This window comes from Mesosutterella faecium, assembly GCF_022809315.2.
In the GTDB taxonomy this organism is placed as follows: domain Bacteria; phylum Pseudomonadota; class Gammaproteobacteria; order Burkholderiales; family Burkholderiaceae_F; genus Mesosutterella; species Mesosutterella faecium.
Map to the genome: position 1 here is coordinate 1020122 of NZ_JAKZJU020000001.1, position 224619 is coordinate 1244740.

The 224619-nt window shown below is 64.5% G+C and carries 203 protein-coding genes, 5 tRNA genes, 1 other RNA gene and 1 pseudogene (1 of these 210 running past the window's edge); 138 read left to right on the forward strand and 72 right to left on the reverse strand.

The genetic code is table 11. From position 1 onward, the window contains the following. The 4 genes from MUN46_RS04765 to MUN46_RS04780 all read left to right on the forward strand — a co-directional run. A protein-coding gene (locus MUN46_RS04765; RefSeq protein ID WP_243376154.1) for an adenylosuccinate synthase crosses the window boundary here: on the forward strand, nt 1-372 show its end. It extends 924 nt beyond the left edge of the window; only the last 372 of its 1296 coding nucleotides appear in the window; its start codon lies beyond the left edge, outside the window; it ends in the stop codon at nt 370-372. Between the two features lie 144 nt (nt 373-516). Further along, complete coding sequence (locus MUN46_RS04770; RefSeq protein WP_237980417.1) at nt 517-1032, forward strand: phosphoribosyltransferase; 516 nt, start codon at nt 517-519, stop codon at nt 1030-1032. Between the two features lie 28 nt (nt 1033-1060). Continuing rightward, nucleotides 1061-1501 (forward strand): type II toxin-antitoxin system HicB family antitoxin, encoded by a 441-nt coding sequence (locus MUN46_RS04775; RefSeq protein ID WP_243376155.1) that lies wholly within the window; start codon nt 1061-1063, stop codon nt 1499-1501. 354 nt (nt 1502-1855) lie between these two features. After that, complete coding sequence (locus tag MUN46_RS04780; RefSeq protein ID WP_243376156.1) at nt 1856-3169, forward strand: tyrosine-type recombinase/integrase; 1314 nt, start codon at nt 1856-1858, stop codon at nt 3167-3169. Between the two features lie 483 nt (nt 3170-3652). On the opposite strand, the gene MUN46_RS04785 is transcribed toward MUN46_RS04780, so the two are convergent. Together MUN46_RS04785 and MUN46_RS04790 are read right to left on the reverse strand one after the other, a co-directional pair. Beyond that, nucleotides 3653-3883: a hypothetical protein gene (locus MUN46_RS04785; protein ID WP_243376157.1), complete on the reverse strand. Its 231-nt coding sequence runs from the start codon at nt 3881-3883 to the stop codon at nt 3653-3655. Between the two features lie 200 nt (nt 3884-4083). Then, nucleotides 4084-4620: a terminase small subunit-like protein gene (locus MUN46_RS04790; RefSeq protein ID WP_243376158.1), complete on the reverse strand. Its 537-nt coding sequence runs from the start codon at nt 4618-4620 to the stop codon at nt 4084-4086. 772 nt (nt 4621-5392) lie between these two features. On the opposite strand from MUN46_RS04790, the gene MUN46_RS04795 reads away from it, so the two are divergent. From MUN46_RS04795 to MUN46_RS04820, 6 genes are all read left to right on the forward strand, one after another. Next, entirely contained in the window at nt 5393-6439 is a 1047-nt protein-coding gene (locus tag MUN46_RS04795; RefSeq protein ID WP_243376159.1) for a hypothetical protein, read from the forward strand. Between the two features lie 236 nt (nt 6440-6675). Continuing rightward, nucleotides 6676-6906: a helix-turn-helix transcriptional regulator gene (locus tag MUN46_RS04800; protein ID WP_243376160.1), complete on the forward strand. Its 231-nt coding sequence runs from the start codon at nt 6676-6678 to the stop codon at nt 6904-6906. Between the two features lie 471 nt (nt 6907-7377). Continuing rightward, complete coding sequence (locus MUN46_RS04805) at nt 7378-7539, forward strand: hypothetical protein (RefSeq protein WP_243376161.1); 162 nt, start codon at nt 7378-7380, stop codon at nt 7537-7539. A 2-nt stretch (nt 7540-7541) separates the two neighbouring features. Beyond that, a complete protein-coding gene (locus tag MUN46_RS04810; protein ID WP_243376162.1) occupies nt 7542-7997 on the forward strand; it encodes a hypothetical protein in 456 nt (151 codons plus the stop codon). After that, on the forward strand, nt 7994-9016 hold the full coding sequence (locus MUN46_RS04815; protein ID WP_243376163.1) for a primase/helicase family protein: 1023 nt from the start codon (nt 7994-7996) through the stop codon (nt 9014-9016). Before MUN46_RS04810 ends, MUN46_RS04815 begins: the two co-directional genes overlap by 4 nt. Next, nucleotides 8997-10958 (forward strand): DUF927 domain-containing protein, encoded by a 1962-nt coding sequence (locus tag MUN46_RS04820; RefSeq protein ID WP_243376164.1) that lies wholly within the window; start codon nt 8997-8999, stop codon nt 10956-10958. Before MUN46_RS04815 ends, MUN46_RS04820 begins: the two co-directional genes overlap by 20 nt. Nucleotides 10959-11421: 463 nt before the next feature. On the opposite strand, the gene MUN46_RS04825 is transcribed toward MUN46_RS04820, so the two are convergent. Next, nucleotides 11422-11508 (reverse strand) — tRNA-Leu (locus tag MUN46_RS04825). Nucleotides 11509-11574: 66 nt separating this feature from the next. Between MUN46_RS04825 and MUN46_RS04830 the strand changes: the two genes are divergently transcribed. The 8 genes from MUN46_RS04830 (at nt 11575) to MUN46_RS04865 (ending at nt 18851) form a co-directional block, all read left to right on the forward strand. Continuing rightward, nucleotides 11575-13914 (forward strand): ribonuclease R family protein, encoded by a 2340-nt coding sequence (locus MUN46_RS04830; RefSeq protein WP_243376165.1) that lies wholly within the window; start codon nt 11575-11577, stop codon nt 13912-13914. 48 nt (nt 13915-13962) lie between these two features. Next, the gene (gene rlmB, locus MUN46_RS04835; RefSeq protein ID WP_243376166.1) at nt 13963-14742 is read left to right on the forward strand and encodes a 23S rRNA (guanosine(2251)-2'-O)-methyltransferase RlmB; all 780 of its coding nucleotides are present in this window, start codon (nt 13963-13965) and stop codon (nt 14740-14742) included. 87 nt (nt 14743-14829) lie between these two features. Then, nucleotides 14830-15258, forward strand: coding sequence for a 30S ribosomal protein S6 (rpsF, locus tag MUN46_RS04840; protein ID WP_243376167.1), 429 nt, complete (start codon nt 14830-14832; stop codon nt 15256-15258). A gap of 28 nt (nt 15259-15286) precedes the next feature. Further along, nucleotides 15287-15571, forward strand: coding sequence for a primosomal replication protein N (gene priB / locus MUN46_RS04845; protein WP_243376168.1), 285 nt, complete (start codon nt 15287-15289; stop codon nt 15569-15571). Between the two features lie 10 nt (nt 15572-15581). Then, nucleotides 15582-15854, forward strand: coding sequence for a 30S ribosomal protein S18 (gene rpsR / locus MUN46_RS04850; RefSeq protein ID WP_243376169.1), 273 nt, complete (start codon nt 15582-15584; stop codon nt 15852-15854). An 18-nt stretch (nt 15855-15872) separates the two neighbouring features. After that, nucleotides 15873-16325 carry a 50S ribosomal protein L9 gene (gene rplI, locus MUN46_RS04855; RefSeq protein ID WP_237980451.1) on the forward strand — a complete coding sequence of 151 codons (453 nt, stop codon included), beginning with the start codon at nt 15873-15875 and terminating at the stop codon, nt 16323-16325. Between the two features lie 238 nt (nt 16326-16563). Continuing rightward, nucleotides 16564-17988, forward strand: a complete 1425-nt coding sequence (dnaB, locus tag MUN46_RS04860) for a replicative DNA helicase (protein WP_243376170.1) — start codon at nt 16564-16566, stop codon at nt 17986-17988. 38 nt (nt 17989-18026) lie between these two features. Next, nucleotides 18027-18851: a DUF456 domain-containing protein gene (locus tag MUN46_RS04865; RefSeq protein ID WP_243376171.1), complete on the forward strand. Its 825-nt coding sequence runs from the start codon at nt 18027-18029 to the stop codon at nt 18849-18851. A gap of 155 nt (nt 18852-19006) precedes the next feature. Here MUN46_RS04865 and MUN46_RS04870 read toward each other — a convergent pair whose 3' ends face one another. After that, nucleotides 19007-20776: a PhoH family protein gene (locus MUN46_RS04870; protein ID WP_243376172.1), complete on the reverse strand. Its 1770-nt coding sequence runs from the start codon at nt 20774-20776 to the stop codon at nt 19007-19009. Nucleotides 20777-21025: 249 nt separating this feature from the next. Between MUN46_RS04870 and MUN46_RS04875 the strand changes: the two genes are divergently transcribed. The 7 genes from MUN46_RS04875 to clpB all read left to right on the forward strand — a co-directional run bounded on the left by MUN46_RS04875 (nt 21026) and on the right by clpB (nt 29111). After that, the gene (locus MUN46_RS04875; protein WP_243376173.1) at nt 21026-22336 is read left to right on the forward strand and encodes a homoserine dehydrogenase; all 1311 of its coding nucleotides are present in this window, start codon (nt 21026-21028) and stop codon (nt 22334-22336) included. 52 nt (nt 22337-22388) lie between these two features. Further along, nucleotides 22389-23822, forward strand: coding sequence for a threonine synthase (gene thrC / locus MUN46_RS04880; RefSeq protein ID WP_243376202.1), 1434 nt, complete (start codon nt 22389-22391; stop codon nt 23820-23822). An 8-nt stretch (nt 23823-23830) separates the two neighbouring features. Beyond that, a complete protein-coding gene (mobB, locus tag MUN46_RS04885) occupies nt 23831-24364 on the forward strand; it encodes a molybdopterin-guanine dinucleotide biosynthesis protein B (RefSeq protein ID WP_243376174.1) in 534 nt (177 codons plus the stop codon). Beyond that, nucleotides 24361-25563, forward strand: a complete 1203-nt coding sequence (locus MUN46_RS04890) for a molybdopterin molybdotransferase MoeA (RefSeq protein WP_243376175.1) — start codon at nt 24361-24363, stop codon at nt 25561-25563. Before mobB ends, MUN46_RS04890 begins: the two co-directional genes overlap by 4 nt. Before the next feature lie 40 nt (nt 25564-25603). Further along, nucleotides 25604-25861, forward strand: a complete 258-nt coding sequence (moaD, locus tag MUN46_RS04895; protein WP_243376176.1) for a molybdopterin converting factor subunit 1 — start codon at nt 25604-25606, stop codon at nt 25859-25861. A 6-nt stretch (nt 25862-25867) separates the two neighbouring features. After that, nucleotides 25868-26344, forward strand: a complete 477-nt coding sequence (gene moaE, locus MUN46_RS04900; RefSeq protein WP_243376177.1) for a molybdopterin synthase catalytic subunit MoaE — start codon at nt 25868-25870, stop codon at nt 26342-26344. 148 nt (nt 26345-26492) lie between these two features. Then, the gene (gene clpB, locus MUN46_RS04905) at nt 26493-29111 is read left to right on the forward strand and encodes an ATP-dependent chaperone ClpB (protein WP_243376178.1); all 2619 of its coding nucleotides are present in this window, start codon (nt 26493-26495) and stop codon (nt 29109-29111) included. Nucleotides 29112-29294: 183 nt separating this feature from the next. Here clpB and putP read toward each other — a convergent pair whose 3' ends face one another. From putP to MUN46_RS04920, 3 genes are all read right to left on the reverse strand, one after another. Further along, nucleotides 29295-30779: a sodium/proline symporter PutP gene (gene putP / locus MUN46_RS04910; protein WP_243376179.1), complete on the reverse strand. Its 1485-nt coding sequence runs from the start codon at nt 30777-30779 to the stop codon at nt 29295-29297. Nucleotides 30780-30889: 110 nt separating this feature from the next. Then, on the reverse strand, nt 30890-32011 hold the full coding sequence (moaA, locus tag MUN46_RS04915; protein WP_243376180.1) for a GTP 3',8-cyclase MoaA: 1122 nt from the start codon (nt 32009-32011) through the stop codon (nt 30890-30892). A 90-nt stretch (nt 32012-32101) separates the two neighbouring features. Further along, nucleotides 32102-35188 (reverse strand): ribonuclease E/G, encoded by a 3087-nt coding sequence (locus tag MUN46_RS04920; RefSeq protein ID WP_243376181.1) that lies wholly within the window; start codon nt 35186-35188, stop codon nt 32102-32104. Between the two features lie 761 nt (nt 35189-35949). Here MUN46_RS04920 and MUN46_RS04925 point away from each other — a divergent pair. Both MUN46_RS04925 and MUN46_RS04930 read left to right on the forward strand, forming a co-directional pair. Further along, entirely contained in the window at nt 35950-36975 is a 1026-nt protein-coding gene (locus tag MUN46_RS04925) for an RluA family pseudouridine synthase (protein WP_243376182.1), read from the forward strand. Then, nucleotides 36950-37633, forward strand: coding sequence for an HAD family hydrolase (locus MUN46_RS04930; protein ID WP_243376183.1), 684 nt, complete (start codon nt 36950-36952; stop codon nt 37631-37633). Before MUN46_RS04925 ends, MUN46_RS04930 begins: the two co-directional genes overlap by 26 nt. A gap of 28 nt (nt 37634-37661) precedes the next feature. On the opposite strand, the gene MUN46_RS04935 is transcribed toward MUN46_RS04930, so the two are convergent. Then, on the reverse strand, nt 37662-38258 hold the full coding sequence (locus MUN46_RS04935) for a Maf family protein (RefSeq protein ID WP_243376184.1): 597 nt from the start codon (nt 38256-38258) through the stop codon (nt 37662-37664). Nucleotide 38259: 1 nt separating this feature from the next. Here MUN46_RS04935 and MUN46_RS04940 point away from each other — a divergent pair, with 1 nt between their 5' ends. The 16 genes from MUN46_RS04940 (at nt 38260) to MUN46_RS05015 (ending at nt 54264) form a co-directional block, all read left to right on the forward strand. After that, nucleotides 38260-38808 carry a YceD family protein gene (locus tag MUN46_RS04940; RefSeq protein ID WP_285230562.1) on the forward strand — a complete coding sequence of 183 codons (549 nt, stop codon included), beginning with the start codon at nt 38260-38262 and terminating at the stop codon, nt 38806-38808. A gap of 74 nt (nt 38809-38882) precedes the next feature. Further along, the gene (rpmF, locus tag MUN46_RS04945; RefSeq protein ID WP_237978218.1) at nt 38883-39068 is read left to right on the forward strand and encodes a 50S ribosomal protein L32; all 186 of its coding nucleotides are present in this window, start codon (nt 38883-38885) and stop codon (nt 39066-39068) included. Nucleotides 39069-39339: 271 nt separating this feature from the next. Beyond that, a complete protein-coding gene (locus tag MUN46_RS04950; RefSeq protein ID WP_243376186.1) occupies nt 39340-40326 on the forward strand; it encodes a beta-ketoacyl-ACP synthase III in 987 nt (328 codons plus the stop codon). A 120-nt stretch (nt 40327-40446) separates the two neighbouring features. Further along, a complete protein-coding gene (gene fabD / locus MUN46_RS04955) occupies nt 40447-41376 on the forward strand; it encodes an ACP S-malonyltransferase (protein WP_243376187.1) in 930 nt (309 codons plus the stop codon). A gap of 32 nt (nt 41377-41408) precedes the next feature. After that, the gene (gene fabG, locus MUN46_RS04960) at nt 41409-42179 is read left to right on the forward strand and encodes a 3-oxoacyl-ACP reductase FabG (protein WP_243376188.1); all 771 of its coding nucleotides are present in this window, start codon (nt 41409-41411) and stop codon (nt 42177-42179) included. Nucleotides 42180-42314: 135 nt separating this feature from the next. Beyond that, entirely contained in the window at nt 42315-42557 is a 243-nt protein-coding gene (gene acpP, locus MUN46_RS04965) for an acyl carrier protein (protein ID WP_237978214.1), read from the forward strand. 122 nt (nt 42558-42679) lie between these two features. After that, nucleotides 42680-43909, forward strand: a complete 1230-nt coding sequence (fabF, locus tag MUN46_RS04970) for a beta-ketoacyl-ACP synthase II (RefSeq protein WP_243376189.1) — start codon at nt 42680-42682, stop codon at nt 43907-43909. A gap of 176 nt (nt 43910-44085) precedes the next feature. Continuing rightward, nucleotides 44086-45888, forward strand: a complete 1803-nt coding sequence (gene lepA, locus MUN46_RS04975) for a translation elongation factor 4 (protein ID WP_243376190.1) — start codon at nt 44086-44088, stop codon at nt 45886-45888. A gap of 41 nt (nt 45889-45929) precedes the next feature. Then, complete coding sequence (gene lepB / locus MUN46_RS04980; protein ID WP_243376191.1) at nt 45930-46736, forward strand: signal peptidase I; 807 nt, start codon at nt 45930-45932, stop codon at nt 46734-46736. 43 nt (nt 46737-46779) lie between these two features. Next, nucleotides 46780-47664, forward strand: a complete 885-nt coding sequence (lepB, locus tag MUN46_RS04985; protein ID WP_243376192.1) for a signal peptidase I — start codon at nt 46780-46782, stop codon at nt 47662-47664. A gap of 23 nt (nt 47665-47687) precedes the next feature. Further along, nucleotides 47688-48392: a ribonuclease III gene (gene rnc, locus MUN46_RS04990; protein ID WP_243376193.1), complete on the forward strand. Its 705-nt coding sequence runs from the start codon at nt 47688-47690 to the stop codon at nt 48390-48392. Nucleotides 48393-48452: 60 nt separating this feature from the next. Next, a complete protein-coding gene (gene era / locus MUN46_RS04995) occupies nt 48453-49406 on the forward strand; it encodes a GTPase Era (RefSeq protein WP_243376194.1) in 954 nt (317 codons plus the stop codon). A gap of 35 nt (nt 49407-49441) precedes the next feature. Beyond that, nucleotides 49442-50182 carry a DNA repair protein RecO gene (gene recO, locus MUN46_RS05000; protein WP_243376195.1) on the forward strand — a complete coding sequence of 247 codons (741 nt, stop codon included), beginning with the start codon at nt 49442-49444 and terminating at the stop codon, nt 50180-50182. Between the two features lie 125 nt (nt 50183-50307). Next, the gene (gene nagZ, locus MUN46_RS05005) at nt 50308-51354 is read left to right on the forward strand and encodes a beta-N-acetylhexosaminidase (RefSeq protein WP_243376196.1); all 1047 of its coding nucleotides are present in this window, start codon (nt 50308-50310) and stop codon (nt 51352-51354) included. Nucleotides 51355-51441: 87 nt separating this feature from the next. After that, nucleotides 51442-52647 carry a nicotinate phosphoribosyltransferase gene (pncB, locus tag MUN46_RS05010; protein WP_243376197.1) on the forward strand — a complete coding sequence of 402 codons (1206 nt, stop codon included), beginning with the start codon at nt 51442-51444 and terminating at the stop codon, nt 52645-52647. A 189-nt stretch (nt 52648-52836) separates the two neighbouring features. Beyond that, nucleotides 52837-54264 carry a sodium:proton antiporter gene (locus MUN46_RS05015; protein WP_243376198.1) on the forward strand — a complete coding sequence of 476 codons (1428 nt, stop codon included), beginning with the start codon at nt 52837-52839 and terminating at the stop codon, nt 54262-54264. Between the two features lie 337 nt (nt 54265-54601). On the opposite strand, the gene MUN46_RS05020 is transcribed toward MUN46_RS05015, so the two are convergent. Continuing rightward, nucleotides 54602-56002: an ISNCY family transposase gene (locus MUN46_RS05020; protein ID WP_285230533.1), complete on the reverse strand. Its 1401-nt coding sequence runs from the start codon at nt 56000-56002 to the stop codon at nt 54602-54604. Nucleotides 56003-56292: 290 nt separating this feature from the next. Here MUN46_RS05020 and MUN46_RS05025 point away from each other — a divergent pair, with 290 nt between their 5' ends. From MUN46_RS05025 to MUN46_RS05050, 6 genes are all read left to right on the forward strand, one after another. Beyond that, entirely contained in the window at nt 56293-57843 is a 1551-nt protein-coding gene (locus MUN46_RS05025; protein ID WP_243377483.1) for a 2-isopropylmalate synthase, read from the forward strand. 120 nt (nt 57844-57963) lie between these two features. Beyond that, entirely contained in the window at nt 57964-58227 is a 264-nt protein-coding gene (rpsO, locus tag MUN46_RS05030; RefSeq protein ID WP_237978203.1) for a 30S ribosomal protein S15, read from the forward strand. A gap of 227 nt (nt 58228-58454) precedes the next feature. After that, nucleotides 58455-60611 (forward strand): polyribonucleotide nucleotidyltransferase, encoded by a 2157-nt coding sequence (gene pnp / locus MUN46_RS05035; protein ID WP_243377482.1) that lies wholly within the window; start codon nt 58455-58457, stop codon nt 60609-60611. Between the two features lie 99 nt (nt 60612-60710). Then, entirely contained in the window at nt 60711-61490 is a 780-nt protein-coding gene (tpiA, locus tag MUN46_RS05040) for a triose-phosphate isomerase (RefSeq protein WP_285230563.1), read from the forward strand. Nucleotides 61491-61516: 26 nt separating this feature from the next. Then, on the forward strand, nt 61517-61900 hold the full coding sequence (secG, locus tag MUN46_RS05045) for a preprotein translocase subunit SecG (RefSeq protein ID WP_243377480.1): 384 nt from the start codon (nt 61517-61519) through the stop codon (nt 61898-61900). A 55-nt stretch (nt 61901-61955) separates the two neighbouring features. Continuing rightward, a tRNA-Leu gene (locus MUN46_RS05050) sits at nt 61956-62040 on the forward strand. 282 nt (nt 62041-62322) lie between these two features. Here the strand turns inward: MUN46_RS05050 and MUN46_RS05055 are convergent. After that, nucleotides 62323-63279, reverse strand: a complete 957-nt coding sequence (locus MUN46_RS05055; protein ID WP_243377479.1) for a hypothetical protein — start codon at nt 63277-63279, stop codon at nt 62323-62325. Between the two features lie 384 nt (nt 63280-63663). Here MUN46_RS05055 and MUN46_RS05060 point away from each other — a divergent pair, with 384 nt between their 5' ends. Further along, a complete protein-coding gene (locus MUN46_RS05060) occupies nt 63664-63810 on the forward strand; it encodes a hypothetical protein (protein WP_243377478.1) in 147 nt (48 codons plus the stop codon). A 235-nt stretch (nt 63811-64045) separates the two neighbouring features. On the opposite strand, the gene MUN46_RS05065 is transcribed toward MUN46_RS05060, so the two are convergent. The 4 genes from MUN46_RS05065 to MUN46_RS05080 form a co-directional block, all read right to left on the reverse strand. Continuing rightward, nucleotides 64046-64687 carry a response regulator transcription factor gene (locus MUN46_RS05065; RefSeq protein WP_243377477.1) on the reverse strand — a complete coding sequence of 214 codons (642 nt, stop codon included), beginning with the start codon at nt 64685-64687 and terminating at the stop codon, nt 64046-64048. Then, nucleotides 64684-66510 (reverse strand): sensor histidine kinase, encoded by a 1827-nt coding sequence (locus tag MUN46_RS05070; protein ID WP_243377476.1) that lies wholly within the window; start codon nt 66508-66510, stop codon nt 64684-64686. The genes MUN46_RS05065 and MUN46_RS05070 overlap by 4 nt, the downstream gene beginning before the upstream one ends. Then, entirely contained in the window at nt 66507-66863 is a 357-nt protein-coding gene (locus MUN46_RS05075; protein WP_243377475.1) for a cytochrome c3 family protein, read from the reverse strand. The genes MUN46_RS05070 and MUN46_RS05075 overlap by 4 nt, the downstream gene beginning before the upstream one ends. Nucleotides 66864-66952: 89 nt before the next feature. Continuing rightward, a complete protein-coding gene (locus MUN46_RS05080) occupies nt 66953-67789 on the reverse strand; it encodes an FAD-binding protein (RefSeq protein WP_285230564.1) in 837 nt (278 codons plus the stop codon). Between the two features lie 94 nt (nt 67790-67883). On the opposite strand from MUN46_RS05080, the gene istA reads away from it, so the two are divergent. Beyond that, the gene (gene istA, locus MUN46_RS05085) at nt 67884-69461 is read left to right on the forward strand and encodes an IS21 family transposase (protein ID WP_243377473.1); all 1578 of its coding nucleotides are present in this window, start codon (nt 67884-67886) and stop codon (nt 69459-69461) included. Next, nucleotides 69454-70194 (forward strand): IS21-like element helper ATPase IstB, encoded by a 741-nt coding sequence (istB, locus tag MUN46_RS05090; protein ID WP_243377472.1) that lies wholly within the window; start codon nt 69454-69456, stop codon nt 70192-70194. The genes istA and istB overlap by 8 nt, the downstream gene beginning before the upstream one ends. Here the strand turns inward: istB and MUN46_RS05095 are convergent. From MUN46_RS05095 to earP, 5 genes are all read right to left on the reverse strand, one after another. Further along, nucleotides 70171-71019, reverse strand: coding sequence for an FAD-dependent oxidoreductase (locus MUN46_RS05095; RefSeq protein WP_243377471.1), 849 nt, complete (start codon nt 71017-71019; stop codon nt 70171-70173). The genes istB and MUN46_RS05095 overlap by 24 nt on opposite strands. A 188-nt stretch (nt 71020-71207) precedes the next feature. Continuing rightward, nucleotides 71208-71549, reverse strand: coding sequence for a type II toxin-antitoxin system HicB family antitoxin (locus MUN46_RS05100; protein WP_243377470.1), 342 nt, complete (start codon nt 71547-71549; stop codon nt 71208-71210). A 132-nt stretch (nt 71550-71681) separates the two neighbouring features. After that, on the reverse strand, nt 71682-73346 hold the full coding sequence (locus tag MUN46_RS05105; protein WP_243377469.1) for a phosphoethanolamine transferase: 1665 nt from the start codon (nt 73344-73346) through the stop codon (nt 71682-71684). 105 nt (nt 73347-73451) lie between these two features. Then, a complete protein-coding gene (efp, locus tag MUN46_RS05110; RefSeq protein ID WP_237978192.1) occupies nt 73452-74012 on the reverse strand; it encodes an elongation factor P in 561 nt (186 codons plus the stop codon). Between the two features lie 82 nt (nt 74013-74094). Further along, nucleotides 74095-75231: an elongation factor P maturation arginine rhamnosyltransferase EarP gene (earP, locus tag MUN46_RS05115; RefSeq protein WP_243377468.1), complete on the reverse strand. Its 1137-nt coding sequence runs from the start codon at nt 75229-75231 to the stop codon at nt 74095-74097. Between the two features lie 116 nt (nt 75232-75347). On the opposite strand from earP, the gene uvrC reads away from it, so the two are divergent. Next, complete coding sequence (gene uvrC / locus MUN46_RS05120) at nt 75348-77219, forward strand: excinuclease ABC subunit UvrC (RefSeq protein WP_243377467.1); 1872 nt, start codon at nt 75348-75350, stop codon at nt 77217-77219. A gap of 110 nt (nt 77220-77329) precedes the next feature. Continuing rightward, nucleotides 77330-77953 carry a CDP-diacylglycerol--glycerol-3-phosphate 3-phosphatidyltransferase gene (gene pgsA / locus MUN46_RS05125; RefSeq protein ID WP_243377466.1) on the forward strand — a complete coding sequence of 208 codons (624 nt, stop codon included), beginning with the start codon at nt 77330-77332 and terminating at the stop codon, nt 77951-77953. A gap of 71 nt (nt 77954-78024) precedes the next feature. On the opposite strand, the gene MUN46_RS05130 is transcribed toward pgsA, so the two are convergent. After that, entirely contained in the window at nt 78025-79671 is a 1647-nt protein-coding gene (locus MUN46_RS05130) for a formate--tetrahydrofolate ligase (RefSeq protein WP_243377465.1), read from the reverse strand. Nucleotides 79672-79694: 23 nt separating this feature from the next. On the opposite strand from MUN46_RS05130, the gene MUN46_RS05135 reads away from it, so the two are divergent. The 18 genes from MUN46_RS05135 to tnpA all read left to right on the forward strand — a co-directional run bounded on the left by MUN46_RS05135 (nt 79695) and on the right by tnpA (nt 95071). After that, on the forward strand, nt 79695-79859 hold the full coding sequence (locus tag MUN46_RS05135) for a hypothetical protein (RefSeq protein WP_285230565.1): 165 nt from the start codon (nt 79695-79697) through the stop codon (nt 79857-79859). Between the two features lie 215 nt (nt 79860-80074). After that, the gene (locus MUN46_RS05140; protein ID WP_243377464.1) at nt 80075-80833 is read left to right on the forward strand and encodes an electron transfer flavoprotein subunit beta/FixA family protein; all 759 of its coding nucleotides are present in this window, start codon (nt 80075-80077) and stop codon (nt 80831-80833) included. 24 nt (nt 80834-80857) lie between these two features. Beyond that, nucleotides 80858-81781: an electron transfer flavoprotein subunit alpha/FixB family protein gene (locus MUN46_RS05145; RefSeq protein ID WP_243377463.1), complete on the forward strand. Its 924-nt coding sequence runs from the start codon at nt 80858-80860 to the stop codon at nt 81779-81781. A gap of 12 nt (nt 81782-81793) precedes the next feature. Next, nucleotides 81794-82204 (forward strand): PaaI family thioesterase, encoded by a 411-nt coding sequence (locus tag MUN46_RS05150; protein ID WP_243377462.1) that lies wholly within the window; start codon nt 81794-81796, stop codon nt 82202-82204. Continuing rightward, nucleotides 82197-83018, forward strand: coding sequence for a 1,4-dihydroxy-2-naphthoyl-CoA synthase (gene menB / locus MUN46_RS05155; protein WP_243377461.1), 822 nt, complete (start codon nt 82197-82199; stop codon nt 83016-83018). The genes MUN46_RS05150 and menB overlap by 8 nt, the downstream gene beginning before the upstream one ends. Next, complete coding sequence (locus tag MUN46_RS05160) at nt 83015-84142, forward strand: AMP-binding protein (RefSeq protein ID WP_243377460.1); 1128 nt, start codon at nt 83015-83017, stop codon at nt 84140-84142. Before menB ends, MUN46_RS05160 begins: the two co-directional genes overlap by 4 nt. A 164-nt stretch (nt 84143-84306) precedes the next feature. Next, entirely contained in the window at nt 84307-84669 is a 363-nt protein-coding gene (rpsP, locus tag MUN46_RS05165; protein WP_281069896.1) for a 30S ribosomal protein S16, read from the forward strand. Between the two features lie 195 nt (nt 84670-84864). Next, nucleotides 84865-85380 (forward strand): ribosome maturation factor RimM, encoded by a 516-nt coding sequence (rimM, locus tag MUN46_RS05170; protein WP_285230566.1) that lies wholly within the window; start codon nt 84865-84867, stop codon nt 85378-85380. 26 nt (nt 85381-85406) lie between these two features. Further along, nucleotides 85407-86180, forward strand: coding sequence for a tRNA (guanosine(37)-N1)-methyltransferase TrmD (trmD, locus tag MUN46_RS05175; protein WP_243377458.1), 774 nt, complete (start codon nt 85407-85409; stop codon nt 86178-86180). An 83-nt stretch (nt 86181-86263) separates the two neighbouring features. Further along, nucleotides 86264-86647 carry a 50S ribosomal protein L19 gene (gene rplS / locus MUN46_RS05180; RefSeq protein WP_243377457.1) on the forward strand — a complete coding sequence of 128 codons (384 nt, stop codon included), beginning with the start codon at nt 86264-86266 and terminating at the stop codon, nt 86645-86647. 145 nt (nt 86648-86792) lie between these two features. After that, complete coding sequence (locus tag MUN46_RS05185; RefSeq protein WP_243377456.1) at nt 86793-87359, forward strand: NUDIX domain-containing protein; 567 nt, start codon at nt 86793-86795, stop codon at nt 87357-87359. Between the two features lie 137 nt (nt 87360-87496). After that, nucleotides 87497-88846: an argininosuccinate synthase gene (gene argG, locus MUN46_RS05190; protein WP_243377455.1), complete on the forward strand. Its 1350-nt coding sequence runs from the start codon at nt 87497-87499 to the stop codon at nt 88844-88846. A 101-nt stretch (nt 88847-88947) separates the two neighbouring features. Continuing rightward, on the forward strand, nt 88948-89889 hold the full coding sequence (locus MUN46_RS05195; RefSeq protein ID WP_243377454.1) for a cation diffusion facilitator family transporter: 942 nt from the start codon (nt 88948-88950) through the stop codon (nt 89887-89889). A gap of 77 nt (nt 89890-89966) precedes the next feature. Further along, nucleotides 89967-91634: a CTP synthase gene (locus MUN46_RS05200; protein WP_243377453.1), complete on the forward strand. Its 1668-nt coding sequence runs from the start codon at nt 89967-89969 to the stop codon at nt 91632-91634. Then, nucleotides 91631-92485 (forward strand): 3-deoxy-8-phosphooctulonate synthase, encoded by an 855-nt coding sequence (kdsA, locus tag MUN46_RS05205; protein ID WP_243377452.1) that lies wholly within the window; start codon nt 91631-91633, stop codon nt 92483-92485. Before MUN46_RS05200 ends, kdsA begins: the two co-directional genes overlap by 4 nt. Nucleotides 92486-92547: 62 nt before the next feature. Beyond that, nucleotides 92548-93837: a phosphopyruvate hydratase gene (gene eno / locus MUN46_RS05210; RefSeq protein WP_243377451.1), complete on the forward strand. Its 1290-nt coding sequence runs from the start codon at nt 92548-92550 to the stop codon at nt 93835-93837. 52 nt (nt 93838-93889) lie between these two features. Next, nucleotides 93890-94396, forward strand: a complete 507-nt coding sequence (locus tag MUN46_RS05215) for a septum formation initiator family protein (RefSeq protein WP_243377450.1) — start codon at nt 93890-93892, stop codon at nt 94394-94396. A gap of 219 nt (nt 94397-94615) precedes the next feature. Next, the gene (tnpA, locus tag MUN46_RS05220) at nt 94616-95071 is read left to right on the forward strand and encodes an IS200/IS605 family transposase (RefSeq protein ID WP_285230567.1); all 456 of its coding nucleotides are present in this window, start codon (nt 94616-94618) and stop codon (nt 95069-95071) included. A gap of 148 nt (nt 95072-95219) precedes the next feature. Here the strand turns inward: tnpA and hslO are convergent, their stop codons facing one another. After that, a complete protein-coding gene (hslO, locus tag MUN46_RS05225; RefSeq protein ID WP_243377267.1) occupies nt 95220-96134 on the reverse strand; it encodes an Hsp33 family molecular chaperone HslO in 915 nt (304 codons plus the stop codon). A gap of 264 nt (nt 96135-96398) precedes the next feature. On the opposite strand from hslO, the gene MUN46_RS05230 reads away from it, so the two are divergent. From MUN46_RS05230 to MUN46_RS05270, 9 genes are all read left to right on the forward strand, one after another. After that, nucleotides 96399-97262, forward strand: a complete 864-nt coding sequence (locus tag MUN46_RS05230; protein ID WP_243377269.1) for a PHP domain-containing protein — start codon at nt 96399-96401, stop codon at nt 97260-97262. A gap of 52 nt (nt 97263-97314) precedes the next feature. After that, nucleotides 97315-97974, forward strand: coding sequence for a site-2 protease family protein (locus tag MUN46_RS05235; protein WP_243377266.1), 660 nt, complete (start codon nt 97315-97317; stop codon nt 97972-97974). Nucleotides 97975-97977: 3 nt separating this feature from the next. After that, nucleotides 97978-98547: a class I SAM-dependent methyltransferase gene (locus MUN46_RS05240; protein WP_243377265.1), complete on the forward strand. Its 570-nt coding sequence runs from the start codon at nt 97978-97980 to the stop codon at nt 98545-98547. Between the two features lie 104 nt (nt 98548-98651). After that, nucleotides 98652-99533, forward strand: a complete 882-nt coding sequence (dapA, locus tag MUN46_RS05245) for a 4-hydroxy-tetrahydrodipicolinate synthase (protein ID WP_243377264.1) — start codon at nt 98652-98654, stop codon at nt 99531-99533. A 64-nt stretch (nt 99534-99597) separates the two neighbouring features. After that, nucleotides 99598-100779, forward strand: coding sequence for an outer membrane protein assembly factor BamC (gene bamC / locus MUN46_RS05250; RefSeq protein WP_243377263.1), 1182 nt, complete (start codon nt 99598-99600; stop codon nt 100777-100779). 113 nt (nt 100780-100892) lie between these two features. Then, nucleotides 100893-101408 (forward strand): DUF805 domain-containing protein, encoded by a 516-nt coding sequence (locus MUN46_RS05255; RefSeq protein WP_243377262.1) that lies wholly within the window; start codon nt 100893-100895, stop codon nt 101406-101408. Further along, the gene (locus tag MUN46_RS05260; protein WP_243377261.1) at nt 101392-102039 is read left to right on the forward strand and encodes an FKBP-type peptidyl-prolyl cis-trans isomerase; all 648 of its coding nucleotides are present in this window, start codon (nt 101392-101394) and stop codon (nt 102037-102039) included. Before MUN46_RS05255 ends, MUN46_RS05260 begins: the two co-directional genes overlap by 17 nt. Before the next feature lie 6 nt (nt 102040-102045). After that, on the forward strand, nt 102046-102870 hold the full coding sequence (gene mutM / locus MUN46_RS05265) for a bifunctional DNA-formamidopyrimidine glycosylase/DNA-(apurinic or apyrimidinic site) lyase (protein ID WP_243377260.1): 825 nt from the start codon (nt 102046-102048) through the stop codon (nt 102868-102870). A 30-nt stretch (nt 102871-102900) separates the two neighbouring features. Continuing rightward, the gene (locus tag MUN46_RS05270) at nt 102901-103875 is read left to right on the forward strand and encodes a LysR family transcriptional regulator (protein WP_243377259.1); all 975 of its coding nucleotides are present in this window, start codon (nt 102901-102903) and stop codon (nt 103873-103875) included. Between the two features lie 199 nt (nt 103876-104074). Here the strand turns inward: MUN46_RS05270 and rsgA are convergent, their stop codons facing one another. Beyond that, on the reverse strand, nt 104075-105013 hold the full coding sequence (gene rsgA, locus MUN46_RS05275; protein WP_243377258.1) for a ribosome small subunit-dependent GTPase A: 939 nt from the start codon (nt 105011-105013) through the stop codon (nt 104075-104077). 197 nt (nt 105014-105210) lie between these two features. On the opposite strand from rsgA, the gene orn reads away from it, so the two are divergent. Further along, nucleotides 105211-105774: an oligoribonuclease gene (gene orn / locus MUN46_RS05280; RefSeq protein WP_243377257.1), complete on the forward strand. Its 564-nt coding sequence runs from the start codon at nt 105211-105213 to the stop codon at nt 105772-105774. A 114-nt stretch (nt 105775-105888) separates the two neighbouring features. Here orn and MUN46_RS05285 read toward each other — a convergent pair whose 3' ends face one another. Beyond that, nucleotides 105889-106527 carry a nitroreductase family protein gene (locus tag MUN46_RS05285; protein WP_243377256.1) on the reverse strand — a complete coding sequence of 213 codons (639 nt, stop codon included), beginning with the start codon at nt 106525-106527 and terminating at the stop codon, nt 105889-105891. 121 nt (nt 106528-106648) lie between these two features. Then, a complete protein-coding gene (locus MUN46_RS05290; RefSeq protein ID WP_243377255.1) occupies nt 106649-107788 on the reverse strand; it encodes an AI-2E family transporter in 1140 nt (379 codons plus the stop codon). Nucleotides 107789-107928: 140 nt separating this feature from the next. Between MUN46_RS05290 and MUN46_RS05295 the strand changes: the two genes are divergently transcribed. Further along, nucleotides 107929-108004: transfer RNA gene (locus MUN46_RS05295), tRNA-Arg, on the forward strand. Nucleotides 108005-108184: 180 nt separating this feature from the next. Here the strand turns inward: MUN46_RS05295 and MUN46_RS05300 are convergent. Then, nucleotides 108185-109339: an MFS transporter gene (locus tag MUN46_RS05300; protein ID WP_243377254.1), complete on the reverse strand. Its 1155-nt coding sequence runs from the start codon at nt 109337-109339 to the stop codon at nt 108185-108187. A gap of 17 nt (nt 109340-109356) precedes the next feature. After that, nucleotides 109357-110229 carry a carcinine hydrolase/isopenicillin-N N-acyltransferase family protein gene (locus MUN46_RS05305; RefSeq protein ID WP_243377253.1) on the reverse strand — a complete coding sequence of 291 codons (873 nt, stop codon included), beginning with the start codon at nt 110227-110229 and terminating at the stop codon, nt 109357-109359. 168 nt (nt 110230-110397) lie between these two features. Here MUN46_RS05305 and folE point away from each other — a divergent pair, with 168 nt between their 5' ends. From folE to MUN46_RS05325, 4 genes are all read left to right on the forward strand, one after another. Continuing rightward, the gene (folE, locus tag MUN46_RS05310) at nt 110398-111087 is read left to right on the forward strand and encodes a GTP cyclohydrolase I (protein ID WP_237978156.1); all 690 of its coding nucleotides are present in this window, start codon (nt 110398-110400) and stop codon (nt 111085-111087) included. A gap of 127 nt (nt 111088-111214) precedes the next feature. Then, nucleotides 111215-113188, forward strand: coding sequence for a DNA topoisomerase IV subunit B (locus tag MUN46_RS05315; protein WP_243377252.1), 1974 nt, complete (start codon nt 111215-111217; stop codon nt 113186-113188). A gap of 160 nt (nt 113189-113348) precedes the next feature. Further along, entirely contained in the window at nt 113349-115721 is a 2373-nt protein-coding gene (gene parC, locus MUN46_RS05320; RefSeq protein ID WP_243377268.1) for a DNA topoisomerase IV subunit A, read from the forward strand. Nucleotides 115722-115778: 57 nt separating this feature from the next. Continuing rightward, a complete protein-coding gene (locus tag MUN46_RS05325) occupies nt 115779-117677 on the forward strand; it encodes an ATP-binding protein (protein ID WP_243377251.1) in 1899 nt (632 codons plus the stop codon). A gap of 35 nt (nt 117678-117712) precedes the next feature. On the opposite strand, the gene gluQRS is transcribed toward MUN46_RS05325, so the two are convergent. Genes gluQRS through fdxA form a run of 7 tightly spaced genes read right to left on the reverse strand, consistent with a single transcriptional unit; the run spans nt 117713 to nt 122952 of the window. Beyond that, complete coding sequence (gene gluQRS, locus MUN46_RS05330; protein WP_243377250.1) at nt 117713-118579, reverse strand: tRNA glutamyl-Q(34) synthetase GluQRS; 867 nt, start codon at nt 118577-118579, stop codon at nt 117713-117715. Beyond that, complete coding sequence (locus MUN46_RS05335; RefSeq protein ID WP_243377249.1) at nt 118579-118989, reverse strand: hypothetical protein; 411 nt, start codon at nt 118987-118989, stop codon at nt 118579-118581. Before MUN46_RS05335 ends, gluQRS begins: the two co-directional genes overlap by 1 nt. A gap of 41 nt (nt 118990-119030) precedes the next feature. Continuing rightward, nucleotides 119031-120029 (reverse strand): asparaginase, encoded by a 999-nt coding sequence (locus MUN46_RS05340; RefSeq protein ID WP_243377248.1) that lies wholly within the window; start codon nt 120027-120029, stop codon nt 119031-119033. A gap of 26 nt (nt 120030-120055) precedes the next feature. Further along, entirely contained in the window at nt 120056-121258 is a 1203-nt protein-coding gene (locus tag MUN46_RS05345) for an aminotransferase-like domain-containing protein (protein ID WP_243377247.1), read from the reverse strand. Beyond that, complete coding sequence (gene nth / locus MUN46_RS05350) at nt 121255-121995, reverse strand: endonuclease III (RefSeq protein WP_243377246.1); 741 nt, start codon at nt 121993-121995, stop codon at nt 121255-121257. Before nth ends, MUN46_RS05345 begins: the two co-directional genes overlap by 4 nt. Before the next feature lie 28 nt (nt 121996-122023). Then, nucleotides 122024-122614 (reverse strand): RnfABCDGE type electron transport complex subunit B, encoded by a 591-nt coding sequence (locus MUN46_RS05355; protein ID WP_243377245.1) that lies wholly within the window; start codon nt 122612-122614, stop codon nt 122024-122026. 14 nt (nt 122615-122628) lie between these two features. Then, nucleotides 122629-122952, reverse strand: a complete 324-nt coding sequence (fdxA, locus tag MUN46_RS05360; protein ID WP_243377244.1) for a ferredoxin FdxA — start codon at nt 122950-122952, stop codon at nt 122629-122631. A gap of 207 nt (nt 122953-123159) precedes the next feature. Here fdxA and MUN46_RS05365 point away from each other — a divergent pair. After that, a tRNA-Ser gene (locus MUN46_RS05365) sits at nt 123160-123250 on the forward strand. A 118-nt stretch (nt 123251-123368) separates the two neighbouring features. Here MUN46_RS05365 and MUN46_RS05370 read toward each other — a convergent pair. Next, the gene (locus MUN46_RS05370) at nt 123369-124331 is read right to left on the reverse strand and encodes an AEC family transporter (RefSeq protein WP_243377243.1); all 963 of its coding nucleotides are present in this window, start codon (nt 124329-124331) and stop codon (nt 123369-123371) included. Nucleotides 124332-124676: 345 nt separating this feature from the next. Here MUN46_RS05370 and dcuC point away from each other — a divergent pair, with 345 nt between their 5' ends. Continuing rightward, on the forward strand, nt 124677-125969 hold the full coding sequence (gene dcuC, locus MUN46_RS05375) for a C4-dicarboxylate transporter DcuC (RefSeq protein ID WP_243377242.1): 1293 nt from the start codon (nt 124677-124679) through the stop codon (nt 125967-125969). 182 nt (nt 125970-126151) lie between these two features. Then, nucleotides 126152-126742 carry a LysR substrate-binding domain-containing protein gene (locus MUN46_RS05380; RefSeq protein WP_243377241.1) on the forward strand — a complete coding sequence of 197 codons (591 nt, stop codon included), beginning with the start codon at nt 126152-126154 and terminating at the stop codon, nt 126740-126742. 266 nt (nt 126743-127008) lie between these two features. Here MUN46_RS05380 and MUN46_RS05385 read toward each other — a convergent pair whose 3' ends face one another. After that, on the reverse strand, nt 127009-128409 hold the full coding sequence (locus tag MUN46_RS05385) for an ISNCY family transposase (RefSeq protein ID WP_285230533.1): 1401 nt from the start codon (nt 128407-128409) through the stop codon (nt 127009-127011). A 211-nt stretch (nt 128410-128620) separates the two neighbouring features. Between MUN46_RS05385 and ssrA the strand changes: the two genes are divergently transcribed. Continuing rightward, nucleotides 128621-128984: a transfer-messenger RNA gene (ssrA, locus tag MUN46_RS05390) on the forward strand. A gap of 161 nt (nt 128985-129145) precedes the next feature. Here the strand turns inward: ssrA and MUN46_RS05395 are convergent. The 3 genes from MUN46_RS05395 to MUN46_RS05405 form a co-directional block, all read right to left on the reverse strand. Then, nucleotides 129146-129283 (reverse strand): hypothetical protein, encoded by a 138-nt coding sequence (locus tag MUN46_RS05395; RefSeq protein WP_243377653.1) that lies wholly within the window; start codon nt 129281-129283, stop codon nt 129146-129148. Next, nucleotides 129264-129533, reverse strand: a complete 270-nt coding sequence (locus MUN46_RS05400) for a hypothetical protein (RefSeq protein WP_243377652.1) — start codon at nt 129531-129533, stop codon at nt 129264-129266. The genes MUN46_RS05395 and MUN46_RS05400 overlap by 20 nt, the downstream gene beginning before the upstream one ends. A 143-nt stretch (nt 129534-129676) precedes the next feature. Next, nucleotides 129677-130330: a cupin domain-containing protein gene (locus tag MUN46_RS05405; RefSeq protein ID WP_243377651.1), complete on the reverse strand. Its 654-nt coding sequence runs from the start codon at nt 130328-130330 to the stop codon at nt 129677-129679. Between the two features lie 108 nt (nt 130331-130438). Here MUN46_RS05405 and MUN46_RS05410 point away from each other — a divergent pair, with 108 nt between their 5' ends. Continuing rightward, nucleotides 130439-131794 carry a DUF438 domain-containing protein gene (locus MUN46_RS05410; protein ID WP_243377650.1) on the forward strand — a complete coding sequence of 452 codons (1356 nt, stop codon included), beginning with the start codon at nt 130439-130441 and terminating at the stop codon, nt 131792-131794. A gap of 257 nt (nt 131795-132051) precedes the next feature. Here MUN46_RS05410 and MUN46_RS05415 read toward each other — a convergent pair whose 3' ends face one another. After that, nucleotides 132052-134184 carry a hypothetical protein gene (locus tag MUN46_RS05415; protein WP_243377649.1) on the reverse strand — a complete coding sequence of 711 codons (2133 nt, stop codon included), beginning with the start codon at nt 134182-134184 and terminating at the stop codon, nt 132052-132054. A gap of 407 nt (nt 134185-134591) precedes the next feature. On the opposite strand from MUN46_RS05415, the gene MUN46_RS05420 reads away from it, so the two are divergent. Both MUN46_RS05420 and MUN46_RS05425 read left to right on the forward strand, forming a co-directional pair. Beyond that, nucleotides 134592-134735, forward strand: coding sequence for a hypothetical protein (locus MUN46_RS05420; protein ID WP_243377647.1), 144 nt, complete (start codon nt 134592-134594; stop codon nt 134733-134735). Then, nucleotides 134726-135124: a GNAT family N-acetyltransferase gene (locus MUN46_RS05425; RefSeq protein ID WP_243377646.1), complete on the forward strand. Its 399-nt coding sequence runs from the start codon at nt 134726-134728 to the stop codon at nt 135122-135124. The genes MUN46_RS05420 and MUN46_RS05425 overlap by 10 nt, the downstream gene beginning before the upstream one ends. A 43-nt stretch (nt 135125-135167) precedes the next feature. On the opposite strand, the gene MUN46_RS05430 is transcribed toward MUN46_RS05425, so the two are convergent. Then, nucleotides 135168-135992, reverse strand: a complete 825-nt coding sequence (locus MUN46_RS05430; protein WP_243377644.1) for a MetQ/NlpA family ABC transporter substrate-binding protein — start codon at nt 135990-135992, stop codon at nt 135168-135170. A gap of 228 nt (nt 135993-136220) precedes the next feature. Between MUN46_RS05430 and MUN46_RS05435 the strand changes: the two genes are divergently transcribed. Then, a complete protein-coding gene (locus MUN46_RS05435; RefSeq protein ID WP_243377643.1) occupies nt 136221-137117 on the forward strand; it encodes an isocitrate lyase/PEP mutase family protein in 897 nt (298 codons plus the stop codon). A gap of 47 nt (nt 137118-137164) precedes the next feature. Next, the gene (locus MUN46_RS05440) at nt 137165-137503 is read left to right on the forward strand and encodes a 7(1) septoil knot domain-containing protein (protein ID WP_243377642.1); all 339 of its coding nucleotides are present in this window, start codon (nt 137165-137167) and stop codon (nt 137501-137503) included. Between the two features lie 14 nt (nt 137504-137517). On the opposite strand, the gene MUN46_RS05445 is transcribed toward MUN46_RS05440, so the two are convergent. Further along, the gene (locus tag MUN46_RS05445; RefSeq protein WP_243377641.1) at nt 137518-138288 is read right to left on the reverse strand and encodes a GntR family transcriptional regulator; all 771 of its coding nucleotides are present in this window, start codon (nt 138286-138288) and stop codon (nt 137518-137520) included. A 142-nt stretch (nt 138289-138430) separates the two neighbouring features. Between MUN46_RS05445 and MUN46_RS05450 the strand changes: the two genes are divergently transcribed. Beyond that, nucleotides 138431-139723, forward strand: coding sequence for an amidohydrolase (locus MUN46_RS05450; protein ID WP_243377639.1), 1293 nt, complete (start codon nt 138431-138433; stop codon nt 139721-139723). A gap of 168 nt (nt 139724-139891) precedes the next feature. On the opposite strand, the gene MUN46_RS05455 is transcribed toward MUN46_RS05450, so the two are convergent. Beyond that, nucleotides 139892-141448 (reverse strand): sigma-54 interaction domain-containing protein, encoded by a 1557-nt coding sequence (locus MUN46_RS05455; protein WP_243377637.1) that lies wholly within the window; start codon nt 141446-141448, stop codon nt 139892-139894. A gap of 231 nt (nt 141449-141679) precedes the next feature. Here MUN46_RS05455 and MUN46_RS05460 point away from each other — a divergent pair, with 231 nt between their 5' ends. The 4 genes from MUN46_RS05460 to MUN46_RS05475 all read left to right on the forward strand — a co-directional run bounded on the left by MUN46_RS05460 (nt 141680) and on the right by MUN46_RS05475 (nt 146552). After that, on the forward strand, nt 141680-143209 hold the full coding sequence (locus MUN46_RS05460; protein ID WP_237978135.1) for a flavocytochrome c: 1530 nt from the start codon (nt 141680-141682) through the stop codon (nt 143207-143209). A gap of 29 nt (nt 143210-143238) precedes the next feature. Next, nucleotides 143239-143604, forward strand: coding sequence for a cytochrome c3 family protein (locus MUN46_RS05465; RefSeq protein ID WP_237978134.1), 366 nt, complete (start codon nt 143239-143241; stop codon nt 143602-143604). Nucleotides 143605-143687: 83 nt separating this feature from the next. Continuing rightward, entirely contained in the window at nt 143688-145340 is a 1653-nt protein-coding gene (locus tag MUN46_RS05470; RefSeq protein WP_237978133.1) for an HAL/PAL/TAL family ammonia-lyase, read from the forward strand. Between the two features lie 90 nt (nt 145341-145430). Further along, a complete protein-coding gene (locus MUN46_RS05475; RefSeq protein WP_285230568.1) occupies nt 145431-146552 on the forward strand; it encodes a porin in 1122 nt (373 codons plus the stop codon). Nucleotides 146553-146674: 122 nt separating this feature from the next. Here MUN46_RS05475 and MUN46_RS05480 read toward each other — a convergent pair whose 3' ends face one another. Then, nucleotides 146675-148036 carry a tetratricopeptide repeat protein gene (locus MUN46_RS05480; protein WP_237978131.1) on the reverse strand — a complete coding sequence of 454 codons (1362 nt, stop codon included), beginning with the start codon at nt 148034-148036 and terminating at the stop codon, nt 146675-146677. Between the two features lie 75 nt (nt 148037-148111). Continuing rightward, the gene (locus tag MUN46_RS05485; protein ID WP_285230569.1) at nt 148112-149032 is read right to left on the reverse strand and encodes a LysR family transcriptional regulator; all 921 of its coding nucleotides are present in this window, start codon (nt 149030-149032) and stop codon (nt 148112-148114) included. 158 nt (nt 149033-149190) lie between these two features. Between MUN46_RS05485 and MUN46_RS05490 the strand changes: the two genes are divergently transcribed. Next, the gene (locus tag MUN46_RS05490; protein WP_243376641.1) at nt 149191-150108 is read left to right on the forward strand and encodes an AEC family transporter; all 918 of its coding nucleotides are present in this window, start codon (nt 149191-149193) and stop codon (nt 150106-150108) included. Nucleotides 150109-150272: 164 nt separating this feature from the next. Next, a complete protein-coding gene (locus tag MUN46_RS05495) occupies nt 150273-151307 on the forward strand; it encodes a threonine aldolase family protein (protein WP_243376642.1) in 1035 nt (344 codons plus the stop codon). 31 nt (nt 151308-151338) lie between these two features. Here the strand turns inward: MUN46_RS05495 and MUN46_RS05500 are convergent, their stop codons facing one another. From MUN46_RS05500 to MUN46_RS05510, 3 genes are all read right to left on the reverse strand, one after another. Then, nucleotides 151339-152850, reverse strand: a complete 1512-nt coding sequence (locus MUN46_RS05500) for a tripartite tricarboxylate transporter permease (protein ID WP_243376643.1) — start codon at nt 152848-152850, stop codon at nt 151339-151341. Between the two features lie 10 nt (nt 152851-152860). Further along, the gene (locus tag MUN46_RS05505) at nt 152861-153331 is read right to left on the reverse strand and encodes a tripartite tricarboxylate transporter TctB family protein (protein WP_243376644.1); all 471 of its coding nucleotides are present in this window, start codon (nt 153329-153331) and stop codon (nt 152861-152863) included. Between the two features lie 142 nt (nt 153332-153473). Next, on the reverse strand, nt 153474-154454 hold the full coding sequence (locus MUN46_RS05510) for a Bug family tripartite tricarboxylate transporter substrate binding protein (protein ID WP_243376645.1): 981 nt from the start codon (nt 154452-154454) through the stop codon (nt 153474-153476). A gap of 238 nt (nt 154455-154692) precedes the next feature. Here MUN46_RS05510 and MUN46_RS05515 point away from each other — a divergent pair, with 238 nt between their 5' ends. The 6 genes from MUN46_RS05515 (at nt 154693) to MUN46_RS05540 (ending at nt 162872) form a co-directional block, all read left to right on the forward strand. Beyond that, entirely contained in the window at nt 154693-156117 is a 1425-nt protein-coding gene (locus MUN46_RS05515; protein WP_243376646.1) for an aldehyde dehydrogenase family protein, read from the forward strand. A gap of 222 nt (nt 156118-156339) precedes the next feature. Then, nucleotides 156340-157119, forward strand: coding sequence for a basic amino acid ABC transporter substrate-binding protein (locus MUN46_RS05520; protein ID WP_237978123.1), 780 nt, complete (start codon nt 156340-156342; stop codon nt 157117-157119). Between the two features lie 171 nt (nt 157120-157290). After that, complete coding sequence (locus MUN46_RS05525; RefSeq protein WP_243376647.1) at nt 157291-158040, forward strand: amino acid ABC transporter permease; 750 nt, start codon at nt 157291-157293, stop codon at nt 158038-158040. Between the two features lie 8 nt (nt 158041-158048). Then, nucleotides 158049-158771, forward strand: coding sequence for an amino acid ABC transporter ATP-binding protein (locus MUN46_RS05530; protein ID WP_237978228.1), 723 nt, complete (start codon nt 158049-158051; stop codon nt 158769-158771). A 286-nt stretch (nt 158772-159057) separates the two neighbouring features. Continuing rightward, a complete protein-coding gene (locus MUN46_RS05535) occupies nt 159058-161073 on the forward strand; it encodes an FAD-dependent oxidoreductase (protein WP_243376648.1) in 2016 nt (671 codons plus the stop codon). After that, a complete protein-coding gene (locus MUN46_RS05540; protein ID WP_243376649.1) occupies nt 161070-162872 on the forward strand; it encodes a 2Fe-2S iron-sulfur cluster binding domain-containing protein in 1803 nt (600 codons plus the stop codon). Before MUN46_RS05535 ends, MUN46_RS05540 begins: the two co-directional genes overlap by 4 nt. 64 nt (nt 162873-162936) lie before the next feature. Here the strand turns inward: MUN46_RS05540 and arsB are convergent, their stop codons facing one another. The 4 genes from arsB to MUN46_RS05560 all read right to left on the reverse strand — a co-directional run bounded on the left by arsB (nt 162937) and on the right by MUN46_RS05560 (nt 167570). After that, nucleotides 162937-164211: an arsenical efflux pump membrane protein ArsB gene (arsB, locus tag MUN46_RS05545; protein WP_281069865.1), complete on the reverse strand. Its 1275-nt coding sequence runs from the start codon at nt 164209-164211 to the stop codon at nt 162937-162939. A gap of 292 nt (nt 164212-164503) precedes the next feature. Further along, nucleotides 164504-165622 carry a lipid II:glycine glycyltransferase FemX gene (locus MUN46_RS05550; RefSeq protein WP_243376650.1) on the reverse strand — a complete coding sequence of 373 codons (1119 nt, stop codon included), beginning with the start codon at nt 165620-165622 and terminating at the stop codon, nt 164504-164506. Between the two features lie 185 nt (nt 165623-165807). Continuing rightward, nucleotides 165808-167091, reverse strand: a complete 1284-nt coding sequence (locus MUN46_RS05555; RefSeq protein WP_243376651.1) for an amidohydrolase — start codon at nt 167089-167091, stop codon at nt 165808-165810. Between the two features lie 86 nt (nt 167092-167177). Next, the gene (locus MUN46_RS05560) at nt 167178-167570 is read right to left on the reverse strand and encodes a hypothetical protein (RefSeq protein ID WP_243376652.1); all 393 of its coding nucleotides are present in this window, start codon (nt 167568-167570) and stop codon (nt 167178-167180) included. A gap of 142 nt (nt 167571-167712) precedes the next feature. On the opposite strand from MUN46_RS05560, the gene MUN46_RS05565 reads away from it, so the two are divergent. Beyond that, nucleotides 167713-168426 carry an SIMPL domain-containing protein gene (locus MUN46_RS05565; RefSeq protein WP_243376653.1) on the forward strand — a complete coding sequence of 238 codons (714 nt, stop codon included), beginning with the start codon at nt 167713-167715 and terminating at the stop codon, nt 168424-168426. A gap of 36 nt (nt 168427-168462) precedes the next feature. Here the strand turns inward: MUN46_RS05565 and mutS are convergent, their stop codons facing one another. Next, the gene (mutS, locus tag MUN46_RS05570) at nt 168463-171126 is read right to left on the reverse strand and encodes a DNA mismatch repair protein MutS (RefSeq protein WP_340309675.1); all 2664 of its coding nucleotides are present in this window, start codon (nt 171124-171126) and stop codon (nt 168463-168465) included. Nucleotides 171127-171218: 92 nt separating this feature from the next. Then, nucleotides 171219-172013 (reverse strand): inositol monophosphatase family protein, encoded by a 795-nt coding sequence (locus MUN46_RS05575; protein ID WP_243376654.1) that lies wholly within the window; start codon nt 172011-172013, stop codon nt 171219-171221. A 197-nt stretch (nt 172014-172210) separates the two neighbouring features. Here MUN46_RS05575 and MUN46_RS05580 point away from each other — a divergent pair, with 197 nt between their 5' ends. Continuing rightward, nucleotides 172211-173014 (forward strand): RNA methyltransferase, encoded by an 804-nt coding sequence (locus MUN46_RS05580; protein ID WP_243376655.1) that lies wholly within the window; start codon nt 172211-172213, stop codon nt 173012-173014. Nucleotides 173015-173086: 72 nt separating this feature from the next. Then, nucleotides 173087-173833, forward strand: a complete 747-nt coding sequence (gene cysE / locus MUN46_RS05585) for a serine O-acetyltransferase (RefSeq protein ID WP_243376656.1) — start codon at nt 173087-173089, stop codon at nt 173831-173833. Between the two features lie 42 nt (nt 173834-173875). Here the strand turns inward: cysE and nfsA are convergent, their stop codons facing one another. The 4 genes from nfsA to MUN46_RS05605 form a co-directional block, all read right to left on the reverse strand. Next, on the reverse strand, nt 173876-174616 hold the full coding sequence (gene nfsA, locus MUN46_RS05590) for an oxygen-insensitive NADPH nitroreductase (RefSeq protein ID WP_285230570.1): 741 nt from the start codon (nt 174614-174616) through the stop codon (nt 173876-173878). A gap of 151 nt (nt 174617-174767) precedes the next feature. Then, the gene (locus tag MUN46_RS05595; RefSeq protein ID WP_243376658.1) at nt 174768-175544 is read right to left on the reverse strand and encodes a UDP-2,3-diacylglucosamine diphosphatase; all 777 of its coding nucleotides are present in this window, start codon (nt 175542-175544) and stop codon (nt 174768-174770) included. A gap of 57 nt (nt 175545-175601) precedes the next feature. Continuing rightward, nucleotides 175602-176084 carry a peptidylprolyl isomerase gene (locus MUN46_RS05600; RefSeq protein ID WP_243376659.1) on the reverse strand — a complete coding sequence of 161 codons (483 nt, stop codon included), beginning with the start codon at nt 176082-176084 and terminating at the stop codon, nt 175602-175604. A 109-nt stretch (nt 176085-176193) separates the two neighbouring features. Then, the gene (locus MUN46_RS05605) at nt 176194-176964 is read right to left on the reverse strand and encodes a tetratricopeptide repeat protein (RefSeq protein WP_243376660.1); all 771 of its coding nucleotides are present in this window, start codon (nt 176962-176964) and stop codon (nt 176194-176196) included. 219 nt (nt 176965-177183) lie between these two features. Between MUN46_RS05605 and cysS the strand changes: the two genes are divergently transcribed. The 5 genes and pseudogenes from cysS to MUN46_RS05630 all read left to right on the forward strand — a co-directional run bounded on the left by cysS (nt 177184) and on the right by MUN46_RS05630 (nt 183042). Continuing rightward, complete coding sequence (cysS, locus tag MUN46_RS05610; protein WP_243376661.1) at nt 177184-178602, forward strand: cysteine--tRNA ligase; 1419 nt, start codon at nt 177184-177186, stop codon at nt 178600-178602. A gap of 172 nt (nt 178603-178774) precedes the next feature. Beyond that, nucleotides 178775-179737: pseudogene (locus MUN46_RS05615) on the forward strand (acetyl-CoA carboxylase carboxyltransferase subunit alpha); the annotation flags it as partial. A 199-nt stretch (nt 179738-179936) separates the two neighbouring features. Further along, a complete protein-coding gene (tilS, locus tag MUN46_RS05620; RefSeq protein WP_243376662.1) occupies nt 179937-181424 on the forward strand; it encodes a tRNA lysidine(34) synthetase TilS in 1488 nt (495 codons plus the stop codon). Between the two features lie 187 nt (nt 181425-181611). Then, nucleotides 181612-182877: an aspartate kinase gene (locus MUN46_RS05625; protein ID WP_243376663.1), complete on the forward strand. Its 1266-nt coding sequence runs from the start codon at nt 181612-181614 to the stop codon at nt 182875-182877. Nucleotides 182878-182952: 75 nt separating this feature from the next. After that, nucleotides 182953-183042, forward strand: a tRNA-Ser gene (locus tag MUN46_RS05630). A 117-nt stretch (nt 183043-183159) separates the two neighbouring features. Here the strand turns inward: MUN46_RS05630 and MUN46_RS05635 are convergent. From MUN46_RS05635 to argH, 3 genes are all read right to left on the reverse strand, one after another. Then, nucleotides 183160-184191 (reverse strand): LysR family transcriptional regulator, encoded by a 1032-nt coding sequence (locus tag MUN46_RS05635; protein WP_243376664.1) that lies wholly within the window; start codon nt 184189-184191, stop codon nt 183160-183162. A 283-nt stretch (nt 184192-184474) separates the two neighbouring features. Further along, nucleotides 184475-185803 carry an anaerobic C4-dicarboxylate transporter family protein gene (locus MUN46_RS05640; protein ID WP_243376665.1) on the reverse strand — a complete coding sequence of 443 codons (1329 nt, stop codon included), beginning with the start codon at nt 185801-185803 and terminating at the stop codon, nt 184475-184477. A gap of 66 nt (nt 185804-185869) precedes the next feature. Further along, nucleotides 185870-187375: an argininosuccinate lyase gene (gene argH / locus MUN46_RS05645; protein WP_243376666.1), complete on the reverse strand. Its 1506-nt coding sequence runs from the start codon at nt 187373-187375 to the stop codon at nt 185870-185872. Between the two features lie 328 nt (nt 187376-187703). On the opposite strand from argH, the gene MUN46_RS05650 reads away from it, so the two are divergent. Beyond that, nucleotides 187704-188288 (forward strand): phosphoribosyltransferase family protein, encoded by a 585-nt coding sequence (locus MUN46_RS05650; RefSeq protein ID WP_243376667.1) that lies wholly within the window; start codon nt 187704-187706, stop codon nt 188286-188288. Between the two features lie 260 nt (nt 188289-188548). Here MUN46_RS05650 and MUN46_RS05655 read toward each other — a convergent pair whose 3' ends face one another. Further along, nucleotides 188549-188824: an RnfH family protein gene (locus tag MUN46_RS05655; protein WP_285230571.1), complete on the reverse strand. Its 276-nt coding sequence runs from the start codon at nt 188822-188824 to the stop codon at nt 188549-188551. 233 nt (nt 188825-189057) lie between these two features. Here MUN46_RS05655 and smpB point away from each other — a divergent pair, with 233 nt between their 5' ends. Beyond that, a complete protein-coding gene (gene smpB, locus MUN46_RS05660; RefSeq protein WP_243376669.1) occupies nt 189058-189525 on the forward strand; it encodes an SsrA-binding protein SmpB in 468 nt (155 codons plus the stop codon). Nucleotides 189526-189580: 55 nt separating this feature from the next. On the opposite strand, the gene MUN46_RS05665 is transcribed toward smpB, so the two are convergent. Beyond that, nucleotides 189581-190846 carry a hypothetical protein gene (locus MUN46_RS05665; protein ID WP_243376670.1) on the reverse strand — a complete coding sequence of 422 codons (1266 nt, stop codon included), beginning with the start codon at nt 190844-190846 and terminating at the stop codon, nt 189581-189583. A 122-nt stretch (nt 190847-190968) separates the two neighbouring features. Between MUN46_RS05665 and dinB the strand changes: the two genes are divergently transcribed. Next, the gene (gene dinB / locus MUN46_RS05670) at nt 190969-192069 is read left to right on the forward strand and encodes a DNA polymerase IV (protein WP_243376671.1); all 1101 of its coding nucleotides are present in this window, start codon (nt 190969-190971) and stop codon (nt 192067-192069) included. Here the strand turns inward: dinB and MUN46_RS05675 are convergent. The 3 genes from MUN46_RS05675 to MUN46_RS05685 are packed head-to-tail and all read right to left on the reverse strand — an operon-like array spanning nt 192066 to nt 194258. Then, complete coding sequence (locus MUN46_RS05675; RefSeq protein ID WP_243376672.1) at nt 192066-192866, reverse strand: BPSS1780 family membrane protein; 801 nt, start codon at nt 192864-192866, stop codon at nt 192066-192068. The genes dinB and MUN46_RS05675 overlap by 4 nt on opposite strands. Beyond that, nucleotides 192866-193849, reverse strand: a complete 984-nt coding sequence (locus MUN46_RS05680; protein ID WP_243376673.1) for a homoserine kinase — start codon at nt 193847-193849, stop codon at nt 192866-192868. The genes MUN46_RS05675 and MUN46_RS05680 overlap by 1 nt, the downstream gene beginning before the upstream one ends. A 46-nt stretch (nt 193850-193895) precedes the next feature. Next, a complete protein-coding gene (locus tag MUN46_RS05685; RefSeq protein WP_237978081.1) occupies nt 193896-194258 on the reverse strand; it encodes a hypothetical protein in 363 nt (120 codons plus the stop codon). A gap of 196 nt (nt 194259-194454) precedes the next feature. Here MUN46_RS05685 and polA point away from each other — a divergent pair, with 196 nt between their 5' ends. The 6 genes from polA to MUN46_RS05715 all read left to right on the forward strand — a co-directional run bounded on the left by polA (nt 194455) and on the right by MUN46_RS05715 (nt 203841). After that, nucleotides 194455-197262 carry a DNA polymerase I gene (gene polA, locus MUN46_RS05690; RefSeq protein WP_243376674.1) on the forward strand — a complete coding sequence of 936 codons (2808 nt, stop codon included), beginning with the start codon at nt 194455-194457 and terminating at the stop codon, nt 197260-197262. Between the two features lie 287 nt (nt 197263-197549). Further along, on the forward strand, nt 197550-199172 hold the full coding sequence (locus MUN46_RS05695; RefSeq protein WP_243376675.1) for an ammonia-forming cytochrome c nitrite reductase subunit c552: 1623 nt from the start codon (nt 197550-197552) through the stop codon (nt 199170-199172). Nucleotides 199173-199286: 114 nt separating this feature from the next. Then, nucleotides 199287-200264: a c-type cytochrome biogenesis protein CcmI gene (gene ccmI, locus MUN46_RS05700; protein ID WP_243376676.1), complete on the forward strand. Its 978-nt coding sequence runs from the start codon at nt 199287-199289 to the stop codon at nt 200262-200264. Between the two features lie 16 nt (nt 200265-200280). Next, the gene (locus tag MUN46_RS05705; RefSeq protein ID WP_237978077.1) at nt 200281-200529 is read left to right on the forward strand and encodes a chaperone NapD; all 249 of its coding nucleotides are present in this window, start codon (nt 200281-200283) and stop codon (nt 200527-200529) included. A gap of 177 nt (nt 200530-200706) precedes the next feature. Then, complete coding sequence (gene napA / locus MUN46_RS05710; RefSeq protein WP_243376677.1) at nt 200707-203448, forward strand: nitrate reductase catalytic subunit NapA; 2742 nt, start codon at nt 200707-200709, stop codon at nt 203446-203448. Between the two features lie 90 nt (nt 203449-203538). Continuing rightward, the gene (locus MUN46_RS05715; RefSeq protein ID WP_243376678.1) at nt 203539-203841 is read left to right on the forward strand and encodes a nitrate reductase cytochrome c-type subunit; all 303 of its coding nucleotides are present in this window, start codon (nt 203539-203541) and stop codon (nt 203839-203841) included. A 199-nt stretch (nt 203842-204040) separates the two neighbouring features. Here the strand turns inward: MUN46_RS05715 and MUN46_RS05720 are convergent, their stop codons facing one another. The 3 genes from MUN46_RS05720 to MUN46_RS05730 all read right to left on the reverse strand — a co-directional run bounded on the left by MUN46_RS05720 (nt 204041) and on the right by MUN46_RS05730 (nt 206414). Further along, the gene (locus MUN46_RS05720; protein WP_243376679.1) at nt 204041-204472 is read right to left on the reverse strand and encodes an META domain-containing protein; all 432 of its coding nucleotides are present in this window, start codon (nt 204470-204472) and stop codon (nt 204041-204043) included. A 107-nt stretch (nt 204473-204579) separates the two neighbouring features. Next, nucleotides 204580-205446, reverse strand: coding sequence for a DMT family transporter (locus MUN46_RS05725; protein ID WP_237978073.1), 867 nt, complete (start codon nt 205444-205446; stop codon nt 204580-204582). 71 nt (nt 205447-205517) lie between these two features. Further along, nucleotides 205518-206414, reverse strand: coding sequence for a DMT family transporter (locus tag MUN46_RS05730; RefSeq protein WP_243376680.1), 897 nt, complete (start codon nt 206412-206414; stop codon nt 205518-205520). Nucleotides 206415-206555: 141 nt separating this feature from the next. Between MUN46_RS05730 and xseB the strand changes: the two genes are divergently transcribed. From xseB to trhA, 5 genes are all read left to right on the forward strand, one after another. Next, a complete protein-coding gene (gene xseB, locus MUN46_RS05735; protein ID WP_243376681.1) occupies nt 206556-206885 on the forward strand; it encodes an exodeoxyribonuclease VII small subunit in 330 nt (109 codons plus the stop codon). A 21-nt stretch (nt 206886-206906) separates the two neighbouring features. Further along, the gene (locus tag MUN46_RS05740; protein WP_243376682.1) at nt 206907-207821 is read left to right on the forward strand and encodes a polyprenyl synthetase family protein; all 915 of its coding nucleotides are present in this window, start codon (nt 206907-206909) and stop codon (nt 207819-207821) included. Between the two features lie 56 nt (nt 207822-207877). Beyond that, entirely contained in the window at nt 207878-209758 is a 1881-nt protein-coding gene (gene dxs, locus MUN46_RS05745) for a 1-deoxy-D-xylulose-5-phosphate synthase (RefSeq protein ID WP_243376683.1), read from the forward strand. Between the two features lie 102 nt (nt 209759-209860). Continuing rightward, nucleotides 209861-210886 (forward strand): UDP-N-acetylmuramate dehydrogenase, encoded by a 1026-nt coding sequence (murB, locus tag MUN46_RS05750; RefSeq protein WP_243376684.1) that lies wholly within the window; start codon nt 209861-209863, stop codon nt 210884-210886. Between the two features lie 237 nt (nt 210887-211123). Then, nucleotides 211124-211795: a PAQR family membrane homeostasis protein TrhA gene (gene trhA / locus MUN46_RS05755; protein ID WP_243376685.1), complete on the forward strand. Its 672-nt coding sequence runs from the start codon at nt 211124-211126 to the stop codon at nt 211793-211795. 147 nt (nt 211796-211942) lie between these two features. Here trhA and MUN46_RS05760 read toward each other — a convergent pair whose 3' ends face one another. Together MUN46_RS05760 and rpsT are read right to left on the reverse strand one after the other, a co-directional pair. Next, nucleotides 211943-213130, reverse strand: coding sequence for a metallophosphoesterase (locus MUN46_RS05760; RefSeq protein ID WP_243376686.1), 1188 nt, complete (start codon nt 213128-213130; stop codon nt 211943-211945). Nucleotides 213131-213435: 305 nt separating this feature from the next. Beyond that, nucleotides 213436-213705, reverse strand: a complete 270-nt coding sequence (gene rpsT / locus MUN46_RS05765) for a 30S ribosomal protein S20 (protein WP_243376687.1) — start codon at nt 213703-213705, stop codon at nt 213436-213438. Nucleotides 213706-213953: 248 nt separating this feature from the next. Here rpsT and murJ point away from each other — a divergent pair, with 248 nt between their 5' ends. Then, nucleotides 213954-215504 carry a murein biosynthesis integral membrane protein MurJ gene (gene murJ / locus MUN46_RS05770; RefSeq protein WP_243376688.1) on the forward strand — a complete coding sequence of 517 codons (1551 nt, stop codon included), beginning with the start codon at nt 213954-213956 and terminating at the stop codon, nt 215502-215504. A gap of 5 nt (nt 215505-215509) precedes the next feature. Here the strand turns inward: murJ and MUN46_RS05775 are convergent, their stop codons facing one another. Continuing rightward, the gene (locus MUN46_RS05775) at nt 215510-215779 is read right to left on the reverse strand and encodes a hypothetical protein (protein ID WP_237978063.1); all 270 of its coding nucleotides are present in this window, start codon (nt 215777-215779) and stop codon (nt 215510-215512) included. 179 nt (nt 215780-215958) lie between these two features. Between MUN46_RS05775 and aroC the strand changes: the two genes are divergently transcribed. The 5 genes from aroC (at nt 215959) to asd (ending at nt 221800) form a co-directional block, all read left to right on the forward strand. Further along, nucleotides 215959-217020 (forward strand): chorismate synthase, encoded by a 1062-nt coding sequence (gene aroC / locus MUN46_RS05780; protein WP_243376689.1) that lies wholly within the window; start codon nt 215959-215961, stop codon nt 217018-217020. A gap of 124 nt (nt 217021-217144) precedes the next feature. Beyond that, on the forward strand, nt 217145-218572 hold the full coding sequence (gene leuC, locus MUN46_RS05785; RefSeq protein ID WP_243376690.1) for a 3-isopropylmalate dehydratase large subunit: 1428 nt from the start codon (nt 217145-217147) through the stop codon (nt 218570-218572). A 25-nt stretch (nt 218573-218597) separates the two neighbouring features. Further along, nucleotides 218598-219260 carry a 3-isopropylmalate dehydratase small subunit gene (gene leuD, locus MUN46_RS05790; RefSeq protein ID WP_243376691.1) on the forward strand — a complete coding sequence of 221 codons (663 nt, stop codon included), beginning with the start codon at nt 218598-218600 and terminating at the stop codon, nt 219258-219260. Between the two features lie 115 nt (nt 219261-219375). Further along, entirely contained in the window at nt 219376-220452 is a 1077-nt protein-coding gene (leuB, locus tag MUN46_RS05795) for a 3-isopropylmalate dehydrogenase (RefSeq protein ID WP_243376692.1), read from the forward strand. 214 nt (nt 220453-220666) lie between these two features. Continuing rightward, a complete protein-coding gene (gene asd, locus MUN46_RS05800; RefSeq protein ID WP_243376693.1) occupies nt 220667-221800 on the forward strand; it encodes an aspartate-semialdehyde dehydrogenase in 1134 nt (377 codons plus the stop codon). Nucleotides 221801-222172: 372 nt separating this feature from the next. On the opposite strand, the gene MUN46_RS05805 is transcribed toward asd, so the two are convergent. Further along, the gene (locus tag MUN46_RS05805) at nt 222173-223573 is read right to left on the reverse strand and encodes an ISNCY family transposase (RefSeq protein WP_285230533.1); all 1401 of its coding nucleotides are present in this window, start codon (nt 223571-223573) and stop codon (nt 222173-222175) included. Nucleotides 223574-223814: 241 nt separating this feature from the next. Between MUN46_RS05805 and MUN46_RS05810 the strand changes: the two genes are divergently transcribed. Then, complete coding sequence (locus MUN46_RS05810; protein ID WP_243377523.1) at nt 223815-224618, forward strand: hypothetical protein; 804 nt, start codon at nt 223815-223817, stop codon at nt 224616-224618. Nucleotide 224619 lies beyond the last annotated feature (1 nt).

A 224619-nucleotide genomic window follows, 5' to 3' on the forward strand; every position in this document is an offset into this window, starting at 1 on the left:
GGCTGGTTCGACGGGGCGGCGCTGCGCCGCGCCGTGGAGATCAACGGCCTCACGGGGCTTGCGGTGATGAAGCTCGACGTGCTGGACGAGTGCGACACCGTGCGCCTGGGCGTGGGCTACAAAAAGGACGGCCAGGCCCTGGACGTGATGCCTTACGGCGCCGAGGAGGTTGCCAGCTGCGAGGTGGTCTACGAGGACTTCCCCGGCTGGAAGCAGAGCACGTACGGCATCACCCGCTGGGACGACCTGCCGCAGGCGGCCCGCCGCTATCTCGAGCGGCTCTCGGAGGTCGCCGGCTGCCCGATCGCCGCCGTCTCGACCGGCCCGGACCGCGCGCAGACGATTCTGCTGCACGACCCCTTCGAGGCCTGAAGGCCGTTCGCCGGGGCGGGCCGTGCGCGGGGAGGGCAGTTTCCTCCGCGCCGGCCGCCCGCTATCATTGAGGGCCTGGCGGCTCCGAGGTAAGGGAGGCCGCCGGGTCTTTTCTTTCATCCGATTGCTGGCAATTTTTTTCCTATGGCCGATTTATTCGTTTCCTGGCAGGACTACATTGATCTGAACGAGCAGCTGGTGCTCAAGGTGGCAGACAGCGGCTGGGAGTTCGACTCCCTGCTCTGCCTTGCCCGCGGCGGCATGCGCCCCGGGGATATTTTCTCGCGGGTGATGTCGCGCCCCCTCAACGTCCTCTCGACGAGTTCCTACCGGGCCGACGCCGGCCGCACGCAGGGAGAGCTCAGCATCAGCTCGCGCATCACCGGCACCGGCGAGATCAGGGGCAGGCTCCTGCTGGTCGACGACATGGTGGACTCGGGCCTGACGATCCGCCGCGTCGTGGAGAGCCTGAAGAAGAACTTCCCCGCCGTGACCGAGGTGCGCGTGGCCGTGCTCTGGTGGAAGGAGCGCAGCGCCTTCAGGCCCGACTACTACGTCTCCTACCTGAAGGGCGACCCCTGGATTCACCAGCCTTTCGAGATGTACGACGACCTCGGCGTGGAAAAGCTGCGCGAGAAGCGGCTCGGAGAGGCGTCCTGAAAGGCGGCGGAGGGTCAGAGGAGACGCGATGAAGGCCTTCAGCGCTTATCCGGCGTTCTTCCAGCTCAGCCGGGACGGCGTCTACAGCGTGCGCTTCAGGGACTTTGAGAACGCGGGTTCCGAAGGCCGCAGCCTCGAGGAGGCGCTGCACGGCGTGCACGCCGCGCTCATCGGGGCGATGAAGGCCTGCGTGGCCAGAGGCGAACTCATTCCGGAGCCCTCGGCCCCCCAGCCGGGCGAAGAGCTCGTGCGGCTGGCCCCGTCGCTCGGGGTGAAGATCCTGCTCGTGAACGACATGATCAGGACGGGGACCCGCCCCTCGGAGCTCGCGCGGCGCATGGGCATTCTCCCGCAGGAGGCCTCGCGGCTTCTCAATCTCGGGCACGCCTCGAAAATCGACACTCTGGCCCGGGCCCTTGAGGCGCTCGACCTGCAGCTCGTCTGCAGCGTGCAGCTGCGGGAGGGCTGAGGATTCGGGGCCGGGGGCGTTTTTCCCTGCCCCGCAGTCCCGGCCGCGGCCTTTGTGCGACAATAGCGGAACCTCAGGCAACAAAAAAGGATCTAGGGCCGATGCCGTAGATCCTTGATCGCGCGGTTCATCTGGAACCGCCGGACTGGAAGTCCGCTTAACGCTGGAGCAGTGGTGCCCGGGACTAGCGCCAAACACGTTGCTGTGGAATTCCACAGCGTGCTGTGAAGATAAATAAAAACATCAGGTTAAAAGAATTCTGAATTTTTCAGTTGCCGTTGCGTGCTGTGGATAACTGCCTACAGCTATCATGTCTAAGTAGTCCCCTAAGTAGTCCCGGAGAAACGCTGCGACATGAGAAAAGCAAAAGACCTGACGGTAATAGCCATTGAGTTCTTCATTAAAGAGACAAAGACAAAGGGGCGTGAAAGCCACATATCGGACGGAAAAGTACCGGGGCTTTCTCTCTGGGCGCGCTGCGTGCCGAAAGTGACGGCGCGGTGGAAATACACCTACAGGCGCTCCGGTGAAAACAAAACCTTCGGACTAGGGCTCTATCCGGAGGTGACGCTGAAGGCCGCGAGGGAACAGGCGGCGCGGCTCAGGGCGCAGCTTCTAAACGGAATAGATCCCCGGGAAGAGGAACGAAAGAAGAAGGCTGCGGACAAACAGGCCCGGCTTGCGGCCGCACATGATGCGATAACTGTAGGCGAACTGTTTGAACAATTTATAGAGGCCCAGAGGGACAACTGGAGCCGGGAAAAGTATCGGCTTACCGAACCCAACAGGGTACGGCGCCACATCATGCCCCTACTGGGTTCGATTTCGGTTGAGGAAGCGACAGTTTCGGATGTAGCCCGGGCGGCGAAGGCTGCGTGGTTGGAGCGCCCGGAGACGGCCAGAAAGGCTTTAGCGCTGTTGGGAAAGTTTTTCGACTGGGCCACAGTAGCGGGCTTCCGCAGAAACAAATCAAACCCGGTGAACTTGAAGCAAATAACGCTGATTAACGGGAAGGTGCGGCAGCAGGGAGGGCACCGCGGGGCGGTGGATTGGCGGCAGATTCCTGATTTATTCGCAGAGCTTCACCAGAGGAAGGGAACGGCGGCGCGGGCGCTCATGTACGCAATTCTGGCCAATGTCCGAATAGAAAACGCGATAGGGCTGAGGTGGGGCGCAGTGGATTTGGAAAAGGGCGTAGTGCGCTATCTGGCGTCCGAAATGAAGGTAAAGGGCAACGGAGACTTTACGGCTTGTCTTGCCACTCAAACCGTGCAGCTGCTGAAAGCCCAGGCTGAAGAAAATGAGACTATGGGCCTGAATGGGGGCGGCTATGTCTTTCCATCCGGGGCGAAGAAGGGCGCCCACATTACGAACGCGATCCTTGAGCAGACCATGAAGCGCATATGCATTGAGCGGGGGCTTGTAGACCGTCAGGAAACCGAACGAGCCGGAGCGCCGGTCTATCCAACCCCGCACGGGACGGCCCGCGCTTCCTTTCTTACATGGGTGGTGGACAACAAGAAAGACCGAGCGGCCGCGGAGGCAAACCTTCACCACAAGATAGAAACGAAGATAGGCGCTGCCTACAACAGGGCCGACTACATGGAAGAGCGCAGGAGGCTGACGCAGGAATGGGCCGACCTTTGCTTCTCAAAGATTCCGCACTGAAGGCAGGGGGGAATAGGGGGAAAAAGGGGGAACGCAGTATTGACGGGGCTTAGAGCTGAACAAGCAAGGGGGAATTAAGGGGGAATATAGGGGGAATAGAAGGGAAAAATTTATTTATTTTTTTATCTATCTATCTATCTATCTTTCCATTCCTTCCTATTACATCCCGGCGCTTGTTTTTGTCAGGCGCTGCTGCTCCGGCAGCTGCGATTCATCCCCATCTGGAGCGGTGAAAATGCAACTAGTAAAGCACAGCGCCGGACGGACGGGGAGAGCAAAGGACGGCGAGCAGGAAAACCTAACAAAAGCTAACCTGCTTCATGCGCGCGAAAAGTTAAAGAAATTCGGGCAGTGCTTTTCCGGTGTTGGGGGCGCCGGCGGGCAAAGAAGGCCGCAGCCTCCGCGGCCGGGACTGGAGGGAGGCGCCGGGGTGAATAGGTTTTCCGGACGGTTCGCGCGGAGGCGCGCGGAGAGTTAAGGAAATCAATCCTGCTTTGCCGGTCTTTCCGGGGCCGTGGAGGCGTCCGGCAGCGGCGCCGCATCAATTGCCCCATTCAGCCAGTCGCGGCCGCCCAGTGCCTTTAATTTCTCAATGCGGGACGGCGCAAGGAACAGGACAATGCGCTGCACCCCCTCGCCTATCTTTTTCCGTCCGGCGCCCTTTCTGGCTCCGCCCCAGTTTGGATTTTTTGGTTTGGCCGGTTTACGCGGCATGGCTGCACCTCTCAGAAAAGAATTCAGTGCATTGATTATATTGCATTTAATCGTGATGAATCAATGGCATGATTTCTTCTTGATTAAGTGTACATAAGTCATCTTATGTTGACTAAAAATAGTGAAGATGCCTTATTTTGTTGGATCTTTACATTTCTTACCGCTCTTATTGAGGCGCCTTTCCGGCGGTGAATTTAAACTTATCGCCACCTCCAACTGTTCATCCTCTTCCATTTGGCGGCTTTTAAAAACGTTTCAGCTTCCTCCATCCTTTCTACTTCCTTTCGTGCAGCCTTCCGCGCTGCGGCTTTCTCTTCCTCCAATTGGCCGGCGCAACCTTCGATCCTCTTCCTCTGGCTGAAGCGGCGATCATCCCTCAGGCCGGCTTCCCTCGCCAACCGCTGAATGTCTTCCTTGTAGGTTTTCGTGAGTTCGTCCGGGATGGCCCGGCCGGAGGCATAGATATCTTTAGAAACGGCCATGAATCGATCAAGCAGCGCAGCCCGGCGCTTGTCGTACTGCATAGAGGCCTTCTTTCTGGCTTTAATCGTATCGGCCAAAAAATCCTCGTGCTTGTTCTTCCATGCGTTCAGGGTTTGAACCGAAGGCATTCCCTCGCTGCTGCATATCTGTCTTTCCGATTCCCCGGCGCTGATGCGGGCAACAATGACGGCGGCCAGAACAGGCGAGTACATGGACGGCCGGCCCCGCTTCCTGTGCTGTGTTTCGGTGTTCATTTTCCCCTCCGCTGAAGGCTTGATTGTGATGCACCTATTTTTTCACACTAAGCCCGCGGCCACAGCCAGAGGGTACCGGCGCAGCTCCATCCCGGGGACGAGCAGCGAGGCAAGCACCCCCGGGGAGGATTGAAAACCAACTCAAACCTTCCGCGACCTTCCTGCTCAAGTTTTTGCGCGCGTACGACTTTCAGTAAAAAACGAAGGCGAAAATGAGGGCCTGGGCTTTTGCGTGACGCGCGAGGGCGCCCTGATTCCCTGCTGCGGATGGTCTGGCCCGTATATGCAGCAATTCTTCGCACGGAAGCAGACAAAAGGGGTGGAGGGTCTTTTCCGTGAAGGAAACAAAACCTGCCTAGACCGCGCCCTAAGCCAAATTTTTGCGCACGAACATCAATTTTTTGAAAAACCGGCAGCCCGGCGGCCATTGCACCCCACCCCCGGGGTCTAAAAGTAGCGGGCGAAGGCCTCTAGACCGCGACCTTAGCTGATTTTTTACGCGTGCAATTGGGATTTAAAAACCTGAGAAAACCTGAGGAAGCCGAGAAAAAGCCCGAGAAAGCCGGTTAAAACCTGAGGAAACCCGGGGAGGACGCGCGCCTGTGTGCCCGCGCGGACAGTTAAACAATAAAATCCTACTAGGTGCGCTCCCGGCGCCGGACTGATCCCCGGCGCTTTTCCTGCGGTGCTGCGAAACCCCTTTATAAGCGGCCGCAGGACGGGGAGCGGCCCATCTGTTTGATCGAGGGCGTGAAAGGGGTAGGGGGCTTGAATGAATCTTGAACAGCACAGGAAGTGGCTTTCCAAAAAGGGATGGACGGCGATAGAGGGCGCCCTGCTGCTTGCAGACATAGACCCGGACGCGGAAACTCGGGTTCCCCCAACATGGGGGCCGGCGTTCAATAAAGACATAAAGGGCTTTTTCCGTGAATTAATCATGTATTCGGGCAGCAATAGTTCCCCGGGCCGGGAGCTTCGCCGTGAGTTTTTAACGCGTGAGGTTGGTTATTGGAAATGTGCTTTTAGCGGGGTGGCTTTCCTACAACTACTAAATTTCGTAAAAATATTTGCCGCGTTCTGGGGTGCTATCGAAAAGCAAAATAATGCTCCATGGAGTGAAGAATTACGAACTTTCGATATCATTAGCGCTTTCCACTTTTACGATTTCTCTGACCTTTCAAACGAAGAGGGCAGGAGGCTTATAGATATCGAGTTCCCGATTCCATGGTTCTATGAATTTGCTAAAAATTTCGTAAGCACTGCTTCGCCCAACAATAAATGCCCCCAACCTCTGGCGCTAAATGCCCCTATTTTTGGGTTGGTTGTCGAAGGCTCTAATGATTCTGGCACCGCCGGAAAGCGATCCCTTGAAGAAATATCGCAACTGCAAGCCAATATCAAAAAAATGGAGGCCCAGATAGACCAACTAAAGGCGCAGCTCGCAGCTGTGGCCGCGGAGCGGGACGAACTAAGGAAGCAGCAAGCAGCAGCGCCTTCCGGGGGCGGCGCCGGCGAGGATGATGATCTGGGGCGGGGCGTAACGGTGCAGGATGTCCGCGAGCTTTTGAAAACCACAAAGGAACAGGCGGGCGCAGCTGCTACTCTCCCACTGGCTGCAATGATTGAAGCGTTTGTTCATGTCCGGCGGTATGGATCGAACAGGAACGGAACAAACGCGGCCATCCGGGATTATTTGAAGAAGAATTTTGTGGGTGAGGATGGAAAATGCATTTTTTCCCAGAATGTTCAGGAAGCTATGGGAAAGGTGAGCAACTGGCGGGTAAAACCGGGGCGGCCGCAGAAGAAAACTGAAGACTGAAAAACTTTTATGGGTGTCGGAAATTATGGGCACCCATAATTAAAGCTATGGGTACCCACATTTAAAGCTATGGGTACCCATATTTTTTTATTGAATTCCTCCACATACCCTTCATATTGCCGGGGGCGCCCATGCGTTGCTGTACGGCTTGCGCGTGTGGGGATCCCTCCGGCTGAAGATTCAAGCGGCGGCGATAAGGACGGCCGCCTGATGAACAGAATGGAGGAATCATCAATATGGAAACAATCACAATCGAGCCAGAGGCGAAGGAACAGGTTCGGCTTGCAGCAAGGCTTAAAGATGTGGCCGCGGCGGTTGGTCTGGGGCGCTCCACCATCCGGCAGTATGTCAGCGAGGGAACCTTTCCGAAACCCTTCAAGGTGGGGACGGCCACCCTCTGGTACTGGGATGATGTCCGGAAATGGCTGAATGAACAGGCCGAGAAATCCAGAAATACGGAGGCCTGAATATGCAGCGCATCCGCAGGAAATCAATTTCAATCCTCGACATCTTCCGGACTGAACCCGAACGCCCTCCAGTTGCCCCCAGAAAGCCCTGTAAGCCTTCCGGCGGGGATAAACAGCCGGGAACCTCAGGCAGTCCACAGAAGGGCGAGAAGGGCCGCAGAACGAAACGCGCGGCCGATATTTGCCACGGGGCGCCGCGCGGTGATAAAGTTTCCGCATCCGTATTAACAAGCGGATACGGCTTTAGCAGGCCGCAAAGCTATAGGCGAGCAATCGCCGCACTTCTTCAAGCGCGGTTTTTTGTTGCTCAATCTCATGGCGTTAGTGCGCCCGCGGTTTCTATGGGCGCGCCGTGGGGGACGCCTTCGGGCGTGCCGGTTCCTATAGCCCGGTCTGCTAACCCCCACGGTGCCGCCCGCCCTTTAGCAGGGGCGCGCGGTTCCATTCCTTACTTAGCTATAGGAGCAAGCCATGAGTAACGCTCGCAATGGCGGCCGCAGCATATCCGGCCGCAGCCTGTTTTCACCTTCTTCCCTCTCATCCATCCGGCGCCTTATTGGCGCAGCAGTGAATGTTGCTGCTTTCCTGATGGCCATTGTCTTCGTTGTTCTTTTCTTCATGGAGAGGGCTTAACCATGGCTGAGAACAAATACCCGGAAACCCTTGAAGGATTTAAGGCGGCCTACAGGTTCATGCTTCCCCCGGAGCAGCAGAAAATCGACCCACTGGAGCGGACCTTCAATCTGTATCTGGCTTACTCGTGGGCGCTCTGTTGGGATACTCCCGAAGGGAGAAACCTTTTTACAGGCGGGGCGAACGCCGCTCTGGGGCTTGAAACCCCTGAGGCCCTTGATCGGTTATCCGGAAACATAGGCGCGGTCAATGCGTTTTCGTCTGATCTGCTCAAAGCCGTTCGAATCATTGGAACGCTTGAGAAAACCGCCCCGGGCGCAATACCGGAAACAATCCCGAAAGAACTCTGCTACAGACTGCTTGTTTTGGCCCAGAACCTCGTGGATTACGGGAGGATGCTCACAACGCTGTTGGATGCGATTAGAAGCCCCTCGGACTGGAGGTGTAAAGCATCATGAGCAGATATCCGACTTTCCCTACCCGGTTCGAACTGTTCGCTGCAATGGGCATTGAAGACCGGGGCGACATCAAGACCGGCGGCCAGATCATCCGCACCAATCGGATTGATCGCGGGCGCCGGGACGATTCCGGCTACTACATGGTTTTCCCAACGGGCTGCATTCTGGCCGGCTGTTGGAGTACGGGGCTGTCCGGTCTGTACCTTCCCAAGGGCGGGCGCCGTTTAAGTAAAGAAGATATTCGCCATATGAAGGCGAAGATTGAGGCTGAGCGCGAGGCGGCCAGAATCAAACAGGAAAAGGAACATGAAGCCGCGGCCGGTCTGGCTAAGGCGGTCTGGAGCTTTTCCCTGCCGGTCAATCCCTCTTTCTGCTGCTTCGCCTATTTCCAGAAAAAGGGACTTTCCCCGGTGAGGGAATGCCGCACATTGGGCTGCATCAAAATCAAGAAACTAGCCCAACTTATCGGCTACTGGCCCCGGGGCAAGGGCGCCCGGCTGTTAGCCGGAGAGTGGTGCCTAGTCGTTCCAATCATCAAGCAGGGACGGATTCGCAGCCTTGAAATGATTGACGGAGACGGCGGCAAGTCCTTCCTCCGGGGCGGCGATCTGCGCGGCGGCTCGTGGTGTACCCAAGGAGGTTTTGAGGCGGCGCCGGTGATCGGAATATGCGAGGGAGTAGCCACTGCGCTCAGCATTGCCAGATTGAAAAAGTACGCAGGTATTCCGGTGTTCGCTGCCATGTCCTGCGGGAATCTGGAGCGAGCGGCCGAAATCATTCAAGCCGACTATCCAAACTCGGAAATCATTGTGTTCGGGGATGTGGGCAACGGTTCAGGCTGCGCGGTTTCCGCAGCGCAGCGCACCTATTCGGGGCGGTACTGCTTCCCTTCGTTTTCAGACATAGACCGGGCGGTGTTTTCGGAAACGATTGGGGGCGAGCCTACGGATTTCAACGACTACTACCAGATAAAAAAAATAGAGGGAGCGATAAAGCATCATGCTGAGCGAGAAAACTAAAAAGAAACTTTTAAGCGAGGGGCAGGACGAGACGGCGCCCGCAGTGCAGGAGGGCCGGGCCTTCCCAAAAATCGCGATAAACGGGCATGAATTTGTTCCGAAGGATGGCGCCTACTGGCTGCACCAGTCGAAGGATGCGGAGGAGGACAAGGACATAAAACTATGTTCCCTGATCCGCGTTACTGCCAAATACTCGAGCAGGGACGGGCTTACTCGCGGCCTGATTATCGAGGTGATTGATGAAGATGAAAATGCGGTGCAGCTTGTTCTGGGCATGGATGTAGTGAACGATTTAAGCGCCCTGATCAAGCGCCTTTCGAACGCGGGGCTGCGGATTTTTGCCGGATCGAGGCAGAATGGCCGCGGCCTGATCTCTGAACTTATATCCAACTTTCCCACGGCCAATATCGAGCGGCTGCGCGGCGTATCGGTGAACGGATGGATAAAGCCGGGCTACTGCTATGTACGGCCGGGCGGCGAGGTGATCGGGAAGCTTTCGACCGGCCAGAATGTCATCAGCCTGGGCCATGATTACCCGGATGAATCGAAAGGAACGCTTGAGGGATGGAAGGCGAACGTAGCGCTTCCCGGGCTTAAATCCTCGCGCATCATGACGGCGCTAGGCGTGAGCTTCGCCGGAGCGCTGCTAGCCCTGATAAACAAGAGTTCCCGGGGGATTCATTTCTATGGAACCTCCACCACAGGCAAGTCCGTTACGGCCACTGTGGGCTGTTCGGTCTGGGGGACATCCAAAAACGCTGCTGAACCCGGTTCAGGGCATTTTGGCTCATGGAACACTTCGAGCGCAGGCGTAGAGGCTCATTTCAGAAGGAATAGCTCCAGTGTCTCAGCACTGGACGAGCTGCACCTAGCGGGGCGCCTGATCCGCGACTTGAAGGATGTTTCCTTGTTTTTCGGGAACGAGCAGCCGAGGGGGCGCGGAACCCCGGACGCTACGCTGCGGAAGCAATCAGGATGGCGTGAAACGCTGATCAGCACAGGTGAAAAGCCTGTGTATGAAATCCTGATGGAAAACGGCTGCAATGACCAGTCGGCAGGAGCCGAAAGAAGGCTTACGGGGGTGAATGCCATAGTGCCCGGAAGCCGGGATATTTTCGAGCCGGGCTATTTCCCGTCCTTTGCTGATTCTTTTAAATTCGTCAATCGACTGGCTGAGATAACCGAAAACGAGCAATACGGAACCGCAGGGCCGGCTTTCGTCCGGAAGATTATCGAGCTTTACCAGAAGGAAGGGCCGGCGGCGCTGCCTGAAAAGGTGAAGGCCTTCAGGGATGAGGCCAGAAGCCGCTTCATCCCCCGGATTGATCCTTCCATGGTCGCGGGGCAGCAGCTGAATGAAGTTTTCGTAGGCTTTGAGGTTTACTATGCGGCGCTGAAACTGGCCCGGGAGTTTGAAGTGCTTCCCCCAGAGTACACAGATGAGGCCATAGGGGCTGCTATCCATTCATGCGCTGAAAGCGCTGCGGAGAGCTTCCGGGGCAGCGATTGGCAGATGAGAAACTACGCGCAGCAGATTCTGGACGCACTGGTACAGAAGGGCGGCCATTTCATCCAACGGTACGAGACGGGAACAAAGGATGATATTACGGGGGAGGTCATGGAGAACTTCACGCCGGACGAAAAAACGGAAGTGTTCGGCTGCATCCGCGGGCTTCATAAGGGAAGCGAAGACGAAACGGCTTACTTCATAAAGTCTGCCTTTTCGAAATACGTTGTTCCGGGGCGTATGGTCGATTCAGTGGCCCGGATGCTTCCCCGTTCCTGCTATGCGGGCAATATGGCGCCTTCGAGCATCAAAAACAAGGAAGAGAGGATGCGCAAGAAGTGGCTTTATAAAAGCCCAAAGCCGCTTGATGGGCTTGAGGCCGGGGTGCGCTATCTGGCGCTTAATGTCTCAGAGCTTAAGAAAATCGCAGGGTAGTAGCATGAAGCTGCGGGGGCATTCTGGCGGGGTCATCCCCGCCTTTTTATTACTCCGAAGAGGTAGAGGGAAATCACCTAGAAATGGGCCATTTTCCTTCGAAGGCGAGGAAAAAGGGGGAATTCCCCCTACGTTCCCTCCACTAAAAACAGAGATGACGACAGCAAGGGGGAAGACAACATTTAATGAAATCAATATGTTACCATATTGAGCGGATTTGTTCCCCCTTTTCCCCCTATTTTTTGAAGGGTAGAGGAAGTTTTGTAAGAGGACGGGCAAAAAAAATACCCATCCGGGCGGGGGATGGGTTCAGATCAGATTGAGCGAGAAAGCCAATCTGCTTTATATTCTAGGTCGAGCTTTCACTGCGTCAATGATCGTTTACAGCGAAGGGTTCTAAGTAGTCCCCTAAGTAGTCCCAGAATTGGGAATGCCCTTGAAAGGCCTGATACGATTGAAGCAGTGGTGCCCGGGACTGGACTCGAACCAGCACGCCGGTGAAGGCGCTAGCACCTGAAGCTAGTGCGTCTACCAATTTCGCCACCCGGGCACTGCTCAAACGAGGTTAGAATTATTATCTTCAAAACTAATTTTGTCAATATTCAACTCAAGCAAAATGCGTCGATCTAGGGTAAACGCTAGTAAAAAAGAAAAAAGAAACGCCGGGCGGCGCCGCGACGCGGAGCCGATGAGCGCCTCGCAGCTCTCGCAGACGGCCTATGAAATCGAGACCGTTCTCGGCCGGGCCGGGACTCCGCTTGCCCTCGATGAGATCCTGTCGCTTGTGCGCGACCAGTTCCAGTCGCGCAGCCGCGAGGAGGTCTCCGCAGGCCTGTCGCGGCTACTCGAGGACGGCGTGGCCGCCGAAGCCGACGGAGGCGCCTACCGGCTCTCGGCCTCGGCCGAGTGGATGGCGGGCACGGTGGCCGGCACCCGTTCGGGCCGCGTGTTCTTCGACCCCGACGGGGCCGAGGGGCGCGAGCCTTCGTACGTGTTCCCCCAGGAGCAGGCCGAAAGCGTCTTCCCGGGAGACCGCGTCCGCGTGGTGAAGCTCGGTCCGGACGGCCGCAGCCGCGTGCTCGTGTCGCTGCGCGAAGTGCTTGAGCACAATACGCGCGAGATCGTCGGCACCGTCGAGCAGCGCGGCAAGGACTACTGGCTCAGGCCCGCCGACTGCCGGATCCACGTGCCCGTGCGGCTCAGCGGAGCACCGGCGGTGCCCGGCCAGGCGGTGGTCGCCGCCGTGATCGCGCAGCCTTCGATCGGCGCGCCCGCCCGGGCCCAGGTGAAGGAGATCCTCGGGTCCGCCGACGACTCTTCGGTCGAGATCGAGATGGCCGTGCGCCGCTTCGGGCTGCCCGCGCAGTTCTCCGCCGAGGCGCTCGAGCAGGCGAGGGCGCTGCCCGACCACGTGCTGCGGCGCGACTGCGCCCGGCGGGTGGACCTGCGCGACATCGCCTTCGTCACGATCGACGGCGAGGACGCGAGGGACTTCGACGACGCGGTCTGGTGCGCTCCCCTCAAGGCGGGCGGCTGGAGGCTGCTCGTGGCGATTGCCGACGTCTCCTGGTACGTCCGGCCCGGCAGCGCCATCGACCGGGCGGCGCAGGAGCGGCTCACCTCGGTTTATTTCCCGCGGCGGGTGATTCCGATGCTGCCCGTCGAGCTCTCCAACGGGCTGTGCTCGCTCAACCCCGACGTCGACCGCTGCACGCTGGTCTGCGACGCGGTGATCACGCCCGAAGGCCGGGTGAAGGCCTACCAGTTCTACCACGGCCTCATCCATTCGCACGCGAGGCTCACCTACACCCAGGTCTGGTCGGCCCTGAAGGGCGAGAAGGAGGGGCGCGACGCGCTGGGCGCGGTGCTGCCCGACGTGCAGAACCTTTATGCGCTCTACAAGGCGCTGGCCGCCGAACGGGCCCGCCGCGGGGCGATCAGCTTCGAGAGCCGCGAGACTTTCGTGCAGACCGACGACCAGGGCCGCATCACGGCGATCCTGCCGCGCGAGCACAACGACGCCCACCGGCTCATCGAGGAGGCGATGCTTGTGGCCAATACCTGCGCGGCGGACTTCCTCGTGCGGCGCCGCGCCGAGGGGCTCTTCCGCGTCCACGAGGGGCCGACCCCCGAGAAGCTCGAGCAGCTGCGGGCGCTCCTTTCGGGCTTCGGGCTGTCGCTGGGGAGCGGCGACAAGCCTACGCCCGCCGACTACGAGGCGGTCATGCGGCAGGTCCGCGGCACGCCCGACGAGGCGGCGGTGCAGACCGCGCTGCTGCGCAGCATGCAGCGGGCCGTCTACTCGCCCGACGAGCTCGGGCACTTCGGGCTCGCCTACGAGTACTATACGCATTTCACCTCGCCGATCCGCCGCTACCCGGATCTGCTTGTGCACCGCGCGATTCACGGCATCCTCACCCGCCGCCGCTACAGGCCCGAGGTGCTCGTGGGCTGGCCTGAGGCGGCCGAGCAGGGTTTTTCCGCCCGCCCGGGCAGCCACGGCGTGGGGCAGTCCGCGGCGCAGGCCGCGGCGAAGAAGGGGCCGATGTACAAGACCTGGGCGAGGCTCGGGCGCATGTGCTCGGCCGCGGAGAGGCGCGCCGACGAGGCGAGCCTCGACGTCACGGCCTGGCTCAAGTGCCGCTACATGGAGGACTACCGCGGCGAGACCTTCGAGGGAACGGTGAGCGCGGTGACGCCCTCGGGCGTCTACGTGACGCTCAACGACCTCTTTGTCGAGGGCTACGTCCATGTCTCGAACCTCGGCTGGGACTACTACGTGTTCGACGAGTCGAAGTCGACCTTCGAGGGCAGCGCCTCGGGCGAAGTGATCCGCTGCGGGACGCCGCTTTCGGTGATCGTGAGCGGGGTGGACCTCGACTCGAGGAGCATCGAGTTCATGCGGCGCGACCCGGGCCGCAAAAAGGGCGCGAGGCGCCTGAGAAACGGCTCGTGAGCCCGGGGCACGGCACAACGACAGGCAAAGGGATAAGGAACAGACGACATGGCAGACAAGGTGATTCTCGCAGGCTTTCACGCCGTCCTCGCCCGGCTTCGGCTCAACCCGAAGACGCTGCGCGAGGTCTACATCGACCGCAGCCGGCACGACCGGCGCATGCACGAGCTGTGCGTGCAGCTGCGCGAGGCGGGGCTGCGCCCGATCGAGTCCGACGCGCAGCGGCTGCGGGGGCTTGCGGGCGACGTCCCGCACCAGGGCGTCGCGGCCGTGGCCGACCGGCTCGAGCGCACGATGAGCTTTGACGAGCTGCTCGATTCCATCAGCGACGAGACGCTGCTGCTCGTGCTCGACGGCGTCACCGACCCGCGCAACTTCGGCGCGTGCCTGCGCGTGGCCGACGCGGCCGGAGCGCAGGCGGTGATCGCGCCGCTCAACCGCTCCTCGCACGTGACGCCCGCGGCCGCGAAGGCGGCCGCCGGCGCCGAGGAGTCGGTGCCCGTGATTTATGTGGTGAACCTCGCCTCGGCGATCGCAGAGCTGCGCGAGGCCGGCGTCACGGTCGTGGGGACGGCGGGCGAGACCGAGCGCTCGATCTACGACTTCGACCAGAAGAAGGCCTTCGCCTGGGTGCTCGGGTCGGAGGGCGAGGGGCTGCGGCAGCTCACGCGCCGCCGCTGCGACGCGCTCGCCGCGATCCCGATGAAGGGCTCGGTCGAGTCCCTCAATGTGTCGGTCGCGGCCGGGGTCTGCCTCTTTGAGACGCTGCGGCAGCGCCTGGGCGGCGCCCCGGGGAAGGTGGACAACGCTTCCCGTGCAAAATTTTGAAATTTAGAGTAAAATAACTATCTTTCGTTTGTTAGTCCTTGCCGCACCGGGAGACGCCCTGGGCGGTTTTTTCCGCAAGGAGGATCAATGCGTCACTACGAAATCTGCATCATCGTGCACCCGGATCAGTCCGAGCAGGTTCCCGCGATGATCGAACGCTACAAGAACCTGGTTGTTGAACAGGGTGGAAAAATCGAACGCATCGAGGACTGGGGCCGCCGCCAGCTCGCCTACCCCATCCAGAAGCTCGTGAAGGCTCACTATGTTCTGATGAACATCGAGTGCTCCGATGCGACGCTTGCCGACATTGAAAACAACTTCCGTTTCAACGACGCGATCCTTCGCCACCTCGTGGTGAAGACCAAGCACGCCGAGACCGCCCCCTCCCCGATGATGAAGCTCGTCGAGAAGGAAGAGGCGAAGAAGGCCGCCGTCGCCGCCCGCGCCGTGAAGGCCGCCCACAAGACCGAAGAGGCTGCGTCCGAGGCGAAGCCCGCCGAGGCCGCCGCCGAGTAACCGGTCGCAGGGCAGCGCTGGTCCAGCGGTGAACACGCTCGTCCTTGACGGCACCATCGTAAAGCGCGAAGAAGCGCGCTACACGCCGTCGGGTCTGCAGGTGTTCGAGGGAGTGCTCCGCCATGAGGGAGAAGTCCGGGAAGCCGGAGGGATCCGAAAGCTCGAGTTCGAGTGCATGGTGGTGGCGTTCGGCGAAACGGCCGCGAGGCTCCAGAGCCTGGAGCTTCCCGCCCGGGTGGTCCTGAAGGGCTACATCTCGCCGCGGTCCCGCCGCACGCAGCGTCTGCTTGTTTACATAACGGATTTCAATTAGGAGTATCAAAATGGCTTTTGGTTCCAGGGGTCGTTCTGGCGGCCGCCAGTCTTCCCAGGGCAACGCCCTTTTCAAGCGTAAGAAGTTCTGCCGCTTCACCGCGGCCCACGTCGAGCAGATCGATTACAAGGATATCGACACGCTGCGCGATTTCATCCAGGACAACGGCAAGATCATGCCGGCCCGCCTGACCGGCACGAGGGCGATCTACCAGCGCCAGCTCGACACCGCCATCAAGCGCGCCCGCTTCCTCGCCCTGCTGCCCTACACCGACAACCAGTAATACCGGGGAGACATTCAAATGCAAGTCATTCTGCTTGAGAACATTCATCACCTCGGCAACCTCGGCGACGTGGTCAAGGTGAAGGACGGCTACGGCCGCAACTTCCTGATCCCCCAGGGTCATGCGAAGCGCGCCACGAAGGCCGCCATCGCTGAGTTCGAAGCCCGCCGCGCTGAGCTCGAGAAGGCTCAGGCCGAGCGCCTCGCCAACGCGAAGGCCCTCGCTGAGAAGCTGAACGGCACGAGCCTCACGATCGCCTCCAAGGCGGGCGTGGACGGCCGCCTGTTCGGCTCCGTCACCAACTCCGACGTGGCCGAGGCCCTCGGCAAGCTCGGCTTCAGCATCAAGAAGAGCCAGGTCCGCACGCCGCTTGGCATGATCAAGGCCGTGGGCGAGTATCCGCTCACGATCGCCCTGCTCAACAACGAAGTGACTGCCGACATTACCGTGCAGGTCGTTGCCGACGAGTAATCGGATGCCGCGCCCCCTCCTCTGAGGGGACCGCGCAGAGGCTGGAAGAATTTCCCGCGGCAGCGGGGGCTCTTCCAGCTTTTTTCTTTTGGCCCCGAAGCTCTTCGCTTCGGGGCATGGTTTAAGATAGGAGTCCGCCGCTGCGCTTCGCCGCCGATTCCGCGCGAAGGGCCGGGGGGACCCCGTCCTCAGCCCCCCTTTTTTCCTCTCTTAACAGCGTACCGGAAGGAGTCAACAGATGCCTGAGCAGCAGGACAAGCACGCGCAGCCGCAGGGTGCGGTTCGGGTGCCGCCCAACTCGATTGACAGCGAGCAGACCATTCTGGGCGGCCTCATGCTGAACTCCGAGGCCTTCGACCAGATCTCGGACGTGATCACCGCCGAGGACTTCTACCGCGCCGACCACCGGATCATCTTTGAGGCGATCACCTCGCTGCACACGCGCGGCGAGCCCGCCGACGTCCTCACGGTCTTCAACGAGCTCGAGCGCAGCGGGCGCTCGGAGGCGGCCGGCGGCAGGCCCTACCTCATCTCGCTCACCACGAACTCGCTGGGCGCGGCCAACATCCGCCAGTACGCGCAGATCGTGCGCGACTGCTCGATGCTGCGGCAGCTGATCAGCGCGGGCGACCAGATCGTGAGCTCGGCGCTCGCCCCGAACGGCCGCGAAACGAAGGACATCATCGACGACGCCGAGCGGCTTGTGCTGCAGATCAACGAGAAGGCCGACCGGGGCGGAAAAGGCTTCGTGCGGATCAACAAGCTCGCGGCGAACGTCTCGGACGTGATCGCGGACCGCTACCGCACGCACTCCTCCAATGACGTGACCGGGATCCCGACCGGGTACCGCTTCTTGGACCTCCAGACCTCCGGCATGCAGCCCGGCGACCTCATCATCATCGCCGGCCGCCCCTCGATGGGCAAGACCGCGCTCGCGCTCAACATCGCCGAGCACGTCGCTTTTGCGGGGCGGGCGAGCTGGCCTGTGGCGGTCTTTTCCATGGAAATGAGCGGCGAGCAACTCGCGATGCGCCTGATCTGCTCGCACGGGCGGCTTGACGCGCAGAAGGTGCGCCGCGGCCGCCTCGACGAGGACGGCGAATGGGACCGCTTCACCACGGCGGTGGCCGACATGGAGAAGGCGCCGCTTTACATCGACGACACGCCGGGCCTCAACGTGACCTCGCTGCGCAGCCGCGCGCGCCGCCTGATGACGATCACCGGCCAGCTCGGCCTGATCGTGGTCGACTACCTGCAGCTCATGTCGGGCTCCGGGAGGTCGCGCGAGGAGAACCGCGCCACCGAGATCTCGGAAATCTCCCGCGGCCTGAAGAGCCTCGCCAAGGAGCTGCGCGTGCCGGTGATCGCGCTCTCGCAGCTCAACCGCTCGGTGGACTCCCGCCCCGACAAGCGGCCCGTGATGTCGGACCTTCGCGAGTCGGGCGCCATCGAACAGGACGCGGACGTGATCATGTTCATCTACCGCGACTGGGTCTACAACAAGGACTCTGATCCCACCGAGGCGGAGGTGATCATCGGCAAGCAGCGCAACGGCCCCATCGGCACCGTGAAGCTCACCTTCAACGGCAAGTACACGTCGTTTGAAACCCGCGTGGAGGCGCCCGAAGGCTACATTCCCGACGACGTGCCGCGCGAGGGCTGACACAGAGGCCGCCCTCACCACCTAAGGACAGAAACGCTATGGAATACTTCCTCTATCTCATCGCCCTGGCGCTGATCGCGGTCGGCATGGCGGGCACGCTCATCCCCGCGATTCCGGGGCTGCCGCTCATCTTTGCGGGCGGCTGGCTCATCGCCTGGGCGAGCGGCTACACGCTTCTTGGCGTGAGCAGCGTGGTCATCCTCGCCCTGCTCGCGGCGGTGGGCGTCGGAATCGACTTCCTCGCGCAGTTTCTCGGCGCGAAAAAGGCGGGGGCGAGCCGCGCGGGCCTGTGGGGCGCGGCGGCTGGCACGCTGCTCGGGCTCTTCACCGGCGTGGTGGGCATCGTCTTTTTCCCGCTCATCGGCGCGGTGACGGGCGAAATCATCGCCGGACGCGACATGCTCAAGGCGGGCACGGTCGGCATCGCGACCTGGATCGGCATGGCCGTGGGCATCGGCGTGAAGATCGCGCTCGCCTTCACGATGCTAGCCCTCATTCTCTTTAGCTCCATCACCAACTCTGCGCTCGGCCACTTCCTGAAGGGCGGCAGCACGGCCTCCTCCACGTCGGCCGCCGTGCCGCAGGCTCCGGCCGAGGCGGCGCCGCTTGAGGCCTACCCTGGAAAGCCCGAGCCGCGCCGCGCCTACAGACAGGCGGCCTCCGGCGAGGCCTCCTCCGCAGAGGCCTCTTCGCCTGCCGCGCAGGGCAGCTCCCCGGCCGCGGACGAGATCGCGGTGCGGCCGGCCGAGCCCCAGCCTGGCGCGGCGCAGCCCCAGGCGCCTGCGGCATCCGCGGGCGAAGCCGCCCAGGGCCAGCCTGCTGCCCCTGCGGCGCAGGCCGCCTCTCCGGCTGCCGCTCCGTAAAAAGCTCGGGCGGCTCCGGCCCCCGCCCTTTTTCCCTTTTTCCGGCCGCCGGGGCCGGGGAATAAAAACAGACCGCCCCGCGCTTTTTGGCGCGGGGCGGATTTTCTATGGCTGCGGGGCGGGGAAGGCGGGCCTGACGCTTCCTCTCCGGCTTTTCAAAGCACCGAGGAGGCGAAGTCCGCGAGCCTGCTTCTCTCGCCGCGCTCGAGGGTGATGTGCCCGGCGTGCGCCCAGCCCTTGAAGCGGTCCACGACGAAGGTGAGCCCCGAGCTGCCCTCGGTGAGGTAGGGCGTGTCGATCTGAGAAATGTTGCCCATGCAGACGATCTTCGTGCCCGGGCCCGCGCGCGTGATGAGGGTCTTCATCTGCTTGGGCGAGAGGTTCTGCGCCTCGTCGATGATGAGGAAGCGGTTCTGGAAGGTGCGGCCGCGCATGAAGCTCATCGACTTCACGCGGATCCTCGAGCGGATCAGGTCGGCTGCGGCGTCGTGCCCCCAGCTGCCGGAGGCGGGGTCTGTGCGGTTGAGCACCTCAAGGTTGTCGTCGAGCGCTCCCATCCAGGGCAGCATCTTCTCCTCTTCGGTTCCGGGCAGGAAGCCGATGTCCTCGCCCACGGACACGGTCGCGCGGGTGAAGATGATTTCCGTGTAGCGCCGCTCGTCCAGGGTCTGCGTGAGCGCGGCGGCGAGCGTGAGGAGGGTCTTGCCCGTGCCGGCCTGCCCGAGCAGGGTGACGAAGTCGATCTCGGGGTTGAGCAGCAGGTTGAGCGCGAAGTTCTGGTCGCGGTTGCGCGCCGTGATGCCCCAGACCGCGTTTTTCGGCTGCGTGTAGGACCGGAGCGAGCGGAACACGGCCTCGTCGCGGTCCACCGAGGCCACGATGCCCTCGAAGCCGCCCGGGGCCCCCTCGGTGTAGACGAACTCGTTCACGAACATGCTGCGCACGAGCGGGCCCTTCACGCGGTACCAGGTGCTGCCGTCCTTCTGCCAGGACTTGAGCCCGCTGCCGTGGGTTTCCCAGAAGTCGGCCGGCAGCGCGAGCTTGCCCGTGTAGAGCAGGTCGGTGTCGTCGATCGCCTTGTCGTTGAAGTAGTCTTCCGCGGGCAGCCCGAGCGTGGCCGCCTTGATGCGCATGTTGATGTCTTTGGAGACAAGCACCACCGTGCGGTCCTTGCATTCGGCGGCCAGGCCTGCGACGCACTTGAGGATTTCGTTGTCTCCGCTGCCCGTGCTGATGTAGCCGGGGAGGTCTCCCGCGGGCTTGAAGGAGCGGGTCTGGCAGTAAAGCCGGCCGGTCGCCTCGCGGTTGCCCAGCGCGTTGAGGGGAATCCCCTCGTTCAGGTCCGGGTACCCGGCGGCCTCCATCAGCTGGTCGATCGTGCGCGAGACCTGCCGGGCGTTGCGCGCGATGTCGCTCATGCCGGTCTTGTGGCGGTCGAGCTCCTCGAGCGAGGTGATCGGCAGGAACACGTCGTGCTCCTCGAAGCGAAAGAGACAGGACGGATCGTGCAGGAGCACATTGGTGTCGAGCGCGAAGAGCCGCTTCGAGCCCGCTTCCATGCGGGCGCGGCGCCGCCGCACGACAAGCGGCGAGACTTTTTTCTGAGCCTGGGCCGCCAGAGGCGCAAAGCCCGGGGCCTGCTCCGGCAAGGACTTTCCCGCCGCGGGCTTCTTCGCCGCGGCCGGGCTCTTCGGCGAGGGCTTCCCTGCGGCAGCGGCGGGCTTGGAGCGCGCGCTCTTTTTCGGCGCCCTCGGAGCCTTGGGCGCCGTGAGCAGCGCCGCCTGCCTGGCCCCGGCCCGGGCTTTCCCGCGGGGCGGAGCCGCAGGCTTCTCGGCGGGCTTCGGATCCGCGAGCTCGAGGTCGTTCTTGCTGTCGTAATCGGAAAGGATGTCGCCCAGGGCTTTGGGCGAAGAAGGCAGGGGCATGGAGGACTCCGGTTTCAAAACGCGCAATGCTGCTTAAGGGGAACTATAACGCTTCAGCGGGGCCAGGCGCAGGCCCCGGGCTGCGGAAGGCGGATCCGCTCTCCACCCCGGGCCGAGCCATATTTGGTACGATTTTCTCCTGCAGCGTCTTCAAAATTACAGAAAGCCCCGGACAGGCACGCGGGCTTCCGCTTCATTTTCTGCGGCGGCAGCGGCGGCCCCGGCGGCTCAGGGGGAAAAGGCATCGGTATGGAAGCGATCAGGATTGGGCTTGCGGGAGCAGGAACGGTGGGCGGCGGCGTCGTGCGGGTGCTCGCGCGCAACAGGGAGCAGATTGCGGCCCGGGCCGGCGCGAGCATCTTGGTTCAGAGGGTCATCTGCCGTCACCCGGAGAACCGCTCGGACCTCGCCCCGCTCGTGGGCGAGCTCGGACTGGACTGGCACGCCCTCATCGACGACCCCGAGATTTCCATCGTGGTCGAGGCGATGGGCGGGATCGAGCCGGCCCGCAGCTTCATTCTCGCGGCGATCGAGGCCGGCAAGCACGTCGTCACGGCCAACAAGGCGCTGCTCGCGAAGCACGGCAACGAGATCTTCGCCGCGGCGGCCCGCAAGGGCGTGATCGTGGGGTTCGAGGCCGCGGTGGCCGGCGGGGTGCCGATCATCAAGGCCCTGCGCGAATCGCTCGTCGCCAACCGCATCGAGTCGGTCGTGGGCATCATCAACGGCACTTCGAACTACATCCTCACCTGCATGCGCAAGGAGCACATCTCCTTTGACGAGGCGCTCAAGCGCGCTCAGGAGATGGGCTACGCGGAGGCCGACCCGTCCTTCGACATCGACGGGATCGACTCGGCGCACAAGCTCTCCATCCTCTCCTCGATCGCCTTCGGCGGCCCCATTTCCTTCGACAAGGCCTACATCGAGGGCATCCGCGGCCTGCAGTCCCTCGACATCGAGTACGCCGAGGAGCTGGGCTACCGGGTGAAGCTGCTCGGCATCACCAAGCGGCGCGGCAACGGCATCGAACTGCGCGTGCACCCCGCGCTCGTGCCCGAGCGGCGGCTGCTCGCCCATGTGGGCGGCGTCATGAACGCGGTCGTCGTGAAGGGAGACGCCGTGGGCTCGACCCTTTACTACGGGCGCGGCGCAGGCTCGGAGCCCACGGCCTCCTCGATCATCGCCGACATCGTCGACGTGGTGCGCCTGATCGGCGTGTCGGCCAACCACCAGGTGCCGCCCCTGGGCTACAGGGTCGCCAACGAGGAGTACCTGCCGGTGCTGCCGATGGGCGAGACGGTCTGCTCGTTTTACATGCGCATCCACGTGAAGGACAGCCCCGGGGTCCTCGCCGACGTGAGCCGGGTGTTCGCCGACATGGGCATCAGCATCGAGGCGCTCACCCAGCGCGAGGCCCGCGTGGGCGACAGCTCGACCTCGATCGTCCTCATGACGCACACGGCCCGCGAGGACGCGGTCCAGGAGGCCATCCGCCGCATCGAGGCGCTCGACAGCGTGACCGGCCGCGTGATCCTGCTGCGAAAGGAAGAGCTCAACTGAGGCGGGGCGCCGCAATACTGAGAAAAAAGGGCCAGAGGATATGTCTGAAAGCATCCGTTACGTTTCAACCCGGGGCGGAGACGCCCCGGCCACTTACGCCGAGATCGTGCTGCGGGGGCTCGCCCAGGACGGCGGCCTTTTCGTCCCGCAGAGCTACCCGTGCGTGACCCCGTCCGAGCTGCGCCGCTGGCGCGGCCTGTCCTACGCGGACCTCGCCTTCGAGGTGCTGCGGCTCTTCGCGAGCGGGATCGATGAGGAGGCGCTGCGGGGCCTCTGCCGCTCGACCTACACCGCGCAGACCTACTGCAACGCGAGGCCCGGCCAGGACGCCTCGGAGATCACGCCGCTGCTGTGGCTCGAGGACGGGCTGGGGCTGCTGCAGCTCTCCAACGGCCCGACGCTCGCCTTCAAGGACATGGCGATGCAGTTCCTCGGGGCGCTCTTCGAACATCTGCTGGGGCTGCAGGGGCGGCGGCTCAACATCCTGGGCGCCACCTCGGGCGACACCGGCTCGGCCGCCGAGTATGCGATGCGCGGCAGGCGCGGCATCCGCGTCTTCATGCTCTCGCCCTACGGCCGCATGAGCGCGTTCCAGCGCGCGCAGATGTATTCGCTGCAGGATCCCAACATTTTCAACATCGCCGTGAAGGGGACGTTCGACCAGGCGCAGGACATCGTGAAGGCGGTCTCCAACGACCACGCCTTCAAGGCCTCGCACGCCATCGGGACGGTGAACTCCATCAACTGGGCGCGCGTGGCCGCGCAGACCGTCTACTACTTCAAGGGCTGGCTCGCGGCCACTGAGCGCGACGACGAGCAGGTGTCCTTCGCGGTCCCCAGCGGAAACTTCGGCGACGTGCTCGCCGGCTGGATCGCGCGCCAGATGGGGCTGCCCGTCGCGAGCCTCATCGTGGCTACCAACGAGAACGACGTGCTCGCCGAGTTCTTCGAGACCGGCTGCTACCGGCCCCGGGACCCCGCCCACACCTACGTGACCTCCTCGCCCTCGATGGACATCAGCCGCGCGTCGAATTTCGAGCGCTACGTCTTCGACGTGACGGGGCGCAGCCCCGAGCGGCTGCGCGCGCTCTGGAAGGAGCTGGGCGAAAAAGGCTCCTTCACGCTCTCGGGCAGTGACTGGGAGCGGGTGAAGGCCTCGGGCTTCTGCGCGGGCCGCAGCGTGCACGCCGACCGCCTCCGCACGATCCGCGGCCTCTGGGAGGAGCGCGGGGTGCTCGTCGACCCCCACACGGCCGACGGGATTACGGTGGCGCGCAGAAAGCGCCTCCCCGGGGTGAAGTGCATCTGCCTGGAGACCGCGCAGCCCGCGAAGTTCGCCGCGACGATCCGCGAGGCGGCCGGGATCGTGCCGCCGGTGCCGCCCTCCTGCGCGGGCCTGGAGGACAGGCCCCAGCGGTTCGAGGTGATGGAGCCCGACGCGCGGGCCGTCAAGGACTATATCGACAGGCACACTTCGGAGCCGTAGGACCTTTCATGTTTCTCGTCGGTTTTGTAGGCTACTCCGGCAGCGGCAAGACTACGCTTGCCGTCCGGGTGGTCTCCGAGCTTCGGGCGCGGGGCTTTTCGGTCTCTGCCGTGAAGGACGCCCACCATCATGTCGAGACGGACACGCCGGGGAAGGACACCTGGCGCTACCGCGAGGCGGGGGCGCGGCAGGTGGTGCTGCGCACCCCGGAGCGCTGGGCTGTGATGGAGGAGACCCCGGAGGGACGCGTGCCGCTCGGCGAAATCCTGCGAGCCCTGCGGCCCGTGGACATTGTGGTGGTCGAGGGCTTCAAGCACGAGGGGCGCTTTCCGAGAATCGAGGTGAGGCGGCGGGGCTGCACTTCGCCCGCGCTCTGGCTGGAGCGCGGCGACATCGCCGCGGTCGCCACCGACGATCCGGAGCTCGAGGCGCCCGCGCAGCTCGCGCGGCTTGACGTGAACAGCCCCTCGGAGGTGGCGGATTTTGTGGAGGGGCTTCTTGAGGGAGAGCCCGGTCAACAGTTTGGAGAGGAAGAGAAATGATTCCCTTTCGTGAGGCATTGAAAACGCTGCTTGAGGCGGCCCGCCCGGTCGAGCGGACGGAGACCGTCCCGACGCTTTACGCCGAGTCCCGGATTCTCGCCGAGGACATCGTCTCGGCGATCGACGTGCCGCCCGCGGACAATTCCCAGATGGACGGCTACGCGGTGCGCTCGGAGGACCTTTCCGGAGCCTCGGAGAGCAGCCCCGTGACGCTGCCCGTCTCGCAGCGCATTCCCGCGGGCCGCGTGGGCACGAGGCTCGAGCCGGGAAGCGCCGCCCGGATTTTCACCGGCGCGCCCATTCCCCCCGGAGCCGACGCCGTGGTGCAGCAGGAGCTCGCCCAGGCGGGCGAGGGCTGCGTCACCTTCCGCGCGCCGGTGCCGCGCGGCCGCTTCATCCGTCCCGCGGGCGGAGACTTCAAGGCGGGGCAGCCGGTGCTGCACGCCGGCGAGAAGCTCACGCCCTCGAAGCTCGGGCTCGCGGCCGCCGCGGGACGCGCGTACGTCCGTGTGCGCCAGAAGCTGCGCGTCGGCATCTTCTGCTCGGGCGACGAGCTCATGCGCCCGGGCGAGCCCCTGAGGCCGGGGGCCATCTACAACTCCAACCGCTACCAGCTGCGGGCGCTGCTGCACGCGCTCGGCTGCGAGGTCGAGGACGTGGGCAGCGTCGGCGACACGCTGGAGGCCACGGTCGAGGCCTTCGAGCGGGCGGCGCGCACCTCGGACGTGATCATCACGACCGGCGGCATGAGCGTGGGCGAGGAAGACCACGTGAAGCCCGCGGTAAAGAGCCTCGGGGAGCTCACGATGTGGCGGCTCGCCGTGAAGCCCGGCAAGCCCTTCGCCTTCGGCCAGGTGCGGGGTGTGCCGTTTCTGGGGCTGCCCGGCAATCCCGTGGCGGTTTTCGTGGAGACGCTGATGCTGGTGCGCCCGTACCTGGCCGCCATGCAGGGCGAAAAGGCGAACCCCGTGCGGCCGATCGCCGTGCGCGCGGACTTCGACTGGAAGGGCGGCGAGCGCGAGGAGTTCATCCGGGTGCGCCGCAATGACGCGGGCGGGCTCGACCTGATGCCCAACCAGAACTCCCAGATCCTGTCCTCGTGCGCGTTTGCCGACGGCATCGTCGACGTGCCGGTGGGCGGGGTGATCGCCCGCGGCGACTCCGTGGACTACTATCCGCTCGCGGAGTTCCTCGCCTGAAGGCGCGGGCTCCGGGACTTTTTAGCTAAGGAAAGGCGCTATGAAAATCAAGGTGATGTATTTTGCGTTCATGCGCGACGCGATGGGCCGCTCCAGCGAGGTGGTGGACGCCCCCGAGTCGGTGAAGACGGTCTCGGAGCTGCGCGCGTACCTCATGGGGCAGGGGGACCCCTGGGCCTCGGCCTTCACGAACGTGAAGCGCGTGCGCTCGTCCGTGAACCAGGTGATGGCCGCCGAGGACGCGCCGGTGAAGGCGGGCGACGAAGTGGCTTTCTTCCCTCCGGTGACGGGAGGCTGAGCCGCCATGGGCGTCACTAAGGTCGAAGTAAGGCACGAGGATTTCAGCCTCGAAGAGGAAATGGCGGCGCTGCGGCGGCAGGACCAGAGCGCGGGCGCGGCCGTGAGCTTCGTGGGCGTCGTGCGCAACCGCAACCAGGGCGAGCGCATCCTCGCCCTCGAGCTCGAGCACTACCCGGGCATGACCGAGTCGGCGATCCGCACGATCGTCTCGGACGCGAGAAAGCGCTGGGAAATCGAGGATGTCGTGGTGATCCACCGCGTGGGCAGGCTCGCGATCGGCGAGCAGATCGTGCTCTGCCTGGTCACCTCCGCGCACCGCGGCGAGGCCTTCAGCGCCTGCGAGTTCATCATGGACTGGCTCAAGACCGAGGCGCCTTTCTGGAAGCGCGAGCAGACCCCGAAGGGGCTGCGCTGGGTGGAGGCGAGGGAAAGCGACGAGCGCTCCCGCGACCGCTGGAAGACGCCCGGGCAGGGCGCCTGAAGCCCCCCGGGCGTCCCGCGGATTCTCTTTTGGCCTTTCCCCCTTCAGAAGGTCCTGCGGGCGCCTTGAAAGGACGCAGGTTCATCCCCATATAAGAAGTATCGGACGGCGGGCTTAACCGCCGTTTAGAAAAGGGGATTAAGAATTTATGCGTCAAGACAAACTCACCACCAAATTTCAGGAGGTTCTGGGCGACGCCCAGAGCCTGGCTGTCGCCAACGACAACCAGTTCCTGGAGCCGGTGCATCTGCTTGCCGCCGTCCTGCATGACAAGGACGGCGGGGCGCCGGCGCTTCTTGGCCGCGCCGGCGTAAACGTCCCGGCGCTCACGCGTGCCGTGGATCAGGCCGTGAAGGCCCTGCCCCGCGTGACGGGCACGGGCGGCGACGTCCAGGTGAGCCGCGACCTCGCCAATGTGCTCAACCTCACGGAAAAAGCCGCGATGCAGCACGGCGACGAGTACATCGCCGTCGAGATGTTCCTGCTCGCGCTGGCCGACGACCGCAGCGAGGCGGGGCGGCTCGCCCGCGAAAACGGGCTCACGCGTCCGGCCCTGGAGGCTGCGATACAGTCCGTGCGCGGCGGCCAGAAGGCCGACAGCCCGGATGCGGAGCAGTCGCGCGGCGCGCTTCAGAAGTACACGATCGACCTTACGGCGCGCGCCCGCGAGGGCAAGCTCGACCCGGTGATCGGGCGCGACGACGAGATCCGCCGCACCATGCAGATCCTGCAGCGCCGCACGAAGAACAACCCGGTGCTGATCGGCGAGCCGGGCGTCGGCAAGACCGCCGTGGTCGAAGGGCTCGCGCAGCGCATTGTGAACGGCGAGGTGCCCGACTCCCTGAAGAACAAGGTGATCCTCTCGCTTGACATGGCGGGGCTGATCGCCGGCGCGAAGTACCGCGGAGAGTTCGAGGAGAGGCTCAAGGCCCTGCTGAAGGAAGTGACCGCGCAGAACGGCCGCATCATTCTCTTCATCGACGAGCTGCACACCGTGGTGGGCGCCGGCAAGACCGAGGGCTCGATGGACGCGGGCAACATGCTCAAGCCCGCGCTCGCCCGCGGCGAGCTGCACGTGATCGGCGCGACCACGCTGAACGAGTACCGCCAGTACATCGAGAAGGACGCGGCCCTCGAGCGCCGCTTCCAGAAGGTGATGATCGGCGAGCCCTCGGTCGAGGACACGATCGCGATCCTGCGCGGCCTGCAGGAGAAGTACGAGGCGCATCACGGCGTCCAGATCACGGACCCCGCGATCGTGGCCGCCGCCGAGCTCTCGAACCGCTACATCACGGACCGGTTCCTGCCCGACAAGGCGATCGACCTGATCGATGAGGCCGCGGCCCGGGTGAAGATGGAGATCGACTCCAAGCCCGAGGCGCTCGACCGCATCGACCGGCGCCTGATCCAGCTCAAGATCGAGCGCGAGGCGATGAAGAAGGAGACCGACGACGCCTCCAAGAAGCGCCTGGCGGCGATCGAGGAGGAAATCGAGCGGCTGTCGCGCAAATACTCCGATCTCGAGGAAATCTGGAAGCGCGAAAAGAACGACGCGCTCGGCGAAAAGGAGACCCGCGACAAGATCGACCAGGTCCGCCACGAAATGGACGAGTGCCGCCGCAGCGCCCGCTACGAGAGGCTGGCCGAGCTGCAGTATTCGGTGCTGCCCGCCCTTGAGAAAAAGCTGAAGAAGGAAAGCGCCCAGGTCAAGAGCGACGAGGATCCGAACGCGCCGCATCTGCTGCGCACGAGCGTGGGCGCCGAGGAAATCGCCGAGGTGGTGTCGCGCGCGACGGGCATCCCGGTCTCGAAGATGATGCAGGGCGAGCGCGAGAAGCTGCTGCATATGCGCGAGGTGCTCTCCGAGCGCGTCGTGGGCCAGGACGAGGCCGTGCGCCGCGTGGCCGAGACGATCCAGAGGAGCCGCGCGGGGCTTTCGGACCCGAACAGGCCCTACGGCTCGTTCCTGTTCCTCGGGCCCACGGGTGTCGGCAAGACCGAGCTCACGAAAGCCCTCGCCGCCTTCCTCTTTGACAGCGAGAAGGCGATGATCCGCATCGACATGTCCGAGTACATGGAAAAGCACAGCGTCGCCCGCCTGATCGGCGCTCCTCCGGGATATGTCGGCTACGACCAGGGCGGCTACCTCACCGAGGCCGTCCGGCGCCGCCCCTACAGCGTGATCCTCTTCGACGAGGTCGAGAAGGCTCATCCGGATGTCTTCAACGTGCTGCTGCAGGTGCTCGACGACGGCCGCATGACCGACGGCCAGGGCCGCACGGTCGACTTCAAGAACACCGTGATCGTGATGACCTCCAACCTCGGCAGCCAGCAGATCATGGCGATGGCGGGCCGGCCCCACGATGAAGTGAAGGCGGCGGTGATGAACGAGGTGAAGGCGCACTTCAGGCCCGAGTTCATCAACCGCATTGACGAGATCGTGGTGTTCAACTCGCTTGGCGCCGACTCGATCCGCAAGATTGCGGGCATCCAGCTCAAGAAGCTGGCCGGCCGCGTGGCCGAGCAGGGCATCAAGCTCGAGGTTTCGGACGCCGCCGTCGCCCAGATCGCGAAGGCGGGCTACGATCCGGTCTTCGGCGCGAGGCCCCTGCGCCGCGAGGTGCAGGACGCCGTGGAGACGCCGCTCGCGGAGCTTCTGCTGCGCGGCGGCGCGGCCGAGGGCGACACCGTGAAGGTGGATCTCAAGGGCTCGAAGCTCGACTTCAGCGTCGTGAAGGCGCCCGAGCCCGAGGGCGAAGCGGCCTGATCCTTTTGGGGCCGCTCCCCGGGGCGGGAAGGAAAGCCGGCGCATCCGTGCAGGATGCGCCGGCTTTTCCGTACTTGCGAAGGCAGGACCGCGCGGGGCCGCCCGTAAAGGAAAGGGCAGAAAAACGCCCCGCCTGGGCAGTGCTTCGGCGGGGCGCTCCGGGCCGGAGGAGAAGGGCCCGGCTCAGGATTCGGCCTTCAGGCGCTTTTCCATCAGCCCGAAGTTCTTCTCCACGGAGGCGGAGGGCGCAGGCTCGAGCAGGCTCACGGCCCAGATCGCGATGCAGGCGAAGAGGAAGCCGGGGATGATTTCATAGAGCCCGAACCAGGCGAAGTGGTGCCAGACCAGCACCGTCACGGCGCCGGTCACCATGCCCGCGAGCGCTCCGCCCCGGGTCATGCGCTTCCACCACAGGGAGATGAGGATCACGGGCCCGAAGGCTGCGCCAAAGCCCGCCCAGGCGTAGGACACGAGCGAGAGCACGAGGTTGTTCGGGTCCATGGCGAGAAAGATCGCGACCAGGGCGACCATGAGGACCATGCCGCGGCTGAAGATCATGAGCTCGCGGTTGCCGGCCTTCGGGCGCAGGATCCGGCGGTAGAAGTCCTCGGTGAGGGTTGAGGAGCACACGAGCAGCTGGCACGACAGCGTCGACATCACGGCCGCGAGGATCGCCGACATCAGCACGCCCGCGATCCAGGGGTTGAAGAGGATGTTGCACAGCTCGATGAAGACGCGCTCGTGGTTTTCCGTCACGGGGCCGGCGAGCTCGGGGTGGTTCGCAAAGAACGCGGCGCCGAAGAACCCGCAGGCGCAGGTGCCCACCAGGCAGAAGATCATCCAGGTGATCGAGATGCGCCGCGCGTTCGGGATCACGCGGATCGAGCGCGTCGCCATGAAGCGCACGAGGATGTGCGGCTGGCCGAAGTAGCCGAGCCCCCAGGCGAGCAGCGAGATCACGCCGATCACGGTCTGGCCGCTCATCATGTTCACCATGTTCGGGTTGATGGAGGCGACGGTCGCGGTGGCCGCCTCGAAGCCGCCCGAATCGATCAACACCGCGATCGGGGTGACCACGAGCGCGACGCACATGAGCGTCGCCTGGATCGTGTCGGTCCAGGACACGGCGAGGAACCCGCCGATGAAGACGTAGGTGATGGTCGCGGCCGCCCCGATCCACAGCGCGCGGCTGTAGTCGAGGTGGAAGGCGTTTTCAAACAGCCTCGCGCCGGCCACCATGCCCGAGGCGCAGTAGATCGTGAAGAAAATAAGGATGATCGTTGCGGCGATCACGGCGAGCACGTTCGTCTTGTCTTCGAAGCGCTGGCGGAAGTAGTCGGGGATCGTGAGGGCGTTGTGGGAGATCTCGGTGTAGATGCGCAGCCTCGCCGCGGTCACGCGCCAGTTCACCCAGGCGCCGATCGTGAGCCCGATGGCGATCCAGGACTCGCAGATGCCCGAGAGGTACACCGCGCCGGGCAGCCCCATCAGCAGCCACCCGCTCATGTCCGAGGCGCCTACCGAGAGCGCGGTGACCAGGCCGCCGAGCTTCCGCCCTCCCAGAATGTAGTCGCCGAAGCTGCTCGTGTGGTGCCAGGCGTAGAAGCCCACGAGCACCATCAGCACGAGGTAGCCCACGAAGGTAATCGCTGAAGGATTGCTAAACATAGTGCAGTGTTCTTAAAAATAATCCGGCAGTTTTCAAATGGTATCCCGTTTGGCGGCGCCGTTGCGGCGAAGAAGGCCTTTTTTTGGCCCGCGCCGAAGGGGCCCCGCCATCAGCCTCCGATGTAGCTCATTTCGACGCGCTTGCCCGTCTGCGCGGGGCCGCTCTGCCGGAGCTCCGAGTAGTGGTTGTCGCGGGCGCTCCAGATGCGGCCGAGCGCCTGCGCGAGCTCCTCGTCCGTGCCCCCGGCGCGCATCATCGTGCGCAGGTCGACGCCGCTCTCGGCAAAGAGGCACAGGTAGGCCGTGCCGTCAAGCGACACGCGCAGCCTCGAGCAGCTGCGGCAGAACGGCGCGGAGACCGAGCAGATGCAGCCGAATTCGCTGCCGGATCGGCCGTAGCGCCACCGCGTGGCGGTCTCGCTGGGGTTTTTCGGAGCCACGGGCTCGATGTCGTAGCGCGTGCGGACGATCGAGAGAATCTGCGCGGCCGTGACGACGTCGTTCATCCTCCAGCCGTTCGAGTTGCCGGTGTCCATGTATTCGATGAAGCGCACGGAGACCCCGCTGCCTTCGAAGTGCTCGAGCAGCGGAATGATCTGCGACTCGTTCACGCCGCGCTTCACCACGGTGTTCACCTTGGTGTTCTCAAAGCCCGCCTCGAGCGCCGCGCGGATCCCGTCGAGAACCTTGGCCGCGGGGAACCCCACGTCGTTGAGCGACTGGAAGATCTTCTCGTCGAGCGCGTCAAGCGACACCGTGACGCGCGACAGCCCCGCCTCGCGCAGGGCGCGCGCCTTGCGGCGCAGCAGCGACCCGTTCGTCGTCATCGCGATCTCCAGCGGGCGGCCCTGCGGGGTGCGCAGCTGCGCGAGGTCGGCGACGAGCTCCTCCACGCCTTTTCTGAGCAGCGGTTCGCCCCCCGTGAGCCTGATTTTCGTCACGCCGTGGGCCGCGGCCACGCGCGCGATGCGCGTGATCTCCTCGAAGCTGAGCAGCTCTTCGTGCGGGAGGTAGGCCTTGTAGTCGTTCCAGACCTCCTTGGGCTTGCAGTAGCGGCAGCGGAAATTGCAGTGGTCGGTGAGCGAGATGCGGATGTCCTCGAGAGGGCGTCCGCGGCGGTCGATCCAGTGACCGCTCGATACGCGGACCGGTCCCGCCACCGGGATCGGCGCGGCGGGAGAGGGGGCGAGAACGATCGGGATCACCCGTCTTTTGTCTTTCTGGTCGGCCATGGATTTACCTGATCAGGCGCAGGCGCGGCGCGCGCCCGGTCCCCCGCTTCAAAAGAGAGGAGGGCGGACGGCGCCGCGCCCGTGAAGGCCTCAGAGGTCTTTTTTGGTTTCGATCTGCACCATCTCGACCTTTTCGGCCGGCGGCAGCACCCGGCGCGGGCGGCCGGGTGCCTTGGGCTGGGTGTAGCACACTTCGCCCACGAGAGCGGGGTTGGTGTGCACGACCTGCAGGCCCGAGGCCTCGAGCTCTTTTTCAATGCCCGCGGCGCCCTGTGCGATGGTGGCGCCTTCTTCAGGGGCGCTCTTCGCGGGTTCGGGCCGGGTCTCGACCTGAACGGGCGCTTCGGCGGCGCGCTGCGGGGCGGGCTCAGCCTTCAGGGCAGCCTCGGTCTTCGGGGCGGCCTCGGCCGTCTGCCGGGGCGTCTCCCGCGGGGATTCCCCGCGCTGCTGCGGCTCTTCCCGGCGCTCCTCGTCGGGGGCGGCGGCAGGCTGCTGCGGCGCGGCCTGGGCGGCCTCCTCCGAGGCGGCCTCGGGCTTTTGCTGGGCCGCGGACTCCTCGCGGCGGTCTCCCCTGCGGCCCCTGCGGCTGTGACGGCCGTGGCGGCCTTCGCTGCGGCCGGCCTCGCGGGCGGCTTCGGCCACCGGCGCGTCCACGGCGCTCGCCACGGCCTGGGCGACCGGGTTCACGTCGGACACGGCGTTGTCCGCGGCGGCCGGCGCGATCGCAAGGCGGGCGGCCTTGTCCTCAATCGCCTTCATTTCCTGGGCGGCGAGCGCCTCGGCGTTCTCTGGCTCCGAGGCGGCAGCCTCTTCAGAGCGGCGCGAGCCCCGGCGGCGGCGACGGCGGCGGGCCTCGCCTTCCGCGGGGGCGGCGGCTCCCTGCGCTTCAGGCCTGGCGGCCGGAGCCTCTCCGGCCGGGGTCTGGGCGGGCTGCGCGGCGCGCGGCTCGGCCTTTTCCTCGGGGGCGGGCGTGCCGGCGGGCTCGGCAGCCTCGCTCAGAGCGGGCTCGGGCCTTTCTTCCTGCCTCGGCGCGGCGGCGCGCTCGGTCTGGCGCACGCGCCTCGAGCGGCGGCGCCGGGTTTCGGACTCCAGAGGACGCGGCGTGCGGCGCTCTTCGGAGCGCTCGCTCCGTTCTTCCCGCTTCTCCTCGCCTTCTTCTCCGCTCTGGACTTTCTCCTTCGGGGCGGCCTCGGCGCGGCGCTCGGAAGCCGCGCGTCCGCGGCCCCTGCCGCGGACGCGGCGGGCCTGGCGGGAGTCTTCCTCAGACTCCGGAGCTTTCTTTTCGGAGGCGGCCTGCGCGGGCTTCGCCTCCTGCCCGGCGGGCTTGTCTTCACCGGAGCTGCCGAGCAGCCGGTCAATCAGACGCGAGAAGAAGCCCTTCTTCGGAGCCGCGGCCCTGGGGGCGGGAGCAGCCTTCGGGGCTGCCTCCGGCTCGGGCTTCCTCGCGTGCTCCACGTGAGCCGGGGCCGGCGTGTCGCGGGCGATGCTCTTGATCACCGGAATCTGCTTGGGGCGGGCCGGGCGGTCGTCCTCGCTCTTCAGCGCGTAGGGGTCGGTCGCGACAGGCTGGAGGTCTTCGGCGCGCTCATAGCTCGCCACATGGTCCTCAAGCCGCTCGTCGGTCGCGCGCAGCCGCTCGATGTGGTAGTGCGGGGTTTCGAGCGCCGTGTTGGGGATGAGCACCACGGGAATGCGGTTGCGCTGCTCGATCTTCGCGATGTCGGCGCGCTTTTCATTAAGGAGATAGGTGGCCACGTCGACGGGCACCTGGGCGTGGATCGCTCCGGTTCCGTCCTTGGCGGCCTCCTCCTGGATGATGCGCAGCACCTGCAGGGCGCTGCTTTCCGTGTCGCGGATCACGCCGATGCCGTTGCAGCGCGGGCAGGTGATGTGGTGGCCTTCGGACAGGGCCGGGCGCAGCCTCTGGCGCGACAGCTCCATCAGCCCGAAGCGGCTGATCTTCGCCATCTGGACGCGGGCGCGGTCATAGCGCAGGGCCTCCTTGAGGCGCTGCTCGATCGCGCGCTGGTTGCGGGGGTCCTCCATGTCGATGAAGTCGATCACGACAAGGCCGCCCAGGTCGCGCAGCCTCATCTGCCGGGCGATTTCGTCGGCGGCTTCGCAGTTGGTGCGGAAGGCGGTCTCCTCGATGTCGGAGCCGCGGGTGGCGCGCGCGGAGTTGACGTCGACCGCGACGAGGGCCTCGGTGTGGTCGATCACGATCGCGCCGCCCGAGGGCAGCGTCACGGTGCGCGAGTAGGCGGTTTCAATCTGGTGCTCGATCTGAAAGCGGGAGAACAGCGGGGTTTCCTCGCGGTAGCGCTTCACGCGGTTCACCATGTCGGGCATGACGTAGAGCATGAACTGCCGCACCTGGTCGTAGATTTCGTCCGTGTCGACGAGGATCTCCCCGATGTCGGGCTGGAAGTAGTCGCGCACCGCGCGGATGACGAGGTTGCTCTCCTCGACGATCAGGAACGGGGCGGGGTTCATGCGCTTGAGGTGCTGCCCGTCGACGACCGGCTCGGTGACGTAGGTGGTGGTCGTGCGGCCGTTTTCGGTGCGGGTGAGCTCGTACTGCGGGGTCGCGGCCTCGCAGATCGCGCTCCAGAGCTTGAGCAGGTAGTCAAGATCCCACTGCAGCTCTTCCACGGAGCGGCCGATGCCGGCCGTGCGGGCGATGACCGACATGCCCTGCGGGAGGTTGAGCTCTTCGATCGCGTGGCGCAGCTCCTGGCGCTCCTCGCCCTCGATCCTGCGCGAGACGCCGCCGCCCCTCGGGTTGTTCGGCATCAGAACGAGGTATCGGCCGGCCAGCGAAATGAACGTGGTGAGGGCGGCGCCCTTGTTGCCGCGCTCCTCCTTTTCGACCTGGACGATGATTTCCTGGCCTTCCCTCAGCGCCTCCTTGATGGTGCAGTTGTGGACGTCGACGTCCTTGCTGAAGTAGCTGCGGGAGACTTCCTTGAAGGGGAGGAAGCCGTGGCGCTCCTCGCCGTAGTCGACGAAGCAGGCCTCGAGCGAGGGCTCGATGCGGGTGATGATGCCCTTGTAGATGTTGGACTTGTGCTGCTCGTGTCCGACGGTCTCGATGTCGATGTCAACCAGCGTCTGGCCGTCGACGATCGCCACCCGGGTCTCTTCCGAGTGGATGGCGTTGAATAGCATGCGCTTCACTTGAGCACTCCTTGGCGCCACTGTCGCGGGCGCGTCAAGCGTGCGGAAGCCTGCACTGGGATTTTCGGCTGCGGCGGCCTGGGGGCCGCTTTTTCTCAACGCCTCTGAGTGATGCCCGGGTTCTCGCGTCGCCGGCATCCGGAGGCGGACGGGCCCGGTCTGCAGACAGCGCGGCCCCGGGCCCGGGGGATGAAGTCCTCCGAGCTGCCGTGCAGCTCCGTCATGACAGTAGTTCGAGCGCGATCCACGTTCAGGGTTGATCCAAAAAAACAGCCAAAAAACAAAACGTGCACGCACCGGCCGTCGCCCGCTTCTTTCTTCGGGGGGCGGGCCGGCTGCGGCACTCCATGCATTCTTTCGCAGTCGGGGGCGTGATGCTCTCGCACGGGCCCGACCGGCTCGTCCGTCCTCCAGCGCGCAGCTCCGCCGCGGCGTCTCGCCGGCGGCATTCCTGGGCGCGAGTACAGGACTCGCCTTAGTCAAAAAACAAAAACTTTTTCCACGGCGGCGCCGGCCCGGGCGTGAAAACCGCCATAATGAAAGGCGCATCTTCGCTTCGCGGGGAGGGCGTCGCCGCCGCCCGGGGCCTCAGGGGCGCCCGGGCTATCAGATCGTCAGGGGACCGCAACGGCAGGCCGCGTGTTTTTTGCTGCGCAAAGCGCGGAAAAACGGCAGACCGGCAAGGGTTGCTCGAAACCGGATGGGGCTTAACGGGGGTCCGCACCTGAAAACGACGCCCTATAGTATAGTGGATAACATCTATGTCTGAGCTGAAATCAAGAGAAATTGTGCCGGTGCCCTCCTCGAGGGCCCTCAGCCTCTCGCCCGAGCAGGTGAACTGGGTGGAGATCGGCGAGGACGCCGCGGGGCAGAGAATTGACAATTTCCTGCTGCGGGTCTGCCGCGGGGTGCCGAAAAGCCACGTCTACCGCATCCTGCGCAGCGGCGAGGTGCGGGTGAACCGCAGCCGCTGCAGCGCCGAGCGGCGGCTTGAAAAGGGCGACGTCGTGCGCGTGCCCCCGATGCGGATTGCGCAGAGGCAGGAAGCCGGCCCCCGGGCCGCCCCGCTGCCCGACGACACGCTTCCGATTCTTTACGAAGACCGCGACCTGCTCGTGGTCGACAAGCCCGCGGGCCTCGCCTGCCACGGCGGCAGCGGCATCGCCTTCGGGCTGATCGAGCGGCTGCGGGCGAGCCGCCCGGGCGAGCCCTTCCTCGAGCTCGCCCACCGCCTCGACCGGGACACCTCGGGGGCGATCGTGATCTGCAAGAGCCGCCGCGCGCTGGTGCGCCTGCAGCGGCAGATGCGCGAGGGCGGCGTCGAGAAGCACTACCGGGCGCTCGTGAAGGGCGACTGGCAGAACGAGCGACAGCACGTGAAGCTGCCGCTGTTCAAGTACGTCACCCGCGAAGGCGAGCGGCGCGTCCGCGTCGACGAGGAAAAGGGCGTTCCCGCCCACTCGATCTTCACGCTGCTGCGCCGCTACGGGCCGGTGAGCTACCTCGACGTCGAGCTGCTCACGGGGCGCACCCACCAGATCCGCGTGCACGCCGCGGCAAGCGGCTTCCCGCTCGTGGGCGATGACAAGTACGGAGACTTCGACTTCAACCGCTCGGTGGAAAAGGGCTCGCTCGGCGTCCCCTTCAGGCGCATGTTCCTGCATGCGGCGAGGCTTTCCTTCGAGCATCCGGTGACCCGCGAGCCGCTCCTGATCGAGGCGCCGCTGCCCGTGGCCTGCCGCAACCTGCTGGACACACTCGATGAACAGAGAAAAAAGGCCCTTTGAACTCTACGTCTTCGACTGGGACGGAACGCTCATGGACACGACGCGCTTCATCGCGCTGTCGATCCAGCAGGCCGCCCGCAGCCTCGGCTATCCCGAGCCCTCGTTTGCGGTGGCCGAGAGCGTGATCGGGCTCGGCCACGAGGACATGATGCGCCGGGCGGTGCCCGAGTGCCCGGCTTCGGACTACGAGCGCTTCGCCGCCGAGTACTGGAAGGCCTACATCGGGCAGGAGGCGGGGCTGCCCGGGCTGCATCCCGGCATTGAGGCTCTGCTGTCGAACATGAAGCGCTCGGGCCTGTGGCTGGCGGTCGCGACGGGCAAGAGCCGCGGGGGCCTCAACCGCGTCTTCCGCAAGACCGGGGCGGGGCCGCTTTTCGTCGCGACGAAGACGGCCGACGAAACCGCTTCCAAGCCTGCCCCGGACATGCTGATCGAGCTGTCCGAGGAGCTGTGCGTGCCGGCCCCGCGCATGGTGATGGTGGGCGACGCGGTGCACGACCTCGAGATGGCGCGCGCGGCCGGGGTGCCCGCGATCGGGGTCACCTGGGGGGCGGCCCGGCGCGAGTCGCTCGAGGCGCTGTCGCCCCGGGCGGTGGTCGACGACGTGCCGCAGCTCGCGCGCGCGATGGGAGTGGAAGACCTGCTGCCGGCCGCCTGAGAGCGGGCAGACGAAGCAGGGGGCGCACTCAGCGCAGCCCCGGCAGCACCTCGAGCCCGGACTGGGCGAGCAGCGTGGTGAGCGCGATGAGCGGCAGTCCGATGAGCGAGGTGGGGTCGTCGGACTTCACCGATTCCATGAGCGCGATCCCCAGGCTTTCGATTTTGGCCGATCCCGCGCAGTCAAAGGGCTTTTCGCGGTCCACGTAGGCTTCGATCGTCTCGCGCGAGAGCGGCCGCATGCGCACCTCGGTGGCCGAAAGGCGCTCGCGGGCCGTGCCGTCGGGCGCGATCACAGCCAGGGCCGTGTAGAAGGTGACGGTGCGGCCCTGCATGGCGAGCAGCTGCTCGACGGCGCGCTCCCGGGTGTGGGGCTTGCCCAGCTTTTTCCCGCCCAGGTCCGCGACCTGGTCGGAGCCGATCACGACGGCTCCGGGGTGGCTCTTCGCGACAAAGCGCGCCTTTTCCACGGCGAGCCTCTGCGAGGTCTGCAGCGGGGTTTCGCCCTCGAGGGAGCTTTCGTCGATGTCGGAGGCGATCGCCTCGTAGGCGATCCCGAGCCTGTCAAGCAGCTCGCGGCGGTAGCGCGAGCTTGAGGCCAAAATAAGCGGAGGATTCTTTATCATAATGGGCACTTATTGTAACGAACCAGAGGAAACGGGCATGGGAGCGGTCCTGATAGATGTGTTCAGGCTTTCGCAAGACCGGCAGTGCGCCTCGGGCGTGCTCAAGGTCTCTGAGCTGCCGAGGCTCGCCGCCGCTCCGGGGGCTTTTCTGAGCGGGCAGCTCGCCTGGAGGGCGCAGGGAACCGAAGGGCGACGCGGGCTTGCAGGGGCGCTGCTCACCGTGAAGGGGGAGCTGCACGGGACGTGCTGCCGGTGCGGCGCTCCGATCACGCTGCCCGTGCAGCTGGAGACCTCCTTTCTCTTTGCGAAGAGCGAGGCCGAGGCCGACGCCATCCCGCTTTCCGAAGACGGGGATGACGAAATTGCTGTAGGATCTACCCGCTTTGACGCGGCCGCGTGGGTCGAGGAGGAGGTGCTCCTCGCGCTGCCGCTTTTCCCCGCGCACGACGACTGCGAGCCGCCTGCCGGGCCCGGGGAAGAGGACGCGCCCGGCGAAGGCGGCAGCCGCAGCCCCTTTGCCGTTCTCGCGGGGCTGAAGGTCAGGCATTAGGTTTTTTCCGGAAGCCCTTCACAAAATTCCGGAGATTTGTTTATAATGCCCTGTTTTCAACGTGGGGTCTAAAAATGGCTGTACAACAGAATAAAAAATCGACTGCCCGCCGTGGCAATCGTCGTTCGCATGACTTTCTTTCCAATCCGGCTCTCGCCGTCGAGCCGACGACCGGTGAAGTGACTCGCCGTCACCACATCAGCCCGTCGGGCTTCTACCGCGGCAAGAAAGTGGTCGAGACCAAGAAAGACGAGGAATAATGTCCTGCCGCGGGATCGCCGCGTTTTTTTCCGGGTGTGGGCTTGCGGCCTGAGACAGCCTGAGCTGCCTGGGCCCCACGGCCAGAGCTTCTTCCTCTAGCGGAGAAGCATCGGCCTTCCTCTCGGGGAGGGCTGGGACAGGTCCCGGGTTCATGCCGGGCATGAATGCGCCGGTTCCGCAAGAGACATTGAATGCGCAAGCGAAGAAAAGAGGGCTGGTTCATCCAACCCTCTTTTTTTTGAGTGTTTTTTCCGAGGAGGCACGCTTCGAGTGACTGAACCGACTCTTTTCAGCCGCATTGCCGGCACCGGCAGCGCCCTGCCCGCCAGGCGCGTGACCAACGACGAGCTGGCCGCGGAGCTTGCCGCGCGCGGCATCGAGACGAGCGACGAGTGGATACGCACGAGAACCGGAATTGCCGAGCGGCGCATCGTCTCGGAAGGCGAGACGACCCACACGCTCGCCCTCGAGGCCTCAAGGAACGCGCTGCAGGCCGCGTCCTGCAGCCCCTCGGACATCGACCTCGTGATCGTGGCCACGACCACTCCCGACGAGCTCTTTCCGTCCGAAGCCTGCAGGCTGCAGGCCTCGCTCGGCATACCGCCCTGCGGCTGCTTTGACCTGCAGGCGGTCTGCTCGGGGTTCGTCTACGCGCTCATCACGGCCGATTCGCTGATTCGAAGCGGCGCGGCGCGCCGGGCGCTCGTCGCCGGGGCGGACACCTTCTCGAGGCTGCTCGACTGGAATGACCGCTCAAGCTGCGTGCTCTTCGGCGACGGGGCGGGCGCCGTGGTTCTCGAGGCAGGCGCCGAGCCCGGGCTCGCCGCGGGCGTACTTGTCGCAGACGGCAGCCGCGGAGACATCCTGCGGGTTCCGGGCCGCATCGAGGGCGGCAGGCTCCGGGGCAGCGGCTTTCTTTACATGGAGGGCCGCGCGGTGTTCCGCGAGGCGGTGGAGTCGCTCGAGTCGACCGCCCGCGAGGCGCTCGCCCGGGCGGGGCTGAGCGCCGCGGACATCGACTGCTACATCCCCCACCAGGCCAACATCCGCATCATGACCCACGTGGCGGGCCGGCTCGGGATCCCCCTGGAGCGGATGGAAACGGCCGTGACGCACCACGGCAACACGTGCGCGGCCTCCGTTCCGCTCGCGCTCGACGAGGCGGTGAGAAGCGGCCGGCTGCGCCGCGGGCAGACGGCCCTGCTGCAGGGGGTCGGCGCGGGCATGACCTGCGCGGCCGCGCTGCTGCGCTACTAGAGGCGGGGCGGCCCGCCGCTGTTATATGATTCAGGAACGGCGCGGGGGCGGGCCGCCCGCAGCAGCAGCGCGGGAGCCTCCCCCGGCGCGGCGGTACAGACAAAACAAAAGGAACCATTCATGCGCTTGGCAATACTTTTTCCCGGACAGGGCTCGCAGAGCGTCGGCATGCTCGCCGGGTTTGCGGGCAACGCCGCCGCGGAGTCGGTCATGCGGCGGGCGGGCGAAGCCCTCGGCGAGGATCTTGTGCGGCTTTGCAGCGAAGGTCCGGCCGAACAGCTCAATCTCACCGTGAACACGCAGCCGGCGCTGCTTGCCGCCTCGGTCGCCTTCTACGAGGCGTACCGCGCGGCCGGCGGCCCGGAGCCCGCCTTCATGGCCGGGCACAGCCTGGGCGAGTACTCGGCGCTTACGGCCGCGGGCTCGCTCGAGCTCGAGGAGGCGGTGCCGCTCGTGCGCTTCCGCGCCCGCGCGATGCAGGAGGCGGTGCCGGTGGGCCGCGGCGGCATGGCCGCGATCCTCGGGCTCTCCGACGAGGATGTCCGGGCGGCCTGCGCGGAGGCCTCCGCCTCGGGCGTAGTCGAGCCGGTGAACTTCAACTGCCCCGGCCAGGTCGTGATCGCGGGCATCAGCGAAGCGCTCGAGCGGGCCTGCGAGCTTTGCCGGCAGAAGGGCGCAAAGCGCGCGCTGCGGCTTGCCGTTTCGGCGCCGTTTCACAGCTCGCTGCTCGCGCCGGCCCGCGACCGGCTCGCGCAGAGGCTTGAGAGCACCGCGGTGAAGCCCTGCCGCATCCCGGTCTACGCCAATGTGGACGCGCAGCTGCACACGACGCCCGAGGCCATACGCAGAGCGCTCGCGCGCCAGGCCTGCAGCCCGGTGCTCTGGTCCTCGATCATGGCCGGGATGAAGCGCCAGGGCGTCACGCACATGATCGAGTGCGGGCCGGGCCGCGTGCTCTCGGGGCTTGCGCGGCGCTGCGTCCCGGACATCCCCTGCTACAGCGTGAACAGCGAGGAGACGCTTGAGGCGGCGCTTCAGGCGATCGGCTGAGGCGCCGGCCTGAAAGCACGAGGAGAAACTCTATGGAAAACAGCATTTTTTCTTCTGACTGCCTGTCCGGGCGCGTTGCGCTCGTGACCGGAGCAACCCGGGGCATCGGGGCCGCCACGGCCGACCTGCTCGCGCGCATGGGCGCGGAAGTGATCGGAACCGCAACGAGCGCCGAAGGCGCGGAAAAAATCACGGCCCGCCTTGAGGCCGTCCGCCCCGGCGCGGGCCGCGGCGCGCAGCTTGACGTGAACGACGCCGCCCTGGGCGACGAGCTTGTGGCCGGCATCGTGCGCGAGCGCGGGCACCTCGACATTCTCGTGAACAACGCGGGCATCACCCGCGACGGGCTGCTCATGCGGATGAAGGACGAGGACTGGGAGCGGGTGATCGCCACCGACCTCTCGTCGGTCTTCCGGCTCTGCCGCGCGGTCTGCCGTCCGATGCTCCGGGCGCGCTTCGGGCGCATCATCAACCTCACCTCGGTGGTCGCCTGCTCGGGCAACGCCGGACAGACGAACTACGCCGCCGCGAAGGCGGGCCTCATCGGCTTTACCCGCTCGCTCGCGCGCGAGATCGGCAGCCGCGGCGTCACCGCCAACTGCGTCGCCCCGGGCTTCATTGACACGGACATGACCCGGGAGCTTCCCGAAGAGCACCGCGCCGCACTGCTCGCGCAGATCCCGCTGGGCCGTCTGGGCCGAACGGATGATGTCGCGCAGTCCGTCGCCTTCCTCGCGAGCCCCGCCGCCTCGTACATTACGGGCGCCGTGATCCCGGTCAACGGTGGCATGTACATGGGATAATTCCGGCGGAATTGGTAAAATGCTTTCGAGTTCTTATATAATCTCAGCCCGATTGAAGTTTTGCTGCAGGGCCGGATTCACGATCCGTCAATTTTTCTCTGCAGAGTAAACATTTGTCCGAATCCGGAGAATTAAATGGAAGATATTGAACAGCGTGTCAAGAAGGTTGTTGCCGAACAGCTGAGCATCAACGAAGCGGACATCAAGAACGAGTCCGCCTTCATTGAGGACCTCGGGGCGGACAGCCTCGACACGGTCGAGCTCGTGATGGCCCTGGAAGACGCCTTCGGCATCGAAATCCCTGACAGCGAGCAGGAGAAGCTGCGCACCGTCCAGCAGGCGATCGACTACATCAAGGCCCACCAGAAGAAGGCCTGATGCCTGACTTCCGGTTCCGGCGGCCCTGAAAGGCTCCCGGTTCTGCCCGAGAAGAGGAAACCAGGAGCTGACTGGTTTCCTTTTTTTGTCTAGAGTTTTTTTGTTCTGGAGAACTGCACAATATGCGACGCGTAGTGGTCACCGGGCTCGGCATGGTCTGCCCGATCGGAAATACTGTGGAAGAAGCCTGGAAAAATGCCCTGGCAGGCGTCTCCGGCATCGGACGCATCACCCGCTTTGATCCGGCCGAGCACGGCTGCCAGATCGCTGGCGAGGTGAAGGATTTCGACGCCACCCGCTTCATGCCCGCGAAGGACGCTCGCCGCTTCGACCGCTTCGTGCAGCTCGGGGTCGCCGCGGCCACGCAGGCCCTCGAGGACAGCGGCCTGGAGGTGACCGAGGAGAGCGCGCCGCGCATCGGGGTTTCGATCGGCTCGGGCATCGGCGGCCTCATCTCGATCGTGGAAAACGGCAACACGCTGCAGGCCCGCGGCCCGAGGCGCGTCTCGCCCTTCCTCATCCCGGGCTGCATCGTGAACTCCTGCTCGGGCGAATTCTCCATCCTGAAGGGACTGAAGGGCCCCAGCGTCGCCATGGTGACCGCCTGCTCGACCGGGCTGCACTCGATCGGCGAGTCTGCGGCGATGATCGCCCGGGGCGACGCCGACGCGATGGTGGCCGGCGGCACGGAGGCCGCGGTCTGCCCGGTCGGCATCGCCGGCTTTGACAACATGCACGCCCTGTCGCGCCGCAACGACGAGCCCGAGCGGGCCTCGAGGCCGTTTGACCAGGACCGGAACGGCTTCGTGATGGGCGAGGGCAGCGGCGTCGTCGTGCTCGAGGAGTACGAGCACGCCCGGGCGCGCGGCGCCCGGATCTACTGCGAAATCGCCGGCTACGGGCTTTCGGGCGACGCCTACAACATCACCGCCCCGTCGGTCGACGGCCCGGTGCGCTGCATGCGCATGGCCCTCGAGCACGCGGGGATGAACCCCTCGGACATCGACTACCTCAACGCCCACGGCACCTCGACCCCGATCGGGGACGCCAACGAGTGCCGCGCCGTGCTCGAGGTCTTCGGCGAGGCCGCCGGGCATCTCGTGATGAGCTCCACCAAGTCGATGACGGGGCACCTGCTCGGAGGCGCGGGCGGCATCGAGTCGGTCTTCACCGTGCTCGCCATCCGCGACCAGGCGGTTCCCCCGACCATCAATCTGGAGCACCAGGATCCCGCCTGCGCGATTGACTGCTGCCCGAACGAGGCGCGGCAGATGCCGGTGCGCGCCGCGATGAAGAACTCCTTCGGCTTCGGCGGGACCAACGCGACCGTCATCTTCCGGCGGCTCGGCTGACGCTGCGCCGCGGCCGAAAGCCTTCCTTTCGGGCCCGGCCGCCGCTTCGGCCGGCCGGGCCCTCCATGATAAAATTCAACGCCTGCCGCGCGAACCGGGGAGCGCACGCAAACAGCCCCCCGGCGGCCGCGGCGCTTTCGGCCGGATCCCCGGACGCGGACGCCATAAATTTTTCCATGAACAACATTCGCAACTTTTCGATCATTGCCCACATAGACCACGGGAAATCCACCCTCGCCGACCGCCTCATCGAGCGTTGCGGGGGGCTTTCCAGCCGCCAGATGGAGGAGCAGGTGCTCGATTCGATGGATCTCGAGCGCGAGCGCGGGATCACGATCAAGGCCCAGACCGCCTCCCTCAAGTACAAGGCGAAGGACGGCTGCGTCTATGAGCTCAACCTGATCGACACCCCCGGGCACGTGGACTTCTCCTACGAAGTGTCGCGCTCGCTGTCGGCCTGCGAGGGGGCGCTGCTCGTGGTCGATGCGACGCAGGGCGTTGAGGCGCAGACGGTGGCGAACTGCTACACCGCCATCGAGCTGGGCGTCGAGGTGATCCCCGTGCTCAACAAGATGGACCTCGCCTCGGCCCGGCCCGACGAGGCCCGAGCCGAAATCGAGGACGTGATCGGCATCGAGGCCGACGACGCGATCCTCTGCTCGGCCAAGACCGGGATGGGGATCGACGAGATCCTCGAGACGGTCGTGCACCGCGTGCCCGCCCCGAAGGGCGACCGCGCCGGCAAGCTCAAGGCCCTCGTGATCGACTCCTGGTACGACAGCTACGTGGGCGTCGTGATGCTCGTGCGGATCAAGGACGGCACGCTGCGGGTGAAGGACAAGATCAGGCTCATGGCCACCGGGGCGACGCACCTGGTCGAGCAGCTCGGCATCTTCAGCCCGAAGTCCACGCCCCGCGACATGCTCCAGGCGGGCGAGGTGGGCTTCATCGTGGCCGGCATCAAGGAGATCAAGGACGCCCGCGTGGGCGACACCGTGACGCTCGCCGCGAATCCGGCCGACGAGCCCCTGCCGGGCTTCATCGAGGTGAAGCCCCAGGTTTTCGCGGGGCTCTACCCGGTCGAGGCCTCGGAGTACGACTCGCTGCGCGACGCGCTCGAGAAGCTGCAGCTCAACGACGCGTCGCTGCACTTCGAGCCCGAGGTGAGCCAGGCGCTCGGCTTTGGCTTCCGCGCCGGGTTCCTCGGGCTGCTGCACATGGACATCGTCCAGGAGCGGCTCGAGCGCGAGTACAACCAGAACCTCATCACCACGGCCCCGTCGGTCGTCTATGAGGTGAAGCTCACCAACGGCGAGGTGATCAAGGTCGACAACCCTTCGAAGCTGCCCAGCGTGGACCGCATCGAGGAGATCCGCGAGCCGATCGACACGGTGACGATCTTCGTGCCGAACGAGTACGTGGGCACCGTGATGAAGCTGTGCCAGGAAAAGCGCGGCATTCAGAAGAACCTCGCCTACCACGGCCGCCAGGTCCACCTCACCTACGAGCTGCCGCTCGCGGAGATCGTGCTCGACTTCTTCGACACGCTCAAGTCGATCACCCGCGGCTACGCCTCGATGGACTACGAGTTCCTCGAGTTCCGGGCCAGCGACGTGGTCAAGGTCGACATGCTGATCAACGGCGACCGCGTCGACGCCCTGTCGACCATCATCCACAGAAGCAGCGCGAGGCGGCGCGGCCGCGAGATCGCCGCGAAGCTGCGCGAGCTCATCCCGCGCCAGATGTACGATGTGGCCATACAGGCCGCGATCGGCGGGGAGATCATCGCCCGCGAGAACGTGAAGGCCATGCGCAAGAACGTGCTCGCGAAATGCTACGGCGGCGACATCACGCGAAAGAGAAAGCTGCTTGAAAAGCAGAAGGCGGGCAAGAAGCGCATGAAGCAGGTGGGGCACGTCACCATTCCGCAGGAGGCGTTCCTCGCCGTGCTGCAGATGGGCGACGCGAGGAACCAGTAACGCGCCGGGCGGCCTGAGGCGCGCTCGAAGGCAGGGAGGCTATGGACTACACGCTGCTCATTGTGGCGGTCACTCTGGCGGCCGGGGTCCTCTGGGGGCTCGACCGCTGGGTGTGGGCGCCCGAGAGGCTCGCGAGCCTCGGGCCGCATGCGAGGCGCCCGCGCTGGCTCGACTACACGGCCGGGCTCTTTCCGATCCTGCTGCTCGTGCTTGCGTTCCGCAGCTTTGTCTTCGAGCCCTTCCGCATCCCCTCCGGGTCGATGATGCCCACGCTCGTGCCGGGTGACTTCGTGCTCGTGAATAAGTTCGTCTACGGCCTGCGGCTGCCGCTGCTCAACCTGAAGATCGTGCGGGCGAAGGAGCCCGCGCGCGGCGACGTGATCGTGTTCCGCTACCCGGTCAACCCGCGGCTCGACTACATCAAGCGCGTGGTGGGGCTGCCCGGCGACGAGGTGGTGTATCTTGACAAGAGGCTTGTGATCAACGGCGAGCGCCAGCCGCTGAGCCGCCTGCCCGCTTCGCGGGCGGGCGAGGGCACGAAGGAGAGCTGGCAGCAGCTGCGGCTCGAGAACCTCGACGGCCGGCGCCACCGCATCGTGCTCGATCCGCGCCTGTCGCCCGAAGTGCGGCCGGTGCCGGGGATGAGCGCCGGGCAGGACTGCCGCTACAGCCGCCGCGGCATAGTCTGCCGCGTCCCCGAGGGGCACTACTTCGTCCTCGGCGACAACCGGGACTATTCGCAGGACAGCCGCTACTGGGGCTTCGTCCCGGAAAAGAACATCGTTGGCCGGGCGTTCCTCGTCTGGGCCAATTTCTCGAACATGAAGCGGGTCGGCCGCATTCCCTGACGGGCGGCCCGGAAAGAAGCTGATAAGCAGAGAGGAGCAAGGAATGAACTTTCCACTGATACTGCTGGCGCTCACCGTGGTGACCGGCGTTTTCTGGCTGGGGGACGTCTTCTACTGGAAAAAGAAGCGGATCGCGGCTGAAAAGGCGGCCCTCGAGCGCTTCGACCTCGAGCATGCCGGCGAGGCGCAGAGCCCGCAGCTGCTCGACGCGCGCAAGACCGCAGGCTACCTCGCGCGCCGCCGCCCCGGCTGGCTCGAGTGGACCGCGGGGCTCTTCCCTGTGATCCTCCTCGTCTTTGTCGTGCGCAGCTTCGTGATCGAGCCGTTTCGCATTCCCTCGGGCTCGATGCTGCCCACCCTCGAGGCGGGGGACTTCATCGTGGTGAACAAGTACCAGTACGGGGTGCGCTTCCCGGTGCTCAACACGCGGCTCACCCGCGGCGAGAAGCCCAGGGCGGGCGATGTGATCGTCTTCGATCATCCGCTCACCCCGGGCACCGACCTCATCAAGCGCATCGTCGGCACGCCCGGCGACCATGTGGTCTACAGCGGCAAGAAGCTCTTCATCAACGGGCGCGAGCAGCCGCAGACCGCGGTGGGCGACTACGTCGACCGCGAGCTCATGATCACGCTTTCCGAAAAGAAAGAAAACCTCGGGGGCGTCGAGCACCGGATCGTGCTCGACCCGCGCGCGCCCGACGCCACGAGCCCGATGGGCCCCTCGACCAACCCGGGCGCGATCCACTACACCGATCAGGGCTTTGAGACCACGGTGCCCGAGGGCTGTTACTTCGTGATGGGCGACAACCGGGACAACTCCGACGACGGCCGCTACTGGGGATTCGTGCCCGAGCAGAACATCATCGGCAGGGCCTTCTTCATCTGGCTTAACATAGGGCATATGTCCCGGGTGGGATCTTTCAGGTGAGTGTGTGCGGAAAAGAGCGCGAAATGCTTGAACTGACTGAGTTGGAAAAACGCATCGGCTACGTCTTCAGCAACAAGGCGCTGCTGCAGCGCGCGGTGACGCACCGCAGCTTCAGCGCGGACCACAATGAGCGGCTTGAATTCCTGGGCGACTCGGTGCTTGGCTGCACGATCGGCTACGAGCTTTTCAAGATGGACCAGCACTTCTCGGAGGGCAGGCTCTCGCGGGTGCGCTCGAACCTCGTGTGCGAGAAGGCCCTCGACGAGATCGCGGCCGAGGTGAAAATCAGCGACTTCCTGCGGCTCGGCTCCGGAGAGCTCCGCTCGGGCGGCCTCACGCGCCCCTCGATCATCGCCGACGCCATGGAGGCGGTGTTCGGGGCGGTGTTCCTCGACGGCGGGTTCGAGCAGGCGCAGAAGGTGATCCTGCGGCTCTACCGCGGCATTCTCGAGGACCTTCCGGAGCGGATGTCGAAGGACGCGAAGACGAGGCTGCAGGAGCTGCTGCAGGGCAACCACCTGCCGCTGCCCGTCTACCGGGTGCTCAGCGCGGAAGGACAGGCGAACGCGAAAACGTTCCGCTGCGAGTGCTTCATCGAGAAGTTCGCCCTGCGCACGATAGGCGAGGGCACCAAGCGCCAGAGCGCGGAGCAGAACGCCGCGAAGGCGGCGCTTGCGGCGCTGCGCAGCCTGCCGCAGGCCGCTTCGCTCAAGGCCGTGGAATCCTGAGAAGGGAGAGAAAAGGGCGGCGCGCCCCGGGCGCACAGGATAAAGGGAGAAGGGACAGTCATGACAGAAGAGAAATCCGCCGAAGCCTCCGGACAGGAGGGCATTGTCCTGCCGCCCGCGAGGAAGGTTCCCGCAGGCTTTCGCTGCGGCTACATCGCGGTGGTGGGCCGGCCCAACGTGGGCAAGAGCACGCTCATCAACCGGCTGGTGGGCGAGAAGGTCTCCATCACGAGCCACAAGCCGCAGACGACCCGGGACCGGGCGCTCGGGGTTCTCACGCGCGAGGACGCGCAGTACATCTTCGTCGACACCCCCGGGTTCCAGAGCCGCTACAAGAGCGGCCTCACGCACTACATGAACAATGTCGTCCGGGGCGTGCTCACCGACGTGAACGTGGTGCTTTTCGTGATCGACGCCTCGGGCTGGAAGGGGCCCGACGAAGAGGTGCTGCGGCTCGTGCCCCGGGAGTGCTCGGTGATCCTCGTGCTCAACAAGACCGATGAGCTGAAGAACCGCGACGCGCTGCTGCCGCTCATGGCCCTTTCCATGCAGAAGTTCCCGTTCGCGGCGATCGTCCCGACCTCCGCGAAGAAGGGCACGCAGTGCGAGGAGCTGCTCACGGAAATCCGGCGGCATCTGCCCGAGGACGGGCCCTACTACGACCCCGATCTCTACACGGACAAGAGTCCGCGCTACCTCGCCGCTGAAACGGTGCGCGAGAAGGCTTTCCGGCTGCTGGGCGACGAGCTGCCCTACGGGATTGCGGTGACGATCGACAAGTGGGAAGAGGACGAGCGGCACGCGAACATCGTGGCGACGCTGCTGGTCGAGCGCGAGAGCCACCGCCCGATCGTGATCGGCGAAAAGGGGGCGAAGCTGCGCGAGATTTCGAGGCTTGCCCGCGCCGACATCGAGCAGATGCTGGGCAAGCCCACGCACCTTGAGGTCTGGGTGCGCGTGCGCCGCGGCTGGAGCGATGACGCCCGGGCCCTGAAGACCCTGGGCTACAGCTGAGCCAAGAGCAGCCCCGAAAGCCCTGCGCCCGAGCCATGTCTTCCCAGTCCTTCCAGACGATCGGGGGCTTCATCAACCGCGGCAGCCCGGAGCGGGTCTCCGGGCAGCCCGTGTTCGTGCTGCGCACGCGCCCCTGGTCGGAGACGAGCCTGCTGGTCGACCTGCTCTCGCGCGACTTCGGCCGGGTCTCGGTGAGGGCCCGCGGCGCGAAGCGCCCGACAAGCCCCTGGCGCGGGATCCTCGCGGAATTCTGCCCGCTGCAGGCGGCCTGGAGCGGCAGCGGCGCGACCAAGACGCTCACGGGGCTGCGGTGGATGGGGGACTTTGCGCCCGTCGAGGGCGAGGCGCTGCTCGCGGGCTTTTACCTCAATGAGCTCGTCATGCGGCTCACCGCGCTCGAGGACCCCCAGGAGGGGCTCTTCGAGGCGTACTGGGGAGCGCTTCGCGTGCTCTCGGGGCAGGAGCGCGGGAAGACGGTCGAGCAGGCGCTGCGGCTCTTCGAGATGCGGCTGCTCGAGCTCTCGGGCTACGGGCTGCCCCGGACGTTCGAGGACGGGACCTATGAGCTGCGCGGCGCGGAGCTCGTGCGCGCCGGCGCGGGCGGCAGCGGCCCGCGCTACAGCGCCGCGCTGCTGCGGGAAATCGTACAATGCCACTTCTCGGACCCGGCGGTCCTGAGGGCGGCGAAGTCGCTGCTGCGCTCGATCATCGCCGCGGCCGTGGGCGACCGGCCGCTCAACTCGAGGCGGATCCTCTCGGAGCTGCACAGGCTCTGAAGCCTGGCGGGGGGATTGCGCCCGGACGGGTTTTCTTTTCGGGGCGGCGCGGCCTCACCTGACGCAGCCTTAAAACCCAGAAAAACGAGGGGCGCCCCCCGAAGGGGCGCCGCCACAGACACACAATGCTAGGACCCGCAGTCATTGACATCGAAGGCACGGCGCTGACCGCCGCCGACCGCCGCCGCATCGCCTCGCCGCTTGCCGGCATGGTGATTCTCTTTACCCGCAACTACGAGAGCCCGGCGCAGCTGCGCGCCCTCTGCGACGAGATCCACGGCGCGAGGCCCGGGATCCTGATCTCGGTGGACCACGAAGGGGGGCGGGTCCAGCGCTTCAGGCGCGGCTTCACGAGGCTGCCCGCCCTCGCGCAGTACGGCCGGATGTACGGGCGGGACCGCGGGGAGGCGCTGCGGGCCTCCTGGGCCCACGGCTATGTGCTCGCCGCGGAGCTGCTCGCCTGCGGCGTGGACTTTTCCTTTGCGCCCGACCTCGACCTCGACTGGGGGCACTCGAAGGTGATCGGCCACCGCTCGTTCTCGCGCGACCCGCAGGCCGTGGCCGAGCTCGCGCTCGCGATGATCTCGGGCATGCGCGAGGCGGGGATGGCCTGTTGCGGGAAGCATTTCCCCGGACACGGCTGGGCCGGCGCCGACAGCCACAAGGAGCTGCCCGAGGACGAGCGCGACCCGCAGCTCATCGTGCGCGAGGACGCAGGCCCCTACCGGGCCCTCGCCCCGGCGCTCGCCTCGGTGATGACCGCGCACGTCGCCTACCCGGGCATGGACCCGCTGCCGGCCACTTTCTCCAGGCGCTGGCTCTCGGAGGTGCTCAGGGGCCGCTGCGGCTTCGAGGGGCTCGTGTTTTCCGACGACCTCGCGATGGGCGGCGCCCGGGTGGCCGGGGGGATCCTCGAGCGGGCCCGCGCCGCCCTGGACGCAGGCTGCGACGCGCTGATCCTCTGCAACGCGCCGCAGCTCTGCGACGAGCTCCTCGCGGGGCTTGACTGGAAGAGAAGCGACCTTTTCGAGCGGCGCAGCGCGCGGCTCGACCCCAGCCGGCTCTGGCCCGGCCGCGGCGCGCTCGAGCGCGACTGCCTTTACGCCCAGTGCCGGAGGCTCGTCCCCGCGACCGATCCCGATCTCGTCGACTGGGTGGAAGAGGCGCGCTGAACGCCGCGGCGCAGTTGTGCCACAATGGCCGGCAGCGCGGGCCGGGTCCTGAATTTGCCCGCACCCCGGCCTTTGAGGAGCTTCTGGATGATTATCGAGTCTTTGCTGGATACCGATCTCTACAAATTTACGATGATGCAGTGCGTGCTGCACCAGTTTCCCGGAGCCGAGGTGAAGTACCGCTTCAAGTGCCGCACCCCGGGCGTTGACCTGCGGCCTTACGTCGCCGAGATCAACGAGGAGATCGACCACCTGTGCGAGCTGCATTTCAGCGACCAGGAGCTCGCCTACCTCGCCTCGCTGCGGTACATCCGGCGCGACTTCGTCGAATTCCTGAGCCTTTTCCACCTCAAGCGCAAGTACATCCGCGTCTCGCCCTCGAACGACTATCCCTGCGGCATCGACATCTCGATCAAGGGCCCGTGGCTGCACACGATTCTTTTTGAGATCCCGGTGCTCGCGATCGTGAGCGAGACCTACTTCCGCCACCGCATCCCCGCCGACGGCTTCGAGCTGGGCCGCCGCAGGCTTGCCGAGAAGTGCCGGATGATCCTCGAGGAGCCGGACAACGACAACCTCGTGATCTCGGACTTCGGGGCGAGGCGGCGCTTCTCGCGCGCCTGGCAGGAGGAGGTGATCGAGTACTGCATCGAGCATCTCGGGCGCCATTTCTCGGGCACGAGCGACGTGCTTTTCGCCCGCGAGTTCGGGGTGCTGCCCCTCGGGACGATGGCGCACGAGTACCTGCAGGCCTGCCAGGCCCTGGGCCCGAGGCTGCGCGACAGCCAGACCTTCGGCTTCGACATGTGGGCGAAGGAGTACCGCGGCGACCTGGGGATCGCGCTCTCCGACGTCTACGGGCTCAAGCCCTTCCTCAAAGACTTCGACATGTATTTCTGCAAGCTCTTTGACGGCGCGCGGCATGATTCCGGGGACCCATTCCGCTGGGGCGAGGCGATGATCCGGCACTATGCCGTGAACAAGTGCGACCCGAAGAGCAAGACCCTCATCTTCTCCGACGGGCTGGACATTCCGCGCGTGCTCGCGCTTTACCGGCGGTTCAACCACCGCATCCGCCTGGGCTTCGGAATCGGCACGAACCTCATGAACGACGTGGGCCCGAAGCCGCTCAACATCGTGATCAAGATGATTGAGGCGAACGGCCAGCCGGTGGCGAAGATCTCCGACACGCCCGAAAAGGGCATGTGCGAGGATCCGACCTATCTCGCCTACCTGCGGCAGGTCTTCGGTCTGGACGAGCCGGACGCGGCCGCCTCCTCGCCCAAAGCCTAGCCTCCGCCGCAGCCCGGGACGGCAGGCCCGGAGAAAAAAACGCCCCGCGCCCGTTCGGTGCGGGGCCGCGGATCCACTACAATAAAAAGCATCCGGCCGCTGCGCCGCGGGGCTTCCGACCCTTAAGCCGCGCTGGATCAGCCCCCTTCGGATGGGAGGGGACCGTAAATTAAAAAAAGGATTCGGAAAATGTCTTGTTCCAACCTGCCGGTGCGGGCTCTGGCTGCTGCAGCCGCATTTTTTTCGCCGGCCGCCGCTTTTGCTTCTGAGATGAGCGGCGCGGAGCTCTCGCTCGCCTGGGCCGTTCCGTTCGCCGGGATTCTTCTCTCGATCGCCTTTATTCCGCTTTTCGCCGCCAAGTTCTGGCACAACCACTTCGGCAAGGTCTCGCTTGCCTGGGCCGTGCTCACCATTGTCCCGATCAGCGTGGTCTTCGGGCTTGAAAACGGCCTGATCGCGCTCAACGAGGCGCTGGTGGGCGACTTCCTGCCCTTCATCCTCTTCGTGGGCACGCTTTTCGTCGTGGCGGGCGGCATCCACATTTCGGGCAACTTCTCGGGCCGCCCCGCGGGCAACCTCGCCTTCCTCGTGGGCGGGGCGGGGCTTGCCAACATCATGGGCACGACCGGCGCGGCGATGCTGCTGATCCGCCCGCTGCTCAAGGCGACCGAGCACCGCAAGTACCGGATGCACACCTTCATCTTCTTCATCTTCATCGTGGCCAACATCGGCGGCTCGCTCACGCCGCTCGGCGACCCGCCGCTCTTCATGGGCTTCCTGCGGGGCGTGGACTTCTTCTGGCCCGCAGAGCACCTGTTCCTGCCGATGGTCTTCACGGTGGGGCTGCTCTCGGTGGTCTATCTCGTGATCGACACGATCTGCTGGAAGAAGGAGCATCCGCGCGCCCTTCCGGTCGAGCCTAAGAAGGAGGCGAACGAGTCGCTGCGGATCTCGGGCGCCGTCAACATCATGCTGCTCGTGATCGTGATCGGCGCGGTGCTGCTCTCCGGCGTCTGGGACTCGGGCTTCAAGGTGCAGTTCCTGGGAGTGACGCTCACCGGGCAGGGCCTCGCGCGCGACGGCATCTTCCTCGCCTGCGCGGTCCTCTCCGTCATCCTCACCCCGAAAGTGGTCCGCGAGAAGAACCAGTTCTCCTGGGGGCCGATCCTCGAGGTGGCCAAGCTCTTTGCCGGCATCTTCGTGTGCATGGTGCCGGTGCTCGCGATGCTCAAGGCCGGCCACGACGGCAGCTTCGCGCCGCTCGTCGCGCTGGTGACCAATGCCGACGGAACCTACAACAACTCGGTGTTCTTCTGGCTCACCGGAATGCTCTCCTCGTTCCTTGACAACACGCCGACCTATCTCGCGTTCTTTAACCTCGCCGGCGGCGATCCCACCGTGCTGATGGGCGTGGACGCGAAGACCCTGATGGCGGTTTCCTGCGGCGCGGTCTTCATGGGCGCGAACACCTACATCGGCAACGCCCCGAACTTCATGGTGCACTCGATCGCCTGCAGCCGCGGCGTGAAGATGCCCTCCTTCTTCGGGTACATGGCCTGGAGCATGGGCATCCTCGTCCCCACGTTCCTGATCGGGGACTGGCTCTTCCTCATGTAACGGCGCTCCGGCCGGAAAAAGAGGGTGCGGGGCATCCTTCCGGCCGGCACTCCCCGTTCCCCGGCGCCCCATTCCCTCTGTCCGGGAATGTGTTAGAGCAAAGGGAAAATGTCACATGCCAGCACAACGGGACTATGTCACACCCTAGCAAAGCGATTATGACACCAAAAATTCTCCGCCAAAGACAGAAATTGAGAGCCCCCTGGGGCCCTTTATCGTCTTCATGGAGAACACCCTGCCCACGCTCTGTCGGGCGCTCGCCTCAAATGGGCTGAAGCCCGTGCGGGCTGTGGGCAGGTTGGGAAAAAAGATCTTCTGAGAGCCTGTGTTGATTTCATTATTTGCCAGATCTGTTTTTCCGCTGCTTCAGCTTTTCTTCGAGTTCACGGGCCTTTTGGTCACGCTCTTTTCTCTGGGCCTGCCGTTGCTTCGCTTCAGCCATTTCGCATTCCAGCTTCATGACGAAGCCGTTGGGTCGCAAATCTTCCTTCTCAATGATTCGATCCAGGCATGCGTCTATGGTCTTCGATGACTCAAGGTATTCCGTGCGCTCGAGCGTTTTTCTTTTCCGGGCTTCAAAGCAGAGCAGATGTTCTTTGCCCCGTGCATCCCGGTAGACCATTTCCGGCGCACGGCCATCCGGGTACTCGATGACGCTGACTTTCTTGCCCATCAGCTCAAACTTCCGAGCGCTCGCATTCTTGAGCTGCAGGATCGACCCCCCGAAGGAGACGCTCAGAGATTTGCTCAGAACGCGTTCGTGCCACCAGGCGCATATGCGTTCAATCTCGGGCATACTTTCTTCAGCCACCGCACAGTTTGCGCTCAGGGGTTCTCTTGGGTCGATTCCAAACCGCTGATTGAAATCCCTGATCAGTTCGTCCATGCGCTGATTGGCGGTGGCCATGTCTTCGATTCCCATGACCCTGAACTCATGCGGCCAGCGCCCCTGCAGCGTCTTGAACAGGCGTTCTATCCGGCCTTTTGCCTGCGGGCTCTGAGCGAATATCTGCTCGATCTGAAGCTTGTCGCAGACTCTCTGAAACTGTGTGCCCTCTACATTTTTGGACCGGCCCTGAGCCAACGCGCGGAAAGTGCCGTGCCGATCGCTGTATAGCGCAAGGGGGATTCCGTGCGCCCTGATGTATTGGAGCAGCACGGTCATATAGCCCGCCGCGGTCTCCGAGGGAAAGAACCCGGCAGCGGCGATTCTGCCGGTCGCATCGTCAATGAACGCGATTAATGAGCACTCTTTCTGACCGGGGCCGAACCATCTGTGCGGGCTGCCGTCGATCTGAACCAGCTCGCCGAACCTTGACCTTCTGCGCCTCAGAAAATGACCGGCTCTTCTGAGCCCCTGCTCTGAGGCCTGAGGGCTGAGTTCTCTCAGAATCTTTCGAACAGTTTCCTTCGACACTTTGATCCCTTCGTTTTTCACAAGGTACTGAGTCAGGAGCGTCGGAGGGAAATCCTGATATTTTGTAACTGCCAGTTCTATGATTTTTAAACGAATATCGTCTGGCAGGCGGTTGCTCGGGGGCCGCCCTTTGTTGCCATGGGGCGGATCTGCGGCTTCGCCCCTTTTCCAGGCGGCCAGCCTGCGATAGAACTGGCGAATGCTCAGCTTCATCGCTTTGGCTGCCTCCGGCACCGAGAGCAGGCCGTAGGCGACCTGTTCGAAAATCTCCTCTGTGCCGGTCTGGGACTTCGGGGCTCTTTCAGGAAGCGAGTTTTTCATGTGCGACTCCTAAAAAACAGGCTCTCTGAAGTGATTGTGTGACAAAATCGCTTTGCCGGGGGCTGTCATGCAGATTGCCGGCTTATGACAGAGTCGCGTTGCCGGACCATGACATAGTCCCGTAGTTTTCCGTGACATTATCGCGTTGCTCTAACACCCTCTGTCCGGGAATGGGGCGCTTGTCTTTTATGCGCTATATTGATCAAAAATGCGGTCACGGGCGAGCCCGGGGCCCGGCCTGCGAAACGGCCGCCCCGGGCAGCGCCGGGACCGCCTGAAGACTGGAGAACCTGATGGAAAAACTCATCATTTTCGATACCACGCTCCGTGACGGAGAGCAGAGCCCCGGCGCCACCATGACCGGGGACGAGAAAGTCCGCATCGCCCAGCAGCTCGAGCGGCTCGGCGTCGATGTGATCGAGGCGGGCTTCGCCGCCGCCTCGGTGGGCGACTTTCTTGCCATTCAGAAGATCAGCTCGATTGTGAAGAACTCGACCGTGTGCTCGCTGTCGCGCGCGCTCGAGCGCGACATTGAAAAGGCCGGCACGGCGATCTCGGCGGCGGCCCGCGGGCGCATCCACACCTTCATCGCAACAAGCCCCATCCATATGCAGATGAAGCTGCACATGACGCCCGAGCAGGTGATTGAGAACGCCGTGAAGGCCGTGCGCCTCGCCCGTGAGTACACGGACGACGTGGAGTTTTCGGCCGAGGACGCCTCGCGCAGCGAACCCGACTTCCTCGCCCGGATCTGCGAGGCGGCGATCGAGGCGGGGGCGACCACGGTGAACCTTCCCGACACCGTGGGCTACGCGATCCCCGAGCAGTTCGGCAGCTTCGTGCGCGACATCCGCACCCGCGTTCCCAACTCCGACAAGGCGGTCTGGTCCGTGCACTGCCACGACGACCTCGGCATGGCCACGGCCAACTCCCTGGCCGGCGTGCACATCGGCGGGGCCCGGCAGCTCGAGTGCACGATCAACGGCCTGGGCGAGCGGGCGGGCAACTGCCCGCTCGAGGAGGCCGTGATGGCGATCTCCACCCGCTCCGACTATTTCCAGCTGCAGTGCGGCATCAACACCAAGGAGCTCGTGCCGACCTCGAAGCTTGTCTCCACGGTGACCGGCTTCCCGGTGCAGCCGAACAAGGCGATTGTGGGGGCGAACGCCTTCGCGCACGCCTCCGGCATCCACCAGGACGGCGTGATCAAGGCTCGCCAGACCTACGAGATCATGCGCGCCGAGGACGTCGGCTGGGCCAGGGACCGCATGGTCCTGGGCAAGCTTTCGGGCCGCAACGCCTTCAAGCAGCGCATCCAGGAGCTCGGCATCCCGGTGACGAGCGAGAACGAGATCAACGAGGCGTTCCTGCGCTTCAAGGATCTCGCCGACCGCAAGAGCGAGATCTACGACGAAGACATCCAGGCCCTCTTTGCCCCCTCGGGCTCGCAGCCGCTGTCGAACTACTACGGCTTCGTGAGCCTCGACCAGCGCTCCGAAACCGGCGAGCGCCCGTACGCCAAGGTCGTGATGACCGAAGGCGGCGGCGAGGTGACGACCGAGGCCTACGGCAACGGCCCGGTGGACTCCGTCTTCAAGGCGATCGAGGCGCACGTGAAGTCGGGCGCCACGCTCGACCTCTACGCGGTCAACGCGATCACGGGCACCTCGGAGGCCCTGGGCGACGTGGTGGTGCGGCTCTCGCTGGGCGGCCGGATCGTCAACGGCGTGGCCACCGACGCGGACATCATCGCGGCCTCGGCCAAGGCCTACATCGCGGCCCTCAACAAGCTGAAGACCGTGAGCCCGATGAACGCGCAGCTCGCCGAGCAGACGCCCTGAGGGCGCGGCGCGGGGCGCTGCGCAGGCAGCGCCTCCGTTTTTGCTATACAATAGCGACTTTCACGATTCAGGTTCCTAACGCCTGAAATCGCCCGTTTATTTTTTTTATGGTTAGAAAAAATGGCTGAAATCAACAAGCAGGACATCATCAAGCAGTACCAGCGCGCCGACCGTGACACGGGATCCCCCGAAGTCCAGGTGGCTCTTCTCACGGCCCGCATCAACGGCCTTTCCGAGCACTTCAAGACTCACGAGAAGGACCATCACTCCCGCCGCGGTCTGCTCATGATGGTTTCCCGCCGCCGCAAGCTGCTCGATTACCTGAAGCGCACCAACGTTGAGAGCTATCGCAAGCTCATTGATTCCCTCAACCTGCGCAAGTGATTCTGCTGCCGCGATGGTTCTAGGCGCTGCGGTCTGTCCGATTTCAAAAGAGTTCGGCCAGACCGCAGTTTTTTGTTTTTTCACCAGGCGCCGTTCGCGGGGATGATGGCTTCGCGTTGCGACATGGAGCCCTTTTCGAAGGCTGTGAGGAGCTCGATGCCGCAGCGTGCCGTCCACTGGATTTTCCCCGGGGAAACAGGCTGCCCCTTTACAAGGAAACTCAGAACATGACCATGTTCAACAAGGTCTCCAAGTCCTTCCGCTTCGGCGACAACGACGTCACCATCACCACCGGTGAGATCGCCCGCCAGGCCTCCGGCGCGGCCGTCGTCCAGATGGGCGACACGGTGGTTCTCGCCACGGTCGTTGCCAAAAAGGAGGCGAAGGAGGGCCAGGACTTCTTCCCGCTGACCGTTGACTACGTCGAAAAGGCCTATGCGGCCGGCCGCTTCCCCGGCGGCTTCTTCAAGCGCGAGGGACGTCCCTCCGAGCACGAGACGCTCACTTCCCGCCTGATCGACCGTCCGATCCGCCCGCTGTTCCCCGACGGCTTCTACAACGAAGTCCAGGTGATCTGCACCGTCGTGTCCGCCGACCCTGAAGTCGACCCCGACATTCCCGCCATGCTCGGCGCTTCGGCCGCGCTGTCCATTTCCGGCATCCCCTTCAAGGGGCCGATCGCCGGCTGCCGCGTCGCCTACATCAACGGCCAGTACGTCTGCAACCCGCACGTCTCCCAGATGCCCTCCTCGAAGCTCGATCTCGTCGTGGCCGGCACTGAGCGCGCCGTGCTGATGGTCGAGTCTCAGGCCGACCGCCTGCCCGAGGACGTGATGCTCGGCGCCGTCTCCTTCGGCCACCAGCAGATGCAGGTCGCGATCAATGCGATCAACGAGCTCGTCGAGGAAGCCGGCAAGCCCGCCTGGGACTGGCAGCCTCCCGCGAAGAACGAGGCTCTCATCGCCCGCATCCGCGAGCTCGCCTTCGACGGCCTGAAGGCCGCCTACGACATCCGCCAGAAGCAGCCCCGCTCGGAGAAGATCCGCGCGGTCTACGAGCTGGTGCACGAGACGCTCAGGAAGGACTGCGAGGCGAAGGGCGTGGAGCCCGACTTCGACCAGAACGAGGTCGACGGCATCCTCTTTGACATGGAAGCCCACCTCGTGCGCGACCGCATCCTGCGCGGCGAGCCGCGCATCGACGGCCGCGACACCCGCACGGTCCGCCCGATCGAGATCCGCATGGGCGTGCTGCCGCGCACCCACGGCTCGGCCCTGTTCACCCGCGGCGAGACGCAGTCGCTTGCCCTCACGACGCTCGGCACGAAGCAGGACGAGCAGATCGTCGACGGCCTGACCGCCGAGAGCCGCGAGCGCTTCATCTTCCACTACAACATGCCCCCGTTCGCCACCGGCGAAACCGGCCGCATCGGCTCGCCCAAGCGCCGCGAAATCGGCCACGGGAGGCTCGCCAAGCGCGCCCTCACCGCCGTGCTGCCCGACTACGACGACTTCCAGTACACGATCCGCGTGGTCTCGGAAATCTGCGAGTCCAACGGCTCCTCCTCCCAGGCCTCCGTCTGCGGCGGCTGCCTGTCGATGATCGACGCGGGCGTGCCCCTGAAGGGACTGGTCGCGGGCGTCGCGATGGGCCTCATCAAGGAAGGCAACAAGTTTGCGATTCTGACCGACATCCTGGGCGATGAGGATCACCTGGGCGACATGGACTTCAAGGTGGCCGGCACCGAGGACGGCGTGACCGCCCTGCAGATGGACATCAAGATCGACGGCATCACCGAGGACATCATGAAGCTCGCCCTCGCGCAGGCTCACGAAGGCCGCATGCACATCCTCGGCCTGATGAAGCAGGCCGTGGGCGACCAGAAGCGCGAGCTTTCCTCCTACGCGCCGCGCATGCTCGTGATTAAGATCAATCCCGAGAAGATCCGCGACGTGATCGGCAAGGGCGGCGCCACGATCCGCGGCCTCGTCGAGGAGACCGGCTGCAAGATCGACGTTGAGGAAGACGGCACGGTGACGATCGCCTCGGCCGACACCGAGAAGGCTCAGGAAGCCAAGCGCCGGATCGAAGAGATCACCGCCGAGGTGGCCGTGGGCCAGGTCTACGAGGGCACGGTCACCCGCATCCTCGACTTCGGCGCGATCGTGCAGCTGCTGCCCGGCAAGGACGGGCTGCTGCACATCTCGCAGATCGCCAACGTCCACGTCGACAAGGTGAGCGATTACCTGAAGGAAGGCCAGAAGGTCCGCGTGAAGGTGATCGAGGCCGACGAGAAGGGCCGCGTGCGCCTTTCGATCAAGGCCCTCATCAACGATGAGAAGCGGGCGGCCGCCGAAGGCAGCCCTGACATCCAGCAGGCCTGAGCGGCCGGCGCCTGAAAGGCGCTTCGGATGAGGCAGGAGGGGAACTGGCTTCCCCTCCTTTTTTTAGCTAAAATAGTAAATCTTTCTCATCGACGGGCAATGGACATGAAGGGTCGCTCTTCTCTGGTTGTCGGCAACTGGAAAATGAACGGCTCCCTCGCCCTGGCTGAAAACTGGGCGAAGGAGTTTGCGGCGCTTTGGCGGCAGGCTGCGCCTGCGGCTGAAGCGGGCCTGTGCGTGCCTTCGGTCTTTCTCGACCGGCTTGTGCGCAGCCTCAGGGCCGAAGGCCTCGAGGCGGTCGAGCCCGGCGCGGAGGACGTGAGCGTGCGCGAGGGCAGCGGCGCCTTCACCGGAGAGGTGAGCGCTTCGATGCTCAGGGACGCCGGCGCGAGGCTCTGCATCGTGGGGCACTCCGAGCGCAGGACGCTTTTCGGCGAAAGCAACGCCTCGGTGGTTCTCAAGGTGAAGGCTCTGGCCGCCCAGGGGATCCGCCCGATCGTCTGCGTGGGCGAGACCCGCGAAGAGCGCGAGGCGGGCCGGACCTCCGAGGTGATCCTCGCTCAGGTGAGGGCGGTGCTCGGGGGCTGCGGGATTGAGTCGCTTGCGGGCGGCGCCTTCGCCTATGAGCCTCTTTGGGCGATCGGCTCGGGGGCCGCGGCCTCGCTCGAGCAGATCGAGCCCGTGCACGCGGCGATCCGCGCAGCGCTTTGCGAGGCGGACGCCGGAGCCTCGGAGAAAGTGAGGGTTTTGTACGGCGGCAGCGTGAAGCCGGCCAATGCGGCGGCTATTCTCGCGCTGCCCCACGTCGACGGGGCGCTCGTGGGGGGCGCTTCGCTCAAGGCTGAAAGTTTTTATGGCATCTGCGCCTGCGGGCGCTGACAACCTTAGGTTTTAAGAGGAAAGACATGTCTCTTCTGATGAGCATTGGGCTGGCTGTCCAGGTGATCGCAGCCATTGCGCTGGTGATTCTCGTGCTGCTGCAGCACGGCAAGGGCGCGGATCTGGGCGCGGCCTTCGGCTCCGGCGCCTCCGGTTCTCTCTTTGGCGCAGCCGGCTCCGGCACGTTCCTGTCCAAGATGACCTGGATTGTCGCGACGATCTTCTTCCTCGCGACGATTGCGATTACGCTCGGTTCGGGCGCCTTCGCCCGCCACAACCAGCTCGAGCGCCAGGCCGAGGGCGGCGGCGTGCTGGGCACGGTCTCCTCGGTTCCCGCGGACGCCTCGTCTCCGGCCGCTAATCCTAGTAATATCCCTAACACCCCTTCACAAAATCAGATTCCGAGGTAAAATACATAACCTCTGACGCAGACATGCTTCTGCTTCAGGATCTTTAAGAATTCATGCGGTCGTGGCGAAATTGGTAGACGCACCACTTTGAGGGGGTGGCGGAGCAATCCATATGAGTTCGACTCTCATCGACCGCACCAGATTTCAAGCGTCAGCAGACGGTTGAAAGCGAGGGCCGGAAGCGCGAGCGACCGGTGCTTTAAAAGACAGGGGTGTCGCCAAGTTGGTTAAGGCATCGGATTCTGAATCCGATATTCGTAGGTTCGAGTCCTACCACCCCCGCCAGCTGATCTTCCTTCGTCTGCCGCCCGTTTGAAAATCGATTGAAAGCCTGCAGGTTGATCATCTGCAGGCTTTTGCTTTATGCGCGGTCCGGACGGCAGGGCCGGAAAAGGGCGCTCAGCGCGGCGCCCGCAGCCTCGCTAGTGCTTCGGGATCGACTCCGGGACAAGCCTGGCCGAGACCCAGAAGAGACCGGCGACAAACTGCCCGGAGAGTTTTTCCACGGTCCATTCGGGCGTCTCCGACGCATAGACTGCCAGAGGGCTTTCGCCGAAGGCCTGATCCAGGACGCAGTCCAGCCGCAGGACGGCAGAAGAAAAGAATTCGAGCCTCGCGGCCTTTTCGGCCCTGCAGCGCAGCTCCATCAGGCACGCGTCGCTGCCGTGCGGGCTGATGAGCTGCAGGTTTTCCGTGGAGACGTTCACTTCCGGCAGAGCTTCCCTGCCGAGGCCCGGGTGCTGCGAGAGGAAGTCCTGCAGCGCCTGCTCGTAAAAGGGACCTGAGCTGACGCTGAAGACCTCTCCCGGGGCGAGCTCGGAGGCGGGGCCGAAGCTCTGGCCGGCCGCGACGGCTGAGACTTCGAACACGCATTTTCGTCCGGGCTCGAGAAAGGGGCCGTCATAGAAGAAATACGGAAGCGCGCAGGTGAACACGGCCTGCCCGAATTTCAGGGCGGCGTCGCCTGAAACGCCGTTTTCGTCGGCATGCACGGCCAGGACCTCCGCTTCCGCCCGGGTCCCGGGCAGGGCTGGCGCTGTCGTGAAGAGCTCGAAGTTCTCCTCGCCCGCCCTGCGGCGCAGATAGAGCGGAAGGCCGGGAAGCCCGGACTCCCGGGGCGGGTATTCGAGAGCGGTGAACTCGGTTTTGTCCGCGCCCTGGGCGCGCCGCCCGCTGGGCTGCGCTTTCTCAAGCGCATCGGGCAGCACGGACAGCAGCGTGAGCCGGGCCCTGGCCGCAGCGGTGTCGTCGACGGCGGCCTCCGGCGAGACGAGCCAGCCGAAAGGCTCCGGAAGAGCGACGCCTCGGTCAAGCGAGCCGTACTTCTCGATATAGTCCTCGTCGGAGAGCGTCATGTGAGCGGCCTCATACGTTTCCATAGCCATGCCTCCTGTACGGTGAACGTCTGGAAAGCCGGGCTGATGCCCGCAGGCCCGGGGATGGAGTGCTGACAGAAAGGATGATAAAGAGAATTTTTTCCGAACAGCAAACCAAGCGGTCTGTTTTGCAGGGAAAAGTTAAGCGAGCGCTTTCTCTTCTCAGGCCGAGCTTCCTGTTTTTTCTCCGGAGAAGGGCGGCCCCGCGGGGAGGGGCTTTCAGTCCGGGGGCTCGCTGCGGGGGCGCTTCGGGCGCTTGAGGCCGCCTGCCGCGTGCGGGGCATCAGCCCCCGGTGATTTGTAGCTCATTTCGAGGCTTTCACCGGTTTGTCAAAATCGTCTGCTAACTTTTCTTCAAGTTTGGAAGACATCACTGGAGCAGCCGCAATGTCAGAGTTCGAGCACGAGGACCGCCGGAAGCAGATTGATTTCGAAGATGACGAGGATGATGAAGTGGACGAGGGGGAGGAGATCACCTGGTTTGACGACGACGATGAAGTCGAGGGCGCAGCGTCCTTTGCTTCCATCGGGTGAAAACCGGCACAACATTTCAATTTTCCTGCGAAGCGCACCGGTTCAGCCATCAGGAAAAGCCCTCTGGCTGCCGGGGGCTGCGCTGTGAGATCATATTCACGAAGGCAGAGAAACCACGAGGTCAGTAAACCCTCATCAAGCTGGTTTCCGCCACAAGGCCCGGCCAAGACGCTGCGAGCGTCGCACACTCCCGGGCCTTTTCATTTGCCCCGCTTTTTTAAGCGCCCGCCTGTCTTTAAGGCTCAGAGAATTTTTCACTCTGCTTTAGAAGTTCCTTCAGTTCTTCCGAAGTGGAGCTGACATGGAGCTTTTTGTTTGCGGAGGAACGGTGAGCCTCCACCGTGCGCTCGCTGATGCCAAAGCGCGCCGCGATTTGCCGGCTGGACAGCCCCTGCGCGACGAGCCTGATGACCTCCCGTTCGCGTTCGGTCAGCAGCGAGAGCCGGTGCATCGCTGAGGCGCTGTCGGTGACGACAGGGCTTTCCTCAAGGGATTTCCGCACCGCTTTCTCAATGGCGGCCAGCAGCCTCGCGCTGTCGACGGGCTTTTGCAGAAAATGCACGGCCCCCTCCTGTATCGCCTGCACCGCCATGTCGATGTCGCCGTGTCCCGAAAGGAAAACGACGGGCAGAGTGTTGTTGCGCCTGATCATCTCATGCTGGAGCTCGATGCCGCTGATGTCAGGCATCTGGACGTCCAGAATAAGGCAGCCCGGCACGGACGGGCTGTCGTTTCTGAGAAAGTCTTTGGCTGATTTGTAGCCCGCGCTTTTCCATCCGGCGCAGCCCAGCAGGAATGAGAGGCCTTTTCTGAGGTCCTGCTCGTCATCCACAATCCGGATCAGAGCTTTTTCCTGAATGGCCTTGAGTTCGTTCATGGGACTTGGTTCTCCTTTTCCTGCGGCTTTTGATCCCGGCAGGGAAGTTCGAAGCTTGCCTGAAGCCCGCCGGCGCTCCCGCGCTCGAAGACAAGCTTGCTGCCGTAGGCCTCGAGCAGCCCGCGGACGATGGACAGCCCGAATCCCAGCCCCCCGGCCTTCAGGCTGGGGCCTGAGGGTCCCAGTATTTTTTGGAAGTCCGCGTCAGTCAGAGACGGCCCGTTGTCGATGACAGTGACTCTCACGCAGTCCCCCTGTCTCCGGGTCTGGATCCGGATGGTCGGTTTCATGACGGTTTCTGCCGCCTCCCCTGCGTTTTTAAGCAGGTTGAACACCACGCACTCCATCTCCAGCGGATCGACTTTGATCCAGACGTCTGCTGCGGCCAGGTCTTTCTGAATCAACGGAGGGCGCTTTCGCGAGACCCGGTAATTTTCTATGGTCTGATTCAGGACGGAGGAGAAATGCACCCAGGCGCGCCGGCTGCCGCTTTTGGCTGTCCTTGCGTACTGCCGTGCATGCTCGACAATGTCGTTGGCCTTCTTCGTCTGCCGTTCGATTTCTTCAAGCGGCTCCTTCAGGTGGTCCTCTGGGCCGATCACTCCCTTGCCGAGCAGCAGCTTCAGGCCGTCCAGGTAAAAGGAGATGGTTGCAAGCGGCTGCTTCATTTCGTGGGCGAGCATTCCGGAGACCTGTCCGAGCGCTCCCATTTTTTGAAGAGCGGCAAGATGCTCGGAGGCTTCCCTCGCTTTTTCCTGCAGATCATTCTGCCTGGCCATCAGGGCCTGCAGCTGGCTGGTCCGGCGCCTGACGAGGTAGCCCGTCCGCCAGGAATGGAGAATCAGCCCCAGCAGCGACAGCAGCGCCAGCGCGAGCGCCGGCCAGTATTCATTCAGAAAGCGCGTCAGGGTCCAGTCCCGAAGATACCTGTACTTGCCAAGCCTCAGGCTCCTGTAAAGGCGGTCCACATGCAGATAGTCTGTGGCGACGCCCCAGGTGTTCCCATGCTCATCGGGGGGCATATTCATGATCGCCAGGGCGGCTGTCCGCGCCTCTTCGGGCGTCAGCCGGCCGGTTGCCGTGACAGTCCAGTCGGGATAGAGTTCGGTCGATCGAACGCAGGCTTCGCCTTTCTGCGTCTGAGAGTTGATGACGCGCAGCTTCGAGGCAAGCTCAGGGTGGCTTTTGGCCCATGTCTCAAAGTAGCAGAGCCGCGCAAAGGCTGCGTCAGTCTGCCCCGTAGCGACCGAGGCCAGGGCTTTCCCGAGGGCGGCTCCCCCGCCGACGAATTTCATTGATGAAAAGAAATTCTCCCAGTCGGCGTCTATTTTTGCGATTTCCCCCATGGGAACGTGAAATCCCGTGAATGCGACGGGCGTGTTCGCAATCAGGCTCTTTCCTTTGAGGTCTTTCAGGGTCCGCAGGGAGGAATCCCTGCGGACAAAAATGGCGGCACCTTCGCTGTGATTGGGATCCGGGTAGCTTTTCGTGACGAGAGTTCCCAGGACCCGGGTTCCGTGTTTCTGCTGGATCCGGAAGGACTGCCCGGCGCTCGTGATGAAGATGTCGATTTTGCCGTCATTGATCGCTTCGTCCAGCCGGTAAACGGGGATTTCGACCATTTGGACGTCGCGGTCGCGAAACCCTTTTCTCAGGCTCTCCACGGTGGACTCAATGATCGTTGCCTTTTCGGTCGGCCGGACGAAATCGACATTTCCGACGAAAAGAGGCTTTCCTGCGGCTTTGCAGGACGAAATTGAGAGCAGGTCCGCAAAGATGAGGAAAGCGCTGAAAATGATTTTTAACGATGTCCGTGTCGTCACTTTTTAGGCATTGTGAACTGGAACTTGTGGCACTGGCTGCAGACGAGCTTGTCGGCCTTGTGGCCCTGATGGCATTCACGGCAGTCCAGTTCTCCCAGGTGATTGTCGTGAACGTTGTTGGGCTTCATGTCCTTGGTGCGCTCCTTCAGCTTCGAGTAGTCGCCGTGGCAGCTCTGGCATTGCGCCGTCTTGACCTTTTTGGCGGGCGGATTTTCCTTGTGACAGCCGGAACACTGCACCCCGGCCTTGGCGTGCCGGTCTGCCAGGAAGGGGCCTTCGCCGGCGTAGGAAGGCATCGACAGGGACAGGGCCAGGGCCGCTGACAGGGCCAAAGCGGAAATTTTTGAAATCATACTGGCAGTCTTATAGGTAGGAAAAGGGTGAGGGGATTAAACCGCGGAAAGGCCGATTTAATCCCCGGTGCTGTTCAGTTCAGCTTCAGTCAGGCTTTTTTGGCCCGGGCAGCGGCGCTGCAGGCGGACTCGCGCCCCCAGATGATCGCCGCGCAGAGCTGGGAGCCGCCGATGTAGTCGTTGTAAAGGAGGCCGCCGATCGCGTTGCCTGCCGCATAAAGGCCCGGAATCGGCCTGCCTTCAGTGTTGAGCACTTCGCCTTTGAGGGAAATCTTCGGGCCGCCGAAAGTGGCCGTCATTCCGCCCTGGAACGGGAAAGCGCGGAACGGAGGCTTGACCAGCAGCCGCGCGCCTTTGAGCGTATTGGGAGGAGTGAGCGTGCTGCCCTTTCCGGCCTTGATGGCGGCGTTGTACTGATCCACCACTTTCACCAGAGTCGCTTCCGGAATGTGAGCGTTTCTCGCGAGTTCGGCGATCGTGTTCCCGGTGTAGATCGGGGCGTGGTTTCTCTGATAGCGGTTGATGCGGTCCTGGACCGTCGAAATGTTCGTCACCTGGTCGTCAATGATGATGAAGGCCCAGTTGTTCGGTATGAGCTTCGGCATGGCCTTGGCGACATACACGTAGGTGTTGACCTCGTCGATGAAGCGCGTGCCGTCCTGTTTGACCAGAATGCCGTAATTAACCATGATGGACGGATTGGCGCGCGTCGGGCCGTGAATCGGACCGCCGTGGAACTGATCCATATTGACATACATGGGGTTGAAAGGCTCGGTGAGCGTGATGTTCTCGCCCGTGATGCAGGTCGATCCGCGGATCGGCATCCAGGCGACGTCCCCGCCCATATAGCTGTTTTGCGACACTAAGGATCCAACCAGAACCGTCAATAAGAAACCAACCAGTGCCGTCACGAAAGTGAGCGGCATATTTGGCTGAGAGAAGCACTTTTCTCTCTAAAACGACAAAGTCCACGAATATCATTCACGCTCCACTGCAGCCAAACAGATGGAGCAAACGCAAATGCTATCCATGGACCAAATTCATCTTATCAAGAAGCTGGCCGCCAGCGGCCGCTCAACCCGAGAAATAGCGAAAATTACAGGATTCAACCGTGAGACGGTGATGAAGTACATCAAAAAAGAGGCATCGATTCCTGAGCCTTTCCATAAGGAACGCGCCAAGAAGATCGACTCCTGCCAGCCTTACGTGCTGAATCTCCTGCAGAGCGACAGCGCTGTTGCCAATCCCAAGCTCAGGCTCACGGCCAAACGCATTCATGAATTGATCAAAACCGGCAGCCTTGCCGCGGATCTGCCTCCGCTCAATGTATCCATCCGGACCGTCGAGCGCATGGTCAAAGACATTCGAAGCTCACTGCGCCAGGCCCAGAGCCGCCAGCATCTCAAGCTGCTCCATCAGCCAGGCAAGGCACAGCTTGATTTCGGTGAAATAACAATGCTCAGTGAAAACGGAGAAAGCCGCCATTACATTTTGGTGATGAGCTTCCCGCATTCAAATTTTCGGCTTGCGTACGCCCTGCCGGCACAAAACTTTGAGTGCCTGGCCCACGGCCTGGCGGAGATGTTCAAGCGCATAGGGCGCGTCCCGGTGATCATTCGCTGCGACAACATGAGCACAGCCGTCACTAAAGTCATTCGCCGCAAGAATCTGGGCAATGGGCTTTGCAACCACGACGCAAAGGATCATCCGCGCCAGCTGACGGAAAACTTTCTCACCCTGATGACGGCTTACGGTTTTGACGCGGAGTTCTGCAATCCTGCTTCAGGCAACGAGAAGGGTTCAGTGGAAAATGCCGTCGGGTGGGTGAGAAGGAATTTTTTCTGCCCGCTGCGTTCGTTCAACGGCAACTACGATGCCCTGAACGCAGAACTGGCGGAATTTTGCTTCAACGAGGCCAGGAAACCTCACTATCTGCACAAACCCAAGTCAATTGATGCCCTTTTCAAGGAGGATCTGGCGGCAATGAATCCGCTGCCGGACGCCCCACGCGAAGTGACTCACTCCTGGGGCCGGGCAACGGTGACGGAGGACTGCCGCATCAAGGTCGATACGAATTCCTATCAGGTCGGCCTGCCGCCTGGGACGAAGACGTTTGTGAAGAAGTTCTGGAACAAGCTGGCCATCTTCACCGAGGGCGGGCAGCTCGTTTCCGAATACAACCGACAGTACGGAACCCGCAGGGACAGCATCAACTGGGGCGTGGAACTTGAAATGCTCAGCGAGCGCCCAAGCGCTTTCAACAGCTCTTATCTCCAGTCCGTCTGCCCGCAAAAAGTGTCTGCCTACCTTAAGCAGCTGACCGCTCCTGGGCGCGGTGTGCTGCTGCGGGCGCTGCGGCAGCGCTTTGTCAAAAGCAGGAACATTGTCAGCGAACTCTCGCTGCTGGAGCTGGCGCTCGATGTCTATGGCAGCCGCAGCGCTGAAGAAGTTGCTGCCGCCTATCGGGGAGCTGAGGACAAGCTGACCGACAGCATCAAGCCGATGAAAAGCGTGAGCCATGCCCTCGGGAACATGGATCTGCCGCCGCATAGCTTCTCTGATGTCTGCAAGGAGCTGGAGGGAGGGGCGCATGTCTAAGGCCGCTGAAACAGATGCCCGCATCCGAGAACTTGCTTTAAATCTTAGGCTTGGCGGCACCAGCGTTGTGAAAACCTACAAAGAGATCAGCCTGACCGATCGAGCCGAATTCGTCCTGCAGCTTTTGCAAAAGCTTTGGGACGCGCGCGTCCGAGATCGTGTCGAGCGTAATCAAGTCAAAGCCGGTCTCCTGCGCACCAAAACACTGGAGAATTTCGACTGCAGCTGTCTGGAACTGCCTCGGAATCTTGACCTGGCCTGGTTGACGCAGTGTCGTTTTATTGAGGCTAAGCAGAACCTCATCCTGTTGGGGCACCCGGGCACTGGCAAGACCCACTTTGCCACAGCGCTTGGCCTGCAGGCCTGCAGGCTGGGCTACAAAGCGCTCTTTAAGCGAATGGCAGTGCTGGTCGAGGAGCTGTCGTCGGCACACGAGACGGGACAGCTGCCCAGGCTGAAGCGGCGTTTTGAAAAATGCGACCTGCTGGTCATTGACGAATGGGGCTACCTGCCCACCAACGTAACGGGCACGCGCCTGCTTTTCGAACTGATTGCCGACTGCTACGAACGGCGCAGCCTGATATTAACGACAAATATGCCGATTCCTGAATGGAACAAGATCTTTTGCGACGAGCGCCTGCTGATGGCGATGATTGACCGGCTGGCTCATCATGGCTATCTCATTAAACACATGGGTGAAAGCTATCGCTTAAGCCACTCGCTGATGAAATAAGGACTGGAGGTTCCCATGACATCCTGAAAAAACCAACCAGCTTACGAAGGACTTTGCGTCAAAAAGTGGTTGGTTTTGACTTGACGGAACACACATATAGCGGCAGATGAGCTCCTTGTTGTTATGGAAGCCGCCGGTGCACACGATGACGCCGCCTCTGGCCTTGAAGGTCACGAGCTCTTCATCCTCGTCGACCGCCTTCACCCCGGTGGCGTGAAGCACCTCGCTGCGGGTGATTTCAATCACCTTGGTGTTGAAGAAGACAGGGATTCCGAGCGCCTTGACGCGGTCGAGCATCTGTTTTGCCAGCTGCGCGCCGTGGGGCTTCAGGGGGCCGTCGACCACATGGCCTCTCTGCAGCATGGGCCAGGATTCCTTTTCAAGCCTGCGGAACTTGATCCCGCACTCGCTGGTCAGCCACTGCACCGCATCTGCGGATTTTTCAACGTACATCTTTGTCAGAGCGGGATCGCCCCGGCCCTGCGAGACTTTCATCATGTCGGCGTAGAAGGCGTCAAGAGAGTCATTGACCCCTTCCTGCTTTTGAACATAGGTGCCGGCGGCGTTGATGATGCCGCCCGAGAAGATCGTATTGCCCGAGGGGCGAGGCATTTTGTCCAGAATGCAGACCTTGGCGCCCGCGTTCTTTGCCTCGATCGCGGCTGCCATGCCGGCGCACCCGCATCCGATCACAACCACGTCGTAGGTTTCGGTTCTGCCCTTTTCGGCAGCGGATGCGGCGTTGGAAACGGTCGCGGCGCCGGCAGCGGCGGCACCGACCACGCTCGCCTTGAACAGGCTGCGGCGTGAAATTTCTCTTGTCATAGCTTCTCTCCAGGTTGCGGGCTTTTTGATCTCAGGACCCGTTGAATTCATTTTTCCCGGAGGGGTTCGTACGAACTTTAGCCTAGATCAACTCATTCTTGAGGCTTAGTCCGTGAGGCTGATGACGGGCGCTCCGGCTCTGTCAGGGGAGCAAAGCGCCGGGTTCCTGCACTGCGGGGTAGCCCCGCTTAATCGCCGCCGGAGGCGGGCAGCCCGGACAGAAGGCTTTTCTCGCTTGCCCTGAATAAGTTTGAGGCCTCGACGATCTCCGCGTCGAACGAGTCGACGGGACGGACCAGAACCCCCTGGCGTGCGACTCCCGCGCGCTCGAGGGCGCTCAGAATCTCTTTTTTCTTCATGGCCGGCGGCAGCGGGCTGCGGAGCTTCTGCAGGCATCTGCGCAGCGCGACGGCCGCATTGTCGTAGGCCTCCTGAATCGTGGCGCCGAAGCTCGCAAGCCCTGGAATGTCGGGAAAAGTGACGCGGTACCCCTTGTCGGTCGGCAGGAAAGCTGCAAGATATCTGGGCATTCTTCACACTCCACGTCAGTCATTAAGACGTAAGGCATATTACCTAGATTCCGGCCGTATTCGTTCGAATGTTACGTATTTTTACCTATGCAAAGGTCGGGATACATCGCCTCCGGCCTTTCTTTTCGGGACTCAGTCGCGGCTCAAGGCGGCTGAAAAGCGTCGCCTGGATTCAGGCTCTTCCCACCGGTAGTCCGGGCTGAGGAGGGACTCATGGGGCCGTTCGCCCTTCCAGCGGATTTCCGCCGCATCGAGCAGCAGGCTGTCGGTCCAGTCAGCCCTGAAGGGGCGGGCGGCCGCCTTCCGGACCGCCTGCTCAAGCGGCCCCCGCGCCCAGAGAAGGACAGGAATGCGGTAGCTTGAGGGAGAAGCCGGGGAGTGCCCGACGCGGTTGTCGTAGCGGCCGGTCTCCACGCCGTGGTCCGAAAGAAACAGGCAGAGCGTGCTTCGGTGTCCGGCCCCGTCGCGGACGACCCTGAAGATTCGCGCGAGGACTTCGTCCTGATAGAGCATCGCGCGGTCGTAGTCGTTGAGCTGGCTGCGCACGATCGGCCCGCGGCCGAGCTTTTCCATGGCTCTTGAGACGCTGTCGGGCCCGCTCCAGGCGTCCTTCAGACGCTCCGGATAGCGCAGGGCGAAGTGCGGGTGGGCTCCGAGCATGTGCACGACGATGAGCTTCCGTGGCGCCGGATCCTGCATGGCGGCCGAAAGCGGCTGCAGGAGCTTCTCGTCCATGGACCGGGTGGAGCGGCCGGAGACGCGGTTGAGGAGGACGGCCTTGTCAGCGTAGTCCTGGTAGAGCTCCTTGATCGCGAGGTCGTCCTGGTTCGAGATCCAGATGACACGGAAGCCGGCGGCGCGGATGAAGGCGAAAAGATTGCCGCGGCCCTGCAGCTGCGCCTGGCGGGCAGGGAAGTGAAACATCGAATCGAAGGCGGCGATGGTCTGGGCCGCCGTCGACCAGCTGTCGGCAACGGCGGTGATTTCTCCGCTGCGCACCATGCCGCGCAGCTCCGGGGTCGTGTCGCGCGGGTAGCCGAAAAGGCTCATGTTGTCCCGGGTGAGGCTCTCGCCTATGACGAGAACGATGGTTTTGGGCGAATCGCCCACCTGAGTGATCAGGCCCTGCGAGACGCGGACAATCTCGGCGTTCCGCTCATCGCTCTGTCGCCAGAAGTCCCGGTAGCTTTTCGCGCAGGCCGCGGCCTTGATCCAGGAGGCCGGCACCATGTGCGAGCGCCATGAGTGGTTGAAGAGGGTGAGTCCCGCCACGGCAGCGGCCGCGAGGCACAGGGCGGCGCCCGCCGGGAGGCCGGGCCGGAACTCGTCCGGCTTTTTCAGAAGCGGAGAGGGCAGGGGAAGGCTGCGCTTCAGGGCCAGAAGGATCAGGGCGGCCTGAAGCAGGAAAACCACAAGTCCCGCGCCTGCCCAGAAAAGGATCTGGGGCAGGGCCGTGGCGAGGTATTCGCGGGCTTCCGCCGGGGTGGTGTTCGCAAGCGCCTGGATGACGAACCCCGAGAAGTAGTCCGACTCGTAGGAGGTCATCAGAAAGCCCCGCAGGGCCGCATCGGCGCTGCTCAGCAGGCAGGACGCAAGAAATAAGGCCGCGGCGGCCCTGATCCGTCCCGGCCTGCGCGGCGACAGGGCGAACAAAAGCCCGAATGGAATCAGAAACGAGGCGAGCTGCGCCGAGCGCGCCGCGGGCAGAGCCGAAAAAGGCAGGAGAAAGCCGGCCGCAAGGCACAGGGCGGCTGCGCTCAGGCGCTGTCGGGAAAGAAGGAAGGGGAGCTTTTTCATGCCTTGGGTGCTGAGGGGCGGGGCAGGGCAGAGGCGGACCGAAAAAAAGCCTGGTGCAGAAAAATGCGCCAGGCTTCGGTCATTTCTCCTGAAAAATCAGGGAAATTACTTCACGCGGTTGGAGTACTCGCCGGTGCGGGTGTCGATTTCAATCTTGTCGCCGACGTTGATGAAGGCGGGAACCTGCAGCTCGTAGCCGGTGTCCTTCAGCTTGGCGGGCTTCATGACCTTGCCGGAGGTGTCGCCCTTCACGGCGGGCTCGGTGTAGCCGATTTCACGCACGAGCTTGGTCGGCAGCTCAACGGAGATGGGCTGGCCGTTGTAGAACGTGAGCTCGGCGGGCATTTCTTCCTGCAGGTACTTCTTCGCCTCGGTCATGGCCTCTTCGCCGACTTCGTACTGGTTGTAGTCGGAGTCCATCCAGACATAGGACGGATCGGCGTAGTAGGAGTAGGTCACGTCCTTGCGCTCGAGGATCAGGTCCTCGAATTTGTCGTCAGCGCGGTACACGGTTTCGGTGATGGCGCCCGTCAGAAGGTTGCGCATCTTCATCTTGACGGTGGAGGCGCCGCGGCCACCCTTGGAGTAAACGGCCTTGACCACAACCATCGGGTCCTTGCCAACCATGAAGACGTTGCCGGCGCGAAGTTCCTGAGCGGTTTTCATAATCTGAGTTCTACCTTTAGAGAAGCCTGGCACTTTCTGGCATTTGCTCGCGAACGGCCGGGCGGGGAAAATTTCAAGCCCATTATTCTAGCTCTTTTTTTATCTGTCTGGCGAGGCTGCGGGAGAGCGAGCCGAGGCCGGCCAGGCGGTCCGCCCAGCGCCGTCCGCCCGCGGCGAGATCACCGGCAGCGCTGCGGAATGCCGCCCAGTGGCGGTTTTCCCAGCGGTTTTCGTTCCAGGCGAGATTCGCCTCCCGCCAGAGCGCCCCGGCGGGCTCGGGAAAGGACGGGGCGATCCGGTCCATGAAGGCGCGCAGCTTCACGATGTGCGCGTTCTCATCCTGCGGATAGATGGTCCAGAGGAAAGGCCTGGCGGACAGCTGCGCGCGCACGAAGGAGTCTTCGCCGCGGACGATGAGGGCGTCGGCGCACCACAGCAGCCGGTCGAACTTGTCCTGCGCCACCGCGGGCACGGGCCGGAAGGACACCTGCGGGGCCTCAAGCGCTCGCAACGCCTCGCCCAGCCTGCGGCCGGCCTCGCCGGGAGCGGCGAGGACCTGCAGCGGCCTGGGGTCCGCGGCCAGGGAAGCCGCCAGGGATTCGACCGGGGCGCTCGGGTAGGAGAAGAAAAAGAGGCTGAAGGGGCTGTCCGGATCCGCCCCGAGGCTGCGAAGCGCCGCGGCCCTGTCCTGCCGGGAGAAGCGCTCCCGCGCCTCAAGCAGCCCGCGCTCTATCAGCACGCCCCCGGTCTTCTGCGTGAAGCCCGGGAAGAAGAAGGTTTTCGTCGCCTGAAGCCTGGGGTGCGGCGAAGGCAGCCCGTGGCAGCCCTCCACCCAGTCTTCGGCCGAAAGGTACTCGAGGTTGAGCCAGGCCGTGGGGCGCCCCGAGGCGATCCGGGCGGCGATCGCCTCCTCGAATGCGTCCGGAAGCCGGCAGCCGAAGGTTTCGACCACGGCGTTTCCGGGCGTGCGCCCGAGGCATTCCTCCCAGCCCCGGACGGTGACGCCCGAGACGCTCTGGCCCGGGCGGAGCGAAGGGTCGACGCCGGGCGCGATGCGCGCGAGGGTTGCGAGATCGTCGATATAGAGCGTGATCTCGAAGCCTTCTTCGCCGGAAAGCGCCCGGGCGAGCCTCCAGCACACGCCCGCGTCGCCGAAGTTGTCGATCACGTGGCAGAAAATGTCGCAGCGCAGGGGCCGCTTCTGAGTGTAGCTTTGCATGTTTTGTCGCCGCCGCAGCGCGGGGCCGCGTGCTTTAGACTCTGAGGCCTTAAAGGGGAAAAAGGAAAGCGCGGGAGCCGAGCTTTCCGGCTTATCCCCCGCCGTTAGGAGACCTCATGCCCAAGGGAACGCCCCCCGCCGATTTCGATTACGCGCTTATTTTAAGAAATCTGCCCTCGCTGCCGGGGGTGTACCGCTACTTCGACGCCGCGGGGAACTGCCTGTACGTCGGCAAGGCCCGGGACCTGAAGAAGCGCGTCTCGAGCTATTTCCAGAAATCGGACCTGTCGCCGCGCATCGCGCTCATGATCTCCCAGGTCGAGAAGCTTGAGACCACCGTCACCCGCTCCGAGGCCGAGGCGCTGCTGCTCGAGCACAACCTGATCAAGTCCCTCAAGCCCAAGTACAACATCGTCTTCCGCGACGACAAGACCTACCCCTATCTCAGGATCGGCTCGGAGGCTTACCCGCGGATCAGCTTCTACCGCGGGGGCGTGGACCGCAGGAGCACGTATTTCGGCCCGTTTCCGAACAGCGGCGCGGTGCGCCAGTCGATCGCGGTGCTGCAGAAGGTGTTCCAGCTGCGCACCTGCGAGGAGACCAATTTCCGCAACCGCTCGAGGCCGTGCCTGCTCGGCCAGATCGGCCGCTGCTCGGCGCCGTGCGTGGGCGCGGTGAGCGAGGAGGAGTACGCGCAGGACGTGCGCCGGGCGAAGCGCTTCCTCTCGGGCGACGGCGGAGAGCTCATGTCCGAGCTTGAATCCCAGATGGCCGCGGCGGCCTCCGAGCTGCGGTTCGAGGACGCGGCGAGGATCCGCGACAAGCTTGCCGCGCTCTCGACCGTGCTCGAGGGCCAGACGATCGAGACCACGGGAGGCGACATCGACGCCGACATCATCGTGGTCGCCGTCGACCGGGGTCAGGCCTGCGTAAATCTCGCCATGGTGCGCGGAGGGCGGCACCTGGGCGACAGGGCTTTTTTCCCGAGCCACGAGAAGGAGGCCGCGCCCGAGGATGCGCCGGACATCCTCGAGGCCTTCGTGTCCCACCACTACGAGGGGCTGCCGGTCCCGACCGTGGTCGTGACCGCGGACGCGAGGGACCCTGCGGTGCTCTCCGAGCTGCTCTCCGAGATCGCCGGCCGGCGGGTTCCCGTGGTGAGCGAGCCCCAGGGCGCCCGCCGCCGCTGGCTCGAGATGGCCCAGGCGGGCGCGAAAATCGCCCTCGAGAGCCACATCGCGGTCGAGCTGGGCGAGAAGTCGAGGCTGCAGGAACTCGTCGACGCGCTGGGGATCCGGCCCGAGAGCGGCCGGCTCGAGGACTTCCGCGCGGAGTGCTTTGACATCAGCCACACGGCGGGCGAGGCCACCATCGCCTCCTGCGTGGTGTTCAGAAACTTCAGGATGGACTCCTCCGAGTACCGGCGCTTCAACATCGACGACGTGACACCCGGCGACGACTATGCGGCGATGAAGGAAGTGATCACGCGCCGCTACAGCGCGGTGGCCAGGGGCCGCTCCCCGATGCCCACGGTGGTCTTCATCGACGGCGGTCGCGGGCAGGTCGAGATGGCCCGGGAGGTTTTCGAATCCCTGGGGCTGGACACTTCCCACATCGTGGGCGTTGCCAAGGGCGAGGGCCGCAAGGTGGGGCTCGAGACCCTCGTCTTTCCCCGCGACCAGCACCGTGAGCCCTTGGTCCTCGGGCCGCAGTCGCCCGCGCTCATGCTCGTGGCCGAAATCCGCGACGAGGCCCACCGGTTCGCCATCACCGGCATGCGGGCGCGGCGCGCGAAGCCCCGCAGCCGCAGCCGTCTCGAAGACTTCGAGGGCGTGGGGCCGAAGCGCCGGGCGAGGCTGCTCGCGCGATTCGGCGGCATGAAGGGCCTGCGCAACGCCTCCGTCGAGGAAATCGAGTCTGTCGAGGGCATCTCCAAAACGCTCGCCGAAAAAATCTACCTGCAGCTGCACGGCGAGGCCTCGGCATGAAAGTCACTGCGCAGGCGGGCGAATTCGTCCTCCGCTCGCATTACAATCAGGAACGTCTTCGTTATTTTTTTCTTCGCCCCGCGCCCTGACTGCGGGGCTGCGGTGCCTTTATGTCTGAAGTACAGAATTCCTCGCCAGCCCGTCCGCGGAGCCGGCTCAATGTGCCGATGGCGCTCACGTGGACCCGCGTCGCGCTGATCCCGTTCGTGATCGGGGTCTTTTATCTCGGCTGCCTCAGCCCGCACGCGCAGAACGTGATCGCCTGCGTGATCTTCTGCATCGCGGCGATCACCGACGCCCTGGACGGCTTCATCGCGAGGCACTTCAACCTCACCACCCCGATGGGCGCCTTCCTGGACTCCGTGGCCGACAAGCTGCTCGTGTGCGCGGCGGTGATCGCGCTGCTCGCGCTGCGCCGCATCGACATGCTGGTCGCCCTCATCATCGTGGGGCGCGAGATCGCCGTGACGGGGCTGCGCGAATGGATGGCCAAGGTCGGCGCCTCCTCCCACGTGAAGGTGAACTGGTACGGCAAGGTGAAGGCGATCGCGCAGATGGTCGCCATCCCGATGCTGCTCTGGCACGATCCCCTCTGGGGGCTCAACATCCCCCTGATCGGGACCTGGCTCATCTGGATCGCCGTGATCCTCACGCTCTACTCGATGTGCGTTTACACGAAGGCCGCGATCCCCTTCCTGTACCCGGATGAAAAGCTGAAGAACCAGGACCGCTGAAGCGGATCCCCCCGCGCACGACAAAGCCGCCCCGAAGGGCGGCTTTTTTCAGTTCGGGCTGAACCGGGAGGTCAGGACAGGCCCACGATCTGCCCGTCCTTCACGTCGATCTTGAAGGCGTTGGGGACTTTGGGAAGGCCCGGCATTCTCAGGATGGAGCCGGTCGTGATCACGACAAAGCCCGCGCCCGCGTTGAGGATCAGGCGCTCCACGGGGATGGTGAAGCCCTTGGGGGCGCCGAGCAGCTTCGGATCGTGCGACAGCGACAGCGGGGTCTTCGCGATGCAGATCGGCAGACGTCCGAAGCCGAGCGACTCGATCTGCTTCAGATCCTTCACCGCCTTGGGCGAGAGGCTGAAGTCCTTCGCGCCGTAGCAGCGCGTGATGACCGCCTGGAGCTTGTCGAGGATCGGGGCGTCCTCCTCGTAGGCGAATTTGATCGGACGGGGGTCGCCCTCGCAGGCTTCGACCACCTGCCGCGCGAGCTCCTCGGCCCCGGCGCCTCCGCGGGCGAACCCGTCGGAAACGGCGAAGCGCGCGCCGAGCTCCTCGCAGCGCCTGCGGATCACCTCGATCTCAGCCTCGTCGTCGTTGGCGAAGTGGTTGAGGGCCACGACGACGTTCGGGCCGAAGCCCTGCATGTTGCGGACGTGGTGGTCGAGGTTGCACAGGCCTTTTTTGAGCGCCTCGATGTTGGGCTGGGCGATGTCGGCCAGCGGGACGCCGCCGTGCCAGTGCAGGGCGCGGGTGCTTGTCACGATCACCGTGGCGTTCGGGCGCAGGCCCGCCGAGCGGCACTTGATGTCGAAGAATTTTTCTCCGCCCAGCTCTGAGCCGAAGCCCGCCTCCGTGATGGCGTAGTCGCCGATCGTGAGGGCGGCCTTGGTGGCGGCCACCGAGTTGCAGCCGTGGGCGATGTTCGCAAAGGGCCCCCCGTGGATGAATGCGGGGCCGCCTTCGATCGTCTGCACGAGGTTGGGCTTCACGGCCTCAAGCAGCAGCGCCATCAGCGCTCCGGTGCAGCCGATTTCCTTGACGGTGAGCGCCGAGCCGTCGCGCTTCGTGGCGACCACCATCCGGTCGATGCGCGCGCGCAGGTCCTCCTCGTCCTTGGCGAGGCAGAACACCGCCATCAGCTCCGAGGCCACCGTAATGTCAAAGCCCGTCTCGGCGGGCACGCCGTTGGCCGAGCCGCCCAGCCCCGTCACGATGAAGCGCAGCTGCCGGTCGTTCACGTCGAGCACGCGCTTCCAGGTCACTTCCTTGATGTCGTGCTCGCCGCGGAAGCGGCAGTTGTCGATGATGGCCGCGAGCAGGTTGTTCGCGGCGGTGATCGCGTGGAAGTCGCCGGTGAAGTGCAGGTTGATCGACTCCATCGGCAGCACCTGGGAATAGCCGCCGCCGGCGGCGCCGCCCTTCATGCCGAAGCACGGGCCGAGCGAGGGCTCCCGAAGCGCGAGGCAGGATTTTTTGCCGATCCTGCGCAGTCCCTGGGCGAGCGCGATCGAGGTCGTCGTTTTGCCCGAGCCCGCGGGCATGCCGGAGGTGGCCGTCACAAGAATGAGCTTTCCGTGGGGCTTGCGCTCCGGGGAGAGCTTCACCTTCGCCTTGTCGCGGCCGTAGGGCTCGAACTCCTCGTCAGTGAGCCCGATTTCGTGGGCGAGCTGCTCGATCGGCTTCAGCTTGGCCGCATGGGCGATTTCAATGTCAGACAGCATAGGGGTCTCCTGATTAATTCCAAATGGACAGAAAAACAAAAGAACTCAAAACACTTCATCTGATCATGGGCTTCGCGTTTCCCCAAAGTGCGGCAGGCTCCGCGCGGCGGAGGGCGCGGGAAAAGGAAAAAGGCAAAGCCCGCGGGCGGGAGCGCGCAGACACCCCCCGGGCAATCCCTCTATTTTGACAGAATCGGGGCCCGGGGCGCGGCGCCAGAAGGGGTAGCCGGCTTCGTCACGAAGAAGTAGGGAGGGGAGCGTTGGTGGTATCAAAAAGGCAGGCAGGTGACTTTTTCGTCCTCGTTAAAGGCGGGAAGGGACCTTTATAATGCCTCTCCACACAGCAGGGGCGGGCCCGTGCCGGGGCGCCTCCGCCCATGAACCCCTTTCCTAGGAGCAATGAATGAAGGTTCTGGTTGCAGTTAAAAGAGTGGTCGACTACAACGTGAAGGTTCACGCGCTTGCCGACGGCAGCGGTCTGGACGTCGACGGCAAGCCCGCGGTGCGGCGCTCGCTCAATCCCTTTGATGAGATCGCGGTCGAAGCCGCCGTGCACCTCAAGGAGACGGGCGCGGCCGATGAGGTGGTCGCGGTGAGCGTGGGCGAGGCGAAGGCCGTGGACACCCTCCGCGTGGCGCTCGCCATGGGAGCCGACCGCGGCATTCTCGTTCACACCGACGTGAAGACCGAGCCGCTGGGCGTCGCGCGGCTTCTCAAGGCCGTCGTGGACCGGGAGAAGCCCGACCTCGTCGCCGTGGGCAAGCAGGCGATCGACGACGACGCGGGGCAGACGGGCGCCATGCTGGCCGCCCTGATGGATGCGCCTTTCGGAGCGAACGCGAACGGCGTCGAGCTCAAGGACGGCGCGCTTTACGTCTCCTCCCAGACCGTGGACGGGACCGAGCTGAGGAAGCTGTCGCTGCCGGCGGTGTTCGCGGCCGATCTGCGGCTCGCGGAGCCGCGCTACGTGACGCTGCCGAGCATGATGAAGGCGCGCAGGAAGCCCGTGGAGACGATCGAGGCGGAGACGCTCGGGGCCGATTTCGCCCCGCAGCTGAAAGTCACCCGCTACGACGCGCCGCCCGCGCGCAAGGCCGGCGTGATGGTGGGCAGCGTCGCGGAGCTCGTCGAGAAACTGCGCTGCGAGGCGAAGGTCCTTTAACTTTTTTTCAGGCTGAAGACAAAAATGACGATTCTGGTAGTTGCTGATTTTGAAGAAGGCAGCCTGAAGGCTTCCACGGCCAGCGCGGTGGCGGCCGCCTCTATGGCGGGCGCTCCCGTGACCCTGCTTGTGGCCGGGCACGGAGCCGAAGGGGCCGCCCCCGAGGCCTCGAAGCTGCACGGCGTGGAGCGCGTGCTCGCCGTCGAGACGCCCGAGCATCCGTCGCCTGAGACGATTGCGGCCCAGGTGCTGGCCAACTGCGGGGGCTGCAGCCACATTTTCTTTGCGATGAGCTTCCTCAACCGCGCGGCGATGCCCCGCGTTGCGGCAAAGCTCGGCGTCTCGCCGCTGAGCGAAGTCTCAGCCGTGCTCGGGCCGCGCACCTTCCGCCGCGCGATCTACGCGGGCGGCGTGATCACCACGGTGCAGTGCCCCGAAGGAGCCGTCGTGGTGGCCACCGTGCGCACGACCTCCTTTGAGCCCGCCGCGGCCGACGGGGCCGCCGCCGTTGCGCCGGGAGCGGCTGCGCCTGCCTTCGAGGGCAGCGTTTTCGTCTCCTCGGACGTGAAAAAGAGCGACAGGCCCGAGCTTCTCACCGCCAAGCGCGTCGTGGCCGGCGGCCAGGGCCTCGAGGATGCCGCGGGATTCCAGGCCCTGGACCAGCTCGCCGCGAAGCTTGGCGCCGCGGTGGGCGCCACCCGCGTGGCCGTCGACGCGGGGCTCGCTCCGAACGAGTGGCAGGTGGGGCAGACCGGCAAGATCGTGGCCCCCGACCTCTACATGGCCTTCGGCATTTCCGGGGCGCTGCAGCACCTCGCGGGCATGATGGGCTCCAAGGTGATCGTGGCCGTCAACAAGGATCCGGAGGCGCCGATCTTCGAGGTGTGCGACTACGGCCTCGCGGCCGATGCGAAGGAGTCCATCGCCGAGCTTCTGAAGGCGCTTTGACGCGGAGGGGCCATGGGACTTTCCGAAACGCTGGGAATCCGCATCATCCCCGGGGACGATCCGCAGGAGATGCGCGGCGAGCTCGAGGTGACGGAGGGCTGCTGCCAGCCCTACGGGTACTGCTCGGGCGGCGCGATGCTCTCCGTCGAGGAGACGCTCGCCGGGCGGGGCTCGGCCGCGCTGCTCGAGCCGGGGCTGATCCCGATGGGCGTGCAGGTGAGCGCGAGCCATGTGAAGGCCGTGCCGCTGGGCGGGCGCATCCGCGCGGTGGCAAGGCTCCTGAGCCGCGGCCGCAGGCTGCACGTCTGGAACGTGGATCTTTTCGACGAGGCGGGCAGCCTCGTCTCGACCGCCCGGGTGACCAACGCCATCACGCATCTGCCCGGCGAGCGCCGGGCAAAAGCTGAGGAACAAAATGTCTGACATTGAATGGAAGCCGATCAAATCGTATTCCGACATCCGCTTCGAGCTCTACGAGGGCATCGCGAAGATCACGATCAACCGTCCGCAGGTGAGGAACGCCTTCACGCCGGTCACCGTGGCGGAGATGAGCGAGGCCTTCCGGATCTGCCGAGAGCGCTCCGACATCGCCGTGGTGGTGCTCACGGGCGAAGGCGACAAGGCCTTCTGCTCGGGCGGCGACATGCACTTCAAGGGGCGCGGGGGCTACGTGGGGCCCGACGGAGTGCCGAGGCTCAATGTCCTTGACGTGCAGAAGCAGATCCGCTGCCTGCCCAAGCCCGTGATCGCGATGGTCAACGGCTACGCGATCGGTGGCGGGAACGTGCTCGCCACGGTCTGCGACCTCACGATTGCGTCGGAAAACGCGATCTTCGGCCAGACCGGCCCGAAGGTGGGCAGCTTCGACGCGGGCCTCGGCGCCTCGTACCTGGCCTCGATCGTCGGCCAGAAGAAGGCGCGCGAGATCTGGTTCCTCTGCCGCCAGTATTCGGCCGCCGAGGCGCTGGAGATGGGGCTCGTGAACAAGGTGGTGCCGTTTAAAGAGCTCGAGGCGACCACCGTCGAGTGGGCGCGCCGCATGCAGCAGTACAGCCCGCTCGCGCTGAGGTTCCTTAAGTTCGGCCTCAACGCCGAGCTCGACGGCCAGCTCGGGCTGCAGCAGTTCGCGGGCGACATGACGATGCTCTACTACATGACCGACGAGGCCCAGGAGGGCGGAAAGGCGTTCCTCGAAAAGCGGGCCCCGGACTTTTCCAAGTCTCCGAGGCTGCCTTGAGCGCTCCCGGGGAGAAGGCTGCGGCGGAGCTGCCGCAGCGGCTCTGGCTGAACGGCCGCGTGCTCGAGGGGCGGCGGGATTTCGAGCGCGCGCTCGAAAACGCCTCCGAGCAGGAGCGCCCGGTGCTCGAGTTCGGCCTGAGGTGGTGTTCGGACGAGCCCGAGATGGTGCTCCATACCTCGGGCTCGACCGGCCGCCCGAAGGAGATCCGCGCGAAAAAGACCTGCATGGCCGCCAGCGCCCGCATGACCGTGCGCAGGCTCGGGCTTCAGGCGGGCGACACCGCGCTGCTGTGCCTGCCGATGGATTACATCGCGGGCCAGATGGTGGTCGTGCGCTCGATGCTCGCAGGTCTCAGGCTCGTTGCCCGGCGCCCGAGCCGCAGGCCTTTCGAGGACCTCGAGCGCGCGCCCGACTTTGCCGCACTCGTGCCCCTGCAGGTGCTCGCGACCCTTGAGCACGAGCGCGAGCGCGCCCTTCTGGCCGCCACCCGCGAGGTTTTGATCGGGGGCGCGGCGGTCGACCGCTCGCTTGCCGCCCGGCTCGCGCCTTTTCCGAACCGGCTCTGGTCGACCTACGGCATGACCGAGACGCTCTCGCACATCGCGCTGCGGCCGCTTTCGGGGCCGCGCGCCGGGGTCTGGTACGAGCCTCTCGAGGGCGTGCGCGTTTCCGCGTCGCCCCGGGGGACGCTTGCGGTGAGCGCGCCCGCGGTCGGCGTGTCCCTGATCGAGACCAACGACCTGGTCGTCTTCGAGCCGGGAAGCGACCGCTTCCGGGTGCTCGGGCGCACCGACAACGTGATCGACTCGGGCGGCATCAAGGTGCCCGCCGAGACGCTCGAGGAGCTGATCGGCACGGTGCTCGGGAGCCCCTTCGCGATCGCCCCGCTGCCCGACCCCGAGCTCGGAAGCTCGGTCGCCATCGTGGTGGAGGGCTCGCCGGACCTTCCGCTGCCTGACTTCCGGGCGCTGCTGCGCGGCGCGGGGCTCTCGCCCTACTGGAAGCCCCGGAGCGCCGTCTTCGTGGAGAGGCTTCCGCGCACCCGCACCGGCAAGCTCGACCGGGCCGCGCTCCGGGAGGCCGCCCGAAGCGCTCCGGGCGAGCGCCGCAGGGCGCTCTAGCGGGCTGCGGGCGCACAGTTGCGGCGAAAAACGAATTGCAATAAAATCACACTTTTCCGACCTCGACCCCTGAGGCAGGGGACCGCGTCGGACCTTTTTTCCTGCCGGCGCCGGGCTCTGGTCCCGGCTGCGGCTTTGTTTTGTCAATTTACGAGGTAAATAGCATGGTTGTTATCCGTCTGGCTCGCGGCGGCTCCAAGAAGCGTCCGTTCTATAACGTTGTTGTCACTGACTCCCGCAAGCGTCGCGACAGCCACTACATTGAGCGCGTCGGCTTCTACAACCCGGTCGCCGCCGGTGCCGACGTTCGTCTTCACTTCGAGGAAGACCGCGTTAACTTCTGGGTTTCCAAGGGCGCCCAGATGAGCGACACCGTCGCCCGTCTGTTCAAGAACCGTGCCGCCCTCTCCGCCCCCGAAACGGCCGAGCAGAAGGCCGCCGTGGCCGCGAAGAACGCCGCCAAGAAGGCTGCCGCCCAGGCCGCCGCCGACGCGAAGGCCGCCGAAGAGGCTGCCCCCGCTGCCTGATTGTTCAGGCGCTGAAGCCGCGCGGCTTCGGGGCGGAATTGCCTTCGCGCCCCGCGCAGGCCGCGTTGTTTCATACATCGGTCCTTTTTTCCGTACGTCCGGGCTTTGCGGCGTGCTACGTGTCTCGCCGCTGCGAGCGCTTAACCCGGTATCTAGGCGTAGGGAGGAAAGGGCCTCTTTTTTTGCCCGGAGCTTTTGAGCAAGACGATGACAAAATGGATCGAGATGGGCCGCACTGCGGGCCCTTACGGCGTGAAAGGCTGGATCAGGATTTCGCCCGCGGGCGAAGGAGACCTGCTGCTGGGCTCTCGGGCCTGGGCCTTCCGGCCCGCCGCCGGAGGCGATCCCCGGCCCCTGGAGCTCGAGGGAGCGAGGGCGCACGGCGGGATGATCATCGCGAAGTGGAAGGGGTGCGACTCGCCTGAGGAGGCGCGGCTGTGGCGCGGCACGATACTGCTCGAGCGCAGCGCCTTCCCGGAGCTGCCGGAGGGCGAATGGTGGGCCGCGGACCTCGAGGGCTGCGAAGTCGTGAACCGGGCGGGCGACAGGCTCGGGACCGTCACGGGGCTTGGCAGCAACGGCGCGCAGGACATCCTTCAGGTGAAGGGCGCCGCGCACAGCTACCTCATCCCCATGGTCCCTGCCTATCTGCTCGGGGTGGAGCCTGAGAAAAAGCTCATCACGGTTGACTGGGATCCGGACTGGTTCTGACGGAGGCGAGGAAAGGGAGGCAGGCCATGCGCTTTGACGTCGTCACGCTTTTTCCTGAAATGTTCGCCGCAGTCTCCGAGTGCGGCATCACCTCCCGCGCCATGAAGCGCGGGCTCTGGCAGCTCGGGCTGTGGAATCCGCGCGATCAGACCCACGACCCGCACCGCACGGTCGACGACCGGCCCTTCGGGGGCGGCCCGGGCATGGTGCTCATGGCCGAGCCGCTCGCGCTCACCCTTGAGGCGATCCGCGCCTCGGGCAACGCGGGCCGGGTGGTGTCCTTCGCGCCCGGCGGCAGGCCGCTGTCAGACGCCGACATCGCGCGCTTCGCACGCGAGGACGCCCCCCTGGTGCTCGTGTGCGGGCGCTACGAGGGCATCGACCAGAGGTTCCTCGACGAGTTCGTCGACGAGCAGTTCTGCATCGGGGACTTTGTGCTCTCCGGCGGGGAGCTGCCCGCCCTGTGCCTGATCGACGCCGTCGTGCGGCGCCTGCCCGGCGCGATCAAGGAGCTGTCGGCCGAGGACGAGTCCTTCGCGACGGGGCTGCTCGACGAGCCGCACTACACGAGGCCCGAGCTCTGGCGCGGGCATCCCGTGCCCGAGGTGCTGCTTTCGGGCAACCACGCGGTGGTTGAGCGCTGGAACCGCGACCGGGCGCTTGAGGCGACTTGCGCAGTGAGGCCTGATTTGATTAAAATTGCGCGTTCCTGCGGAAAACTTTCGCGGGAAGACGAAAGGACGCTGCGGGCGATCGCCCGGGCGGCCAGGGAAAAGGCTGACGCCGCGAAAGAGGCGTGAGCCTTCTGATTTTTAAATCCATCCTACGGCGGCACTCATAAATTTTTCCAAACGCCGCTCGTGATGGCACCGGAGTTTTTAAAGTGGCAAACATTATCGAAGTTCTCGAGCAGGAAGAAATCGCCCGCCTCAACAAGACCGTCCCGGCGTTCGCCGCCGGCGACACCGTGGCCGTTGCCGTGAACATCAAGGACGGCGACCACACCCGCGTCCAGGTCTATGAAGGCGTCGTGATCGCCAAGCGCAACCGCGGCCTCAATTCTTCCTTCACGGTCCGCAAGATTTCCTCGGGCGAAGGCGTGGAGCGCACGTTCCAGACCTACTCCCCGGCCATCGCCACGATCACCGTGAAGCGCCACGGCGACGTTCGCCGCGCGAAGCTCTACTACCTGCGCAGCCGCGCCGGCAAGACCGCCCGCATCCGCGAGCGCCTCGTCCGCAAGGATGCCGCGAAGGCCGCCGAGTAAGCGCCTGTTCGGGAAAAAGCGCGGGGCCTGCGGGCCCGCGCGCGAAGCAGTACACTTTGGAGAATCCGCCGGAGCTCAGCCGCACCGGCGGATTTTTTCAAACTTAAGGAAACTCAGGGAAAGGACTGGCAAGGAGCTGAGGGCGATGATCACCGACGATGAGAAGCTGCGGGAAGCGAGGCTGGGCGGCGAGCCCGTGTTTGAGGGCAGGCTGCTGCACGTGTTCCGCGACCGGGTCCGGCTGCCCGACGGACGGGAGTCGACCCGGGAGTATATCCGGCACCCCGGCGCTTCGGCCGTCGTGCTGCTGCGCGGCGGCGAGGTGCTGCTTGAGCGGCAGTGGCGCTATCCGCTGGGCCGCGCGTTCTGGGAGGTTCCCGCGGGCAAGCTCGAGCCCGGCGAGGAGCCCCTGAGCTGCGCCCGCCGCGAGCTCGCCGAGGAGACGGGCTACGAGGCCGAAGGCTGGGCGAGCCTGGGCTCCATGTGCCCCGGAATCGGCTACTCGAACGAGGTGATCCACCTCTTTCTCGCGCGGGCGGCCTCGGGCGGCGAGCGCCACCTCGACGCGGGCGAGTTCCTCGACCTCTTCTGGGTGCCGTTCGAGGAGGCCGTCGCGCGGGCGGCCTCGGGCGACATCGACGACTCGAAGACGATCGCGGCTCTCTTCCGCGCGGAAAAGTACCTCGAAAGGAACCCCCGGGAGGGGCGGTGATCAAAAAAGGGGGATTCCCCGGCCCCCTTGAGGGGCTGAATTCGAGGATAATGAACAGGTGAGCGTCCGGATCCTTGCCATCTCCGGTCCCATTTTTCTACAGCCCATGGCTGGGCCAAACAAAACGATTACGGCAAATGTCACAAACAATCCTACAAAGCGTTCCGGTCGGCCAGAAGGTCGGCATTGCGTTCTCCGGCGGTCTCGACACGAGCTGCGCCCTTCACTGGATGAAGAAGAAGGGGGCTCTGCCCTACGCCTACACGGCCAACCTCGGCCAGCCTGACGAAAAGGATTACGAGGCGATCCCCAAGCGCGCCATGGAGTACGGCGCCGAGAAGGCCCGCCTCATTGACTGCCGGCCCCAGCTTGTGTCCGAGGGCATCGCCGCCATTCAGGCGAACGCCTTCCACATCTCCACGGGCGGAGCGATCTACTACAACACCACCCCGCTCGGGCGCGCGGTGACCGGAACGATGCTCGTGAACGCCATGCGCGAGGACGGCGTGAACATCTGGGGCGACGGCTCCACCTACAAGGGCAACGACATCGAGCGCTTCTACCGCTACGGGCTCATCGCCAACCCGAACCTCAAGATCTACAAGCCGTGGCTTGACACCGCCTTCATTTCCGAGCTGGGCGGGCGCGCCGAGATGAGCGCCTTCCTGCAGGCCGAAGGATTCAACTACAGGATGTCCGCCGAGAAGGCCTATTCGACCGACTCCAACATGCTCGGCGCCACGCACGAGGCGAAGGATCTCGAGCACCTGAGCACCTCGATGAAGATCGTCGAGCCGATCATGGGCGTCGCCTTCTGGGACCCCGAGGTCGTGATCAAGCCCGAGGAAGTGACGGTCACCTTTGAGGAAGGCCGCCCGGTCGCCCTGAACGGCACCGAGTTTACCGACCTCGTGAAGCTCATGTACGAGGCCAACCGCATCGGCGGCCGCCACGGCCTCGGCATGTCCGACCAGATCGAAAACCGCATCATCGAGGCGAAGTCCCGCGGCGTCTACGAGGCCCCGGGCATGGCGCTGCTGCACATCGCCTACGAGCGCCTCGTCACCGGCATTCACAACGAGGACACGATCGAGCAGTACCGCATCAACGGCATCAAGCTCGGCCGCCTGCTCTACCAGGGCCGCTGGTTCGACAGCCAGGCGATCATGCTGCGCGAGTCCGCCCAGCGCTGGGTGGCCCGCGCGATCACCGGCGAGGTGACCCTCGAGCTGCGCCGCGGCAACGACTACACGATTCTCGACACCCGCAGCCCCAACCTCACCTACGAGCCCGAGCGGCTCACGATGGAGAAGGGCGACTCGATGTTCACGGCCGTCGACCGCATCGGGCAGCTCACGATGCGCAACCTCGACATCGTCGACACCCGCCAGAAGCTGGGCATTTACGCGAAGCAGGGTCTGCTCACCGGCGGCGCCGGCACCATGGCCCCGATGATCTCGATGGAGCTCAAGGCCGACAAGAAGTAAGCCGCGGCCGCTCCGTCCGCCGAAAAGCCGGGGAGCTGCTCCCCGGCCGCTTCGCCCTCGCGCAGATTCCGCTGCGGAGGGCGTTTTGTTTGATTGCAAAAATGACAGAAACAACGCCTTATCAGGTTCCGCGCCGGCAGGTCGAGCCCTACTCCTCGCACGAGCAGGGCGACTCCTCCTACAACCACTGCTCCACGAAGGTGAAGATCTCGGTGCTCGGGACCGCCATCGCGCTCACCCTGGGCTTCTCCGCGATCGAGCTCGCGGCGGGCCTCATCGGCAATTCGCTCGCCCTCGTGGGCGACGCGGGCCACATGGTGACCGACTCCATGTCGCTGCTGTTCGCGCTGATCGCCAACATCTTCTCGAGGAAAGGAGCCGACGAGGACCACTCCTTCGGGCACGGGCGGCTCGAGGCGCTCGCCGCCTTCGTGAACGGGCTGCTCATGGCGGCCGTGATCTGCTGGATCCTCCGCGAGGCGGTGGGCCGCATCCTCACTCCTGAGCCCGTCTCGGGCGGTTCGGTCATGCTGGTGGCCGCGATCGGCCTTGCGGTGAACCTGGGGGTGGCCTGGTCGCTCTCCAGGGACCGGAAGAACATGAACACGCGCGCGGCGCTCGTGCACGTGTTGGGCGACCTGCTCGGGTCGCTTGCCGCGATCAGCGCGGGCTTCATCATCTGGATGGGCGGCCCCACGATCGTCGACCCGCTGCTGTCGCTGTTTGTCGCCGTGCTGCTCGTGAAGGCGACCTACGGGGTGCTGCGCGAATCGACCCGGGTGCTGCTTGACGCCGTCCCCGAGGGAATCGAGTACGAGGCGGTGGGCGACACGATCGCCGCGGTTCCGGGCGTGCGCGCCGTGCACGACCTCCATGTCTGGACGATGGCGCCGGGGCACGCGGCCGTGCAGGCGCACGTGCACGTGGGCGGCCCCGCCGAGTGGCCAGGGGTGCTCGAGGGGGTGAGGCAGGCGCTTTTCAAGCGCTTCGGGATCGACCACGTCACGATCCAGCCCGAATGGGACGACGGGCAGGAGCGCTGACCGGGGCTGATGCGCCCCCGCGGCCTGCCCTCCTTTATAATCTTCTCTTTACAGTCCAACCTACTTTTGAGATCACGATGACCAAATTCGTATTTGTGACAGGCGGTGTGGTTTCCTCGCTCGGCAAGGGCATTGCGGCGGCTTCGCTTGCCGCCATCCTCGAGTCGAGGGGACTCAAGGTGACGATGATCAAGCTCGACCCGTACATCAACGTTGACCCGGGCACGATGTCTCCCTTCCAGCACGGCGAGGTCTTCGTGACGGAGGACGGCGCCGAGACGGACCTGGACCTCGGGCATTACGAGCGCTTCATCTCGGCGAAGATGCACAAGCCCAACAACTTCACGACCGGCCAGATCTACGAGTCGGTGCTGCGCAAGGAGCGCCACGGCGAGTATCTCGGCAAGACCGTGCAGGTGATTCCGCACATCACCAACGAAATTCAGGAGTTCATCCTCAAGGGCGTGCGCAGCGCCTGGGACGGGCACCCCGACGTGGCCGTGATTGAAATCGGCGGCACGGTGGGCGACATCGAGTCGCTGCCCTTCGTCGAGGCGATCCGCCAGCTCTCCTTCCGCGTGGGCCGCAACAACACCTGCTTCATGCACCTCACGCTGTGCCCGTGGATCGCGAGCGCGGGCGAGCTCAAGACCAAGCCCACGCAGCACTCCGTGCAGAAGCTGCGCGAGGAGGGCGTCTATCCCGACGTGCTGCTGTGCCGCGCCGACCGTCCGATTCCGGAGTCCGAGCGCGCGAAGATCTCGCTGTTCTCCAACGTCCCGATGGATCACGTGATCTCGGTCTACGACGCGAAGACGATCTACGAGGTGCCGCTCATCCTGCACCGCCAGCACCTGGACGACATCGTCTGCGCGAAGCTCGGCATCGAGGCGAAGCCCGCGGACCTCTCGCGCTGGGAGAACATCGTCAAGCACTTCATGGATCCGCAGGGCGGCTCGGTCACGATCGCGATGGTGGGCAAGTACGTCGACTACGCTGACTCCTACAAGTCCCTCAACGAGGCGCTCATCCATGCGGGCATCGCCACCGACACCCGCGTGAAGGTGAAGTACATCGACGCGGGCGACATCGAGACCCACGGCACCGACTGCCTCAAGGGAGTCGATGCGATCCTCGTGCCGGGCGGCTTCGGCAAGCGCGGCGTCGAAGGCATGATCCAGGCGATCGAGTACGCCCGCAAGAACAAGATTCCGTTCCTCGGGATCTGCCTGGGGATGCAGTGCGCGGTGATCGAGTTCGCGCGCCACGTCTGCGGCCTGGGCGGCGCGAACTCCACCGAGTTCGACATCGACACGCCGCATCCCGTGGTCTCGCTCATTACCGAGTGGCACGACCGCTCCGGCGAGGTGATCCACCGCGACGAGGCCTCGGACCTGGGAGGCACGATGAGGCTGGGCCGCCAGGAGTGCCCGGTGAAGGAGGGCACGCTCGCGCACAGCATCTACGGCGACCACGTGGCCGAGCGCCACCGCCACCGCTACGAGGTGAACAACTCCTACGTCGCGCAGTTCGAGGAAAAGGGCATGGTGATCTCCGCGCGCACTCCGAAGGACCGCCTGCCGGAGATGATGGAGCTGCGCGATCACCCGTTCTTTGTCGGCGTGCAGTTCCACCCTGAGTTCACGTCCAACCCGCGCGAGGGCCACCCGCTGTTCAAGGCCTATGTGAAGGCGGCGATCGCCCAGCGCGACCGCAAGGCTGCAGCGGAAAAGGCCAAGGCATGAAGCTCTGCGGATTTGAGGTTGGACTGGACCGGCCGATCTTCCTGATCGCCGGTCCCTGCGTGATCGAAAGCCGCGAGCTCTGCATCGAGGTCGCCGGGCGCTTGAAGGAGATCTGCGCCGGGCTGTCGATTCCCTACATCTTCAAGGCGAGCTTCGACAAGGCGAACCGCACCTCCGCGAAGAGCTTCCGCGGCATCGGCATGCAGGCCGGGCTGCGGGTGCTCGAGGACGTGCGCCGCGAGGTGGGCGTGCCGGTTCTCACCGACGTGCACACCGAGGCCGAGGTTCCGGAAGTGGCCGCCGTGGTCGACGTGCTGCAGACGCCGGCGTTCCTGTGCCGGCAGACCGACTTCATCCGCGCCTGCGCGAAGTCCGGCCGTCCCGTGAACATCAAGAAGGGGCAGTTCCTCGCCCCGCAGGACATGGTGAACGTGGTCGAGAAGGCGCGGCTTGCCGCCCGCGAGGCGGGGCTCTCCGAAGACCGCTTCCTCGTGTGCGAGCGCGGCGCGAGCTTCGGCTACGGCAATCTCGTCTCTGACATGCGCTCGCTGGCCATCATGCGCGGCACGGGCTGCCCGGTGGTCTTTGACGCGACGCACTCCGTGCAGCTGCCCGGAGGCAACGGCTCATGCTCCGGCGGACAGCGCGAGTTCGTGCCCGTGCTCGCCCGCGCCGCCGTGGCCGCCGGCGTCTCGGGGCTTTTCATGGAAACGCACCCGAATCCCGAGCGGGCCCTCTCCGACGGCCCGAACAACGTGCCGCTTGACCGGATGAAGGAGCTGCTTGAAACGCTGGTCGCGATCGACCGGACGGTGAAGCGTCCGGGCGTGTTTCTCGAGCGCACTTTCTGAAGAATGAACGCAGGCCGGGCTCCGGGCCCGGCCTCACTGACACACAAAGCAAAGGAAAAAAGATGAGTTCAATCGTTGATGTTGTCGGCCGTGAAATTCTCGACTCCCGCGGCAATCCCACCGTGGAGTGCGACGTGTGGCTCGAGTCCGGCGTCATGGGCCGCGCGGCCGTTCCCTCGGGAGCCTCCACGGGAGTGCGCGAGGCAATCGAGCTGCGCGACAAGGACCCGAAGCGCTTCGGCGGCAAGGGCGTCACGAAGGCCGTGAGCCATGTCAACGAGGAACTCGCCAATGCGGTGCTCGGGCTCGAGGCCTCCGACCAGTCCTACATTGACAGCAGGATGATCGAGCTCGACGGCACGGACAACAAGAGCCGTCTCGGCGCGAATGCGATCCTCGCCGTGTCCATGGCGGTCGCCCGGGCCGCGGCCGAGGAGACGGGGCTGCCGCTTTACCGCTACTTCGGGGGCGCGGGCGCGGTGACGATGCCGGTGCCGATGATGAACGTGATCAACGGCGGGGCGCACGCGAACAACAACCTCGACCTGCAGGAGTTCATGATCATCCCCTACGGCGCTCCGACTTTCCGCGAGGCCGTGCGCTATGGCGCGGAGACCTTCCACGCGCTCAAGTCCGTGATCAACGGGCTCGGGATGAGCACCGCCGTGGGCGACGAGGGGGGCTTCGCCCCGGCCATGAAGAGCCACGAGGAGGCGATCGAGCTCATCGTGCGCGCGATTGAAAAGGCGGGATTCCGGCCCGGCGAGGACATCGGCATCGGGCTCGACTGCGCGAGCAGCGAGTTCTACGACGAGAAGAAGAACCTCTACACGCTCACCAAGCAGGGCGTCACCTACAGCGCAGAGCAGTGGATCGAGGTGCTCGAGGGCTGGGTGAAGAAGTACCCGGTGGTCACGATTGAGGACGGCATGGCCGAGGGCGACTGGGAAGGCTGGGCCAAGCTCACCCGGGCGCTGGGCGACCGCGTCCAGCTCGTGGGCGACGACCTGTTCGTCACCAACCCGAAGATCCTAGCCGAAGGCATTGAGCGCGGCGTCGCGAACTCCATCCTGATCAAGATCAACCAGATCGGCACGCTCTCGGAAACCTTCGAGGCGATCCGCATGGCGCACCGCGCGGGCTACACCGCCGTGGTGTCGCACCGCTCCGGAGAGACCGAGGACTCGACGATCGCCGACATCGCCGTGGGCATGAACGCGGGCCAGATCAAGACCGGCTCGATGTCGCGCTCCGACCGCATGGCGAAGTACAACCAGCTGCTGCGCATCGAGGAGCGTCTGGGCGAGGCCGCTCAGTATCCTGGCCGCCGCGCCTTCGCGCATCTGCGCTGATGCCGGCCGGCGAAGGGATTCAAGGTCTTAGGACTGGAGCGGCTTCGGTTTTATGGAACGCTGGCGATACTGGCTCGCGCTCGTGATCTGGGCTCTTGCGATCCTGATCCAGTGGCCGCTGTGGTTCGGCAAGGGCGGCTGGCTCAGGGTCTCGAAGCTCGAGCAGAGGCTGGTCGACACCCAGCAGCAGATCGAGCGCGAGAAGACCTCCAATGAGGCTCTTTACGCCGAGGTGATGTCGCTGCGCCAGGGCACCGACGCCATTGAGGAGCGCGCCCGCCGCGAGCTCTACATGGTGCGCGGCAACGAGGTGCTCTTCCGGGTGAAGAACTCGCCCGAGGAAGAGGCGAGGCTCGCCCAGGAGGAGGCGCGGCGCGCCGCCGACGAGGTGAAGGCCGAAAGCCGCGCCCTTGAGAAGTCGAAGGAAGGCGGGGCCGACATGGGCGACGACACCGAGGGCGCGGCCGAAGAGATCCGCGAGGGCGAGGCCCCCCGCGCGAAGGCCGCCCCGAAGAAGTCTGAAAAGAAAAGCGCCCAGGGCCAGGCCCAGAAGCGCTGATCCGCCGCCGGGCGCTGCCCCGGCTGCGCGTGTTTTCCCGAAGCAGGGGCCCCTTTCGGGGCGCCTGCTTTTTTTGGTAAATAGAAAACTCCCAGCTAGGCTGGGAGTTCAGTAAAGCTTATAGCTTTGCACAAAAAACAACTCCTCCGAGTTTGGTAAAAAGAGCAATGCGGTCTAGCCACTGCATTTGCTCCAGCCTAACTAAGAGGAGTTGCGAGAATGAATGATACAAAAACCTTGGCGCACACGACGTGGAACTGTAAGTACCACATCGTGTTTGCGCCAAAGTATCGCCGGCAGGTGTTTTACGGCGAGAAAAAGCGGGCTGTCGGAGAAATACTTCGCAAGCTCTGCGAGTGGAAGGGCATCAACATCGTAGAAGCGGAGTGTTGCCCGGATCACGTGCATATGCTGTTGGAAATTCCCCCGAAGTACAGCGTCTCAGCAGTTGTGGGGTATCTCAAGGGGAAAAGCAGCCTAATGATTTACGAGCAATTTGCGAATTTGAAATTTAAGTACCGAAACCGAGAATTTTGGTGCAGAGGGTACTACGTGGACACGGTTGGCAAAAACAAGACCAAGATCGCGGAGTACATCAGACACCAACTGGATGAAGACAAACTGGGTGCCCAATTAAGCATGCCGTTTGCCGAGGACCCATTCAAGGGCAGGTAATCTGCAAATAGCCCGTTTTACGGGCGGCTGGCAGCAGATATGCGAATGACAGACGCATGAGCGCCCGTTTGGGCGCGGCTGGTATGAGAGCCTTTCAGGCGCTCAGGGAGAACCACCAGCTATGCTGGTGGGTCTCTCTTTTCACCTTTCAGTTGATCGAGCCCGGGGCTTTCGCGGCCCGCTCCTCAAAGAGCGCCTGCACGTCGATCGAATCGAAGCTGTAGGTCTTTCCGCAGAATTCGCACGTGACGTCGATCGAGCCTTTTTCGGCGAGCAGCTCCAGGGCCTGCTTCTCGCCCAGCGCCCGGATCATGCCGCCCACGCGCTCGCGCGAGCAGCCGCACTCGAAGCGGGGCGACCGGGGCTTGGCCAGCGCGGGGTTCTCCTGCCAGAAAAGCCTCTTCAGAAGCTCCCGGGGCTCGAGCCGGAGCAGCTCGCCGGATGTGACCGTTTCAGCGAGCTTCTGCACGCGGTTCCAGTCCTCCGGATCGTACTCGGGCGCCTCGCCGCGCCCGCCCTCGTCAGCCACCTTCTGCAGCATCAGGCCCGAGGCGGCCATCGCGTCGGCCGACAGCCACAGCCGGGTCTCGATCTGCTCGGAGTGCGTCATGTAGGCGGCGAGGGCCTCGGCAACGCTGGAGGTTGAGGCGATGTCGACGATGCCCTGGTAGCTTTCGGCGCGCCGGGCGGGATCGGGCTGCACGAGCGTGATCGCGCAGCGCCCGCCGCCCGAGGCGTTGACGAGCTCGCGCATTCCCGCGCCCTCCGGCACCGGGACGTCCTCGCGCAGCCTCGCGACGGCGCGAAGCCCCAGATCGGGTTTCACCTCGACCATGGCGAGCCGCACCGGGCCGTCGCCCATGATCTGCAGCAGCACGGAGCCGGGGAAAGTGATCGAGGAGGCGAACATCGCCGCCGCAGCCGTCATTTCGCCAAGCAGCTTCTGCACGGGGGCGGGGTACGCCCTGCGCTCGAGGATCGTCTGCCAGGACTCCTGCAGCCGCACGGCGCTGCCGCGGGCGTTGGCCCTGGGAAAATAGAAATGCTCCAGAGTGTCGAACATGGTGCTCCAGTCCGGGGCGGCCGCGCGCCGCGGCGCCCCGATGAGGGTTTGTCGAGGGGCGGCGGACAAAAGGCCGGGCCGCCCATCAGAGAAAAAGACCTCTATTTTAGGATTCCAGGGCTCCCGCCGTGCGGCGCGCCCGCGTTTCCCGCATTCTTGTCATGCCGCGGCGGCTCCTGGGGGCCGCGCAATGACCTAACATTGTGAACTGTTCGGTTTTTATTGTTTCAAAAGCGGAGCGCCGCACCCTCTCTCTTTTTGCCCATGAAGATCGACCTGCACACCCATTCAAACGCCTCGGACGGGGGGCTTTCCCCCTCGCAGCTCGTCACCCTTGCCCAGAGCTGCGGCGTCGGGCTGCTCGCGCTCACGGATCACGACACCGTGAACGGTCTTGAAGAGGCCGAGGACGCGGCCGCGAAGGCAGGCATCACCTTCGTGCCGGGCATCGAGGTCTCGACGCTCTGGCGCGGGATCACCATCCATGTGGTGGGGCTCGGCATCAGGCACCGCGACGGCGTGATGCGCAGGATTTTCGAGAGCGTGGGCGAAAAGCGCATCAGGCGGGGCGTGGAAATAGGCCGGCGCTTCGAGGCTCTGGGGTATCCCGGCGCCTACGAGGGGGCGCTGCGCTACAGCTCGAGCCCGGAGTCTCTCGGGCGGGTGCACTTCGCGCGCTGGCTCGTGCGCGAGGGGATCGTGCGCAACCAGCAGGAGGCCTTCGACCGGTTCCTGCGCGACGACGGCCCGGCCTTCGTGCAGGCCGTCTGGCCGAGCATCGCCCGTGCGGTCGAGGTGATCGGCTCCTGCGGGGGCATCGCCGTGCTCGCCCATCCCGGGCGCTACCGCTGCAGGCCGGGCAAGTCCCTGGAGGAGCTGCTCGTCGACTTCAGGGCCGCGGGCGGGCGCGCGATCGAGGTGAGCTCCGGCAGCCAGTCGGCGGATTCCGACCGGCTGCTCGCCGCGATCGCCCGCGAGGAAGGCTACTGGGCGAGCCTCGGCTCGGATTTCCACAACCTCGGGGGATCGCGCCCGAGGCCGGGCGGCGAGAGGCCTCTGCCCGAAGGGCTGGAGCCCGTATGGAAGCACATCCCGGGGCTGCCCGCGCTCGACTGGGACCGGGCCTGAGCGGCCTGCCGGGCCCACGTCCTCCCCCGCCTCCTGCTAGACTTCGTGCACTATGAACATCAATGCCATTGTCCAGCTCATCACCGTCTGCGCGATCCCGCTCATTTTCGCCATCACCATGCACGAAGCCGCCCACGGCTACGTCGCGCGCAGGTTCGGCGACGCGACCGCGTGGGCCATGGGCCGCGTCACTCTCAATCCCGTCAAGCACATCGACCCCTTCGGCACGATCATCCTGCCCGCGCTGATGCTGGCCGCCTCGGCCGCGGCCGGAGGCCCGGGCTTTCTCTTCGGATGGGCCAAGCCCGTTCCGGTCAATTTCAGCGCGCTGCGCAACCCCAAGCGCGACATGATCTGGGTGGCGCTGGCCGGGCCGCTGTGCAACCTATGCCAGGCGATCCTCTGGGGCATTGTGCTCAAGCTGCTGCTCGTCGCCGGCGTGCAGGAGGAGTTCTTCCTGCGCATGGCGGTCTGGGGCGTGAACATCAACATCTTCCTGATGGCCTTCAACCTGATCCCGATCCCGCCGCTTGACGGCGGGCGCGTCGCCGTGGGGGTTCTGCCCTGGAGCATCGGCCGCTACATCGACCGCCTCGAGCCCTACGGGATGTGGATCGTGATCGCGCTGTGCTTCATCGGCGGGGCGAGCTTCCTGGTCGAGCCGCTCGTGCGGATCGGGCAGGCCGTGGTCTCGCTTTTTGCGGGGATCTGAGCGATGCCGGCGGCCAGACAGGGCACCGAGCCGCGGCTGTCGGCCTGGGTGGAGAGGTTTCTGCCGCTTGCGCCGCGCTCGGGGGCCCGGGTGCTCGACCTCGCCTGCGGCCTTGGCAGGCACAGCCTTTACGCCTCGGTGCTGGGCTTTCGGGTGCTTGCGGCCGACCGCGAGCCCGATTTCGGCGTGATGTCGATCGGCATTCCCGCGATCGAGTTCCGGCGCGCGGACCTGGAGTCGCAGCCCTGGCCGTTCGGAGAGGAGAAGTTCGCGGCCGTGGTGGTCACGAATTACCTCTACCGCCCCCTGTTCCCCCGGCTCGCCGGGGCGCTCGTTGAGGGCGGACTGCTCATCTGCGAGACCTTCACCGCCCCGCAGGCCGAGGCTTTCGGCAGGCCTTCCAATCCCCTGCACTGGCTGCGCAGCGGCGAGCTGCTCGGGCTCGTTCGCCCGCTTTCGGTCGTGGCCTACGAGGAGGGCCGCACCGAGCGCGGCCGCTTCGTGCAGCGGATCTGCGCGGCAAGGCCCTCGCCCGAACGGGGAGCGCAGCGCTTCGAGCTCGGGGCGCGCTGAGTCCCCGGGGCCTGCGGCTTTTGCTCTAAAATGAAATGAATTTTTGTTTCCTGACCGCGCCGGAAACCCTGCCGCGGCATTGTTCAATTTAACTGGGCTGTCAAATGATTAAAGGTTCAATGATCGCCATCGTCACCCCGATGAGGGAGGACGGTTCGATTGACTACGACTCTTACCAGAAGCTGATCGACTGGCAGGTCAGCGAAGGCGCCGACGCCATCGTCTCGATGGGCACGTCGGGCGAGAGCCCCACGGTTTCCTTTCAGGAGCACACCGACGTGGTGAAGGCGGCCGTGGAGGCCGTGGGCGGGCGGGTTCCTGTGGTGGCCGGCACCGGCGCGAACAGCACCGCCGAGGCGGTCAGGCTCACGCAGGAGGCCCGCGCGGTCGGAGCCGACTATTCGCTGCAGGTGGTGCCCTACTACAACAAGCCCACCCAGGAGGGCCTCTTCAGGCACTTCAGCACGGTGGCGAAGGAAGGCGGGCTGCCGGTGATCCTCTACAACGTGCCGGGCCGCACCGGCCGCGACATGACCAACGAAACGGTGCTGCGGCTGGCCGAGGTGCCCGGGATCGCGGGGCTCAAGGACGCGACGGGAGACCTCGCCCGCGCCGAGAGCCTGCTCGCCGCGCTGCCGAAGGACAGCGGCTTCGCCCTTTACTCGGGCAACGACGACTCGGCCCTCTCGCTCATGCTCGCGGGCGGCCAGGGCGTCATCTCGGTCACCGCGAACGTCGCCCCCCGGCTCATGCATGAAATGGCCGCCGCCGCGATCGCGGGCGATGTCGCCAGGGCCCGTGAAATCAATGCGCGGCTGCTGCCGCTGCACCATGAGCTCTTCTGCGAGTCGAATCCGATTCCGGTCAAGTGGGCTTTGTGGCGCATGGGCCGCATCCCCGCCGGCATCCGCCTGCCGCTCACCTGGCTCTCCGAGCCCGGCCAGAAGAGGGTCGAGAAGGCGCTTGCCGCTGCGGGCCTGATTTAAGGTACACTGATTCGCTCCGGGAGCCCTGAGGCTCCCGGTTTCTATGACTGGAAGGATCGAACACATGAATGGAAAAGTGCTGCGCGTAGCGCTGATTGCGGCCCTGCCGGCGGCTCTGGGCGCTTGCTCCTACCTGGGGCAGACCTTCAACAACGACAAGGTGCAGTACGAATCAAGCAACTCGCGCGCTCCGCTTGAGATTCCGCCGGATCTGTCGCAGCTGCCGAAGGAAAACCGCTACACGGTGCCCGAGCGGGCCCGTCCCGTGAAGGCCTCGGAGCTGAACAGCAGCCGGGCCGCGGCCTCCTCAGGTGCCTCCTCCGGCGCCTCGAACGTGCTGCCCGAGACGGTGACCGCCAAGATCATGAAGGACGGCGACGAGCGCTGGGTGCACGCCAACGTTCCGGCCGAGAAGCTCTGGCCCATCGTGCAGGACTTCTGGGCCTCCGTGGGCCTCACGATCCGCAGCCAGGATCCGAAGACCGGCTACATTGAAACCGAGTGGGCCGAAAACAAGGCGAGGCTCCCTCAGGACATCATCCGCGCGACGCTGGGCAAGCTGATCGACGCGGTCTACTCGACGGGCGAGCGCGACCAGTACCGCTGCAGGCTTGAGCGCTCCGACAAGGGTGGCACCGACATCTACATCACGCACCGCTCCATGGTCGAGGTGGTGAAGAACAAGGAAGAGGCGACGATCTGGCAGCCCGGTCCGCGCGATCCGCAGCTTGAGGCCGAGATGGCGACCCGCCTCGCTCAGAAGATCGAGCAGGAGTTCAACCCCGGCGTGAAGAAGTCGGACCTGCCCTCCACCAAGGCGGCTGAGGCTGAAAAGAAGGCCGCGGGGGCGATCGCCACCGCGCCCGTCTACAAGAGCGAGATCGTGAACGGGGCCGACGGCCAGGCCGCGGCGGTTTTGATCAAGGAGCCGTTTGACCGCGCCTGGAGGCGCGTCGCGCTCGCGATCGACCGCATGAACTTCACCGTGACGGACCGCGACCGCGCGAAGGGCATCTTCCTCGTGAAGTACCTCGATCCGGCCTACGAAGAGAAGAAGAAGAAGGAGCAGGGCTTCTTCACGAACCTCTTCAGCCGCACCAAGACGGTTGAGCCGCCGGCCTATCAGATCAAGCTCACGGGAGAGGGCAGCCAGTCGCGCCTCACCGTGACGGGAGCCGACGGGTCGCCTGACAAGACCGGGGTCGCTCCGAAGATCATCACGCTGCTGGGCGAGCAGACCCGGTAACATCCCGGGCGGCGCGGCACTTTGTGGCCGGCTTTCGAAGGCGCAGCCGTGCGGCCCCGCGGGGGCTTCAGCGCGGACTGCGCCTTCGGCGGCTTTGGAAAAGGAGTCTGACAGTGACAGAAAACGGACGGCGCGGAGCGTTCCTGCGCGACCTCTTCGCGGTGCTGCCCGAGGGGCGGCTGCCGCGGTCGCGCTATGCGCTGTGCCTGCTCGTGTGGGCCGTGGCGCTGGCGGCCTCGGCGATGGCCGCATCGTGGCTTCTGGCCCGGGGCGGCCCGGCCTGGGCCGCGGCGGGGGCCGCAGCCGTGAGCGGGTGGTTCGCCCTCACGGCCTCGGTGAGGCGGTTGCACGACATCGGGCGCTCGGGCTGGTGGGTGATCGCTGCGGCGGCCCTTCTGCCGCTCGGGCTGCTGGTGCTGCTGTCCATGGAGGGCAGGCCCGGCGAGAACCGCTGGGGCGAGAACCCCAAGGGGCTGCTGCGCATCGACGACGAGCGGCTGCTCGAGCGGCTCGCGCGCGAGTCGAGGCCCGGCTCGGCGATGGACGAGATCCTTTCCGGAAAAGGCGCTGCCGCGCCGCAGGGCGCCGGCAGTCAGAATCAGGGGGGGTGCAATGGCAAAGACAGTTGAGGCGGGCAGCCTCGTCACTATTTTCGTCACGGTCTGGGACCTGCGCGGCAACATCGTGGACCAGACCGGCGAGGAGGGCGTGTCGCTGCGCTGCGGCAGCGAGGACGTCTTCCCGCGCATGGATCAGGCGCTCGTGGGGAAGAAAGAGGGCGAGAGCTTTGACGTCATCCTCGAGCCCGAGGAGAGCTTCGGGGACTTTGACGAGAACCTGGTCCACCTTGTGCCCGTGGCGAGCCTTGGAGTGAAGAACCTGAAAAAAGGGATGCGCTTCTCGCACATTCCGGGCGTGCCCGTCGACGAGGGCCGGGCCTACATCGTCACCGACATTGCCGACGGACAGGCGGTGCTCGACGGCAACCATCCTTACGCCGGCTGGACGCTGCGCTTCTCGGTGAAGGTGCTCCGGGTCGAGTCCCTTGAGGAGGGCGACGTGGACGACAGCGACATCTTCATACCCGATTTCCTCAAGCCCGCGAGCGCTAGCGTGAAGCGCGAGGCCGAGGAGATGCTCGACGTCGAGCGGGCCCGCAAGAGAATCAGCGAGGCGCTCGACCGCAGGGAGCAGTCCGAGCCCGCCCATCCGATGGGCAGCGGGCTTTTCACCTCCTTCGTTCCCAAAAAAGACGAGTGAGGGGCCATGCCGGAGCTGCCCGAAGTCGAAGTGGTCCGCCGGTACCTGGACGAGCATCTGCCGGGTTCGAGGATCGAGTCGGTTGATGTGAAGCTGCCGAGGCTGCTGAAGAACGCATCGCCCGAAGCCTTCAAGACGGCGCTCAAGGGGCAGGTCTTTGCCGCCGTGCGGCGCAAGGGCAAGTACCTGGTGCTGGGCCTTGACGGCCCGAAGAGCCTTCTCGTGCATCTGCGGATGACCGGCCGGCTTGTCTGGAAGGCCGACCCGGCGGCTCCGCTGCCCCCGTACACGAGAATCGTCTTCCAGCTCTCGAGGGGCGTGCTCGCCTACGGCGACGTGCGCACGCTGGGCGAGCTCTGGCTCATTCCCTCGCAGGGCTCCTCGGGCGTTGCGGGCTTTGACGCGCTCGGGCCCGACGCGCTTGACCCGAAGCTCACGGCCGAAGGATTCGCGCGGGCGCTGCGGGCGGGCAGAGGCACTGTGAAGTCCTTCCTGCTCAACCAGCGCCATCTCGCCGGGGTTGGCAACATTTACGCCGACGAGGCGCTCTTTCTGGCCGGCATCAGGCCGGAGCGATCCTGCGCTGCGGTGTCGGCCCAGGAGGCGGCAAGGCTTCTCAGGGCCGTGAGGCAGGTCTTCGAGACTTCGATCGAAAGCGGCGGGACCACGTTCCGGGATTTCCTCGACGGCAGCGGCCGCGAGGGCGGCAACGCGGCGAACCTGTATGTCTACGGGCGCGAGGGAAAGCCCTGCAGGGTCTGCGGGACAGCGATCGAGCTCACGCACATCGCGGGCCGGGGCACGCGCTTCTGCCCGAAGTGCCAGAGCTGAGGTTTTCTTTGAGAAAGGAGGAGGCGGGATATGGGCAACAGCGCCGCATCCGACTGCGAGACCGTGCTGATGCGCAGCGCCGAGGCGTTTCTCGCGGTGTGCCGCACGCGTTCCTTTCACGAGGCCGCGGCCGAGCTCGGCGTGACGCAGAGCGCCGTGAGCCAGAAAATCGCGCTGCTCGAGTCGGCGCTTTCCGTCGAGCTCTTTGACCGCACGACCCGGCCTCTCACGGTGACGATCGAGGCGAAGCTCCTGCGCAGCTCGCTCGAGGGCGCCCGCAAGAAGCTGGGCGAGGCGATTCTCGCGATTCAGGAGGAAAACAGCAAGCTGCCGGACATCAATTTCGGCATGATCGAGTCGTTCACCCAGACCATGGGCGCCGACCTCCTGGTGAGCCTCAAGGGGCGGACCCACCGCACCATTTTCCGCCAGGGCTCCTCGGACTACCTCATGCATATGCTGCGGCGGCGCGAAATCGAGACCGTCGTCGTCCTCGACAATTTCCAGAGGGGCGACGAGTGCATGTGCGAGCCGATCATGGACGAGCCCATGGTGGCCGTCATGCCCGCCTCGTTTGCGGCCGGCTCGCCCTGGACCCTGCAGCGGCTGTCGCGCTGCGGGCTGCCTGTCCTGTCCTCGCCCCGCGACACCGGCATCGGCCTGCACATCGCGGCGGCCATGGACGCGGCCGGCGTGGACCTGCCCGAGCAGTACGGCATCGACAACAAGGCGGTTGTGCTCAACCTGGTCGAGAGGGGGTTCGGCTGGTGCCTCACCTTTCCGCTGGGACTGCTCGGCCACCGCCTGGACTGGAGCCGCTTCTGCATCAAGCTCGTGAACGAGCCCGGGACGACGCGCCACATCGTGGGGCTTGCCATGCGCAGCAACCCGTCCTCCGCCCTGAAGCTCATCGCGGAGAACTGCAGGAGGCTGCTTGTGCCCAAGGTGGGGCAGATCGAGCGCATCTGTCCGGAGCTCAAGGGCCGGATCCGCATTCATTCCTGAAACGATTAAACAGTTCTAATACTATCTATTAGTTTGAACTGTCTTTATCGAACCCTGCACCGGGCGGCAGCTAGAATTTGCAAAGATCCCTTTGAGAATGCAAAGATTTTTTTCTCTTCAGGGATCGCTGAATCAGACAAGTTCTCAGGCGGGGCCGGACGAATCAGGCTGCCGCCTGTTTTTTTTGAAGTTCAGGGCCTTAGGACGGGTAGGCTCGGCGGCTGAGGACGGAGCGCGCGAGCGCTTCGTAAAACTCATAGCGCCGGGGGCTGATTTCTCCCCGGTCGAGGGCGGCCTTCACCGCGCAGCCCGGCTCGGACAGATGCCGGCAGTTGGCGAAGCGGCAGCCCCGGGCGGCTGCCGCGGCGATGTCGGGCATGCCTGAGATCACGTCCTCGAGCGAGAGGTGCTCGAGCCCGAATTCTTGGAAGCCGGGCGAATCGACGAGCGCGCCGCCGCCCGGCAGGTCGTACCACCGTGCGGCGGTTGTTGTCTGCTTGCCGAGGTCGAGCGCCTCGGAAAATTCGCGGGTGAGGGCCCGCGCCTCCGGCACGAGCAGGTTCAGAAGAGTGGATTTCCCCATGCCCGACTGTCCGACCAGAAGCGTTCTGCGGCCGCGCAGCAGCGGCTCGAGAAGGCCGCGCGCCTCTTCGGGGCGGCCCCTGGCGGACACGCTGACGGTGCGCACCCCCAGGCCCTCGAGCAGCGAGAGCGCCTCGTTCGCTTCAGGGGCGCCTTCCTGCAGATCCGACTTGTTGCGCACCGCGGCCGCCTCGATCCCCGCCTTGCCGGCGGCAAGCAGCGCCTTCCAGATGAACCAGGGGTTGAAGGTCGGGCGGCTGGCGAATACGACGGCCACGAGGTCGATGTTCGCGGCGAGCTCCTTCACCCGCCACTTGTCGCTGCGGTAGAGCAGCGAGCTGCGCGGCAGGATGCCCTCGATCGCGGCCAGGCCGCCCGCGATGGAAACCTTCACCCGGTCGCCCACGACCACGTCAGCCTTTTTGCCCCTGCGGTGAGCTTCGAGAATCCGCCCCTCGCTCGTCCGGACATAGTGATGCCGGCCGTGCGTGGCGATGACCAGGGCCTCTGTGGAATTCAGGGCCGGAAGCGGGGATTTTTTTTCACCGGGGCGCATGCTGTCTCTTCAGGGAAAGCGGTTGAAAATCAAACTGCGGATGAACGCAGACTAGCGCGGACGGTTTTTTTCTTCAACATCGGAAAGGCAGGCCCCCAGGGTGTCGCCTGCGGCCTGAAAGTGCGAAAATGGCGGAAATTTCAGCCTGCGGCGCCGTCCGCGGGCGTGAGCTCAATTCAAGCATAAAGGGACAGAAAATGGCAGTGGAACGCGATCCCCGTTTTTCGGAGACGAATCTGATCTGGGTGGACCTGGAAATGACCGGCCTGCAGCCGGAGGTGAACCGCATCATCGAGCTCGGGGCCGTGATCACTGACGCACAGCTCAACATCATCCACGAAGGGCCCGTGATCGCCATTCACCAGAGCGACGCGGTGCTCGCGGCAATGGACGCGTGGAACCGCAAGACCCACGGCGAGTCAGGACTCGTGCGCCGCGTTCAGGAAAGCACGATCGACGAGGAGCAGGCCACGGATCTCTGCCTGGAGGTCTTCTCGCGCTTCGTGCCCCCGGGAAAAAGCCCGATGTGCGGCAATACGATCGGACAGGACCGGCGCTTCATGGCCCGCTGGATGCCCCGGCTCGAGTCCTTCTTCCACTACCGCTCGATCGATGTTTCGACTCTGAAGGAGCTTGCGAGGCGCTGGGCGCCGGAGGCGGTCTGGCGCTCCGTGAAGTCGACGAAGCACCAGGCGATTTCAGACATCAGGGAGTCGGTCGAGGAGCTGCAGCACTACAGGAAGCTGCTGATGAAGGTCTGAGGGCGGCTTTTCGCTCCTGAAGCAGAAAAAATCGAAGGCCCGGAAGTCCCCGGGCGTCAGGGGAGGCTTCCAGGCCTTTGCGTCGGACGCCCCTTGCGGGGCGGGGCGCCGCTTTTAGAGCTCGTGGATCACAAGATCGCGAGCAAGCCTTGACTTCGGGCGGATCGCGTTGCCGTCGTTGTCGGCGTGGTAGCCGAAGCTCACGACGAGCACCGAGGCGAGGCCTTTTTCCCCGAGGCCGAGCTCGCGGAAGTCAAATCCTTCCATGATGGTGGAGTCAATGCCGGCCCCGGCGGTCGCCATGACGACGAAGCCGCAGGCGAGGTAGGCCTGGCGGGTGAACCATTCCGTGATTTCGGCCGGGCTGATCTGGTGCAGGCCGACGAAGTGCCGGCGGCCCTGGTCCTGGGCGCTCTTCAGCTCCGTGTTCGCGTAGCGCCCGTCGAGATCCTCCTTCTCGAGCACGGCCTTCAGGTGCGATTCACGCGCAGCAAGGGGCACCGTGAAGACCACGACGTGGCTCGCCTTGAGAACCCTCTCCGCATTGAAGCTGAGGACGGCCTTGGCCACTTTGGCCCGGGCCGCCTCCGTCGAGGCGACGAAATATTCAACGGGCTGGTAGTTCACGGAGGAGGGGGCGAGCCGCAGGATTTCCTCAACCTTCGCCCAGTCTTCGGGAGTGATTTTCCGGCTGGGGTCGTAGTGCTTGGCGGTGTAGCGCTTCTGAACGGTTTCCAAAACGTTGCTGATCATGTGTTCCTGTCCTGAAAAAAAGCGGGCCGCGGGACCGCGGCGGCAGGATAAGTGTAGCGGCGGGGGCGAAACCCCGTCAGGCCGCTCCCGCCCTCTTCCCTGAAAAAGGGCGGCTCGTTTTTCAGCCGGCTTTCTTCTGCCCGTCGTCTCCGTCTTCAGCCGCCTCGCTCACAATTTCCAGCGTCTGCGGGGACTTGGACACGGGCTTGGCGAGCCAGGCCGTAAACAGCGTGGTGCCGAGCGACAGCAGGATCGGCCCGAGCAGGATCCCGAGGAAGCCGAAGGCGATGAGGCCGCCGAACACGCCGAGGAAGACGAGCGCCATCGGCAGCGGGGTGCCCCGCGAGATCAGCAGGGGCTTGAGGAAGTTGTCGACGCTTGAGACCACGCAGGATCCCCAGATCGCGAGGAAGACCGCATAGCCCACCTCCCCCTTGAGGTAGAGCGCGACGGCAAGCGGCCCCCACACGAAGGGGGGCCCCATCGGAACCATCGAGAGGATGAACACCATGAAGGCGAAGAGCGTCTTGTTGTCGATGCCGCAGATCCAAAAGCCGATGTAGGCGAGCAGCGCCTGGCCCAGAGCCGTGCCGAAAATCCCGAACACCACCGAGCGGGTCGTGTTCACGAGGATGTTCTGGAACGAGGAGGAGAGGTTGCCGCCCACTTTTTCAAGAAGGCTCTGGACTTTTTTCGCGAGCGTTTCGCCGTTCCTGTAGAAGATGAAGGCGACGGCCGCGATAAGGAGCAGCTGCACGATGATGTTCACCACCGAGGCGCTCGAGCTGATCACTCCGCGCGTGAGGGCGGTGCCGGCCTGCTTGATGGCCGAGGCGACTTCGGGGTATTTGACTATTTTCCCGAGCGGCTCGTGCAGGTAGGAGCCCACCCAGGGCAGAGAGCTTGCCCAGGCCGGCAGCGGCATGCCCTCGCTCACCCACTCGCGGATGAGGATGAGGGCGCTCGAGAGCTGCTGCATCGCGAAGATGACGATGAAGGTGAGCGGCAGGATCACCATCACGCCGATGATCAGCACCATGATGGCCGAGGAGAGCGTCCTGCGGCCCTTCACCAGCGCGTCGACCCGGAGGAAAAAGGGCCAGGTGACCACGCAGAGCATGGCGGAAATCAGGATGGCGGTGGCAAAGGGCGCGACCACCATGTAGCAGCCGATCGCGATCAGCACGCCGAAGGCGATCTTGATCAGCAGGTCGATGCGGTCGGCCAGGTTTTCCCTGAGTGAATTTAAGGGGATTCTCATGAGAGGGCTTTTAGAAATGCACGCGCTTGTTTTTCCGCCCATGGTATCGCGAAACACCGCTTTCGGGGGTCCGGCAAGCAAAGTTCTTTCATTTTGAGTAGAATCTATTCCTCGTTTCCGATCGAGGTCGGAAACCGGGCGTCCCCGTAGTTCAACTGGATAGAACAAGCCCCTCCTAAGGGTTAGATCCGGGTTCGAGTCCCAGCGGGGGCACCATTATTTTTAATAAAATCAATGTGTTAGAAGCACATTTGATTGTGCCCCTTTGTGGGCCGCTTAAGAGGCACCGCTAGGACAATGAGTCTTGGGGTGCTTTTTTATTGTCCGGCCCCAGGCGTCCGGACGTTCAGCGGCGTGCAGGGGAGAAGGCCCCGGGCCCTGAGGCAGAAAAGGGCTTCAGCCCTCGGACCTGTCCCTGAAGTGCACCAGAAGCGCCGAGCCTCCCATGAGGGCGGCCTGCGCGATGAAGATCCAGAAAACGCCGATCGCGGCGGTGATCGCGCCAAAGCACACGGGGACGATCGTGTGGGCGGCGTTCCGCATCATGGTGCGAATGCCGAGCGCCTCGCCCACGCGGCCGGCCGGAGCGTTGTTGTGCAGCAGGGTCATCACGTTGGGCTGGCTCGCGCCCAGTCCGAGGCCGAGCACGAACGCGACGGCCAGCAGCGGCGGCAGGGAAGTGAAGAAGGGAAAGGCGGCGTAGGCCGCCGCGCCCGCGGAAAGCACGAAGACCATGAACGACCAGGGGCCGATGCGCCTTGACAGGACCGGCATCAGGAAGCGGACGATGAAGGTCGCGGAATAAAACGACCCGATCAGCCAGCCGATCTGGGTGGCGGAAAGCCCGATTTCATGGCCGTAGACCGGGAACATGAAGTTTTCGAGCTCCCAGGCCACCGAGACAATGGCCGAGACGATGAGCACTACCCTCAGCTTCGGGTGGCCGAGCAGCTCGAAGGCGCCGCCCCTGCGGTTCCTTTTCTTCACTTCGCCCCAGGAGGCGGGCACGACCTTCAGGTTGAGGACGAATAAGGAAAAGCCCAGCGCAATGGCCAGCAGCGCCAGCGCGTAAGCCCAGCGGTGGCCGAAGAGGTCGATGGTGTAGCCCGACAGGACCGGAGCGCACAGGCCCGAGGCGGCGAACCCGACCGCGAGCCAGGAAAAGGCGTCGGTCCTGTGCTCGGGCCGCGACAGGCTGCCCATCATCTGCAGCGAGGCCATCTGGATGCACATGAACCCGATGCCGTCCAGAATGCAGCACAGATACAGGGGAACGATCCCGCAGCGGGCCATCGGAAAGGAAAAGGGAATGAGCGCTGCCGCGGCGAGGCAGGCCGCGCCCGCCAGAATCGGCTTTCTCGCCCCCGCCCGGTCCATCCACCGCCCGAAGGGCATGGCGAGGAAGGTGGGGAAAAGCGCGAGCAGGCTCATCATGACGCCGACCTGGAACGCCCCGCCCTGATGCACGAGCGCGTCCAGGCTCACGGTGACGCGCATGCAGGCGTAGCCGAACTGCAGCAGCACGCAAAAGGCAATGATGCGGAAGATCATGGCGGGCCGCCTTTGCCTTATTTCTCAGGCCCTGCCGGCCGGGCGGTTCCGGCCGGAGCCCCGGGGAAGGGCGTTTCGTCGGCGGACCTGAGCGACTTTGGGTCGTCCTTCCGCTCTTCCCACTCGAGATGCAGCTGCGGGGCGCCCGAGGCCGGAATCCTCACGGCCATGAAGGCGATCGTCCTCTCCCTGCGCGCTTCGCCCGTGCGCCAGATGCTGTCGTCGGGGCCGGCCGAGCGGTCGTGGCCCATGGCGATGAAGTCCTGGAGGCTGAAGGCCTTCCGAGAGGCGAGCAGGCTGCGGATGCGGCTCAGCCTCGCGGCGCTGCTTTCTCCGATTTTTTCGTTGAAGCGCTCCGAGCCGGGCTCGATGTAGTGGTTGGTGTGCGCGGCGGTGCCGTTTTTCACCCGCCGCACCGTGCGCGTAAGGTCCGGCAGCACTTCCACGATGGCCACCTCCGTGCGGTCGGCCAGGATGAAGTTCGCGGGATGGTCGAACACCTCCTTTGCCGCAAGCGCCTCCTCGACCGTTGCGCAGCGCTCCATCAGGTACTCCAGAGGTCGCTCGCCCGCGGGGCCCCTGAAGCGGGGGTAGGAAAGCCGCTTTTTCTTCGGGACGGATCCGGCGGTGGAAAGCCCTGCGGCCAGCCCCGCGCTGTTGATCCCCATATTGAAGGTGGGGCGCTTCCCGACAAAGAGCCCCCGGTATGCGTATCCCTTTTCGGGGACGACGGTGCGCAGCACCTGGCTGCCCGGCAGCTGGTCGCGGACCTTGGCCATGAGCGTGCCGCCGCCTGCGGCTGCGCCCGCGGCTCCGTAGAGCGTGCAGGGCAGAGCCGCGGGCGAGGCGGCGAGAAGGAAGAGGGATAAAAGAGCGGGTTTCATTCTCATGGCGCATCGTTTCCGAGAGGGGCTCAGCCCATCATAGTCCCGGTCCGTCCGCTTCAGGGCCTCCGGGAGCCGTTAAACTAAAGTTTTTAGCAATGAGAGGGCAGGGTGCGCGCGGACGGCCCGCGCAGAAGCACTCCGGGCCCGTGGCAAGAGAAGGGCAGCACAGCAATGAATAAAAGCGCCGGAAAGCTCATTTCGGACATTATCCGCGAACGGCTGCAGAAGGCGGGAGCGGACTTCTGCGCGAACGACAATATCGCCGAGTATCTGCAGGAAGGAGATCTGGAGCGGCTCCAGCAGGAGGTCGAGGAGCGGGTTCAGGCGCTGCTCGGCTCGCTGGTGATCGACACCGAGCGGGATCCCAACACCCGCGAGACGGCTCACCGGATCGCCAAGATGTACCTGCAGGAGGTTTTCGCGGGGCGCTATGCCCCCCGCCCGAAGATCACCGAGTTCCCCAACACGAAGAATCTCGACCAGGTCTACACGGTCGGGCCGGTCACGGTGCGCAGCGCCTGCTCGCACCATTTCGTGCCGGTGATCGGCCAGTGCTGGATCGGAGTGATTCCCTCGGGGCACCTGATCGGGATATCGAAGTTCTCGCGGCTGGCCCAGTGGGTCTTTTCCCGCCCGCAGATTCAGGAGGAGGCGACCGTGCAGCTCGCCGACGAGCTTGAGCGGCTCATTCACCCGCACGGGCTCGCCGTGATCGTGCGCGCCCGCCACGAATGCATGTCCTGGCGCGGAGTGAAGGAAAACGACTGCGCCATGACGACTTCGGTGATGCGCGGCTACTTCCTGAAAAACACCGCGACCCGCATGGAGTTCCTCTCCCTCATCCGCGATCCCCGCGGCTGAGCGCCGTCCGGTCCCGCCCGGGCCTTCCGCGGCCGGCGGGAACGGGCCGGGGCCCGCGGGGGCCGCGCGGCCGGCTGCGTTAAAATGGCCCGGCCTAATTTTCCAAAAAGTCTTACTCGCCTGCGACATGTCAACCCGAAAAACCACCGGCAGCTACGTCGAATCGAGTGTCCGCGTTCTCAAGGGACTCGAACCCGTCAAGGAACGCCCGGGGATGTACACCCTCACCTGCGATCCCCTGCACATTATTCAGGAGGTGATCGACAACTCGAGCGACGAAGTCCTCGCCGGGTTCGGCACGAAGATCGAGGTCTGGCTGCACAAGGACAACTCCGTGACGGTCGAGGACAACGGCCGCGGCATTCCCGTGGGCCTGCACCCGACGGAGCACCAGCCCGTGGTGGAGCTCGTCTTCACCTCGCTGCATGCCGGCGGCAAGTTTGACAAGACCAGTGGCGGGGCCTACGCCTTTTCCGGCGGGCTGCACGGCGTGGGCGTGTCGGTGACAAACGCGCTTTCGCGCCGCATGGAGGTCACCGTCTGGCGCGACGGACTGGAGAGCACGATCGCCTTCGAAAACGGCTTCACCGTCGAGCCCCTGAAGTCCCGCAAAAGCCCCAGGCGCAAGTCCGAGACGGGCACCCGCGTCACCGCCTGGCCCGATCCGAAGTATTTCGACTCGCCGGTGATCCCGGTTGACAAGCTCGTGCGGCTGCTGCGCTCGAAGGCCGTGCTCATGCCCGGCTGCGAGGTGATCTTCCACGACGAGACCGCGGGCAGCGACCAGCGCTGGCGCTACGAGGGGGGCCTGGGCGAGTATCTCGCCTCCGAAATGCAGTTCCAGCCCGTGATACCCGCGTTCGAGGCCGAGGGATTCGCCGGCCCGGAATCGGATAATTTCTCGGAGGGCGAGGGCGCCTCCTGGGTGGTCGCCTGGACCGAGGAGGGAGGGCTCGTGCGCGAGTCGTACGTGAACCTCATCCCGACCCCGGACGGCGGCACGCACGAGTCGGGCCTGAAGGACGGGCTCTTCCAGGCCGTGAAGGCGTTCATCGACGCGCACCAGCTCGCCGTGAAGGGCGTGAAGCTGCTGCCCGAGGATGTCTTCTCGCGTGCTTCCTTCGTGCTGTCGTGCAAGATGCTCGACCCGCAGTTCCAGGGGCAGACGAAGGACCGGCTTACGAGCCGCGACGCCTTGAAGCTGGTCTCGACCTTTGTCGCGCCGCAGTTCGAGTTCTGGCTCAACGACCACGTCGAGGAGGGCCGGAAGCTCGCCGAGCTCGTGATCCACCAGGCGCAGCGCCGGCAGTCCTCCGCCCCGAGAATCGACCGCAAGAAATCCTCGGGCGTCGCGGTGCTGCCCGGCAAGCTCACCGACTGCGAAAGCTCCGACACCTCCCGCAACGAGCTCTACCTGGTCGAGGGCGACTCGGCCGGGGGTTCGGCCAAGGTCGGGCGCGACAAGGAGTTCCAGGCGGTCCTGCCGCTGCGCGGCAAGATCCTGAACACCTGGGAAGTTGCCCAGGGACGGCTGTTTGACAGCCAGATCATTCACGACATCGCCACCGCGATCGGCGTGAATCCGCACGCCGCCGCGGCTGAAGGCGACCTGTCGCACCTGCGCTACGGCAAGATCTGCATCCTCGCCGACGCGGATGTGGACGGCTCACACATTCAGGTGCTGTTGCTCACGCTCTTTTTCCGGCATTTCCCCGCGCTGGTCGAGGCCGGGCACGTCTTTGTGGCGATGCCCCCGCTTTTCCGCGTCGAGGTGCCGGCCCGGGGCCGCAGGCCCGCGCGACGGATCTACTGCCTCGACGACCGCGAGCTTGCACGCACGCAGCAAAAGCTCGCCAAGGAGAAAATCGCCCCGGAGGACCTCACGATCGCCCGCTTCAAGGGCCTGGGCGAGATGAGCGCCTCGGAGCTCGGCGAGACCGCTCTCAACCCGGACACGCGCTGCCTGCTGCCGATCTCCTGGGGCGACGTGGACCGCGCGAGCACCTCGGCCGTGATGACGATGCTGATGGGGCACAAGGAGTCGGCCTCAAGGCGCGAATGGCTGGAGCGCTACGGCGACCAGGCCAACGCCGACGTTTGATGCCGGCCAAGGACAAACGCTTATGACAACGAAAGACGATCTGACGCAGCCCGGGGCGACGGCCGACGGCGCGGACGGAAAGGGGCCCGGAGAGGCCCGGGGCCAGGCTGCCCTCCCGGCGGCTGCGCAGCCCGATGCGCTTGCGCTCATGGGCCGCTTCATGGGCGAGACCGAGGCCGACGAGCGCGACGAGGGCAGGCTCACGCTCGCGCGGTTTGCGAGCCGCGCCTACCTCGATTATGCGATTTCAGTGGTGACCGACCGCGCTCTGCCCAACGTCTGCGACGGGCAGAAGCCCGTCCAGAGGCGCATCCTCTACGATATGTCGCGCGAGCTGCACCTGACGGCCGACAAGAACTACGTAAAGTCCGCCCGCGTCGTGGGCGACGTGCTCGGCAAGTTCCATCCGCACGGCGACCAGTCGGCTTACGACGCCATGGTGCGCATGGCGCAGCCCTTTTCGCTGCGCTATCCGCTGGTCGATGGGCACGGCAACTTCGGCAGCCGCGACGGCGACGGACCGGCCGCGATGCGCTACACCGAGGCGAAGCTCACGAAGATTTCCGAGCTGCTGCTCTCGGAGCTCGATCAGGACACGGTGGACTTTGTCCCGAACTACGACGGGGCCTTCAAGGAGCCGGCGGTGCTGCCCGCGAGGTTGCCCTTCGTGCTGCTCAACGGGGCGAGCGGCATCGCGGTGGGCATGGCCACCGAGATTCCGCCCCACAACCTCCGAGAGGTTGCCGCGGCCTGCCAGCTGCTGCTCGAGAACCCGCAGGCTGGGCTCGACGAGGTGCTTGCGGTGCTGCCCGCGCCGGACTATCCCGGCGGGGCGCAGATCATCTCGCAGCCTTCGGTGATACGCGAGATTTACCGCACGGGGCGCGGGGCGCTGCGCGTGCGCGCCCGCTACGAGTTCGAGGAGATGGCGCGCGGGCAGTGGCGGCTCGTTGTGACGGAGCTGCCCCCGGCGACCTCGAGCGCCCAGGTGCTCTCGGAGATCGAGTCGATCACCAGCCCGCGCCCGAAGGCCGGAAAGAAGTCTCTCACGCCGGAGCAGCAGCAGGCGAAGTCGGCCATGCTCGCGCTGCTCGGCCACGTGCGCGACGAGTCCGACAAAAACGTCCCGGTGCGGCTCGTCTTCGAGCCGAAGACCTCGAAGGTCGACCGCGACGGCTTTGTGGCCGCGCTCTTTTCACAGACGAGCCTGGAGTGCAACGCTCCGATGAACCTCGTCATGATCGGCGCGGACGGGCGCCCGCGCCAGAAGCCGCTGCTCGAGATCCTGCGCGAGTGGGTGGACTTCCGCGTGAAGACCGTCCGCCGGCGCACTGAAAACCGCCTCGGGCGGCTTCAGGACCGAATTCACGTGCTCGAGGGGCGCGAGAAAGTTCTTCTCAATATCGACGAGGTGATCCTCATCATCCGGGGCAGCGACGAGCCCAAGCCCGAGCTGATGCGTGCCTTCGCCCTCACCGACCGGCAGGCCGAGGACATCCTCGAGATCAAGCTCAGGCAGCTCACGCGGCTCTCCGAGATCCAGATCCAGAAAGAGCTGGCCCAGTGCCGCTCGGAGGCCGAGTCGCTTGAAAAGCTGCTTTCTTCCGAATCCAGGCTCGCCCGGGCTGTCGCCCGCGAAATCGGCGCCGACGCCAAGGCCTACGGAGATGACCGGCGAACGCTCGTGCAGCCCGCGCAGACACTGCAGGCAGGGCCCCAGATGGTCGACGAGCCGGTCACCATCGTGATTTCCCGCAAGGGCTACATCCGCACAAGAAGCGGCCACGGCCACGACATCTCGCTCATGAGCTACAAGGTGGGCGACGGTCCGGGCCGGGCGATCGAGTGCAGGAGCACCGAGACCCTCATCGTGCTGTCGAGCTCGGGGCGCTCGTACTCGATCGCCGTCTCGCAGCTTCCCGGATCGCGCGGCGACGGGCTTCCCCTTTCTAGCTTCATCGAAATGGAGCCGGGGGCCGAGGTCGCCGGCATGCTCTGCGGTCCGGCCGAGCAGCCGGTGTTCCTCGCGAGCACCCTGGGCTGCGGCTTCATTTCGAAGCTGGGCGACATGCCCGCCCGGGTGAAGGCCGGCAAGGCGTTTCTGCGGGTTGACGACGGCCGGGCGCTCGAGCCGAAGCTCATCGGCGCGGACCAGACGCTCATCGCGGTGCTTTCGGAGCGCGGCAGGCTGCTTGTCTTCCCGATCGGGGAAGTCCGCTCGCTGCCCTCCGGCGGGCTCGGGGTGCAGCTGATGGGGCTCGAAAAGGGCGAGCGGATTGTCGCCGCCCTGCCGATTTCGCCCTCCGGGGTCGTCGTGGAGGGAGAAGGACGGGCCAAAAAGCCGCGCGAGGAGCCTCTGAGCGGGCAGCGTCTCGCCGAGTACACGCTGCACCGCACAAGGAAGGGCCGCGGGGTCTCGCCCCGCCTGATCCGCGTGACGGGTCTTCGGGAGCTTCCCGCCAAAGGATCCCCGCAGCCTGAGGCCGCGGCGCAGCCTTCCGAGGATGAAGACGGCAACATGACCCTGCTTTAAGCAGAGGGGTCCGGGCGGCGGGCCGCCCCGCACCGCCCGGCAAGGTGAATTGGACAGATGAAAAACGGCCAGATCAAATTTCGCAGCCTCTCGATGAGGCTGCTCGCGCTCACGGCTCTGTGGGTGTCCTTTGTGGTGGGGGTGGTGGGCTATACGATGCTGCTCAGCTGGAACTCGGAGTCTTCGGCGGCGGCTGTGAACCAGATCTATGAAATCAAGCTGAGTTTCCACAAGGCAGGGGTCTTCGCCAACCCCGGCTATTCGCCCGAGATGCTCAACGAGGAGATCAGCCATACGGAGAAGCTGCTCGACGGCCTGAGCGAGGAGAACTTCTGGAAGCCCTTCAAGCTGCCCAACACGCCGCAGGTGAAGGAGGGAATCGACCGCGTGCGCCTCATCTGGCTCAATGAGGTGAAGACGCGGCTGGTCAACAAGCAGCGCACGGGCCTGGTTTTCAACTCCTCCGCCTTCCACGAGTACATCGGCGCGCTCGATTACCTGAAGAACATCATCGAAAGCTACCGGCAGAGCTACATCGAGCAGATGCGCTACCTGCAGGTGCTCATCATGCTGCTGGCGATCGGCAGCCTCTTTGTCATCCTCTACCTGCTTAACGTCTGGGTGATCCGCCCGGTGCAGGCGCTGGGCAAGGTGATAGGCCAGGTGACGGCCGGAGACCTGTCGGCGCGCGTGCACATCGGCCGCAGCGACGAATTCGGGCAGATCGGCGAGGGCTTCAACCGGATGACCGCGAGGCTCGAGGACCTGTACAACAACCTCGAAGAGAAGGTGGCCGAAAAGACCGCCTCGGTGCAGGAAAAGAACACGAATCTTGCCCAGCTCTACGAGATGACCACCTTCCTGAGCCAGTCCAACGGGATTGAGGACATGGCCGAAGGGTTCCTCGAGCGCATCCGCAGCTACACCAAGGCCGACGCCTGCGCCGTCCGGCTCTTCGACAGCGCGAGCGACAGGCTGCCGTTCGCCGCCTCGATCGGGCTCTCCGGCCAGTACCTCGACGTCGCCACCCGGGAACCCAACGAAAACAATCCGGTGCGCGAGGCCTTCTCCAAGCCTCTGCCCACGCGCTTCGAGCTTTCCTCCATCAGCACCGACGGGGCGAGGCTGCTCATGAGCGAGGGTTTTGCCTGCGCCTATATCTTCCACCTGAGAAACGGGCAGAACAACCTCGGCATCTTTGAGCTCGAGTTCAAGGATGACCGTGACATTCCTTCGCCCGCCTTCCGTCAGCTCGAATCCTTCGGCACGCATCTGGGAATCGCGGTCGAAAACTACCGGCTCAACGAGCGCGAGCGCCAGTTCGCCGTGGTCCAGGAGCGCACATTCATGGCCCAGGGGCTGCACGATTCGATCGCGCAGACGCTCTCCTTCCTCAACATGCAGGTGCAGCTGCTCGAGTCGTCGCTCGCGAGCAACGACCGTCCGATGGTGGCCGAGTGCGTGAAGCAGATCAAGGCCGGCGTTCAGGAGAGCTACGAGAATGTGCGTGAGCTGCTGCTCAACTTCCGGGAAAAGATCCACAAGGAGGACTTCAAGACCGCGCTGCTCACGGTGACCCGGCGCTTCGAGGCGCAGTCCGGCGTCGAGGCCCGCGTCGTGATCAACGGCAGCGGCCCGCACCTCACGGAAAAGCAGAAGCTGCAGATCACCTTCATCGTTCAGGAGGCGCTGTCCAACGTGCGCAAGCATGCGAAGGCGAAGCATGCGGAGGTGAGGGTGGAGAACCACGAGGATTTCACCGCCTCAGTGACCGACGACGGGGTCGGCATCGACCGCAGGCTGGCCGAGGCGCGGCGCGCGAGGCACGTGGGCCTGTCGATCATGGAGGAGCGGGCGAAGAAGATCGGGGCGAAGCTCACGATCGAGTCCGAGCCCGGGCGCGGCACCTGCGTGAAGGTCTTTCTGCCCGCCGCGGCGCGGGCAGCGGCTTCTTAAAAAAAGCGGAGGCCGCAGGCCGGGGGCTCTGTCCTTCAGCCGCCCCAGCGGCCGGCCCAGATCGGGATGGCCGCCCTGAGGAAGGCCTGGGGCGAGCCGGCTCCGATTCTCGGAAAGTCCAGCCCCGCCCAGGCCCGCTCGAGGCAGCCCATGGTGTCGTCCTCGGGCAGGGGCGCGGCCCCCGCCTGCTTCGAGAGCTTTTCCCCCCTTTCGTTCAGGACAAGCGGAAGGTGCAGGTAACGCGGCTGCGGCAGCCCGAGCGCCCTCTGCAGCGCGATCTGGCGTGGCGTGTTGTCGAGCAGATCCTCGCCCCGCACGATATCGGTGACGCCCTGGAAGCCGTCGTCCACCACCACTGCGAGCTGGTAGGCGGGCAGGCCGTCCGCGCGGCGGATGATGAAGTCTCCCAGCTCGCTTTCCAGCCTCTGGACAAAGGGGCCGCGGCGCCGGTCCGTGAACGCGACCGGTTCGTCGTCGACCCTCAGGCGTATCGAGCGCACGGGGCGCCCCCCTGTGCCGTTCCTGCACAGACCGGGATAGACCGCGGGATTGCCGCCGTGGATGCGATGCCAGTCAAGGATTTCATGGCGCGAGCAGGCGCAGCCGTAAGCCATTCCTTTTCCAAGCAGGCGGCTGAGTGCCTCCCGGTAGGCCCCGAGCCTGTCGTGCTGCCAGAGCACGGGCTCGTCCGAGGCCAGGCCGAAGCGGGCAAGCGTCTGCAGGATCTTCTCGCCCGCGCCCGGGATGTCGCGGAAGGGATCGATGTCCTCGATCCGCACAAGCCAGAGGCCGCCGTGGGCCCGGGCATCCAGCCACGAGGCGAGGGCGGCAAGGAGGCTGCCCGCGTGCAGCAGCCCCGTGGGCGACGGGGCGAAGCGGCCCCGGTAGGCCGGCTGCGCCATCAGAGGCGAGCCGCCCCGAAGCGGCCGAGGACGTAAAGAGCGACGCTGGCGGCCGCGACCTCCGCCACTGCGCCCGGAAGGTCTTCGGCCTCGAGCACGGGAATGCCGAATTCGCCCGCCTCGTTCATCATGAGCACGCTTTCCTCGTAGGAAGCCTTGAGAAAGGCTGTCACGGCCGCATCGGAGGGATCCGCCCCAGCTTCGTCAAGGAGCCCCGAGGCGCCGCCTCCGTCGTCAACCTTCCAGCCGCCGGTCTCCGAGTCCGGTGCCACGTACACCATCACCTCTTCGCCCGTGCCGGGGTAGGTGTTCGGGAACCGAAGGGCGAGCGTCTCGTTTTCTTCATCCCAGAGGGACTGCGCGGGAATGCCGCCGGCGGCGAGTCCGGCTAAGGGTTCGGGCATGGCCATGGCTGAAAGGCTCCTTTTTTGGCTCGGGCAGGCAGGAAAAGTCAGAAGCGGGCGAAGAGCGCCTGAAGGCTCTCCCGGGAGGCATCGGGCCGCGCGAGCAGCGCGAGCTGCAGCAGCACGCGCGCCTGGGCCGGCGACAGCGACCCGCCGCAGACAAAGCCGTGCTGCGCGTCATCGATTTCTCCGGCCGCGAGGACCGCGCCGAAGGGCGAGCGGCTCGCCCGCACGACGGCGATTCCTTCGGAGGCCGCGGCATCGGCCGCGTGCATGAGGCCCGAGGGGACGTTGCCGTCGCCCATGCCTTCGATCACGATGCCGCGGCAGCCCGCCTGCGCGCAGGCATCCAGGGCCACGCCGTCGACGCCCGCCCAGGTCGCGATGACCGCGACCCGCGGCAGCCCCTTCGATTCGTCCAGGTCGGCGCTCGAGGCAAGCGGCAGGCCGGGCACGCGCGCGGGAGCGGCTGCGAAATACACCTCTCCGTTCTGCGTCCAGCCCACCGGGCCCGTGATGCGGGCGCGGAACGTGGCCACGGAGGTCGTGTGCGACTTCAGCAGCCCGCGGGCGGCGTAAAGCTCGCTGTTCATCGCGACAAGCACGCCGTAGGCCGCGGAGGCGGGACAGGCGGCCGTGCAGACCGCATTGAAGATGTTTCTCGGGCCGTCGGCCGAAATGGCGGTCGAGGGCAGCATCGCGCCGGTGAGAACGACCGGGCGGCCGGGCTTGAGCACGAGGTCGAGGAAAAAGGAGGTTTCCTCCATCGTGTCGGTGCCGTGCGTCACCACGAACCCGTCAAACCGGTCCCGGTCCTCGTCGATGGCGCGGGCGAGCCGGATCCAGACCGTCTCGTTCATGTCCTGGGAGGGGATGTTCGCGATCTGGCGCACGGAAACCTGGGCTACGCGGCCGAGGTCGGGCACCGAGGCGAGCAGCTGCTCGCCGGAGAGCTCGCCCGAGTGATAGGCCGAGCCCGAGGCCGAGTCGCCGGTTCCGGCGATGGTGCCTCCGGTGGTGAGCACTTCAATGCGTGGAAGAGTCATGGTCTTAAAGGCCTCCGAAAAATGGGTCAGAGATGGAGCTCGTCGCGGATGAGCGAGGACAGGCGCTTCACGCCTTCCCGCATCAGGTCCTTGCGCACCGTCACAAAAGCGAGCCGGATGCAGTTCACGTCGGGCCGCAGGGCGTAGAAGAACTGGCCGGGCAGGTAGAGTATCTTCTTTTCAATGGCGCGCTGCATCATCGCGAAGGTGTCGAGCTGCTTCGGCAGGTGCAGCCAGATGAACATGCCCCCTTCGGGGTGCGTCCAGTGAATCTCTGGGTGCCGGGGCATCAGCTCCTCGAGCGCGGAGAGCATCGCCTCGGCGTGCTCGCGGTAGATCGCGCGGACTTCCGGAAGGTGCGTTTCCATGAGCCCTGAGGAAAGAACCCGGGCGGCCGCGAGCTGGTTCACGGCAGGCGTGGAGAGCACCGCGAAGCTCTGGATGAGCGTGAGGATGCGGATCACCCTGGCCGGTCCCGTGATGTAGCCCAGGCGGATCCCCGGGGCGAGGATCTTGGAGAAGGAGCTCATGCGGATCGTGCGCTCCGGGGCGAGCGAGCGGATGGTGCACGGCGGCGCCTTGCGGTACCAGAGTTCGCCGTAAGGGTCGTCCTCCAGGATCCAGAAATCGAGGCTGCGCGCCCGCTCGGCAAGCGCCTCGCGCGCTGCGCGGCCGAGCGTGCGGCCCGTCGGGTTGGAGAACGTGGGCAGAATGTAGGCAAAGCGTGCGCCGCGGGCCTCCTCGCCGATGGCCTCGGGCTCGAGCCCGTCGGGGCCTTCGGGCAGCTCGACGTAAGCGGGCCGCGACAGATTGAAGGCCTCGAGAGCGCCGATGTAGGTCGGGCGCTGGACGAGGATGCGGGAGCCCGGGTCGCAGAAGGCCCTCGCGCACAGATCAAGCCCCTGCTGGCTGCCGGAGGTGATGAGCACTTCATCGGGCGTCGTGGGGGTTCCGCGCTGCTCGGTCTCATAGCGCGCGACCGCCTCGCGCAGTTCAATCTCGCCCTGCGGGCCGGAGTACTGGAGGGCGCGCTGGGCGCTGCTGCGCAGCACCTCGTCGCAGGCCTTTCGCATCGCTTCGACCGGTAAGCCCTCGGGGCAGGGCAGGCCGCCGCCGAAGGAGATGAAGGAGGGATCCGTGCCCTCGGCGAGAATGGGGCCGAGGATGTCGTCGGGAATGCTCTGCGCCGTCAGCGAGAGGCGCGGCATGGTCTGAATGTTCTCAGTCATGAGTCCTGTTTCTTCGTTTTATTTTTCAGTGATGGGGACGCAGTCCCGCGCTTCCTGCGCGCCGGGCCTTTGGGAAGGATGTGCCTCACGGGCTCGGGCTCGGGCTTCGGGGTCTTTTCCGTGAACTCGCACAGAGCCTGGATCGGGCACTCCCAGCAGCGGGGGCGCCGCGCCGTGCAGCAGTACCTGCCGTGCAGCAGCAGCCAGTGGTGGGCGTTGCGCAGCAGCTCCTTCGGGCATGTCCGGCGGATTTTCTCCGAGACCTCGTCGGGAGTCGAGCCCCGGGCGAGTCCCGTGCGGTTCGCGACGCGGAAGATGTGGGTGTCGACCGCGACCGTCGGGTGCCCGAAGGCGACGTTGAGGACGACGTTTGCGGTCTTGTGCCCCACGCCCGGCAGCGAGCACAGCGCGTCGAAGTCATCGGGGACCTGGCCGCCGAAGCGCTCGATCAGCTCCCGGCACAGCCCGATCACGTGCTTTGCCTTGGAGCGGTAGAGCCCGATGCGGCTGATGTAGGGAATGAGCCCGTCTTCGCCCAGGGCGAGAATCGCCTCCGGAGTGTTCGCCCGGGGGTAGAGCACCGCGGTGGCTTCGTTCACGCTCCTGTCGGTCGCCTGCGCGGAAAGCACGACGGCCACCAGCAGCTCAAAGGGGGTGCTGTATTTCAGTTCGCTCTGCGGATTGGGCCTCGCGGCTGCGAGCGCGCGGTAAATGGCCTCTCTTTTTTCCTTGTTCATGGACGTCCTCGAAAGGCGGGAGCGGTTCTCAGTTTTTTTTCGGGGCGAGCCCCAGAAGGGCGAGGATGGCCTCTTTTCTTCGGGCTTCGTCGCCTTCGCCCAGCGACCGGTAGAGCTCGGCGGCCCTGGCGCGCTCGCCTTCGAGGCGGCTGAGCTTCTGCTCGTGGCGGCGCCTTGCAAGGCGGGCGTCCTCCCGGCTCCAGGCGCGGCCGGCCTCGACCATGTCGATGCAGGCAAGCGGGCAGGCGCTCTGGCAGAGGGCGCATCCCGTGCAGACGCTCTCGATCACGGCATGCAGCCTCTTTTGCCCCCCGATCACGGCGTCGACCGGACAGACTCGGACGCAGCGCCCGCAGCCGATGCATTCCGAAGAGCGGATGCGGGCGACCGCAAACGGCATCTCCCTGCCGTACTCCGGGTCGAGGGGCAGGGGCTTTGTGCCCAGGATCCGGGCGAGCTGCCGGATGCCCGCCTCGCCCCCGGAGGCGCAGCGGTTGATTGGGGCGCGGCCTTCGGCCATGGCCCGCGCGTAGGCGGCGCAGCCCTCAAAGCCGCACTGCCGGCACTGGGTCTGGGGCAGGGCGTCCTCGAGGGCCTCGAGAAGTTCGGGCTGAGCCATGGGGCGCGGCCCGCTCAGCGCTTCAGGTACTTCAGCTTGTCCTGGACGTTGGACCACTTTTCCCAGCCTTCCATCGGCGGCTTGCGGCGGGTGATCGAAGGCCACTGCTTTGAGAGCTCCGCGTTGATCTGGATGTACTGCTCCTGGCCCGCGGGAACGTCCTCCTCGGAGAAGATGGCCGCTTCGGGGCACTCGGGGATGCACACGGCGCAGTCGATGCACTCGTCGGGATCGATCACGAGGAAGTTGGGGCCTTCGCGGAAGGCATCGACCGGGCAGACGTCCACGCAGTCGGTGTGCTTGCAGTTGACGCAGCCGTCACAAACAACATGAGCCATGAAAATTACCTCTGGCAGTCAGTAAGACAAAAGCGGCAGGATCTGCCGTTCACTTAAGGAAAACTATTATTTTACTCCCGGAGGAAATTTGACAACGGGAAATCGGTATGTATAATTTCAAGTCTCGCTGATCGCTTGCGATCGCGTCCGGAGACGTAAACCTTTATCCGGGCCGGGCCTGAAAGGCTTGAGCGAAACCCATCCCATGGAAGGGTGGCAGAGTGGTTGAATGTACCGCCCTGGAAAGGCGGCATAGGGCCTCGCCCTATCGAGGGTTCGAATCCCTCCCCTTCCGCCAGTTTAAGCGCCCGGACGAGCAGAAGCCCGCCCGGGCGTTTCGTTTCTGAAAAAAAACGCGGGTCCGCGCCGGCAGTCCGTCCGTTTTCGCAGATGCCCGGCTCGTCCGGCCTTCGCTTTCAGAAGACGTGCTTCAGGGCTGTCACGACAAGCGGCACCGTAAGGGCCGACACGAGGGTCGTGATCACCATCGCGTTGGCGATTTCCGCCTCGATCACCCGGAACTGCTTGGCCATCAGGTAGACGTTCACGCCGCAGGGCAGCGACCCCAGAAAGACCACGGCGGTTGATTCGACGGGCCCGAGCCCGATCAGCCGGGTGAGGAGAAAAACGACCAGGGGCTGCACCGCGAGCTTTCCGAAGCTCACGATCGCGCCCGTGCGAAGGCCTTTGCCGATGCCGTATTCCGCAAGCCCCATGCCGACCACGACGAGCGACAGGGGCGTGGCCGCGTTGCCGAGAAGCCTCAGAGGCTCATCCACGGCGTACGGCAGCTCGATTCGCGTGAGGTTCCAGATCGCGCCGGCGAAAATCGACAGGATGAGCGGGTTCTTAAAGACGATTCTGGCGGTGTGCGCGAAAGCCGAGAGCGACAGCGCGCCGGTTCTCTGGGAGAGCTCCGCGGAGAAGGTCGCCAGAGTCCACAGCACCATCGCGTTAAGAGAGAGCACCGCGGCGACCGACGGGATGTACTGGTCGCCCAGCATCACCATCGCCAGCGGCAGCCCCAGCAGCCCGTTGTTGGAGAACACGCAGGCCGTCCCGAAGACCGAGGCGCCGACCGGTCCGATTTTGAGAGCCTTCTCCGCGAAAACATGGCCGATTGAAAAGACGATGAGGCAGGCGCCGAAGAAAGCGACGAGCAGCATCGGGTCGGCGCTGTTCTGGCTCTTGAACTGCTGGGAAAGCAGCCGGAAGAGGAGCGCGGGCAGCGCGACCGAAAAGGCGAATTTCGCGAGCCCGTCGCTCGCGCTTTTCGGGAACCGCCCCCAGCGGGACAGCGCAAAGCCCGCGGCAATCAGGATGAAAAGAGGAATGCTTTTGGAAAACTGGAGCGCGAACTGTCCGAGAAATGCATCCATGGCCTGTCCTCTTGTTTCCTGCCGCTGCCCGCGGGCTGATCTTTCGGTCTATTCTCCGGCGGATTTCCGCTGCCTTCGGGCGGCAGGATCCATTCATATATATGACTTTTCCTGGCGCTTCGCCGGCCGGTCCGGGGCCCGCCCGGGGCCGGGATGGCGCGCTGGCAGGCCTAAAGTCAATTCCGCCTTAGTGATATTTCGCCGGGCCGAAGGATAGAAAAACGTTTTGTCCGGGCTTATAGTAGCAGGGTCTGAAGCCGGCTGGACCGGAGGCCGGGACCCGAAGTCGGGCGGCCAGCCCGGTTCGCGCGCGTCAGGCGCAACAAAAAAACAGAGAGTAAAAAAATGCAGACTTTCACTACGATTGTTGCCATAGTCGGGGTGATCGGCGTCATCTGGGGCCTTGTGAAGCGCTACGAGACCCGACTGGTGCTGATTGCCGGCGGCCTGTTCATGGCTTTCCTGTCATTGAAGCCGATGGTGGCCTTCCACCAGTTCGACAAGTCGATGACGAACCCCAACCTGATCATCGCCATCTGTTCGGCCATGGGCTTTGCTGCTGTTGTGAAGCTCACCGGCTGCGACGTGCACCTGGTCGGCCTTCTCACCAAGCCTCTGAAGAAAATCGGCATCTTCCTGCTGCCCGCCTGCGGGCTCGTCACGGCTCTGGTCAGCATCGCGCTGCCCTCCACCGCCGGCTGCTCGGCCGCAGTCGCCCCGACCATCATTCCGCTGCTGATCCGCGCGGGCTTCAAGCCCGCGGTCGCGGGCGCCGTGGTGGTGGCCCCGATTTCGACCTTCGCCTTCTTCAACCCCGGCGTCTCGCATAACGCCTTCATCGCGAAGATGGCGAACATGGACGTGATGGACCTGATCGGCCTCAACGCGAACAGGCTCCTGATCCTGGGCTTCCTCACGATCATTCTCCTCACGGTGGTGTGCGTGGTCTACAAGGATTACAACAAGCATCAGACCAAGGAGGAAATGGAAGCGAACCTCGCCCTGGGCGGAGCGGGCGGAAAGGTGGAACTGCCCGAGCACCCGAGCGTGCTGCGCGGCATCACCCCGCTGCTGCCGGTCGTGATCCTCGTGGTCTGCTCCATCTGGTTCAAGGAGCTCAAGGTCTCGGTGGCCACGGCCATGCTGATCGGCACCATCTACTGCTTCCTCGTCACCCGCGCGAATCCTGCTGAGATCACGAAGAAGTTCTTCGACGGCATGGGCTCCGGCTACGCGAAGATCATGGGCATCATCATCGCGGCCGGCGTGTTCGCCGCCGGACTCCGCGCCGCGGGCGTGATCGACCAGCTCGTGGACTTCCTGAAGCACGCCCAGGCCGTTGCGAAGCTGGGCGGCTCCCTTGGGCCGTTCCTGCTCGGCCTGATCACGGGTTCGGGCGACGCTGCGGCCTTTGCCTTCAACGAGGCCGTGACGCCGCATGCTGCTGAATTCGGCATGACCATTCCTTCTCTGGGCATGCTCGCCGCCATCGCAGGCGGCCTTGGACGCCAGATGTCGCCTCTGTGCGGCGGCCTGATTCTTGTGGCCGGCGTCGCTGGGGTCTCGCCGATGGACATCGTGCGCCGCACGGCGCCGGTGATGACGATTCTGCTCATCGTGCTTTACGTCATTTCCTAAGAAACGGAAATTTCCCCGGCGTCAGGGCCTGCCTGAGCGCAGGCCTTCACGCGGGGAGCCTTCTGAAGACCCGGACGGAGCAGGACTCCCTCCGGGTTTTTCGTCTCCTGCAGCGCGAGCGGGCGAAGCGATTCAGGCCGTGCTAATTTACTTCCACGGCTTTTTTCTTCCAGGAGACAGCGATGGCTGGCAAAACCTTTCGGCTGGGCATTCTCGAGAGCGTGCTCAGGACCCGGCTCGAGCCCGTGCGAGTGCGGCTTGAGGCGGCCTGCCCGATGACGGTCGCGGTCGGGCACAGCCGCGACCTTTTCAGGCGCCTGAAGGCGGGCGAATTCGATGCGGTCTTTGCAATCGACTGCCCGGAGGATCCGGAGATCAGGCGGGCGAAGGCCTTCGGCGAGGACGTGATGCTGATCTATCCCGACTCGCACTGCCCGGTGGAGGGCGCCGCCGATCTCGAAGACCTGCCGATGGCGGCCCTGCCCGAGGGCTGCTCCTACAGAAAGCGGCTTCTGGCCTGGATGGACAGACAGGGAGTGAAGCCTCTTTTAATTGAGGATCAGCCCGATTACGCCTCGATTCTGCGGACGGTCGCCTCGGGCGGCGGCTTCGCTCCGGTGCCGGCCTCGGTGCTGTCGGCTTCGGGCGTGAAAAGCGAGATTCAGGCCGACCGGCTCGAGGGGCCCGAGGGGCGCGTGTGGGTTGAGCTGCTGTGGCGGCCCGAGGCTCCCGCGCAGGGTATCGCGGCCCTGCGCTCGGCGCTTGGGTTTTGAGGAAATTTGTCAGCGGCTTTGTTAGAGCAAAGGGAAAATGTCACATGCCAGCACAACGGGACTATGTCACACCCTAGCAAAGCGATTATGACACCAAAAATTCTCCGCCAAAGACAGAAATTGAGAGCCCCCTGGGGCCCTTTATCGTCTTCATGGAGAACACCCTGCCCACGCTCTGTCGGGCGCTCGCCTCAAATGGGCTGAAGCCCGTGCGGGCTGTGGGCAGGTTGGGAAAAAAGATCTTCTGAGAGCCTGTGTTGATTTCATTATTTGCCAGATCTGTTTTTCCGCTGCTTCAGCTTTTCTTCGAGTTCACGGGCCTTTTGGTCACGCTCTTTTCTCTGGGCCTGCCGTTGCTTCGCTTCAGCCATTTCGCATTCCAGCTTCATGACGAAGCCGTTGGGTCGCAAATCTTCCTTCTCAATGATTCGATCCAGGCATGCGTCTATGGTCTTCGATGACTCAAGGTATTCCGTGCGCTCGAGCGTTTTTCTTTTCCGGGCTTCAAAGCAGAGCAGATGTTCTTTGCCCCGTGCATCCCGGTAGACCATTTCCGGCGCACGGCCATCCGGGTACTCGATGACGCTGACTTTCTTGCCCATCAGCTCAAACTTCCGAGCGCTCGCATTCTTGAGCTGCAGGATCGACCCCCCGAAGGAGACGCTCAGAGATTTGCTCAGAACGCGTTCGTGCCACCAGGCGCATATGCGTTCAATCTCGGGCATACTTTCTTCAGCCACCGCACAGTTTGCGCTCAGGGGTTCTCTTGGGTCGATTCCAAACCGCTGATTGAAATCCCTGATCAGTTCGTCCATGCGCTGATTGGCGGTGGCCATGTCTTCGATTCCCATGACCCTGAACTCATGCGGCCAGCGCCCCTGCAGCGTCTTGAACAGGCGTTCTATCCGGCCTTTTGCCTGCGGGCTCTGAGCGAATATCTGCTCGATCTGAAGCTTGTCGCAGACTCTCTGAAACTGTGTGCCCTCTACATTTTTGGACCGGCCCTGAGCCAACGCGCGGAAAGTGCCGTGCCGATCGCTGTATAGCGCAAGGGGGATTCCGTGCGCCCTGATGTATTGGAGCAGCACGGTCATATAGCCCGCCGCGGTCTCCGAGGGAAAGAACCCGGCAGCGGCGATTCTGCCGGTCGCATCGTCAATGAACGCGATTAATGAGCACTCTTTCTGACCGGGGCCGAACCATCTGTGCGGGCTGCCGTCGATCTGAACCAGCTCGCCGAACCTTGACCTTCTGCGCCTCAGAAAATGACCGGCTCTTCTGAGCCCCTGCTCTGAGGCCTGAGGGCTGAGTTCTCTCAGAATCTTTCGAACAGTTTCCTTCGACACTTTGATCCCTTCGTTTTTCACAAGGTACTGAGTCAGGAGCGTCGGAGGGAAATCCTGATATTTTGTAACTGCCAGTTCTATGATTTTTAAACGAATATCGTCTGGCAGGCGGTTGCTCGGGGGCCGCCCTTTGTTGCCATGGGGCGGATCTGCGGCTTCGCCCCTTTTCCAGGCGGCCAGCCTGCGATAGAACTGGCGAATGCTCAGCTTCATCGCTTTGGCTGCCTCCGGCACCGAGAGCAGGCCGTAGGCGACCTGTTCGAAAATCTCCTCTGTGCCGGTCTGGGACTTCGGGGCTCTTTCAGGAAGCGAGTTTTTCATGTGCGACTCCTAAAAAACAGGCTCTCTGAAGTGATTGTGTGACAAAATCGCTTTGCCGGGGGCTGTCATGCAGATTGCCGGCTTATGACAGAGTCGCGTTGCCGGACCATGACATAGTCCCGTAGTTTTCCGTGACATTATCGCGTTGCTCTAACAAAATTTGTCAGCGGCTTTGCTCCTTGCTTCAAAACGGGTAAAATAAATTCTCTTTGGGGCTGCCTTGGTTTCGACGTGGGTCACGAAGCGGCACAATGCATGTCGAGGTCCGGAATCCTCGTTAAACAGTTCGGAAAGTAATAAACGCCAATAACGAGCGTTACGCTCTCGCGGCTTAATCCCGCGGGATGATGCACCGGCTTGTCTGAGGGCCGGGTCAGGCAACTGACAGCATCACCATATACTCAGGCTGGATCTGCGCGGAGTCGTGACGCGCAGGTTGAGATCAAGCGACTGGCTTTCGAAGGGCCCGCCGACGGGCATGAGCGAAAGTGAGACTTTAAAATCCGCCGGCTAAGCATGTAGATTTGTACGGGGACGATTTGCGGACGCGGGTTCGACTCCCGCCAGCTCCACCAGACACATATCCCAGGCTGCTTCAGGGCGCCTGGGGTTTCATTTGCCCCAAGCCGGCGGACGAGCCCCGGCCCCGGGCGTTTAAGGGCAGCCTTTTATATTTTCCGCCGGGGCGGAGAAAAGAAAACTTCGCGGCAGCAAAGTCGGCCGGGCCGCCGGGCCTCTAGCTTTCCCACCACTCCAACATTTCCAGATCCGTTTCCGTGGGATTGAGAAGCGTCGGATCCCCCGAGGCTGTGGCGAGCAGGCTGCCCAGGTCGTCGAGCGACAGCTTTTCCAGCTCAGGGCCTCCGTTTTCCAACTGATGCCGGCCGGGCGGCAGTCACTTCCTGCCGCTGCTGCGGCGTCAGTCTTGAAGAAAGGGCGTATTCGCCCGGAGACGGGGCTTCCTGGAAAGCCTCCTCGCCCGGGCTGCCCGCTTTGCCTGAAGCGCTCTCTGGCTGCGTCTCTGAGCCGCCGGAGGCGCTCCCGCCGATGATCAGCGTCGCTCCCGGCCGGCCGTGCCTGCGGTCGAACTCTTCCAGCTCCTTCGGATCCGTTATCCCTGGCATCTGCGGTCTCCTTGTCCGTAAAGACTCCGGGATTTTTCCGCCCTGCTTTGAATTCACCAGCGCGAGCTTTAAAAGAGCCTGAAACGTCAGCCCTGGTCCCGCAGAGCGCAGCCGGAGCGGTCCGTGCGGGCCTCCGGGACGTCCTAGGGGAGCTCAAGCAGCAGGGCCATCTGAAAGCCGGAAGGAGCCCCCACGCTGTGCCTGCCCCCTGCCGCAAACTTGAAGTTTTCCCCCGCCCGGATCGGATGCCTTTCGCCTTCGTAGCCGATCACGCCCTCGCCCGAGAGCGCGAAAACCAGGGCGTCGCCCGGCGCGGCGTGCTCGGAAAGGCCCGTCCCGGCGCCAAAGCTCATCAGGGCGAACTTAAGCGCGGGGCTTCCCACGAGATCGAGGTTCACAATCCGGCCGGGCTGCAGAGGCAGGATGCCGGAAATCTGCGCGGCGGCCCCGGGCCTGAGGACCGGATTCACCCGGGCCGGGCCTTTAAGCGCGATTTCCAGATAGACCGCCCCCTGGGCGCTTCGGATGCCGACCGGTTTTCCGACCGGTGTGAGGAAAATGTCTCCCGCCTTCAGCCCCACGGGATCGGCCCCGGCCAGGGCCTCGGCCTTGCCCTCCAGCAGAAGCCAGATTTTGGGCTGCTCGTAGAGCTCGGAGCCGATGTCCGTTCCGGCGGCAAGAGAAAAGCAGGAAATGGCGTAGTGCCCGGTCTCCGAAAGGGAGGTTGAGATCGTGCAGCCCGCGGCCGGCACGTTTTCCCCGGCCAGTGAGAAGACTTTTCCAGCGGTGCCTTTCATTTCGAGGATTCTCCTCCAAAAAGGGTTGATGTTTTTAAATATGTATTTAGAATACATCTTTAAAAATCGAAATGCGAATTTCTTTTCCCAAAGCTCAGCAGGACTGCCATGACCGATTTGAAAGACATCAGGGGACTTGACGATAGGAAACTTGAAGCGGCGCTTGCCATTCGCAGGGCGTACGAAGAGGGGAGGCTTTCGCTTGAAGAAGCCCACCGGCGCCTGAAAAGCGAAGTCCGGTCCCTGAAGCCCTGGGAGATCGCCAGGATCGAACAGGACCTCACGGCGGAGCAGGGCGGCGACGACTGCCGCTCCCGCAGGATTTCAGAACTCTTTCTGATCTACGGCCCGGTGCTCGACCGCAGCCGCCCCGAGCTTCCGGCCGACCACCCGATCGCCCGCTACTATCAGGAAAACGACCGCGAGCGCGGCATCGTGCAGGAAATCGAGGATCTTCTCCAGTACCCCGTGATCCGAAACCAGTGGCTCGAGCTCTACGACAGGCTCTCCGAGATCCGCAGGCATTTCTCCCGCAAGCAGAACCAGCTCTACTCCGTGCTGGAGAAGAAAGGATTTGACCATCCCTCCACCCGCATGTGGCTTTTCGACGATGCGGTCCGGGACGAGATCCGGGAAAACCGCAGGCTGCTGGAGGCCGGGCAGGATGATGAATTCATCGCCCGCCAGGCCTCCCTCCTCGAAGACCTGAAGGACCTGATGGCAAAGGAAGAGCAGGTGCTGCTGCCGACCTCGCTCATGCTGGTGAACCGCCGCGAGTTTGAAGAAATGCGCCGGGGCGACGCGGAAATCGGCTACGCCTGGCTCGGCGAGGGGGCTGACCCGGAGCGCGGAGCTCAGGCCGCGCCCGCCGCCTCGGACGTCAGGGAAGGATTCTCGGCCGATCTCCAGAAGCTGCTTGTGCGCTACGGCCTCGGCTCCGGCGCCTCGGCCGACGGGAAGCTCGAGATGAGGAACGGCAGGCTCACGCTCGAGCAGGTGAACCTCGTGCTGCGGAACCTGCCGCTCGACATTTCCTTCGTGGACGAGAACGACCTTGTCGCCTACTACTCGGACACCGAGCACCGTATTTTTCCTCGGAGCCGCAATGTGATCGGCCGCCAGGTGCGGAACTGCCACCCCAGGACGAGCGTGAAGTACGTGGAGGAAATCCTCGCGAAGTTCAAGTCCGGAGAGGAGGACACTGCGGATTTCTGGATCGACGGGAAGGACGCTTTCGTCTACATCCGCTATGTCGCCGTTCGGGACGAGAAGGGAAAGTTCCGCGGCGTGCTCGAGACCATGCAGGACTGCACCCGCATCCGCGAGCTCACCGGATCCCGCACCCTGCTCACCTGGAGCAGCGAAACGCACGCCCCGGAGCGCCTCTACGGGATTTCGGAACCGGGGACAAGCGAAGGTACGCCAGTCACAAAGGACGGCTGTTTCACTGGAAAGGCTTCTTAACTGTCAGGTCCGTGCCGAGCTCTGTTTTGCTCCGGGCGGGATTTTGAGCGGCATGCAGGCGCCTGCTGATGGATTCTCCCGATGTTTGTTCGGGTTCTTCGCTGTGCTGACAGTAGCAGAGCGGCAGGCTCGTTGTGACGGCCAGCGGCTGACAGGCTTTGGCGCCTTGTCTGCCAGCCCTCTCCTGTTGGAGAGGGCAAAGGGGGGTTTCAAGAGGGAAGCCGTCAGGGGCAGGTTCCGCCGTCAGCCCGATCCTGTCAGTTGATGATGTTTTGTTTCCTGGGCATCCGGGCCAGCAGCCACAGCGCACAGCTGATGCTGTCGCCTGCCTTCACTGGCTTTTTGAAAGCCTTTTTATTGGCGTAGAGCCTTATCAAGAAATCACGGGCCCCGCTTTTGGAAATGGGCGTAACCATGGAGTAAAGAGGAGTGCCAAAAAGGTCGCAGTCCGACACGGAAAGGACAGGGCCTGTGAAGCTGTACCAGCAGCTCGTTTCCGAAGATGAAAGAATAACCATCTGATCGGTCAGGACTTTCGCACCTTTGAAATCAGCCTTCGTTTTCCCGGGGTTTTGCTCCAAAAAGTTTTTGAGGTCCATCTCGTAAAGGGGGCCTTCGGTGATCAGCAGTGGTTCTGTGTCGCGTATTGACGGATCAAAAGCCAGCCCGAAGAGCTCAAAATTTTCTTTAAAGCCAGGCTCACGGGCGAATGAATGAGCAAAGGAGCTCAGCCCCGGCACAAAGCAGGCGAAGGCGTTGGGCTCCAGTTCATTTAAAAGGGCGAGCTCGCCGTTCGCGCAGCCTTTGGGGAGGAAACTCGCCCTGACCTCCATGGAGTGGATCTGCCCGGGCAGGACAGGAACCGTTTCCTCGACATTCAGCGTGTTCTCCGCAGCGGTTTCGTCAGAGGGCCGGGCCGGGAGGGATAATCCCGGCCGGTCCTCGGCGTCCAGTAGAATCATCCCGCCAGGCATGTTTTCGGTAATTGTTGACGCCTCAATGGCGGCCTTGATGCAGTCCGACGCCGCGTCGGATGTCCCGATGAATTCGACAAGCGGTTCTTCTGTCAAACGATCGTGGCTTCTAAATTCCCAGAAGTCGCCTTCCGTGGACGCAAGGTCGTCGAATTGACCGGGATCCATACCCTTCCAGGCTTGGTCAATTTGTTCTCTGCTGGTCTTCTTCACCCAGCACCCTGAAAATTCTCCCGGATAAGCAGTCCAGTAGGAAAACCCAAGAAACATATCAATGTCTTCCGGGGCAGGCGCTGAAACCTCAAGCCGGTCGATTCGTCCTGCCGGGTCGCAGCGGCCTTCGAATAGCATGCAGATATTTTGCTCTTTGGCATCCACAAGCCCGATCCCCAGCCCTGTCGTGTTTTTCTGAGGATTTCTCCGCCTGACGTATGCACACCTTGACGCAAGCGAGGTGTTTTTTTTGTAATCGGTGTTCGCTCTGAGCCAGTCAAGCACAGGCTCAACGCCCTGGGCTTGCAGTTTGCCGTTGACGTTCAGTGAGATGTCAGGGGTGAAAACGGCATGCAGCGGCTTGTAAGCCCGGTGAGCCTGAGCAACTGCCAGCAGCCGCAGGTCATGTGCTTCGTCAAGAATGAGGGAGTTCCGGAACCGTCCCGTTGCCACGTCACCGACGAGCCAACCTTCAGCTTCCAGGACGCATTCGCTTTCTCCGGCTGTTTTGCAGAGCTGCGTCATTTCCTTCGAATCGGCCGCCGTATAAAACACCTCCAGGCACCCGAACGGGGTAGCGGCCCAGGCGTGGAAAAAGCCGGGAACCCGGCCAAGGGCAGTTTCGGTTTCAGGACGCACATCCCATTTGATCATGGGGGCTCTGATCTGGCAAAGAGGGGCAGGCGAAAAAGCAGTTTTAACGCTTTCAAATGAGGCGCGCATGCTGAGAGGCCCGCCGAGTTGGGATTTCGGGATGATCTTGAGCGAAGCGGCAATGAATGAAACTTGGACTGTCAGCTCATCCCAGGGCATGATCGGGCCCATGACGTTGTCGTGCAGCAGCGTCAATGGGATGCTGGACCCTGCCGTGTCGCGTTCCATCAGGGGACATGCGATGATCCATACCGCATAGAGTGAGGACGGGTCTTTTCCTCCCAGCACGAACGATTGTGAGACGAAATGCCAGAAGCTGTCGCTCTGGATCCCGAAGCTTAAAGAGGTCTCTTTAAAGCCGGAGGGCGTTCCGTCCTCATTCCATTTCGTTGCGGTCTCGCCGAGGCTTACTTTCACGGACCCAAGGTCCAGGCAACGGTATCGGATGAAATAGCCGCAAAAAGCAACAGGCTTTTCTCGAGTGGCCTCTGTCAGAGTCTGCACGCTGAAGCTCTGAAGTCCAACAGCTTCCCTGATCGTGGAATGCATGGCGCTCTCCTGAAGGCGAGAAGAGAAAATATAAGCAGGCAACAACATGGGCAGGGCGGCCTTGATTCAATCTTAGTCCTAAGCCCCAGCGTGGGAATTGCGGGACTTTGTTCAGCCGGGCGAAGCGGTACTCCCGGTCATCATTTCTCACGGCCGTTCAGGAAGATCGCTTTGCGGCTGGGGTCCCGATCTACGGCACAGCCGGGTTCCGCCGGGTTCCGGAGGGATGCGGCCCGCAGCACGGGCTGGGGAACAGGGCTCCGGCGAACCAGTTCTAAAGCATAAATTGAGAATTATTCCGTAGAGTCAGGCCGCGCCGCCCCGGAGAAGTTTCTGAGGCGGGGCCGGCTCTTTTTTCCGGTGTTCAAGGACAGCGGGGCCGGTGCTCCCGGCCAGGCGTCGTCACAATGAAATTGAAGGATATGGAACTCGTTGCGGTAGAGAAACAGGACCTGACCGGCTACAAGGCGGCCATGCAGGAGGCTTTCCAAAAGGGCTTTGAGGCGAAATACGGCCCGAGTGAAAAAAGGTCCTTCCCGACATGGATATAGAAGAGTCGCTGAACGCGAAGGGCTCTGCGGCCTACAAAGCCGTCGTGGACGGAGAAATGGTGGGCGGCGCGGTCGTGGCGATCGACCGGAAGACGGGGCACAATCACCTGGACCTGCTTTTTGTCAAAAACGGCTGTCAGAGCCACGGAATAGGCAAGAAGATCTGGTTTGCGATCGAGAAGATGTATCCGGACACGGTCGTCTGGGAAACGTGCACGCCCTATTTCGAGCAGCGGAACATCCACTTTTACGTGAACGTCTGCGGCTTCACCATTACGGAATTCTTTAACGCCAGACACCCGATGCCGGACGTGCCGGCCGACTTTATCGGCGACGGCGGAGAAGGGCTCTTTAAGTTCCAGAAATGGATGAAGCCGCTTCCGCATTGACCGGTCTTCCGGGGCTGCAGACCTGGGCCGCGGCACCGAGGGGTCAGAAGGCGGCGAGGACCGAGCCCTTGTACTTGTTGTTCACGAAGTCCTTTACCTCCGGACTCTGGAAGGACTCGAGCAGGATCTTGAACTCCGGGCGGTCCTTGCTGTCGGTCTGAACCACCAGCACATTGGCGAAGTCCGAATCGGCCCCTTCCAGAAGGAAGGCGTCCCGGGAGGGCGTAAGGTTGGACTTCACGGCCCAGCTGCCGTTGATGACGGCAAATTCCACGTCCGGCAGAGTGCGCCCGAGGTTGGCGCTTTCGACTTCGCGGAACTTCAGGTGCTTCGGGTTGTCCACGATGTCGTGAACCGTGGCATGGGAGCCCGTCCCCTCCCTGAGCCTGATGATCCCGTTGCGCTCGAGCAGCTGCAGGCCCCGCCCCTGGTTCGCGGCGTCCGAAGGCACCGTGACGAGCCCGCCGTCATGGATTTCATCCTTGCTGTGGATCTTGAGGGAGTACACGCCGATCGGGAATATCACGGTTTTCCCGAGAGCCGTGAATTTGTAGCCCTTGCTCTGGATGGCCTTGTTGAGGTAGGGGACGTGCTGGAAGGCGTTCGCGTCTATGTCGCGCGCGTTAAGCGCCTCATTGACCTGGGCGTAGTCGGAAAATTCAACCACCTGGACTTTGAGTCCCTTTTGGGCCGCGACTTTTGCCGCCACTTCGGCCACTTCGGCATGGGGGCCTGAAAGCGTCCCGAGCTTGACGGGCTTGAGACCGCCCTCCGCCGCGCCGGAGTCCTGCTCCTTTTTGCCGCAGGCCGACAGGGCTGCGGCCGCGGCAGCCGTCAGGCCGAGGGCTAGAAATGTTCTGCGATTCATGGCGTTCTCCTTTGGTAATGTCGTGCCCGCCCGCAGATCCCGGGGAGAGGGCGCCCGGGGCGGCGGTGTGATCTTTCCCTTTGTAAATTATCAGTTTTAAGAAAGGATGGACTCTTTATCTGCGGCCCGTCTGAGGTATTACCGCGAAGGGAGCGGATAAAGCCTCGGGATCGCTTTCCGCCCGGGGCCGCGGCAGTACACTGAAGTCTCATTTTTGGGACATCCGCCATGACCTCAGCACACGACAAGCGCCTTCAGTTTCGCAGCAACCTGAAAAACGGGCAGTTTATGACCGCCCCTGGCATCTACGACGCCCTTTCGGCCAAAATCGCGCAGGAGGCGGGCGTGAACTGCCTCGCGATGGGCGGCTACGCGATTTCAGCCTCGCGGCTCGCGCGCCCCGACGTGGGCTTTCTCTCCCAGACCGAGATGGCCCAGGCGCTCAAGGAGATCTGCGACGCGACGGACCTGCCCGTCATCGGAGACGGCGACACGGGCTACGGCAACGCGATGAACGTGCTGCGCGTCGCGCGCGAATACGAGCATGCCGGTGCATCGTGCATTTTCTTTGAGGACCAGGTCTGGCCCAAGCGGTGCGGCCACATGGATGGCAAGCAGGTGATCTCCGCCGAGGAGCACGCGCAGAAAATCCGCGCGGCGTGCGACGCGCGCGAGGATCCGGCCACCGTCATCATGGCCCGCACGGACACCAGGGCCGTCCACGGGCTCGATGACGCCATCCGCCGCGGCAGGCTCTATGCCGAGGCCGGCGCGGAGGTGCTTTTCATCGAGGCGCTCCGGGACCGCGCCGAGATGGAGACTGTGGCCCGGGCGTTCAAAGGAACGGGCGTCGCGCTGTTTGCCAACATGATCGAGGGCGGAAAGACCCCTATCCTCAGCAACCGGGAGATCCGGGACATGGGCTTTGCCGGCGTCTTCTGGTCGTGCACGTCGCTTTATCTGGTGGCAAGCGCCCTGTACCGGGGGTTCCGGACTCTGGTGGAGGAAGGCACCACCGATTCCCTGAAAGACCGGATGATCGAGTTCTCGCAGTTCAACCGCTTCGTCGGGCTGGACGCCTACCGGGAGCTTGAAAGGAAATACCGGGTCGACCGGGACGACTGAGGACGCGTGCGGTCCGGGCTTAAAGAGGGAGACCAAGGAGGAGCGCGATGAGATTTCAAAGCATGGCCGGGGCGGTGGTTCTGGGCGTTTTGCCCCTGCTTTTCATTTTTCCGGACCCGGCCTGGGCCGGGGGAGTCTCGGGAGACTGCAGCTGGAACGGCATCCCGCTTTACGGAAACGTCAAAGTGGTCAATTCATTCCCGGACATCAAGGTGAGGATCGTCTCGAGCTTTCCCGACCTGAAGGTGAAAGAGGTCGATTCGTTCCCGGACTCCTGCGGAAAGTGGCGCTTCGTCGATTCGTTTCCCGACTTCAAGGTGAAGTTCGTGGATTCCTTTCCGGACATAGAAATCAAGTACGTGGACTCCTTTCCGGGGCTGCCCTGAGAGGGGCGGCTCTTTCAGAGATCGAAGGACAGCTGCACCTTGAGGAAGTTCACCTTCATGCGCCGCATTTCAACCGGCACGTGCCCGTAGGTCTTTGAAATGCGCCGGCAGCAGCAAAGCGGCGTGCCCTCGGCGATGGGGTTTCCGATCGCCTCGAGCGTGTCGCGGCCGCACACCTCGCATGAGACGTAGTTGGCGGTCTCCGTGATGACGACTCCGAAGGCCCGTTCGTAAAAGGCGTAGAGCGATTCGTGGGGATCGAGGTTTGCCTTGAAGAACTCCAGCGTGAGGCCCGGGAAATACCTGGCCGGCAGAAAGAGCTCGTCAAGCCCCAGGGAGCAGTCCGGGTTCGTGATCCGGCGGGTGATGTGCAGGACCCGCTCGCCGGGCGGCAGCTGCAGGCTCTCGGCGAGCTCGCCCTGCGCCGGAAGCTCTTCAAAGCGCACGGGAACGCGCTCCTTCAGGTGCAGGGGCCTGCCGTCAAGCGTCTGGAAGGGCTGGAAGCGGTTCCAGTAGCGCCCGGCTCCGAAGCTGCCCACGTACGTTCCCGAGCCCTGGAGCCGCAAGAGCACGCCTTCGTCCACAAGCTCGGAGACCGCGCGGCGCAGCGTACCGACGGAAATGCCGATTTCGTGGGCGAGCACGGGCTCGGCGGGAATCCTCTCGCCGGGCTTCCACTGCTTGGCAAGCAGCCGCCCGATGATGGTCCTTTTGGCGGCCATGTAGCGGGGAATGCGGCGCCTGCTGCCCGGCGGGTTCCTGCGGTCGATTGATTCGCTAGGCATGATGTCCTGTGTTCCATCAAATCATATACATGATATGAGAAGAAGCGGGCCGACGAGCTTTGCCGCGTACAAAATAATCCCATGGGCAGAGCGGATCGCACAGGCGCGCCCGCCCCTGCCGGTTGAAAAAGGAGAAAGCAGCATGGCAGATGAATACGACGCTTACGTGCCGGAGATGGTCGAGACCCGGCGCAGGCTTCACGCTCACCCCGAGCTCGGCTGGACTGAATTCGAGACGACGGCTCTCGTGGCGCAGAGGCTGCAGGCTCTCGGCTTTGAGATCCATCTGGGCACCGAGGTGGTGAATCCCGAGGCGGTCCTCGGGCGCGATCCGAAGGCCGCGAAGGCGGCCGAGGAGCGGGCTCGCGCGCACGGAGTTCCCGAAGAGATCCTGCAGCGCATGGGCGGCTACACCGGCTGCGTGGGCATCCTCGACACCGGCCGCCCCGGTCCCACGCTCGCGTTCCGCCACGACATGGACGCGCTTCCCATTCAGGAGATCACCGATCCGAAGAGCGGCCACCTGCCGGCCGTCGAGGGCTTCGCCTCCACGGTGAAGGGCGTGATGCACGCCTGCGGGCACGACTCGCACACGGCCACGGGCCTCGGGGTTGCGCACTGGCTCTCCGACCACAAGGCGGAGCTCTGCGGGCGCATCAAGCTCATCTTCCAGCCTGCCGAAGAGGGCACGAGGGGAGCGGGTGCGATGGTGGCCGCGGGCGTCGTCGACGACGTCGACTGGTTCTTCGGAGCGCACGTCGGCACCGTGGCGAAGCCCGGCGAAATCGTGATCCAGCCCGACGGCTACATGGCGACCACGAAATTCGACGTGAACTACACGGGCGTGCCCTCGCACGCGGGCGGCAATCCCGAGAAGGGCCGCAGCGCGCTCATCGCCGCGGCCGACGCCGCCGTGATGCTCACCGCGATCACGCGCACCTCCGAGGGCGACACGCGCGTGGCCGTGGGGCGGCTTGACGCAGGCGAGGGCCGCAACATCACCCCGGTGCACGCGCACATGGAGTGCGAGGTGCGCGGCTCGACCTTTGCGGCGAACGACTACATGTTCTCCCGCGCTCAGGAGGTGGTGAAGGGCTCGGCCGAAATGATGGGGGTGAAGTACGAGATCATCAAGACGGGCCAGGCCGGCGTGATCGAGACCACGGATGCGGCGCTAGCCGCAATGCACAAGGCGGCCGGGGAGATCCCCGGCATCAAGGTGCGCGATTACCACAACGCGGGCGGCAGCGAGGACTGCACGCTGTTCATGCACCGCGTGGCCGAGCACGGCGGCAACCCCGGGTTCTTCCTCTTTGGCTGCAACCATCACGGCCATCATCGCCCTGACTTCGACATTCAGGACACGAAGAATATGAAACCCGCGTTCCTGGTTTTCGTGAACCTCGCGCGCGACATCTGCGGGCGCAGGGCCTGACGTCTCCTGACGTAAAAAAGGCGCGCGGGCGGCGGAGCACCTCCCGCTGCGCGCCCTTTTCCGCGCCGGTGCTTTTGCTTAAGCGGCGGAAAGAAGAAGGCCAAAGCCTGTCCTCTTTCCGCTTTTTTTCTTCCGCGGCCGCCCGATGCGCGGCCCTGACGCGCCCGCTTAAAGGAGTCCGAGCTTCGAGAGCCGGCTGCGCAGTGTGTTGGGATGCATTCCGGCGCGTTCGGCGGCGCCGCCCGGGCCCGAGATTTTGCCGTAGCAGCTTTTCAGCAGGGCCGCGAAATAGGCTTTCTGCAACCCCTCCCAATCGTAGGCCGCGAGATCCGGGGCGGCCGGCTCCGCGCGCTGCGGCAGGGGCCTTGCCAGGGCGGCGGGCGCGGGGCGGGGCCCCGGGCGCTGCACGAGGTGCCGGATGATGGGGCCCTCTTCAAGCGCGGCGCGCTCCGTCGAGTTCTCAAGCTCGCGGACGTTGCCGGGCCAGCGGTAGCGGACCGCCTCCTCCAGGGCCTGGGCTGTCAGCCTGGGAATTTCGGAGAGGTGGTACTTCGCGGCGATCCGCTTTAAGAACAGCCTCGCGAGCAGCCCGATGTCCCCCGGTCGGTCCCGAAGCGGGGGGAGCTTGATCGGGAAGACGTGCAGCCGGTAATAAAGATCCGTCCGGAAAAGCCCCTTTTCAACCATTTCCTCCAGGCTTCGGTTCGTGGCCGCGATGATCCGGACGTCGACGGGAATTGAGCTCTCGCCGCCCACCCGGGTGATGGTGCGCTCCTGCAGCACGCGCAGTAGCTTCACCTGCGCAAGCGCGGACAGCTCCTCGATTTCGTCCAGGAAAAGCGTTCCGCCTTCAGCCTGCTCGAAGTAGCCTGCGTGGCGGTTTTTAGCATCCGTGAAAGCGCCTTTTTCATAGCCGAAGAGCTCGCTTTCAATGAGCGAGGCGGGGATTGCGCCGCAGTTGATTGCGATGAAGGGGGCATTGCGCCGGGAGGACATCTGCACGAGGGTGCGCGCCGTCACCTCCTTGCCGGTGCCGGATTCGCCCTCGATCAGGACCGTGACGTCGGTGTCGGCAATCCGGCGCATTTTCTGCGCGACCTGGTAGAGCCCGGGCGAGGCGGCAAGGAACCGCTCGAGCGGCTCGGACTTTTCCTGCCGGAGCTGCCGCCTGAGGGCCTCGTTCTCCCGGCCGATGTGGGCGGCCCAGGCGCGGGCGACCCAGGTGGACAGCGGCTGGGCGAGCGATGCGATGAGCGCCGCCTGCGACTCAAGCCAGGCTTTCTCCCTCAGGCTGTAAAAACAGATGACGCCGACATGCTGCCCGTCGAGTTCGAGGCGCTGCATGACGTAGGAGCCTATGCCGGTAATGACGTTTCGGGTCGCCCATGCCGTGACGGGGTCCTCCGAGAGCGATCTTACGAGTAGCGTCTCCGGCCGGTGCTCGTAGGAGAGTTCGCCCACGAGCCCCTCGGGGATCTTCACCTCGATGTCGAGCCTCAGGCTCTCCGTGGCGTCGGCCCGGGCGAAGAACCGGATGCTTCGGGTCTCGGAGAAAAAGGTGTTCACGAAGATGCCGCTCACCGGCAGCCCCTGCTGCTGCAGCAGCCTCACGAGCCGCCGCAGAGCCTGCAGGGGGCTGGCGAGGCTGCAGACCTCGCTCACCGACTCGTAGAGCTCACGGGGAGCCTGGCCCGGGCCCTCAAGGCCTTTCTGATGATTGTCCATTGTTAACGAAATGTCGTAATTTAACGAATATTCGTAATTTTATACGAAATATCGTTTCAGTAGTTAGTTCAAAAAGTGTGGATTCAGTCTTTGATACGTCGAGAGAATTAGTTCTAAAAGCCCCGCCGGACGGTGGATTACGCGCTGCGGGAGGTACTGCGTCTCAAAGCTGGCACGGTTTGTGCTTTGAGTCTCTGTGAAAAAATGAAAGAGCCTTTTTTTGAGGTCAGCATGAAAAAAAACATCATCCAGAAGGAGACCAGCCGCCGCAGCCTGATCAAGGCCGGCGCCGCCGTCATCTGCGCCGGGGCCGCAGCCTCGCACGCCGCCCCCGCGCCAGCGAAGGCGCGGTTTGACAAGATCTATGACGTGATCGTCGTGGGCTCGGGCTTTGCCGCCCTCGCCGCGGCGCTGCGCGCCCGCGAGCAGGGCGCTCATGTCCTGCTCATCGAAAAGATGCCGGCCTTCGGCGGCAACTCTGCAATTAACGGCGGGGCTTTTGCCGTGGCCGGCTCCCCCCTGCAGGAGAAGTCCGGCATCAAGGACTCCCCGGAGTTGATGCTCAAGGACATGATCCGCTCGGGCCGCGGTCTCTCGCACGTCGACCTTCTCAAGATGATCGTGGAGGGCACCCGCCCCGCCTTCGACTGGGTCGTGAGCTACGGGGTGAAGTTCAAGCCCTTCGTGCAGCACTTCGGCGGGCACAGCGTCCCGCGCATCATGCAGACCGTGGAGTCCACGGGCGGCGGCATCACTCGGCCGCTTGCCGAGGCCTGCCTTAAAAAAGGCGTCGAGATGCACAGGCGCGCGATGATGCGCGACTTCATCCGCAGCGCCGACGGCCGCGTGATCGGTCTGAAGGTGCGCGAAGGCTACATCTTCCCCAAGGAGGATTCCGGGGTGGACGTCACCTACGGGGCTCGCCGCGGCGTTGTGATGGCGACCGGGGGCTTTTCACGCAACATCTGGTTCCGCAGCCAGCAGGATCCGCTGCTTGATTCCCGGCTTGACTCCACGAATCAGCCCGGGGCGACGGGCGAGGGCCTTCTCAAGATGCTCGCGATCGGCGGCGCTCCCGTCCAGCTCGACCAGATCCAGCTCGGCCCCTGGAGCTCGCCCGAGGAAAAGGGCTTCGGCCTTGTCTCCCAGTTCAACACGATCGCCGGCTTCCCGATGGGCATCATGGTGGATCCGCGCACGGGCCGCCGCTTCTGCAACGAGCTTGCCGACCGAAAGGAGCGCGCCGACAAGATCCTCACCATGATTGAAAACGGCAAGCCCGTCTACCCCATCTGCTTTACCGACACGAAGGGCGTCGCGAAGGCTCAGACCCTCAAGAACGGCCTCAAGTACGGCGTGATCCACAAGTTCGACTCGCTTGAGGCGATTGCCCGCGGTTTCCACATGCCGGTCGAGGCTTTCGTCGCTCAGGTGAAGGAGTTCAACGGCTATGTCCGCGCGAAGGACGACAAGCAGTTCCACCGCCCGCTGCAGCTCGCGATCGTCCTGGACAAGCCCCCGTTCTACGCCGTGAAGGTCTGGCCGAAGGTCCACTACTGCATGGGAGGCGTCGGCATCAATCCGAAGGCCGAGGTGCTCGACGTGATGGGCCGTCCGATTCCCGGACTCTTCGCCGCGGGCGAGGTGACCGGCGGCGCCCACGGGGCGAGCCGCCTCGGGGGCTGCGCGATTGCAGACGGCCTGTGCTTCGGCCGCATCGCCGGACTGTCCGCGGCCAGCAGCACCCCTGTTGATCTTTAACCCAGGCGAAGAAGAGGAAGGAGACTGAAATGATGAAAAAACAGATGCTGGCCGCGATGTCTGCAGCCGTCCTCGGCGCCTTCGCCCTGAACGCCTGGGCGGCCCCTGCGGTTCCGATGGGAGCCCACCACGCGAAGATGAAGTGCGAGACCTGCCACACGAAGGACAACGCCGTGAAGGGCAACGCCTTCGTGCCGCCTTCGGACAAGACCTGCGAGGGCTGCCACGGCAGCTACGCGGCGCTTGCGAAGAAGACCGCGGGCGGCTCCGAGCCCAACCCCCACTATTCGGCCCATTACGGCGAGTCGCTGTCTTGCAGCGCCTGCCACAGGCAGCACGAGAAACCGCAGTCCTACTGCAACAACTGCCACGACTTCAGGCACAAGATGCCCTGAAACCGAACACTGGGTCGAAAATAAAACTTTTTTTCAAGGGCACCGCTTGAGCGGGCCCGACTTACCACTGGAGAGAACTAAAAATGGCAAAAACTAGGATCATTGCCGCCGCCGTCGCCCTTGCCTTCGCCGGCAGCGCTTACGCCGGCGTCGTCACTCTGGACGGACACCACCTCACGATGGATCAGGCCTGGGAGGTCGCCAACGGCCAGTCCACCGTCGAGATCGCCCCGAGCGCGAGGCAGAATCTGATCCTGTCGCACAAGCTCGTGATGGAAGCCGCCGCTCAGGGCAAGCCCGTGTACGGCCTCACCACCGGCGTGGGCCTCAACAAGGACAAGAAGCTATTTGACGCGAACGGCAAGCTCACCAAGGAGGTGCTCGACGCCTCCCGCGCCTTCAACTACAACGCCTTCCGCGCGCACTCGGCCGGCATCGGCCCGATGATGCCGGAAAACCTCGCCCGCCTGTCCATGGTGATCCGCCTGAACACCATGCTTGCGGGCCAGTCCGGCGCCCAGGTCCGCGTGGCTGACCTCTACCGCGAATTCCTCAACAAGCACATCACCCCCGAGATCCCCTCGCGCGGCACGATCGGTGAGGCCGACATTCTGCTCGCCTCGCACGTCGGCTCCGTGATGATCGGCGAGTGGCGCGCCCGCGTCGACGGCCGCCTGATGAGCGGCGCCGAAGCCCTCAAGGCAAAGGGCATTACCCCTCTGGTTCCCGAGGGCAAGGACGCCCTCGCGGTCCTTTCGAACAGCTCGGTCGCCATGGCCTATGCGCTTGACGGCTACAAGAAGGCCCTGCAGGTCACGAAGACGACTCCTGTTGTCTTCGGCCTTTCCCTCGAGGGGCTCAACGGCAACGTCGCCCCGTTCCTGCCTCAGACGGTCGCCGTGCGTCCGTTCCCCGGCCTCGACAAGGCGGCCGAGTCCCTGAGGCTCTCGCTCAAGGGCTCCTACCTCTGGCAGCCCGCGAAGGATCGTCCGCTGCAGGATCCGCTCTCCTACCGCACCACGGTCTACGCGCTGGCTGAAGCGAACAACGCGCTTGCCGACCTGAAGAAGGTGATCGACGTCCAGATCAACGCGGGCGACGACAACCCCGCCACGATTCTCAATGCGAAGCAGGACTACCGCTCCGAGAGCAAGCAGGTCGCCAATTACTTCATCGACGGCAAGGAAGTGAACGGCGCGATCATTCCGAGCGCGAACTTCGAGGTCCTGCCGGTTGCGCTCGCCCTGCAGCGCGCCTCTCTCGCGGTGGCCCACCTGTCGCACAACGCCGTGCAGCGCACGATCCACCTCTCCGATGAGCACTTCACGGGCCTCACCCGGTTCCTTACCGCCCCGGGCAACAAGGGCCACGCCTTCGGCGCGATCCAGAAGGCCTTCATGGGCATGCACGTCGACACGATGGCGCTCGCCCAGCCCGTGTCGCTCTACGGCATGCCGGTCGCAGGCGACATCGAGGATACGTTCACGCAGCTGCTGCAGGCCGGACAGCGCCTGGGCCAGATTGCCGAGAACACGCGCTACGTCTACGGGCTTGAGCTGCTGCACGGCGCCCAGGCAATCGACCTTCGCCGCCAGAAGAGCGGGAACTTCGCCATGTCCTCCGACACCGCGAAGCTCTACAACGCCTTCCGCAAGGTTTCTCCCTATGTCGACCGCGACCGTCAGTTCACCGACGACATTGAAAACGCCGCGAAGCTGATCGGCAGCTGGAATTAACGCTTTTCTCTCTCCGGACAGGGCGGCCCGGCGCCTTTTTGCGGGCGCCGGGCCGCACCTGTCTCTCTCTGCTATTCAAAGGAAAAAACCATGAATTCCAACAAGATTGCTGCGGCGCTCGCCGCCGCGGCCCTGTCCGGGGCGGCCGCAGCCGCCCCCTCGGTCACGATGTACGGGGTCGTTGACACGGGCCTGCAGTACACCCACGTCTCAAACCGGGGCGTCGACACGTTCGAGATGAATTCCGGCAACTATGCGGGCTCGCGCTGGGGCGTGAAAGGCGAGGAGAAAATCGGCTCCTCCAGCGTGGGCTTCATTCTGGAGTCGGGCTTCGCAAGCGATACGGGCGCGCAGGGCAAAAGCGGCAGCATCTTCAACCGCGAGTCCCAGATCTATGTGAAGGGCTCCTGGGGCCGGATCGGCGCGGGCCGGGTCGGGGCCTTCACCTCGGGCTCTTCGTCCCTTTCCCGCTACTGGGACTTTGAGCCCTTCGAGACCGGGTACTACGACGCGGGCGTGCAGGGCACGCAGGTGAACGTCTGGAGGCTCAACAGCAACACCCTCTACTACGTCTCCCCGAAGATGAACGGCTTTGAGTTCGGCGGCCAGTATTCGTTCACGGGCAGCACGTCCGACAAAGAGACGAACGGGATGGCCCGCGACAGCCACTTCGGGAACATCTACGCGCGCTGGGACGGAAAGAATGCGCGGGTGATCGCCGGGGTTGAGGCCGACTTCATCGGCCACGACTACCGGGACACCGACCCGAACAAGACGAGGTGGTCGGCGAAGCTTGCCGGCGCCTGGACCCCGAACGCGGGCCCGGTGACGCTGTTTGCGGGCTACAACTATTACAAGAACCAGAACCGCTTCACCGACTCGACCTGGGACGACGACTACAAGGTGGTCTATGACGGCAGCGGCCGCGGGCTCGAGGGACATGCCTTCTTCCTGGGCGGCCGCTACAGCGTTGGAGCCGCGAGCTTTCTCGGGCAGTTCCAGTTCCTCACGGGCAAGAACAAGGGCGCCGTGAAGGGCGACGAGGACGACTACAAGCGCTACGTGGGGTCGCTCGGCGTGCACTACTACTTCAGCAAGCGCACGATGGGCTACGGCGTCGTCTCCTACGCGAAGGGCACGGGGCTGCTTGACACCGACACGACCGAAACGAACCGGGTCGTGACGACCGTGGGCGTCACGCACTGGTTCTGACAGACAAGCGACTCTTTTTTCCGGTCTTTCTTTTTAAGCCGGAAGTCTCCGGGGCGAAAGCCCCGGAGATTCACTGGCCCTGTTTCCGAAGGGCCCTGGCGCGGGCGCTGTCCCGCGCCTTTTTAGTTGAGAATACGGCCGCCGCGCCTGAAGCCTGAGCTGGAGCCGGAAGCCGGCGCAGGCATCTGCGCGAGGTTGTATTTAGCCGTGACGCTGCCCTGGTCCGCCGCCCTCCCGAACCATTCCCGGGCCTTCTCCAGGTCCCGCGGGACGCCCCGGCCGTGGTAGTAGCAGGACCCGAGGCTGCACTGGGCCGGGGCGTCGCCCTGCAGGGCTGCCTTCAGGTACCACAGGGCGGCCTGCTCGTAGTCGAGCTCGGTCCCAATGGCGCCCTCGTAGCAGCCTCCGAGGTTGTTCTGTGCGACGGCAAGCCCCTGCCGGGCGGCCTTTTCATACCATTTGAACGCTTCCTTGTCGTCCGGGGCGACGCCCCGTCCCTCCTCATAGAAGACGCCCAGCGAGTTCTGCGCGTCGGCAAGGCCCTGCAGGGCCGCCTTCCTCACCCATTCGAAGCCCAGCGTCTCGCTTTGCTCGACTCCCGTGCCCTCGGAGTAGAGCAGCCCCAGGCTGTACTGGGCCTCGGCCACTCCCTGATCGGCCGCTTTTTTATACCAGCGGGCGGCAAGCTTCGGGCTGCGGGGCAGGCCCCGGCCCCATTCGCGGCACAGCCCCAGGAAATACTGGGCGTCGGGCTGGCCCTGCGAGGCGGCTTTTTTCGCCCAGTACACGGCTTTTTTCTCATCCTGCTCGACGCTGATGCCATGGTCGTAGGAGGCCGCGAGCTCGTACTGGGCCTCCCGGTCGCCCTGCTCGGCGGCCTTCGTGAACCACTCGAAGGCCTTCATTCCGTCCCGGGGCACCCCCGTGCCCTCGTCGAAGCAGACTCCGAGCTCGTACTGCGCAACGGGCAGCCCCTGCAGAGCCGCCATGGCGATCCACTGCGCCCCGTACGCTTCGTTTTTTTCTATCCCCCTGCCGTCGAGGCACAGGCAGCCGAGCAGGTACTGGGCCTTGGGTTCGCCCTGCAGGGCCGCCTTGAGCGCCCAGCGAGCGGCCCGGGCGCTGTCCTTCGGGACACCTCGCCCCTCGTCGAGCATCAGCGCGACTTCGTACTGCGCCAGCGCGAGCCCCTGCTCGGCCGCCCTCTCGTACCACTTGAAGGCCTCGGGGTAGTCCTGGCCGATGCCCGAGCCTTCGTAAAGGCAGTCGGCGAAATTGAACTGCCCGGAGGCACTTCCGCCCTCGGCCGCCTTCCTGTACCACTCGAGCGCGGTCTTGAGGCTGCGGCTCACGCCCCGGCCCGTTTCGAACCTCAGGCCGAGCTCGGACTGCGCGTCGGCGTCTCCCGCGAGGGCTCTCCTTTTGACTTCTTCGATGTCGGAGCCGCCCTCGGCGTCCTTCGGCTTTTCTCCGCTTCTTTTCATTGCTGTGTCTGTCGTTTTTTCTGAAAAACTAGATTCTGCACCCTGGCGCGGATTCCGCAAGCGCCCGCCCCGGGATCAGCCGGCCTCAGAGCGCATCAGGTCGCAGAAAGTCTGCGCCGCGCGCGAGAGCTCTTCGCCCTCGCGCTTGAAAAGTACGAACCGCCCGCGCTCGAGCGGCTCCCTGAGCTCCACCTCGAAAAGATCCGGGTTCTTCAGGTGCCCGGGGGAGGGATCGCATTTGATCATGGCCCCGAGGCCGAGCCCCGCCTGCGTGAGGTCCTCGATGATCGCCGAGGTGTCGCAGTCGAAGGCCGCATTGAGCTCGAGCCCCGCCGCGGCGAAGGTCCGGCTGAGGAATGAGCGCGAGTCGCTGCCCTCGCGCAGCACGATGAGCGGATAGCGGTTCAGCTCGGAGAGCGCGAGCCTGCGGCCCTCGATCGTCCCGAAGCGCCTGCGGCTGGCCGCGAAGAAGTTTCGGTACGGACGCAGCGGCAGCGCCTCGGTTCCAGCCGGAGCGGGCCCGTCGCCGTGCACGGCGTCGAGGAAGAAATCGATCCGGTCCGCGGCAAGCAGCCGCACGAGTTCCCCGCGCCGGTTCTCGCACTTCAGGTGCACGCGCACCCGCGGGAACGCCTCGGCGAAGCGCCCGAGATGCGGCATCAGGTAATAGTGCAGCAGAAGGAAAGGAAATGCGATCGAAAGCTCGCCCTCCTCGAGGTTGCGCAGGCCCGCGAGACGCCCCTGCCCGCGGGCGAGGGCCGACTCGATGTCCCGGGTTGTCGCAAAAAGCGCCTCGCCTTCGGCGGTGAGCGCAATTGAGCGGCCCCTGCGCGAAAAAAGTTGACAGCCCAGCCTCGACTCGAGCAGCGCGATCGAGCGCGAGACCGCGGGCTGTGTGATGAAAAGCGCGCGGGCGGCGAGCGTCATGCTGCCGGTTTTGGCTACCTGGCCGAAGACCCGCAGCAGGTCAAGGCTGATGTCGCTGAGATTTTGCATGATGAAAGCCATTTTGCATCAGTTCTGTTTATGCATGCATAAGCAAATATCACTATTTTCTCTAGGTATTTTTACTTAAAATCTTTTTCAAGAGGAAGGCCGCACACCCGCCCCGCCACCTGCGCGCGGGGCCCGGGCGCCGGCAAGGGGAGGCTCGAATGCCGTTTTTTGCCGTCATTGTTCAGCCCTTCATCCTGATCGCGCTGGGGTTCGCTTTGTCGAGAAGCCGCATGTTCCCCCGCTCGCTCTGGGAGGGCGTTGAAAAGCTGGTGTTTTACGTGCTGTTTCCGCCGCTGCTCTTTAACAGCGTCGCCAACGCTCAGCTCACGGTTTCCCAGACGGGGCTTTTCCTCGCCTGCGGCGTCGGTTCGATGACGATCGGCATGGCGCTCGCCTGGCTCGTCTCGAAGATCGCCCCCATGGGGCCGATGACCGACGCGAGCCTCCGGCAGTGCGGCTATAGGTTCAATTCCTACATCGGGTTTGCGATCGTCTTTGCGCTCTTCGGAGCAAAGGGGCTCGCGCTTTTTGCGCTGCTCATGGGCGTCTGGGTGCCGATTTCAAACGCTGCGGCCGTGGCGGACCTCGCTGCCGCCTCGCGCTCGAAGGGGGAGGGCGCGCGGGGCATTCTCCGCTTGATTGTGAAGAACCCCCTCATCATCGGCACCGCCGCGGGCCTCTTCTTCAACGTGACGGGGCTGCACATGCCGGAGCTGGTCACCTCGGTCTTCAAAAGCCTTGGCTCGGCCTCGCTCGCGCTCGCTCTGATGTCGATCGGCTCGGGGCTGCAGCTCGGGAAATTCAGGCAGGAGGCGGTTCCCCTGTCGCTTGCCACGATCGAGCGGCTTGTCTGCGTGCCGGCCGCAGCGCTTGCGATCGGGCTCTTTTTCGGGCTCTCCCCGGTGGAGCTCGGGGCGCTCATGAGCTTTGCGGCGCTTCCCACGGCGAACTCCTGCTACATTCTCGCGGTCCGCATGGGCGGCAACGGCCCGGCGGTGGCGAATCTCACGACGCTGCAGACCGTGTGCGCGCTGTTCACGATTCCGTTCTGGATGGGGCTGCTGCAGTCGCTCTGACCCGGGGGCTGCGTCCTGCGGGGTTAGGGGAGCAGGAGGCGGCTCTTCCCGTTTGTCTGTCAGACAATTTCTGCGGGCGCATAGCCGGAAAAAAAATACAATGGGTTCCATCCGGCGGAGCCCTCCGCCCGTTTTTCCCTTCACACAAGACAGGACCCCTTCGAATGATCCGATTCAACAACGACTACTGCTGCGGCGCGCACCCGCTGATCCTCAAGGCTTTCGAGCGGACCAACCCGGAGCGTTACCCGGGCTACGGCGTGGACGACTGGTGCGCGAAGGCGGCCGGCATGATCCGGGAGGCCGCCGGAGTCCCCGAGGCGGCGGTTTTCTTCTTTCCCGGTGCGACTCAGGCCAATTTCGTCGTCGCCGCCGCTGCCCTCGCCTCCACCGAGAGCGTGATCGCCGCCGACACGGGCCACATCAGCTGTCACGAATGCGCCTCGGTGGAAAACACGGGGCACAAGGTGCTCACGCTGCCCAACGCCGACGGGAAGCTCACGGCGGAGGCGGTCGAGTCCTGCGCCCGCCGCTACGTGGAAAGCGGGGAGGCCGAATACATCACGCGCCCGGCGATGGTCTACCTGTCGTTTCCGACCGAGAGCGGAACGCTTTACAGCCGCGCCGAGCTTGAGGCGATCTCCGCGGTCTGCCGACGCTACGGCATGCTGCTTTTCGTCGACGGGGCGCGGATGAGCTACGGGCTCATGTCGGAGGCGAACGACCTCACGCTCAAGGATTTCGGGCGCCTTGCCGATGTCTTTTACCTCGGGGGGACCAAGTGCGGCGCGATGTTCGGCGAAGCCGTGGTGATCACGCGCCCCGCGCTCGCCCGCCGCTTCAAGGCCCGCATGAAGCAAAACGGCGCCGTGCTGGCGAAGGGCTGGGTGCTCGGGCTGCAGTTCTGCACGCTGCTCGAAGGAGGGCTTTACTTCGACATCGCGAAGAAGGCCGATGAACAGGCGATGCGCATTCGCCGGGCGTTTCTCGGCCGCGGGTTTGCCATGTCGGGCTCAAGCCCCACGAACCAGCAGTTCGTGCTGCTGGGAGAGGAGCAGAAGCGGGCCCTCGCCCGGAAGTACATCTTCGAGGACGAGGGAGCAGTCCGCGGGGGGCTCAGCGTAGTGCGCTTCTGCACGTCCTGGAGCACGTCGGACGCGGAGGTGGATGAGCTCGTCGCGGACATCGCGGGGCTCTGAAGCCCGCCCTGGCTGCCTCCGGGATCTCCCGCTAGTCGTTGTCCTGGAAGGCGACCTCGCGCTTTTTGCGCACGGCCGGCGCGAGCACAACGATAAGGAGGACTGCGGCCGCGATCAGCAGCCCGCAGGAGATCGGCCGCGTGAAGAACACGCTCGGGTCGCCCCGCGAGAGCAGCAGCGCGCGCCTGAGGTTTTCTTCCATCATCGGCCCCAGGATGAAGCCAAGCACGAAGGGCGCCGCCTCGCACCCGAGCTTGATGAAGACGTAGCCCAGAAATCCAAAGGCGATCGACACCCAGATGTCAAACACGTTGTTGTTGATCGAGTAGGTGCCGATCACGCAGAAGGCAATGATCGCCGGGAACAGCCACCGGTACGGCACCCGCAGCAGCTTCACCCAGACGTTGATCATCGGCAGGTTGAGCACGATCAGCATCAGGTTGCCGATCCACATCGAGACGATGAGGCCCCAGAAAAGCCCGGGGTCGGTGCTCATCACGAGGGGGCCGGGCTGGATGTCGTGGATCATCATCGCGCCGATCATGAGCGCCATCACGGCGTTGCTGGGGATGCCGAGCGTGAGCATCGGGATGAAGGAGGTCTGCGCGCCCGCGTTGTTCGCGGTCTCGGGGCCCGCGACGCCGCGGATGTTGCCCTCGCCGAAAGGCGGGTTCGCGTTCTTGCCTGCGATCTTCTTCTCCATCGTGTAGGAGGCGAAGGAAGACAGAAGCGCTCCGCCCCCGGGCAGCACTCCGAGCAGCGACCCCACGGCCGTGCCGCGCAGGATCGGGCCCACGCAGTTCTTGATGTCGCTCCAGGTGGGCAGCACCTTGCCGACCGGAGCCGTGCTGAAGGACCGGGTGCTGCGCTGCTCGAGGTTGTTCATGATCTCGGCGTAGCCGAAGATGCCCATCGAGATCGCCACGAAGCTCAGCCCTTCCTGCAGGTCTTCGAGCCCGAAGGTGAAGCGCATGGCCCCGGAGTTGATGTCGGTGCCGGTGAGTCCCACGAGAAGGCCGAGCAGCACCATGCAGAACGCCTTGATGAGCGAGCCATTCGCGAGCACCACGGCCCCCACGAGGCCGAGCGCCATGAGGCTGAAATATTCCGCGGCCTCGAACTTGAAGGCGATCGAGATCAGGGGCGGCGCGAAGGCCGCGATCAGGAACGTCGCCACGCACCCGGCGAAAAACGACCCGATGGCCGCGATGCCGAGGGCGGCTCCCGCGCGGCCTTTTTTGGCCATCTTGTGGCCGTCGAGGCAGGTGATCACCGCGGAGGCGTCGCCCGGAATGTTCACGAGAATCGCGGTGGTGGAGCCGCCGTACTGCGCTCCGTAGTAGATGCCCGCGAGCATGATGAGCGCGGCCGAGGGCTGCAGCGTGTAGGTGATCGGCAGCAGCATCGCGATGGCGGCCACGGGCCCGAGCCCCGGCAGCACCCCGATCAGCGTGCCCACGGTGACGCCTGCGAAGCAGTAAAGGAGGTTCGCAAGCGACAGGGCTTCTTCGAAGCCCGTTGCGAGATTATTCAGAAAGTCCACGGCCGCCCCCTTACTTCACGAGAAACGCCGGAATGACCGGGATCGTCATGCCGAGCAGGTAAACGAAGACCACCCAGCAAAGCGCCGCGAGGATCACGATGAGGGCGATCACCTCCTTCGCCCGGAACTCTTCGCTTGCGGCCGAGCAGACGGTGATCATGACGGCCAGTGCGATCACGAACCCGGTGAGGTCGAGCAGCAGGCAGAACAGCACGATGCCGCCCAGCACGAGGCCGAGTACCTTCCAGTTGAAGCGCGTGACGCGGCCCCCGTCGGGTGAGTCTCCGGCAAAGAAGAACCCTTTGACCGCGCAGACGGTGCCCAGCAGCGCGAGGCACCCCCCGAGCAGCGTCGGGAAGTACGCGGGCCCCATGCGCTCGGCGGTGCCCAGTTCATTTTCCTGGGCCGTGACGATGAAAAAGATTCCGAAGGCCGCAAACAGGATGCCGGCCCAGAAATCCCTCTGATTTTTGATGCTCAAGGTGTAGTCCTTCGTTGAAGGAAGCAGAGGTGGGGGAGAAAAGGCGGCGGGAGGCAGCCTCGCTTTGGCTCGAAGCCAGTCTCCCGGTTCGGCGTGCGGGCCCTCTGATTCTCAGGCAGCAGGGGCCCGCGGCGGGAGTTTCTCAGTCGACCCGGGCGCCCGAGATCTTCACGATGCGGGCGTACTTCGGGATTTCTTCGCGGATGAGGGCCGCGAACTCCTCGGAGGTGGTGGGCGAAGCTTCGCCGCCCTGACGGGCGAGCCGCTCGACCACAGGCTTGGAGCGCAGGGCCTTGGTGAAGGCGGCGTTGAGGCGCTCAACCGTCGCCCTGGGGGTCTTTGCCGGGACGAAGAGCCCGTACCAGGTCGAGATGTTGAAGTTTTTCACGCCGCACTCGATCATGGTGGGCACCTTCGGCAGCGCCTTGGCGCGCTTCGCGGTGGTCACCGCTAGCGGCACGAACTTGCCCGCGTTGATGTTGGAGGTGGCCGAGGCGAGGTTGTCGAAGATGAGCTGCGTCTGGCCTGAGAGCACCGACATCTTGGCCGGACCCGCGCCCTGGAAGGGGACGTGGACCATGTTGATGCCGGCCTCGGCCTTGAAGAGCTCGCCCGCCATGTGGCCGGCCGAACCGTTTCCGCCCGAGGCGTAGTTGAGCTTGCCCGGGTTCTTCTTCGCGTAGGCGATGAGGTCCTTCACGCTCTTGATCCCCGTCTTCTTCTGAAATTCGGGGGTGATCACGAGGACATTGGGAACGTGGGCGATCAGCGTGATCGGGGTGAAGTCCTTCACGGGGTCATAGGGCAGCTTTCTGAAAAGCGACGGATTGATGGCGTGCGTGGCGACTGCGCCCACCACGAGGGTGCGGCCGTCGGGCTTGGCCTTCGCCACGGAGCTCACACCGCGGTTGCCGCCCGCGCCGGGGCGGTTTTCAACAATGACGTTGCCGAGATCGGGCGCCACGGCTTCGGCGAGCGTGCGGGCCGCCACGTCAAGCGGGCCGCCGGCAGGCCAGGGAACCACGATGGTAATTGGCCTCTCGCCAATGGCAAGGGCGCTGGGGGAGACTGCGGAGAGGGCGGCTGCAGCGGCTGCTGCGCCAAGGAGGGTGCGACGATTCATGCGGACCACGATGATCTTCCTTTTGTTCGCCCGCGGGGCCTCGGATGACGCCGGCCGCCGCGCGCTGGTTGATGCGAAAAAATCGGAATTGCCTTCCATTAGAAAGGTTTGTCGCCTCAAGTGCAACTAAAATAAACGTCAACAAAGGGAAAACCCCTGTGCTTTCTTCAGGCCGCGCGCCGTCAGCCCTTTTTTCCCAGGGGCGGCAGAGGCGGCTTGTGCAAAAGGAGAACCGCAGATGGATTTTGGAAAGATTTTCATCGCCGGGCGCTGGAGCGAGCCTGCCTCGAAGGACTGGATTGTGGTGGAGAATCCCGCCACCCGCGAGGAGATTGCGCGGGTGCCCGCCTGCTCGTCCGAGGACGTCGACCGGGCCGTGAAGGCCGCCTCGGCCGCTTTTCCGGCCTGGGCGGCCATGCCGCTTGAGGGCCGCATGGCGCTCATGGAGCGCTTTCTCGAGCAGTTTCGGGCCCTCGAGCCGCAGCTGGTCGACATCACCGTGCGCGAGCTTGGCTCGCCGGTCGCCTTCACGACGAAGTCCCAGGTCGAGTACCAGTACGTGCGCACCCGCTCCTACATCGACCTTGCGCCGAAGGTGCCGCTGTTTGAAAAGATGGCAGCCTCCTCGGTTTACCGCGAGCCCGTGGGGGTCGTGGGCTGCATCACGCCCTGGAACTATCCGCTCGGGCAGGTGATTCAGAAAATCGTGCCGGCGCTGCTCATGGGCAACACGGTTGTCCTTAAGCCGAGCCAGCACACGCCGCTTTCCTCCTATTACCTCACCGAGGCGATCGAGCGCGCAGGCTTCCCCGAAGGGGTCTTCAATCTCGTCACGGGCCGCGGCAGCGAGATCGGCACGGCGCTTTCCACGCACCCGCTGGTCGCGATGGTCTCATTTACCGGCTCGACGAGCGGCGGCATCACCGTGGCGACGAATGCGCTGCGCTCGGTCAAGCGCGTGAGCCTCGAGCTCGGCGGCAAATCCCCCTACATCATTCTCCCGGGGCTTAAAAACTGGGACGAGCCGATTCACATTCTCTTTAATTCGATCTTCCTTAATTCCGGACAGACCTGCACCGCCTTCTCCCGGCTTCTCGTGCCGAGGTCGGAGGCTTCCGCGATCGAGCGGCGGCTGGCCGAGATCAGCCGCGAGTACACCGTGGGCGATCCCCGGGATCCGGCTGTAAAGCTCGGGCCGGTGTCTTCCGAACGTCAGTTCAGGAAAATCCGGAGCTACATTGAAAAAGGCATCGAAGAGGGGGCGAAGCTGCTCGTCGGGGGCGTTCCGTCCGAGCCGGGCCCGAAGGAGGGCTGGTACGTCCATCCCGTGATCTTCACGGGGGTGAGCAACAAGATGACGATTGCCCGCGACGAGATCTTCGGGCCGGTGCTGTGCGTCATAGCCTACGACAGTGCCGAGGAAGCGGTCGCGATCGCGAACGACACCACCTACGGGCTCAACGCCGGCGTCTACGGCGAGAAGTCCCTTGCGCTCAAGGTCGCGCGCCGCATCGAGGCGGGCAACGTCTACGTCAACTCGAGTCCGCGCGACACTTCGGCGCCCTTCGGCGGCTTCAAGGCGAGCGGCATCGGGCGTGAGGGCGGCGTCTACGGCATGCTCGAGTTCACGCAGCAGAAGGCTCTCTTCGACACGAAGCTCTGAAAGAGCGCCTGTTCCAAAAGCCAGGGGGAGGAGCGCAGGGCCGCCTCTCCCCGGAAGGTCCCCGGAGCCTCTGAATCTTTTTTGGGGAAAAAAGGGGATTGGGATTTTTTTCCGCGGGCTTTTGGTGGATAATGTCGCAGTTTCAAATTTTTAACTGCGAGCGGCGGGGCCTCCGGCAGGTCGCCTCACGCTTCCGATTCAATCCAAAGGGAGAGTTCCTCTATGGTTCTCAAGCGCTTCCTCATCGCGGCCGCTGCTGTGGCCGCCATGACCGCCGGCCAGGCCTATGCGGCGGCCGTTGAATACACGGTTGGCACCGGCGCCACCTATCGTCCGTTCGAATTCCAGAATGCGAAAAAGGAACTCGTCGGCTTTGACATCGACCTCGTCAAGGAAATCGCCAAGGCCCAGGGCTTCAAGGTGAAGTTCGTGAACACCGCCTGGGGCGTGATCTTCGAGTCGCTCAAGAACGGCGACCGCGACTTCATCATCAGCGGCATCACGATCACTCCGCAGCGCAAGGAGACGATCGACTTCTCCGCCCCGTACTTCGCTGCCCACCAGCTCATCCTCACGCAGAAGAACGTCAAGGTGAAGGGGCTGGCCGACCTGAAGGGCAAGAAGGTGTCCGTGGTGGCCAACTCCGCGGGCGACATCGCCTGCAGCAAGATGTTCGGCAAGGCGAGCACCTCGATCAAGCGCTTTGACAACACGCCGCTTGCGCTCGAGGAGCTCAACGCCGGCGGCGTTGACGCCGCCGTGGGCGACGTGGGCGTGTTCGCGTATTACGCCCAGCAGAATCCATCCAAGCACTTCAACATGGTCCGCGACCCGTCCTTCGAGGATCAGTACTTCGGCATCGGAGTGAGGAAGGGCAACACCAAGGTCCTCAAGGATGTGAACGAAGGCCTGAAGAAGGTGATCAAGTCCGGCGCCTACGCGAAGGTCTACCACAAGTGGTTCGGCGCCAAGGCCCCTGTGCCGAAGCTGCCGACCAAGTAAGAGGCTGCTGCAAAGCTGCAGCGAGGCCCCGGCCCGAGTTGACGCAGAGACTCCGCCGGGGCTGATTTTGCCGGGAGCCCGCTTTCCCTCGCCCCTTCCCCGCGGTGCGCGCGGCCCGAAGGACGGCAGGAGCTTCCGGCATTCAACCCGCATTTGTCCCATAGGCATTCAATGACAGCATTTAGATTTGACGTGGTGGGTGAATACTGGCCCCTTTTCCAGGAAGGCGCCGGTATGACAATCAAGCTCACGCTCGCCTGCGTGTTCTGTGGCGTGATTCTCGGCATGCTGCTCGGCCTGGCCCGCATGGCCTCGGCGCGGCACGCTCCGTGGAAAGGCATCCTGCACTACGGCGTGCGATGGCCCGTGACGGTCTGGGTCAGCTTTTTCCGCGGGACCCCGCTCTTCGTCCAGATTTTCCTCATGTACTTTGCCGTGATGCCGGTGTTCATCCACCCGGTCGACGGGCTGCTGGTGAGCGGCGATCTCGCCCGGGAGCTAAGGAGCGAGTACGGAGCCTTCATCGCGGGCTTCATCGCCATTTCACTTAACGCCGGAGCCTACATGTCGGAGGTCTTCCGTGCAGGCATCCAGTCGCTCGACAAGGGGCAGGCCGAGGCCGCCCGCTCGGTGGGCATGACTTACTGGCAGTCGATGCGCTACATCGTCCTGCCGCAGGCCTTCCGCCGGATGCTGCCTGCCCTGGGCAACAACGCCATTGCCATCCTCAAGGATTCCTCGCTCGTGTCGGCGATCGGCCTTACCGAGCTCGCCTACGCGGCCCGCACGGTGGCCGGCGCTTCGGCGCGCTACTGGGAGCCGTACCTCACGATTTCCGCCATGTACTGGGTGATGACGCTCGGTCTGGCCTGGCTGATCCATGTGCTTGAGGCCCGGATGGGCAGAGGAGACCAGAAATGAGCGACGTGATGATTTCGATCCGCGGCCTGAAAAAGAGCTACGGAAAGCTCGACGTGCTCAAGGGCATCGACCTCGATGTGCACAGCGGCGAGAAGGTCGTGGTGATCGGCCCCTCGGGTTCGGGAAAGTCGACGATGCTGCGCTGCATCAACGGACTCGAGGATCCCGACGAGGGCACGATCACGATGAACGGCGTGGAGATCACCTCGAGGCGCACGAACATGAACAAGGTGCGCGAGCGCCTCGGCATGGTCTTTCAGCGCTTCAACCTCTGGCCCCACAAGACCGTGGCCGAGAACGTGATGCTCGGCCAGATGGTGGTGGGGCACCGCACGAAGGCCGAGGCCCGCGCGAGGGCTCTGGAGATGCTGCGCCGCGTGGGGCTCGAGGAGAAGGCCGATGTCTATCCGGTGACCCTTTCGGGCGGGCAGCAGCAGCGCGTCGGCATCGCCCGGGCGCTTGCAATGAACCCCGATGCGATCCTCTTTGACGAGCCCACCTCGGCGCTCGACCCCGAGCTCGTGGGCGAGGTGCTCTCGGTGATGAAGAAGCTCGCCGAGGAAGGCATGACGATGATCGTGGTCACCCATGAGATCGGATTCGCCCGCGAGGTCGCCGACCACGTGATTTTCATGGACGGCGGCGTGATCGTTGAGCAGGGGACTCCCGAGGAGGTTCTTGAGCACCCGAAGGAAGAGCGCACCCGGGGGTTCCTCAAGCGTGTGCTCTGAGGCTGTGCCCCGGTCTTTTTTAAGCTAAACTCGGCTCTGCCTTCCGGCGGCGCCGGGTTTTTTGTGTGCATGACCGCGCGCGTTTCCCGGGGGCGCGTTCCGCGCGGAAGGTGAAGAAGAATAAGAAAGGATACTGACAACCCCCGGAAACAAGGGTGCCGAAGGAGACGCACCCGCCCGCGGCTTGCGGCCGCGCCGCCCCTTTTTTGCTGCGCCGGGGCGGCCGGGCGCGCGGCCCTGCGGGTTCCGGCCGGCGGCCGCTCGTGCCGCAGGCCAGTTGAATTTCATGCGAAAAATACTCTATGGAGTCTGGAAGGGCGTCAAGTACGACAACACCCAGGGCGGGCACGCCGCCCCGAAGGATCTGCCGCTTGACAAAATCAACAACTTCAATCCCGGCAATCCGATTGACGCCCTCATCAGCAACTTTGGCTTTCTCGTCTTTGACGAGTCGGTGTCCCTCGCCGGCATTCTCGCCCGCTACTATTCCTACGTGCATGAGATCTCCTGCGGACGCTGCACGCCCTGCCGCACGGGCTCGATCCTGATCGAGATGGCGCTGCGGGATGCACACGCCGGGCGGGCCGCCGAGGTCGACTGGGACCACATCCTGGAGTCTGCCGAGCAGATGGAGCAGACGAGCCTGTGCGGCATCGGCCGCACCACCGCCGTGGCGATGATCGGTGCGCTCACCTTCTTCAAGGATCGGCTGCTCGCGCCCGCCAAGCCGATGAAGGGCGACATGTACCTCACGATGACCGCGAAGTGCATCGAGGCCTGCCCGGCCCACGTGAACATTCCGCGCTACATCGACTACGTGCGCGACGGGCATCCGGAGCTCGCGGCCGGGGTGCTGCTGCACCACTACCCGCTCGTGTCTACCTGCGGGCGCGTGTGCGTGAAGCCCTGCGAGAAGGCCTGCAACAGGAACGCCGTCGACGCCCCGGTGGCCATCAAGGAGATTAAGCGCTATATCTCCGACCACTCGGGAATGCCCATTTCCGAGCTTTTCAAGGGCATGGACCCGATGACCGACTACACGAAGGCCCGGGTCGCAGTGGTGGGGGCCGGGCCCGCGGGCCTGAACTGCGCCTACCACCTGCTCATGATGGGCTATCCGGTGGACATCTTCGACAAGGACCGGCAGGCGGGCGGCATGGCTCTCCGCGGCATACCGCCCTACCGGTTGCCCAAGGGCGTGCTGCAGAAGGAGACCGACGCGATCGGCGAGCTGGGCGGGGTCTGGCACTTCGGACAGAGGCTCGGGCGCGACTTCACCGTCTCGAGCCTCTTTGATGACGGCTACGGGGCGGTCTTTCTCGGCATCGGGTGCGCCGAGGGCGCTTACCTGGGACTGCCGGGCGAGGACACCAGCATGAAGGGCTACAGGAACGGCATTGACTTCCTGCTCGACATCGAGACCAAGGTGGCCGACGGGATTCTGCCGAGGATCGACGGCGACGTGGTGGTCGTGGGCTGCGGCAACGTGGCGATGGACTGCTGCCGCACCGCGCGCCGCATCGCCACCGGCAAGGTCCATGTGGTCTACCGCCGCACCGAGCAGGACGCGAGCGCCGACCCGGACGAAATCGAGGCGGCGCGCGAAGAGGGGATTGAATTCCATTTCCTCACCAACCCCGTCTCCATCCTTTCCGAGGACGGGCATGTGACGGGCGTGAAGCTTACCCGCATGCGCCAGACGGAGCGCGACGCGCGCGGCCGCCGCGGCGTCAAGCCGATTGAGGGCAGCGAGTACGACGTGAGCTGCTCGACACTCATCGCCGCGATCGGGCAGAAGGTTGAGCGCAACGTGCTTTCCGAGGCTGACGGCGTGCTGCTCGACCGCCGCGGAAACATTTCCGTGAACTCCGCCCTCGCGACGAGCCGCCCGGGCGTGTTCGCGGGCGGGGACTGCGCGAGCGGCCCCACGATCCTGATCGAGGGCCTCGCCAAGGGGCAGATGGCCGCCAACAGCATCGACGAGTATCTCTCGCGCGGCTCCGTGGGCTTCACGCCCCGCACCCGCATGGGCGAGATCATCCACGACTGCAGGCTGCTGGACGACGGCGCGGACTACACGCTCATTCTCAAGCGGCCGCGCGTCGAGACGCCGCACATCCCGGTCTCTGAGCGCAACAATTTCCGCGAGGTCGACCTTACGATCTCCACGGAGGCGGCCGAACACGAGGCCGAGCGCTGCATGCGCTGCTACAGGATGTACGCCGTGGTGACGCCCCGGCCCATTCCCGGCAACGACACCGACCGGCTCTATCGCAGGAAGCCCGAAACGGAGATGAAATGATGAAGGCCTGGATCAACAATCAGGAAGTCGAATTCACGGAGGGCGAGTCCATCCTCCAGGTGGCGAAGAAGGCCGGCATTTTCATTCCGACGCTCTGCGCCTTTCTGCCCCTTAACCACACGCCCGGCACCTGCCGGGTCTGCCTGGTCGAAATCGAGGACAAGAGCGCCCCGGGCGGCACCCGCGTGGTGACCTCCTGCACCACCCCGATGCTCGAGGGCATGCGGGTCATGACGCGCACGAGGCGCGTGCGGCGCATGCAGCGCCTGCAGATGGCCTGGATCTTCGCCGACCACGACCAGGACTGCGCGAGCTGCGTGCGCTACGGCAACTGCGAGCTGCAGGACGTCGCCATGTACGTGGGCCTCAAGCACAACACCTGCAACGGGCGCTTCACGACGCCGCGGCCCTTCGACCTCACGCAAAACGGGCTGCTGCGCGATGTGAACAAATGCATCCGCTGCGGGCGCTGCGTCGAGGTCTGCCGCCAGGTGCAGGGCATCTCCGCCCTCACGATCGACGACATCAGCACGCACTGCGGCGTGGGCATTGCGCACGCGAAGACCTGGGCGGAAAGCCCCTACTGCGTGCAGTGCGGCCAGTGCACGATGGTCTGCCCCACCGGCGCCCTGGGCGAGCACGACCAGGGCGAGACTGCGATCGACTGGTTCGAGGACCCGGAGATCAAGACGGTGGTCGCCTTCGCGCCGGCTGCCCGCGTGACCGTGGGCGACGCCTTCGGGATGGCCCCCGGGGCGAATGCCGAAGGGCAGATGGTGACCGCGATCAAGCGGCTCGGGGCCGACTACGTCTGCGACATCAACTGGGCGGCCGACGTGACGATCATGGAGGAGGGGACCGAGTTCATCGAGCGGCTGAGCTCCGGCGGACAGCTGCCGATGATGACCTCGTGCTGCTCGGGCTGGGTGAACTACGTCGAGAAGCACCATCCGGAGTTCCGGCAGAACCTTTCGACGACGCGCTCGCCCCAGGGGATCTTCGGCGCGCTGGCAAAGACCTGGTTCGCGCGCGAGCACGGGCTCGATCCGGAGAAGCTGCGCTTCATCTCGATCATGCCCTGCACGGCGAAGAAAGACGAGGCCGCGCGCCCGCAGCTCTCCCGCAACGGCATGCCCGACACCGATCTCGTGCTCACGGTGCGCGAGTTCGCGAGGCTGCTCTTCCAGCACGGCATCCAGCTCGACCGGCTGCCCTCCACGCCCTTTGACTCGCCCTTCATGTCCCAGAACACGGGCGCGGGCGCGATCTTCGGGACGACAGGCGGGGTCATGGAGGCTGCGCTGCGCACCGTCTACCGCAAGGTGAACGGCAGGGAGCTCGATTCGGTCGACTTCATCCCGGTGCGCGGCATGGAGGCGGTGAAGGAGGCGAAGGTCGACCTCGGAAAGTTCGGCCCGGTGAAGGTCGCCGTGGTGCACGGGCTGCGCAACGCCGAGAAGGTGCTCTCCGACATCGACTCGGGCCGCTCGGACTACAAGTTCGTCGAGGTGATGGCCTGCCCCGGCGGCTGCATCGACGGGGGCGGCACGATCCGCATCAAGAACAGCTACCTGTCGCGCTCGAAGGCGAGGATGGCCTCGATCTACAAGATCGACCAGCACAGGAAGCTGCGCCGCAGCCACGAGAACCCGGACGTCATCCGGCTCTATGACCAGTATCTGGGCGAGCCGGGCAGCGAGGTCGCCCACGAGCTGCTGCATACGGTCTACCGCAACCGGAAGAAGGATCCGCCCACCGAGACCATCACCGAGATCTGGAAGAAGGTGAAGCTCGGCTGACGGCAGAGCAGGAAAGGGGGGAGGCGGCGGGCCTCCCCTTCATTTTTCCTGCGGGCCGCAGCTTCTAGCCCAGCGTGAGGGCAAGGGCCGCGAGCGCCGCGAGGAGCACCGGCGCGGTGAGGACGATTCCCGTGCGGATGTACATGCCCCAGGTGACCTTCAGGCCCTTGTGGGCGAGCACGTGCAGCCACAGCAGCGTGGCGAGGCTGCCGATCGGGGTGATTTTCGGCCCGAGGTCGCAGCCGATGGCGTTCGCGTAGAACATGGCCGTGCGAAGGGCCTCGGGCACGCCGGCCGACTCGATCGAGAGCGCCCCGGTCATGACGGCGGGCAGGTTGTTCATGACCGAAGAGAGCGCGGCGGCCAGGATCCCCGTGCCGAACACGGCCGGAGCCGTCCCCAGGGAGGCGAGCGCCTCGAGCGCCCGGGTGAGGCCCGAGGTGAGCCCCTCGTTTCTCAGCCCGAAGACGACGAGGTACATGCCGAGGGAAAAGACCACGATCTGCCAGGGGGCCTGTCTCAGCACGCGCGAGACGCTGACGACCCGGCGCCGCCTCGAGGCGGCCAGAAGGAGGGCGGCGGCCGATCCGGTCACGGCGCAGACGGGAATGCCGGCCGCGCCTGCGGCAAAACACAGCGCGGGCAGGGCCGCGAGGACGGCGAGCCCCAGCCGGAACACCAGGGGGTCGGCTATGGCGCCCGAGGCCGGGGGCAGCCGCGCGGCGTCGTACCGGCGCGGCAGCCAGCGCCGGTAGCGCAGCCACAGCACGATCAGGCTTGCGGCCACGGAGGCGGCCGCCGCGGGCGCCATCGCCGCCGCGTACTGGCCGAAGGCCGCGCCGAAAAAGTCGGCGGTGATGATGTTCACCAGGTTCGAGGTGGTGAAGGGCAGGCTCGCCGTGTCGACGATGAAGCCCGCCGCCATCACGAAGGCGATCACGGCCTGGCGCGGAAGGGCGAGCTCGGCCAGAACCGCGGCGACCACCGGAGTGAGGATGAGCACCGCCCCGTCATTGGCAATGAGGGCGGCCAGCAGCGCCCCGAAGAGGATCACGGACACGAAGAGCCGGGAGGCGCTTCCGGCCGCGGCCCGGCAGATGCGGATCGCGGCCCAGCGGAAGAGCCCCGCTTCGTCTAGCGTGAGCGTGAGCACGATCAGGCCGATCAGCGTCGCGCTCGCGTTCCAGACCATGCTCCAGACCTTCGGGATGTCGGCGAGCGACACGCTGCCCGAAAGCAGCGAAAGGGCCGCGCCGAGCGCGGCCGACCAGCCGATGCCCAGCCCCCGGGGCTGCCATATCACCAGGATGATCGTGAGGACAAAGATGGCGGCGGACATGTTCAGCGTTCCGGGGAGAGAGAAGGGTTGATGTGGATCAAAATCAGAAAGGCCCTCCGGGCCGATGCGGCCTGAGGCCGGAAAGCCCCTGAATCCGGGCCGCCCGCGGAGCCGCTGATCCAATGGATGAAGCCTGAGTCAGCCGACCGGCGGATCGCCCCGCATCCGTTAAGCGTATCGATTTTCATCGCAGTATCAGTAATATATGAACCAGCTCACAGAGTTGTTGAAGCTGCCCGGACAGGTTCTCTCCTTCCTGTCCGGGATTTTTTATGCCCGCGGGCGGCCGGCCTCAGGCGTAATAGCCCGGGGAGCTTAATTCCCGGGCCGAGAACGCGGCGTATTTCTCCGCCTGCAGCGGATAGTCCCAGCAGCCGAGCTGGTGAAAGACCGAGCCCCCGAATCCCTGCTTGAAGCGCAGCAGCCCGTGCATCGGGTGCGAGGGGGAGGAGTCCGGGGCGACGCCGAAAAGATCATACTCGCTGCAGCGGCAGGCCTTCGCCAGCCGGATCGCCTGCCACTGGAGCGCGTAGGAAGGCATGAGCTCGCGGTGCTGCGAGGACGAGGCTCCGTAGAGGTAGGTCGCGCGGCCGGCCGAAAGGACGAGGAACATGGCCGCCAGCGGCTGCTCGCCCGCATAGGAGACCAGCAGCTTCACCGTGACGCTGGGATCGACGTTGTCGAGCTTGGCCGCCACCACGGACTGGAAGCAGCGGATCGGGCTCAGGTGCAGGCCGTTGCGCAGGACGGTTTCCCGGTACAGCCCGTACCAGAGGGGGAGCGCCTTCGCGCCCATGTCTCTCACCTCGATTCCTTTTTTGAGCGCGAGGCGGATGTTGTAGCGGGTCTTGGGCTTCATGCGCCCGAGGATCACCTCCTCGGGCTCGCTCAGGTCGAGCAGGATGGTATCGGCGGGCAGCACGTTGGTGCCGGACTTGCGCAGGTTCCAGTTCCGGGTGGAGAAATTGAGCTGCATCTCCTGGAACTCCCTTTTCGGGGCGCCGCGCCAGCGGCCCTCGCTGTCGAAGTCCTCCTCGCGGCACCAGTGGGAGCGCCAGTTGAGGTCGTAGCGGATCCCGATGCAGTGCGGGTCAAGGCGGGGCCGCAGCTGCTCGGAGAGCTCCTCGAGGAAAACGCCCTGGCGCTCCTCCGAGGGCTCGACCTCGGGGCCGTAGGGCAGATACGCGATGTAGTCCTCCCGGTTCACGTACTGGTAGAACATGATGAAGTCGGCGTTCGTGCGCGAGTAGCCCCCGACGCCGCAGTAGAGGTCGCTGTTGCGCACCGAATACTCGAAGGCCCTCGAGCGCATCCCGAGGCGGCGCTTCACGCCCGACCAGAAGGCGGTCTGCTGGACGATGGGGGTGCTGTAGGCGTCGCGGGCGTCCTTGGGCTCGATCCGGATATCCATGTCTTCTTCCTGTGGGCTGGTCCCGACTTTTTTGTCGGCGGTGAACCGGCCCCGGCGGCGGTTCCGCCGGGGGTAAAGCTAGGTATTTTACCCTAGATGAAGGAACTTTTCTTCAGGAAGTAAGAAGGCCTTTGCGGGCGGAAAGAGGGGGAGGCGCCTGCCGCAAGGGCGCGGCGCCCGCCGCTTCAGCCGAGGATCCGTTTGAGGACCTGCACCCACATCTCGAAGCCCGGCTTGTCGCTCACGGTGTCCTGGGTGTCGAAGTCCGGCCTGTGGTGGCCGTGGTGCGAACAGCCGAAGAGGAAATAGCCGGGATTGCCGCCGCGCTCGGCCACCCGGTGCATGAGCACGGTGCAGTCTTCGCTGCCGGGGCAGGGCGGCGCGGCCATCACCTTCATGCCGGGCACGGCCCGCGCGGCCTCGTACAGAAGGTCGAGCGCGGCCTGCGTCGTGACGAGGGTCGAGCCCTGGCCCACGCGCCTCAGGTCGACGCCGACCCCGGTCATGGCGGCGGCCCCGCGGACTACTTCCTCGGCCCGCTCGGTCATGAACTCGTTTGCCTCGGCGGTCTCGCCGCGCACCTCGAACTCCATATGGGCGTCGGCGGGCGTGATGTTGCGCGCGCTGCCCGAGACGAGCTTGCCCACGGCGACCCGGGTGTCGCCCTGGGAGGTCCGGGGGATGGCCGAGAGCATCACCGCGGCGTTCGCGGCGGCAAGCAGCGCGCTGCGCCCCTTCTCGGGGCAGCTCCCGGCGTGCGACGGGCAGCCCTTGAAGTCCGCGTCGAACTTGGTGGTGGCCATGAAGCCGCGGTCGGCGATCTGCAGCTCGCCGGGGCCCGCGGTGGTGCCCACGTGCCCGCAGATGAGCCAGTCGGCGTCGTCCACCACGCCTCGGGCGGCCATGGCGGCGGCGCCCCGCGCGCCTTCCTCCGCGGGCTGGAAGATAAGCTTCAGGGTGCCGCGCAGGTCCGCCTCGTGGTCCCGGGCCCAGCGCGCGACGGCCAGCCCGATCGCCGCGTGGTTGTCGTGCCCGCAGGCATGCATTTTCCCGGGGAAGACGGAGGCGAAGCCCTCCACGGCGGGCAGGTGGCCCGAGGCCGGATCCGTGGGCTCGGTGATCGGCAGCGCGTCCAGGTCGTAGCGGAAGGCGCACACGGGGCCGGGCCGCCCGGTCCGAAGCACGCCCACGCATCCCGTGTAGCCTCCCATGCGCGCGAGCAGCTCTTCGGGGACGCCGGCCCGGCGCGCCCGCTCTTGGGCGGCCTGCGCCTCCCCGGCGCTGCGGCCCATCACGCGCTCCGGGTCGATCACCTCAAGCCCCAGATGCACTTCGAAGCCGAGCGACTCGAGCCTCTGCGCGACCAGGGCCGTGGTCTCGAACTCCGTCCAGCCGGTTTCGGGCCTTCTGTGGATCCTGCGCCGGGTCTCGATCAGCTCCGGCATGTAGGCGTCAAATTCATCGGTCATGCTGCACTCCTTTTTCCTTCGGGCTGCACGGGGCGGTGCGGCTCCGGCTTCGGCCCGGAAAACCCCTTCCTCCGGCCGCTTTTTCTTCAGCCAGCGGCCTCAAGGCTCACCTGCTCGAGCGCTCCTTCGAGCCCCTCGCGGATCTGGTCGGCCTCCTCCTCGGAGTAAAGCCCCTCGGCGGGGCTGGAGACGTAGGCGTTCAGGAAGTCCTCCCAGGGCACGTTCTCAAAGTAGTCGCTCGCCCAGTCGAACGCGTTGTAGTCGTCGACCGGCATGCCGGCCTCGTGCAGCAGCAGCACCGCGGCCTGGGCGACCAGGCCCCGGTCCTCGCCCCGCCTGACCATTTCGTAGGCCGCCTTGAGGACGATCATGGCGAAGCCCAGGCGGCATTCGTCCTCCGAGAGATAGTGTGAGAAGTCGCTTACGTTGACTCCCGCTTCATCGGGGTCGTCTTCGTCGAAATCAGGTTCGAAGCTCATGAAGATATCCTGCGCCGCCTGTGCGGCGCATGGCTGATAAGATGGGAACGAAGACCAATCATAACGGTGAGCGAGGGCTTCGGCTAGGCCGCCGCAGCCCCGGGGCGCCGGAAGAATTCTCTGCGGGGGAGGAAGCTGCACCATGCAACTGGCGGACAAAAGCTGGATTTCGGGCGCGTGCGTGGGCCTGGGCGTGGCCGCGGGCCTTGTCTTTCTCGGCTGCTCGGTGAGGGGCGCTGTGGACGCCTACATCGGCCAGACCCGGGTGGTCACCGTGAAGGGGCTGGCCGAGCGCCGGGTGCCGGCCGACCAGGTGATCTGGCCGATCACCTTCCGGAGGACCGGAGACGACCTCCTTGCCACCCACGCCCTGCTCGAGGCCGACAGCGAGAAAGTGATCCGCTTCCTGAAGGGCTCGGGGCTGGGCGAAGAGGAGATTTCCTTCGGGGCCCCGAACGTGCAGGACCGGCAGACCGAGTACTCGAACGGCGCGCGCGGCCCCCGCTATGTCCTCACCGGCGTGATTACCGTGAACACGCCGAAGGTCGCCCTGGTGCGAGGCCTGATCTCCCGGCAGAAGGAGCTCGTGGGGCAGGGGATCTCGGTGGCCTCCGAGGCCTGGAACACCCGCTACATCTACACGAAGCTCAATGACGTGAAGCCCGGCATGGTGGAGCAGGCGACGAAAAACGCACGCGAGGTGGCGCAGAAGTTCGCCGCCGACTCGGGCTCGCACATCGGCAGGATCAAGGCGGCCACCCAGGGGCAGTTTTCCGTGACGGACGCCGACAGCAGCATGCCCTATGAGAAAAACGTGCGCGTGGTGACGACCGTCACGTATTTCCTGAAGGATTAGAGCCGGGCGGCCCGGCTTTCCGGGCTGCTCGGGCTTTCAGGCGGACTTTCCGCCGCGCGCCAGCTCGATCAGGGCGTAGAGCCTGGCCAGCGCGTCGCGCGGCGTGAGCGAGTCGGGGTCGAGCGCGGCGATTTCGTCGCGCAGCCTGAGCGCGGCCTGCGCCTCCGCGTCCTCCCCTTCGTCGTCCGGGGCTTCGTCCTGCGCGCCGGCGCCGGGCGAGGAGAAGAGGTCGGGCTGATCGCCCGAAAGCCTTGAGCGCTCCTCGAGCTCGCGCAGCGTCGAGCGCGCCTCGCGGATCACCCGCTGGGGGACGCCTGCGAGCTGCGCCACGGCGATGCCGTAGCTCTGGCTCGCGGGTCCTTCGCGCACTTCGTGCAGGAACACGACGCGGCCCGAGCTCTGGATGGCCCGGACGTGGACGTTGGCCACTTCGGCGCAGCTTTGCGAGAGCTGCGTGAGCTCGAAGAAGTGGGTCGCAAAGAGCGTGTAGCTGCGGATCCGGTCGGCGAGCTCGCGCGCGATCGCGGCCGCGAGCGACAGCCCGTCGAAGGTCGAGGTGCCGCGCCCGATCTCATCCATCAGCACGAGCGAGCGGCTGCTCGCCTGGTGCAGGATCGCGGCCGCCTCCACCATTTCGACCATGAAGGTGGACTTGCCGCCCGCGAGGTCGTCGCTCGCGCCGATGCGGGTGAGGATCCGGTCGATCGGCCCGATGCGGGCCGACTGCGCGGGAACCCAGGAGCCTGCGAGCGCGAGCAGCGCGATGAGCGCGACGCTGCGCATGTAGGTGGACTTGCCGCCCATGTTGGGGCCGGTGATCACGAGCAGCCGTCTTCCCGGCACGAGTTCGCAGTCGTTGGCGACGTAGTGTTCGATCGCCTTTTCGACCACGGGGTGGCGCGCTCCGCGGATCACGATCCCGCTCTGCCCGGACAGCTCGGGCTCGGTCCACTCCATGTCGCGCGCGTGGCGCGCGAGCGACAGCAGCGCGTCGATCGAGGCAGCCGCCTCCGAGGCCTCGGTGAGCCGCTCGACCCAGGCCGAGCAGGACCTGACGAGCCCCTCGTAGAGCTCGCGCTCGAGCTGCACCGAGCGCTCCCGCGCGGCGATCGCCTTGTCCTCCCAGCCCTTGAGCTCCGGAGTGACGAAGCGCTCCACGTTCTTCAGGGTCTGGCGGCGCCGGTAGTCCGCGGGCACCCGGTCGGCCTGCCCGCGCGTCACCTCGATGAAGTAGCCGGTCACGCGGTTGTATTCGACCCGCAGGTTGGGAATGCCCGTGCGCTGCTTTTCGCGGGCTTCGAGCTCGGTGAGGAAGTCGCCCGCGTGATCCCGAAGGCTCCGCAGCTGCCGCAGCTCGTCGCTGAAGGCGTCGGCGATCACCTCGCCGTCGCGCAGCGTCACCGCGGGCTCGGGCAGCAGCGCCCGCTCGAGCGTTTCCGAAAGCTCCTGCGGGGGTTCGAGCACGGGGGCGGCGGCCTTGAGGAGCCCGGAGCTGCAGCCCGCGGCGGCCTTGGAAAGCTTCGAGAGCTGGGGCAGCGCGTCGCGCAGCCCGGCCAGTTCCCGGGGCCGCACGGACCCGAGCGCGATCCTCGAGGCGATGCGCTCGAGATCGGGCAGCGGGCGCAGCGCCGCGGCGAGCTCCTCGCACTTTTCGGAATCGCCAACCAGCTCGCCCACGGCGCGGTGGCGCTCGCGCGGCACTTCGGGGGCGCGCATCGGCTGGGTGATCCAGCCGCGCAGCATTCTCGAGCCCATCGCGGTGAGGCAGTGGTCGATTGTGGAGAGCAGCGTGGGGCCGCCGCCGCTTCTCAGGGACTCGGTGAGCTCGAGGTTGCGCCGCGTGGCGGCGTCAAGCCCCACGAAGCGGCTCGACTCCTCGAGCACGAGCGGCCGGATGTGCGGCATCGACTCGATCTGGGTCTGGGAGACGTAGCCCAGGACCGCGCCCGCGGCGGCGAGAATCCCGGGCTTTTCAGAAACCGCCCATGCGTCCAGGCTTTCCATCTGGAAGTGGTGCCGCAGCTGCTCGGCCCCGTGCTCGGGGTCGAAGTGCCAGTCGGGCAGCGGCGTGACCAGCGCCCCGGAGGCGATGGCCTGGGCCTTCTCGCGGATCGAGTCCGGCACCAGGATTTCCTTGGGCGCGATGCGGGCGATCTCGCCCGCGAGCTCCTCCTCGGCGACGCTCATCGCCTTGAAGGCGCCGCTTGAGAGCACGAGGCTCACGATCGACCATTCCGGCGCCTTTTTCCCGAGCGGGGGCTCGAGCGCGAGCAGGGCCGCGTCGGCCTTCGAGGGCAGGAGCTCCGATTCGGTGAGCGTGCCCGGGGTGACGATGCGCACGAGCTTGCGCGGAACCGCGCCCTTGTTCGTCGTGGAGTCGCCCTGCTGCTCGACGATCCCGACGGCCTTGCCCGCCTTCACGAGGCGCGCGAGGTAGGAGTCGAGCGTCATGTAGGGCACGCCCGCGAGCGGCACCGGCACGGTCTTTCCGCGGCTTGTGAGCGTGATGCCGAGCAGCCGGTTGATCTCGACCGCATCCTCGAAGAACGTTTCGTAGAAGTCCCCCATCCGGTAGAGCAGGATGATGTTCGGGTACTGCTTCACGAGCCCGCGGCGGATCTCAAGGAACTGCTGCATGGCGGGGGTGAGCGAGGCCGGATCCGCGTTTTCGGTGGTGAGAGTCGGTTTCGAAGCGTTCAAAGCTGGGTTCCTCGAGAGGTCTTCATGGAAAAGAAAAAGAGGGCGGCCGCCCGAAAAAGGCTGCGCCCTCTCCTGCCGAGCCGCGGGCCGCTTCAGGCCTGGACCGGGGCCGAGCCGTTCAGAATCGGCATCAGCGCCCCCAGGATCTTCGGGGTGCCGGCCACGATCCGGCCCGAGTCGAGGTAGCCGTCGTTGCCCTCGAAGTCGGTCACAAGGCCCCGGGCCTCGAGAACGATGAGAGAGCCGGCGGCAATGTCCCAGGACTTGAGGCCGGACTCCCAGAAGGCGTCGAGGCGGCCGCAGGCCACATAGCACAGGTCGAGCGAGGCCGCGCCCGCGCGGCGGATGCCGGAGGTGCGGCGCGCCACCTGGGTGAAGACCTTCGCGTAGCCCTCGAAGTCATCGTTCTCGCGGAACGGGAAGCCCGTCCCGATGAGCGCGGAGGAAAGGTCGATGCGGCCGGAGACGCGGATGCGGCGCTTGTTCAGGCGGGCGCCTTCGCCGCGGACCGCGGTGAACATTTCGTCCTTGAGGGGGTCGTAGACCACCGCCTCGAGGATGTCGCTGCCGCGGCGCAGCGCGATTGACATCGCGTATTGCGGGAAGCCGTGGATGAAGTTCGTAGTGCCGTCGATCGGATCGACCACCCAGACGAATTCCGAATTGGTCTGGCCCACCAGGCCGCATTCCTCGGAGAGCACCGCGTGGCTCGGGCAGTAGTGCGTGAGGATGTCGACGATGGCGCGCTCCGAGGCGCGGTCCACGTCCGTCACGTAGTCGTGGAAGGCCTTGGTCTGGACGTTGATCGTTTCGATGCTGCGGGAAGCCTGGTTGATGATGTCGCCGGCTTCGCGGGCCGCGCGGATGGCAGTTTCAATGTAAGGCATTTGTCGGTTCGCCTGAAGAAAAAAGGAGGGCGGGCAGTTTTGAAAGGAGCGCCGCCCTCGGGCGGCCCGCTTGAAAACCCGTCTTTTCGTTCATAAAGATGCAATTCTAATGGAAATGAAGGCCCGGGGCCTCCGGGAGGGCCCGGTGCTGTTAAGCTTTGCGCTGCTTCGTTTCTCCAGTTTCCGGTGACAGTTTCATGAAAACGCCAATTTCAGCCTCCAGGGTCCGCTTCGTGCTGTGCGAGCCGAGCCTTCCCGCCAACATCGGCGCGGCCGCCCGGGCCGTCAAGACCATGGGATTCCGCAGCCTCTGGGTCGTCAATCCGCGGGTGAGCTCCTACCGGGAGGATCCCGATGCGGTGGCCCTGTCGACGAGCTCCGTGGACGTGCTGCGCGAAAGCCGCTGCGTGCCGACCCTCGCCGAGGCCCTCGAGGGGGTGACGTTCGCCTGGGCGCTTTCGGGCTACGACCGGCGCTTCGGCCCGCCGATCGAGGACCTGCGCGGGGCGGCAGGCCGCGCCTGCGATTTCCTCGCCTCGGAGCCGGGCGACATCGCCTTTGTCTTCGGCACGGAGCGCAGCGGCCTCACCAACGAGGAGATCGAGGTCTGTCAGGCCGTGGCGGCGATTCCCGCCGATCCGGAAAGCCCGAGCCTCAACCTCGCGCAGTCCGTGCAGGTGACCGCCTACGAAATGCATGTGACGCAGCTCGAGCGCGCGGGCGACGCGCACCGGCTCTACGACTGGGAGAAGCGCTTCGAGGCGGAGCCTCCCGCCACGGTGCCCGCGATCGAGGGCTTCCTCGAGCACTGGCAGCGCGCCATGGAGGCCTGCGGGGCGCTCGATCCGAAGGAGCCCAAGTTCCTGATGCCGATGACCCGCCGGATCGTGGCGCGCGCGGGCCTCACCCAGCCTGAGGTCGACCTGCTGCGGGGCATCTGCGCGGCCATCATCCGGCCGAAAAAGGAGCGCGCAGGGAGCAAAAAAGGAAAGGCCTGCTGATACCTGAGTGAAAAACTCGGGTATGGGGTATGATGTCCTGACCTACAGACGCCAGTTAATCGAGGCTTTTTCATGTTTGAACGCATCAGGGAAGACATCCGCACCATCAACGAGCGGGACCCCGCGGCGCGCGGCACGCTCGACGTGCTGCTTTCGTACCCGGGTTTCCACGCCGTCCAGTTCTGGAGGCTGAGCCACTGGTGCTGGATTCAGGGCTGGTGGACCCTGGCGCGCTGGATTTCGCACGTGGCGCGCTTTCTCACCGGCATTGAGATCCATCCCGGAGCGAAGATCGGCCGCAGGGTCTTCATCGACCACGGCATGGGCACGGTGATCGGCGAGACGGCCGAGGTGGGCGACGACTGCACGATCTACCAGGGCGTCACGCTGGGCGGCACGAGCCTCGGCCGCGGCGAGAAGCGCCATCCGACCCTTGAGTCGGGCGTCATCGTGGGCGCGGGCGCGAAGGTGCTGGGCGGCTGGACGGTGGGGCGCAACGCCCGCATAGGCTCCAACGCCGTCTGCCTCAAGCCCGTGCCCGAGGGGGCGACCATCGTCGGGGTGCCGGGCCACAGGGCGAAGAAAAAGGAAGAGACGGTGCAGGCCCCGAAAAAGGTCTTCGAGGCCTACGGCGTCGTGCTGGGCGCGGAAGACCCGGTCGCCCGGGCCTTCGCCCAGGTGAAGAAGGAGCTCGACCAGCAGCGCGACCTGATCAATGCGATGGAGCGCGAAATTGCGCGGCTCAAGGGCGAGCCGGTGAGCGGCTGCCCGTCCATCAAGGACCCGGGCGAGCGCAGCTACCTCGACTCCGGGCTTTGATGAGGGGAGAGGGGGAGCGGCCCCTCTTCTCCGAGCGGCTCTTCAGCGCTTCCCGAAGCCTTTTTTCTGCAGGTAGGCGAGCAGGAACGGGCGCCTTTCGCGCAGCAGGATCCGCTCGATGCCCGCTTTCCACGAATCTTTCTTCGGGCTGCGGCTGCGGGTTTCGTAATACCGGGCGAGCTCCCGGTCGTAGTTCTCAAGCAGCGCCGGGTCGGGCTCGCGGTACGTGTTTTCGCAAAGCAGCGCCTCGCGCGGCAGCCGGGGCTTGAGCTCGTTGCGGTACGCGGGATGTCCGAAGGCGAGCCCCAGCACCGGAATGACGTTTTCCGGCAGGCCGAGCAGGCGGTCAGCCTCCTCGATGCTGTTGCGGATGCCGCCCGCGTAGACGCCGCCCAGTCCCAGGGACTCGAGGGCGGCCATGGCGCTCTGGGCCATGATGGCGGCGTCCGTGCAGCCGACCATCAGCTGCTCGGTCCAGCCGAGGTCGAGCGCTTTGCCGGTCATCGCCTCGCAGCGGTGGTAGTCTGCGCAGAACACCCAGAATTCGGCGGCGGACTCGATGTGGCGCTGCCCGCCGGTGAGCTTCACGAAGGCGCGGCGCTTTTCCGGGTCCGTGATCCTGATCACGGTCACGACCTGCAGGAAGCAGGAGGACGAGGACGCCCGGGCGGCCTCGAAGATCGCGTTCCTGTCGGCTTCGCTCACGGGCTCCGATGTGAAGTCCCGCACGGAGACATGCGAAGTGAGGGCCTTGATGGTGCTGTTTTGAGTCATGGGAATCATTGCCTGCGGATCTCCTGCCGAATAACGGATCCTTCCATTTTATCCGGCCGGCGGCCAGGCCCGGCCTTACTCTTCCTGGTCAGCAAAACAAAAGCGCCGGGGGCGGCCCCGGCGCTTCTGACTCTTCCCTTGCGGGCAAAAGCCTTCCGGCCTACATGATGATCTGCAGCCGCTTGCCGTCCACCGTGCGGATGTAGCCCCAGTGGTCGCGTCCGGCGCCGGAGTCAAGATCCCAGTCCGGGAGGACCCAGCGCTCGATTTCCGCGAGCTCGTGGCTCGCCGGCTTGTGGGTGTGGCCGTGGATCACCACGTCGGCGCCCGCGGCCTTGGCGGACTTGTAAACCTCGACGTCGACCACGTCCATCATCTCTGCGGTTTTCTTCACCTTCGTGCCCTCGGACTGCGAGCGGGCCTGGCGGGCGATCTCCATGCGCTTTTCAAGCGGCAGCGACAGCGCCCCGATCTGCCACTGCGGATCGCGGGTCATGGCGCGGAACTTCTGATACTCCGTGTCCTTCGTGCACCACTCGTCGCCGTGCGAGAGCAGGAACCTGCGCCCCATGCACTCCACGGTCACCTCGGGGGCGAGCAGCGTCGCGCCGCAGGCCGCGGCGAAGCCCGGCCCCAGCATGACGTCGCGGTTGCCCGGCGTGATGAGCACGCGCTTGCCGATCGAGGAGGCGTAGGCGAGCGCCTTCACGATCGGCGCGGCGGTGTCGATCGTGTCGTCGCCGATCCAGTAGTCGAAAAGGTCGCCCAGGATCACGAGCTCCTCGTAGTAGGGCACCTGGGTTTTCATGAACCTCAGAAACTGCATCAGGGTTTTCGGGTGCTCCGGAGCGAGATGCAGATCGGAAATGAAGACCGGGTTGACAAGCGGCGCGACCTCCGTCGTGCCGGCCAGAGCCGGAGCTGTGATTTCAGACATTTGTTCCTTCCTCGTCCTTTTCCGACCGGGGAGGAGGCTCCCCGGGGCCCGGCTGCGTTAGAGGATCTCAGCCTTTTCGATCACGACGTCCTCGAGCGGGACGTCGTCAAACCAGCCGCGGCGGCCGGTGCGCGCAGCGGCGATCGCGTCGACCACATCGGAGCCCTTCACGACGCGCCCGAACACGGCGTAGCCCGCGTTGCCCGCGCTGTAGTTGAGGAAGTCGTTGTCAGCGACGTTGATGAAGAACTGGGCGGTGGCCGAGTCGGGGTCGCTCGTGCGGGCCATCGCGATCGTGTAGCGGTTGTTGGCAAGGCCGTTCGAGGCCTCGTTCACGATCGGTTCGCGCGTCTGCTTTTCCTTCATGCCGGCCGTGTAGCCGCCGCCTTGGATCATGAAGCCCTTGATGACGCGGTGAAAGAGCGTGCCGTTGTAGAAGCCGTCCTTCACGTACTGCTCGAAGTTGGCGGAGGTCACGGGAGCCTTGGCCGGGTCGAGCTCGATGTCGATCACGCCCATGCTGGTGGTTAAACGGATCATGCTTTGTCTTCCTAATTCAATAAACGGTAAGGAGGGAGAGGCTCGCGCCTTCTCCCGGATCCTGGATTCCTAATTGTAGCGGCTAAACGAATCCGCGCCCCGCCCGGCCTCAGGGCTTGATCTCGGGCAGCGGCTTGAAGAGGCTGCTCTCGGTGCTGCGGCTCTCGAAGCTGCTGGCCGAAACGCTGCCCGAGGCCGCCTGGGAGGCAGGGGCTCCGGCGCCCTGCGCCCGTGAGGCTGCGCTTCCCTGCGGCTGCGCGGAGGCCTGGGACTTTGAGCCTGCGGCCGGCTCGGGGGCGGGGTCGTTGCCGGTCACGATCTGAAGCATGGTGATCTTTTCGCCCACGCGCTTGAGCTGCTCGCGGGTGGCGCCCTTGAGCGGAACGGCCTTGCGGTAGTTCTGCAGGGCTTTGAGCGCGTAGAGGTCGCCCAGGTTCTCGTGCGCGGTCGAGAAGCGGGGGTTGGCGGTGATCGCCCGCTGCAGCAGCTCGATCGCGTGATCGATGTCGCCCCTGCCGCTGTCGGCCACGAGAATCGCGAGGTTGTTGTAGGGCTCGGGAATCTCAGGGTAGAGGCGGATCATCTTCGAGTACGCCTCGCGGGCCTCGTCGAGGCGCCCCATGCGCTCGAGAATCAGCCCGCGCTTGAACATGAGGTTCAGGTTCTTCGGATTGAGGGCCAGGCCCTGGTCGGCGTACTGAAGGGCCTTCTCGTAATTCTTCTCGCCGATCATCCGGTTCACGAAAACCGGATAGTCGGTCACAAGCTTCGGCTCCTTCTGCGGCTCCGGAATCGGGTAGAGCACGGTCTGGGCCGAGGCGGCCCAGGAGGCGATGGCGATCAATATGGCGGCCGCGGCCGCCCGAATGGTTTTGTTCATAAACGAAAATCCATGGGCTTTTTCATGAAAGCGGTGGGAAGAGGCACCCGGGGCTGCCGCGCCGCAAAAGCGCGGGGGCGTGCCTGCGCGTTCGAACCGCTATACTTTTCAAAGGATTTTACCCGTTCGGTAAAGATTCTCCGCGACTCCCCCGCCCGCCGGGGCGGGCGTCTCGCCGTTTTTTCACTTTTTTAAGAATGCGAGGAGCGCAGTCCAGACATGATCTCCACCAATCCCCTGATGATTTACTCGACGCTCAGCCGGCGCAAGGAAGTTTTCAAGCCCGTGCACGAAGGCAGGGTCGGCATGTACGTCTGCGGAGTGACGGTCTATGACTACTGCCACATCGGGCACGGGCGCACCTTCGTCGCCTTTGACGTCATCCGCCGCTGGCTTGAGGCGCGGGGCTATCAGGTCACTTTCGTGCGCAACGTGACCGACGTGGACGACAAGATCATCCGCCGCGCCGCCGAGCGCGGAATCTCCACGCTCGAGCTCACCCGCGAGTTCACCGCGGCAATGCAGCAGGACATGGCCTCGCTCGGCTGCCTGCCGCCGACCTACGAGCCCCATGCAACGGACTTCATCCCGCAGATGCTCGACCTCATCAGGACCCTGCAGGACAAGGGCCTCGCCTACGTCGGCAGCGACGGCGACGTCGATTTCGCGGTCCGCAGGTTCCCCGGCTACGGGAAGCTCTCGGGCAAGAGCCTCGATGACCTGCAGGCCGGCGCCCGCATCGGCATCGGCCAGGGCAAGCGCGATCCGCTCGACTTTGTGCTTTGGAAGAAGGCGAAGCCGGGCGAGCCGCACTGGCCGAGCCCCTGGGGCGAGGGGCGGCCCGGCTGGCACATCGAGTGCTCGGCGATGAGCTGCCACTACCTGGGCAAGACCTTCGACATCCACGGCGGCGGCCCCGACCTCATCTTCCCGCATCACGAAAACGAGATTGCCCAGAGCGAGGGAGCCAACGGCGTGCGGTTCGCCAACTACTGGATGCACTCCGGGCCGCTGCGCGTCCGCGCGGCCGACGGCACCGAGCAGAAGATGAGCAAGTCGCTGCACAATTTCTGGACGATCCGCGACGCGCTCTCCGAAACCGACGGGAAGTTCGGCGCGGGCAACGGCGCCGAGGTGCTGCGCTTTTTCCTCCTTCGCACCCAGTACCGCAGCCCGATCTCCTTCAACACGGGCCTCATCGTGGACGCGCACAAGGCCCTGACGAGGCTCTACGAGGCGCTCGACGGGGCGCAGGGCGACGGCCGGCCGCTCGACTGGGAGGAAAAGCACGCGGCGGCCTTCGCCCGCGCGATGGACGACGACTTCAACACCCCGGTGGCGATCGCGCAGCTCTTTGAGCTTGCCACCGAGATCAACCGCACGAAGGATCCCGCGCTCGTGCGCCAGCTCAAAGGCCTGGGGGGCGTTCTCAACATCCTGCAGCGCGATCCGGCGGTGTTCCTGAAGGGCGCGGTCAAGGGGCTCGACGAGGAGGAAATCAACCGGCTGATCAAGGAGCGGAGCGACTGCAAAAAGAGCAGGAACTTCGCGCGGGCCGACGAGATCCGGGCTCAGTGCCTCGCGCAGGGCATCGTGCTGCTCGACACCCCGCAGGGCACCACCTGGAGGCGCAGCTGAGCGCCCGCGGGGGCCGGCAAGGGCCCGCCGCCTCAAGGGGGCAAAGGCGAAAAGACGCTAATCCCTGCGGCGGCGCGCCTGCGGCCCGGCCACTCCCTTTTGGCTAAACTAAAGGGACAGTACGGCTCCGCAGGGCCTCGCGCCCGGCGGTCATCATTCGCACGGGTGCAACGTGAAAAAATTCTTTCTCGACTTTGAAAAGGACATTGAGGCTCTGGAGCAGAAAATAGAGGAGCTGCGCTCCCTGCAGGAGTCCGATCCGTCCCTTGACATCGCCTCTGAGGTCGATCAGCTGGAGGCCAAGTCGCTCGCCCTGCTCAAGCAGGTCTACTCGAACCTTACGCCCTGGCAGATCTCGCAGGTGGCGAGGCATCCCGCCCGTCCCTACACGCTGGACTACATCCATGCGATGTTTACGGACTTCCACGAGCTGCATGGCGACCGCTTCTACCGCGACGACCCCGCGATCGTGGGCGGGCTTGCGAGGCTGGGGGGCGATCCCGTCATGGTGATCGGCCACCAGAAGGGCCGCGACGTGAAGTCCCGGACCTTCCGCAATTTCGGCATGGCCAATCCCGAGGGCTACCGCAAGGCCCTGAGGCTCATGAAGCTCGCCGAGAAGTTCGGCCTGCCGGTGATCACCTTCGTGGACACCCCGGGGGCCTACCCGGGCATCGACGCGGAAAAGCACGGGCAGTCCGAGGCGATCGGCCGCAACCTGGTCGAGATGACGCACCTTGAGGTGCCGGTCGTGACCACGGTGATCGGCGAGGGCGGCTCGGGCGGGGCGCTTGCCATCGCGGTGGCCGACGCGGTGCTCATGCTGCAGTACGCGACCTATTCGGTGATCAGCCCCGAGGGCTGCGCCTCCATCCTCTGGAAGGATGCCGCCAGGGCGCCCGAGGCGGCCTCGGCCCTGTGCCTCACGGCCGACCGGCTGCGCGCGCTGAAGCTCGTCGACGAAGTGGTCTACGAGCCGCTCGGGGGCGCGCACCGGGATCCCGAACTCATGGCGCGCACGCTGAGCAAGTCCCTGATCGACCGGATGAAGTCTCTCAAGCGCATGCCGGTGGAGAAGCTGATCGCCAGGCGCCTGAGCCGCATCATGCGCTACGGCGACTACAGCGTGATCACGCAGAAGGAGGCCGACCGCATCCGCGCCGACGCGATTGCGCAGCGCGAAATGCAGAAGGCGAAGGCGGCGCAGGCCAAGGAGGCGCAGTTCGCCGAGCGCGCCGCGGCCAAGGCGGCCGCGGGCAGAACCGCCGCGAAGGAACCGGACGGAGCGGCCGGTTCCTGAGCCGCGGACGGAAGGCCGAGGGGAGGGAGGAAGCATGCCGCAGAAAGCCGAAAAGATTCCCAGCCTTCGCACGCTGGAGTCCCGCCTGGGCGGGGCGATTGCCTCAAGCCTGGAGCGGGTGAACGCTTCGCTCAGAAACCGCGCCGAAATGCTTCTTGCGCCTCCGGAGCGCCCGCTTCGCATCGGAATCGGCTTTTCCGGCGGGCGCGACAGCATGTCGCTTCTTGAGGCCGCGTGGCGCCTCTCCCGCTCGAAAAAGGGCGCCCGGCTCATTGAGTCCGTCTGCGCCCTGCACGTGAACCACGGGCTTTCCAAAAACGCGGAAAGCTGGGTGCGGACGTGCGAGGACTTCTGCGCGCGCCGCTCGATACCCCTTCGCGTGCTGAAGGTCCACGTCGACCGCCGCGGCCGCGGCATCGAGGCGGCGGCCCGGGAGGCGCGCTACAGGGCGCTTGCCTCGGCCGCCGAGGAGCTCGGGCTGGATGCCGTTCTCACCGCTCACCACCAGGATGACCGCTTGGAGACTTTCCTGCTGCAGTGGATGCGCGGCGCGGGCATCGACGGCCTTTCCGGCATGCCGGTCGTGCGCGGGTTCGGCAGCGGCGCGTGCCTGCTGGTGCGGCCCTGGCTTGAGATTCCCCGCAGCTGGATCGAGGCTTACGCGAAGGGCCGGGCCCTCGCCTGGGTCGACGACGAGAGCAACGACGACACGGCTTACCTGCGCAACCTGATCCGCCACGAGGTCCTTCCCGTGCTCGACCGCGCGAGGCCGGGCTTCCGCAAGGCCGCCTGCCGCTCCGTCGAGCTCGTCATGGAGGCGGGCGAGGTGCTGCATTCGGTGGCGGCGGAGGATGTGGCGCACTGCCTCGACGCGGCCCGTCCCCACGCGATGAAAATCGCAGCGCTGCTCGAGCTCCCCATCCCGCGGCAGGCGCTTTGCCTGCGCGCCTGGATCGCCTCGGAGGGCGTCGAGCCGCCGCCCCGCGCGACGCTGATCGAGGCGCTGAGGCAGGCCCGGCAGACGCACTCCGACACGGCGCTCACCATCCGGCTGGGGGCCTATGAGATACGGCGCTGGGGCTCGGACATTGTGCTCAGGGCCTTCGCGAAGCCCGTGCGCGACACCTCGAGAAACAAGCGCTTTTTCTGGCGCGGGGAAAACGAGATCGAGCTCGCCCCCTGGGGCGGAGTGCTCACCTTCCGGAGGGCCGCCCCGGGCGAGGACGGCTTCGCGGAGTCTTTCCTCAGGGCCGAGCCTCTTGAGGCCCGGGGCCGGCAGGGCGGAGAAAAGATCAAGCTTTTCCGCTTCCGCCCGAGCCGGCACCTGAAGCAGCTCTACCAGTCCAAGGGCATTCCTTCCTTTGAGCGCGGGGATCTGCCGCTGCTCTGGCGCGGCGGCAGGCTCCTTTTCGCCGCCGGGCTGGGCTCCGAGATAAGGCTGATGGAGCACGGCGAGGAGGCGGCCGGGGAGCCGCTCTGGGTGATCGGCTGGAAGCCGGACCGTCCGCTCTTCGGACTGTGAATCCGGACCGCGGCATCAGCCCTCGGAGAGGGATTAGGCGGTTTTGCTTACCCTGTTTGAGTGATGCGGCGGATGGTTTGTCTGCAGAGTGGCTCCGCATGGGCTATTTTGATTCTTAAGTCCTGCTTTTTTCCGCAGGGAAGAGGGCAGTTTTTTAACGCACTCCATTGAGTTGAGAAACACAATCATGGCACTTATCGTTCATAAATATGGCGGCACTTCGATGGGCTCACCCGAGCGCATCCGCAATGTGGCGCGCCGTGTCGCCAAGTGGAAGAAGGCAGGCCACCAGATGATCGTCGTCGTCTCCGCCATGAGCGGAGAGACGAACCGGCTTCTCGCCCTTGCCAAGGAAGTCTCCCCGCGCCCCGATCTGCGCGAGCTGGACGTCGTGGCGACCACGGGCGAGCAGGTTTCGATCGGGCTGCTTGCCATGGCCCTCAAGGACCTCGGGGTCGACGCGGTCTCGATGACCGGCTGGCAGGTGGGCATCCACACTGACAGCGCCTTCACGAAGGCGCGCATCGACACGATCGACGAGGACGCGATCCGCCGCCAGCTGGACGCCGGGCGCGTCGTGGTGGTGGCCGGCTTCCAGGGCATTGATCCGGAGCGCAACATCACGACGCTGGGGCGCGGAGGCTCGGATACGTCGGCCGTCGCGATCGCCGCGGCGGTGCACGCCGACGAGTGCCTGATCTTCACTGACGTCGACGGCATCTACACGACCGATCCGCGCATCGTGCCCGAGGCGAAGCGCCTCAACAACATTTCCTTTGAGGAGATGCTCGAGCTTGCCAGCCTCGGCTCCAAGGTCCTGCAGATCCGCTCGGTGGAGTTTGCGGGCAAATACAAAGTGCCCCTGCGGGTGCTTTCGAGCCTTACCGACCCCGACCTGCCGGTCTCCGTTGAAGCTGTTTCCGGCACCCTGATTACCTATGAGGAAGATCCCAAAATGATGGAAAAAGCCGTAGTCACGGGCATTGCCTGCTCGCGCAACGAAGCGAAGGTCACCGTTCACAACGTCCCGGACACCCCGGGGATCGCCTCCAAGATCCTCGGGCCCATCGCCGCCTCCAACATTGACGTGGACATGATCGTCCAGAACGTCGGCGTGAACGGGCGCACGGACTTCACCTTCACCGTGCCGCGCACCGACCTCGAGCGCACGGTCGATGTCCTGAAGTCCGACGTGCTGCCCTTCATCGGCGGCGAACAGATCCTCACCTCCAACAACATCGCGAAGATCTCTGTGGTGGGCGTCGGCATGCGCTCTCACGCGGGCGTCGCCTCCCGCATGTTCCACGCGCTCTCCCAGGAGAACATCAACATCCAGATGATCGGCACCTCGGAGATCAAGGTGAGCCTGGTGGTCGACGAGAAGTACACGGAGCTTGCCGTCCGCGTCCTTCACAAGGCTTTCGGCCTTGAAAACGGCCCGGCGGAGATCTGACCTCTCCGTTTTTCCCTTTTCCGCGCGTTTGCGCGGGAAAGGGGAAGAATGTAAAATAAACCTCTTCTATGCCTTGGAAGGGTGGCAGAGCGGTTTAATGCACCGGTCTTGAAAACCGGCGAAGCTTCAAAACTTCCGTGAGTTCGAATCTCACCCCTTCCGCCAGATGCTGCAGATAGGCCTCGATCTCAGGAGACTGACTTCGAGGTTTTTTGCTGTCCGGATGCCGAGGCCGGCCGGGTTTCTCCGCCGGCTGCGCTTCACATGTAAGGCCGCCGCAGGTCAAAGAACCAGCAGCCGGCTTCCAATGCCTTTCCCAACGGGCTTGCGCACGCCTGTTTTATCTGCGGCCGCGAACATATAGTCTGCGCACCAGGGGGCTTTTCTGATGATTTCAGGAATAATGAGGTTCCATATGCCGTCGGCCGCGATTTCGGTCACCCGCGCGGCAAGCTCCTCAAGCTCGCCGAGCCGCGTGATCACATAAATTTCCCTTGCGGCTACGGGATCGGGCATTCTGTAGACTCTGACTTTTGAAATCAGCTCAGGGTGCTGCACGAGAGTCGTCGGCCGGGTAAGCGCCCATCCCATGCCGTCAGACACAAAGGTGAGCAGCAGCGCATTGATGTCGACTTCCAGCTTGTTGATGAAATTCAGCCCCAGCCTGTTGAACAGCTTCTGCTGGAGCTGGCCGCCGGAATTGTTTCGGTTGTACTGAATGATGGGAAGGCCGCAGTACTGGAGATCCTGCCAGGAGGGAGCGTTCGGAAGCCTCAGCGAATCGGGCGCGATGATGACGGAGGGTTCGCGGAACAGGAACGTTCTCCTGAGGTCATTTCGGTTGGCGAAGGGGTCGGAGCAGATGATGACATCGAGCTGGTCCTCATCCAGCCTTCGCAGCAGGTAGCCGGCTATTCCCGTCATCACGGAGATTTGAGAGCAGTCGGGCATCAGCGCGCTCACGATGCGCTGGGAGAGAATCCTCGCGATGCTTTCGACGACGCCGAGCCTGAGCCGGGGCTTCAGTGCGTTTTTATCTCTCAGGCCCTGCAGGTAGGTGTCGATGTACTGGGTTTCCGAGGACAGGAATTTCTGCAGTGCTGTCCCCTCCGCAGTAAACCGGATCGGACGCACCGTATGGTCCATCAGCTCCATCCCCAGTTCCGATTCAAGCTCATTGATAATCCTGGAGACGGAGGACTGGCTGAGCCCCATCTGGCGGGAAGTCGCGGTAAAGCTCCGGGTCTTGCTGAGAGAAAGGAAAACAGCGGCCCGCTCTTTTAAAAAGATTGAGGCGAAGTTGAAATTTGGCATGGAATTCAGAGGAAGCGAAAAGAATTCAACTGGGAGAAGCCGCGGAAACAGTGCTCTCAACCCCTGAGTCCTCAGATTAACAGAAAAAAGAGCGGCGAAGCCTTGATGGGAGGAGGGCGTCTGACTCCCTGTTCAAAGCACGGGCGGTTCCTGGCCTGCGCCGGGCTTCGTTGAAGGGAAAGAGGACCGCCTTAAGGCAGAAGGAGCCCGGGCGCAGACAAAAAGGCCTTCATTGCTGACCGCAGTGAAGGCCTTTCCGGCTGGAGGGAACCCGGCCGTTTGTTTAGAAGAAAATATTTCTCACCGCCAGTCCGGCGACGACGCTGCAGAACGTAGTCACCATACCGGGAACAATGTAGGAGTGATTGAAGACCCACTTGCCGATCTTCGTGGTGCCCGTTTCATCGAAGGCGACGCCGGCCAGCAGCACGCCGGTGGAGGGGATGAGAAAGTAGCCGCAGACCGCAGGATACATGGCGACCAGCGTGAGCGGGTCGATGCGCAGGGCGACGCCGAGCGGCATCAGAGCGGCGACCGTAGCCCCTTGGGAATGCGTGAGCGCGGAAACGAAGAACAGGGCAAACGCAAACAGCCAGGGCGTGGACTGAACGGCAGCGGCCACTGTGGTCTTAATGTAAGGCAGATTGTTGGCAATCCAGGTATCGCTCATCCAGGCCAGGCCGAACACGGTGACGACGCCCATCATGCCGGCCCTGAAAACGGAGGTGCGGATGATCTCGTCGGGCTTGGCCTTGCAGAAGACGACGATGATCGCGCCGGTGATGAGCATGATCAGCTCGATCATATGCGTCATCGAAACCTGACTCGCCTTGCCGGCTGCGTTGACGACATGAGGCCGCAGCTCCGGGAAAGTGCCCACCAGCACGACCGTGACCGCTGCGATCAGAAAGACGGCGACGGAAACCTTGGCGGAGCGGGTCTCACCTCCTTCCGTGCCATGAGCCTGAGCTTTTTTCGCCGAGTCGAAGTAGCCTTGTGCGACCCGTTTCTGATATTCAGGGTCCTCGCTGAGTTCCTTGCCTTTTTTGCACACGGCAAGGGCTCCGCAGAACAAGCCGATGATCACGGCGGGGCAGACAATTGCAAGAATGGTGAGAACCGTGACTCCCTGGCTGCCCAGAAGGGCCACCATCGCCACCGTGGCCGCCGAAATCGGAGATGCGGGCACGGCGTGCTGCGAGGCGATGACCGAGATGGAAATAGGCCTCTCGGGGCGTATGCCGGTTTCACGGGCGACCTCTGCAATGACCGGAAGGATGGAATAAAGAACATTGCCCGTCCCGGCCATGAAAGTGAAGACAAAGGCGATGAGCGGGGCGACGAAAGTCACGGCCTTCGGATACTTCCGGAGCAGCTTTTCGGCGATTCTCACCAAAAAGGCCATGCCGCCCGAACTCTGCAGCGTTGAGGCCGCGAGCACCACGCTCATCATGATCAGCATCACATTGATGGGCGGGGAGGACGGGGCCAGGCCGAAAACGAGAATGAGGACCATCAGGCCCACGCCGCCTGCCAAGCCGAAGAAGACGCCGCCGTACCGGGCGCCCAGCAGCATGGCCAGGATGATGATGCAGAATTCAGCGAAAAACATATCGGAATTCCTCTGCTAGTTTTGGGAAAAAGCCGTCCCGTCCGCAGCGGGACGGCCCTGACGCCTTTAGCCGATAAACTGCCGGACGGCTTCCTCGAGTCCTTGGGCGGCCTTCTCCGTCTGCTCCCGGCGCTCGGCGAGCCGCTTTTCATCCTGGGCGAGCTCCTCGCGCAGGAGACCGATCTGGCGCAGCACCTCCTCGTGCGCCGTGCCCCCGATGCATTTCTTCTCCTGCACCACGCGGCAGGGGTCGAGCGCTTCGCGCACGAGTTCGTCGGTGAGCTTGGTTTCGAAATTGAAGAGGCTGCGGCTCACCTCGTTGATCGCCTCGCGGTCGATGTCCGCGCTCGTGAGCTCCCGGTCGCACATGTTGGCGACGACGTCGGCGATGATCTCGTGGGCTTCGCGGAAGGAGACGCCGTCATAGCGCACGAGGTAGTTCGCGAGCTCGGTGACGGTGCAGAAGTTCTTCCGCGCATTGTTCAGCATCCGCTTCGGTTTCACGCTGAGGGTTTTCACGGTGACGTTAAGCAGCGCGATGTCTGCCTCCATCTCCTGCATGGCGGTCCAGAAGAAGCGCGGGGTTTCCACGCTGATGTCGCGGCAGTGGGAGAAAATGACGTTCTTCATGCCGTTGTAGACGGAGATCATGAAGCCTTCCATATGGGCGGCCTTCGCCTTCACGTGCTCAAGGGTGAAGGGGTTCTTCTTCTGCGGCATGATCGAGGAGCAGACGGCGCAGGAGTCGTCGACCTCGATGTAGCCGTACTCGGGCGTGGCCCAGTTGTAGAGGTCGAGCGCGCAGCGGCTCATCGTGTTCGCGGTCTGCGCGAGCGTCATCACAATCGACAGCACGTAGTCGCGCGAGGCCACGCAGTCGAGCGAGTTCTGCACCGGGGCGTCGAACCCGAGCAGCTGCGCGGTGTAGTTCCTGTCAATCGGAAACGAGGTCGAGCCCATGGAGCCGCCCCCGAGAGGGCAGAGGTTCAGAGACCTCCAGGCCTGCTCGAAGCGCTCGTAGTCCCGCGCGAGGGCGAAGGAGACGCCCGAGAGGTAGTGCCCGAAGGTGATCGGCTCGGAGGGCTGCATGTGGGTGTAGCCCGACATGACGGTGTCGACGTTTTTCTCCGCGAGCTCGATCAGGCTGCGCCGCAGCTCGTTCAACATTCCGGCGAGCTTCAGGTAGTAGCGGCGCGTGTCCATGCGGATTTCCGTGGCGAAGAGGTCGTTGCGGCTGCGGGCCGTGTGCTGCTTGCCTCCCACCTCAAGTCCGGTGAGCTTGATGAGGTAGCGCTCCAGGTTGAAGTAGAGGTCCTCGACCTCGGGGTTGATTTCAAAGCTGGGATGATCCTTCTCGCTTTCGATCTGCAGCGTGGCGGCAAGGATTTTCTTCGCGTCGCCGCGGGAGATGATGCCCTGCTTCGCGAGCATCAGGACATGGGCCTTGTTGATGTCAAGGATGGTGTTGTAGGAGCGTTTGAGATCGGTTTCGATCGCGGGCCGGATCAGGTACTTCACGGCCTCGGCGCAGGGAGCCTTCTTGATTTTTCCTCTTTGTACGGCTTTCGTCATGGCGTTCTCCTTTTTGGCGTTGTGTTTCTGAGTTCTATAAAAAGATTATTGGCGGAAGCGCCGCCCTTTGATAAACATCATGAAAAAAAGGGAAAAGAATTATTTCCCCTGCGGATGAAGGCTAGGTAGAAAAAGACGGCGCAGCAGCCTGTCCCGCCCCGCGGGGGCGCTCCCTCCTGCAGGAGGGGAAAGCGGGCCGCCCTTTCCTGATCCGCCCTGCGCTCTTAAAATTCCCGTGCTGTTGAAATGGACTGAATCAGGGCGCCGGGAGGGGCTTCAGCCGGCGGGGCCGCGCAGGCGTCTCCCCTCCCTGGCCGGAGGAAGGGCGATGAACCAGAAGTATTTTGATTTTGAGATCATGGGCATTCGGCGCAGGCTGCCCTATGTGAAGGTGTCGGACTCCGTGGGGCTCGCGAGCTTTGTCTGCATTTCCGACACGGAGCTCGTCGAGACCGTGGCCCCGGAGCTCGTGAAGAGGCTTCCGCGCAACGTCGACATGCTGATGACCGCCGAAGCGAAGGGCATCATCCTCTGCTATGAGATGAGCCGCCTCATGGGCATGAAGCACTTCATCGTGGCCCGCAAGAGCCGCAAGCCCTACATGCAGAACCCGATCTCCCATACGGTTCACTCCATCACGACGCAGAAGGAGCAGACGCTGTGGCTCGACGGCTGCGACGCAGAGGAGATCCGCGGAAAAAACGTGGCGCTGGTGGACGACGTCATCGCGACCGGGGAATCCATGGAGGCCATCGAGTCACTGGCGAAAAAAGCGGGAGCGAATGTCGTCGCGCGGGCGGCGATCCTCGCCGAGCTGCAGTCTGTGAACCGCAGCGACGTCATTTATCTCAAGAAGCACTATGTGTTCCGGCCGAATGACGACGGAACCTTTACGCCCATTGACCGCCTTTGAGAATGCCGGGCACGAAAAAGGCCCGGGAGTGTGCGGCGTCGAAGCGCCTTGGCCGGGCCTTGTGGCGGAAACCAGCTTTAATGAGGGTTTACTGACCTCGTGGTTTCTCTGCCTTCAAGAGCATCATCGCTCCGCAGGCGGCGCATCGCCAGGGGCATATGTCCCTATGGAGGCCCGGAGGATAAAGAGGCATAATAAAAAGATCAGCCTGAAAGAGGGAGCCCCCGCTTTCAGGCTTTTCGCTATTTAGCCGGTTCGGCTTAAATGAGGCGGTGTCGGCTGCCGTGCCGGCCCCGGCAGGGGGCGGCAGCGGCCCGCTCGGCCCGCAGCCTTCTGGCCTCGGCCGGATCGATCACAAGCGGCTCGGTCCACTCGATGCGGTCGCCCCCGCGGACCCGCTGGCCGCGTCCCGCTTTTTTGCCCCAGACGGAAAGGGCGCTTCCTTCGCCGCAGGCAAAGCCGCCCTCGGCCCGCGCGATCTCCGCGGCCTGCTCGACCGTGCTGCCCTCGGGCACGGTGAGGCTTATCTCCCGCACCTGTCCGTCCTTTGTTTTCCCGGCGGCGGATATCCGAATGCCTTGATCAGCCATCGCTGTCCCCGAGTCTCCGAAGAGGCTGAAATCCCGGCGGCGCGCGCAGGGCGCGGCCGCCGTTGCTACAATAAAAACCCAATTTTAGCTGATGGAAGGCTCCCGCCCGCGGCAGGCCCCGGGCCCAAAAAAGGGGAGCGTTCCTGTTTTTTTGAGAAAAGAGTTCGGACGGACAAGCCGTGGCCAATACAAATCCCCATATCGTCAACCGCAAGGCGCATTTCAACTATTCCGTCGAGGAGAAGTTCGAGTGTGGCCTGGTCCTGAAGGGCTGGGAGGTGAAGAGCGTGCGCGCGGGGCGGGTGCAGATCGGCGACAGCCACGTCTATGAGTACGGCGGGGAGCTCTGGCTGTGCAACGCCCACATGAACCCGACCGATGAAATCTCCACGCACGAGAAGGCCAATCCGACCCGGACGCGCAAGGTGCTCATGCATAAAAAGGAAATCATGCGGCTGATCGGCCGCGTCGAGCGCCAGGGGTACTCGCTCATCCCGCTGGACATGCACTTCACGCGCGGACGGGTGAAGCTCACCCTCGCGCTCGCCAAGGGCAAACGCGAGTACGAAAAGCGCGAGGACGAGTCCAAGCGCCAGTGGGAGCGCGACCGCCAGAGGCTGATGAAGACGCGCTCGCGCGGCCGCTGAAGCGCCGGTTTCTCCCGGAGGAGGCCCGCGCCCGGGAGCCTGTTTTTCCCCGGGCCTAATTGAGGATGGGCTGCTGCGAAGGGTCCTGCGCCACTTCGATCGGGGCGCGCTCTTCGTTTTCCATGAATTCCTGCAGGAAGTCCCTGCGAAGCCCGCCGCAGAGCAGCGCCGGGTGCAGCCGGTGGACGAAGCGCTTTTTCGCCGCGCTCCAGCGCCAGACGTGGATTTTGGGAGAATTCATGGGCGACCCCCTGCCGAGGATCCTGCGCCCCAGAGCCTGGCGCCTGGCAAACAGCGCCTGCGCGGGCAGGTGCCCGTAGACGTGCGCGATCAGGGGAAACACCTTGGACCAGGTCGACTTCAGGTCGTCGATCAGACGTTTTTTCTGCCTTTCGGGCATTTTTTCGCCGTCCGTGGACAGGAAGTCCCCGGCGCTCTCCAGAATGAAGCCCAGGGTGGCGTGGCGCGGCAGCGGAATGGCGTAGTCGAAATAGGAATTTTTGGAGACGAAGCCCACGCTGAGCGAGGCTTCGGCGGAGGCGGCGCTGCGCCCCCGGAACACGAAGCAGCCGAGGCAGGGCTCGCCCAGCATCTCGATCCCCTGGCCTGCCAGAGAAAGCCAGAAGCAGGGCGAATTGAAGGGCTTGAAGAACGAATCGGGCAGGAAGTCCCCGAGGCCGGGCCCCGTGCGCCTGATCCTCTCCGCGTCCCCGGCGCTGTAGGCGACCACGTCCTTGAACACCTCCCAGGAGGCGGCTGCGAGCCGGGTCTGGACGCTGGTGACGACCTCGGCGTAATTCTCCGGGCTGAGCACGAAGTTCTGGCCCTCGGGCTCCTCCTCGTCGAAATGGTCCACAGACTCCTTTGCGAAGGCGAAGGCGTGCCTTAGGGCGGCGCTTACCTTGAAGCCTGCCGCTTTGAACGACTCCCCGCACTCTTCCTCTTCGGGCGCCTCCCAGCCGGAGCACTCCGGCCTGGGGCAGGACTGCGGGGGCTCGGTCCTCTCCTCGCAGCCTTCAGGCGGGAGCCCCTGCAGCTCGGGCAGCACCACGCCCTGCATATAGAAATCGGAGGGGATCAGAACGTCTTCGGGCCAGGCCGACTCGGGCACGTGCCGCAGTTTTCTCTGCGCGGTGTAAAGCGTCCGGATCAGCGCGTCAAACCCCGGGTAGGCCCCCTGCACCTGCCACAGGAACTGCTCGGGCGGGAGGATGTCCGTGATGTCGCTGCCGTAGATGGGGAAGGACTTTTCGCTTTCCTCGGGCAGGGGAGCGGGAGGAGACGGGGGGCAAGAGGCTTTTGACGCGGGCTGGCTGGGCATAGAGCGGCCGCGGCAGGGCGCTGCCGCGGAAAAAACTAAAGGCTTGAAATTTAAGAGGGGCCTATTCTACAGCAGCCCGGGAGGTTCGATTCCTTTTGGCCGTTTCGTAGAATAAGCTCATCATGAAACGCCCCTACCGCAAAATCATCCACATCGACATGGACGCTTTCTACGCCTCCGTCGAGCAGCTCGACCGCCCGGAGCTGCGGGGCAGGCCGATTGCGGTGGGCCGCGGCGAAGGCCGCTCCGTGGTCGCCACCGCGAGCTACGAGGCCCGGGCGTTCGGTGTGCATTCCGCGATGCCTTCCTTCAAGGCGAAGGCGCTCTGTCCGGAGCTTGTGTTTGTGCGCCCGCGCATGGAGCGCTACCGGCAGGTCTCCGAGAGCGTGCGTGCGATCTTCCGGCGCTACACCGAGCTCGTGGAGCCGATCTCGATCGACGAGGCGTTCCTTGACGTAAGCGAGGGAAGGCTCTCGGGGCCGGAGGCCGCCGCCGCGATCAAGCAGGATATCCGCCGCGAGCTGCACCTGGTCGCCTCGGCCGGGGTCTCGTTCAACAAGTTCCTCGCCAAGGTGGCGAGCGACTGGAACAAGCCCGACGGTTTTTTCGTCATCCGTCCCGAGGACGCGGTCGAGTTCATAGCGGCGCTGCCGATCGAGGACTTCTGGGGAGTGGGTCCGGTCACGGCCACGAAGATGCGCGAGGCAGGCATCGAGACGGGAGCCGATCTGAGGAAGTGGAGCCTCGGGGCGCTCGTTCAGGTCTTCGGGGCTGCGGGCGAATCCTGCTACCGCTTCAGCCGGGGCATCGACGAGAGGCCCGTGACGCCGGTGCACGTCCGCAGGTCCGTCGGGAGCGAAACCACGCTAGAGAGCAATGCGGTCACCCTTGAGGAGGTTTTAAGGGAGCTTGAGCCCGTGGAGCTTTCGCTGATGAGGCGGCTCGCCCGAAGCGGCTTTCTGGGCTCGACCCTGACACTCAAGCTCAAGCTGCCGGACTTCCGGGGCGTCACGCGTTCGAAGAGCCTCGGGCACCCGCTGCAGTCTCCGCAGGAGATCAGGCGGCTGACCAGAGAGCTGGCAGCCGAGGTGAGTCTTCCGGCCGCCGGAGTGCGGCTTGTCGGGCTTTCGGTCTCAAGGGGTGACCGGGACGAGCAGCTGGAGGCCGGCGCCTCGCAGCTGGAGCTGGGGCTGTCCGAGGGCGGCTCGGACCCCGCCCCTTAAAAGCCCGCGGGCCGCTCCGAGCGGGGTCCCTCGAACGTGACCTCGCTGAAAACCGTCTTCCACATCGGGTAGTAGGTGCCGTAGATCAGGGCGGTGCACAGGAAGGAGACGGGGAAAAGAAAGAAAAGTGCGACCGCGCCCAGGCCTGAAACCGAGACAAAAAGAGCGGTGAGCCCCATGAGCAGCCCTGTCGCCCCGAAGGCGAGGAAAAGGGCGACCGCAATGGCGGGCAGGTTCGAGAGGCATCCGAAGAACGAGAAAAAGAGGGCCTTCGGCAGCGGCAGGTTCTTCAGGTAGATCAGCAGCGGCGCGAACCACAGCGCCATGGCGCACGGGATGTAGACGGCCAGGGCCGCCACGATCGCTCCGTAGGGGACGTGCTGCGCGGCGGAGTCCCAGTTGATGCGTCCCTCGGCGCTGATCTCCCACTTCGCGATGTCGTCTGCGGCAAGAAACTCCCAAATGATTGACACGAGCACGATCATCATGGCGTAGAGGATGCCGACACGCAGCATCCTCAGCCTCGTGTCGGTCCGGTGCCAGGACTGGAAGAGGATTTCAAGCGTGGGCCTGCGCCCGGAGAGCGAGTCTGCGCCGCCCTTTGCGATGAGCAGCGTCCCGAAGGGCCAGAACAGTCCCGCAAAGACGAGCCCCACCCAGGGCAGCATCCCGAAAAGCGCCATCGTCATCACGTAGACCGAAGCGACCGCCGTGAAGCCAAGGGGCTGCAGGCGCAGGATCCGGAGGCTCGAGGAAAACCAGGACAGGCCGTTTTTAATCTGCGAGACGACGCCCATCAGAGACCCTCCCCCTCGGGCCAGGGCAGCGCGCAGGTCTGCCTGTCGCGCAGCACCCGGTGGAACTCTTCCGGATCAAGGGGATGGAGAAGCTCAGCCTCGCGGGGCATGTAAAAGTCGGTGAGCCGGCTCACCCAGAAGCGGAACGCCGCGGCGCACAGCGCCCCGCGCCACATCTTGCGTTCCAGACCGGAAAGAGGCCGCACCGCGTTGTAGGCCGAGAGAAAAGCGCTCGTGAGCTCAGGCCGGAAGGCTCCGGTCGCAGGATCGCTGCACCAGTCGTTCATCGTGACGGCGAGATCGTAGACAAAGGGAACGCAGCCCGCGAAGAAGAAGTCAAAGACCCCGGTCACCCGCTCCTGCGCAGTGCCGACATCGGCGAGCTTCGCGTTGTTGCGGAACAGATCGCAGTGACAGGCCCCCGCGGGCAGACTCTTCCAGTCCGGGCTGCCCTGGAGCGCGATCTGGGCCTGCAGCTCGTGGGCGAGGTCGGGCCGCAGAGACTCAGGAATGCGCGGCAGGATCACGGGGATCGTCTTGATCCACCAGACGAGCCCCCGGGGATTGTCCAGGCTAAGCCTGAAGTCGCTCACCGCGAGGTGCATCCGCGCGAGAGTCTCGCCCATTGAGGCACAGCCCTTCTGCGACACCCGGCGTCCGTCTTCGCCCGGGAGATATCCGCAGAGGATGCAGGGCTTGGAGCCGAAGTGCTCAAAGAGGTCGCCGTTCACGGTGCGCAGGGGGCTGGCCACCCTGCAGCCGTGCTGCGCGAGGTGCTCCATGAGCGAGAGATAAAAGGGCAGCGACTCGTCGGTGAGCTTCTCGAAAACCGTAAGGACCCAGCGCCCCGCGTCGGTATTGATGACGTAGTTGGTGTTTTCGATGCCGGTTGCGATCGGCTCGAGGGACTCAAAGCGTCCTGCCTTCCAGCGGCCGATCAGGGCCGCGGCTTCGCTAGGCGTGATCTTTGTAAATACAGCCATGGCGTTTTCCTTTCACGCGATTAAACAGAGGGCGGGGCTCTGCGCCTCACCATCCGATGCGGATCTGCCGGGTTGTGCCCATCGTGCTTTTGGAATTTCCGCCCGGGGTGTCGTCCGCAGGCCGGTCGGCCTCGTTTTTCATCGTGTAGGGGATATGCGTGGAGCCGGGCGTCACCACGTACTCCGTCACATGGTTGTTGGGGTCGCGCACCTGCTCGATCGTAGTGTTCTTGGCCGGCGGCTCGGGCGCCCGGCCGGCTTCCCGCTCGGCGCGGGCTTTCTGCATGTCGGCTTGGGTGGGGACCAGTCCCGTGGCATCGTCCGGGACGCTGTTGCCCGCCGCGGAGGCGGGCGCTGCAATCGCGAGGAGGGCGGCAGCGGCGGCCGCCATGACGGCACAAATCTTCATAGAAGTGTCCTTTCTTCTGGGGTCGGTTCGATAGGCTCGAACCGATTAAAACTATTTTGCCATGTCCCGGGCCCGGCGTGGCAGGCCGGGGACTAAAAAAGCGCGGGGGCGGACAGGCGAAGCTCCCCAAACACGGTTAAAGTGAGAGAAAAGCGCCCGCGGCACTCCGCCGCTGGCTCCCGGAGGAATCTTCAACATGTCAGAAACGCTGCTCCTGGTCGACGGCTCCAACTATCTCTTCCGCGCTTTCCACGCGCTGCCTGATCTTCGTACAAGCGCGGGCGAGCCCACCGGGGCGATCAAGGGGTTCACGGCGATGCTCGGGGCCGTGCGTTCGAAGGTAAAGCCTGATTTCGGGGTCTGCGTGTTCGACGCGAAGGGCAAGACGTTCCGCTCCGGGATCTATCCTGAATACAAGGCGAACCGCCCGCCGATGCCTGAGGACCTCGCGGCTCAGATCGGTCCGATTCACGAGTTCGTCCGCGCGCTGGGCTGGCGCATCATCGAGAAAAGCGGCGTCGAGGCCGACGACGTGATCGGGACGCTTGCAACGCGCGCAAAGGCAGAGGGCCTCACCACTTACATCGCAACGGGCGACAAGGACCTCAACCAGCTGGTCGAGGACGGGCGCGTGATGACGATCAACACGATGACCCACGAGGTGCTGGACGAGGCGGGCGTCAAGGCCAAGTTCGGGGTCCCTCCCGGACTCATCATCGATTATCTCGCGCTCATGGGCGACAAGGTCGACAACGTGCCGGGCATCTACAAATGCGGGCCGAAGACGGCCGCGAAGTGGCTCGAAGCCTTCGGCAGCCTCGAAGCGGTCGCCGAGCACGCCCCCGAGGTGAAAGGGAAGGCGGGCGAGTATCTCCGGCAGGGGCTCGGCTTCCTTCCTGTCGCGAAGGATCTGGTCACGATCCGCACCGCGGTGGAGCTGCCCGAGGTTGGGACCTGCCGCGATCTCACCTTCTCGGAGCCTGACGAGGCGAAGCTCGAGCCTCTTTTCGCCCGCTGGGAGATGCGCAGCTCGGCCGGACGCATAAGAAAGCAGGCGGCGCAGGCGAAAAAGCCCGCCGCGCCCGCAGGCACGCAGCCAGACCTGTTCTCCGCGCTGCCCGCCTCGGGGCCGGCGCCGGCCGGCGTCCTTCCTCAGCCGCCCGGACTGCTCGAGGATCCCGTGGACTTTTCCCTGGTCGAGGACGAGGCCTCGCTCAAGGCGATGCTCGGGGTCCTCTGGGCGCAGGAGCAAAGCGCGATTCCCGTTTCTGTCGAAATCCTTGCGGACTCGCACCAGCCCATGACCGCGAAGCTCTGCGGGATCGCGCTCTGCGCGGGCGGCGCGGGGGCTTGGTACATGCCGCTCGCGCTTGGCGACGGAACCCGCTCGAAGCCGCAGCAGGACCTTCTCGAAGGGCTTCGGCCGTGGCTTGAAGGCGGGGCGCCGAAGGTCGGCCACAGCGTGAAGTTTCTCCTTCATGTCTTCGCGAACGAGGGCATCAGGCTTTCGGGAAGGCCCGGCCGGGGCTTGGAGGACACGCGGCTGCAGGATTACGTGATCGAGTCTCACAACCGCCATGAGCTGCCGCGGCTTGCGCTCCGGTGGCTGCGCCGCCCGATCCAGGGGCCCGAGGAGGTCTTCGGGCGCGGGGCCTCGGAGAAGCGCCCCTGGGAGGTTCCTCGCGAGCAGGCCGCGCGATATGCGGTGGAGAGCGCTGCGGCGATCCGCGCCCTTTACGCGCGGTTCCTTCTCAAGATGCGCGAGGAGCCCGCGCAGAAGCTCGAGTCAATCTACGAAGACATAGAGCTGCCCACCGAAAGCGTGCTCTTTCGGATGGAGAGAACCGGCACACTGATCGACTCCGTGCGGCTCGAGGCGCAGAGCCGCGAGCTCGCAGCCCGGATCGGCGAGCTCGAACGGCGCGCCTGGCAAGAGGCGGGCGAAGAGTTCAACCTGAGCTCTCCGAGGCAGCTCGGGCACATCCTTTTTGAAAAGCTCGCAATCCCGGCGAAGAAAAAGACCGCGAGCGGAGGCTATTCGACCGGTGAGGAGGTGCTCTCGGAGCTCGCGGCGGATTATCCCCTGCCCCGGACCGTGCTTGAGTACCGTGCGCTCGCAAAGCTGAAGAGCACCTACACGGACAAGCTGCCGGCGATGATTTTTCCGGGCGACGGACGCGTGCACACCACTTTCGGGCAGGCCACGGCCGTGACCGGAAGGCTCGCCTCCTCGGACCCCAACCTGCAGAACATCCCGGTGCGGACTGAGGAGGGAAGGCGTGTGCGCGAGGCTTTTATCGCGCCCGCGGGCTGCAGGATCGTCTCGGCAGACTACTCCCAGATCGAGCTTCGGATCATGGCCCACCTGTCCGGCGACCCGGGGCTTGTGAGCGCCTTCCAGCGCGGCATGGACGTGCATCGCGCGACGGCCTCCGAGGTGTTCGGAGTGCCGCCCGAGGAGGTGACGCCCGAGCAGCGCCGGATGGCCAAAGTGATCAATTTCGGCTTGATCTATGGCATGGGAGCGCACGGCCTCGCGCAGAACCTGGGGGTCGACCGCGCGAAGGCGGCGGGGTTCATCTCGCGCTACTTCGCGCGCTATCCGCTCGTGCATGAGTACATGGACCGGACCCGGCAGCTTGCCCACGAGCGCGGTTACGTCGAGACCGCCTTCGGGCGCCGGCTGTGGCTGCCCGACATCGAAAGCACGCGCGCAGTGGTCCGGGCCGGCGCAGAGCGCCAGGCGATCAACGCGCCGATGCAGGGCACAGCGGCCGACCTGATCAAGATCGCGATGGTCTCCGTCCAGAAGTGGCTCGACGAGAGGGCGCTGTGCTCGAGGCTCGTGCTTCAGGTTCACGACGAACTCGTGCTCGAGGTCCCCGATGAAGAGCTCGGCGAGGTCATGAAAAAGCTCCCCCTCATCATGTCCGGCGTCGCGACGCTCCGCGTACCGCTCACCGCCTCCGTGGGTTCGGGCGAGAGCTGGGAAGCGGCGCATTGAAAATCAGCTTTTTCCACGAAAATACATTGATCTAAGCCAAACATTGATTTGAAGGAAACAAATTTTAAAAAATTGTTTTTAGTAACAAATAACTAAACTATTTTGTTTTTAACATATTACCACTTTAGTGTATTATTAAATAGTTCTTTTGGATGGTGAATAGCTCCGTGTCGTAAGGTTTAATTAAGACTGACAGCAAGATGGCGCATGAAGGCGGCGGAAGACAGAAAAAGACCGCTTTGAGCCGACAAAGAATGCAGCGATGCAGCGTTTAAGGAGACTTAACTATGCAGCTCACCCGTAGTTTGTTAGCCCGATGTCTTGCCTTAGCGGTTGCGGGGACCTTCGCCTCGATCGCCTCGGCCGCAAATAGCGCGTCCTGCGCGGGCTGCCACAAGGACATCACTGAATCCAACCACATCAGCGCCCACAAGAACGTGGCCTGCTCGACCTGCCACAGCGATCTTGACAAGCACGTCGCCGGCCAGGTGAAGCGTCCGGGTACCAACAATGACCCGGCGGTCTGCGGCACCTGCCACAAGGAGCAGTTCACAAGCCTCTACAAGGCCAACGACAAGAGGGAGGCCCGCAAGAGCAAGACTGCGGCGAACGGTCCTTCCCCGAACCCCTTCTTCAATATGGCCTTGGGCGGCCACGGCTTCACCACCGAGCATGACGAGCCGCGCTCGCACAACTTCATGCTGATGGACCAGATGCTGGTCGACCGCGGCTGGGGCGGACGCTTCCAGCCGAAGGAAGGCTGGCTCTACGCCGCCCATGGCTCGGGCGCGATCAAGGCCTGGGACATGGTGAAGGACATCTGGCCCGGCGACAACCAGCAGAAGGTCCGCGGCGTGCCCGGAACGGCGGCGGCCGGCAATGCGGTGTGCTGGACCTGCAAGACGACCGACCCGATGCTCGGCTGGGCGTATCTGGGCGATCCGAAGCCCGGCACCACCTTCTCGCGCACCGGCTCGCCGATCGACGTGATGAGGGCGTCCAATCACGCGCTCAACTGCAACTTCTGCCATGATCCTCACAACGCGAAGCCGCGCATCGTGCGCGACGCGCTCATCCAGGCCGTCACACGCACGGACTTCCCCTCCGTCTACAACGAGGGCAGGAACTGGGCCAAGGTCGACGTGAAGGATGCGGGCGTCCGAGGCTTCGTGCGCAAGGTGGGTTACCTGAGCAAGCCCGACTCCAAGCTCATGTGCGCCCAGTGCCACGTCGAGTACGTCTGCAACCCGGGCCTCGATCCGAAGACCGGCAAGAAGGTGGGCTTTGACAGCCGGCTCACGAACCTCTTCCCGTTCGTGACCACCGACACGATCGAGAAGTTCTACGACCATGTGGGCTACGCCGACTTCAAGCATCCGCTCACCGGGGCGAAGCTGATCAAGATGCAGCATCCCGACACCGAGACCTACAACAACTCGGTGCACGACAAGGCGGGCATCGGCTGCGCCGCCTGCCATATGCCCAAGGTGAAGAAGGGCGGCAAGACGATCACGAACCACTGGGCCACCTCTCCCCGCAACTACATGAAGGAGACCTGCCTGACCTGCCACAAGGACAAGACGGCCAAGCAGATGAACCAGGTGATCGATGCGATGCACAATCACTACACGGGCAAGGTCCGCAACGCCGAGCAGCGCATGACCGAGATGTTCAATGCCTTTGAAATCGCGAAGGCGGCCGGCGTCTCCGAGGACGTGCTCGAGCAGGCCCGCAAGCTGCATGCCACCGCGCATGTGAACTGGGAATGGAACACGGCGACCAACGGCGCCTGGTTCCACAATCCGGAACTCGCCATGAAGCAGCTTGATACCGCCGCGAAGAGCGCCACCAAGGCCCGCGATCTGCTTCGCAAGGCGGTGGCCGACAAACAGGGCGCCGCGAAGAAGTAAGCCGGCAGCTCCTTCCTGAAAAACGGGAAAAGGCCCGGGCCGTCCGCCCGGGCCTGCTTAACCCGGATCGCAGAGCGGGCGGGTTTTCCGCCCGATCTTTTTCAACCACTCTCTATGAACGAAACGTTATGGTTTGCCGCTGCGGCGGCAGGGCTCGTTGCCGTTGTGCTCGCCCTCCTTTTTGTGCCGGCGGTCAGGGCCCGGAAGAGGGCCGCTTCGCCCGAGTCGCAGCGCGACGAGGCGAGAAAGCTCCTTGCCGGCGAGCGCTCGAGGCTTGAAGCGGACCGGAAGGCGGGCCGCATTTCCGAACAGCAGTACCTCGAAGAGACCGAAGAGCTTGAACGCAGGGCCCTCGAAGAGCTTTCGTCCGGGGCCCGCGGCGGGTTCTTGAAGAACAGCCGCTTCCTCAGGATCGCCACGGCCCTGGTGCTCGCAGCCGCGGTGCCGGGCGCGGCCTGGCTGGCCTACAGCCATTTCGGCAGTCCTGAAATCCTGGGGCTGGCCGGTGGAAGGGTCGAGGCGCCCACCGCCTCGCAGGCTGCGGCGGTCGCCCAGGCCTCCGATCCCGCCTCTGAAATGAAAGCTCAGGCCGAGCAGCGCGCCGCGGCCGGGATTACGGAAAACACGGACGACGCGCAGCTTGAGGCCTGGTGTCGCGCGCATCCCGGCGACGGGCGCGCGGCGGTGATGCTCGCGCGCCGGTATGCGGATCGCGGGCAGTTCGGCCCGGCCGCCGACTATTACGAACGGGCGCTCTCGGGCGACCCGAAGGCGCGCAACCCCGTGGTTTACACGGAGGCGGCCGCGGCCCTCATTTCCATGCCTGAGCCGATGAGTCTTGAGGTGCGCATGAAGAAGGCAGTCGGATGGCTCGACCAGGCTTTCGCGATGCAGCCCGACTACGGAAACGCCATGATGGTGCGCAGCGCGATCGCCGTGCAGCGCGGGGAGTGGGCGGTCGCCGAGAGACTTTTCCGCACAATGGCGGAAAAATTTCCGACGGGCAGCGCCGAGCGCGCCCAGCTGCTCGCACAGGCCGATAAGGTCGTGCAGCTGCGCAAAGCCTCCGCCCGGGCGGGCCGGGGCTCCTGATCAAAGGGGATCTTTCATGTTCTATTCAGGCATACTTGTGACTGCGGCCCCGGGAAAATTTGACCTTGCCGTGAAGTCCGTGCAGGAGCACGGGCTCGAAGTGTTCCAGCAGGAACGGGCTTCGGGGCGCTTCATCGCCGTGATCGAAGGCGAGTCCATTTCTAAGGAAGCCGGGATCTTCCGGGAGCTTCTGGAGCTTCCGGGCGTGCAGGACGCCTCTCTGGTCGTGAGCCAGGAGGACAGCGCAGAGGGGTCCCGGGCGTAGTTTTTTAAGTTCGTTTTTTAGATCCGGCCGCGGAGCCGCGGGCGCAGACTTCGGGAGAATGAGGTCCGCGCCGCAGCGGCGGCTCCCGCGGTCCGGCAGGCAAAGGGGCTCCCCGCGCCATGCAAGCCCGCAGACAAGAAGGGCGGCGCGGCGGTGCCCCGCAACTAGGAGAAGCAAATGGAAAACACCAGTGCGATTTCTACGGTGCGTGTCAGCCGCCGGCGCCTCATGAAGGCGGGCGTCGCGGCCTCCGCCGCAAGCATCGCGGGCATTCCAATCACCTCTGAGGCGGCAGGGGCCGCGCGCGAGGCTGAAGCGGGCATCACTTGGACCAAAGGCGTCTGCCGCTTCTGCGGTACGGGCTGCGGCCTGCTCGTCGGTACGAAAAACGGCCGCATCGTGGCGACCAAGGGCGACCCGGACTGCGAGGTGAACCGCGGCCTCACCTGTCTCAAGGGCTACTACAACTCTGAGATCATGTACGGCAAGGACCGCCTCACGCGTCCCCTGATGCGCCGCACGAACGGCAAGTTCGACAAGAACGGCAAGTTCGAGCCCGTCAGCTGGAAAGAAGCCCTCGACGAGATGGAGAAGCACTGGAGGGCCGCCTATCAGGAGCTCGGCCCCACCGGCGTCGGGATCTTCGGCTCCGGCCAGTACACCATTCCCGAGGGCGTTGCAGTCGTGAAGCTCCTCAAGGCCGGATTCCGCTCGAACAACATCGACCCGAACGCCCGCCTTTGCATGGCGTCGGCTGTGGTGGGCATGTACCAGGTCTTCGGCGTGGACGAGCCCTCGGCCGGCTACCACGACTTCGAGCGCACGCAGAACATCGTGCTCTGGGGCAACAACCCCGCCGAGGCGCACCCCGTGCTCTGGAGCCGGATCATCGCCGCGAAGCGCACGATTCCGGGCTACCGCATCATTAACCTGCAGACGCATCCGACGCTTTCCTCGCGCAACGCCGACGTCGACATCATCTTCAAGCCGAACAGTGACCTTGCGATCGCGAACTACATCCTGCGCGAGATCGTGCACCGCGGCTGCTACGACAAGGACTTCATCGACCGCCACTGCATTTTCGCCACGGGCCCGTCGGACATCGGCTACGGCATGCGCCCGACCGACAAGTTCGCCTATCCGGCTGAAAAAGACACGCAGGCCAAGCAGGTGAAGAAGGTGCTCTCGGAGGCCGAGGCCGTGGGCCAGCGCCGCCGGCCGGGTGAAGCGGTCGAGCAGAAGCACGCGGGCGGCCCCGCGGGCTCGCACTGGCACATCACCTTCGAGGACTTCAAGAAGGGCGTTGAGCCCTACACGCTCGAGTATACGGTCCGGGTCGCGAAGGGCGATCCCGATGAGTCGGCGGACTCTTTCGCCAAAAAGCTGAAGATGCTTGCCGACATTTACTGCGACAAGGCCTCGCGCGTCATCTCCACGGGCTGCATGGGCACCAACCAGCACCAGCGCGGCACCTGGATCAACGAGTCGCTGTACTCGATTCACCTTCTCATGAACAAGCAGGCGAAGCCCGGCAACAGCATGTTCTCGCTCACCGGCCAGCCTTCGGCCTGCGGCACCTGCCGCGAGGTGGGGACGTTCTCGCACCGCCTGCCCTCGGATCTGCTCGTGGCGAATCCGAAGCACCGCGCGAAGTGCGAGAAGATCTGGGGACTGCCCGAAGGAACGCTCAACGGCGTGGTGGGCTACGACGCCATGAAACTGCTGCGCGGGCTCGAGGACGGCACCGTGCGGTTCCTGTGGACCCAGGTCGTCAATATCTTCCAGTCGACGCCCAACTCGACGCACTGGCTGCGCGCCGCCAGAAAGCCCGAGAACTTCATCGTGGTGGCCGATGCCTATCCGACGTTCTCCGCCACGCAGGCTGCGGACCTGATACTGCCCGCCTCGATGATCTTCGAGAAGTGGGGCGTTTACGGCAACGGCGAGCGGCGCACCAACGGCTGGCCCGAGATGGTGAAGGCCCCGGGCGAGGCCCGCACCGACGTCTGGATGATGCTCGAGTTCGCCAAGCGCTTCAAGATCAAGGAATGCTGGAAGGAGCAGAAGCTGCCTGGCGGCAAGACCCTGCCCAACGTGCTCGACCGCGCCCGTGCGATGGGCATCGACCCCGAGGCCTCGCTCTACGACGTGATTTTCGGCAACAAGTTCCTGCGCAGCTTCAAGTGGCCCGATCCCAAGTGGAAGGGCCGCGCCTGCGGCACGGCCGAAGTTCTGGGCGACGGCTGGTTCCCGGAGAAGGCGCTCTACGAGGAGTACTGGCAGTTCACCCAGGGTGAGCACCAGATCTGCCACTTCGACGAGTCGATCCTTGGCCACGGCATCGTCTGGCCCTACATCGACGGCAAGAGCATCTCCTACCGCTTCAACGGCAAGTACGACCCCTTCTGCAAGGGAGCGGACTTCGCCTTCTACGGGCCGCTGATGAAGGCGATCCCCTCGGGCAACCTCGACGGGGTCACCGACAAGACGCCCAAGCCCCTGCCGAACCGCGCGAAGATTTTCTTCCGTCCGTACGCCGACCCGGTCGAGATGCCCGACGAGAAGTACGACCTGTGGTTTGACACCGGCCGCCTCATGGAGCACTGGCATACCGGCACGATGACTACCCGCGTGCCCGAGCTCCTGAAGGCCGTGCCGGAGGCAAGGCTTTACATGAACCCGGCCGACGCCAAGAAGCGGGGAATTGCCGACGGGGACCGCGTGAAGGTGACGAGCCGGCGCGCGACCATCTACGCCAGGGCCTGCCTGGGCGGCAGGATGCCCGTGCAGAAGGGCATCACCTGGGGCGCGTTCTTCGACCAGAACGTGCAGTTCAACCAGCTGTGCCTGGACGCCACCTGCCCGCTCTCGCTCGAGCCGGACTACAAAAAGTGCGCCATTCGGGTCGAGAAGGCCTAAAAGCCTGCCGAAGAACCGGCCTGAGGGCCGCCTTCCCGCCCGAAAGAGGGACGGGAAGGTTCCCCGGGCCCAGAGAAGAAGGATTCTGACATGATGACAAAGAAAATCGGTGCCGCGGCTTTCGTGCTTCTCGCGGCCTTCGCCGTGAATGCGGGCGCGGCCACCAACGTTCTCATCCCCCATGATACGAAGGGCATGGAGATCACGAAGGACAAGAACATGTGCCTGATGTGCCACGCCGACAGCTACAAGAGGGTGGGGCAGCCTGCGAAGAAGGGCACGGCCACCGCAATGCCCGCGGATCACTGGATGAAGGGCAAGAACGGTGCGATGGAACCCGCGCCGATCCGCTACAACTGCTCGGTTTGCCACTCGCCTGCCAACAATTACTGAGGCGGGGCGGCCGCGCTGAAGGGAGGCGGGCTTTCCTCCTCCTTTCAGTCCGGCGGGAGATGCAGATAAAAAAGGCGCGGCCTGAAGCGAAAGCTTCGGGCCGCGCCTTTTTCGTGGTGCGCCCAGCAGCGCACGTGTGACCAGTTACGGAAAAGGAAGCCGCAGGGCTTTGCGCCCTGCAGGAGCCTGAAAGGGAGCTCTACTGGCAGGAGCCTGCCACGGCGGGCGTGAGCCGCAGCAGCTCGCGGCCTTCGGCATCGAGCAGAATGAGATCGCTTCCGGCAGGCTTCGCCGAATCGGTCCGGTCAAGCGCTCCGGCAAAGGCATGCTCGAGGTCGAGGAACTGCTTCGCGCAGTTGCGGCTGGTCTTGTTGCGGCGCTTGATCGAGAGCCGCTTTCCGTCCGTTTCCCAGGTCCCGCCGAATTCGTTGCACCCCGTGTCGCCCTCGAGGGTTCCGTCTTTGGCGAAATCGACCTCCGGCGGCACCTCGCAGCTGCTGCCCTTGGGAAGCACCATCATCCAGCGGGTGCCCCCGAGATTCTTGAGGGCGGGGGCCTGCGCGGCGCGCGCAGGGGGAAGGCAGCCAAGGGCGAGGGCCGAAAGCGCCAGGGCGAAGGTTCTGCGGTTCATGGGTTCAATCCTGCTTTGGCAATGAGAAGGGAGGCGTCCCGCCTCGGGGCGCCTGAGTGCGACAAGCATAGCGCAGCGGGTCCGGGGGTGAACGGCCGCTGCCTCCTTCAGCCCGCCTGCCTGTGCCTTCGGATGTAGAGCGAGGCGGTGATCCCCGAGACGATGATGATCGCGATGCCCGCCGCGGCGTCCCCGGAGATCCGGTCGCCGAAGAACAGGTAGCCGAAGACGGTGGCGAAGATGATCGCCGAGTACTGCAGCACCGAGGAGACGAGGATGTTCTTCACGCCGAAGGCCTGCGTCATGCACAGCTGCGCTACCGTGGCCGAAAGCCCCATGCCGGCCAGCGGCAGGAGGCTCTCGCGGGTGATCGCGGAGAGGCTGCCGTTCAAGAGCAGGTGTCCTCCCAGGCCCCAGACGGTGCCGAAGGCCGTGTAGTAGAAGACGATCCGCCAGGTGGGCTCGTGCATGCGCGCGAGCTCCCGGATCTGCAGCCCCACGAGAGAGGCGAGGAGTCCCGAGAATAGGCCCAGCAACGCGGGCCTTACCTGGCCGGCCGCGACCGTCGGGTGCAGCATCAGCACGACGCCGAAGAAGCCTGCCCCGATGGCCGCCACGAGCCCCCACTGCGGACGCTCGTGATGCAGCAGGGCGGCCGTCGTAATGATGACCGCCATGAACAGGGGATTTGTGTAGTTGAGGGTGAGGCCGGTCGCGAGCGGCAGCAGTCCCATCGCATAGAACCAGAGCGTCATCGAAAAAGTTCCGATGAAGCTGCGCTTGAAGTGCCCGAGAAGATGCGGCGTCGCAAGGGTCCGGTGCGTGGCGGCGACCCAGGTGCCGATCAGGATGACGCCGAAGAGCGAACGGTAGCCCACCAGTTCGAAAAACGAGAAGTGGCCGGCCCCCATTTTGACAAAGGCGGACATCAGGGCGAAGAAAAACGATGCACCAAGCATCCAGAGTGATCTCATGGGTTTAGGCTGCTTTTTTGTGGCTGGCTGAAAGGCCGGAAAGCTGATTGTAATGCCGCGTCAGAACCCTTTCAGGAGCGGTCCGCTGCGTCTCCCTCGAGTTTTTTCCAGCCTCTGCGCGAGAAATAAGTGGCTGCGGTGCCGGCCGCGATGATGAGCGCGATCCCGAACACCGCCGAGGCGGAGATCGGGCTGTCGAAGGCCACGGCGCTCATGATGGCCGAAAAGACGATCGCGGAAAACTGCAGCGCTGAAGTGAGCAGGATGTTGCCTCCCCCGAAGGCGCGGGTGAGGCACAGCTGTGCCAAAATGCCGAAAAGCCCTACGCTGAGCAGCGGCGCGATGCCCCTGAAGGTCGGGATCACCGCGAGTCCCCGCGGTTCGAAAAAGGAGCCGCACAGGCCCGCGATCACTCCCATCAGCGTGAAGTAAAAGACGATGCGCCAGGTCGGTTCGTGCATCGCGCTCAGCTCCCGCACCTGCAGCATCGCCCAGCAGGAGAGGAATCCGCAGGACAGGCCGATGAGGACGGCCGTGTGTTGGCCGGCGGCAACCGAGGGCTGCAGCACGAGTAGCACGCCGAGAAACCCGGCGATGATCGAGCCCGAGAGGGGCCAGTCGGCGGGCAGCCCGTGCCTGAGGTGCAGCAGCGTGATGTAGGCCGCCATGTAGAGCGGGCTCGTGTAATTGAGCGTCATCGCGGTTTCAAGCGGCAGCCGCCCGAGCACCCAGAACCAGATGACGAGACTCGAGGTGCCGATGAAGGAGCGCTTCACGTGCCCGAGAAAATAGCGCGTGCGGATCGTTCGGCCGCTTGCGGCGATCCAGACTCCCAGCGCGGCGAGCCCGATAAGCGAGCGCCAGAAGACGAGCGCGAAGGTGCCGTAGTCGGCCGCGCCCCATTTGGTGCAGGCTGCCATCAGAGTGAAGAGCACGGCGGCGGCAAGCATCCAGAAGGGCTGAAACATGGCGCAGGACTTCTCGGGGAGGGAAAGGGAAGCAGACGAAAGCGGATTGTAACCCGCCGCGGCCGGCCGGAGTGACGGCCGCGCGGTTCTGTACAATTGAAGCCATCAACGTTTGTTGCATAAGGCGGAGCTTCTTACAAAATGTCAGCAGAAGCGAGGATAGCGGCGAAGAAACTGACCTACGAGCAGGCTGTGGACGAGCTCGAAGAGCTTGTCGCGCGGATGGAGGAGGGCAACCTCCCGCTCGAGGAATCGCTTGAGGCCTACAGGCGCGGCATGGAGCTCACGCGGTTTTGCCGCGGCAAGCTTTCCAGGGCCGAAAAGGAAATCAAAAAGCTGGAGGCTGACGGGGAGCTCTCTCCGCTGAAGGACTCGGAGCTGCGGGCCGACAGCGCCTCGAGGGTGCCCGAGCGCCCGGACGCGGTCTCGGGGGCGTCCCCCGCCGCGCCGGACGATGACGTCCCGTTCTGAGGTTCTTGCGGGAGACGGAGCATGACTTCATTTGAAGACTGGGCGCGGGAAAGGCGCGGACATTTCGAAGCGGCGGCCGAGCGGGCGCTGCCCGCGGGCGTTTTCCCGGAACTGCTGCAGGAGGCGATGCGCTGGTCGGTCCTCGGAGGAGGAAAGCGCGTGAGGCCCCTGCTCGCCTATGCGGCGGGCGAACTCACCCAGGCGCCTGAGCCTGCGGTTGACGCCGCTGCTCTCGCGCTTGAATTCATCCACTCCTATTCGCTCGTCCACGACGATCTGCCCTGCATGGACAACGACTCCCTGCGGCACGGCAGGGCCTCGACCCACGCGAAATACGGCTTCGCCGAAGGCGTGCTCGCGGGCGACGCGCTTCAGGCTGAGGCTTTTCGGGTGCTCGCTTCGGTCGCTGTGCCAGGGGCGAGGCTGCAGCGGCTCGTGCGGCTGCTCGCCGAAGGCGCGGGGGCGCGCGGCATGTGCGGCGGGCAGTGGCTCGACATCAAGGCGACGGGCGCAGGGGTGTCCGGCCCGGGCCTTGAAGATCTGAAGCGGCTGCACGCGATGAAGACCGGAGCGCTTATCCGCGCGGCCGTCCTCATGGGCGCGGCCAGCGGCGAGGAGCGGCTGGCCGTTCCGGAGCTTTTCGAGGCTTTGTCTCGCTACGGCTCCGCGGTAGGGCTTGCCTTCCAGATCGTCGATGACATTCTGGACGTGACGGCCGACACGGCGACGCTTGGCAAGTCCGCGGGCAAGGACCGCGAGGAAGGAAAGGCGACCTACGTGTCGCTGCTCGGGCTGGACGAGGCCCGCAGGCTCGCCGCCGAGGCGGGAAGGGAGGCCGCCGCGGCCCTGGACGGCCTCGAGCGCGATCCGCGCTACGCCGGAAAGACAAGGCGGCTTGAAGAGCTCGCGCGCTTTGTGGTGTCGCGAGGCCGCTGAAAGGAGCTCATCCGCCTGAAAAGGAAACAGGCTTAGAGAAAAAGGTCCAGTCAGTCATGGGGAATCTGCTTGATTCGATCAGGAGCCCGGAAGACCTGCGAAAGCTTCCGGAGGAGAAGCTCCCGGAACTTGCCGCTGAGCTTCGAGCCTTCATTGTGGAGTCGGTTTCGAAGACCGGGGGGCACCTCGCCTCGAGCCTCGGGGCGGTGGAGCTTGCCATTGCGATCCACTATGTGTTTGATACGCCCGACGACCGCCTGGTCTGGGACGTGGGGCATCAGGCCTACGCGCACAAGATCCTCACGGGGCGGCGCGAGGCGATGAAGGGGCTGCGCCAGACGGGCGGCATCTCTGGTTTTCCGCGCCGCAGCGAGAGCCCTTTCGACGCCTTTGGAACCGGGCACTCCTCCACCTCGATTTCAGCCGTGCTCGGAATGGCCGTGGGCTCCTATCTTTCCGGACACAGGGACCGCTGGCACATCGCGGTGATAGGCGACGGGGCGCTCACGGGAGGCATGGCAGTCGAGGCGCTGAATGACGCGGGCTCCTGGAAGGACCGCATCCGGCTGCTGGTGATCCTCAACGACAACAACTACTCGATTTCAGCCCCGGTCGGAGCCCTTTCGCGCAACCTAACGAAACTTGTCTCCGCCCCCGCCTTCATGGGGGCGAGGGAGCGCTCCAAGCGCCTTCTCTCCTCAGTCCCGCACCTGTGGGACCTCGCGAAGCGGATGGAAAAGCAGGCCGTGAATTTCTTTTCCCCGCCTTCTTCCCTTTTCTCGACTTTCGACCTTAACTACTTCGGACCGGTGGACGGGCACGACATCGGCTACCTCGTGCGGGTGCTGCGCAACCTGAAGGAGCTGCGCGGCCCGATGGTGCTGCACGTGGTGACGAAAAAGGGCAAGGGCTATCCGCCCGCGGAAGCCGATCCTACGGCTTACCACGGCGTGGGCTGCTTCGACCCCGTGCACGGAATCGCGAAGGCGCCTGCCTCAGGTCCTTCCTACAGCGCGGTTTTCGGGCGGTGGGCCTGCGACACGGCCCGCAGGGACCCGCGCTTTTACGCGATCACGCCCGCCATGCGCGAGGGCTCCGGGCTGGTTGAGTACGCCTCGCTCTATCCCGAGCGCTTCCGCGACGTCTCGATCGCTGAGCAGCACGCCGTCACCTATGCGGCCGGGCTCGCATGCGAGGGCATGAAGCCCGTGGTGGCGATTTACTCGACATTCGCGCAGCGCGCCTTCGACCAGATCGAGCACGACGTCGCGTTGCAGGGCCTGCCGGTTCTTTTCGCCGTGGACCGGGCGGGCATCGTTGGCCCGGACGGCACCACGCACCATGGCTTTTTCGACATTCCCCTTTTCCGGACGCTGCCGGGCGTGACCATTTTCACTCCGTCGGACGAAAACGAGGCGAGGCTTGCGCTCAACACGGCCTACAGTCTGGACTCGACCACCATGGTGCGCTATCCCCGCGGCAAGGGGCCTGGAGCCCCGGTGTCGGCCGGCTTTGAGACGATCCCGGTCGGAAAGGCCCGGACGCTGCGGGAGATCCAGCCCGGCGTCCCCGCCGGGCAGCGCGTCATTTTCCTCGCCTTCGGCTCGATGGCCTGGCGGCTTCAGAAAGCGGCCGAGGAGCTGGGCGCGGGACTCGTTGACATGCGCTTTGCAAAGCCCCTCGATGAGGAGGCGGTGCTCAAGGCGGCCCGTTCCTGCGACTGTCTGGTGACGGCCGAAGAGGGGGCGCTTGAAGGAGGCGCGGGCGACGGGACGCTGGAGCTGCTCGCCTCGCACGGCCTGTCGCCCCGGGTGCTGCAGTTCGGGATTCCGGACCGGTGGGTCCCGCACGGCGCAACCGAGGATCTGATGCGGCTCTGCGGACTCGACACGGACTCCGTCGTGCGGCGCGTGCGCGAAAGACTGGAGCTTCCTTAAGGGGGGCCCCGGGGGGCCCAAAAAGGAGTGCGGCGCGGCAGCGGCTTTCTGTTAAAGTATTCTTTTCACTTCGCGCGATAAAACACGATTTCCAGACCAGCCATGCAGATTGAGAAGAACGTTTCCGTCGGGTCTCTCACCACCTTCCATATCGAGGCGAAGGCCTCCCGGCTTCTCACGCTCAAGAGCGAGAACGAGCTGCCCGCCCTGTGCGAGGCGTTCAGGGCCGAAAAGGGCGCGGCCAGGCGGCCGCTTATCCTCGGGGCGGGCTCCAACGTGCTTTTCACGGGCGACTACGACGGGCTTGTGGCGGTGAACCGTCTTACCGGCGTGCGCGAGCTCGAGCCGGGCCCGGAGGGCGAGTACCGCTTCCGCGCGGCCTCGGGCGAAACGATGGACCATCTCGTGCGGATGCTCACCCTTTCGGGGCACCCGGGACTCGAGAATCTCATCCTCATCCCCGGTTCCGTGGGCGGGGCCGCGGTGCAGAACATCGGGGCCTACGGTCTCGAGGCGGCTGAGCGGATCGAGTCCGTCGAAGTTTTCGATCTCGAGGACGGCAGCCGCCGCGTCCTGTCCTGCGAGGAGTGCGACTTCCGCTACCGCGACTCCGTTTTCAAGCGCCCGCAGGCGGCCTCGTGGCTTGTCACCGCGGTCACGTTCTCGCTGCCCGCGCCCCGGGCCTGGCGCCCCGTCACGGGCTACAAGGGGCTGGCGGCGGCGCTTGAAGGAAAGCCTCTGGACGCGGCCGCCGTGATGCACGCGGTCGAGGCGCTCCGGCGCGCGAAGCTTCCGGATCCCGAGACGGTCGGCAACGCCGGATCCTTCTTCAAGAACCCGGTCATTCCGGAGCTGCAGGCCCGGGCCCTGCTCGAATCCTATCCGAGCCTCGTCTCCTACCCGCTTGGCGGCCGGCGCACGAAGCTGGCCGCGGGCTGGCTCATCGAGGCCGCGGGCTTCAAGGGCGCATCCGTGGGCGCGGCCGCCGTCTGGGACCGGCAGGCGCTCGTCCTCGTGAACCGCGGCGGGGCCACGGGCCGGGATGTCGAGGCGCTCTGCGGCCGCATCGTCGAGGGCATCGAGCGGAAGTTCGGCGTGAGGCTCACCCCTGAAGTCGTGATTCTCTGAAGCTTTGCATCAAAACGCTTCAGAAGCCGGCTTTTACCGCATTTTGTTTACAAACAAACACAAAAAATAGGGTTAACCCCTAAAACTGGGTGCGTTTACAGGGCGGCCGTCCCGTCACAATGCTTTTTTGCCAGCCCAAGGAAGGGTTTCCCCGGACAAAGATCGGACAAGTCCGGTCTGCTTTGTAAGGGGAAAGCCCGGTTCCTCTGGCATTTCATTGTGAGTGAGGGAAGCAAAATGGCAGGCCAGGCCGCTTTTTACACATTTGGCGAAGAAGTCGCCAACAGCGTCACGCACGGCGTCGCGGCGCTGCTTTCGATTGCGGGTCTCGTCGTCATGGTGACCTTCGCGGCGCTATGGAGCCGCTCCGCGGTGGACGTCACCGCGGTGGCGCTCTTCGGGGCCTCGATGATCATCCTTTACACCGCCTCGACGCTCTATCACGCGATTCCCCGGCGAAAGGCGAAGGCGAAGAAAGTCTTCCAGGTCTTCGACCACGCTTCGATTTACCTGCTGATCGCGGGCAGCTACACGCCCTTTTGCCTGATCACGCTTCAGGGGACCCGCGGCTGGGTGCTGTGCATCGTGGAGTGGGTACTCGCCGCCATTGGCATCGCCCTGCAGCCGGTCCTCATGAAAAGGGGCGATTTCATCAACTGCCTCATCTACCTGCTGATGGGCTGGCTCGTCCTTGTCGTGATCAAGCCCCTGGTCGAGGCGCTGCCCGCGGGCGGCATCGCGCTGCTGGTGGCCGGCGGCCTCGCGTACTCGGCGGGAGTCTTCTTTTACGTGAAGGAGCGCATCCCCTTCCACCACGCGATATGGCACGTCTTCGTCTTCGCGGGGACGCTGCTGCAGTTCTTTTCGGTGCTCTTTTACGTGCTGCCGAGCAGCTACGTCTCGGCCTGAGTCCGAGGCAGGGGGCGGCTGAAGGTCCCTTCAGAGCGCCCCAGGGCTTTTAGCGCGGGGAAAGAAAAGGCGCTGCCTTTCCGCAAGGGAAGGGCCGCGCCTTCGGCGTCTTTGAGCCGGGGCCCGGCGGGGGGCCGGACCCCTCGTCTATTTCGATGTCTGCGCCGAGCGCAGCGTGATCAGGGTGAGTTCCGGGGGAACGCCCAGGCGCATCGGCGCGCCGCTCCACAGGCCGAAGCCCGCGCTCACGTAAAGGGGCATGCTCCCGAACCGGTACAGGCCGTGGACGTAGCCGTGGTTCTGAAGGGCGACCATCGGCCAGAGAAAGAGCATCTGGGAGCCGTGGGTGTGGCCCGCGAGCTCGAGGTCCACCTTCCAGCGCGGATCGGCCTGGGGGGCGGGATCCTCCGGGCGGTGGATGAGCGCGATGCGGAGCGCGTCGGGGGCGGCGCCGGACAGCGCCTTCGAAATGTCAGGCCCCGGAAAGCCGCGCAGCTCTCCGGAGCGGTCCGTGAGGCCGGCCACGGTGACCGCTCCGCCCCGGAGCGTGAGGCGCATCGAGCTGTTCTCAAGCAGCGGCAGCCCCAGGCTGCGGTAGCACTCGCGCCAGGCCGCGAAGTCGACGTAGTAGTCGTGGTTGCCCGGCACCATGACGACCGGAGCACTCTTTTGAAGTCCGGCGAGAACCCTGACGTCGGCGAGCCTCGCCTGCGGCGTGCCGTCGGCGATGTCGCCCGTCACCACGATGAGATCGGGCTTCAGGGTCTGCGCAGCCCCGACGATCCTCACGATCCGCCTGTGGGCGAACAGGGGCGAGAGATGCACGTCGGTGAGCTGCACGATCCGAAGGCCGTCCATCGAGGAGGGAAGACGGGGAATCGGAATCTCGACCTCGCGGATGAGGGGCAGGCGCTGGGTTTGCCAGGTTCCGTAGGCCGCGCCCGCGAAGGCGAGGAAGGCGAAGAAGGCGGGAAGGGCTGCTGAACGCTTCCGCTCGGGTGCGAAGGAAAGGCTGAAGGAGTCGCCCGAAATCCGGCGGCGGATTTTTCCTGCGGCCCAGCGCAGAGAGAGCCACAGGTCGCGCAGCACGAGCAGGAGCGTCTCAAGAAAGGCCGCGGAGAAAAAGAAGCCTGAGACGACAATCGCGATGTGCATGCCGTCGCCCCAGGGCCTCGTGATGCCCATCACGACGAGGATCGGGTAGACGGCGTAGGACAGGGCGGCCAAAGCGGCGGAGGCAATCTGCAGCAGGCCTCTGCCCCGCAAAAGGCAATAGGTCCTAAGCGCCGTGTAAAGGCCCAGCGCGCCAAGCGCCCAGTAGTAAGAGGTGTACATGTCTCGAAGTCCCCGGAGTCCGCGGCGGCGAAGAAAACACCGGCAGGCCGCGGCTCTGTTGAAGGATGCGGAAATTTTATCTTCGCGAAGCCGCCCCCGCCAGCCCGCAGCAGCCCCGGATTCCTGCGGACCGAGGGGCTTTTGAGGGGATAAACGCTCGGGCTTTCCCCCTCTCCGGCCCGGTGCCGCTTCAGGGACCGGCCGACAAAAAAGCCTCCGGTCCTTGAAGGATCAGAGGCTTTGGCGCTGTTTTTTGCCGGCGTGGGGCAGTGAGCTGCCCCGGGCCGGCCACAAAAAAAGCGGGATTACTTCGCGGCGATCGCCTTGATGGCGGCCGACAGGCGGCTCTTCTGGCGGGCGGCGGCGTTCTTGTGCAGAACGTGGCGGCAGGCGAGGCGGTCGAGGATGCCGGAGGTCTTCTTGAACTCTTCGGCGGCGGCAGCCTTGTCGCCGGCGGCGACGAGCTTCTCAACCGCCTTGATGGCGGTGCGGTAGCGGGTGCGCTGGGCGGTGAGGCGGAGATTGTGTTCGACGGCCTGGCGGACGCGCTTGCGGGCCTGTTTGGTGTTAGCCATTTTTCAGTTTCCTTTTAATTTGCCCGGTGGAATCTCGATCCCAGTGGGGCTTATGAGTAAAAAAGATTTTCCGAAGCCCGGAAAACCCGAAAGAATGAATTATGTCAGAAAAAGCGGTCGAAGGCAAAGTCTGCGACAGCGCCCAAAGCAGGAGAAAGCGCCGAAGGGTAGACTAAGCCATCCATTTTTTCCAGGAGGCATGGGCGCGGCCGCCTCCGTTGCGCCTGCGCCCCGTTTGTCTTTTCGCCATGAGTCTGCTTCGATCCGCCGCCTCGGTTTCGCTCCTGACGCTTCTGTCGCGCATCACCGGCGTGATCCGTGACATGCTGATCTCCCGCTATTTCGGCGCGACGATCGAAACCGATGCCTTCTACGTCGCCTTCAGGCTGCCCAACATGCTGCGAAGGCTCTTTGCCGAAGGCGCTTTCCAGCAGGCCTTCGTCCCCATGGTGGCCTCGGTGCGGGCGACCGAGGGCGAGCAGCGCACCAAGACCTTCGTGGACCATGTCTTTTCAGTGCTCGCCCCCTCGGTGGTGGCCGTGAGCATTCTCGGGGTGCTGTTCGCCCCCGTGCTCGTCTGGCTCATCGCCTCGGGCCTCGCCTCGGATGCCGGCGGCTTTGCCCTTGCCACCTCGCTCACGCGCTGGATGTTCCCTTATATCGCCTTCATGAGCCTCGTGGCGATGAGCGCCGCGGTGCTCAACACCTACCGGAAGTTCCGGGTGCCTGCTTTCACGCCGGTGCTGCTCAACCTGTCCTTCATCGGCTGCTCGCTGCTGCTCGCCCCGCACCTGAGCCGTCCGATCTACGCGCTGGCCGCAGCCGTGATCCTGGGCGGCTGCCTGCAGCTCGCCTTCCAGGTTCCGGCCCTGCGCCGGATCGGAATGATCCCGAAGTTCGGCAGCCTTCGCGAGGCCGCCGGCGACAAGGACGTGCGCTCGGTGCTCAAGCTGATGGCCCCGGCGCTTTTCGGCGTGGCGGTGGCCCAGCTCTCGATCCTCATCAACACGAACATCGCCTCGCACCTGTCGCGCGGGGCGGTCACCTGGCTGCACTACGCCGATCTTCTCATGGAGTTCCCGACGGCGCTGCTCGGGGTGGCGCTCGGCACCGTGATGCTCCCGTCGCTGTCGGCCGCGCACGCCGCCGGCGACGAGGCCCGCTACAACGGGCTGCTCGACCACGGGCTGCGGCTTGTGGTGCTTTTCGGCATCCCCGCGGCCGTGGGGCTCTTCGCTCTGGCCGAGGGGCTGGTGGCGTTTCTCTTCGGCGGCCGCGCCTTTTCCGGCGCGGACGTCCTGCAGACCTCCTACGGCGTGGTGGGCTACTCGGTGGGGCTGATCGGCCTGATCGCGCTCAAGATCGTGGCTCCCGCCTTCTATGCGAGAAAGGACATCAGAACCCCGGTGAAAGTGGCCGCGCTCAGCCTCGTCTGCGTCCAGGCGATCAACCTCGTGTCGGTGCCGCTTTTCGCGCAGGCGGGCCTCGCGCTCTCCGTGGGGCTGGGCAGCCTCGTCAATTCCGGCACGCTCCTCTATCTGCTCGGCAGGCGGGGCATCTACCGGCCGCTGCCGGGCTGGGGAAAGCACTTTTTCAGGATTTTCGCCGCGTCCTTCATGATGCTCGCGGTGCTGCTGGGGCTGCAGTGGGGCGAGCACTGGTCGCAGCTGTCCGACCCCTGGCTGGTGCGGGCCGGGAAAGTGCTCGGGATGGTCGCGGCCGGAGCCGCGGTGTACGGCGCGGGGCTTCTCCTGCTGGGCTTCAGGCCCCGGGACCTGAGGCCCCCGCGCGGCTCCTGAAAGCTTCAGGCCGCTTCATCTTCCGCTTGCCCGAAGGGATAGGCGCGCGGGTAGGCGAGCAGCTCGTCCTCCGAGAAAAGGTCGAGTCCCGAGGCTCCGCAGCGGGCGGTGTTCACCGCGTAGTTGAGCTTGGCGTAGACCTCGGCCACACGGTCCTGCAGGATTTCATCCGCCTCTTCGGGGTGCTTTGCGAGCTCTTCGATGGCGGCGTCCAGCGCTTCGCGGGCGTCCGTGAGAGTGGCTTCCAGCCATTCGGTCTGAATCGGTTCTGCCATGGCGGTTTGCTCCTGTCTTGAGTCATGAAGGGCCCCTCGGGGCCGCTTTGTCGCCGAAAGTCTAAAACAGAATCGCTCGAAAGTCCGTAGAATCGTCCGGCAACAGGCTTTCCGAGGCGCGGGGCGGGGCTTTGTCCCCCGGCGCTCCCGGGCCGGCCGCAGAAAGGAGAATAAAGCTTATGTCAGGATCCTCGATGGGACGCATATTCACCGTGACCAACTTTGGGGAAAGCCATGGTCCGGCGATAGGCTGCGTCGTGGACGGCGTCCCCGCGGGCCTCGAGCTCGCTGCCTCGGACATCCAGCAGGAGCTCGACCGCCGCCGTCCCGGCACGAGCCGCTTTGTCACGCAGCGGCGCGAGGCCGACGCCGTGGAGATTCTCTCCGGGCTCTACGAGGGCCGCACCACGGGTTCGCCCGTCGCGCTGCTGATCCGCAACACAGACCAGAAAAGCCGGGACTACAGCGCGATCGCCGACAAGTTCCGGCCCGGACACGCCGACTACGGCTACTTCACGAAGTACGGCTTGCGCGACCCCCGGGGCGGCGGCCGAAGCAGCGCGAGGCTCACTGCCCCCACGGTCGCGGCCGGCGCGATCGCGAAAAAGTGGCTTGCGAGGGAGTTTGGCACGGTCGTCCGCGCCTGCGTGACCCAGGTGGGGCCGGTGAGCTTTCCGGTCGAGGACTGGGCGCAGACCGGCGCGAACCCCTTTTTTGCGGCCACTGCCCGCGGGGAGCCGCTGCATGAGGCCGCGGAGCTTCTTGATCAGCTTCGGCGCGAAGGCGACTCGATCGGCTCGAGGCTGCGGCTTGAGGCTCTTCACGTCCCCGCGGGGCTGGGAGAGCCCGTCTACGACAGGCTGGACGCGAGGCTCGCCTTCGCGCTCATGGGGTTGAACGCCGTGAAGGCGGTCTCGATCGGAGAGGGCTTCGGCGTCTGCGGCATGCGCGGCAGCGAAAACAACGACGAGATGACCTCCGGGGGCTTTCTCACGAACCACGCGGGCGGAATTCTGGGCGGGCTTTCGACCGGAGAGCCCATCGTGGCCGAGCTCGCAGTCAAGCCCACGCCCTCCATCCGCCGCGAGCAGCGGACGCGCAACGAGGCCGGGCGCGAGGTGCTCATCTCCACCACCGGCCGTCACGATCCCTGCGTGGGGCTGCGGGCCGCGCCGGTCGCCGAGGCGCTCGCCGCCATGGTGCTCATGGACTTCGCGCTTCTGGCCCGGTGCGCGCGCTGAGCCGCCTGTGCGCCCGCATTGTTAAAATCAGGCATCGCCAGTCAAGAATTTTTATGCCGGGCGGTTCCCGCGTGCTGCGGGAATCCGGCCGCCCGTACTATTAGGAAAGCGGAAAAAAGACCCTATGACAGCCAAGACTCTCTACGACAAGCTCTGGGACGAGCACGTGGTGTCCGCCAAGGCGGACGGCACAACGGTTCTCTACATCGACCGCCACCTGATCCACGAGGTGACCTCTCCCCAGGCCTTCGAGGGGCTCGCCGAAATGAAGCGCAGGCCCTGGAGGATGAGCTCGGTCGTTGCAACGACCGACCACAACACGCCCACCACGGGCTGGGAGAAGGGACTCGACGGGATCGTGGATCCGGTCTCGAAGCTTCAGGTGACGACGCTCGTCGACAACATGAAGAAAAATCCTCCGGCGGGCTTCTTCCCGTTTCTGTCCCGCCGCCAGGGCGTGATCCACGTGATGGGGCCTGAAGAGGGGGCGACGCTGCCGGGCATGACCGTGGTCTGCGGCGACAGCCACACCTCGACGCACGGGGCGTTTGCCACGCTCGCGATGGGCATCGGCACCTCCGAGGTCGAGCACGTGCTCGCGACGCAGACCCTCATCACCCGCAAGAACCGCAACATGCTGGTGCGGGTGGAGGGCGAGCTGCAGAAGGGCGTCACCGCCAAGGACATCGCCCTCGCCTTCATCGGCAGGGTCGGCACGGCCGGCGGCACCGGCTGCACGATCGAGTTCGCGGGGTCGGCCATCAGGTCGCTTTCCATGGAAGGCCGCATGACGCTGTGCAACATGGCGATCGAGGCCGGGGCGCGCTCCGGGCTCGTCGCCGTTGACGAAAAGACGATCGAGTACCTGAAGGGCCGGCCGCTCGCGCCCGAGGGAGCCCTCTGGGACCAGGCGGTCGAGTACTGGAAGACGCTCAAATCCGACCCGGACGCGCACTACGACCTCGTGGTCGACATGCGGGCCGAGGAGATCGAGCCCATGGTGAGCTGGGGCACTTCCCCGGAGATGGTCGCCCCGATTACGGGCGTGGTTCCGGACCCGAAGGACCAGCCCGATCCGGTGAGGCGCGAGGGCTGGGAGCGGGCGCTCGCCTACATGGATCTGAAGCCCGGCACTCCGATGACCGAGATTTCCCCGGACCACGTGTTCCTCGGCTCCTGCACGAACGGCCGCTATGAGGACTTCAAGGCCGCGGCCGAAGTGATCCGCCGGATGGGCGGCCGGAAGGCTGCGGGCATCGTCCAGGCCCTCGCCGTTCCCGGCTCCGGCCTTGTAAAGGAGCAGTGCGAGCGCGAGGGGCTTGACCGGGTGTTCACCGAGGCCGGCTGGGAGTGGAGGATGCCGGGCTGCTCGATGTGTCTCGCGATGAACGCCGACCGGCTCAACGCGGGCGAGCGCTGCGCCTCGACCTCCAACCGCAACTTCGAGGGCCGGCAGGGCAGGGGCTCGCGCACGCACCTCGCCAGCCCGGCGATGGCGGCCGCGGCGGCCATGGCGGGCCACTTCGTGGACATTCGCAAGATTCTCAAGTAATTCGGACGGGAGGAAGGATTCCATCATGCAGCAGTTCATTCGCCACACGGGGCTGGTCTGCCCGCTCGATCGCTCGAACGTCGACACGGACGCCATCATCCCCAAGCAGTTCCTGAAGTCGATCTACCGCACGGGCTACGGCCCGAACCTCTTCGACGGCTGGCGCTACCTCGACCGGGGCGAGCCCGGAATGGACAACAGCCGCCGGCCCCTCAACCCGGACTTTGTGCTGAACAAGCCCCGCTACAAGGGGGCCGAGATCCTGCTTGCCCGCAAGAACTTCGGCTGCGGATCCTCGCGCGAGCACGCGCCCTGGGCGATCCTGCAGTACGGCTTCAAGGCGGTGATCGCCCCGTCGTTTGCGGACATCTTCTACAACAATTCGCTCAAGAACGGGCTCGTGCTGGTCACGGTGGACGACAAGACCCTCGACCGGTATTTCCGCGACTGCGAGGCGCACGAGGGCTACAGGCTCACCGTGGACCTCGAGCGGTGCGTCGTGGTGGAGCCCGACGGCACGGAAACCTCCTTTCCCTTCAACGAGTTCCGCCGCGAGGCGATCATGAAGGGGCTGGACGACATCGGCATCACGCTCTCCACGCAGGTGGACAATATCCGCGCCTTCGAGCAGAAGTGGCTGGCCGAAAAGCCCTGGCTTGTGAAGAAATTCCCCGCCGGGCTTGACTGAGGGCGGGGCCGCAGGCCGTTTCAGACGGGGAAAAGGGGCCTCGCGAGGCTTCTCCTTCCCTTCCGTGAAAGCAGACGCATCAAGCATCGTTATCGAAAAAAAGCAGAAGAGAGAAATGACAAAGAAAATTGCAGTGCTCCCGGGCGACGGGATCGGTCCCGAAATCATGGATCAGGCCGTCAAGGTCCTCAAGGCCCTGGGCGAGAACTTCGAATACGAGTACGCCGACGTGGGCGGCGTCGCCTACGCCCGCCACGGGCACCCGCTGCCCGAGCAGACGCTCGCGCTCGCGAAGTCGGCCGACGCCGTGCTCTTTGGCGCCGTGGGCGACTTCAAGTACGACACGCTCGAGCGCAGCCTCCGCCCCGAGCAGGCGATTCTGGGACTGCGCAAGAACCTCAACCTCTTTGCGAACCTGAGGCCCGCGGTGTGTTATCCGGAGCTCGTGTCCGCCTCCACGCTCAAGCCCGAGGTGGTGAGCGGGCTCGATCTCGTGATCGTGCGCGAGCTCACGGGCGACGTCTACTTCGGGCAGCCCCGCGGCCGCCGGCTTTCTCCCGACGGAGCCTTCAAGGGCGCGGAAGAGGGCTTTGACACCATGCGCTACAGCCGCCCGGAGATCGAGCGCATCGCTCACGTGGGCTTCAGGACGGCCATGCAGAGGAAAAAGCATGTGACCTGCGTCGACAAGAGCAATGTGCTTGAAACCTCGCAGCTCTGGCGCGAGGTAGTGACCGAAGTCTCGAAGTCCTACCCCGAGGTGAAGCTCGACTACCTCTACGTCGACAACGCCGCGATGCAGCTCGTGCGCGCGCCCACCACGCTCGACGTGGTGCTCACCGGCAACCTCTTCGGCGACATCCTGTCCGACGAGGCCGCGATGCTCACCGGCTCGATCGGGATGCTCGCCTCGGCCTCGCTCAACGAAAAGGGCACCGGACTTTTCGAGCCCTCGCACGGCTCGGCCCCCGACATCGCGGGCAAGAACATCGCCAACCCGATCGCGACCGTCGAGTCCGCGGCGATGATGCTGCGCTACGCCTTCCATATGGACGAGCAGGCCGACCGCGTTGAAAACGCGATCAAATCCGTGCTCGCCGCCGGAATCCGCACCGGGGACATCTGGAGCGAGGGCTGCCGCAGGGTGAGCTGCTCGGAGATGGGCGACGCGATCCGCGACGCCCTGCGCTGAAGACAAGCCGGGGGCAGCCCCGGCAGGCCGGCATCCTGAAGAGCGCCCGAAGCAGTAATTCTGCTTCGGGCGTATTCTTAATACTCAGCGGCGGCCGGACAGGCGTCACGCGCGGACCGGCCGCCGCTTTGGCGCACAATAAACGAAAGAGAGCCGCGGCGGGCAGCGCCCTTTTCTTTTTTCCGCGGCCTCACGAAAAGAGGGGGAAACAGCCATGATTCTCGGTATGGTGGGCTGGCGCGGCATGGTGGGCTCGGTGCTCACGAGCCGCATGCAGCAGGAAAACGACTTCGCGCTGGCCGACAAGGTGCTTTTCTATTCCACTTCCAACCCGGGCGGCGCGGCTCCGGCGCTGCCGAACGGCGAGCCGCGTCTTCTTGACGCGAACAGCCTGGAGGACCTCGCGCGCTGCGACGCGATCATCACCTGCCAGGGCGGCGACTATACGAAGGCCATTCATCCGAAGCTGCGCGAAGCGGGCTGGAAGGGCTACTGGATCGACGCCGCGAGCGCCCTGCGGATGGACGACAACGCGGTGATCATTCTCGATCCGGTGAACGACGCGGTGATCCGCCGCGCGCTCTCCGAAGGCGGTCTCGACTACATCGGCGGAAACTGCACGGTCTCGCTCATGCTGATGGCGATGGACGGGCTCATCCGCGAGGATCTGGTCGAGTGGGTGAGCTCCATGACCTACCAGGCGGCCTCGGGCGCGGGCGCGAAGAACATGCGCGAGCTGCTGCTGCAGATGGGGGCGCTCTACGGCTCCGTGAAGGACCTGCTCGCCGACCCGAAGTCTTCCATCCTTGAAATCGACCGCCGCGTGAGCGCCGAGTTCCGCAGCCCGGACTTCCCGAAGGAGGCTTTCGGCGAGCCGCTGGCCGGTTCGGTGCTGCCCTGGATCGACAAGGAGCTTCCCAACGGCATGTCGCGCGAGGAATGGAAGGGCGGAGCCGAGGCGAACAAGATTCTCGGCCGCCCCTACCAGCCCGCGCCCGGCTCCATCATCGTCGAGGGGCTGTGCGTGAGGATCAGCTCGATGCGCTGCCACAGCCAGGCCCTCACCGTGAAGCTGAAGAAGGATCTTCCGGTGGAGGAGATCGAGGCGAAGCTCGCGGCGGCCAACCCCTGGGTGAAGGTGATCCCGAACCACAAGGAGGTGTCGCTCAAGGAGCTCTCGCCTGCGTACGTGGCGGGCACGCTTTCGGTGCCGATCGGGCGCATCAGGAAGCTCGCCATGGGGCCGGAGTACATTTCCGCCTTCACGGTGGGCGACCAGCTGCTTTGGGGCGCGGCCGAGCCGCTGCGCCGCATGTGGCGGATCCTCTGCGGCTTTAAGAAGGCTTAAGGCCGTCCGGGGGAAAAGTTCTTCCCGGCGGGATTTCCGCGCGGCTCGAGGGGCGGGCGAAAGGCTTTCGACGGCTTTCGGGCCGCGAAAGCCTTTCGCTTTCCGCCTCCGGGAGGCCTCCCGTGTGTTAGAGCAAAGGGAAAATGTCACATGCCAGCACAACGGGACTATGTCACACCCTAGCAAAGCGATTATGACACCAAAAATTCTCCGCCAAAGACAGAAATTGAGAGCCCCCTGGGGCCCTTTATCGTCTTCATGGAGAACACCCTGCCCACGCTCTGTCGGGCGCTCGCCTCAAATGGGCTGAAGCCCGTGCGGGCTGTGGGCAGGTTGGGAAAAAAGATCTTCTGAGAGCCTGTGTTGATTTCATTATTTGCCAGATCTGTTTTTCCGCTGCTTCAGCTTTTCTTCGAGTTCACGGGCCTTTTGGTCACGCTCTTTTCTCTGGGCCTGCCGTTGCTTCGCTTCAGCCATTTCGCATTCCAGCTTCATGACGAAGCCGTTGGGTCGCAAATCTTCCTTCTCAATGATTCGATCCAGGCATGCGTCTATGGTCTTCGATGACTCAAGGTATTCCGTGCGCTCGAGCGTTTTTCTTTTCCGGGCTTCAAAGCAGAGCAGATGTTCTTTGCCCCGTGCATCCCGGTAGACCATTTCCGGCGCACGGCCATCCGGGTACTCGATGACGCTGACTTTCTTGCCCATCAGCTCAAACTTCCGAGCGCTCGCATTCTTGAGCTGCAGGATCGACCCCCCGAAGGAGACGCTCAGAGATTTGCTCAGAACGCGTTCGTGCCACCAGGCGCATATGCGTTCAATCTCGGGCATACTTTCTTCAGCCACCGCACAGTTTGCGCTCAGGGGTTCTCTTGGGTCGATTCCAAACCGCTGATTGAAATCCCTGATCAGTTCGTCCATGCGCTGATTGGCGGTGGCCATGTCTTCGATTCCCATGACCCTGAACTCATGCGGCCAGCGCCCCTGCAGCGTCTTGAACAGGCGTTCTATCCGGCCTTTTGCCTGCGGGCTCTGAGCGAATATCTGCTCGATCTGAAGCTTGTCGCAGACTCTCTGAAACTGTGTGCCCTCTACATTTTTGGACCGGCCCTGAGCCAACGCGCGGAAAGTGCCGTGCCGATCGCTGTATAGCGCAAGGGGGATTCCGTGCGCCCTGATGTATTGGAGCAGCACGGTCATATAGCCCGCCGCGGTCTCCGAGGGAAAGAACCCGGCAGCGGCGATTCTGCCGGTCGCATCGTCAATGAACGCGATTAATGAGCACTCTTTCTGACCGGGGCCGAACCATCTGTGCGGGCTGCCGTCGATCTGAACCAGCTCGCCGAACCTTGACCTTCTGCGCCTCAGAAAATGACCGGCTCTTCTGAGCCCCTGCTCTGAGGCCTGAGGGCTGAGTTCTCTCAGAATCTTTCGAACAGTTTCCTTCGACACTTTGATCCCTTCGTTTTTCACAAGGTACTGAGTCAGGAGCGTCGGAGGGAAATCCTGATATTTTGTAACTGCCAGTTCTATGATTTTTAAACGAATATCGTCTGGCAGGCGGTTGCTCGGGGGCCGCCCTTTGTTGCCATGGGGCGGATCTGCGGCTTCGCCCCTTTTCCAGGCGGCCAGCCTGCGATAGAACTGGCGAATGCTCAGCTTCATCGCTTTGGCTGCCTCCGGCACCGAGAGCAGGCCGTAGGCGACCTGTTCGAAAATCTCCTCTGTGCCGGTCTGGGACTTCGGGGCTCTTTCAGGAAGCGAGTTTTTCATGTGCGACTCCTAAAAAACAGGCTCTCTGAAGTGATTGTGTGACAAAATCGCTTTGCCGGGGGCTGTCATGCAGATTGCCGGCTTATGACAGAGTCGCGTTGCCGGACCATGACATAGTCCCGTAGTTTTCCGTGACATTATCGCGTTGCTCTAACACCGGGAGGCCTCCCGTGACGCCGCGGCTCATTTCCGGCTAGGATAGTGGGCGAGTTTTCCCTTCCAACGACCGCACAGAAGGATCATGATGAAAATCCGAAACCTGATGCTGGGAGCGGCGCTGGCCGCGGCCTCGCTGTCGGCTTACGCCTCGGGGCAGCCGAACGAGCCGCCTGAGGCTGCGCAGTCCGCCGCAGCCGGGCAGGGCGCGCAGCCCCCGCTGTCTGCGCCGGCGGCCTCGCCTGAGGCCCCTGCCGCGGCTTCCGCCGGGGCCTCCGTTCCGGCCGTGAGCCACAAGCCGGAGCCGGTCGCGGAAGAGCCCCTTCCCGCCTGGCCCTTTTACGCGGCGGGGGGCGCTGCGGTCCTCGCGCTTGCTCTGGTCCTTGTCCTTCGCCGCCGCAGGCACAGCGAGCTCGCGGGCGTGCGCAACGCCCAGGCTGATTTCTGGAATCCGATCCGCTTCGTGCCATTCCATAAGGACTCGAAGCCCCTGCCGCAGGCGGGCTCCGGCCCCGAGCCCGGGCTAGAGGCGGTGGAAAAGACCGTAGAGGCGGTGATGAAGGCCGAGGCCGAAGAAAGGCAGCGCCGCGGAGGGCCCGAGGGCGGGGCCGCCCCCGAAAGCGGCCCGGACGGCGCCGGACAGGCGGCGGAGACGGCGCGGGCCGTCAGGATCGATCCCCGGCGGGCGCTGGTGGAGCTGCTGGAGGCGAAGGTGAAGCTCTCGCGGGACTTCATCGCCCGGGGCGCGGTCAAGGAGGCGCGGGAGCTCGCCGAGGACGTGCGGCGCGAGCCCTCGGCGCCCGAACCGCTCAAGGCCGAGGCGCGCGAGATCCTGCGCGAGCTGGGGCCTGCGCCCCGTCCCAGCGCTCCGGTTGAAAAAGAGGACTGAA

Bases quoted from the DNA above. Each gene is read 5' to 3' on its own strand.
- MUN46_RS04770 (WP_237980417.1), top strand. From the start codon at position 517: ATGGCCGATTTATTCGTTTCCTGGCAGGACTACATTGATCTGAACGAG.
- MUN46_RS04775 (WP_243376155.1), top strand. From the start codon at position 1,061: ATGAAGGCCTTCAGCGCTTATCCGGCGTTCTTCCAGCTCAGCCGGGAC.
- MUN46_RS04780 (WP_243376156.1), top strand. From the start codon at position 1,856: ATGAGAAAAGCAAAAGACCTGACGGTAATAGCCATTGAGTTCTTCATT.
- MUN46_RS04785 (WP_243376157.1), bottom strand. From the start codon at position 3,883: ATGCCGCGTAAACCGGCCAAACCAAAAAATCCAAACTGGGGCGGAGCC.
- MUN46_RS04790 (WP_243376158.1), bottom strand. From the start codon at position 4,620: ATGAACACCGAAACACAGCACAGGAAGCGGGGCCGGCCGTCCATGTAC.
- MUN46_RS04795 (WP_243376159.1), top strand. From the start codon at position 5,393: ATGAATCTTGAACAGCACAGGAAGTGGCTTTCCAAAAAGGGATGGACG.
- MUN46_RS04800 (WP_243376160.1), top strand. From the start codon at position 6,676: ATGGAAACAATCACAATCGAGCCAGAGGCGAAGGAACAGGTTCGGCTT.
- MUN46_RS04805 (WP_243376161.1), top strand. From the start codon at position 7,378: ATGAGTAACGCTCGCAATGGCGGCCGCAGCATATCCGGCCGCAGCCTG.
- MUN46_RS04810 (WP_243376162.1), top strand. From the start codon at position 7,542: ATGGCTGAGAACAAATACCCGGAAACCCTTGAAGGATTTAAGGCGGCC.
- MUN46_RS04815 (WP_243376163.1), top strand. From the start codon at position 7,994: ATGAGCAGATATCCGACTTTCCCTACCCGGTTCGAACTGTTCGCTGCA.
- MUN46_RS04820 (WP_243376164.1), top strand. From the start codon at position 8,997: ATGCTGAGCGAGAAAACTAAAAAGAAACTTTTAAGCGAGGGGCAGGAC.
- MUN46_RS04830 (WP_243376165.1), top strand. From the start codon at position 11,575: ATGCGTCGATCTAGGGTAAACGCTAGTAAAAAAGAAAAAAGAAACGCC.
- rlmB (WP_243376166.1), top strand. From the start codon at position 13,963: ATGGCAGACAAGGTGATTCTCGCAGGCTTTCACGCCGTCCTCGCCCGG.
- rpsF (WP_243376167.1), top strand. From the start codon at position 14,830: ATGCGTCACTACGAAATCTGCATCATCGTGCACCCGGATCAGTCCGAG.
- rpsR (WP_243376169.1), top strand. From the start codon at position 15,582: ATGGCTTTTGGTTCCAGGGGTCGTTCTGGCGGCCGCCAGTCTTCCCAG.
- rplI (WP_237980451.1), top strand. From the start codon at position 15,873: ATGCAAGTCATTCTGCTTGAGAACATTCATCACCTCGGCAACCTCGGC.
- dnaB (WP_243376170.1), top strand. From the start codon at position 16,564: ATGCCTGAGCAGCAGGACAAGCACGCGCAGCCGCAGGGTGCGGTTCGG.
- MUN46_RS04865 (WP_243376171.1), top strand. From the start codon at position 18,027: ATGGAATACTTCCTCTATCTCATCGCCCTGGCGCTGATCGCGGTCGGC.
- MUN46_RS04870 (WP_243376172.1), bottom strand. From the start codon at position 20,776: ATGCCCCTGCCTTCTTCGCCCAAAGCCCTGGGCGACATCCTTTCCGAT.
- MUN46_RS04875 (WP_243376173.1), top strand. From the start codon at position 21,026: ATGGAAGCGATCAGGATTGGGCTTGCGGGAGCAGGAACGGTGGGCGGC.
- mobB (WP_243376174.1), top strand. From the start codon at position 23,831: ATGTTTCTCGTCGGTTTTGTAGGCTACTCCGGCAGCGGCAAGACTACG.
- MUN46_RS04890 (WP_243376175.1), top strand. From the start codon at position 24,361: ATGATTCCCTTTCGTGAGGCATTGAAAACGCTGCTTGAGGCGGCCCGC.
- moaD (WP_243376176.1), top strand. From the start codon at position 25,604: ATGAAAATCAAGGTGATGTATTTTGCGTTCATGCGCGACGCGATGGGC.
- moaE (WP_243376177.1), top strand. From the start codon at position 25,868: ATGGGCGTCACTAAGGTCGAAGTAAGGCACGAGGATTTCAGCCTCGAA.
- clpB (WP_243376178.1), top strand. From the start codon at position 26,493: ATGCGTCAAGACAAACTCACCACCAAATTTCAGGAGGTTCTGGGCGAC.
- putP (WP_243376179.1), bottom strand. From the start codon at position 30,779: ATGTTTAGCAATCCTTCAGCGATTACCTTCGTGGGCTACCTCGTGCTG.
- moaA (WP_243376180.1), bottom strand. From the start codon at position 32,011: ATGGCCGACCAGAAAGACAAAAGACGGGTGATCCCGATCGTTCTCGCC.
- MUN46_RS04925 (WP_243376182.1), top strand. From the start codon at position 35,950: ATGTCTGAGCTGAAATCAAGAGAAATTGTGCCGGTGCCCTCCTCGAGG.
- MUN46_RS04930 (WP_243376183.1), top strand. From the start codon at position 36,950: ATGAACAGAGAAAAAAGGCCCTTTGAACTCTACGTCTTCGACTGGGAC.
- MUN46_RS04935 (WP_243376184.1), bottom strand. From the start codon at position 38,258: ATGATAAAGAATCCTCCGCTTATTTTGGCCTCAAGCTCGCGCTACCGC.
- MUN46_RS04940 (WP_285230562.1), top strand. From the start codon at position 38,260: ATGGGCACTTATTGTAACGAACCAGAGGAAACGGGCATGGGAGCGGTC.
- rpmF (WP_237978218.1), top strand. From the start codon at position 38,883: ATGGCTGTACAACAGAATAAAAAATCGACTGCCCGCCGTGGCAATCGT.
- fabD (WP_243376187.1), top strand. From the start codon at position 40,447: ATGCGCTTGGCAATACTTTTTCCCGGACAGGGCTCGCAGAGCGTCGGC.
- fabG (WP_243376188.1), top strand. From the start codon at position 41,409: ATGGAAAACAGCATTTTTTCTTCTGACTGCCTGTCCGGGCGCGTTGCG.
- acpP (WP_237978214.1), top strand. From the start codon at position 42,315: ATGGAAGATATTGAACAGCGTGTCAAGAAGGTTGTTGCCGAACAGCTG.
- fabF (WP_243376189.1), top strand. From the start codon at position 42,680: ATGCGACGCGTAGTGGTCACCGGGCTCGGCATGGTCTGCCCGATCGGA.
- lepA (WP_243376190.1), top strand. From the start codon at position 44,086: ATGAACAACATTCGCAACTTTTCGATCATTGCCCACATAGACCACGGG.
- lepB (WP_243376191.1), top strand. From the start codon at position 45,930: ATGGACTACACGCTGCTCATTGTGGCGGTCACTCTGGCGGCCGGGGTC.
- lepB (WP_243376192.1), top strand. From the start codon at position 46,780: ATGAACTTTCCACTGATACTGCTGGCGCTCACCGTGGTGACCGGCGTT.
- rnc (WP_243376193.1), top strand. From the start codon at position 47,688: ATGCTTGAACTGACTGAGTTGGAAAAACGCATCGGCTACGTCTTCAGC.
- era (WP_243376194.1), top strand. From the start codon at position 48,453: ATGACAGAAGAGAAATCCGCCGAAGCCTCCGGACAGGAGGGCATTGTC.
- recO (WP_243376195.1), top strand. From the start codon at position 49,442: ATGTCTTCCCAGTCCTTCCAGACGATCGGGGGCTTCATCAACCGCGGC.
- nagZ (WP_243376196.1), top strand. From the start codon at position 50,308: ATGCTAGGACCCGCAGTCATTGACATCGAAGGCACGGCGCTGACCGCC.
- pncB (WP_243376197.1), top strand. From the start codon at position 51,442: ATGATTATCGAGTCTTTGCTGGATACCGATCTCTACAAATTTACGATG.
- MUN46_RS05015 (WP_243376198.1), top strand. From the start codon at position 52,837: ATGTCTTGTTCCAACCTGCCGGTGCGGGCTCTGGCTGCTGCAGCCGCA.
- MUN46_RS05020 (WP_285230533.1), bottom strand. From the start codon at position 56,002: ATGAAAAACTCGCTTCCTGAAAGAGCCCCGAAGTCCCAGACCGGCACA.
- rpsO (WP_237978203.1), top strand. From the start codon at position 57,964: ATGGCTGAAATCAACAAGCAGGACATCATCAAGCAGTACCAGCGCGCC.
- pnp (WP_243377482.1), top strand. From the start codon at position 58,455: ATGACCATGTTCAACAAGGTCTCCAAGTCCTTCCGCTTCGGCGACAAC.
- tpiA (WP_285230563.1), top strand. From the start codon at position 60,711: ATGGACATGAAGGGTCGCTCTTCTCTGGTTGTCGGCAACTGGAAAATG.
- secG (WP_243377480.1), top strand. From the start codon at position 61,517: ATGTCTCTTCTGATGAGCATTGGGCTGGCTGTCCAGGTGATCGCAGCC.
- MUN46_RS05055 (WP_243377479.1), bottom strand. From the start codon at position 63,279: ATGGAAACGTATGAGGCCGCTCACATGACGCTCTCCGACGAGGACTAT.
- MUN46_RS05060 (WP_243377478.1), top strand. From the start codon at position 63,664: ATGTCAGAGTTCGAGCACGAGGACCGCCGGAAGCAGATTGATTTCGAA.
- MUN46_RS05065 (WP_243377477.1), bottom strand. From the start codon at position 64,687: ATGAACGAACTCAAGGCCATTCAGGAAAAAGCTCTGATCCGGATTGTG.
- MUN46_RS05075 (WP_243377475.1), bottom strand. From the start codon at position 66,863: ATGATTTCAAAAATTTCCGCTTTGGCCCTGTCAGCGGCCCTGGCCCTG.
- MUN46_RS05080 (WP_285230564.1), bottom strand. From the start codon at position 67,789: ATGCCGCTCACTTTCGTGACGGCACTGGTTGGTTTCTTATTGACGGTT.
- istA (WP_243377473.1), top strand. From the start codon at position 67,884: ATGCTATCCATGGACCAAATTCATCTTATCAAGAAGCTGGCCGCCAGC.
- istB (WP_243377472.1), top strand. From the start codon at position 69,454: ATGTCTAAGGCCGCTGAAACAGATGCCCGCATCCGAGAACTTGCTTTA.
- MUN46_RS05095 (WP_243377471.1), bottom strand. From the start codon at position 71,019: ATGACAAGAGAAATTTCACGCCGCAGCCTGTTCAAGGCGAGCGTGGTC.
- MUN46_RS05100 (WP_243377470.1), bottom strand. From the start codon at position 71,549: ATGCCCAGATATCTTGCAGCTTTCCTGCCGACCGACAAGGGGTACCGC.
- MUN46_RS05105 (WP_243377469.1), bottom strand. From the start codon at position 73,346: ATGAAAAAGCTCCCCTTCCTTCTTTCCCGACAGCGCCTGAGCGCAGCC.
- efp (WP_237978192.1), bottom strand. From the start codon at position 74,012: ATGAAAACCGCTCAGGAACTTCGCGCCGGCAACGTCTTCATGGTTGGC.
- earP (WP_243377468.1), bottom strand. From the start codon at position 75,231: ATGCAAAGCTACACTCAGAAGCGGCCCCTGCGCTGCGACATTTTCTGC.
- uvrC (WP_243377467.1), top strand. From the start codon at position 75,348: ATGCCCAAGGGAACGCCCCCCGCCGATTTCGATTACGCGCTTATTTTA.
- pgsA (WP_243377466.1), top strand. From the start codon at position 77,330: ATGTCTGAAGTACAGAATTCCTCGCCAGCCCGTCCGCGGAGCCGGCTC.
- MUN46_RS05130 (WP_243377465.1), bottom strand. From the start codon at position 79,671: ATGCTGTCTGACATTGAAATCGCCCATGCGGCCAAGCTGAAGCCGATC.
- MUN46_RS05135 (WP_285230565.1), top strand. From the start codon at position 79,695: ATGGACAGAAAAACAAAAGAACTCAAAACACTTCATCTGATCATGGGC.
- MUN46_RS05140 (WP_243377464.1), top strand. From the start codon at position 80,075: ATGAAGGTTCTGGTTGCAGTTAAAAGAGTGGTCGACTACAACGTGAAG.
- MUN46_RS05145 (WP_243377463.1), top strand. From the start codon at position 80,858: ATGACGATTCTGGTAGTTGCTGATTTTGAAGAAGGCAGCCTGAAGGCT.
- MUN46_RS05150 (WP_243377462.1), top strand. From the start codon at position 81,794: ATGGGACTTTCCGAAACGCTGGGAATCCGCATCATCCCCGGGGACGAT.
- menB (WP_243377461.1), top strand. From the start codon at position 82,197: ATGTCTGACATTGAATGGAAGCCGATCAAATCGTATTCCGACATCCGC.
- rpsP (WP_281069896.1), top strand. From the start codon at position 84,307: ATGGTTGTTATCCGTCTGGCTCGCGGCGGCTCCAAGAAGCGTCCGTTC.
- trmD (WP_243377458.1), top strand. From the start codon at position 85,407: ATGCGCTTTGACGTCGTCACGCTTTTTCCTGAAATGTTCGCCGCAGTC.
- MUN46_RS05185 (WP_243377456.1), top strand. From the start codon at position 86,793: ATGATCACCGACGATGAGAAGCTGCGGGAAGCGAGGCTGGGCGGCGAG.
- argG (WP_243377455.1), top strand. From the start codon at position 87,497: ATGTCACAAACAATCCTACAAAGCGTTCCGGTCGGCCAGAAGGTCGGC.
- MUN46_RS05195 (WP_243377454.1), top strand. From the start codon at position 88,948: ATGACAGAAACAACGCCTTATCAGGTTCCGCGCCGGCAGGTCGAGCCC.
- MUN46_RS05200 (WP_243377453.1), top strand. From the start codon at position 89,967: ATGACCAAATTCGTATTTGTGACAGGCGGTGTGGTTTCCTCGCTCGGC.
- kdsA (WP_243377452.1), top strand. From the start codon at position 91,631: ATGAAGCTCTGCGGATTTGAGGTTGGACTGGACCGGCCGATCTTCCTG.
- eno (WP_243377451.1), top strand. From the start codon at position 92,548: ATGAGTTCAATCGTTGATGTTGTCGGCCGTGAAATTCTCGACTCCCGC.
- MUN46_RS05215 (WP_243377450.1), top strand. From the start codon at position 93,890: ATGGAACGCTGGCGATACTGGCTCGCGCTCGTGATCTGGGCTCTTGCG.
- tnpA (WP_285230567.1), top strand. From the start codon at position 94,616: ATGAATGATACAAAAACCTTGGCGCACACGACGTGGAACTGTAAGTAC.
- hslO (WP_243377267.1), bottom strand. From the start codon at position 96,134: ATGTTCGACACTCTGGAGCATTTCTATTTTCCCAGGGCCAACGCCCGC.
- MUN46_RS05230 (WP_243377269.1), top strand. From the start codon at position 96,399: ATGAAGATCGACCTGCACACCCATTCAAACGCCTCGGACGGGGGGCTT.
- MUN46_RS05235 (WP_243377266.1), top strand. From the start codon at position 97,315: ATGAACATCAATGCCATTGTCCAGCTCATCACCGTCTGCGCGATCCCG.
- MUN46_RS05240 (WP_243377265.1), top strand. From the start codon at position 97,978: ATGCCGGCGGCCAGACAGGGCACCGAGCCGCGGCTGTCGGCCTGGGTG.
- dapA (WP_243377264.1), top strand. From the start codon at position 98,652: ATGATTAAAGGTTCAATGATCGCCATCGTCACCCCGATGAGGGAGGAC.
- bamC (WP_243377263.1), top strand. From the start codon at position 99,598: ATGAATGGAAAAGTGCTGCGCGTAGCGCTGATTGCGGCCCTGCCGGCG.
- MUN46_RS05260 (WP_243377261.1), top strand. From the start codon at position 101,392: ATGGCAAAGACAGTTGAGGCGGGCAGCCTCGTCACTATTTTCGTCACG.
- mutM (WP_243377260.1), top strand. From the start codon at position 102,046: ATGCCGGAGCTGCCCGAAGTCGAAGTGGTCCGCCGGTACCTGGACGAG.
- MUN46_RS05270 (WP_243377259.1), top strand. From the start codon at position 102,901: ATGGGCAACAGCGCCGCATCCGACTGCGAGACCGTGCTGATGCGCAGC.
- rsgA (WP_243377258.1), bottom strand. From the start codon at position 105,013: ATGCGCCCCGGTGAAAAAAAATCCCCGCTTCCGGCCCTGAATTCCACA.
- orn (WP_243377257.1), top strand. From the start codon at position 105,211: ATGGCAGTGGAACGCGATCCCCGTTTTTCGGAGACGAATCTGATCTGG.
- MUN46_RS05285 (WP_243377256.1), bottom strand. From the start codon at position 106,527: ATGATCAGCAACGTTTTGGAAACCGTTCAGAAGCGCTACACCGCCAAG.
- MUN46_RS05290 (WP_243377255.1), bottom strand. From the start codon at position 107,788: ATGAGAATCCCCTTAAATTCACTCAGGGAAAACCTGGCCGACCGCATC.
- MUN46_RS05300 (WP_243377254.1), bottom strand. From the start codon at position 109,339: ATGATCTTCCGCATCATTGCCTTTTGCGTGCTGCTGCAGTTCGGCTAC.
- MUN46_RS05305 (WP_243377253.1), bottom strand. From the start codon at position 110,229: ATGAGAATGAAACCCGCTCTTTTATCCCTCTTCCTTCTCGCCGCCTCG.
- folE (WP_237978156.1), top strand. From the start codon at position 110,398: ATGAATAAAAGCGCCGGAAAGCTCATTTCGGACATTATCCGCGAACGG.
- MUN46_RS05315 (WP_243377252.1), top strand. From the start codon at position 111,215: ATGTCAACCCGAAAAACCACCGGCAGCTACGTCGAATCGAGTGTCCGC.
- parC (WP_243377268.1), top strand. From the start codon at position 113,349: ATGGGCGAGACCGAGGCCGACGAGCGCGACGAGGGCAGGCTCACGCTC.
- MUN46_RS05325 (WP_243377251.1), top strand. From the start codon at position 115,779: ATGAAAAACGGCCAGATCAAATTTCGCAGCCTCTCGATGAGGCTGCTC.
- gluQRS (WP_243377250.1), bottom strand. From the start codon at position 118,579: ATGGCGCAGCCGGCCTACCGGGGCCGCTTCGCCCCGTCGCCCACGGGG.
- MUN46_RS05335 (WP_243377249.1), bottom strand. From the start codon at position 118,989: ATGGCCATGCCCGAACCCTTAGCCGGACTCGCCGCCGGCGGCATTCCC.
- MUN46_RS05340 (WP_243377248.1), bottom strand. From the start codon at position 120,029: ATGACTCTTCCACGCATTGAAGTGCTCACCACCGGAGGCACCATCGCC.
- MUN46_RS05345 (WP_243377247.1), bottom strand. From the start codon at position 121,258: ATGACTGAGAACATTCAGACCATGCCGCGCCTCTCGCTGACGGCGCAG.
- nth (WP_243377246.1), bottom strand. From the start codon at position 121,995: ATGAACAAGGAAAAAAGAGAGGCCATTTACCGCGCGCTCGCAGCCGCG.
- MUN46_RS05355 (WP_243377245.1), bottom strand. From the start codon at position 122,614: ATGGCTCAGCCCGAACTTCTCGAGGCCCTCGAGGACGCCCTGCCCCAG.
- fdxA (WP_243377244.1), bottom strand. From the start codon at position 122,952: ATGGCTCATGTTGTTTGTGACGGCTGCGTCAACTGCAAGCACACCGAC.
- MUN46_RS05370 (WP_243377243.1), bottom strand. From the start codon at position 124,331: ATGGATGCATTTCTCGGACAGTTCGCGCTCCAGTTTTCCAAAAGCATT.
- dcuC (WP_243377242.1), top strand. From the start codon at position 124,677: ATGCAGACTTTCACTACGATTGTTGCCATAGTCGGGGTGATCGGCGTC.
- MUN46_RS05380 (WP_243377241.1), top strand. From the start codon at position 126,152: ATGGCTGGCAAAACCTTTCGGCTGGGCATTCTCGAGAGCGTGCTCAGG.
- MUN46_RS05385 (WP_285230533.1), bottom strand. From the start codon at position 128,409: ATGAAAAACTCGCTTCCTGAAAGAGCCCCGAAGTCCCAGACCGGCACA.
- MUN46_RS05400 (WP_243377652.1), bottom strand. From the start codon at position 129,533: ATGCCAGGGATAACGGATCCGAAGGAGCTGGAAGAGTTCGACCGCAGG.
- MUN46_RS05405 (WP_243377651.1), bottom strand. From the start codon at position 130,330: ATGAAAGGCACCGCTGGAAAAGTCTTCTCACTGGCCGGGGAAAACGTG.
- MUN46_RS05410 (WP_243377650.1), top strand. From the start codon at position 130,439: ATGACCGATTTGAAAGACATCAGGGGACTTGACGATAGGAAACTTGAA.
- MUN46_RS05415 (WP_243377649.1), bottom strand. From the start codon at position 134,184: ATGCATTCCACGATCAGGGAAGCTGTTGGACTTCAGAGCTTCAGCGTG.
- MUN46_RS05420 (WP_243377647.1), top strand. From the start codon at position 134,592: ATGAAATTGAAGGATATGGAACTCGTTGCGGTAGAGAAACAGGACCTG.
- MUN46_RS05425 (WP_243377646.1), top strand. From the start codon at position 134,726: ATGGATATAGAAGAGTCGCTGAACGCGAAGGGCTCTGCGGCCTACAAA.
- MUN46_RS05430 (WP_243377644.1), bottom strand. From the start codon at position 135,992: ATGAATCGCAGAACATTTCTAGCCCTCGGCCTGACGGCTGCCGCGGCC.
- MUN46_RS05435 (WP_243377643.1), top strand. From the start codon at position 136,221: ATGACCTCAGCACACGACAAGCGCCTTCAGTTTCGCAGCAACCTGAAA.
- MUN46_RS05440 (WP_243377642.1), top strand. From the start codon at position 137,165: ATGAGATTTCAAAGCATGGCCGGGGCGGTGGTTCTGGGCGTTTTGCCC.
- MUN46_RS05445 (WP_243377641.1), bottom strand. From the start codon at position 138,288: ATGCCTAGCGAATCAATCGACCGCAGGAACCCGCCGGGCAGCAGGCGC.
- MUN46_RS05450 (WP_243377639.1), top strand. From the start codon at position 138,431: ATGGCAGATGAATACGACGCTTACGTGCCGGAGATGGTCGAGACCCGG.
- MUN46_RS05455 (WP_243377637.1), bottom strand. From the start codon at position 141,448: ATGGACAATCATCAGAAAGGCCTTGAGGGCCCGGGCCAGGCTCCCCGT.
- MUN46_RS05460 (WP_237978135.1), top strand. From the start codon at position 141,680: ATGAAAAAAAACATCATCCAGAAGGAGACCAGCCGCCGCAGCCTGATC.
- MUN46_RS05465 (WP_237978134.1), top strand. From the start codon at position 143,239: ATGATGAAAAAACAGATGCTGGCCGCGATGTCTGCAGCCGTCCTCGGC.
- MUN46_RS05470 (WP_237978133.1), top strand. From the start codon at position 143,688: ATGGCAAAAACTAGGATCATTGCCGCCGCCGTCGCCCTTGCCTTCGCC.
- MUN46_RS05475 (WP_285230568.1), top strand. From the start codon at position 145,431: ATGAATTCCAACAAGATTGCTGCGGCGCTCGCCGCCGCGGCCCTGTCC.
- MUN46_RS05480 (WP_237978131.1), bottom strand. From the start codon at position 148,036: ATGAAAAGAAGCGGAGAAAAGCCGAAGGACGCCGAGGGCGGCTCCGAC.
- MUN46_RS05485 (WP_285230569.1), bottom strand. From the start codon at position 149,032: ATGCAAAATCTCAGCGACATCAGCCTTGACCTGCTGCGGGTCTTCGGC.
- MUN46_RS05490 (WP_243376641.1), top strand. From the start codon at position 149,191: ATGCCGTTTTTTGCCGTCATTGTTCAGCCCTTCATCCTGATCGCGCTG.
- MUN46_RS05495 (WP_243376642.1), top strand. From the start codon at position 150,273: ATGATCCGATTCAACAACGACTACTGCTGCGGCGCGCACCCGCTGATC.
- MUN46_RS05510 (WP_243376645.1), bottom strand. From the start codon at position 154,454: ATGAATCGTCGCACCCTCCTTGGCGCAGCAGCCGCTGCAGCCGCCCTC.
- MUN46_RS05515 (WP_243376646.1), top strand. From the start codon at position 154,693: ATGGATTTTGGAAAGATTTTCATCGCCGGGCGCTGGAGCGAGCCTGCC.
- MUN46_RS05520 (WP_237978123.1), top strand. From the start codon at position 156,340: ATGGTTCTCAAGCGCTTCCTCATCGCGGCCGCTGCTGTGGCCGCCATG.
- MUN46_RS05525 (WP_243376647.1), top strand. From the start codon at position 157,291: ATGACAGCATTTAGATTTGACGTGGTGGGTGAATACTGGCCCCTTTTC.
- MUN46_RS05530 (WP_237978228.1), top strand. From the start codon at position 158,049: ATGATTTCGATCCGCGGCCTGAAAAAGAGCTACGGAAAGCTCGACGTG.
- MUN46_RS05535 (WP_243376648.1), top strand. From the start codon at position 159,058: ATGCGAAAAATACTCTATGGAGTCTGGAAGGGCGTCAAGTACGACAAC.
- MUN46_RS05540 (WP_243376649.1), top strand. From the start codon at position 161,070: ATGATGAAGGCCTGGATCAACAATCAGGAAGTCGAATTCACGGAGGGC.
- arsB (WP_281069865.1), bottom strand. From the start codon at position 164,211: ATGTCCGCCGCCATCTTTGTCCTCACGATCATCCTGGTGATATGGCAG.
- MUN46_RS05550 (WP_243376650.1), bottom strand. From the start codon at position 165,622: ATGGATATCCGGATCGAGCCCAAGGACGCCCGCGACGCCTACAGCACC.
- MUN46_RS05555 (WP_243376651.1), bottom strand. From the start codon at position 167,091: ATGACCGATGAATTTGACGCCTACATGCCGGAGCTGATCGAGACCCGG.
- MUN46_RS05560 (WP_243376652.1), bottom strand. From the start codon at position 167,570: ATGAGCTTCGAACCTGATTTCGACGAAGACGACCCCGATGAAGCGGGA.
- MUN46_RS05565 (WP_243376653.1), top strand. From the start codon at position 167,713: ATGCAACTGGCGGACAAAAGCTGGATTTCGGGCGCGTGCGTGGGCCTG.
- MUN46_RS05575 (WP_243376654.1), bottom strand. From the start codon at position 172,013: ATGCCTTACATTGAAACTGCCATCCGCGCGGCCCGCGAAGCCGGCGAC.
- MUN46_RS05580 (WP_243376655.1), top strand. From the start codon at position 172,211: ATGAAAACGCCAATTTCAGCCTCCAGGGTCCGCTTCGTGCTGTGCGAG.
- cysE (WP_243376656.1), top strand. From the start codon at position 173,087: ATGTTTGAACGCATCAGGGAAGACATCCGCACCATCAACGAGCGGGAC.
- nfsA (WP_285230570.1), bottom strand. From the start codon at position 174,616: ATGATTCCCATGACTCAAAACAGCACCATCAAGGCCCTCACTTCGCAT.
- MUN46_RS05595 (WP_243376658.1), bottom strand. From the start codon at position 175,544: ATGTCTGAAATCACAGCTCCGGCTCTGGCCGGCACGACGGAGGTCGCG.
- MUN46_RS05600 (WP_243376659.1), bottom strand. From the start codon at position 176,084: ATGATCCGTTTAACCACCAGCATGGGCGTGATCGACATCGAGCTCGAC.
- MUN46_RS05605 (WP_243376660.1), bottom strand. From the start codon at position 176,964: ATGAACAAAACCATTCGGGCGGCCGCGGCCGCCATATTGATCGCCATC.
- cysS (WP_243376661.1), top strand. From the start codon at position 177,184: ATGATCTCCACCAATCCCCTGATGATTTACTCGACGCTCAGCCGGCGC.
- tilS (WP_243376662.1), top strand. From the start codon at position 179,937: ATGCCGCAGAAAGCCGAAAAGATTCCCAGCCTTCGCACGCTGGAGTCC.
- MUN46_RS05625 (WP_243376663.1), top strand. From the start codon at position 181,612: ATGGCACTTATCGTTCATAAATATGGCGGCACTTCGATGGGCTCACCC.
- MUN46_RS05635 (WP_243376664.1), bottom strand. From the start codon at position 184,191: ATGCCAAATTTCAACTTCGCCTCAATCTTTTTAAAAGAGCGGGCCGCT.
- MUN46_RS05640 (WP_243376665.1), bottom strand. From the start codon at position 185,803: ATGTTTTTCGCTGAATTCTGCATCATCATCCTGGCCATGCTGCTGGGC.
- argH (WP_243376666.1), bottom strand. From the start codon at position 187,375: ATGACGAAAGCCGTACAAAGAGGAAAAATCAAGAAGGCTCCCTGCGCC.
- MUN46_RS05650 (WP_243376667.1), top strand. From the start codon at position 187,704: ATGAACCAGAAGTATTTTGATTTTGAGATCATGGGCATTCGGCGCAGG.
- MUN46_RS05665 (WP_243376670.1), bottom strand. From the start codon at position 190,846: ATGCCCAGCCAGCCCGCGTCAAAAGCCTCTTGCCCCCCGTCTCCTCCC.
- dinB (WP_243376671.1), top strand. From the start codon at position 190,969: ATGAAACGCCCCTACCGCAAAATCATCCACATCGACATGGACGCTTTC.
- MUN46_RS05675 (WP_243376672.1), bottom strand. From the start codon at position 192,866: ATGGGCGTCGTCTCGCAGATTAAAAACGGCCTGTCCTGGTTTTCCTCG.
- MUN46_RS05680 (WP_243376673.1), bottom strand. From the start codon at position 193,849: ATGGCTGTATTTACAAAGATCACGCCTAGCGAAGCCGCGGCCCTGATC.
- MUN46_RS05685 (WP_237978081.1), bottom strand. From the start codon at position 194,258: ATGAAGATTTGTGCCGTCATGGCGGCCGCCGCTGCCGCCCTCCTCGCG.
- polA (WP_243376674.1), top strand. From the start codon at position 194,455: ATGTCAGAAACGCTGCTCCTGGTCGACGGCTCCAACTATCTCTTCCGC.
- MUN46_RS05695 (WP_243376675.1), top strand. From the start codon at position 197,550: ATGCAGCTCACCCGTAGTTTGTTAGCCCGATGTCTTGCCTTAGCGGTT.
- ccmI (WP_243376676.1), top strand. From the start codon at position 199,287: ATGAACGAAACGTTATGGTTTGCCGCTGCGGCGGCAGGGCTCGTTGCC.
- MUN46_RS05705 (WP_237978077.1), top strand. From the start codon at position 200,281: ATGTTCTATTCAGGCATACTTGTGACTGCGGCCCCGGGAAAATTTGAC.
- napA (WP_243376677.1), top strand. From the start codon at position 200,707: ATGGAAAACACCAGTGCGATTTCTACGGTGCGTGTCAGCCGCCGGCGC.
- MUN46_RS05715 (WP_243376678.1), top strand. From the start codon at position 203,539: ATGATGACAAAGAAAATCGGTGCCGCGGCTTTCGTGCTTCTCGCGGCC.
- MUN46_RS05720 (WP_243376679.1), bottom strand. From the start codon at position 204,472: ATGAACCGCAGAACCTTCGCCCTGGCGCTTTCGGCCCTCGCCCTTGGC.
- MUN46_RS05725 (WP_237978073.1), bottom strand. From the start codon at position 205,446: ATGAGATCACTCTGGATGCTTGGTGCATCGTTTTTCTTCGCCCTGATG.
- MUN46_RS05730 (WP_243376680.1), bottom strand. From the start codon at position 206,414: ATGTTTCAGCCCTTCTGGATGCTTGCCGCCGCCGTGCTCTTCACTCTG.
- xseB (WP_243376681.1), top strand. From the start codon at position 206,556: ATGTCAGCAGAAGCGAGGATAGCGGCGAAGAAACTGACCTACGAGCAG.
- MUN46_RS05740 (WP_243376682.1), top strand. From the start codon at position 206,907: ATGACTTCATTTGAAGACTGGGCGCGGGAAAGGCGCGGACATTTCGAA.
- dxs (WP_243376683.1), top strand. From the start codon at position 207,878: ATGGGGAATCTGCTTGATTCGATCAGGAGCCCGGAAGACCTGCGAAAG.
- murB (WP_243376684.1), top strand. From the start codon at position 209,861: ATGCAGATTGAGAAGAACGTTTCCGTCGGGTCTCTCACCACCTTCCAT.
- trhA (WP_243376685.1), top strand. From the start codon at position 211,124: ATGGCAGGCCAGGCCGCTTTTTACACATTTGGCGAAGAAGTCGCCAAC.
- MUN46_RS05760 (WP_243376686.1), bottom strand. From the start codon at position 213,130: ATGTACACCTCTTACTACTGGGCGCTTGGCGCGCTGGGCCTTTACACG.
- rpsT (WP_243376687.1), bottom strand. From the start codon at position 213,705: ATGGCTAACACCAAACAGGCCCGCAAGCGCGTCCGCCAGGCCGTCGAA.
- murJ (WP_243376688.1), top strand. From the start codon at position 213,954: ATGAGTCTGCTTCGATCCGCCGCCTCGGTTTCGCTCCTGACGCTTCTG.
- MUN46_RS05775 (WP_237978063.1), bottom strand. From the start codon at position 215,779: ATGGCAGAACCGATTCAGACCGAATGGCTGGAAGCCACTCTCACGGAC.
- aroC (WP_243376689.1), top strand. From the start codon at position 215,959: ATGTCAGGATCCTCGATGGGACGCATATTCACCGTGACCAACTTTGGG.
- leuC (WP_243376690.1), top strand. From the start codon at position 217,145: ATGACAGCCAAGACTCTCTACGACAAGCTCTGGGACGAGCACGTGGTG.
- leuD (WP_243376691.1), top strand. From the start codon at position 218,598: ATGCAGCAGTTCATTCGCCACACGGGGCTGGTCTGCCCGCTCGATCGC.
- leuB (WP_243376692.1), top strand. From the start codon at position 219,376: ATGACAAAGAAAATTGCAGTGCTCCCGGGCGACGGGATCGGTCCCGAA.
- asd (WP_243376693.1), top strand. From the start codon at position 220,667: ATGATTCTCGGTATGGTGGGCTGGCGCGGCATGGTGGGCTCGGTGCTC.
- MUN46_RS05805 (WP_285230533.1), bottom strand. From the start codon at position 223,573: ATGAAAAACTCGCTTCCTGAAAGAGCCCCGAAGTCCCAGACCGGCACA.
- MUN46_RS05810 (WP_243377523.1), top strand. From the start codon at position 223,815: ATGATGAAAATCCGAAACCTGATGCTGGGAGCGGCGCTGGCCGCGGCC.